At 68.4% G+C, this 220,229-nt stretch carries 230 protein-coding genes and 2 tRNA genes (2 of these 232 cut by a window edge); 106 read left to right on the forward strand and 126 right to left on the reverse strand.

Annotated elements, in window-relative coordinates:
• A protein-coding gene (locus ASF87_RS02785) for a glutamine amidotransferase-related protein (protein ID WP_056376304.1) crosses the window boundary here: on the forward strand, window positions 1-688 show its 3' portion. The gene continues 35 nt to the left of window position 1, outside the view; the window shows 688 of its 723 coding nt (coding positions 36-723); its start codon lies off the left edge, out of view; its stop codon occupies window positions 686-688.
• Window positions 689-710: 22 nt separating this feature from the next.
• On the opposite strand, the gene ASF87_RS02790 is transcribed toward ASF87_RS02785, so the two are convergent.
• Both ASF87_RS02790 and ASF87_RS02795 read right to left on the reverse strand, forming a co-directional pair.
• Window positions 711-1,169 carry a hypothetical protein gene (locus ASF87_RS02790; protein WP_056373974.1) on the reverse strand — a complete coding sequence of 153 codons (459 nt, stop codon included), beginning with the start codon at window positions 1,167-1,169 and terminating at the stop codon, window positions 711-713.
• Complete coding sequence (locus ASF87_RS02795; protein WP_056376305.1) at window positions 1,166-2,380, reverse strand: cation:proton antiporter; 1,215 nt, start codon at window positions 2,378-2,380, stop codon at window positions 1,166-1,168. The genes ASF87_RS02790 and ASF87_RS02795 overlap by 4 nt, the downstream gene beginning before the upstream one ends.
• An 84-nt stretch (window positions 2,381-2,464) precedes the next feature.
• On the opposite strand from ASF87_RS02795, the gene purU reads away from it, so the two are divergent.
• Entirely contained in the window at window positions 2,465-3,316 is an 852-nt protein-coding gene (purU, locus tag ASF87_RS02800; RefSeq protein WP_056373976.1) for a formyltetrahydrofolate deformylase, read from the forward strand.
• A 20-nt stretch (window positions 3,317-3,336) separates the two neighbouring features.
• Here purU and ASF87_RS02805 read toward each other — a convergent pair whose 3' ends face one another.
• Genes ASF87_RS02805 through ASF87_RS02815 form a run of 3 tightly spaced genes read right to left on the reverse strand, consistent with a single transcriptional unit; the run spans window position 3,337 to window position 5,063 of the window.
• Entirely contained in the window at window positions 3,337-3,723 is a 387-nt protein-coding gene (locus tag ASF87_RS02805; protein ID WP_056373978.1) for a type II toxin-antitoxin system VapC family toxin, read from the reverse strand.
• A complete protein-coding gene (locus tag ASF87_RS02810) occupies window positions 3,720-3,977 on the reverse strand; it encodes a type II toxin-antitoxin system Phd/YefM family antitoxin (protein ID WP_162238669.1) in 258 nt (85 codons plus the stop codon). Before ASF87_RS02810 ends, ASF87_RS02805 begins: the two co-directional genes overlap by 4 nt.
• Before the next feature lie 39 nt (window positions 3,978-4,016).
• On the reverse strand, window positions 4,017-5,063 hold the full coding sequence (locus ASF87_RS02815) for an NAD(P)H-dependent flavin oxidoreductase (RefSeq protein WP_056373982.1): 1,047 nt from the start codon (window positions 5,061-5,063) through the stop codon (window positions 4,017-4,019).
• A 105-nt stretch (window positions 5,064-5,168) separates the two neighbouring features.
• Between ASF87_RS02815 and ASF87_RS02820 the strand changes: the two genes are divergently transcribed.
• Window positions 5,169-5,441, forward strand: coding sequence for a DUF6412 domain-containing protein (locus ASF87_RS02820; RefSeq protein ID WP_056373984.1), 273 nt, complete (start codon window positions 5,169-5,171; stop codon window positions 5,439-5,441).
• Window positions 5,442-5,503: 62 nt separating this feature from the next.
• Window positions 5,504-6,265, forward strand: a complete 762-nt coding sequence (locus ASF87_RS02825) for a YidC/Oxa1 family membrane protein insertase (protein WP_056373986.1) — start codon at window positions 5,504-5,506, stop codon at window positions 6,263-6,265.
• 10 nt (window positions 6,266-6,275) lie between these two features.
• Here the strand turns inward: ASF87_RS02825 and ASF87_RS02830 are convergent, their stop codons facing one another.
• The 3 genes from ASF87_RS02830 to ASF87_RS02840 all read right to left on the reverse strand — a co-directional run bounded on the left by ASF87_RS02830 (window position 6,276) and on the right by ASF87_RS02840 (window position 8,672).
• On the reverse strand, window positions 6,276-7,241 hold the full coding sequence (locus tag ASF87_RS02830) for an EamA family transporter (RefSeq protein ID WP_056373988.1): 966 nt from the start codon (window positions 7,239-7,241) through the stop codon (window positions 6,276-6,278).
• 44 nt (window positions 7,242-7,285) lie between these two features.
• Window positions 7,286-8,170, reverse strand: a complete 885-nt coding sequence (locus ASF87_RS02835; protein WP_056373989.1) for an SDR family oxidoreductase — start codon at window positions 8,168-8,170, stop codon at window positions 7,286-7,288.
• Between the two features lie 157 nt (window positions 8,171-8,327).
• Complete coding sequence (locus ASF87_RS02840; protein ID WP_056373992.1) at window positions 8,328-8,672, reverse strand: DUF7882 family protein; 345 nt, start codon at window positions 8,670-8,672, stop codon at window positions 8,328-8,330.
• A gap of 149 nt (window positions 8,673-8,821) precedes the next feature.
• Here ASF87_RS02840 and ASF87_RS02845 point away from each other — a divergent pair, with 149 nt between their 5' ends.
• Together ASF87_RS02845 and ASF87_RS02850 are read left to right on the forward strand one after the other, a co-directional pair.
• A complete protein-coding gene (locus tag ASF87_RS02845) occupies window positions 8,822-9,343 on the forward strand; it encodes an FHA domain-containing protein (protein WP_056373993.1) in 522 nt (173 codons plus the stop codon).
• Window positions 9,340-9,870 (forward strand): CinA family protein, encoded by a 531-nt coding sequence (locus ASF87_RS02850; RefSeq protein WP_056373995.1) that lies wholly within the window; start codon window positions 9,340-9,342, stop codon window positions 9,868-9,870. Before ASF87_RS02845 ends, ASF87_RS02850 begins: the two co-directional genes overlap by 4 nt.
• Before the next feature lie 61 nt (window positions 9,871-9,931).
• Here the strand turns inward: ASF87_RS02850 and ASF87_RS02855 are convergent, their stop codons facing one another.
• From ASF87_RS02855 to ASF87_RS02880, 6 genes are all read right to left on the reverse strand, one after another.
• Window positions 9,932-11,020, reverse strand: a complete 1,089-nt coding sequence (locus ASF87_RS02855; protein WP_056373997.1) for an alcohol dehydrogenase catalytic domain-containing protein — start codon at window positions 11,018-11,020, stop codon at window positions 9,932-9,934.
• 9 nt (window positions 11,021-11,029) lie between these two features.
• Window positions 11,030-11,755: an HAD family hydrolase gene (locus ASF87_RS02860; protein WP_056373999.1), complete on the reverse strand. Its 726-nt coding sequence runs from the start codon at window positions 11,753-11,755 to the stop codon at window positions 11,030-11,032.
• The gene (locus ASF87_RS02865) at window positions 11,752-12,906 is read right to left on the reverse strand and encodes a TIGR03364 family FAD-dependent oxidoreductase (protein WP_056374001.1); all 1,155 of its coding nucleotides are present in this window, start codon (window positions 12,904-12,906) and stop codon (window positions 11,752-11,754) included. Before ASF87_RS02865 ends, ASF87_RS02860 begins: the two co-directional genes overlap by 4 nt.
• The gene (phnE, locus tag ASF87_RS02870) at window positions 12,903-14,639 is read right to left on the reverse strand and encodes a phosphonate ABC transporter, permease protein PhnE (RefSeq protein ID WP_056374003.1); all 1,737 of its coding nucleotides are present in this window, start codon (window positions 14,637-14,639) and stop codon (window positions 12,903-12,905) included. Before phnE ends, ASF87_RS02865 begins: the two co-directional genes overlap by 4 nt.
• Window positions 14,636-15,481: a phosphonate ABC transporter ATP-binding protein gene (gene phnC / locus ASF87_RS02875; protein WP_056374005.1), complete on the reverse strand. Its 846-nt coding sequence runs from the start codon at window positions 15,479-15,481 to the stop codon at window positions 14,636-14,638. The genes phnE and phnC overlap by 4 nt, the downstream gene beginning before the upstream one ends.
• 206 nt (window positions 15,482-15,687) lie before the next feature.
• The gene (locus ASF87_RS02880; protein ID WP_056374007.1) at window positions 15,688-16,617 is read right to left on the reverse strand and encodes a phosphate/phosphite/phosphonate ABC transporter substrate-binding protein; all 930 of its coding nucleotides are present in this window, start codon (window positions 16,615-16,617) and stop codon (window positions 15,688-15,690) included.
• 170 nt (window positions 16,618-16,787) lie between these two features.
• Between ASF87_RS02880 and ASF87_RS02885 the strand changes: the two genes are divergently transcribed.
• Window positions 16,788-17,531, forward strand: a complete 744-nt coding sequence (locus ASF87_RS02885; RefSeq protein WP_056374008.1) for a GntR family transcriptional regulator — start codon at window positions 16,788-16,790, stop codon at window positions 17,529-17,531.
• Window positions 17,532-17,833: 302 nt separating this feature from the next.
• Here ASF87_RS02885 and ASF87_RS02890 read toward each other — a convergent pair whose 3' ends face one another.
• Window positions 17,834-18,940, reverse strand: a complete 1,107-nt coding sequence (locus ASF87_RS02890; protein WP_235558851.1) for a sensor histidine kinase — start codon at window positions 18,938-18,940, stop codon at window positions 17,834-17,836.
• A 262-nt stretch (window positions 18,941-19,202) separates the two neighbouring features.
• On the opposite strand from ASF87_RS02890, the gene ASF87_RS02895 reads away from it, so the two are divergent.
• Window positions 19,203-19,856 carry a response regulator gene (locus ASF87_RS02895; RefSeq protein WP_235558852.1) on the forward strand — a complete coding sequence of 218 codons (654 nt, stop codon included), beginning with the start codon at window positions 19,203-19,205 and terminating at the stop codon, window positions 19,854-19,856.
• Window positions 19,857-19,977: 121 nt separating this feature from the next.
• Here the strand turns inward: ASF87_RS02895 and ASF87_RS17630 are convergent, their stop codons facing one another.
• A complete protein-coding gene (locus tag ASF87_RS17630) occupies window positions 19,978-21,600 on the reverse strand; it encodes an HNH endonuclease signature motif containing protein (protein ID WP_056374012.1) in 1,623 nt (540 codons plus the stop codon).
• Between ASF87_RS17630 and ASF87_RS17635 the strand changes: the two genes are divergently transcribed.
• Window positions 21,590-22,288, forward strand: a complete 699-nt coding sequence (locus ASF87_RS17635; RefSeq protein ID WP_157549985.1) for a hypothetical protein — start codon at window positions 21,590-21,592, stop codon at window positions 22,286-22,288. The two genes, ASF87_RS17630 and ASF87_RS17635, sit on opposite strands and share 11 nt — an antisense overlap.
• Here the strand turns inward: ASF87_RS17635 and ASF87_RS02905 are convergent.
• Window positions 22,260-22,655: a GNAT family N-acetyltransferase gene (locus ASF87_RS02905; protein ID WP_235558853.1), complete on the reverse strand. Its 396-nt coding sequence runs from the start codon at window positions 22,653-22,655 to the stop codon at window positions 22,260-22,262. The genes ASF87_RS17635 and ASF87_RS02905 overlap by 29 nt on opposite strands.
• A gap of 151 nt (window positions 22,656-22,806) precedes the next feature.
• A complete protein-coding gene (locus ASF87_RS02910; protein WP_056374014.1) occupies window positions 22,807-23,673 on the reverse strand; it encodes an EamA family transporter in 867 nt (288 codons plus the stop codon).
• 263 nt (window positions 23,674-23,936) lie between these two features.
• Here ASF87_RS02910 and ASF87_RS02915 point away from each other — a divergent pair, with 263 nt between their 5' ends.
• From ASF87_RS02915 to ASF87_RS02925, 3 genes are read left to right on the forward strand one after another with little or no spacing between them, the layout of a single operon-like run.
• Window positions 23,937-25,220: a M18 family aminopeptidase gene (locus ASF87_RS02915; protein ID WP_056374016.1), complete on the forward strand. Its 1,284-nt coding sequence runs from the start codon at window positions 23,937-23,939 to the stop codon at window positions 25,218-25,220.
• Between the two features lie 47 nt (window positions 25,221-25,267).
• Window positions 25,268-26,713, forward strand: a complete 1,446-nt coding sequence (locus ASF87_RS02920) for a purine-cytosine permease family protein (protein WP_056374018.1) — start codon at window positions 25,268-25,270, stop codon at window positions 26,711-26,713.
• Entirely contained in the window at window positions 26,710-27,261 is a 552-nt protein-coding gene (locus tag ASF87_RS02925; protein WP_056374020.1) for a cysteine hydrolase family protein, read from the forward strand. Before ASF87_RS02920 ends, ASF87_RS02925 begins: the two co-directional genes overlap by 4 nt.
• Here the strand turns inward: ASF87_RS02925 and ASF87_RS02930 are convergent.
• Window positions 27,258-27,968, reverse strand: a complete 711-nt coding sequence (locus ASF87_RS02930) for an MBL fold metallo-hydrolase (protein ID WP_056374022.1) — start codon at window positions 27,966-27,968, stop codon at window positions 27,258-27,260. The two genes, ASF87_RS02925 and ASF87_RS02930, sit on opposite strands and share 4 nt — an antisense overlap.
• 81 nt (window positions 27,969-28,049) lie before the next feature.
• On the opposite strand from ASF87_RS02930, the gene ASF87_RS02935 reads away from it, so the two are divergent.
• Together ASF87_RS02935 and ASF87_RS02940 are read left to right on the forward strand one after the other, a co-directional pair.
• Window positions 28,050-28,577: a TetR/AcrR family transcriptional regulator gene (locus ASF87_RS02935; RefSeq protein WP_056374024.1), complete on the forward strand. Its 528-nt coding sequence runs from the start codon at window positions 28,050-28,052 to the stop codon at window positions 28,575-28,577.
• 70 nt (window positions 28,578-28,647) lie between these two features.
• Window positions 28,648-29,703, forward strand: a complete 1,056-nt coding sequence (locus tag ASF87_RS02940) for an alpha/beta hydrolase (protein WP_056374025.1) — start codon at window positions 28,648-28,650, stop codon at window positions 29,701-29,703.
• A 17-nt stretch (window positions 29,704-29,720) separates the two neighbouring features.
• Here the strand turns inward: ASF87_RS02940 and ASF87_RS02945 are convergent, their stop codons facing one another.
• Both ASF87_RS02945 and ASF87_RS02950 read right to left on the reverse strand, forming a co-directional pair.
• Complete coding sequence (locus ASF87_RS02945; protein ID WP_056374027.1) at window positions 29,721-31,094, reverse strand: pyridoxal phosphate-dependent decarboxylase family protein; 1,374 nt, start codon at window positions 31,092-31,094, stop codon at window positions 29,721-29,723.
• A gap of 9 nt (window positions 31,095-31,103) precedes the next feature.
• Window positions 31,104-31,760, reverse strand: coding sequence for a TetR/AcrR family transcriptional regulator (locus tag ASF87_RS02950; RefSeq protein WP_056374029.1), 657 nt, complete (start codon window positions 31,758-31,760; stop codon window positions 31,104-31,106).
• A 92-nt stretch (window positions 31,761-31,852) separates the two neighbouring features.
• Between ASF87_RS02950 and ASF87_RS02955 the strand changes: the two genes are divergently transcribed.
• Genes ASF87_RS02955 through ASF87_RS02990 form a run of 8 tightly spaced genes read left to right on the forward strand, consistent with a single transcriptional unit; the run spans window position 31,853 to window position 39,118 of the window.
• Window positions 31,853-32,893 (forward strand): agmatine deiminase family protein, encoded by a 1,041-nt coding sequence (locus tag ASF87_RS02955; protein WP_056374031.1) that lies wholly within the window; start codon window positions 31,853-31,855, stop codon window positions 32,891-32,893.
• Window positions 32,890-34,605 carry an amidase gene (locus ASF87_RS02960; RefSeq protein WP_056374033.1) on the forward strand — a complete coding sequence of 572 codons (1,716 nt, stop codon included), beginning with the start codon at window positions 32,890-32,892 and terminating at the stop codon, window positions 34,603-34,605. The genes ASF87_RS02955 and ASF87_RS02960 overlap by 4 nt, the downstream gene beginning before the upstream one ends.
• Before the next feature lie 30 nt (window positions 34,606-34,635).
• Window positions 34,636-34,836 (forward strand): hypothetical protein, encoded by a 201-nt coding sequence (locus ASF87_RS02965; protein ID WP_056374035.1) that lies wholly within the window; start codon window positions 34,636-34,638, stop codon window positions 34,834-34,836.
• A 30-nt stretch (window positions 34,837-34,866) separates the two neighbouring features.
• Window positions 34,867-35,091 carry a hypothetical protein gene (locus tag ASF87_RS02970; RefSeq protein WP_056374037.1) on the forward strand — a complete coding sequence of 75 codons (225 nt, stop codon included), beginning with the start codon at window positions 34,867-34,869 and terminating at the stop codon, window positions 35,089-35,091.
• A 54-nt stretch (window positions 35,092-35,145) separates the two neighbouring features.
• On the forward strand, window positions 35,146-36,000 hold the full coding sequence (locus ASF87_RS02975) for a tryptophan 2,3-dioxygenase (protein ID WP_042540062.1): 855 nt from the start codon (window positions 35,146-35,148) through the stop codon (window positions 35,998-36,000).
• Window positions 36,000-36,968, forward strand: a complete 969-nt coding sequence (locus ASF87_RS02980) for a hypothetical protein (protein WP_056374039.1) — start codon at window positions 36,000-36,002, stop codon at window positions 36,966-36,968. The genes ASF87_RS02975 and ASF87_RS02980 overlap by 1 nt, the downstream gene beginning before the upstream one ends.
• Before the next feature lies 1 nt (window position 36,969).
• Window positions 36,970-38,223, forward strand: coding sequence for a kynureninase (locus ASF87_RS02985; protein ID WP_056374041.1), 1,254 nt, complete (start codon window positions 36,970-36,972; stop codon window positions 38,221-38,223).
• On the forward strand, window positions 38,213-39,118 hold the full coding sequence (locus ASF87_RS02990; RefSeq protein WP_082508734.1) for a PaaX family transcriptional regulator: 906 nt from the start codon (window positions 38,213-38,215) through the stop codon (window positions 39,116-39,118). The genes ASF87_RS02985 and ASF87_RS02990 overlap by 11 nt, the downstream gene beginning before the upstream one ends.
• Here the strand turns inward: ASF87_RS02990 and ASF87_RS02995 are convergent.
• On the reverse strand, window positions 39,096-40,094 hold the full coding sequence (locus ASF87_RS02995; protein ID WP_042540058.1) for a LacI family DNA-binding transcriptional regulator: 999 nt from the start codon (window positions 40,092-40,094) through the stop codon (window positions 39,096-39,098). The two genes, ASF87_RS02990 and ASF87_RS02995, sit on opposite strands and share 23 nt — an antisense overlap.
• Window positions 40,095-40,257: 163 nt before the next feature.
• Here ASF87_RS02995 and ASF87_RS03000 point away from each other — a divergent pair, with 163 nt between their 5' ends.
• Genes ASF87_RS03000 through ASF87_RS03015 form a run of 4 tightly spaced genes read left to right on the forward strand, consistent with a single transcriptional unit; the run spans window position 40,258 to window position 45,790 of the window.
• On the forward strand, window positions 40,258-41,553 hold the full coding sequence (locus ASF87_RS03000; RefSeq protein ID WP_056374043.1) for an ABC transporter substrate-binding protein: 1,296 nt from the start codon (window positions 40,258-40,260) through the stop codon (window positions 41,551-41,553).
• Entirely contained in the window at window positions 41,534-42,559 is a 1,026-nt protein-coding gene (locus tag ASF87_RS03005; protein ID WP_082508735.1) for a carbohydrate ABC transporter permease, read from the forward strand. Before ASF87_RS03000 ends, ASF87_RS03005 begins: the two co-directional genes overlap by 20 nt.
• Window positions 42,556-43,437: a carbohydrate ABC transporter permease gene (locus tag ASF87_RS03010; protein ID WP_153302245.1), complete on the forward strand. Its 882-nt coding sequence runs from the start codon at window positions 42,556-42,558 to the stop codon at window positions 43,435-43,437. Before ASF87_RS03005 ends, ASF87_RS03010 begins: the two co-directional genes overlap by 4 nt.
• A 49-nt stretch (window positions 43,438-43,486) precedes the next feature.
• Window positions 43,487-45,790, forward strand: a complete 2,304-nt coding sequence (locus ASF87_RS03015) for a glycoside hydrolase family 3 protein (RefSeq protein ID WP_056376309.1) — start codon at window positions 43,487-43,489, stop codon at window positions 45,788-45,790.
• Between the two features lie 35 nt (window positions 45,791-45,825).
• On the opposite strand, the gene ASF87_RS03020 is transcribed toward ASF87_RS03015, so the two are convergent.
• A complete protein-coding gene (locus ASF87_RS03020; protein ID WP_157550076.1) occupies window positions 45,826-46,446 on the reverse strand; it encodes a Type 1 glutamine amidotransferase-like domain-containing protein in 621 nt (206 codons plus the stop codon).
• A gap of 106 nt (window positions 46,447-46,552) precedes the next feature.
• Complete coding sequence (locus ASF87_RS03025) at window positions 46,553-47,038, reverse strand: FBP domain-containing protein (protein ID WP_056374047.1); 486 nt, start codon at window positions 47,036-47,038, stop codon at window positions 46,553-46,555.
• A 313-nt stretch (window positions 47,039-47,351) separates the two neighbouring features.
• Between ASF87_RS03025 and ASF87_RS03030 the strand changes: the two genes are divergently transcribed.
• Window positions 47,352-47,699: a hypothetical protein gene (locus tag ASF87_RS03030; protein WP_056376310.1), complete on the forward strand. Its 348-nt coding sequence runs from the start codon at window positions 47,352-47,354 to the stop codon at window positions 47,697-47,699.
• 64 nt (window positions 47,700-47,763) lie between these two features.
• Here the strand turns inward: ASF87_RS03030 and ASF87_RS17955 are convergent, their stop codons facing one another.
• Window positions 47,764-47,943: a hypothetical protein gene (locus ASF87_RS17955; RefSeq protein ID WP_235558854.1), complete on the reverse strand. Its 180-nt coding sequence runs from the start codon at window positions 47,941-47,943 to the stop codon at window positions 47,764-47,766.
• On the opposite strand from ASF87_RS17955, the gene ASF87_RS17960 reads away from it, so the two are divergent.
• Both ASF87_RS17960 and ASF87_RS03040 read left to right on the forward strand, forming a co-directional pair.
• Window positions 47,918-48,202, forward strand: a complete 285-nt coding sequence (locus ASF87_RS17960; protein WP_235558855.1) for a hypothetical protein — start codon at window positions 47,918-47,920, stop codon at window positions 48,200-48,202. The genes ASF87_RS17955 and ASF87_RS17960 overlap by 26 nt on opposite strands.
• A gap of 167 nt (window positions 48,203-48,369) precedes the next feature.
• Window positions 48,370-48,576, forward strand: coding sequence for a CsbD family protein (locus ASF87_RS03040; RefSeq protein ID WP_056374052.1), 207 nt, complete (start codon window positions 48,370-48,372; stop codon window positions 48,574-48,576).
• A gap of 45 nt (window positions 48,577-48,621) precedes the next feature.
• Here the strand turns inward: ASF87_RS03040 and ASF87_RS17800 are convergent, their stop codons facing one another.
• The gene (locus ASF87_RS17800; protein WP_164481676.1) at window positions 48,622-48,786 is read right to left on the reverse strand and encodes a hypothetical protein; all 165 of its coding nucleotides are present in this window, start codon (window positions 48,784-48,786) and stop codon (window positions 48,622-48,624) included.
• Between the two features lie 123 nt (window positions 48,787-48,909).
• Between ASF87_RS17800 and ASF87_RS03045 the strand changes: the two genes are divergently transcribed.
• The 8 genes from ASF87_RS03045 to ASF87_RS03080 all read left to right on the forward strand — a co-directional run bounded on the left by ASF87_RS03045 (window position 48,910) and on the right by ASF87_RS03080 (window position 55,625).
• Window positions 48,910-49,176, forward strand: coding sequence for a DUF7218 family protein (locus ASF87_RS03045; protein WP_056374055.1), 267 nt, complete (start codon window positions 48,910-48,912; stop codon window positions 49,174-49,176).
• A gap of 11 nt (window positions 49,177-49,187) precedes the next feature.
• Window positions 49,188-50,258, forward strand: coding sequence for a carboxylate-amine ligase (locus ASF87_RS03050; RefSeq protein ID WP_056374057.1), 1,071 nt, complete (start codon window positions 49,188-49,190; stop codon window positions 50,256-50,258).
• 37 nt (window positions 50,259-50,295) lie between these two features.
• A complete protein-coding gene (locus tag ASF87_RS03055) occupies window positions 50,296-51,702 on the forward strand; it encodes an MFS transporter (RefSeq protein WP_056374059.1) in 1,407 nt (468 codons plus the stop codon).
• 61 nt (window positions 51,703-51,763) lie between these two features.
• Window positions 51,764-52,459: a DUF899 domain-containing protein gene (locus ASF87_RS03060; protein ID WP_056374061.1), complete on the forward strand. Its 696-nt coding sequence runs from the start codon at window positions 51,764-51,766 to the stop codon at window positions 52,457-52,459.
• Between the two features lie 68 nt (window positions 52,460-52,527).
• Complete coding sequence (locus tag ASF87_RS03065; RefSeq protein ID WP_327037344.1) at window positions 52,528-53,274, forward strand: endo alpha-1,4 polygalactosaminidase; 747 nt, start codon at window positions 52,528-52,530, stop codon at window positions 53,272-53,274.
• 78 nt (window positions 53,275-53,352) lie between these two features.
• Window positions 53,353-53,979: an Ig domain-containing protein gene (locus ASF87_RS03070; protein ID WP_056374063.1), complete on the forward strand. Its 627-nt coding sequence runs from the start codon at window positions 53,353-53,355 to the stop codon at window positions 53,977-53,979.
• Between the two features lie 177 nt (window positions 53,980-54,156).
• A complete protein-coding gene (locus tag ASF87_RS03075) occupies window positions 54,157-54,645 on the forward strand; it encodes a hypothetical protein (protein ID WP_235558856.1) in 489 nt (162 codons plus the stop codon).
• Entirely contained in the window at window positions 54,642-55,625 is a 984-nt protein-coding gene (locus tag ASF87_RS03080) for a cation transporter (protein ID WP_056374064.1), read from the forward strand. Before ASF87_RS03075 ends, ASF87_RS03080 begins: the two co-directional genes overlap by 4 nt.
• Before the next feature lie 6 nt (window positions 55,626-55,631).
• Here ASF87_RS03080 and ASF87_RS03085 read toward each other — a convergent pair whose 3' ends face one another.
• Window positions 55,632-56,975: a cytochrome P450 gene (locus ASF87_RS03085; protein WP_056374066.1), complete on the reverse strand. Its 1,344-nt coding sequence runs from the start codon at window positions 56,973-56,975 to the stop codon at window positions 55,632-55,634.
• Between the two features lie 157 nt (window positions 56,976-57,132).
• Between ASF87_RS03085 and ASF87_RS03090 the strand changes: the two genes are divergently transcribed.
• Window positions 57,133-57,570, forward strand: a complete 438-nt coding sequence (locus tag ASF87_RS03090; RefSeq protein WP_056374068.1) for an SRPBCC family protein — start codon at window positions 57,133-57,135, stop codon at window positions 57,568-57,570.
• A gap of 74 nt (window positions 57,571-57,644) precedes the next feature.
• On the opposite strand, the gene ASF87_RS03095 is transcribed toward ASF87_RS03090, so the two are convergent.
• The gene (locus ASF87_RS03095) at window positions 57,645-58,829 is read right to left on the reverse strand and encodes a zinc-dependent alcohol dehydrogenase (protein WP_056374071.1); all 1,185 of its coding nucleotides are present in this window, start codon (window positions 58,827-58,829) and stop codon (window positions 57,645-57,647) included.
• Window positions 58,830-58,917: 88 nt separating this feature from the next.
• Window positions 58,918-60,021: a fatty acid desaturase family protein gene (locus ASF87_RS03100; RefSeq protein ID WP_056374072.1), complete on the reverse strand. Its 1,104-nt coding sequence runs from the start codon at window positions 60,019-60,021 to the stop codon at window positions 58,918-58,920.
• Between the two features lie 281 nt (window positions 60,022-60,302).
• On the opposite strand from ASF87_RS03100, the gene ASF87_RS03105 reads away from it, so the two are divergent.
• The 3 genes from ASF87_RS03105 to ASF87_RS03115 all read left to right on the forward strand — a co-directional run bounded on the left by ASF87_RS03105 (window position 60,303) and on the right by ASF87_RS03115 (window position 63,148).
• Window positions 60,303-61,253: a manganese catalase family protein gene (locus tag ASF87_RS03105; protein ID WP_056374074.1), complete on the forward strand. Its 951-nt coding sequence runs from the start codon at window positions 60,303-60,305 to the stop codon at window positions 61,251-61,253.
• A 127-nt stretch (window positions 61,254-61,380) separates the two neighbouring features.
• Window positions 61,381-61,725, forward strand: coding sequence for a DUF7882 family protein (locus ASF87_RS03110; RefSeq protein WP_056376313.1), 345 nt, complete (start codon window positions 61,381-61,383; stop codon window positions 61,723-61,725).
• A gap of 19 nt (window positions 61,726-61,744) precedes the next feature.
• Window positions 61,745-63,148 (forward strand): threonine/serine ThrE exporter family protein, encoded by a 1,404-nt coding sequence (locus ASF87_RS03115; protein ID WP_056374076.1) that lies wholly within the window; start codon window positions 61,745-61,747, stop codon window positions 63,146-63,148.
• Between the two features lie 39 nt (window positions 63,149-63,187).
• Here ASF87_RS03115 and ASF87_RS03120 read toward each other — a convergent pair whose 3' ends face one another.
• From ASF87_RS03120 to ASF87_RS03165, 10 genes are all read right to left on the reverse strand, one after another.
• Window positions 63,188-63,532: a cupin domain-containing protein gene (locus ASF87_RS03120; RefSeq protein ID WP_056376314.1), complete on the reverse strand. Its 345-nt coding sequence runs from the start codon at window positions 63,530-63,532 to the stop codon at window positions 63,188-63,190.
• A gap of 91 nt (window positions 63,533-63,623) precedes the next feature.
• Window positions 63,624-64,712: an alkene reductase gene (locus tag ASF87_RS03125; RefSeq protein WP_056374078.1), complete on the reverse strand. Its 1,089-nt coding sequence runs from the start codon at window positions 64,710-64,712 to the stop codon at window positions 63,624-63,626.
• A 62-nt stretch (window positions 64,713-64,774) separates the two neighbouring features.
• Window positions 64,775-65,410: a DUF1684 domain-containing protein gene (locus ASF87_RS03130; protein WP_056374079.1), complete on the reverse strand. Its 636-nt coding sequence runs from the start codon at window positions 65,408-65,410 to the stop codon at window positions 64,775-64,777.
• A gap of 61 nt (window positions 65,411-65,471) precedes the next feature.
• Window positions 65,472-66,047 (reverse strand): NADPH-dependent FMN reductase, encoded by a 576-nt coding sequence (locus ASF87_RS03135; protein WP_056374082.1) that lies wholly within the window; start codon window positions 66,045-66,047, stop codon window positions 65,472-65,474.
• Window positions 66,048-66,179: 132 nt separating this feature from the next.
• Window positions 66,180-67,160 carry a zinc-binding dehydrogenase gene (locus ASF87_RS03140; protein WP_056374084.1) on the reverse strand — a complete coding sequence of 327 codons (981 nt, stop codon included), beginning with the start codon at window positions 67,158-67,160 and terminating at the stop codon, window positions 66,180-66,182.
• Window positions 67,157-67,603: a MarR family winged helix-turn-helix transcriptional regulator gene (locus ASF87_RS03145; protein WP_082508737.1), complete on the reverse strand. Its 447-nt coding sequence runs from the start codon at window positions 67,601-67,603 to the stop codon at window positions 67,157-67,159. Before ASF87_RS03145 ends, ASF87_RS03140 begins: the two co-directional genes overlap by 4 nt.
• Before the next feature lie 64 nt (window positions 67,604-67,667).
• Window positions 67,668-68,186 (reverse strand): MarR family winged helix-turn-helix transcriptional regulator, encoded by a 519-nt coding sequence (locus ASF87_RS03150; protein ID WP_056374088.1) that lies wholly within the window; start codon window positions 68,184-68,186, stop codon window positions 67,668-67,670.
• A 74-nt stretch (window positions 68,187-68,260) separates the two neighbouring features.
• Window positions 68,261-68,716, reverse strand: coding sequence for a MarR family winged helix-turn-helix transcriptional regulator (locus tag ASF87_RS03155; RefSeq protein WP_042540021.1), 456 nt, complete (start codon window positions 68,714-68,716; stop codon window positions 68,261-68,263).
• A 1-nt stretch (window position 68,717) separates the two neighbouring features.
• Window positions 68,718-70,436 carry an MDR family MFS transporter gene (locus ASF87_RS03160; protein ID WP_082508738.1) on the reverse strand — a complete coding sequence of 573 codons (1,719 nt, stop codon included), beginning with the start codon at window positions 70,434-70,436 and terminating at the stop codon, window positions 68,718-68,720.
• A gap of 107 nt (window positions 70,437-70,543) precedes the next feature.
• Window positions 70,544-71,434 carry a helix-turn-helix transcriptional regulator gene (locus ASF87_RS03165; RefSeq protein WP_056374090.1) on the reverse strand — a complete coding sequence of 297 codons (891 nt, stop codon included), beginning with the start codon at window positions 71,432-71,434 and terminating at the stop codon, window positions 70,544-70,546.
• Window positions 71,435-71,536: 102 nt separating this feature from the next.
• Between ASF87_RS03165 and ASF87_RS03170 the strand changes: the two genes are divergently transcribed.
• Window positions 71,537-72,781 carry a multidrug effflux MFS transporter gene (locus ASF87_RS03170; RefSeq protein ID WP_056374091.1) on the forward strand — a complete coding sequence of 415 codons (1,245 nt, stop codon included), beginning with the start codon at window positions 71,537-71,539 and terminating at the stop codon, window positions 72,779-72,781.
• A 41-nt stretch (window positions 72,782-72,822) separates the two neighbouring features.
• A complete protein-coding gene (locus tag ASF87_RS03175; protein ID WP_056376316.1) occupies window positions 72,823-73,848 on the forward strand; it encodes a zinc-dependent alcohol dehydrogenase family protein in 1,026 nt (341 codons plus the stop codon).
• Between the two features lie 63 nt (window positions 73,849-73,911).
• Here ASF87_RS03175 and ASF87_RS03180 read toward each other — a convergent pair whose 3' ends face one another.
• The 4 genes from ASF87_RS03180 to ASF87_RS03195 form a co-directional block, all read right to left on the reverse strand.
• A complete protein-coding gene (locus ASF87_RS03180) occupies window positions 73,912-74,265 on the reverse strand; it encodes a hypothetical protein (RefSeq protein ID WP_042540017.1) in 354 nt (117 codons plus the stop codon).
• A gap of 92 nt (window positions 74,266-74,357) precedes the next feature.
• Entirely contained in the window at window positions 74,358-75,170 is an 813-nt protein-coding gene (locus ASF87_RS03185) for a DUF1206 domain-containing protein (RefSeq protein WP_056374093.1), read from the reverse strand.
• Window positions 75,167-75,841 (reverse strand): phosphatase PAP2 family protein, encoded by a 675-nt coding sequence (locus tag ASF87_RS03190; RefSeq protein ID WP_082508739.1) that lies wholly within the window; start codon window positions 75,839-75,841, stop codon window positions 75,167-75,169. The genes ASF87_RS03185 and ASF87_RS03190 overlap by 4 nt, the downstream gene beginning before the upstream one ends.
• 7 nt (window positions 75,842-75,848) lie before the next feature.
• Window positions 75,849-76,109 carry a DUF6458 family protein gene (locus tag ASF87_RS03195; RefSeq protein WP_042540012.1) on the reverse strand — a complete coding sequence of 87 codons (261 nt, stop codon included), beginning with the start codon at window positions 76,107-76,109 and terminating at the stop codon, window positions 75,849-75,851.
• A gap of 115 nt (window positions 76,110-76,224) precedes the next feature.
• Here ASF87_RS03195 and ASF87_RS03200 point away from each other — a divergent pair, with 115 nt between their 5' ends.
• Together ASF87_RS03200 and dinB are read left to right on the forward strand one after the other, a co-directional pair.
• Window positions 76,225-76,887, forward strand: a complete 663-nt coding sequence (locus ASF87_RS03200; RefSeq protein ID WP_235558857.1) for an arsenate reductase/protein-tyrosine-phosphatase family protein — start codon at window positions 76,225-76,227, stop codon at window positions 76,885-76,887.
• Window positions 76,888-76,937: 50 nt separating this feature from the next.
• On the forward strand, window positions 76,938-78,134 hold the full coding sequence (gene dinB / locus ASF87_RS03205) for a DNA polymerase IV (RefSeq protein ID WP_056374097.1): 1,197 nt from the start codon (window positions 76,938-76,940) through the stop codon (window positions 78,132-78,134).
• Window positions 78,135-78,173: 39 nt separating this feature from the next.
• On the opposite strand, the gene ASF87_RS03210 is transcribed toward dinB, so the two are convergent.
• On the reverse strand, window positions 78,174-78,500 hold the full coding sequence (locus ASF87_RS03210; RefSeq protein WP_056374099.1) for a hypothetical protein: 327 nt from the start codon (window positions 78,498-78,500) through the stop codon (window positions 78,174-78,176).
• A 108-nt stretch (window positions 78,501-78,608) separates the two neighbouring features.
• On the opposite strand from ASF87_RS03210, the gene ASF87_RS03215 reads away from it, so the two are divergent.
• Window positions 78,609-78,890, forward strand: a complete 282-nt coding sequence (locus tag ASF87_RS03215; RefSeq protein WP_056374101.1) for a hypothetical protein — start codon at window positions 78,609-78,611, stop codon at window positions 78,888-78,890.
• 26 nt (window positions 78,891-78,916) lie between these two features.
• On the opposite strand, the gene ASF87_RS03220 is transcribed toward ASF87_RS03215, so the two are convergent.
• The 4 genes from ASF87_RS03220 to ASF87_RS03235 are packed head-to-tail and all read right to left on the reverse strand — an operon-like array spanning window position 78,917 to window position 82,424.
• Window positions 78,917-79,210 (reverse strand): DUF7882 family protein, encoded by a 294-nt coding sequence (locus ASF87_RS03220; protein WP_056374103.1) that lies wholly within the window; start codon window positions 79,208-79,210, stop codon window positions 78,917-78,919.
• Between the two features lie 9 nt (window positions 79,211-79,219).
• On the reverse strand, window positions 79,220-80,524 hold the full coding sequence (locus tag ASF87_RS03225) for a glycosyltransferase family 2 protein (RefSeq protein ID WP_056374105.1): 1,305 nt from the start codon (window positions 80,522-80,524) through the stop codon (window positions 79,220-79,222).
• Entirely contained in the window at window positions 80,524-81,498 is a 975-nt protein-coding gene (locus ASF87_RS03230; RefSeq protein ID WP_157549986.1) for a hypothetical protein, read from the reverse strand. The genes ASF87_RS03225 and ASF87_RS03230 overlap by 1 nt, the downstream gene beginning before the upstream one ends.
• Window positions 81,495-82,424: a WcbI family polysaccharide biosynthesis putative acetyltransferase gene (locus tag ASF87_RS03235; protein WP_056374110.1), complete on the reverse strand. Its 930-nt coding sequence runs from the start codon at window positions 82,422-82,424 to the stop codon at window positions 81,495-81,497. The genes ASF87_RS03230 and ASF87_RS03235 overlap by 4 nt, the downstream gene beginning before the upstream one ends.
• Window positions 82,425-82,509: 85 nt before the next feature.
• On the opposite strand from ASF87_RS03235, the gene ASF87_RS03240 reads away from it, so the two are divergent.
• Genes ASF87_RS03240 through ASF87_RS03250 form a run of 3 tightly spaced genes read left to right on the forward strand, consistent with a single transcriptional unit; the run spans window position 82,510 to window position 86,626 of the window.
• Window positions 82,510-84,762 carry a glycosyltransferase gene (locus ASF87_RS03240; RefSeq protein WP_056374112.1) on the forward strand — a complete coding sequence of 751 codons (2,253 nt, stop codon included), beginning with the start codon at window positions 82,510-82,512 and terminating at the stop codon, window positions 84,760-84,762.
• Entirely contained in the window at window positions 84,759-85,778 is a 1,020-nt protein-coding gene (locus ASF87_RS03245) for a glycosyltransferase (protein WP_056374114.1), read from the forward strand. The genes ASF87_RS03240 and ASF87_RS03245 overlap by 4 nt, the downstream gene beginning before the upstream one ends.
• Complete coding sequence (locus tag ASF87_RS03250; protein WP_056374116.1) at window positions 85,775-86,626, forward strand: glycosyltransferase family 2 protein; 852 nt, start codon at window positions 85,775-85,777, stop codon at window positions 86,624-86,626. The genes ASF87_RS03245 and ASF87_RS03250 overlap by 4 nt, the downstream gene beginning before the upstream one ends.
• Here ASF87_RS03250 and ASF87_RS03255 read toward each other — a convergent pair.
• Window positions 86,612-87,232 (reverse strand): cyclodeaminase/cyclohydrolase family protein, encoded by a 621-nt coding sequence (locus tag ASF87_RS03255; protein ID WP_056376317.1) that lies wholly within the window; start codon window positions 87,230-87,232, stop codon window positions 86,612-86,614. The two genes, ASF87_RS03250 and ASF87_RS03255, sit on opposite strands and share 15 nt — an antisense overlap.
• 18 nt (window positions 87,233-87,250) lie before the next feature.
• Window positions 87,251-87,643, reverse strand: a complete 393-nt coding sequence (locus ASF87_RS03260) for a hypothetical protein (RefSeq protein WP_056374118.1) — start codon at window positions 87,641-87,643, stop codon at window positions 87,251-87,253.
• Window positions 87,644-87,770: 127 nt separating this feature from the next.
• Between ASF87_RS03260 and ASF87_RS03265 the strand changes: the two genes are divergently transcribed.
• Genes ASF87_RS03265 through ASF87_RS03275 form a run of 3 tightly spaced genes read left to right on the forward strand, consistent with a single transcriptional unit; the run spans window position 87,771 to window position 89,587 of the window.
• Window positions 87,771-88,022, forward strand: a complete 252-nt coding sequence (locus tag ASF87_RS03265) for a hypothetical protein (RefSeq protein WP_157549987.1) — start codon at window positions 87,771-87,773, stop codon at window positions 88,020-88,022.
• 1 nt (window position 88,023) lies between these two features.
• Window positions 88,024-88,743: a histidine phosphatase family protein gene (locus tag ASF87_RS03270; protein ID WP_056374121.1), complete on the forward strand. Its 720-nt coding sequence runs from the start codon at window positions 88,024-88,026 to the stop codon at window positions 88,741-88,743.
• Entirely contained in the window at window positions 88,727-89,587 is an 861-nt protein-coding gene (locus ASF87_RS03275) for an ADP-dependent NAD(P)H-hydrate dehydratase (protein ID WP_056374123.1), read from the forward strand. Before ASF87_RS03270 ends, ASF87_RS03275 begins: the two co-directional genes overlap by 17 nt.
• A gap of 30 nt (window positions 89,588-89,617) precedes the next feature.
• Here ASF87_RS03275 and ASF87_RS03280 read toward each other — a convergent pair whose 3' ends face one another.
• The 8 genes from ASF87_RS03280 to ASF87_RS03315 form a co-directional block, all read right to left on the reverse strand.
• On the reverse strand, window positions 89,618-91,282 hold the full coding sequence (locus ASF87_RS03280) for an alpha-amylase family protein (RefSeq protein WP_056374124.1): 1,665 nt from the start codon (window positions 91,280-91,282) through the stop codon (window positions 89,618-89,620).
• The gene (locus tag ASF87_RS03285; RefSeq protein WP_056374126.1) at window positions 91,279-92,244 is read right to left on the reverse strand and encodes a TIGR03885 family FMN-dependent LLM class oxidoreductase; all 966 of its coding nucleotides are present in this window, start codon (window positions 92,242-92,244) and stop codon (window positions 91,279-91,281) included. The genes ASF87_RS03280 and ASF87_RS03285 overlap by 4 nt, the downstream gene beginning before the upstream one ends.
• Before the next feature lie 91 nt (window positions 92,245-92,335).
• The gene (locus ASF87_RS03290) at window positions 92,336-93,022 is read right to left on the reverse strand and encodes a response regulator (RefSeq protein ID WP_056374129.1); all 687 of its coding nucleotides are present in this window, start codon (window positions 93,020-93,022) and stop codon (window positions 92,336-92,338) included.
• Window positions 93,019-94,206 carry a sensor histidine kinase gene (locus ASF87_RS17780; RefSeq protein WP_056374130.1) on the reverse strand — a complete coding sequence of 396 codons (1,188 nt, stop codon included), beginning with the start codon at window positions 94,204-94,206 and terminating at the stop codon, window positions 93,019-93,021. Before ASF87_RS17780 ends, ASF87_RS03290 begins: the two co-directional genes overlap by 4 nt.
• Window positions 94,203-95,045, reverse strand: a complete 843-nt coding sequence (locus ASF87_RS17785; protein ID WP_056374133.1) for an ABC transporter permease — start codon at window positions 95,043-95,045, stop codon at window positions 94,203-94,205. Before ASF87_RS17785 ends, ASF87_RS17780 begins: the two co-directional genes overlap by 4 nt.
• On the reverse strand, window positions 95,042-95,974 hold the full coding sequence (locus tag ASF87_RS03305) for an ATP-binding cassette domain-containing protein (RefSeq protein ID WP_056374136.1): 933 nt from the start codon (window positions 95,972-95,974) through the stop codon (window positions 95,042-95,044). Before ASF87_RS03305 ends, ASF87_RS17785 begins: the two co-directional genes overlap by 4 nt.
• A gap of 185 nt (window positions 95,975-96,159) precedes the next feature.
• On the reverse strand, window positions 96,160-96,603 hold the full coding sequence (locus tag ASF87_RS03310; RefSeq protein WP_042539972.1) for a BLUF domain-containing protein: 444 nt from the start codon (window positions 96,601-96,603) through the stop codon (window positions 96,160-96,162).
• Complete coding sequence (locus ASF87_RS03315; protein ID WP_042539970.1) at window positions 96,600-96,818, reverse strand: hypothetical protein; 219 nt, start codon at window positions 96,816-96,818, stop codon at window positions 96,600-96,602. Before ASF87_RS03315 ends, ASF87_RS03310 begins: the two co-directional genes overlap by 4 nt.
• Window positions 96,819-96,934: 116 nt before the next feature.
• On the opposite strand from ASF87_RS03315, the gene ASF87_RS03320 reads away from it, so the two are divergent.
• Together ASF87_RS03320 and ASF87_RS03325 are read left to right on the forward strand one after the other, a co-directional pair.
• Window positions 96,935-97,375 (forward strand): hypothetical protein, encoded by a 441-nt coding sequence (locus ASF87_RS03320; RefSeq protein ID WP_056374138.1) that lies wholly within the window; start codon window positions 96,935-96,937, stop codon window positions 97,373-97,375.
• 38 nt (window positions 97,376-97,413) lie between these two features.
• Window positions 97,414-97,731, forward strand: a complete 318-nt coding sequence (locus tag ASF87_RS03325) for an NIPSNAP family protein (RefSeq protein ID WP_042540138.1) — start codon at window positions 97,414-97,416, stop codon at window positions 97,729-97,731.
• Window positions 97,732-97,755: 24 nt separating this feature from the next.
• Here ASF87_RS03325 and glsA read toward each other — a convergent pair whose 3' ends face one another.
• Window positions 97,756-98,688 carry a glutaminase A gene (glsA, locus tag ASF87_RS03330; RefSeq protein ID WP_056374139.1) on the reverse strand — a complete coding sequence of 311 codons (933 nt, stop codon included), beginning with the start codon at window positions 98,686-98,688 and terminating at the stop codon, window positions 97,756-97,758.
• An 88-nt stretch (window positions 98,689-98,776) separates the two neighbouring features.
• Here glsA and ASF87_RS03335 point away from each other — a divergent pair, with 88 nt between their 5' ends.
• Window positions 98,777-99,280 (forward strand): hypothetical protein, encoded by a 504-nt coding sequence (locus tag ASF87_RS03335; RefSeq protein ID WP_056374141.1) that lies wholly within the window; start codon window positions 98,777-98,779, stop codon window positions 99,278-99,280.
• A gap of 79 nt (window positions 99,281-99,359) precedes the next feature.
• Here the strand turns inward: ASF87_RS03335 and ASF87_RS03340 are convergent, their stop codons facing one another.
• The gene (locus ASF87_RS03340; protein ID WP_056374143.1) at window positions 99,360-99,971 is read right to left on the reverse strand and encodes a hypothetical protein; all 612 of its coding nucleotides are present in this window, start codon (window positions 99,969-99,971) and stop codon (window positions 99,360-99,362) included.
• A 220-nt stretch (window positions 99,972-100,191) separates the two neighbouring features.
• Between ASF87_RS03340 and ASF87_RS03345 the strand changes: the two genes are divergently transcribed.
• Window positions 100,192-100,860, forward strand: coding sequence for a GOLPH3/VPS74 family protein (locus tag ASF87_RS03345; protein WP_056374145.1), 669 nt, complete (start codon window positions 100,192-100,194; stop codon window positions 100,858-100,860).
• A 29-nt stretch (window positions 100,861-100,889) separates the two neighbouring features.
• Here the strand turns inward: ASF87_RS03345 and ASF87_RS03350 are convergent, their stop codons facing one another.
• Window positions 100,890-101,618: a MerR family transcriptional regulator gene (locus ASF87_RS03350; protein WP_056374147.1), complete on the reverse strand. Its 729-nt coding sequence runs from the start codon at window positions 101,616-101,618 to the stop codon at window positions 100,890-100,892.
• A 199-nt stretch (window positions 101,619-101,817) separates the two neighbouring features.
• On the opposite strand from ASF87_RS03350, the gene ASF87_RS03355 reads away from it, so the two are divergent.
• Complete coding sequence (locus ASF87_RS03355; RefSeq protein WP_056374149.1) at window positions 101,818-102,360, forward strand: hypothetical protein; 543 nt, start codon at window positions 101,818-101,820, stop codon at window positions 102,358-102,360.
• Between the two features lie 4 nt (window positions 102,361-102,364).
• The gene (locus ASF87_RS03360) at window positions 102,365-102,949 is read left to right on the forward strand and encodes a TetR/AcrR family transcriptional regulator (protein ID WP_056374152.1); all 585 of its coding nucleotides are present in this window, start codon (window positions 102,365-102,367) and stop codon (window positions 102,947-102,949) included.
• Between the two features lie 541 nt (window positions 102,950-103,490).
• Here ASF87_RS03360 and ASF87_RS03370 read toward each other — a convergent pair.
• Window positions 103,491-103,576: transfer RNA gene (locus tag ASF87_RS03370), tRNA-Ile, on the reverse strand.
• A gap of 412 nt (window positions 103,577-103,988) precedes the next feature.
• Here ASF87_RS03370 and ASF87_RS03375 point away from each other — a divergent pair.
• Complete coding sequence (locus ASF87_RS03375; RefSeq protein WP_056374156.1) at window positions 103,989-104,363, forward strand: hypothetical protein; 375 nt, start codon at window positions 103,989-103,991, stop codon at window positions 104,361-104,363.
• Window positions 104,364-104,379: 16 nt separating this feature from the next.
• On the opposite strand, the gene ASF87_RS03380 is transcribed toward ASF87_RS03375, so the two are convergent.
• From ASF87_RS03380 to ASF87_RS03430, 11 genes are all read right to left on the reverse strand, one after another.
• Window positions 104,380-105,012 carry a hypothetical protein gene (locus ASF87_RS03380; RefSeq protein WP_157549988.1) on the reverse strand — a complete coding sequence of 211 codons (633 nt, stop codon included), beginning with the start codon at window positions 105,010-105,012 and terminating at the stop codon, window positions 104,380-104,382.
• Window positions 105,013-105,239: 227 nt separating this feature from the next.
• The gene (locus ASF87_RS17430) at window positions 105,240-105,989 is read right to left on the reverse strand and encodes a nitroreductase family protein (protein ID WP_082508743.1); all 750 of its coding nucleotides are present in this window, start codon (window positions 105,987-105,989) and stop codon (window positions 105,240-105,242) included.
• Window positions 105,986-106,783, reverse strand: a complete 798-nt coding sequence (locus ASF87_RS03390; RefSeq protein WP_056374162.1) for a lantibiotic dehydratase C-terminal domain-containing protein — start codon at window positions 106,781-106,783, stop codon at window positions 105,986-105,988. The genes ASF87_RS17430 and ASF87_RS03390 overlap by 4 nt, the downstream gene beginning before the upstream one ends.
• Window positions 106,780-107,982 (reverse strand): hypothetical protein, encoded by a 1,203-nt coding sequence (locus ASF87_RS03395; RefSeq protein WP_157549989.1) that lies wholly within the window; start codon window positions 107,980-107,982, stop codon window positions 106,780-106,782. Before ASF87_RS03395 ends, ASF87_RS03390 begins: the two co-directional genes overlap by 4 nt.
• Window positions 107,983-108,100: 118 nt before the next feature.
• Window positions 108,101-109,693: a YcaO-like family protein gene (locus tag ASF87_RS03400; RefSeq protein ID WP_082508744.1), complete on the reverse strand. Its 1,593-nt coding sequence runs from the start codon at window positions 109,691-109,693 to the stop codon at window positions 108,101-108,103.
• Window positions 109,690-110,649 carry a hypothetical protein gene (locus tag ASF87_RS03405; RefSeq protein ID WP_157549990.1) on the reverse strand — a complete coding sequence of 320 codons (960 nt, stop codon included), beginning with the start codon at window positions 110,647-110,649 and terminating at the stop codon, window positions 109,690-109,692. The genes ASF87_RS03400 and ASF87_RS03405 overlap by 4 nt, the downstream gene beginning before the upstream one ends.
• A 197-nt stretch (window positions 110,650-110,846) precedes the next feature.
• The gene (locus ASF87_RS03410) at window positions 110,847-111,914 is read right to left on the reverse strand and encodes a hypothetical protein (protein ID WP_056374170.1); all 1,068 of its coding nucleotides are present in this window, start codon (window positions 111,912-111,914) and stop codon (window positions 110,847-110,849) included.
• Window positions 111,914-113,098 carry a hypothetical protein gene (locus ASF87_RS17640; RefSeq protein ID WP_157549991.1) on the reverse strand — a complete coding sequence of 395 codons (1,185 nt, stop codon included), beginning with the start codon at window positions 113,096-113,098 and terminating at the stop codon, window positions 111,914-111,916. Before ASF87_RS17640 ends, ASF87_RS03410 begins: the two co-directional genes overlap by 1 nt.
• A gap of 1,304 nt (window positions 113,099-114,402) precedes the next feature.
• Complete coding sequence (locus tag ASF87_RS03420) at window positions 114,403-115,146, reverse strand: ABC transporter permease (RefSeq protein ID WP_056374173.1); 744 nt, start codon at window positions 115,144-115,146, stop codon at window positions 114,403-114,405.
• Window positions 115,146-115,883, reverse strand: coding sequence for an ABC transporter ATP-binding protein (locus tag ASF87_RS03425; RefSeq protein ID WP_056374175.1), 738 nt, complete (start codon window positions 115,881-115,883; stop codon window positions 115,146-115,148). Before ASF87_RS03425 ends, ASF87_RS03420 begins: the two co-directional genes overlap by 1 nt.
• Before the next feature lie 30 nt (window positions 115,884-115,913).
• On the reverse strand, window positions 115,914-116,096 hold the full coding sequence (locus tag ASF87_RS03430; protein WP_056374177.1) for a thiazolylpeptide-type bacteriocin: 183 nt from the start codon (window positions 116,094-116,096) through the stop codon (window positions 115,914-115,916).
• 554 nt (window positions 116,097-116,650) lie between these two features.
• Between ASF87_RS03430 and ASF87_RS17645 the strand changes: the two genes are divergently transcribed.
• From ASF87_RS17645 to ASF87_RS03445, 3 genes are all read left to right on the forward strand, one after another.
• Window positions 116,651-117,127, forward strand: coding sequence for a hypothetical protein (locus ASF87_RS17645; protein WP_157549992.1), 477 nt, complete (start codon window positions 116,651-116,653; stop codon window positions 117,125-117,127).
• A gap of 158 nt (window positions 117,128-117,285) precedes the next feature.
• Entirely contained in the window at window positions 117,286-118,053 is a 768-nt protein-coding gene (locus ASF87_RS03440; protein ID WP_056374182.1) for an alpha/beta hydrolase, read from the forward strand.
• Between the two features lie 26 nt (window positions 118,054-118,079).
• Entirely contained in the window at window positions 118,080-118,568 is a 489-nt protein-coding gene (locus ASF87_RS03445; protein WP_056374184.1) for a hypothetical protein, read from the forward strand.
• Between the two features lie 55 nt (window positions 118,569-118,623).
• Here the strand turns inward: ASF87_RS03445 and ASF87_RS03450 are convergent, their stop codons facing one another.
• Window positions 118,624-119,007: a DUF7010 family protein gene (locus ASF87_RS03450; RefSeq protein WP_056374186.1), complete on the reverse strand. Its 384-nt coding sequence runs from the start codon at window positions 119,005-119,007 to the stop codon at window positions 118,624-118,626.
• A 455-nt stretch (window positions 119,008-119,462) separates the two neighbouring features.
• Window positions 119,463-119,553 (reverse strand) — tRNA-Ser (locus ASF87_RS03455).
• A gap of 125 nt (window positions 119,554-119,678) precedes the next feature.
• Between ASF87_RS03455 and ASF87_RS03460 the strand changes: the two genes are divergently transcribed.
• The gene (locus ASF87_RS03460; RefSeq protein WP_042539944.1) at window positions 119,679-120,455 is read left to right on the forward strand and encodes a hypothetical protein; all 777 of its coding nucleotides are present in this window, start codon (window positions 119,679-119,681) and stop codon (window positions 120,453-120,455) included.
• A gap of 335 nt (window positions 120,456-120,790) precedes the next feature.
• Here the strand turns inward: ASF87_RS03460 and cydC are convergent, their stop codons facing one another.
• From cydC to ASF87_RS03485, 5 genes are all read right to left on the reverse strand, one after another.
• Window positions 120,791-122,458 carry a thiol reductant ABC exporter subunit CydC gene (gene cydC / locus ASF87_RS03465; RefSeq protein WP_056374188.1) on the reverse strand — a complete coding sequence of 556 codons (1,668 nt, stop codon included), beginning with the start codon at window positions 122,456-122,458 and terminating at the stop codon, window positions 120,791-120,793.
• The gene (gene cydD, locus ASF87_RS03470; protein WP_056374190.1) at window positions 122,455-124,122 is read right to left on the reverse strand and encodes a thiol reductant ABC exporter subunit CydD; all 1,668 of its coding nucleotides are present in this window, start codon (window positions 124,120-124,122) and stop codon (window positions 122,455-122,457) included. The genes cydC and cydD overlap by 4 nt, the downstream gene beginning before the upstream one ends.
• A gap of 106 nt (window positions 124,123-124,228) precedes the next feature.
• Window positions 124,229-125,251, reverse strand: coding sequence for a cytochrome d ubiquinol oxidase subunit II (gene cydB / locus ASF87_RS03475; RefSeq protein ID WP_056374193.1), 1,023 nt, complete (start codon window positions 125,249-125,251; stop codon window positions 124,229-124,231).
• Between the two features lie 14 nt (window positions 125,252-125,265).
• Window positions 125,266-126,681, reverse strand: coding sequence for a cytochrome ubiquinol oxidase subunit I (locus tag ASF87_RS03480; protein WP_056374194.1), 1,416 nt, complete (start codon window positions 126,679-126,681; stop codon window positions 125,266-125,268).
• Window positions 126,682-126,790: 109 nt separating this feature from the next.
• Window positions 126,791-127,468, reverse strand: coding sequence for a helix-turn-helix transcriptional regulator (locus ASF87_RS03485; protein WP_056374197.1), 678 nt, complete (start codon window positions 127,466-127,468; stop codon window positions 126,791-126,793).
• A gap of 100 nt (window positions 127,469-127,568) precedes the next feature.
• On the opposite strand from ASF87_RS03485, the gene radA reads away from it, so the two are divergent.
• Window positions 127,569-128,936, forward strand: a complete 1,368-nt coding sequence (gene radA, locus ASF87_RS03490; protein ID WP_056374199.1) for a DNA repair protein RadA — start codon at window positions 127,569-127,571, stop codon at window positions 128,934-128,936.
• 132 nt (window positions 128,937-129,068) lie between these two features.
• Here radA and ASF87_RS03495 read toward each other — a convergent pair whose 3' ends face one another.
• From ASF87_RS03495 to ASF87_RS03510, 4 genes are all read right to left on the reverse strand, one after another.
• Window positions 129,069-129,479, reverse strand: coding sequence for a hypothetical protein (locus ASF87_RS03495; RefSeq protein ID WP_056374201.1), 411 nt, complete (start codon window positions 129,477-129,479; stop codon window positions 129,069-129,071).
• Between the two features lie 279 nt (window positions 129,480-129,758).
• Window positions 129,759-130,424 carry a hypothetical protein gene (locus tag ASF87_RS03500; protein WP_056374203.1) on the reverse strand — a complete coding sequence of 222 codons (666 nt, stop codon included), beginning with the start codon at window positions 130,422-130,424 and terminating at the stop codon, window positions 129,759-129,761.
• Between the two features lie 9 nt (window positions 130,425-130,433).
• The gene (locus tag ASF87_RS03505) at window positions 130,434-130,937 is read right to left on the reverse strand and encodes an amino-acid N-acetyltransferase (protein ID WP_056374205.1); all 504 of its coding nucleotides are present in this window, start codon (window positions 130,935-130,937) and stop codon (window positions 130,434-130,436) included.
• 122 nt (window positions 130,938-131,059) lie between these two features.
• Window positions 131,060-133,585, reverse strand: a complete 2,526-nt coding sequence (locus ASF87_RS03510) for an ATP-dependent Clp protease ATP-binding subunit (RefSeq protein WP_042539926.1) — start codon at window positions 133,583-133,585, stop codon at window positions 131,060-131,062.
• A 227-nt stretch (window positions 133,586-133,812) separates the two neighbouring features.
• On the opposite strand from ASF87_RS03510, the gene ASF87_RS03515 reads away from it, so the two are divergent.
• From ASF87_RS03515 to ASF87_RS03525, 3 genes are read left to right on the forward strand one after another with little or no spacing between them, the layout of a single operon-like run.
• Entirely contained in the window at window positions 133,813-134,433 is a 621-nt protein-coding gene (locus ASF87_RS03515) for a DUF2975 domain-containing protein (RefSeq protein ID WP_052492921.1), read from the forward strand.
• On the forward strand, window positions 134,433-135,068 hold the full coding sequence (locus ASF87_RS03520; protein ID WP_056374207.1) for a hypothetical protein: 636 nt from the start codon (window positions 134,433-134,435) through the stop codon (window positions 135,066-135,068). Before ASF87_RS03515 ends, ASF87_RS03520 begins: the two co-directional genes overlap by 1 nt.
• Window positions 135,065-135,295: a helix-turn-helix domain-containing protein gene (locus ASF87_RS03525; RefSeq protein ID WP_042539919.1), complete on the forward strand. Its 231-nt coding sequence runs from the start codon at window positions 135,065-135,067 to the stop codon at window positions 135,293-135,295. Before ASF87_RS03520 ends, ASF87_RS03525 begins: the two co-directional genes overlap by 4 nt.
• Window position 135,296: 1 nt before the next feature.
• Here ASF87_RS03525 and ASF87_RS03530 read toward each other — a convergent pair whose 3' ends face one another.
• Entirely contained in the window at window positions 135,297-135,650 is a 354-nt protein-coding gene (locus ASF87_RS03530) for a YbjQ family protein (RefSeq protein ID WP_056374209.1), read from the reverse strand.
• Window positions 135,651-135,757: 107 nt separating this feature from the next.
• Here ASF87_RS03530 and ASF87_RS03535 point away from each other — a divergent pair, with 107 nt between their 5' ends.
• Entirely contained in the window at window positions 135,758-136,096 is a 339-nt protein-coding gene (locus tag ASF87_RS03535) for a hypothetical protein (RefSeq protein WP_056374211.1), read from the forward strand.
• A gap of 144 nt (window positions 136,097-136,240) precedes the next feature.
• Window positions 136,241-137,668, forward strand: a complete 1,428-nt coding sequence (locus tag ASF87_RS03540) for a dicarboxylate/amino acid:cation symporter (RefSeq protein ID WP_056374213.1) — start codon at window positions 136,241-136,243, stop codon at window positions 137,666-137,668.
• A 62-nt stretch (window positions 137,669-137,730) separates the two neighbouring features.
• Here the strand turns inward: ASF87_RS03540 and ASF87_RS03545 are convergent, their stop codons facing one another.
• Together ASF87_RS03545 and ASF87_RS03550 are read right to left on the reverse strand one after the other, a co-directional pair.
• The gene (locus tag ASF87_RS03545) at window positions 137,731-139,461 is read right to left on the reverse strand and encodes a cation:proton antiporter (protein WP_056374215.1); all 1,731 of its coding nucleotides are present in this window, start codon (window positions 139,459-139,461) and stop codon (window positions 137,731-137,733) included.
• 69 nt (window positions 139,462-139,530) lie between these two features.
• Window positions 139,531-139,815, reverse strand: coding sequence for a MerR family transcriptional regulator (locus tag ASF87_RS03550; RefSeq protein WP_056374218.1), 285 nt, complete (start codon window positions 139,813-139,815; stop codon window positions 139,531-139,533).
• A 122-nt stretch (window positions 139,816-139,937) separates the two neighbouring features.
• On the opposite strand from ASF87_RS03550, the gene ASF87_RS03555 reads away from it, so the two are divergent.
• From ASF87_RS03555 to ASF87_RS03600, 10 genes are all read left to right on the forward strand, one after another.
• On the forward strand, window positions 139,938-140,360 hold the full coding sequence (locus ASF87_RS03555) for an Hsp20/alpha crystallin family protein (protein WP_056374219.1): 423 nt from the start codon (window positions 139,938-139,940) through the stop codon (window positions 140,358-140,360).
• 57 nt (window positions 140,361-140,417) lie between these two features.
• On the forward strand, window positions 140,418-140,654 hold the full coding sequence (locus ASF87_RS03560) for a DUF2795 domain-containing protein (RefSeq protein ID WP_056374222.1): 237 nt from the start codon (window positions 140,418-140,420) through the stop codon (window positions 140,652-140,654).
• A gap of 64 nt (window positions 140,655-140,718) precedes the next feature.
• A complete protein-coding gene (locus ASF87_RS03565; protein ID WP_056374223.1) occupies window positions 140,719-141,759 on the forward strand; it encodes an LLM class flavin-dependent oxidoreductase in 1,041 nt (346 codons plus the stop codon).
• 262 nt (window positions 141,760-142,021) lie between these two features.
• Window positions 142,022-142,945: an endonuclease domain-containing protein gene (locus ASF87_RS03570; protein ID WP_056374225.1), complete on the forward strand. Its 924-nt coding sequence runs from the start codon at window positions 142,022-142,024 to the stop codon at window positions 142,943-142,945.
• A 297-nt stretch (window positions 142,946-143,242) separates the two neighbouring features.
• Window positions 143,243-143,452 (forward strand): methyltransferase, encoded by a 210-nt coding sequence (locus ASF87_RS03575; RefSeq protein WP_042540132.1) that lies wholly within the window; start codon window positions 143,243-143,245, stop codon window positions 143,450-143,452.
• Between the two features lie 90 nt (window positions 143,453-143,542).
• Window positions 143,543-144,808, forward strand: coding sequence for a molybdopterin molybdotransferase MoeA (locus ASF87_RS03580; RefSeq protein ID WP_235558858.1), 1,266 nt, complete (start codon window positions 143,543-143,545; stop codon window positions 144,806-144,808).
• Window positions 144,805-145,794: an NTP transferase domain-containing protein gene (locus tag ASF87_RS17965; RefSeq protein WP_157549993.1), complete on the forward strand. Its 990-nt coding sequence runs from the start codon at window positions 144,805-144,807 to the stop codon at window positions 145,792-145,794. The genes ASF87_RS03580 and ASF87_RS17965 overlap by 4 nt, the downstream gene beginning before the upstream one ends.
• A 127-nt stretch (window positions 145,795-145,921) precedes the next feature.
• Window positions 145,922-147,313: an MFS transporter gene (locus ASF87_RS03590; RefSeq protein ID WP_056374227.1), complete on the forward strand. Its 1,392-nt coding sequence runs from the start codon at window positions 145,922-145,924 to the stop codon at window positions 147,311-147,313.
• 2 nt (window positions 147,314-147,315) lie between these two features.
• Window positions 147,316-148,857 carry an FAD-dependent oxidoreductase gene (locus tag ASF87_RS03595; protein WP_056374229.1) on the forward strand — a complete coding sequence of 514 codons (1,542 nt, stop codon included), beginning with the start codon at window positions 147,316-147,318 and terminating at the stop codon, window positions 148,855-148,857.
• On the forward strand, window positions 148,854-150,920 hold the full coding sequence (locus ASF87_RS03600) for a molybdopterin oxidoreductase family protein (RefSeq protein ID WP_056374232.1): 2,067 nt from the start codon (window positions 148,854-148,856) through the stop codon (window positions 150,918-150,920). Before ASF87_RS03595 ends, ASF87_RS03600 begins: the two co-directional genes overlap by 4 nt.
• Window positions 150,921-150,932: 12 nt before the next feature.
• Here ASF87_RS03600 and pheA read toward each other — a convergent pair whose 3' ends face one another.
• On the reverse strand, window positions 150,933-151,883 hold the full coding sequence (gene pheA, locus ASF87_RS03605; RefSeq protein ID WP_042541487.1) for a prephenate dehydratase: 951 nt from the start codon (window positions 151,881-151,883) through the stop codon (window positions 150,933-150,935).
• Window positions 151,884-151,945: 62 nt separating this feature from the next.
• Between pheA and pgm the strand changes: the two genes are divergently transcribed.
• Window positions 151,946-153,589 carry a phosphoglucomutase (alpha-D-glucose-1,6-bisphosphate-dependent) gene (gene pgm, locus ASF87_RS03610; RefSeq protein ID WP_056374234.1) on the forward strand — a complete coding sequence of 548 codons (1,644 nt, stop codon included), beginning with the start codon at window positions 151,946-151,948 and terminating at the stop codon, window positions 153,587-153,589.
• Window positions 153,590-154,178: 589 nt separating this feature from the next.
• Here pgm and ASF87_RS03615 read toward each other — a convergent pair.
• The 7 genes from ASF87_RS03615 to ASF87_RS03645 all read right to left on the reverse strand — a co-directional run bounded on the left by ASF87_RS03615 (window position 154,179) and on the right by ASF87_RS03645 (window position 162,077).
• Window positions 154,179-155,279 (reverse strand): glycerate kinase, encoded by a 1,101-nt coding sequence (locus ASF87_RS03615; protein WP_056374237.1) that lies wholly within the window; start codon window positions 155,277-155,279, stop codon window positions 154,179-154,181.
• Window positions 155,276-156,334, reverse strand: coding sequence for a LacI family DNA-binding transcriptional regulator (locus tag ASF87_RS03620; RefSeq protein ID WP_082508746.1), 1,059 nt, complete (start codon window positions 156,332-156,334; stop codon window positions 155,276-155,278). The genes ASF87_RS03615 and ASF87_RS03620 overlap by 4 nt, the downstream gene beginning before the upstream one ends.
• 80 nt (window positions 156,335-156,414) lie before the next feature.
• Window positions 156,415-157,173, reverse strand: coding sequence for a sugar phosphate isomerase/epimerase family protein (locus ASF87_RS03625; protein ID WP_056374242.1), 759 nt, complete (start codon window positions 157,171-157,173; stop codon window positions 156,415-156,417).
• Between the two features lie 337 nt (window positions 157,174-157,510).
• A complete protein-coding gene (locus ASF87_RS03630) occupies window positions 157,511-158,374 on the reverse strand; it encodes a sugar phosphate isomerase/epimerase family protein (protein ID WP_056374244.1) in 864 nt (287 codons plus the stop codon).
• A complete protein-coding gene (locus tag ASF87_RS03635; RefSeq protein WP_056374246.1) occupies window positions 158,371-159,570 on the reverse strand; it encodes a dihydrodipicolinate synthase family protein in 1,200 nt (399 codons plus the stop codon). Before ASF87_RS03635 ends, ASF87_RS03630 begins: the two co-directional genes overlap by 4 nt.
• A 2-nt stretch (window positions 159,571-159,572) precedes the next feature.
• Window positions 159,573-160,736, reverse strand: a complete 1,164-nt coding sequence (locus ASF87_RS03640; RefSeq protein WP_056374248.1) for a Gfo/Idh/MocA family protein — start codon at window positions 160,734-160,736, stop codon at window positions 159,573-159,575.
• Between the two features lie 390 nt (window positions 160,737-161,126).
• A complete protein-coding gene (locus tag ASF87_RS03645) occupies window positions 161,127-162,077 on the reverse strand; it encodes a LacI family DNA-binding transcriptional regulator (protein WP_056376320.1) in 951 nt (316 codons plus the stop codon).
• 191 nt (window positions 162,078-162,268) lie between these two features.
• Here ASF87_RS03645 and galT point away from each other — a divergent pair, with 191 nt between their 5' ends.
• From galT to galE, 3 genes are all read left to right on the forward strand, one after another.
• On the forward strand, window positions 162,269-163,477 hold the full coding sequence (gene galT / locus ASF87_RS03650) for a galactose-1-phosphate uridylyltransferase (RefSeq protein ID WP_056374250.1): 1,209 nt from the start codon (window positions 162,269-162,271) through the stop codon (window positions 163,475-163,477).
• Window positions 163,474-164,658 carry a galactokinase gene (gene galK, locus ASF87_RS03655; RefSeq protein ID WP_056374252.1) on the forward strand — a complete coding sequence of 395 codons (1,185 nt, stop codon included), beginning with the start codon at window positions 163,474-163,476 and terminating at the stop codon, window positions 164,656-164,658. The genes galT and galK overlap by 4 nt, the downstream gene beginning before the upstream one ends.
• Before the next feature lie 64 nt (window positions 164,659-164,722).
• A complete protein-coding gene (gene galE / locus ASF87_RS03660) occupies window positions 164,723-165,700 on the forward strand; it encodes a UDP-glucose 4-epimerase GalE (protein WP_056374254.1) in 978 nt (325 codons plus the stop codon).
• Window positions 165,701-165,744: 44 nt separating this feature from the next.
• Here the strand turns inward: galE and ASF87_RS03665 are convergent, their stop codons facing one another.
• The 4 genes from ASF87_RS03665 to ASF87_RS03680 form a co-directional block, all read right to left on the reverse strand.
• The gene (locus ASF87_RS03665; RefSeq protein ID WP_056374256.1) at window positions 165,745-167,070 is read right to left on the reverse strand and encodes an MFS transporter; all 1,326 of its coding nucleotides are present in this window, start codon (window positions 167,068-167,070) and stop codon (window positions 165,745-165,747) included.
• Window positions 167,067-167,975, reverse strand: coding sequence for a polysaccharide deacetylase family protein (locus tag ASF87_RS03670; RefSeq protein ID WP_042541476.1), 909 nt, complete (start codon window positions 167,973-167,975; stop codon window positions 167,067-167,069). Before ASF87_RS03670 ends, ASF87_RS03665 begins: the two co-directional genes overlap by 4 nt.
• Window positions 167,972-169,111, reverse strand: coding sequence for an ROK family transcriptional regulator (locus ASF87_RS03675; protein ID WP_056376321.1), 1,140 nt, complete (start codon window positions 169,109-169,111; stop codon window positions 167,972-167,974). Before ASF87_RS03675 ends, ASF87_RS03670 begins: the two co-directional genes overlap by 4 nt.
• A 77-nt stretch (window positions 169,112-169,188) precedes the next feature.
• The gene (locus ASF87_RS03680) at window positions 169,189-170,622 is read right to left on the reverse strand and encodes a gamma-aminobutyraldehyde dehydrogenase (protein WP_056376322.1); all 1,434 of its coding nucleotides are present in this window, start codon (window positions 170,620-170,622) and stop codon (window positions 169,189-169,191) included.
• 100 nt (window positions 170,623-170,722) lie between these two features.
• Between ASF87_RS03680 and ASF87_RS03685 the strand changes: the two genes are divergently transcribed.
• Genes ASF87_RS03685 through ASF87_RS03695 form a run of 3 tightly spaced genes read left to right on the forward strand, consistent with a single transcriptional unit; the run spans window position 170,723 to window position 172,985 of the window.
• Entirely contained in the window at window positions 170,723-171,190 is a 468-nt protein-coding gene (locus tag ASF87_RS03685) for an Lrp/AsnC family transcriptional regulator (RefSeq protein WP_056374258.1), read from the forward strand.
• Between the two features lie 29 nt (window positions 171,191-171,219).
• Window positions 171,220-172,626, forward strand: coding sequence for an NAD(P)/FAD-dependent oxidoreductase (locus ASF87_RS03690; protein ID WP_056374260.1), 1,407 nt, complete (start codon window positions 171,220-171,222; stop codon window positions 172,624-172,626).
• Window positions 172,623-172,985, forward strand: a complete 363-nt coding sequence (locus ASF87_RS03695; RefSeq protein WP_056374261.1) for a cupin domain-containing protein — start codon at window positions 172,623-172,625, stop codon at window positions 172,983-172,985. Before ASF87_RS03690 ends, ASF87_RS03695 begins: the two co-directional genes overlap by 4 nt.
• Before the next feature lie 60 nt (window positions 172,986-173,045).
• Here ASF87_RS03695 and ASF87_RS03700 read toward each other — a convergent pair whose 3' ends face one another.
• Window positions 173,046-174,032, reverse strand: a complete 987-nt coding sequence (locus ASF87_RS03700) for an Abi family protein (protein WP_056374263.1) — start codon at window positions 174,030-174,032, stop codon at window positions 173,046-173,048.
• 141 nt (window positions 174,033-174,173) lie between these two features.
• Window positions 174,174-174,953, reverse strand: a complete 780-nt coding sequence (locus ASF87_RS03705) for a CPBP family intramembrane glutamic endopeptidase (protein WP_056374265.1) — start codon at window positions 174,951-174,953, stop codon at window positions 174,174-174,176.
• 90 nt (window positions 174,954-175,043) lie between these two features.
• On the opposite strand from ASF87_RS03705, the gene ASF87_RS03710 reads away from it, so the two are divergent.
• Window positions 175,044-175,679 carry a hypothetical protein gene (locus ASF87_RS03710; protein ID WP_056374267.1) on the forward strand — a complete coding sequence of 212 codons (636 nt, stop codon included), beginning with the start codon at window positions 175,044-175,046 and terminating at the stop codon, window positions 175,677-175,679.
• Between the two features lie 46 nt (window positions 175,680-175,725).
• On the opposite strand, the gene ASF87_RS03715 is transcribed toward ASF87_RS03710, so the two are convergent.
• From ASF87_RS03715 to ASF87_RS03760, 10 genes are all read right to left on the reverse strand, one after another.
• A complete protein-coding gene (locus ASF87_RS03715; RefSeq protein WP_157549994.1) occupies window positions 175,726-176,412 on the reverse strand; it encodes a hypothetical protein in 687 nt (228 codons plus the stop codon).
• A 120-nt stretch (window positions 176,413-176,532) separates the two neighbouring features.
• Window positions 176,533-177,999: a carboxylesterase/lipase family protein gene (locus ASF87_RS03720; protein WP_056374270.1), complete on the reverse strand. Its 1,467-nt coding sequence runs from the start codon at window positions 177,997-177,999 to the stop codon at window positions 176,533-176,535.
• A 67-nt stretch (window positions 178,000-178,066) separates the two neighbouring features.
• Window positions 178,067-179,026: a DUF1214 domain-containing protein gene (locus tag ASF87_RS03725; RefSeq protein ID WP_056374272.1), complete on the reverse strand. Its 960-nt coding sequence runs from the start codon at window positions 179,024-179,026 to the stop codon at window positions 178,067-178,069.
• 115 nt (window positions 179,027-179,141) lie between these two features.
• Window positions 179,142-179,486 (reverse strand): type II toxin-antitoxin system PemK/MazF family toxin, encoded by a 345-nt coding sequence (locus tag ASF87_RS03730; protein ID WP_082508747.1) that lies wholly within the window; start codon window positions 179,484-179,486, stop codon window positions 179,142-179,144.
• The gene (locus tag ASF87_RS03735; protein ID WP_042537868.1) at window positions 179,483-179,728 is read right to left on the reverse strand and encodes a hypothetical protein; all 246 of its coding nucleotides are present in this window, start codon (window positions 179,726-179,728) and stop codon (window positions 179,483-179,485) included. The genes ASF87_RS03730 and ASF87_RS03735 overlap by 4 nt, the downstream gene beginning before the upstream one ends.
• A 77-nt stretch (window positions 179,729-179,805) precedes the next feature.
• A complete protein-coding gene (locus ASF87_RS03740) occupies window positions 179,806-180,807 on the reverse strand; it encodes a DNA-methyltransferase (RefSeq protein WP_056374275.1) in 1,002 nt (333 codons plus the stop codon).
• On the reverse strand, window positions 180,804-181,853 hold the full coding sequence (locus tag ASF87_RS03745; RefSeq protein WP_056374277.1) for a lipoyl protein ligase domain-containing protein: 1,050 nt from the start codon (window positions 181,851-181,853) through the stop codon (window positions 180,804-180,806). The genes ASF87_RS03740 and ASF87_RS03745 overlap by 4 nt, the downstream gene beginning before the upstream one ends.
• 49 nt (window positions 181,854-181,902) lie before the next feature.
• On the reverse strand, window positions 181,903-182,640 hold the full coding sequence (locus ASF87_RS03750) for a DUF1684 domain-containing protein (RefSeq protein WP_056374279.1): 738 nt from the start codon (window positions 182,638-182,640) through the stop codon (window positions 181,903-181,905).
• 268 nt (window positions 182,641-182,908) lie between these two features.
• A complete protein-coding gene (locus tag ASF87_RS03755) occupies window positions 182,909-183,763 on the reverse strand; it encodes an alpha/beta fold hydrolase (protein WP_056374280.1) in 855 nt (284 codons plus the stop codon).
• A 54-nt stretch (window positions 183,764-183,817) separates the two neighbouring features.
• A complete protein-coding gene (locus ASF87_RS03760) occupies window positions 183,818-184,555 on the reverse strand; it encodes a copper homeostasis protein CutC (RefSeq protein WP_056374282.1) in 738 nt (245 codons plus the stop codon).
• 81 nt (window positions 184,556-184,636) lie between these two features.
• Between ASF87_RS03760 and ASF87_RS03765 the strand changes: the two genes are divergently transcribed.
• The 9 genes from ASF87_RS03765 (at window position 184,637) to ASF87_RS03805 (ending at window position 192,931) form a co-directional block, all read left to right on the forward strand.
• The gene (locus ASF87_RS03765) at window positions 184,637-185,077 is read left to right on the forward strand and encodes a MarR family winged helix-turn-helix transcriptional regulator (RefSeq protein ID WP_056374284.1); all 441 of its coding nucleotides are present in this window, start codon (window positions 184,637-184,639) and stop codon (window positions 185,075-185,077) included.
• A gap of 5 nt (window positions 185,078-185,082) precedes the next feature.
• Window positions 185,083-186,438: an MFS transporter gene (locus tag ASF87_RS03770; RefSeq protein WP_082041035.1), complete on the forward strand. Its 1,356-nt coding sequence runs from the start codon at window positions 185,083-185,085 to the stop codon at window positions 186,436-186,438.
• A gap of 62 nt (window positions 186,439-186,500) precedes the next feature.
• Window positions 186,501-186,929: a hypothetical protein gene (locus tag ASF87_RS03775; RefSeq protein WP_042537854.1), complete on the forward strand. Its 429-nt coding sequence runs from the start codon at window positions 186,501-186,503 to the stop codon at window positions 186,927-186,929.
• Window positions 186,930-187,145: 216 nt separating this feature from the next.
• A complete protein-coding gene (locus ASF87_RS03780) occupies window positions 187,146-188,081 on the forward strand; it encodes an ABC transporter substrate-binding protein (RefSeq protein ID WP_056374286.1) in 936 nt (311 codons plus the stop codon).
• On the forward strand, window positions 188,078-189,130 hold the full coding sequence (locus ASF87_RS03785; protein WP_082041034.1) for an iron chelate uptake ABC transporter family permease subunit: 1,053 nt from the start codon (window positions 188,078-188,080) through the stop codon (window positions 189,128-189,130). Before ASF87_RS03780 ends, ASF87_RS03785 begins: the two co-directional genes overlap by 4 nt.
• Window positions 189,127-190,191: a FecCD family ABC transporter permease gene (locus tag ASF87_RS03790; RefSeq protein ID WP_235558859.1), complete on the forward strand. Its 1,065-nt coding sequence runs from the start codon at window positions 189,127-189,129 to the stop codon at window positions 190,189-190,191. The genes ASF87_RS03785 and ASF87_RS03790 overlap by 4 nt, the downstream gene beginning before the upstream one ends.
• Window positions 190,184-191,020, forward strand: coding sequence for an ABC transporter ATP-binding protein (locus ASF87_RS03795; RefSeq protein ID WP_056374287.1), 837 nt, complete (start codon window positions 190,184-190,186; stop codon window positions 191,018-191,020). The genes ASF87_RS03790 and ASF87_RS03795 overlap by 8 nt, the downstream gene beginning before the upstream one ends.
• Complete coding sequence (locus ASF87_RS03800) at window positions 191,017-191,868, forward strand: siderophore-interacting protein (RefSeq protein WP_056374289.1); 852 nt, start codon at window positions 191,017-191,019, stop codon at window positions 191,866-191,868. The genes ASF87_RS03795 and ASF87_RS03800 overlap by 4 nt, the downstream gene beginning before the upstream one ends.
• Window positions 191,869-191,995: 127 nt before the next feature.
• Complete coding sequence (locus ASF87_RS03805; protein WP_235558860.1) at window positions 191,996-192,931, forward strand: hypothetical protein; 936 nt, start codon at window positions 191,996-191,998, stop codon at window positions 192,929-192,931.
• A gap of 68 nt (window positions 192,932-192,999) precedes the next feature.
• Here ASF87_RS03805 and nrdF read toward each other — a convergent pair whose 3' ends face one another.
• The 4 genes from nrdF to nrdH are packed head-to-tail and all read right to left on the reverse strand — an operon-like array spanning window position 193,000 to window position 196,856.
• The gene (nrdF, locus tag ASF87_RS03810; protein ID WP_042537843.1) at window positions 193,000-193,980 is read right to left on the reverse strand and encodes a class 1b ribonucleoside-diphosphate reductase subunit beta; all 981 of its coding nucleotides are present in this window, start codon (window positions 193,978-193,980) and stop codon (window positions 193,000-193,002) included.
• A gap of 33 nt (window positions 193,981-194,013) precedes the next feature.
• Window positions 194,014-196,134 (reverse strand): class 1b ribonucleoside-diphosphate reductase subunit alpha, encoded by a 2,121-nt coding sequence (gene nrdE, locus ASF87_RS03815; protein ID WP_042537901.1) that lies wholly within the window; start codon window positions 196,132-196,134, stop codon window positions 194,014-194,016.
• 20 nt (window positions 196,135-196,154) lie between these two features.
• Entirely contained in the window at window positions 196,155-196,616 is a 462-nt protein-coding gene (gene nrdI / locus ASF87_RS03820; protein ID WP_042537840.1) for a class Ib ribonucleoside-diphosphate reductase assembly flavoprotein NrdI, read from the reverse strand.
• Window positions 196,617-196,622: 6 nt separating this feature from the next.
• Complete coding sequence (nrdH, locus tag ASF87_RS03825; protein WP_042537838.1) at window positions 196,623-196,856, reverse strand: glutaredoxin-like protein NrdH; 234 nt, start codon at window positions 196,854-196,856, stop codon at window positions 196,623-196,625.
• 389 nt (window positions 196,857-197,245) lie between these two features.
• Between nrdH and ASF87_RS03830 the strand changes: the two genes are divergently transcribed.
• The 6 genes from ASF87_RS03830 (at window position 197,246) to ASF87_RS03855 (ending at window position 203,272) form a co-directional block, all read left to right on the forward strand.
• A complete protein-coding gene (locus tag ASF87_RS03830; protein WP_194285963.1) occupies window positions 197,246-198,454 on the forward strand; it encodes an MFS transporter in 1,209 nt (402 codons plus the stop codon).
• Entirely contained in the window at window positions 198,451-199,365 is a 915-nt protein-coding gene (locus ASF87_RS03835; RefSeq protein ID WP_056374296.1) for a sugar kinase, read from the forward strand. The genes ASF87_RS03830 and ASF87_RS03835 overlap by 4 nt, the downstream gene beginning before the upstream one ends.
• Before the next feature lie 44 nt (window positions 199,366-199,409).
• On the forward strand, window positions 199,410-200,168 hold the full coding sequence (locus ASF87_RS03840; RefSeq protein WP_056374298.1) for an alpha/beta fold hydrolase: 759 nt from the start codon (window positions 199,410-199,412) through the stop codon (window positions 200,166-200,168).
• Window positions 200,165-201,325 (forward strand): acyl-CoA dehydrogenase family protein, encoded by a 1,161-nt coding sequence (locus tag ASF87_RS03845; RefSeq protein WP_056374301.1) that lies wholly within the window; start codon window positions 200,165-200,167, stop codon window positions 201,323-201,325. The genes ASF87_RS03840 and ASF87_RS03845 overlap by 4 nt, the downstream gene beginning before the upstream one ends.
• Before the next feature lie 88 nt (window positions 201,326-201,413).
• Window positions 201,414-201,881, forward strand: a complete 468-nt coding sequence (locus ASF87_RS03850; protein ID WP_153302254.1) for an Lrp/AsnC family transcriptional regulator — start codon at window positions 201,414-201,416, stop codon at window positions 201,879-201,881.
• A complete protein-coding gene (locus tag ASF87_RS03855; RefSeq protein WP_056374302.1) occupies window positions 201,878-203,272 on the forward strand; it encodes an aspartate aminotransferase family protein in 1,395 nt (464 codons plus the stop codon). Before ASF87_RS03850 ends, ASF87_RS03855 begins: the two co-directional genes overlap by 4 nt.
• 28 nt (window positions 203,273-203,300) lie before the next feature.
• On the opposite strand, the gene ASF87_RS03860 is transcribed toward ASF87_RS03855, so the two are convergent.
• Complete coding sequence (locus tag ASF87_RS03860; RefSeq protein ID WP_157549995.1) at window positions 203,301-204,842, reverse strand: PucR family transcriptional regulator; 1,542 nt, start codon at window positions 204,840-204,842, stop codon at window positions 203,301-203,303.
• Window positions 204,843-204,937: 95 nt separating this feature from the next.
• On the opposite strand from ASF87_RS03860, the gene ASF87_RS03865 reads away from it, so the two are divergent.
• Both ASF87_RS03865 and ASF87_RS03870 read left to right on the forward strand, forming a co-directional pair.
• The gene (locus tag ASF87_RS03865) at window positions 204,938-206,422 is read left to right on the forward strand and encodes a CoA-acylating methylmalonate-semialdehyde dehydrogenase (protein ID WP_056376324.1); all 1,485 of its coding nucleotides are present in this window, start codon (window positions 204,938-204,940) and stop codon (window positions 206,420-206,422) included.
• 33 nt (window positions 206,423-206,455) lie between these two features.
• Window positions 206,456-207,844 (forward strand): aspartate aminotransferase family protein, encoded by a 1,389-nt coding sequence (locus ASF87_RS03870; RefSeq protein WP_056374307.1) that lies wholly within the window; start codon window positions 206,456-206,458, stop codon window positions 207,842-207,844.
• 50 nt (window positions 207,845-207,894) lie between these two features.
• On the opposite strand, the gene ASF87_RS03875 is transcribed toward ASF87_RS03870, so the two are convergent.
• From ASF87_RS03875 to ASF87_RS03895, 5 genes are read right to left on the reverse strand one after another with little or no spacing between them, the layout of a single operon-like run.
• Window positions 207,895-208,623 carry a FadR/GntR family transcriptional regulator gene (locus ASF87_RS03875; protein WP_056374309.1) on the reverse strand — a complete coding sequence of 243 codons (729 nt, stop codon included), beginning with the start codon at window positions 208,621-208,623 and terminating at the stop codon, window positions 207,895-207,897.
• A gap of 34 nt (window positions 208,624-208,657) precedes the next feature.
• Window positions 208,658-209,437, reverse strand: a complete 780-nt coding sequence (locus ASF87_RS03880; RefSeq protein WP_042537821.1) for a 3-oxoacyl-ACP reductase — start codon at window positions 209,435-209,437, stop codon at window positions 208,658-208,660.
• A gap of 45 nt (window positions 209,438-209,482) precedes the next feature.
• On the reverse strand, window positions 209,483-210,844 hold the full coding sequence (locus ASF87_RS03885; RefSeq protein ID WP_056374311.1) for an aldehyde dehydrogenase family protein: 1,362 nt from the start codon (window positions 210,842-210,844) through the stop codon (window positions 209,483-209,485).
• Window positions 210,841-211,593, reverse strand: a complete 753-nt coding sequence (locus ASF87_RS03890; protein WP_056374313.1) for a gamma-glutamyl-gamma-aminobutyrate hydrolase family protein — start codon at window positions 211,591-211,593, stop codon at window positions 210,841-210,843. The genes ASF87_RS03885 and ASF87_RS03890 overlap by 4 nt, the downstream gene beginning before the upstream one ends.
• Window positions 211,574-212,929: a glutamine synthetase family protein gene (locus tag ASF87_RS03895; protein WP_056374315.1), complete on the reverse strand. Its 1,356-nt coding sequence runs from the start codon at window positions 212,927-212,929 to the stop codon at window positions 211,574-211,576. The genes ASF87_RS03890 and ASF87_RS03895 overlap by 20 nt, the downstream gene beginning before the upstream one ends.
• Window positions 212,930-213,085: 156 nt before the next feature.
• Here ASF87_RS03895 and ASF87_RS03900 point away from each other — a divergent pair, with 156 nt between their 5' ends.
• Window positions 213,086-214,633, forward strand: coding sequence for an amino acid permease (locus tag ASF87_RS03900; RefSeq protein WP_056374316.1), 1,548 nt, complete (start codon window positions 213,086-213,088; stop codon window positions 214,631-214,633).
• Between the two features lie 20 nt (window positions 214,634-214,653).
• On the opposite strand, the gene ASF87_RS03905 is transcribed toward ASF87_RS03900, so the two are convergent.
• Window positions 214,654-214,926, reverse strand: a complete 273-nt coding sequence (locus tag ASF87_RS03905; protein ID WP_042537810.1) for a metal-sensitive transcriptional regulator — start codon at window positions 214,924-214,926, stop codon at window positions 214,654-214,656.
• Between the two features lie 35 nt (window positions 214,927-214,961).
• On the opposite strand from ASF87_RS03905, the gene ASF87_RS03910 reads away from it, so the two are divergent.
• The gene (locus tag ASF87_RS03910) at window positions 214,962-216,239 is read left to right on the forward strand and encodes a DUF445 domain-containing protein (RefSeq protein WP_056374319.1); all 1,278 of its coding nucleotides are present in this window, start codon (window positions 214,962-214,964) and stop codon (window positions 216,237-216,239) included.
• Window positions 216,240-216,269: 30 nt separating this feature from the next.
• On the opposite strand, the gene ASF87_RS03915 is transcribed toward ASF87_RS03910, so the two are convergent.
• From ASF87_RS03915 to hutU, 4 genes are all read right to left on the reverse strand, one after another.
• The gene (locus ASF87_RS03915; RefSeq protein ID WP_056374321.1) at window positions 216,270-217,049 is read right to left on the reverse strand and encodes a phosphotransferase; all 780 of its coding nucleotides are present in this window, start codon (window positions 217,047-217,049) and stop codon (window positions 216,270-216,272) included.
• Window positions 217,050-217,126: 77 nt separating this feature from the next.
• Window positions 217,127-218,032 (reverse strand): arginase family protein, encoded by a 906-nt coding sequence (locus ASF87_RS03920; RefSeq protein ID WP_056374322.1) that lies wholly within the window; start codon window positions 218,030-218,032, stop codon window positions 217,127-217,129.
• Complete coding sequence (hutI, locus tag ASF87_RS03925; RefSeq protein ID WP_056374324.1) at window positions 218,013-219,221, reverse strand: imidazolonepropionase; 1,209 nt, start codon at window positions 219,219-219,221, stop codon at window positions 218,013-218,015. Before hutI ends, ASF87_RS03920 begins: the two co-directional genes overlap by 20 nt.
• On the reverse strand, window positions 219,218-220,229 hold the 3' portion of the coding sequence (gene hutU, locus ASF87_RS03930) for a urocanate hydratase (RefSeq protein ID WP_056374325.1). The gene runs 704 nt beyond the window's last position; only the last 1,012 of its 1,716 coding nucleotides appear in the window; its start codon lies off the right edge, out of view; its stop codon occupies window positions 219,218-219,220. The genes hutI and hutU overlap by 4 nt, the downstream gene beginning before the upstream one ends.

Here is a 220,229-nt window from a genome sequence, read left to right on the forward strand (position 1 = left end):
GCTCGGGGCGGCGGATGCCGAGCACGCCTCGTTCCGACGGGCGCTCGGCGTCGACGTCGTCGACCGCCTCGACCTGCTCGCCGAGCCCCTCGACCCCGCTCGCCTCGCGCGATACACCGGTGTCGTGGTCGGCGGCTCTCCGTTCAACGTGAGCGATGCTGAGAAGTCCGCGGTGCAGCTCCGCGTCGAAGCAGACCTCGAGCACATCGCCCGCCTGGCCATCGAGGGCCGGATCGCGGCGTTCTTCACGTGCTTCAGCATCGGTGTGGTGACGCGGATGCTCGGCGGCGAGGTCACCGTGGACACTCCTGAATCGGCCAGCGCCACAGTGATCGAGACGACCGAGGCCGGCGCAGCCGATCCGGTGTTCGGCCCGAGCTCCCCCGCGCTCACGGTCTTCACAGCCCACAAGGAGAGCGCTGCTGCTCTGCCGCAGGGTGCGGTTCTTCTCGCCACGAACGACACCTGCCCGGTGCAGGCGTATCGCGTCGGAACTCACCTCTACACGGCGCAGTTCCACCCTGAGCCGACCCCGAGGGACTTCGCCGACCGGATGACGTTCTATCGCACCACCGGGTACTTCGACCCCGACGAGTTCGACGAGGTGCAGGGGCAGGTGCTCGCAGCCTCAGTCACCGAGGGTGCGGCGCTGCTGCGCCGCTTCGCGCAGACATTCGCCGCGGCCTGACACCGAGCGGGCGAGCCCGCCCTCAGCCGCGCAGCAGCTCCACACGTTCGCGGAGGTATGCCTCGAGCGGCATCCACCCGCCGGCAGTGCTCCACCGCACCGACGGCACGGCGTCGATCATCGCGAGCGGCCCCGATGCCCTGCCCGCATCCACGGCGTCGAGGTCGATCGCCGACCACCCGACATGCACGACGTCGCCCTCATCGAATCCGCCGCGCAGAGCCAGCGCGCGACGCTCGGCGCGCTCGCGGGCTGACTCGGCCGTATAGCCGCGGCGGCCAGGGTCCGCAGCGCGCAGCACCTCGGCGGTCGCCAGAGCCTGCGTCTCGGTCAGCAGCAGCACTCCGATGTGCCAGGCCGCGCCCACGCGCACGATGCGGCGTCCGCGCCACCGCGACTCCCGCTCTTCGCCGAGTCCCTCTTGGGGCAGCCTTGAGAGCGCACGCACGGCGTCGGCGATCAGCGCGGATGCCGTCGTCACAGCTCCCCCTGAGGTCGCACGCGAACCAGCTCGGGGTCGACCAATCGCGCCGCGTCGCCGCGGATCAGCATGCCGAGCAGCGGGAAGAGCAGCACCGACAGCATCCCCGCGCCGACGAGTGCGGCGGCCGTGCCGGTGTCGATCATCTTGTGGTCCACCCCGATTGCCGTCACCGCGACGATGATGGGCAGCCCTGTGGCGGCCAGCAGCCCGAGCGCCGTGCGGTCCCTGACGCTCGTGCCGGGTGGGGCAGAGAGCTGGACAGTGGTGCCCCGGAGCACGAGCAGCGCAACGAGGAAGAGGGGCAGCATCACCATCGCCGAAGCCGAGCCGGTGAGCGCCTGGAGGTCGAAGTTCACGCCGGTGTAGAGGAAGAAGATCGGCACGAAGAGCCCGAATGCGATGGCCTCGAGTTTCGTCTCCATCGCCGCTGCGTCTTTCTCGGGCGCGCGCGCCATGATGATGCGCCACACGGCTCCCGCGACGAAGGCGCCGAGCAGCATGTCGAGATCGAGCATGACGCTGAGACCGACCAGCGCGGCGATGAGCAGCAGCACGAAGCGCACGCCGAACTGATCGGAGGTGTGCAGCGTGGCGCGCACGAACGCGTGCAGGCGCCCATGCTGCATCCGATGGGCCATCCACACGGCGAGACCCGCCAGCGCCACGAAGGCGAGCAGCACGGCGGTGGCGAGCGGCGTGGTGCGGGTGCTGAGGAAGAGCGAGATCGCGATCAACGGCAGGAACTCTCCCACGGCGCCGATCACGGTGACCGCGCGGCCGAAAGGAGTGTCCGTCTCCCGCGCGTCCCGCAGGATCGGCATCAGCGTGCCGAGTGCGGTGGAGCTGAGCGCGATGGCGATCACGACCATCCCCTCGCCGGGTGCGAGGAAGAAGCCGATCGCGATCCCGAGCACGACGCTGATGCTCCAGCCGATCGAGGCGCGCGCGAGCGGGCGCCCGGAGACGGCGCGGAAGTCGATCTCGGATCCGGCCATGAAGAAGAGCATCGCGAGCCCGAAATCGCTGAGCTTCTCGAGGATGGGCGTCGGCTCGACCCAGCCGAGCACGGCAGGCCCCGCGAGAATCCCGAGCACGAGCTCGAACACGATGATCGGCACCCGAATGACGGGTCGGATGCCGCGCGCGAGCAACGGCGCTGCCACCGCGAGCAGCGGGATCAGCACCAGTCCGAGATCGCCCGCGTCCACGCTCCCAGAGTAGCGACCCGCAGCGACGATTCGCCCGGTGGTCGCATCCACGGCAGAATCGATGCACACCCCCGAGGAGCCCCCATGTCTCAGCCCGACACCGCCCGCCTGCTGATCGCCTGCGACGATCAGCCCGGCATCGTCGCCGCCGTCGCCGGAGTGCTCTCCGCCCACGGCGCGAACATCATCTCCCTCGACCAGCACTCCACCGATTCCGAGGGCGGCCGGTTCTTCCAGCGCACCGTGATCCACCTCCCCGGCCTCTCGGCCGCGCGCACCGCGCTCGAGGCCGATCTCGCCCCGATCGCCGAGCGCTTCGGCATGGAGTGGTCACTGCACGACACCGCCCGCCGCAAGCGCGTCGCGATCTTCGTGTCGAAGTACGACCACTGCCTGATGGAGCTGCTGTGGCGTACGCAGCGCGGACAGCTCGACATCGACGTGACGATGGTCGTCTCGAACCACCCCGACCTCGCCGAGTCGGTGCGCTCGTTCGGAGTGCCGTTCGTGCACATCCCCTCGGGCGACAAGCAGACGATGGAGCAGCGCCAGCTCGAGATGCTCCGAGGCAACGTCGATCTCGTCGTCCTCGCCCGGTACATGCAGATCCTGAGCGATGACTTCATCACAGGTCTCGGTGCCCCCGTCATCAACATCCACCACTCGTTCCTGCCCGCCTTCATCGGCGCCAACCCCTACGCCAGGGCGAAGGATCGCGGCGTAAAGCTGATCGGGGCGACCGCCCACTATGCGACGGCCGACCTCGACGAGGGGCCGATCATCGAGCAGGACGTCACACGCGTCACGCACTCGGAGTCGGCGGCCGAGCTGCAGCGCCGTGGTGCCGACGTCGAGCGCCTCGTGCTCGCGCGCGCCGTGCAGTGGCATGCCGAGGACCGCGTGATCGTGCACGGCCGCTCGACCGTCATTCTCTGAGACAGGCGTCTCTGGCTCGGCTAACCGATCACATCGACGGCGAGACCCCGAGATGCCACCACGAGTCGTCTGTCATTCGTCCAGAGTTCGGTGCAGGACGACAACTGAGCGGCGGCGAGGTGCACGGCATCGGGAGTCTTCAAGCCGAAATCTGCGCGCAGCTCGGCTGCCCGCATGAAGACGGCCGCGTCGAGATCGACGGTCTCGATGCGATCGAAAAGGGCGAGATATCGATCCCGAACCTCGACGTTGCGCTCACGGAGGGGTCCGACGAGACACTCCTGCAAGGCGAGCGGGCTCGACGCCACGGGTGCATCGACTTCTCTCAGAGCGCGCCGCACGGAGTCTCCTCGCGGGCCGCGGTCTTCGAGAGCGTAGATCAGGATGCAGGAATCGAGGTAGATCATTCCCAGGCGTCTCGGTTCTCGTCGATCTGGGCATCGAGATCCGTCGCCACGCGAGCTAGGCGCTCAGGCAGCGGGTTCTCCTGTATCCACTCGACGAGCAGTCTCCCACTGCGCACGACATCGACCGGACCGATGGGGACGATTCGAGCCACCGGCGTACCCCGCTTCGTGATCACGACGTCGCTGCCTGCCTGGGATTCTGCGATCAACCGCGACAGACCGTTTCGCGCCTCGAGGACGTTGTGGGTGGACATGAACGCCATTCTAGCCAGATAGATAGCCAGGTACAACGCTCAGGCGTTCGCGGGCACTCCCGCCACCAGCTCGGCGAAGGCCTCCGCCGCAGTGGAGTAGCGGGCGAGCGGCGCTGCCTGACCCATCCAGAGCGACTGCAGCTCGCCCAGATTCTGCTCACCCGCCGCGGCGCGGAACTTTCCGGTGAGCCAGTTCTGCATCGGGAACGGGGCGATGATTCCACCCGCCTCGATCGCGCGTACCGCCCGGTTGCGCACTCCGCGGGCGAGGCGCCCGCTCATCGCCCGCGTGAGAACGGTGCCGTCGGCGGGTGTCGAGCGGATGGCGTCACGATGCGCCTGGTTCGCGGCAGACTCGACTGTCGCCAGGAAGGCCGTGCCGACCTGCACGGCCGATGCACCGAGCGCGAAAGCGGCCGCGACACCGCGCCGATCGGCGATGCCGCCGGCCGCGATCACCGGCACATCGACGGCATCCACGACCTGCGGCACGAGCGAGAAGGTGCCGACGAGCGACTCCTCGGGCGGTCGCAGGAACGACACGCGATGGCCTCCGGCCTCGAAGCCGGTCGCGATGACGGCGTCGACCCCGGCGTCGGCGAGGGCTGCGGCTTCGGCGACCGTCGTCGCTGTCGCCACCACGCGGATGCCTCGGCGATGCGCCTGCTCGATGAGGTCGCCGGAGGGGATGCCGAACACGGTGCTGAGCACGGGCGGCGCCGACTCCCAGATCGCGTCGAGCTGCTCGTCGAGCGGGGGCACGTACCGCTCGGGTCGCGTCGGCACCTCGAGACCGACCGCGTCATAGAACGGCTGCAGCGCCTGCGCGAACACGGTGTGCTGCGGGTTCGGCTCGACCTCATCGCCGGTCGGCAGCCAGATGTTCACGGCGAACGGGCGCGAGGTCGCCTCCCGCAGCGAGGCGACGGTCGAACGGATCCGGTCGCCGTCGTAGCCGTACAGCCCGTAGCCGCCGAGTCCACCCGCCTCGCTGACGGCCGCGGCGAGCGCGACGGACGAGAGCCCGCCGAACGGACCGAGCACGATGGGATGTTCGATGCCGAGCAGCGCACGCAGATCAGTCATACATCGAGGCTATCTCCGCTCTCCTGCTCCGAGGCGAGCACGGACGACCGATCCCCTGCTCGGATGCCGGTGATAATCTCGGCGGGAGGGATCAGAGAGGCGCACATGAGCGAGTGGTTCGGGCAGATGCTCGGCTTCGTCGCGGCCGCGCTCGGGATCATCGCGGTGCCCGATGCCGCCGCCCTCGGGGTCGCGATCGCGCTGATCGCCCTGACGACGCTCACGATCGCCGTCGCTCTGAGCCTGGCACCGCCCTCGCCGAGCACCGCTCCGCATCCGCTGCGGGCGATCGACGTCTCGACGCTGCTCGCGCAGAGCGATCCTGATGCCGCCGGCCACCCGCGCCCTCGTGCGCCGGGAGTCGCCGTTCCCGCGTAGTCCGTCCTCGTACGGGACTGCGCGGCTTTCGCCGACCCTTCCCGACACACGAACGGACTTCCATGGACATCTTCGCCTTCCCACCCCTGACCTTTCTGCTCGATGCGGCGTACGGCGCCCTCGCCGGGCTCTCCTCACTGCTTGAGCCACTCGCCGGAGCATCCGCCGCAGCCCTCGCCGTGGTGCTCGTGACGCTTCTCGTCCGCGCCCTGCTGATTCCCGTGGGTGTCTCGCAGGCCAAGGCCGAGCAGACCAGGGCGCGCCTCGCGCCCCGGCTGCGCGAGCTGCAGCGCCGGCACAAGAAGAATCCCGAACGCCTGCAGAAGGAGATGCTCGAGCTCTATCGCTCCGAGAACACGTCTCCGTTCGCCGGCATGCTGCCTGTTCTCGCGCAGGCACCGGTCGTCGGCATCCTGTACACGCTGTTCATCCGCCCCGACATCGCGGGGCACGCCAACGACCTGCTCACGCACGACCTGTTCGGTGCGCCGCTGGGAACGAGCCTCGTCTCGGCCGTCTTCGGCGGCACGGCGACACCCGAGACGCTGCTGGTGTTCGGCGCCCTGATCGCCGTGATGATCGCGGTGGCCGAGATCACGCGGCGGGTCTTCCGGCCGGCGCCGGTCGACGATGATTCGCCGCTGAACTCGCCGACGATGCAGAGAGTGACGAGCGCTCTGCACTATCTGACACCAGTGTTCGCCGTGTTCGTGCCGTTGGCGGCCGCGCTCTACCTCACGGTCACCGTCGTCTGGACGCTGGTGCAGCGCATGCTGCTGCGGCGTCGCTATCCCCTGCCCGTGCCGGCCGGGGTCAGCGTCTGACGTTCGACACTCACTCCGGCAGCGGGATCGGTGCCGTGAACGGCCCGGTCTCGTCGCCGCGGCCCTCATCGTCCGCGCCGGTGTCGTCTCGTGCGGCGCCATCGGCGCGGCGGCGCTGTCGCCGCACGCCGAGCGTCGTGCCGACGCTCGCTGCGACGACGAGGGCGATCGCGAGCATCCTCAGCGGAGTGGCGGACTGGCCGAGGATCAGCCACCCGGCGAGTGTCGCGAACGCGGGTTCGAGGCTCAGCAGCACTCCGAACACGCGCTGCGGCAGGCGACGGAGCGCCGCGAGCTCGAAACTGTAGGGGATCACCGACGACAGCACGGCCGTGACCGCGGCGAGCAGCAGCAGTTGCATGTCGCCCGCGACGGTGACGGCCGCCGGCACCCCGACCGGGATCAGCAGCACCGCAGCCACGACGAGTCCGACCGCGAGCCCGCTCGTGCCGGGGATGATCGCACCGACTCGGGCGCTCATGCGGATGTACATGGCCCAGAAAGCAGCCGCGATCAGGATGAAGACGACGCCGAGAGGGTCGAGCGGATCGGCGCCGATCAGTCCGTCCACGCCGAGCAGCACCATGCCGAGCAGCGCGACACCCACCCAGGCGGCGTCGGCGAGGCGTCGGGTCAGCACGGCCGCCAGCACCAGAGGCCCGAGGAACTCGATCGCGACGGCGGGGCCGAGCGGGATGCGGTCGATGGCCGCATAGAAGAAGCCGTTCATCGCCGCCAGCGAGACTCCGAACAGCACGGCAGCCAGCCACTGCACTCTCGTCCAGCGCACCGGCCGCGGGCGCACGATGACCACCATCAGCAGCGCCGCGATCGCGACGCGCAGAGAGGTCACGCCCCACGGGCCGAGCACCGGGAACAGCTGTGCCGCGACTGCGGCTCCGAACGGCAATGACAGGCAGGAGCAGACGACGAGTGCCACGCCCACGAGCGGGCGGGACGACGCGGACTGCTTCACCCCGCCAGCCTACGGCGCAGGGCGGTGGCGGCGAATTCGTGCGATCAGAGGTGCTTGCCGCCGGTGACGGCGAGCACCGCTCCGGAGGTGTACGACGACTCCGCCGAGGCGAGGTAGACGTATGCGCCGGCGAGCTCGGCGGGCTGTCCTGCCCGACCCAGAGGCGTGTCGGAGCCGAAGGTCTTCACCCGCTCATCGCTCCATCCGGTGGCCGGGATGAGCGGCGTCCAGATGGGTCCGGGGGCGACCGCGTTCACGCGGATGCCTCGTTCTCCCGCCTCCTCGGCGAGCGCCTTGACGAACGCGACCTGCGCCGCCTTGGTCATCGCGTAGTCGATGAGGTTGGGCGAGGGCTCGAACGCCTGCACGGACGCCGTCACGATGATGCTCGACCCTGGCTCCAGATGCGGATACGCGGCCCTGGCCGAGTACAGCAGTCCGAACAGGTTCGTCTCGAACACGCGACGCAGCTTGTCGGTCTCGAGATTCTCGAAGCCGTCGATGTCGTGCTGGTAGGCGGCGTTGAGCACCAGGATGTCCAGCCCGCCGAGGCCGCTCCTCGTCTCGGAGACCACCTGCGTCGCGAAGGCCTCGTCCCGCAGATCCCCGGAGAGGCTGAGCCCCTGCCTGCCTTCGGCGCGGATGAGCTCGATCGTGTCGTCGGCATCCGACTGCTCCTCCGGCATGTGCACGATCGCCACGTCCGCGCCCTCCCGCGCGAAGGCGATGGCGACGGCCCGACCGATTCCGGAGTCGCCACCCGTGATCAGGGCTCGACGGCCCTCGAGCCGCGCGTGACCGACGTACGACTGCTCACCGTGGTCGGGAACCGGCCGCATCTGATCGGTCAGCCCCGGCTGGTCCTGCTGCTGCCCCGGGAACTCCTCCTGGCGATGCTGGCTGCGGGGGTCGGGCGTGCTGTCGGCCATGGTGTCTCCTCTTCCTCGCGACTCGCGACCACCGTCCGTGGCGCGAGTCGGGCGTCAACCGAGCCTCGTGGCCTCTCGACGCCCTCGGCAGGGGGTTGACAATCGGCACCACGATCCAGGGCCGGGGCGCGGAGGCGGAGCGGGTCCCTCGACGCGCTCAGGCCGCGGGAGCGGACGGCTCGTCGTCGCCCGTGGAGACGGAAGCCTCCTGCGGCTCGGGAACCAGATAGAGACCGCTCGGAGCGTTGGCCGTGAAGGCGAGCGCTTCGATCCAGGCCCGGTTGACCGACGGCTGCCGGCTGCCGAAGTACTTGAAGACGAGCGAGCTGCCCGGCTGAACCCACACGGTCGTTCGGCCGCCTCCGACGCTGGCGTCTTCACGCCAGCTGAAGGGGAAGGGCTCCGCGCGGCGCAGCTTGGCGGTCATCACGAGCTGCAGATGAGTGAGGGCGCGATCCTCGATCTCGGTCTTCACGTTGCCCTCGTAGATGAACTTGCCCATGCCGCGTCTCCTCAGGTGTCCGGGTCTTCGCCTTGCAGTTTATGGGAATCTCCAGCCCGACTGCGTCGATGAAACCGCCGCCGAAGTCAACCCCCTGCGCTCGGATTCGTCCCCCGCATATCCTGTGAGGGACCGCGAGGAGACCCACCATGAGCGCACGACACATCGACGACCGTTCCGACGAGGGCTACACCCCCACGACCACTCACGCCGAGTTCGGCGAAGGCAACCCCCGCCTGCGGGTGACCCGCGACGGCGAGCGCACGGAGTTCGCCCTCGAGGTCGACGTGGTGCGCATCGGCTCGGCCGCCGACAACGAGCTGCGCCTCGAGGGCGCCGACCCCGTGCACGCGACGATCACGCACGACGACCGCGATGAGTACGTGCTCGAACTGCACGGCGAGGGCGAGATGAACAGCAACCCCGAAGCCACCGCCACACACCCGGGCGATCGGTCCCAGACACTGCGCACCGGCGCGCGCTTCACTGTCGGAGAGTGGGAGCTCGTCTACGCACGCGACGAGTTCGCCGATCACGGCCGACCGTTCGGCGGACGCCTCGGCGGCGAGTACTCCGACCAGCCGCTGCAGCCGCCGCGGCCCGACTACTCCGACGAGGCGAACATCGAGTCGGACGCGCCGACGCACGCCGACTCCGCTGAGGAGAAGTGACAGCGGAGCAGTCGTCGCTGGATCGCCTGAGCGAGGTCGCCGCTGAGCGCGGACTGCGCATCTGCGTCGTCGAGTCTCTGACCTCGGGGCGGCTGGCGAGCACGATCGGCGCGGGCGACAACGCGGGCGACTGGTTCGCCGGCGGCATCGTCGCCTATCTCACCGACGTCAAAGAGAGCCTGCTCGGCCTCACGCCGGGAACCGACCCGTGCTCGGCCGAGTGCGCCGAGCAACTCGCCGAGAGCGCGCGACGGCTCTTCGACGCCGACGTCTGCATCTCCACCACGGGCGTCGGGGGCCCGGAGCCTGAGGGCGGGCACGACCCCGGCACCGTCTTCATCGGGTGGGCGACCGACGACGGAGTCGGCCATCGGATGCTGGCGCTCACCGGCGATCCGCACGAGGTCCTCGACGAGACGGTCGACACCGCGATTCGACTGCTCGCCTTCCATGCCGAGGGCATAAGGCCTGCCGGTCCTCGGCGCTCAGGCGCAGCATCGACTGAGCTGAACGGGCCGGCCGACTGAGAGCCGTGCGCTCTCCACCGTGCACTCTCCGCCGTGCACTCTCCGCCGGATCCGCTGAGGGTCACCGCCCAGGCACGAGTCCGATGCGCAGCGGCGCACCGGGAGCGGATGCCGCGGCTATCGCCTCGTCGATAGCGGCGAGCTGCCGCACCTCGCCGACCGCATCCGCGAAAGGGTAGGCGCGTCCTCGTCCAGCGAGGAATCCGACGGCCTCGGCCAGCTCGGCTCCGGTGTAGTTGTGCACTCCGGTGACGGTCACCAGTCGACGCACGATGCTCTCGGCGTCGAGCGGCACGGGCTCGGCAGGGAAGACGCTTCCGACGAGCACGACCGTGCCCCCGGTGCCCACGCCGGCGACCGCGTCTGACACCGCATGCCCCGAGGCCTCGATCACGATGTCCGGGTCACGATCGATCCGGCTGGCACCGAACCCTGCGGCGAGCGCGATCCGTGCGGGTGCGGGGTCGAGCACCTCGACCGTCGCGCCGTGCTCCACGGCGATCGCGGCAGCCGAGAGCCCGACGAGTCCGGCTCCGTGGATGCGCACGGCCGCGCCCTCGAGGTCATGGTCGCGCGCTGCCCTGGCCACGGCGGCCCAGGCAGTCGCGGTCGCGCACGATGCCGGCGCGAGCACCGAGGCCGGCAGCGACTCGGGCACCCGCACGATCGCGGTGCCCGCTCGCACCTGGACGTGCGTGCCGAAGGCTCCGCTGAGATCGCCGTGCACGCCGATGCGATCATGGCCGTATTTGCCCAGCGTGCGGCACTTCTGCGGCAGGCCCCGCGTGCACCGGTCGCAGGTGCCGCACGAGATCGTGACCGACCAGACCACCCGATCGCCGATGCGCACCGGGGTGCCGTCGACCGCGACAGCCCCGGCATCGCCCATGGCGATCACGCGTCCGACGCTCTCATGGCCGAGCACCAGGGGCACCGGAGCCGATCGCCGCCCCTGCACGGTGTGCACGTCGGACCCGCAGATGGTCGACATCTCGACCGCGACCAGCACGTCGTTCTCGCCGAGAGCGACACCGGGCACCGCGATGGTCTCGTGCGGGTGGCCTTCGCCGATCCACACCATCGCTGTGGCAGCGGGGCGCAGAGCGACGTCGCGGCGATGGCCGGGGGGTCGGACCAGCAGAGTTCCCATGAGGGCCACTCAGGCGGTGGGCACGAGCGGAAGCAGCCCGCGCTCGGCCAGCGCGCTGTGAAGATGCGTGACATCTGCGAGCACGGCGTCGGCACCGGCGAGTTCGAGGGCAGTCGAGTCGTGGGCGCCCGTGAGCACCCCGGCCACGAAGCCGGCACCGGCGCGGCGTCCTGATTCCACATCGCTGACGGTGTCTCCCGCGACCGCGACCGACGCGACCGACGAGGACTGGGTGCGGATCAGCGCCGTCAGCACGAGGTCGGGCGCAGGGCGGCCCCGTCCGGCATCGACAGGCGAGAGCGCCAGGTCGACGAGGCCGTTCCATCCGAGACCGTCGATCAGCGCGTCGCGGGTCACCGGCGCGAACCCGGTCGTGAGCACGACGGTCAGACCCGCATCCTTCAGGCTCTGGATCGCATCCGCCGCCCCGGGGATCTCGGCGACCCCCTGCTCGGCCACGATCTCGGCATAGGCACCCTCGAACGCCGCCGTCGCCCGTTCGGCTGCCGCCCGGTCGCCACCCGCGAGATGCGTGAAGACGTCGATCTTGGACTGGCCCATGGTCGCGCGCACATGGGCCAGGGCATCGTCCCACGGCATCCGATCTGCGACTCCGGTGCGCTCGGCGGCGCGCTGGAACGCGGTCTCGACGACGCCGTCGTCGAGCACGGTCGTGCCTGCCATGTCGAGCACGACGAGTTCGAGTGCCGGAGACGCGGAGAGCTGAGTGATCATGAGGTTCCTTCCATTGCGGGTGCCCACCCGAAGGCGGCGGTGAGATTCTCTTCGGCGAGCCCCAGACCCGTGGTCATTCCGATGCCGGTGGTCGCGGCGAGCACCAGCACCCCCTCTTCGACCCTGTCGACGAGGAATTCGTGCTGCGCCTTGGCATAGACTCCCTGCCAGCGCTCGAGCACCCGAGGTGTCGGCATGTCGAACAGTGCCTCGGCCTCGGCGAGGAACGCGGCGAACGCCGCCTCCGGCTGGAACGGCTCGGGTGCGCTCGACGTGACGTGCGAGTCGCCGATGATGAGCGTGCCGTCCGGCAGCTGCGTGTACATCTGGTTGAGGTCGAGGGCCGCGAGGTCGGGGCGCTCGGCGTGCAGGCGCTCACGGAGCGCACCGGCTGCCGCCCCCTCGGCGAAGCGTCCGTACCGCACGAGCGACCATCCGGTCAGCAGCGGGGCGGCGAGCGGATGCCGCAGAGTCACCGCCGCTCGCATCATGTCGAGCACGCACCGCTCGACGCCGGCGCGCTCGGCCACCTCGGGCAGCAGCTGGTCGACGTCGTGATTGACCGCGACGACCACCGCGCCGGCCCTGATGCCGCCTCTCGTCGTCTCGACGCGTCGCCCGGCGACCGAGGTCACCGCTGTGCGGAAGCGGAAGTCGACTCCCTGCACGGCGAGGTGTCGCACGATCGCGGCCGCCGCGGTGCGCGGGTCGGTCTGCAGGTCGGTCTCGATGTGCGCGCCGCCGACGAGAGCTTCCGCACGGAGCGGGGCAAGACGCAGCAGCTCGTCTGTCTCCAGCATCCGGATGCCGCCGTCGGCCGCCGCCTGCTCGAGCACCGCGATCTCGTCTGCGTGACGGGCGGCGACCAGCGTGCCGGATTCGCGCAGCCAGAAGTCCGCGTCGTGGGCGAGGCGCAGCCACAGGTCGCGAGAGAGGTCAGCATAGCGGCGAGCCTCGCCGGTCTGCGCGCCGATGCAGAGATGGCCGAAGTTGCGGATCGTCGCCCCGACGGGGGCATCCGCCCTGTCGATGACGATCACCGTGAGGCCCCGCCGAACAGCGGCGTAGGCCGCGCCGAGGCCGATGATCCCCGAACCCACGACGACCAGATCCGCGCTGTGCTGCGAGCCGCTGTGCTGCGTGCCGTTCATCGGAACACCTTCCGCATCCACATCGCGAGTCCTTCGACGACGAGCACGGTGACGAGGATCATCAGCACGATCGCGGTGACCGTCTCGTAGCGCGAGCCCTGGCTGGCGTTGAGCAGGTAGTAGCCGACTCCGCCGCCGCCGACGATGCCGAGGATCGTCGCCGCGCGGATGTTCGTGTCGAGCATGTAGAAGCTGTGCCCGATGAGCGCCTGCATCCCCTGCGGCACTGTCGCCGAGGTGTAGGTCTGCAGACGAGTGGCGCCGACCGCGCGAAGCGCACGCTCGGGGCCTCGGTCGACCTCCTCGAGAGAGTCGGCGATCAGTTTGCCGAGCAGTCCGATGCCGCCGATGGCGAGCGCGATGACTCCCGCCTGCGCACCGAGCCCGGTGATCACGACGAGCACGATCGCGAGGATCAGCTCGGGGATGCCGCGGATGCCGACGAGCAGGAATCGTGCGACGCCGCGCGCGCCAGGGCCGGGTGCGACGTTGCCGGCCGCGAGCGAGCCGAGGATCAGAGAAGGCAGCAGGGTGAGTACGGTCGCTGCGAGTGCGATCGCGATCGTGTCCCGCATGGCGGCGATCATCGCCGACGCCTCGTAGCTGCCGAAGGACGGCGGCCAGAACTTCGCCGCGACTTCGGGGAGCTTGGCCCAGAAGGTGAAGAAGTCGAGCCAGTTGATCTGGCTGACGACGACGCTGCCGATCACGACGAGCACGGCGACGATGATGCCGCTCGTGTTGCGCACGCGCTCTGCCGTCCACGGTCGCCGCACCGCGGTCTGAGGGCTTGCGGCCCATGCAGGGCGTGCGCTCGTGCTTCCGCTCGAGGAGCCGCGTAGTCGAGGGTGGATGATGCGGTCGATCCACGACCGGGTCTGCCTCTGGTGACCGAGCATCGCCCCGCGCACGAGGCTCGACACGATCTCCATCGCGACGCACAGGATGAAGATGACCAGCGCGATGCCCAGGCCTTTGCCGTAGTTCAGCGACTTGAACGCATACGACATCTCGAGCCCGAGCCCCGCCACACCCACGTAGCCGAGCACGACGCTGCCGCGCAGGTTGATGTCGTTGCGGTGCAGCACCGTCGCGACCCAGCTCGGCAACACCTGGGGAACGATCCCCGAGGCGAACTCCTGCATCTTCGATCCGCCGGCGGCGCGGATCGCGAGCCGGGGCCCCTCGTCGATCTGCTCGATCGCGTCGGCGAACATCTTCGAGATCATGCCGATCGAGTGGATGCCGATGGCGAGGATGCCCGGGAGGGTGCCGAGCGAGAACATGAGCACGAACGCCATGGCGAGCACGACGTCCGGCAGCGCGCGGGTGAGCACTCCCAGGAATCGGGCCGCGGCCCGCCATCCGTTGCCCGGGGTCGTGTTCGAGGCTGCGAGGTAGGCGATCGGCACCGAGAGCACGGCGGCGAGCAGCGTGCCGACGAGCACGAGCCCCACGGTGAGGGCGATCAACCACGCGAGGTCGGCGGGCTCGGGGAACGAGAGTCCGCCGACGCGGGCCATGAAGTTCTCGGCGTTGCCCCAGCTCTGCACCATCGCAGGGATCGAGATGCCGACCTCGTTCACCGCAAGGATGCCGATCATCAGAAGCGCCACCAGGGTGAGCCCGGCGGCGATGCGCTCGGCCGAGATCGGGCGCCGGGGCGCACGGTGGGAGACGGTGGCGCGTCCTGGGGCCGCGGGCGCCGAAGGCGCGTCCGAGAGCACGGTCATGAGACTCGGGCCGTGTCGATGTCAGCGATGTCGACCGTGATCTCGGTGAGCTCGTTCTGGACGGCGCGGATCTCAGCCGTGGTCGTGGCGACGCGCCCGTAGATCTCCATGACCTCGGCCTTGGTGAGGTCGCCGGTCGGTGTGTCGAGCACGATCTCTCCGTGGCGGAGACCCACGATGCGGTCGGCCCACGAGATCGCGAGGTCGACCTGATGCAGGCTGCAGACGACGGTGAGGCCCTCATCGGCGGCGATCTCGCGGATCAGCGCCATCACCTGGTCGCTCGACTCGGGGTCGAGCGAGGCGACAGGCTCGTCGGCGAGCAGGATGTCGGGTTTCTGCATCAGGGCGCGGGCGATGGCGACGCGCTGCTGCTGGCCGCCCGACAGGGTGTCGCTGCGCTGGTAGGCACGGTCGAGGAGTCCGACGCGGTCGAGGTGCTCGAGGGCACGCAGCTTTGCCGCCTTCGAATAGCCCCAGAGCCCGAGTCGCGGTCCGCGGACCTCCGACAGCGATCCGGTCAGCACGTTCTCGAGCACGGTGAGCGAGGGCACGAGCTCGAACTGCTGGAAGATGAACCCCACCCGACTGCGGAGGCGGCGGAGCGCCTTGCCCTTCAGCGTCGGCACCGGGGATCCGAGCACCTCGATGTCGCCCGAGGTCGGGACCTCGAGCCCGTCGAGGTGACGGAGCAGCGTCGACTTGCCCGAGCCGGAAAGGCCGAGCAGCACGACGATCTCGCCGCGGGAGACCCGCAGCGACACATCCTTCAGCGCCGTCGTCGAGCCGAAGGTCTTCGTCACGCCGTCCAGGCGGATCAGGGCATCGGATGCCGAGTTCATGTCAGTTCTCCTCGTGATTCTCGGAAGCTCAGTGGTCGATCGGGCGAAGCGAGATGCCTCGTTCGTGAGGGTTCTCGTCGTCCTTCTCGACGCTCGTTCGTCGAACGAGCGAAGCGAGGCGACACGCGGTGAATTCAACCGTCAGCGTCCCGCCTCGCCTGCTTCGCTCCCGTGCTCGACGCACGGGAGCGAAGCGGGGTGGGACGTCAGCCCTGGCACTGCTCCGCTTCGGTCTCCTTGCAGATGTCGCGGATGAGGTCGTAGTAGGCATCATCGACCGGCTTCGTGGCGAAGAAGACGCTGCGGAAGGAGTCGCTGTCGGCGCTGTCGATGCCGGCGGCGATGATGTCGTCGATCGTGATCTCGGAGAGACCGTCGACGAGTTCCTTGACGACGTCGTCAGGAAGAGTCGACGAGTAGACGAGCGGAGCGCCCGGCACCATGGTCTCGTCGACGACCTTCACGGCATCCGACTTCTCGACCTCGGAGTCCTCGGCGAAGCCGACCTCACACTCGACGCCCTCGCCGACCTTCTGCACGCTCACGTCGTGCTTGCCCGCGAAGACCGGGGTGATGTCGGTCTTCGGGTCGATGCCCGCCTCGATCAGGTTGTACGAGGGGAACAGGTATCCGGACGTCGAAGACGGATCGACGAAGCAGACCTTCTTGCCCGCGAAGTCCTCGATGCTCGAGATGTCGCTGTCAGCGGGCACGATCGCCTGCGAGAAGTACCCGGGCTCCTGGCCCTCCGCCGTGACGATCGACGAGATCGGGGTGAGCTTCGCGCCGTTGTTGGTGGCGGTGACGTAGGTGAATCCCGAGAACGAGGCGACGTCGACCTTGCCCGCGACAGCGGCCTCGATGAGCGCGGCGTAGTCGGTGGACTCGTGATACTCGACCGACTTGCCGGTGATCTCTGCGATGTAGTCCATCAGCGGCTGGTAGTTCGTCTCGGTGTCGACCGAGTCGGGCACGACGCCGAAGACGAGCGTGTTCTCGTCGACCGCGAAGCCGCTCGCGGTCGACGATGCGTCGGCACCGGACGCGCCGGTGGCCTCGGCGGTGCCGGAACAGGCGGCGAGGCCGAGCGCGAGGATCGCGGCACCGGCGAGTACGGGGAGAGCGCGGAGCTTCATGAGGACCTTTCGGAGTGGGAGGGGGTGATCCACGAGCAACTCTGACAGGGCCAGGGTCGAGATATATACCTAACTCGCAAGAGTTCCCACTCCGTTCACCCAGGATTTCCTCGAATGAACGTCGAAGGAATGCTGAACCCCTCCTTTGCACCGCCAAGTAGTATGCCTATGTGGCCGAAGCTGTATACACCCAGATCGCAGACGACCTGCGCGAGCAGATCGCGGCGGGCTCTCTGCGCCCCGGCGACGACGTGCCCACCGAGTCGGAACTCGCCGAACGCTGGCACACGTCTCGTGGTCCCATCCGGAACGCCCTGGCTGTACTGCGCAGCGAGGGCCTGATCGAGACCGGAAGAGGCCGCCCCGCACGGGTCGTCTCCCGCAAGGCGAGCCAGGCCGTCGACGTGTCGGTGCCGTTCACCCGCTGGGCTCGCGATCTCGGCGTGACCCCCGGTGCCCAGACGCAGGAGCTGAGTCTTCGCCGGGCAGGCGACCGGGCTGAGCTTCTCGGGGTCTCGCCCGATGACACGATCGTCGGCGTCGTGCGACTCCGACTGCTCGACGGTCGGCCGACGATGCTCGAGCGCCTCTTCTACACCGAGGCCGTCGGGCGCCGGCTGCTCGACGTCGACACCGACGAGATCTCGATCACCGAATACCTGGGGTCAGTCGGACACCCGATCGTCGGTCTCGAGCACCAGATCGACGCGGTGGCGGCCGACGACCAGGATGCCGCGCTGCTGCGGGTGCCGCAGGGAACGCCGATCCTTCGGCTCAGCCGCATCTCCCGCGATGCGAGTGGGCGCATCTTCGAGGCATCCGAGGATCGCTACCTCAGCGAGGTGGTGCGATTCACCGTCGCGGCGTCCGGGATCTCGACGGACGGGCACTACATGCGTGCAGTGGGCGGCTAGGGGCCAGCAGGTCGGTTTCGATTCCTCGAAGGAAGAAGCCGATCGCGAGCGCGCTGGGGATCAGATTCCAGAGATCGCGCTCGCGATCACAGCGCTGGGGATGCGCTATTTCTGGGGTATGCCCAATGTATGCTCTCGGCTACACCATGGAACACGGTCTATAGTCGAGATCTACCCTGGACTTTCGTCTACTCCTTGAGCCCACATCCGCGGATTTCCGCGGATCTGCCCCCAGAGTATCGGAATGCCGGTTGACGATTCGGGCCCTGTTTCGTCGCCGAGATGCCGGAATACCGGTTCGGTCAGACGATCGGCAGCAGTGCTGAGACGACCCAGCGTCCGTCCGCTTCTCCGGCGCTGAACTCACCACTGGCGCCGAGGACGCGTTCGGCCATACGCCCGACGCCCGTGCGGCTCGACGAGAGCTCGCGACGCGGCGTCGCCGAGAGGGGGCTGCTCACCGTCAGCTTCGCTGCGTCGTCGTCGATGTCGAATCGGATGGCGACTTCGCCCTCGCCTGCATATTTGAGGACGTTGGTGGCGGACTCTCGCAGGATGCGCGCGAGGATGATCTCGGCCGCGCGGGGGATGCGCTCGTCCGAGGGGTCACCGTCGACGATCACGGAGTGGCCCGCGGATTCGAATTCCTGCTGGGCTTCGTCGACGGAGGCTGCCAGATCGCCCGAGGGCATGCCCTCGGATCTGGGCCCGTCGTCGGCGAGGTCGATCACGAAGCGGAGATCTGTCATCGCCTTGCGCGCGGCGATGCGGATCGCCTCCTGCGATTCACTGCTGGTGCGGTCGTCGTCGAGCATCTGCACGTGCAGCGCCACCACGGTGAGGTGGTGCGCGATGCTGTCGTGCAACTCGCCGGCGATCCAACGTCGCTCAGCGAGTACGGCCTGTCGTTCCTGCTCTGCCTTCTCGGCCAGCTGCTTCTCGAGCCTGCTTCCTCGGGCGAAGGCCAAGCGCAGTGCGAAACCGACCGCCCCGGAGACCGCGGCGGTGACGAGATAGATGGCGATGTTGATCGGGGCCTGCGTGTCCAGCCAGGCGACGAGAGCAGTCGCAAGGAGGAACAGACCGGCATACGAGAGGATCAGGGCATTCCACCCCAACCGCACGATCAGACCGGCCGCAAAAGCGGCGGCCGTCAAGACGTAAGCCTCGGTACCTGCGAGGAATGACAGTGCGAACACGAGCGCGAGGGCGCATGTCGCGTAGAGCGGCGACCAGAGATAGAGGGCGATCACGGCCGTGGATGCGATACCGATCACGGCGGCGAACGGACTCACGTCCGAAGGGAAGAAGAGACCGATGAGGTCGACCACCAGGATCGTTCCGATGATCACGAGAACGAAGATTCGCTCGATCGCGACCAGTCGTTCACCTTTGCCGAGACGCGTCACGTGGGATTCGAGATCGCTTCTCAGACCTAAAGCCATGCTTCAGTATCTCCTATTTGCCAGGTAGATTAGCGAGTAAAGCCAAAGAACTTGCTGACACCCTGCCAAAAAGTCATATCAATTCACCTCCTGAGTTGGTCTTTTGTTTAGTGATAACTACATCTTCTCGGTGATCTGCAACTCGCACATCTGTCTCAGGGCTAGACCTGACTAGCCAAAGGTCTAGGCCCGCACACCGTACAACCACCCCCGTTAGGCTTCCCACATGCCGGAAATCCGCGTTCTGATCGTCGATGACGACCCACTGGTGCGTTCAGCACTCTCGCACTTCGTTTCACGAGACCCCGAGATCAACGTCGTCGCCGAGGCAGAGACGGGGTTGGAGGGCATCGAAGCGGTCGAGCGCGAGCACCCTGATGTCGTGATGATGGACGTGCAGATGCCGGAGATGAACGGCATCGAGGCGACCGCCGTCATCAGCGAGCGTTGGCCCGAGGTCAAGATCCTTGCGGTGACGACGCTCGACGGCAGCGACACCGTGCTTCCGATGCTCAGTGCCGGTGCGTCGGGGTATCTGCTCAAGGACTCCAGCGCGGCGAGCATTCTCGAGGGCGTGCGTGAGGTGTACAGCGGGGCGAGCTCTCTGTCACCGCGCATCGCCTCTCTGCTGATCAAACACGTGCGCGATACGGAGCCGGTGGGCGGCGATGACTCGCTCGAGGCGCTCACTGATCGTGAGCAAGAAGTGCTGCAGCGTCTCGCTCAGGGAATGTCGAACGCTGAGATCGCGCGCACGCTGATCGTGTCGGAGGGAACTGTGAAAGCGCACCTCGGCCGCATCATGTCGAAGTGGCACGTTCGCGACCGTGTGCAGATCCTGGTCACGGCGGCGCACGCCGGCCTGGTCGACTTCCGCTGACGCGGGGCCTGCTGAGGCCGGCGTCTGCTCACGCGGGGCTGGCGAGGCCGGGATTCGGCCGGATCGCGCTGAGTGATCGGGATCCCAGGGCGCGCGAGGCGACCGGCGACCAAGTCGCGGGTCAACCCGTTCGGGCGAGGTGCTTCCAGGGCAGGTCGGCGGGGAGGCTGAGTCGTGGGGTGCGCCATCGCTGTGCGGGATCCCACCATGCCGGTCCCCGCACCTGTGGGAGGCCGTGGTTCATGCGGATCTCCCACCCCGAGGTGCCGAGGGAGCGGTGGTGCCACCAGCACAACGGCACACCGTTATCGGTATGCGTCGGCCCGCCCCTGGCATGCTCGGTGACATGGTGGATCTCACACCATGAGGCGGGCACATGGCATCCGGGGATCAGGCACTCCTTGTCGCGGGCGATGATCGCCCGACGTTGATGCACAGTGAACACCCGATCCGTCGTCGCGATCCCGATGATCCGACCCTCATCCATGAGCACGCGCTGGATCGCCCCGCTGCAGGCGACCTGCGCCGCGACGGAGACGGGGACGTGCGCACCGGACCCGGGGATCGTCGCCCACCCACCATTGCCGCCCGCTCCAGACCCAGCGCCTCCGAACGCAGCATCGGTGGCACGCGTGGCGTGGTGGGCGAGGTCTGTCGCGTCGACGGTCACGACGAGGACCGGCGATGCGCCGCCGAGGGTGGGCATGTCCTTGTGCCGGGCAGCGATCCCGAGCGCTGCGGCGAGAGCATCGTGACGTTTCTGCGCCGCGGTGCGGTCATCGAGCACACACCGCGGATCGGAGTTGAACGGATCAGCGTCCTCCGGATCGGCCTCCACGTCAGCATCAGCACCGGCATCAGCATCAGCATCAGCATCAGCATCAGCATCCGAGTCCGTACCTGCACCCGCACCCGCACCCGCATCCGCATCCGCATCCGCATCCGAGTCCGTACTGCTACTGGGGCTGAAGAACACCCCGGGCTGGGGCGGGCCGTCGCCTTTGGGGTTGAGAACCGCGTCCATGATGAGTTGGAACTGGGCCGCGACCTCCGGGGTCAGATACCCGCGGATCGCATGCACACCATCCTTCAACCGGCCGACCGTGACGCCCCGGCGCCGCCGAGCGTCCTCGTCTTTGGGTTCTTCCCCGTCAGGGTCGAACATCGATGCGAGATCCTCGGCGAGGGCTTTCAGATCCTCCGTCGTCGGCGACGGACCAGGCTCGTACGGGTCGATATCCGGGTCGACCTTCAGGCCGTGCCCACGCGCGCAGCCCGCCAGCGCCACATCCGCCGCCAACCGCTGGTCGACGCTGAGCCGGTCCCAGACCTTCTCGATCGGGCCCGTCGCGGCGAGGAACCCGTCCACCCCGATCACCCCATCCAGCAGCGCCGTCCGCAGCTCCGGCCACCGGGCGGGAAGCCGCTCCCCCGACACGAGACTCACATCCCGCCGGACCCGATCGATGACCTTCCCCACACGAGTCGCACCTCGCGCATCGACCAGTACCGTCCGCTGCAACAACTCGTTCTCACCCCGACAGCCCGCGGCATGCGGGAACCCACCCATCTCGCCCGTCGCGACGGTCTCGACGATAACCGCCTCCACCCTCCTAAACGCCGCCCCCGCCGCCACCAGAACGCCCACCCGCTCCGCATCCGACAACCCCGCCAACGCATCATCGGACAGCACCGAATCGAGGTCGGCGATGACCCGATCCAGAAGCTCCGCGGTGCTGTTCATACTCCCCAGTCAACCCGCGACCACCGACATCCAGCACCCCGAATCGTCTGTATTTACCCCAGTTCAAAGCCATATTCCGATCTCCCGGTACAGCACACGAGAATTGCGCCCTGGGGCGGGCAGCCGCGGGAGGGCGAAGGACGGAGAGGGAGAACGACGGAGAGGGAGAACGACGAGAAGAGCGAAGAGAGAGGAGAGAGAGGAGAGAGGAGAGAGGAGAGAGGAGAGAAGAGAAGAGAAGAGAAGAGAGGAGAGGAGAACAGGAGAACAGGAGAACAGGAGAACAGGAGAGAAGAGAAGAGAAGAGAAGAGAAGAGAAGAGAAGAGAGGAGAGGAGAGGAGAAGAGAAGAGAGGAGAGGAGAAGAGAAGAGAGGAGAACAGGAGAACAGGAGAACAGGAGAACAGGAGAACAGGAGAACAGGAGAACAGGAGAACAGGAGAACAGGAGAACAGGGAACGACGAAACGACGAAACGACGAAACGACGAAACGACGAAACGACGAAACGACGAACCGACGAACCGAGGAACCGAGGGAACGGGGCACCACCGAGAACGAAGGGGCAGGTGAAGGTGAAGGTGAAGGTGAAGTGGGCGAAGAAGAGGGCGAAGAAGAGGAGGAACGCGGAGACGCGGGTGAAAGAGGAGACTCTGACGCCGTCACGCGCGGGAGGGATCCGCTTTCATGAAGACGTCGACAGCGTCCTCGCTCTCCAGAACGAAGCCGTGGCGCTCATACAGCCGACGTGCTGCGCTGGCCTGCAGCACGTTGAGCCGGAAAGGCCGCGTCCCGTCGGTGTCCGCGAGAAGGTGGGCGAGCACGGCTGCCCCGATCCCGCGGCCCTGCGATTCCGGCGCGAGATAGAAGTGCTCGATCCAGAGCGCGTCCGGTTCGTGCCTGACCGCGACCAGACCGACGTCATCGCCGTCGACGACGATCAGGCGGGTGTTCTCGGGAACGAACGCGTCGAGGAAGCGCTGCCGCACGCGCACGGGGTCATATCGACCGAGACGCTCGAGGTCCGGTCTCATCACGACGGCCCTGAGCTCGGCCATCCAGGAGGCATCCGAAAGGCCGCTCGCTCGAAGACTCCATCCCACTGACACAGCATCCATACAACCATCAGCAGCAGCACGCCCAGCCGCACAACAGCTGCAACCACAACCACACCCACAGCCACAGCCACAGCCACAGCCACAGCCACGGCTACAGGGCGAGCAGCACGATCCCGCCGGCGACGACCGCGGACGCAGCCAGACGCCACCCCGGCCTGCTCTCCTTGAGCGCGAACACCCCGAAGAGGCTGACGAGCACGACACTGACCTCGCGCAGCGGAGCGACGAGGGCAACGGGAGCGATCTGGATGGCGGTGAGCACAAGGATGTACGACAGCGGCGACAGGATGCTGAATGCCGCGATGCGTCGCCACTGCGTGCGTCCGAGGGTGCGGACGGCCGCCCATCGGCCGCGAACGCCGAAGGAGTAGAACGGGATCTCGAGCAGCATCGTCCCGACCATGAACGCGACGGGCGACAGGTTCCAGGTGCGCACGGCATGCGCGTCCCAGATCGTGTAGATCGCGATCGCGACGCCGGTGAGGAGCCCGAACACGAGCCCGAGATCGAGCGAGCGGCCCCGACGTTCGGCGCGCCCCCGATCGACAAGACCGATCGCGACGACACCGACGATGATCGCCGCGACGCCGACGAGAGCGATGACGGACGGCCGCTCACCGAACAGCAGAATGGCGACGATCACCGAAAGGAACGGCCCGGTGCCCCGTGCCGTCGCGTAGACGGTGGAGAGATTGCCCTCGCGGTATCCGCGCTGCAGCACCGCCATGTAGGCGACGTGGAGCACACCGGACACGCCGACACCCAGCAGAAAGGCCAGCAGGTCGTCGGTGCCGAGCCCGCCGGTGAACGGGATGACGCCGATCCACACGGCCGTTCCACCGACGGCTCCCCACCACAGGAACGGCATCCCTGCCCGGCTCACACCATGGGCGACGATGTTCCACGCGGCGTGGGTGATCGCTGCGGCGATGACGAGAGCGAAAGCGAGTGCGGACACGAGAGACCCTTCCGTCCACCGCGGGCGCGACGAACAGGGTCCTCCGGGCTTTTGTCCTGTCAGATGACGGCACCCCTGCGGAGGAGCACCGTGGCGCCGCTCGGACCAGACGGGACGAACCCCGGAACCCTAGGCGCTATCGAGAGCGACAGTAACCGCCGCGGGTGACCGGGAGGTGAACGGCACGCCCTTCCACCCGACCGGATGGCCGTCGTCCATACGGCGATTACGATCGAAGGACCGCCCCTGCAGGAAGGTCCCCCATGCCCGTCACCCCGGACGCTCTCGCCCACGCCGAGGATCTCGCCGACTTCGTCGCCGCCTCGCCCTCGAGCTATCACGCCGCCGCCGAGGTGGCCAGGCGACTCGAGGATGCCGGGTTCGTGCGCCTCGACGAGGAACAGGCGTGGGAGGTGGCCCCCGGCGGGCGCTTCGTCGTCGTGAGGGACGGCGCGGCGATCGCGTGGACGGTGCCGACGGATGCCACCGCCACCACGCCCGCACACATCCTCGGCGCTCACACCGACTCCCCCGGGTTCAAGCTCAAGCCGCAGCCGACCACCGGATCGAAGGGGTGGCTGCAGGCAGCCGTGGAGGTCTACGGAGGCCCGCTGCTGACCTCCTGGCTCGACCGCGAGCTGAGCCTCGCCGGCCGACTCGCACTCGCCGACGGACGCGTGGTGCTCGCCGACACGGGAGCGCTGCTGCGCCTCCCCCAGCTCGCGATCCACCTCGACCGCGACGCGAACACGAGCCTCGCACTCGACAAGCAGTTCCAGACGCAGCCCGTGTGGGGTCTCGGAGACCCGACGCAGGAGGACATCCTCGCCGAGCTGGCCGAGACGGCCGGAGTCCCGGCATCCGACATCCGCGGCTATGACGTCGTGATCGCCGACACGGCACGCGGAGCGGTGTTCGGCAAGGACCGCGCGTTCTTCGCCTCAGGTCGTCTCGACGACCTCGCCTCTGTGCACGCCGGCGTGGTCGCCCTCGAGACGATCGACACTGCGGCATCCGGACCGATCGCGATCCTGGCAGCCTTCGACCACGAGGAGCTCGGCTCCAACTCCCGCTCCGGCGCGGCCGGCCCGTTCCTCGAAGACATCCTCGGACGCGTGTACGACGCCCTCGGCGCCGACGCCTCCGAGCGCCGCCGCGCCCTCTCGGCGTCGTGGTGCCTGTCGAGTGACGTGGGCCACTCGGTGCACCCCAACTACGTGCACAAGCACGACCCCGTGGTGCAGCCGGTGCTCGGCTCCGGTCCGATCCTCAAGATCAACGCGAACCAGCGGTACGCGACGGATGCCATCGGCTCGGCCGCCTGGCGCGACTGGTGCGACAGCGCCGACGTGGTCACGCAGGAGTTCGTGTCGAACAACAACGTGCGCTGCGGATCGACCATCGGCCCGATCACCGCGACGCGTCTCGGCATCCGGACCGTCGACGTCGGCATCCCGATCCTGTCGATGCACTCGGCTCGTGAGCTCGCCGGCGTCTCGGATCTGCACGACCTCACCCGCGTCGCGGGGGCTTTCTTCGCCGGCTGATCGCCGCCGGCGCCCCCGCGGGCCCTGCACAGTGCCAGGATGATGGCATGACGGACATCAAGCCTGCTCTCATCGAGCGCGCGGGCATCGAGATCATCCCCGAATCCGAACGCACGGCGAAGCCTCGCGACCTGTTCTGGCCGTGGTTCGCGGCCAACGTGTCGGTGTTCGGCATGTCGTACGGATCGTTCGTGCTGGGCTTCGGAATCTCGTTCTGGCAGGCGACGATCGTGTCGATCATCGGCATCGTGGTGTCGTTCCTGCTGTGCGGGCTGATCGCCATCGCGGGCAAGCGCGGATCGGCACCCACGATGGTGCTCTCGCGGGCGGCGTTCGGCGTGCAGGGCCAGAAGGTGCCCGGCATCGTCTCGTGGCTGACCTCGATCGGCTGGGAGACCTTCCTCGCGATCATGGCCGTGCTCGCCACAGCCACCGTCATCACGCAGCTCGGCGGCGACGGCGACAGCATCGCGCTGAAGATCACCGCCACCGTGATCGTCGCCGCTCTGATCGTCGTGGCCTCCGTGCTCGGCTATCACACGATCATGAAGCTGCAGTCGGTGCTCACCTGGGTCACCGGCGCGGTGACGATCCTCTACATCGTCCTCGCCGCGCCCAGCATCGACCTCGCCGCCGTCATGGCCCGCCCTGATGGTGGCCTCGGCCAGGTCATCGGCGCACTCGTGATGGTCATGACCGGCTTCGGGCTCGGCTGGATCAACATCGCCGCCGACTGGTCGCGCTATCAGAAGCGCACGGCATCCGATGGGGCGATCGTCGCCTGGAACACGATCGGCGGCTCGGTCGCGCCCGTGATCCTCGTCGTCTTCGGTCTGCTGCTCGCGGGATCCGACGACGACCTCAGCGCCGCGATCGCCTCCGACCCGATCGGCGCTCTCGCCACGCTTCTGCCCCTCTGGGTGCTCGTGCCTTTCCTGCTCACCGCCGTGCTCGCGCTCGTCTCGGGCGCCGTGCTGGGCATCTACTCCTCGGGCCTCACGCTGCTGAGCCTCGGCATCCGCATCCCGCGCCCGTCCGCCGCGGCGATCGACGGCGTGATCCTCACCCTCGGCACGATCTACGTGGTGTTCTTCGCCACCGACTTCCTCGGCCCGTTCCAGAGCTTCCTCATCACGCTCGGCGTGCCGCTGGCATCCTGGGCCGGCATCCTGATCGCCGACATCCTCCGACGCAAGAACGACTACGACGACGAGGCCCTGTTCGACAGCCGCGGACGCTACGGTGCCTGGGACGGGATCTCGATCGGCACCATGGTCGTCGCCAGCGTCATCGGCTGGGGCTTCGTGCTCAACGGCTTCGCGGATGCGGCCCCATGGAACAACTGGCAGGGCTATCTGCTCGGGCTGGTCGGCGGAGTCGACGGCGACTGGGCTTACGCGAACCTCGGGGTGTTCTTCGCACTGGTGCTGTCGTTCGTCTTCACCTGGTTCGCGCGCGCCGGACGGATCCGCGCGCAGGAGGCAGCTGCGTGAGCAGGGAGTCCTGGCTCGTCGTGATCGATCCGCAGGCGATCTTCGCCTCACCCGACTCGGCCTGGGGGTCACCGTTCTTCGGTGACGTGATGCCCCGCATCCGTGAGCTCGCCGGCGCCTTCGGCGACCGCGTGATCGTGACGCGCTGGATGCCGACCGCCGACCGCTCGACCTCGTGGGGCGCGTACTTCGCCGCCTGGCCGTTCGCAGACCAGCCCTCCGACGATCCGCTGTTCGACCTGGTTCCCGACGCGATCGGCCTGTCGCCGCACCCGACCCTCGATCTGCCGACGTTCGGCAAGTGGGGCTCCGCGATCGAAGAGATCGTCGGCCGGGGCGCGCACGTCGTGCTGGCGGGAGTGTCGACAGACTGCTGCGTGATCTCGACCGCCCTCGCCGCAGCGGATGCCGGGGCGCACGTCACGATCGCCGCAGACGCCTGCGCCGGCTCGACGGCCGAGAACCACGCCGCTGCGGTCCGGATCATGGGACTGTACCCGCCGCAGATCACGGTCAGCGACACGGAGATGGTGCTGACGGAGCGCTAGCCCGCAGTGCGCACGGCCGCCGCGATGTCGGCGGGTGACCCCCGCCACGGTGCTCCGTGTCCGGGAAGCACCCAGGATGCCGATACGGCGGCCAGCCGGTCGAGAGATGCGTCGGCCTCATCCGGCTCGTCCGTGAACGGCGCGGGTTGCGGACCCACGCGCCCCGTCAGAACGTGGCGTGTGGTCAGCGCATCGCCGACGAAAACCGCGTCCGCTTCGGGGATGTGCACGGCGATGCTGCCGGGCGAGTGACCAGGCATGCCGATGACGACCGGGGATCCGGGGAGGTCGAGCACCTGGCCGTCGGCGACGGTCACGACCTCGGACACGTGCCGTGTGCGCAGCGCGTTCTTGCGCACGCCGTAGGCGAAGAACCCGAGCGTCGGACCGATGCGCGCGGGCCCCATCGGGGTCTTCGGCTTCTCACCCGTGCGCACCCGATGCGCATCGGCGCTGTGGATGAAGACGGGCACGCCCGCCTCACTGCGCAATCGCTCGGCGAAGCCGATGTGGTCTCCGTCGCCGTGGGTGAGCACCAGACCGCGGATGTCGGAGAGCGGGCGACCGAGCTCGGCCAGCTTTCGCTGCAGGTCGTTCCAGTGACCGGGCAGCCCCGCGTCGACGAGAGTGATCCCCTCGGGCAGGTCGACCAGATAGGAGGCGACGACGTCGTTTCCGAGTCGATGCAGGTGCGGTGCGAGCTTCATGGTCGTCCCGTTCGAGGTGGTCTATGATGGCTACATTACGTAGCTATCATAGCTATTGTCAATAGCCATGAAGGAGCCCCGATGCCGACCCCCGAAAGAACCTCGCTGGCGGCCATCGTCGACGCCGGCCGCGACATCCTCGAGACCGCCGGCCCCGCCGGACTCACCATGCAGGCCGTCGCCGAGCGCGTCGGAGTGCGGGCACCTTCTCTCTACAAACGGATCCGGGATCGCGACGCCCTGCTGACGGCGGTCGCCGAGGCCTCAGCCGATGTGCTGACGAGCCGACTCGAGACCGCGGGCGACGAGCTCCCCCTCCTCGCCGCCGCCTACCGCTCCTTCGCACACGAGCACCCCGAGGCGTTCCGTCTGCTGTTCACGGCGTCCGCACCCGAAGACGCCCTCCACCGGACCTCCGCTCCGGTGCTGCGCTCCTGCGCCGACCTCGTCGGACCGGAGCATGCTCTCGACGCCGCCCGCCTCTTCACCGCCTGGGCGACAGGGTTCCTGCAGATGGAGCTTGCCGGCATGTTCCGTCTCGGCGGCGACGTCGACGAGGCGTTCGACTATGCGATGGATCGCATCATCGCCGGGCTCACGGCCGCCTGACCGCACGCGCGCCCGAGCGGATGCCTGCCTACCGGAATGCTGCCAAGATGATGCGCGGAGAGGGGTTTCCATGACCACGAGCGCGCACGAAGACGAGTCCGACCGCCCGAAGAGGGCTCGACGCCCGTGGCACCGCACGAAGGTGGCGGTGGGGCTGGTCCTCCTCGTCACCGCGGTGGTGGCGATCATCGGCGCGCTCACCCCCTGGCCTTCGGCCATGCTCATCCGCTCGGTGTTCACGAAGGGCGGCGACGAGACCGCCGCCGAGATGGAGAAGCACGTCCCCGACACGGCGCTCACCGAGCAGCTCGACGTCGCCTATGCCGACGGCGGCGCCGACACCACGATGGACGTCTTCACACCGGCATCCGCCACCGGGCCGCTGCCGACGGTCGTCTGGATCCACGGCGGCGCCTGGATCTCGGGGTCGAAGGAGAACGTCGACCCCTACATGCGCATCCTCGCGGCCGAGGGCTACACCGCCATCGCGGTGAACTACACGATCGGGCCCGAAGGCGAGTATCCGCTCGCGGTGCACCAGCTCAACGACGCGCTCGCCTACATCGACGCGCACGCCGATGAGCTGAACGTCGATCCGAACCAGATCGTGCTCGCCGGCGACTCCGCCGGCGGCCAGCTGGCCAGTCAGATGGCGACGCTCATGACGAGCCCCGACTATGCCGAGATCATGGGCATCACGCCGGCGCTGAAGGCCGAGCAGGTCGTGGCGACCGTGCTCAACTGCGGGGTGTACGACCTCGCGGCACTCGCATCGCTCGACGGCGTCGTCGGCTGGGGCCTCAAGACGTCGATGTGGGCGTACGCGGGAACCAAGACCTGGGCGGAGGGCGCGACGGGCTCGACGATGTCGACGATCGACTGGGTCACCGAGGACTTCCCGACGACATACATCTCGGGTGGGAACGGCGATGGGCTCACCTGGCTGCAGTCGATCCCGATGGCCAAGCGTCTCGACGAGCTGGGGGTCGACGTCACGACCCTGTTCTGGCCGGCGGCGCACGAGCCGGCCCTGCCGCACGAGTATCAGTTCCACCTCGACATGCCAGACGCGCAGACGGCGCTGCAGCAGACGATCGACTTCCTCGACGCCCACACCAGTCGCTGAGGGGGTCTGCGGCCGGTCTACTTCATCGTGTCGAGGATGCCGACGAGGTCGTCGAACGTCGTGAGCGGGTTGAGGATCGCGAAGCGGGTGTTCGGTCGCCCGCCGTGCGAGCTCGGCACCACGAACGCTCGCTGCGTGTCGAGCAGCTCGTCGGACCAGCGGTCGTAGTCGGTGCGCTCCCAGCCCTCGCGTTCGAACACGACGACAGAGAGCTGCGGGTCGCGCACGAGCCTCAGCTCTGGGCGGGCCGCGATCTCTGCGGCGATCCGCTGGGTCAGGGCGAGCGTCGCGCTCACCGCCTCGCGGTAGGCGGCCACGCCGTAGGTCGCGAGCGAGAACCACAGCGGCAGCCCCCGAGGGCGCCGAGTGAGCTGGATCGAGTAGTCCGACGGGCTGAAGTCACCGGCGTCCGTGAGGGTGTCGAGGTACTCGGCGTGCTGCGTGTGCGCTCGGCGCCCCGTGTCGGGGTCGCGGTAGAGCAGCGCGCAGCAGTCGAACGGGGCGAACAGCCACTTGTGCGGATCGACGATCACCGAGTCGGCGCGTTCCACTCCCGCGAAGATGCCACGGGCCTCGGGCGCCAGCATCGCGGTGAGCCCGTAGGCGCCGTCGATGTGCAGCCAGAAGTCGAACTCGTCTTTCAGCGCGGCGATGCCGGCGATGTCGTCGACGATGCCGAAGTTGGTCGAGCCGCCGGTGGCGACCACCGCGCAGATCTCATCGCCGTGCTCGGCGAGCGCCTCACGCACGGCATCCGCTCTGAGCATCCCGTCGTCGCCCGCAGGCACGAGCAGCACGTCGGCATCCATGACCTTGGCCGCCGACTTGTTCGAGGAATGAGCCTCGACGCTGCAGACGATCTTCCAGCGACGAGGGAGCTCTTCGCCCGCCTCGAGCAGCTTCGCCTTCGCCGCCTCGCGTGCGGCGACGAGCGCCGACAGGTTTCCGATCGTGCCACCCTGCACGAACACCCCGCCGGCGGTGTCGGGGAGGCCGAACTCGGCCGCCAGGAACGAGAGGACCTCATTCTCGGCGTGCACGGCTCCTGCGCCCTCGAGCCAGCTGCCTCCATAGAGGCCGGATGCCGAGACCACGAGGTCGAAGGCGATCGATGCGATCGTCGGGGCGGTCGGGATGAACGACAGATACGACGGGTGGCTCGTCGTCAGGCAGGCCGGGGCGAGGATGTGCTCGAACACGCTGAGCGCGCGCTGCGAACCGAGACCGGCGTCGGTGATCGTCGTCCCGACCAGACGATCGAGCTCGGCCGGCGACTGGGGCTTGTCGAGCGGCACATCGGCCGCCAGCATCCGGCGGCGCGAGTAGTCGAGCACCGCGTCGACGATGGCCGTCGATTCGGCCGAGGCCGCGTGCATGCGTTCTGCTCCCATGAGCTGTCCTTACCTGAGGGGTTCTGCGGGCTGTGCGGGCTCGACGATCGGAACGTCGAGTACTGCGGAGAGGGTTCGGCGAGCGAGATCGGCTCGATCGCGCGGCGCCCAGTGCACGAGCGAGTGGGCGCTCATGCCGTCGACCATGGCGAGCAGCATCCACGCCGACGAGTCCGGGTCGACCTGCAGCGGGCCTTCTCTCAGCATCGGGTCTTCGGCGACCGCGCGGGCGATGAGGTCTTCGAGGGCGCTGTGCCAGAGGTCCATCTCGGTGCGCACCCTGGCGCCGAGCGCCTCGTTGCGGGCGCCGAGCGCCCATGACTGCACCCACACCATCGCGACGTCGTCTCGCGAGTCGTCGAGCAGCGTCTCGATGAGCCGCAGCAGGTTCGTGCGCAGGTCGACGCTCGGGTCGTACGAGGCGATGACCTCGTCTCGCTCGGCCGCGACGATCGTGGTGAAGACCTCGGCGACGAACGACTCCATCACGGGCCGGTAGTGCGCGACGAGAGCCGGCGTGACGCCGACCCTGGCCGCGACCGCACGCACTGTGAGCGCCTCGAGCCCGCTCTCCCCTGCCAGCGAGACGGCGGCGTCGACGATGGAGCGTTCGCGCTCTTCCGGCGGCAGCCGACGGGGCGCGGCGGCTCTTGACGTGGTCTTCATCACGGGCTACCGTATCACTCGTTGATCACGTGTTCAATAGGGATCACGGCCCCTCATTCCCGAGGTCGCGATCAGCAGCGAGGGAGACAATCATGGCCTGGCACATGCCCGCCGAGACCGCACCGCACGATCGCACCTGGATGGCGTTCCCCGCCGAGGGGCCGACGCTGGGCGAGACGGCGTCCGAGCGCGACGAGGGCTATGACACCTGGACGGCCGTCGCCCACGCGGTCGCCGAGTTCGAGCCGGTCACGATGATCGTCGACCCCGCCGAGGTCTCCCGCGCTCGGCGGATGCTCAGCAGCAGCATCGACATCGTCGAGGCGCCCGTCGACGAGTTCTGGATGCGCGACTCCGGCCCCACCTTCGTGATCGATGACGAGCGTCCCGGAGTGCTCGGCGCGGTCGACTGGATCTTCAACGGCTGGGGCGCCCCCGCGTGGGCGCAGTGGCAGAAGGCGGCGCAGCACGCCCGCATCATCGCCGGAGCGGTCGGCGCCGAGCTCGTGAGCTCGACCCTGGTGAACGAAGGCGGCGGGATCCACGTCGACGGCGAGGGCACAGTGCTGCTCACCGACACCGTGCAGCTCGACCCGCGCCGCAACCCCTACGCCGACAAGGCACGCGTCGAGGCCGAGATGGCGCGCACGCTCGGGGCGACGAAGGCCGTGTGGCTGCCTCGGGGCCTCACCCGCGACTACGACGACTTCGGCACGAACGGGCACGTCGACATCGTCGCGACGATCGTCTCCCCCGGCCGACTGCTGCTGCACGAGCAGCAGAACCCCGAGCACCCGGACCACGCGGTGACGCGCCAGCTGCGCGCGCATCTCGAGCAGCAGACCGATGCCGCTGGTCGCCGTTTCGAGATCGTCGACCTGCCAGCGCCGGCGACCCTGCGCGACGACGAGGGCTTCGTCGACTGGAGCTACGTCAATCACCTGGTCACGAACGATGGCGTGGTCGCCTGCGGGTTCGGCGACGAGCAGGCCGATGCCGCGGCACGGGCGATCCTCGCCGACGTCTATCCCGGGCGCCGGGTCGTCACGGTCGATGCGCGCCCGCTGTTCGACCGCGGCGGCGGCATCCACTGCATCACCCAGCAGCAGCCGAGCGTCGGGGTTCCCGCATGATCGACGTGGTCGAGGCCTCCGTCGCAGAGCTGCGGCGAGCGCTCGAGACCGGCGCGGTCACCGCCGTCGAGCTCGTCGACGCCTACCTCGCGCGCATCGACGCCTACGACGGCTCGGAGACCGAGACGGCTCTGAACGCCGTCGTCGTCCGCAACCCGGACGCCCGCTCAGAGGCGGCGGCATCGGATGCGCGACGGGCACGCGGCGAGACGCTCGGGCCGCTCGACGGCATCCCGTACACCGCGAAGGACAGCTACCTGGTGCGCGGGCTGACCGCCGCCGCCGGCAGCCCCGCCTTCGCCGAGCTCGTCGCGCAGCGCGATGCGTTCACGATCGAACGCCTGCGGGCGGGCGGTGCGGTCTGCCTCGGGCTGACGAACATGCCCCCGATGGCGAACGGCGGCATGCAGCGGGGGGTCTACGGCCGGGCCGAGAGTCCGTACAACGCCGATTTCCTCACCGCGCCCTTCGCCTCGGGGTCTTCCAACGGATCGGGCACCGCGACGGCCGCGAGTTTCGGAGCGTTCGGCCTGGGCGAGGAGACCTGGTCGAGCGGCCGCGGTCCCGCGACCAACAACGCCCTGTGCGCCTACACGCCCTCGCGCGGCGTGATCTCGACCCGCGGCAACTGGCCGCTCGTGCCGACCATGGACGTCGTCGTGCCGCATGCGCGCACCATGGCCGACCTGCTCGAGGTGCTCGACGTGATCGTCGCCGACGATGCCGAGACGCGCGGTGACTTCTGGCGCGCCCAGCCGTGGGTGACGCTGCCGCTCTCTTCAGAGGTGCGCCCGGAGTCGTACGACGCCCTGGCCGCCGAGGCGGCGACAGCCCTGCGCGGCATCCGCATCGGCATCCCCCGCATGTACATCAACGCGGACCCGGATGCCGGCACCGCCGCTGAACCGGGCATCGGTGGCCCCACAGGGCAGCGGATCGAGACGCGCGCCTCGGTGATCGAGCGCTGGGAGTCCGCACGACGCGACCTCGAGTCCGCCGGCGCGACCGTGGTCGAGGTCGACTTCCCCGTGGTGTCGAACTACGAGGGCGACCGACCGGGTGCACCCACCATCGCGACGCGCGGTCTCGTGTCGCCCGACTATCTGCGACGGGAGATCGTCGACCTGTCTGCGTGGGGGTGGGAGGACTTCCTGCAGGCGAACGGCGACCCCCGATTGCACACACTCGCCACCGTCGACGGAGCGACGATCTTCCCGCACCCGGAGGGCGCACTTCCCGACCGCTACACGGGCTTCGACGACGACATCGCTGAATATCCCGAGTGGGTGCGCGCCAACCCGGGCATCGGATTGCAGGACATGCCCGAGCTCGCCGACGGCCTGCGCGGCCTGGAGGAGACGCGTCGCCTCGACCTCGAGGAATGGATGGACGAGCACGAGCTCGACGCGGTCGTGTTCCCGGCCGTCGCCGATGTGGGCCCCGCCGACATGGACGTGAATGAGGCCTCCGCCGACCTCGGATGGCGCAACGGCACCTGGATCGCCAACGGCAACCTGACCGTGCGCCACCTCGGCATCCCGACTGTGACGGTGCCGATGGGACTCATGTCCGACATCGGCATGCCCATCGGACTCACGTTCGTCGGCCGGGCGTACGACGACACGGCGCTGCTGCGTCTCGCCGCCGCGTTCGAGGCGATCGGCGCACCGGGCGAACGCCGCACCCCGCCGCCGAGGACGCCGGCGCTCTGAGAAACCGGCACCCGGGGTTACGCTGAGCGCATGGACAACGGGGTGTTCCTGCTCTTCCTTCTCCTGCCCTTCGGTCTAGGGCTCTTCCTCGCTGCGGTCGCACTGCTGCACGGCGCCTCTGCGGGGGTCAACGCCCTGCTCCTCGGAGTGAAGAACCGCATCGTGACCGGCCACCGTCGCCGCAGGCAGCGTTCCTACATCAGAAGGCATCAGCGCGACTTCTCCCTGTGACGCTGTCAGCTCCAGGTCTACGCTGAGCGCATGGACAACGGGGCGATCCCATTCGCGCTCTTCGTGCTGCCGTTCTGGGTGGGGCTCATCGCCGTCGGCATCGTCCTCGTTCTCCTGATCCCGATCGGAATCAATGTCGCGATCCGGATCATCATCGACGGAGTCCTCGCCGGTCTGCGCGGCCGGCGAGAGCGGCGAGAGCGGCGAGAGCGCGCCTACGTCGAGAAGCACCAGCGCGACATTTCACTATTGTGACGCTCGCCACGATTGTTATATGTTTGGCCTGTCCGTCACGACAGGAAGCGACCCATGAGCACCGAGAACAACGAGCGTGAGCTCGAGGCCGGCATCGTCACCGATCTGTCCGGCCGCATGACCTACGGGTCGTACCTGTCGCTCGACCAGCTGCTCACCGCTCAGAATCCGGTCAGCGTCCCCGAGCACCACGATGAGCTGCTGTTCATCATCCAGCACCAGACCACCGAGCTCTGGCTGAAGCAACTGCTGCATGAGCTGTCATCCGCCCGCGAACTGCTCGCGAGCGATGACCTGCGCGAGGCACTGAAGCGGGTGGCCCGGGTCAAGCGCATCCAAGACGTGATGACGCAGCAGTGGGCGATCCTCGCGACCCTCACCCCCACGGAGTACGCGCAGTTCCGCGGAGCGCTCGGCAACTCCTCGGGCTTCCAGTCGGTGCAGTACCGCGCGGTCGAGTTCGCCCTCGGCAACAAGAACGAGAAGATGCTCAGCGTCTTCGCCGACCACCCCGCCAACCTCGCGCTGCTCACGGCCGAGTGGCACAAGCCCACGCTCTACGACGAGTTCCTGCGCTACGCCTCGCGGCGCGGCCTGCCGATCCCGGCCGAGATCCTCGAGCGCGACGTGCGCCTCCCCTACCGCGAGACCCCCGAACTGGTGCCCGCGATCCGCGAGATCTATCAGAACCATCAACAGCACTGGGACCTCTACGAGGCTTGCGAAGACCTCGTAGACCTCGAAGACAACTTCCAGTTCTGGCGCTTCCGCCACCTGAAGACCGTCGCCCGCACGATCGGAATGAAGGTCGGCACCGGCGGCTCGAGCGGTGTCGGCTTCCTGCAGCGCGCTCTCGACCTGACGTTCTTCCCCGAGCTCTACACCGTGCGCACCGAGATCGGCGGCTGATGAACGCTGCGACTTTCTTCGATGGCGAGGAATGGCGCGACGGCACCATCGAGATGATCGACGGACGGATGCTGCTGCGCGCCGGGTCACCGGCATCCGATCTGCGTCTGTCCGACCTGCCGAGGCTCGACGGCGTGATCGTCGGCGGCTTCACCGACCACCACGTGCACCTCCAGCTCGTCGATCACGCACTGCTGCATGACTCGACTCTCGGACGCGTGATCGACCTCGGCGGGAACCCTGCGGCGGTCGCCGCGCTGACCGAAGGCGCGGCGCGTTTCGTCTCGGTCGCGTTCGCGGGTGCGTTCCTCACGCCCGTCGGCGGTTACCCGAGCGACCGCGACTGGGCCCCAGCGGGGTCCTTCCGCGAGATCGCAGACACCGCAGCAGCCACCGCGGCCGTCGCGGAGATGGCGGATGCCGGAGCATCCTGCATCAAGGTCGCGAACAACAGCACTGCCGGGCCCGTCTTCAGCGACTTCCTGTTCCGCGCGATCGTCGAGGCCGCCGCCTCACGTGGCCTCCCCGTCGTCGCCCATGCCGAAGGCGAAGGAGGAGCGCAGCGAGCAGCCCGTCTCGGCGCCGCGCGCCTCGCACACGCCCCGTTCACCGAGCGACTCGACGATGCGGAGGTCACCGCCCAGGCAGCATCCATTTCGTGGATCTCGACGCTCGCTGTCCACGAGGGCGACACGCACGCCACTGCGGTCGACAATGTCCGCCGCTTCCATGCCGCCGGCGGCATCGTGCTCTACGGCACCGACATGGGCAACGGCCCGATGCCCGTCGGTCTGAACCCCGCCGAGCTCGCCGCCCTCCGCGACGCGGGTCTCGACGGCATCGACCTGCTGCGCGCCCTCGCACCGCAGAACCCTCTCGACCCTGCTGCACTTCTCCTGAGGCTCCCCGGCACCGATGCCGACCCGACACTCGCCCGCCCGCTGACCAGCGCCGATCTGAAGGCTTGACATGACCGACACCCGCGATGCCGCGACCATCGAAGGCTCGCTCCACGACCTCGCCGGCGCCCTCGACGCCGCCGACCCGCTGCACGCCCACCTCGAGGCGTTCGCCGACGCTCCGGGCGTCGGCGCCTACCTCGACGGCAACTCGCTCGGGCGGCCACTGAAAGACACACCCGAGAAGCTCGCGGCGTTCGTGCGCGACGACTGGGGCACCCGGCTGATCCGCTCGTGGGACGAGCAGTGGATGGCGCTGCCGATGGAGCTCGGCGATCGCATCGGCAGCCTCACGCTCGGCGCCGCCGCGGGCCAGACCGTCGTGGCCGACTCCACGAGCGTGCTGATCTACAAGCTGATGCGCGCCAGCGCGACCGCCGACCCGTCGCGCACCGAGCTCGTGATCGAGGCGGGCAACTTCCCCACCGACCGGTTCATGGCAGAGGGTGTCGCGGCTGAGACCGGCATGACCGTGCACTGGATCGAGCCCGACCCGGTGCTCGGCGTGCAGATCGCCGATGTCGTCGCCGCCATCTCCGAGCGCACGGCGCTCGTCTCTCTCAGCCACGTCGACTACCGCTCCGGCGCCCTCGCCGACATGCCAGGCATCACGACCGCGGTGCACGAGGTCGGAGCCCTCATGATGTGGGACCTCTGCCACTCGGCCGGCGTGATACCGATGCAGCTCGACGCCTGGGGCGTCGACATGGCGGTCGGATGCACGTACAAGTACCTCAACGGCGGCCCCGGCTCCCCCGCGTTCGCCTACCTGCGACGCGAGCACCAGGGCGTCCTTCGTCAGCCGATCCAGGGCTGGTGGAGCGCCGCCGACATCTTCGCGATGGGACCGGAGTACGTCCCGGCCGGCGACATCCGGCAGCTGCTCAGCGGCACTCCCCCGATCACCTCCATGCTCGCGATGCAGGGCATGCTCGACCTCATCGAGCAGGCGTCGATCGAGGCGATCCGCGAGAAGTCGCTCTCACTCACCGACTTCGCCGTCCGTGCCTATGACGAGGCGCTCGCGCCGCTCGGCGTGCGGCTGCTCAGCACGCGCGACGCCGCACTCCGAGGAAGCCACGTGACGATCGGCCACCCTGATTTCCGCGCCGTGACGCAGCGCCTGTGGGCCGACGGCATCATCCCCGACTTCCGCTTCCCCGACGGCATCCGCCTGGGGCTCTCGCCGCTCAGCACCTCATATGCCGAGACGCTCACCGGTGTCCTCGCTGTGCGCGACGCCCTGGAGTCGCATGACCGCTGAGCCCACCGAGCAGATCGCCGCGGGACCCGTGCTCGACGACATCGATGCACGCCCGGGCAGCACGGCATCGCTGCTGCGCACCCTGGTGGGGCTGTATCTGCGACCGCTCGGCGGCTGGATCTCGGCGGCCGATCTGGTCGCGCTCGCCGGCGATCTCGGGATCCCCACGGCGCAGGCGCGCACCGGCGTCACCCGCCTCAAGCAGAAGGGACTGCTGCTCGCCGAGCGCAGACACGCCGTCGGCTATCGGCTCAACCCTGATGCCGCCACGATGCTCGAGCGGGGCGATCGACGCATCTTCGAGATGCGCGAGATGACGGATGCCGACAGCTGGTGCCTCATCTCTTTCTCGATGCCCGAGAGCGCCCGCGCCACGAGGCACCAGCTGCGCCGTCGCCTGCAGTGGATCGGGGCGGGTGTCGTGTCTCCCGCCCTGTGGATCTGCCCGGGGCATCTGCAGGGCGAGGTTCTCGAGGTCGTCGACGATCTCGACGCCAGTGAGTGGGTGACACTGTTCCAGGCCGGCACTCCGACGACCGCGCGCACCCTGCCCGAGGCGGCCGCGGACTGGTGGGACCTCGACGCCCTGCGCGTCGAGCACCTCGAGTTCCAGTCGTCGCTCGAGACGCTTCCGGAGGCGCCGTTCGCCGCCTACGTGCAGCTGATCGACCGCTGGCGCGTGCTGCCCTACGTCGATCCGGGCCTGCCGCCCTCGATGCTGCCGGCCGACTGGCCGGGAAGGCACAGCATCGCCGAGTTCCTGAGGCTGTCGACGGAGCTGTCGGATGCCGCGTGGCAGCGCGTGCGCGAAGTCACGGGAGCGGAAGCCACGGGAGCGGAAACCACCGGAGCGGAAGCCACGAGAGCGCAGGTCACCGGGGCGGGGCGGTCGTAGCCCGCACCACCAGCCGCGTCGGCAGGATCACATGCATCTCGTCGATCTCCTGCCCCGAGAGCAGCGTGAACACCATGTCGGCTGCGACGGCCCCGAGTCTGCGCATCGGCTGCTGGATCGTCGTGAGCGGCAGCGCCCTTCTGGTCGCCTCCGGCACGTCGTCGAACCCGATCACCGACAGATCATCCGGCACCCGCAGCCCCAGCTCGTGAGCGACATCGATGACCGCGATCGCCGACAGGTCGTTCGCCGCGAAGATCGCCGTCGGTCGGGATTCGCCGCTCAGCATGATGCGGGCGGACTCCCTGGTCGCGTCGAGCTCGTAGCGGCCGATGCCCACCAGTGACGGATCGAGCGGGATCCCCGCGTCGGAGAGGGCCCTGCGGTAGCCGGCGTCACGGAGCCCGGCGGATCGGAGATCCGGGCGGCCAGCGACGAATCCGATCCGGCGATGGCCGAGCTCGATCAGGTGTCTGGTCGCCGTGAGAGCGCCGCCGAAGCTGTCGGATTCGACCGTGGGCAGGTCGGCCCGGCCCGTGTGGGGATCGATCGCGACCACCGGGATCTCGGTGCCGGCGCTCACGACCGTGGGGGTGACCATGATCGCCGCATCGATCAGCGTGCCCGAGAGCCTGCTCAGCGATCGCCGCTCCCAGCCGTCGCCTGCGCCGAGGTGCGACCCGCTGTAGGCGAGGAGGTCGAACGCCGTGTCGTGCACGGCCGAGCCGACGCCCTTGAGGATCTCGGCACTGAAGGGCTCGAAGTCCGCCAGGAGAACGCCGATCACCCCCGTGCGCCGTGCCCTCATGCTGCTCGCGACGAGACTCGACTCGTACCCGAGCTGCTTCACCGCGTCGAGGACGCGCTGCACCGTGGCATCTGCGATCCCGTATCGCCCGTTCACCGCCTTCGAGACGGTCGACACCGACACCCCCGCCGCTTTCGCGACATCGTGGATCGTCGTTCGGCCCCCCATGAGACGCCAGCGTAGTCCGGCACAGCGATATATGGAAACTGTTTTCGAAAACGTTTGACGGACGAGTGCTCCGATTGGAGACTCATGCCACTGCGGTCTCGACTGAGCGTCCGCAGGCGCCCCGCAGCGAAGCGGCGCGCAACTCGATGAGGAGAACGATCACATGAACAGCAGAAGGCTCCCCCTCGCCTCCGCGGTCGCAGCAATGGCGGTCGGAGCGCTCGCGCTCTCGGGCTGCACCGCAGACTCGTCCGGCACCGGCGACGGCGGCGACACCAGCATGACCCTCTGGCACAACTCCACGACAGGCCCGGGAGTGGAGTTCTGGGAGCAGACGGTCGCCGATTTCGAGAAGGACAACCCGGGCGTCACGATCGACATCCAGTCGATCCAGAACGAGGATCTCGACGGCAAGCTGCAGACCGCCCTCAATTCGGGAGACGCCCCCGACATCTTCCTGCAGCGCGGCGGCGGCAAGATGGCCGCGATGGTCAAGGCAGGCCAGCTGAAGGACCTCACCGACGCCATCTCGGGACCTGCCGCCGACGAGATCCCCGACGCGTCGTACTCGGCAAACAGCCTCGACGGCAAGATCTACGCCATGCCCGTCGCCGTGCTGCCCGGCGGCCTGTTCTACAGCCAGGACCTCTTCGATCAGGCCGGTATCAAGGAGAACCCGACCACCCTCGACGAGCTCGAAGAGGCCACGGTCGCGCTCAAGGGCGCCGGCATCGACCCGATCGCGCTGGGCGCCAAGGACGCCTGGCCCGCCGCGCACTGGTACTACTGGCTCGCACTGCGCGAGTGCAGCTCGGACACGCTCGCCAAGGCCGCAGACGAGATGGACTTCAGCGACGAGTGCTGGGTGCGTGCGGGTGAGGACCTGCAGTCGTTCGCCGAGACCGAGCCCTTCAACTCGGGCTTCCTGACGACTCCGGCACAGCAGGGCGCCGGCAGCTCCGCCGGCCTCATCGCGAACCACCAGGCCGCGATGGAGCTCATGGGCGCCTGGAACCCCGGAGTCATCGGCTCGCTCACCCCTGACCAGAAGCCGCTGGCCGACCTCAGCTGGTTCCCGTTCCCCGACGTCGAGGGCGGAGACGGCGAGCCCGGTTCGATGATGGGCGGCGTCGACGGCTACTCGTGCTCGGTCGATGCGCCGGATGCCTGCGTGGACTTCTTGAACTACATCGGCACGTCAGACGTGCAGACGGCGTACTACAAGGCCTTCAACGCACCGCCGGTCAACACCGTCGCTCAGGAGGCCGTCACCGAGCCCTACCTGCAGACGATCCTCGAGGCCTACAACGCGGCTCCGTATGCGACGCAGTGGCTCGACACGGTCTACGGCCAGAACGTGGGCAACGCGCTGAACGTCGCGGTGGTCGACCTGCTCGCGGGCAACAGCAGCGCGGAGGACCTGGTCAAGGCTGTGCAGGATGCCGCAGCGAAAGCGTGACACGCGTGCCCGGCTGGAAGTGATGCTTCTGGCCGGGCCCGCCCTGCTCGTCTTCCTCGCCTTCGTCATCTTCCCGGTGCTGATGGCGGCGTACTACGGGTTCTTCAGCTGGCAGGGCTACGGCCCACCCACCGATTTCGTCGGGCTGAAGAACTACCTCACGATCCTTCAGGATCCCCTCTTCCACGACGCGCTCGCGCACAACGGCTTCATCCTGGTGTTCTCCCTCGTGCTCCAGGGTCCGGTCGCCATCGTGCTGGCGCTGCTGCTGAACCGCAAGATGCGAGGCCAGTCGCTGATCCGCGTGCTGATCTTCGTGCCCTACGTGATCTCCGAGGTCGTCGTGGGCACGGGGTGGAGCCTGATGCTGCAGACCAACGGCGCGCTCAACGCGATGCTGACCAACATGGGTCTGGGTTTCCTGGCGACCGACTGGCTGTCGGACCCCGGGATCGCGATCTGGACGCTGATGGCGATCATCACCTGGAAGTACGTCGGCTTCGCGGTCATCCTGTTCCTCGCCGGCCTGCAGGGCATTCCCGAGGAGCTGAACGAGGCCGCGGCCATCGACGGCGCGTCCTACTGGCAGATCCAGTGGCGGATCACACTGCCGCTGCTCGCACCCACTCTGCGCATCTGGGCGTTCCTGTCGATCATCGGCTCGCTGCAGCTGTTCGACCTCGTCTACATCATCTGGGGGCAGTACATCGCCTCCACCGCCGGCACCTCGACGATGGCGACCTACATGGTCTCCGAAGGACGCAACGCCGGCAACTACGGCTACGGCAACGCGGTCGCGGTCGTGCTCTTCCTCATCTCGCTCGTGGTCGCTCTCATCTATCAGCGTGCCGTGCTGCGCAAGGACACCGACGGCGCCCTCACCGGTGCCTCCGGCCGGAAGAAGAGCACCCGATCCCGTGCGCGGCAGGACGCCGCGCCGCAGGAGGCCGACGCCGACGCCCACGCGACTGCCGACGCCACCACACAGAAGGAGTCCGTCCGATGACCGCCACCTCGGTGCTCGTCACCCAGCGCAAGGCCCGCACGGGTCGCGTCGCGAAGCCGCGGCTGCCGTGGGCCAACCCCGCCGTGTACTTCGTCGCGCTGATCGCGGTCGGTCTGATGCTGGCGCCCATCGCCTACATCATCACCGGCGGGTTCCGCACGAACGCGCAGATCACGACCGATCCGTCCGGGTTCCCGCAGCCGTGGGTGGTGTCGAACTACCTCGACGTGCTCACCGGCAGCGTGTTCTGGCGGCTCGTGGGCAACTCGACCATCGTCGCTCTCGCGACCACCGTCGGCACGGTGGCCCTGGGTCTCATGGCGGCCTACGTCCTCGCGAGATACCGGTTCGCCGGCCGCGGGGTGCTCTACGCATTCTTCGCCGCCGGGCTGATGTTCCCCCTGACCGTGGCGATCACCCCGCTGTACATCGTGGTGCGCAGTCTCGGGCTCATGAACTCGCTCGGCGGAGTGATCCTGCCCCAGATCGCGTTCGCACTGCCGACGACGATCATCATCCTCGTGCCGTTCCTGCGCGCCATCCCCGACGAGATCCAGGAGGCCGCGTTCATCGACGGATGCAGTCGTATCGGGTTCTTCTGGCGGATGGTGCTGCCGCTCTCACTCCCCGGGGTCATCACCACGGGCATCCTGGCGTTCATCGGCAGCTGGAACGGCTACCTGCTGCCGCTGTTCATCCTCAACGACGATGCGGCGTTCACGCTGCCCCTCGGCGTGCAGTCATTCGCATCCCAATACTCCGTGGACACCGCGAAGGTGCTCGCGTTCACATCGCTGTCGATGATCCCGGCGCTGATCTTCTTCAGCCTGTTCGAGCGGCGCATCGTGGGAGGGCTGACCGGTGCAGTCAAGGGCTGATGCGGTCGCCGTCGCGACACCCCACGTCGACGAGAACGAGAAAGAGAACATGATGTTGCAGCCCGCAGGCTCCGCGCCGCACTCCGCCCGCGTCGAGGCGCTCCTCGCCCGCATGACTCTGGAAGAGAAGCAGGCGCAGCTCGTCGGCTTCTGGGTCGACCAGGGCGTCGAGGTGGTCGCCCCGATGTCGGGCGAGAAGAAGAGCTCCACGCGCTACGAGGATGCCTCCACGCACGGCATCGGCCACCTCACGCGCGTGTACGGCACCCGCCCCGTCGACCCCGTCGAGCGGGCCGCCTGGCTGTGGACCGAGCAGCGGCGACTGCAGCAGCAGACGCGACTGGGCATTCCGGCGCTCGTGCACGAGGAATGCCTGACGGGCCTCGCCGCGTGGAAGGCGGCGACCTTCCCGACGCCGCTGGCGTGGGGCGCGGCCTTCGACCCCGAGCTGGTCGAGGAGGTCGGTCGGGCCATCGGCTCGTCGATGCGGTCCCTCGGCATCCATCAGGGTCTGGCTCCGGTGCTCGATGTGATCCGCGACCCCCGCTGGGGTCGGGTCGACGAGTGCATCGCCGAAGACCCCCTGGTCGTCGGCCGGGTGGGCACCGCCTATGTCCGCGGCCTGCAGTCCGAGGGCGTGCACGCGACCCTCAAGCACTTCATCGGATACTCCGCCTCGAAGGCCGGACGCAACCATGCCCCCGTGAGCGCAGGCCTGCGCGAGATCGAGGACGTGCTGCTCCCGCCGTTCGAGATGGCGATCCACGAGGGCGGTGCCCGCAGCGTCATGAACTCCTACGTCGACATCGACGGGGTGCCCGTCACGGCCGACGCGCGCTATCTCACCGGCATCCTGCGCGACCGCTGGGGATTCGACGGAGTGGTCGTGTCGGACTATTTCGCCGTCGACTTCTTGCACAGCATGCACCGCGCGGCCGCCGACTCGGCTGATGCCGCCCGGCTCGCACTCACCGCGGGAATCGACGTCGAGCTGCCCTCGCCCGACGCCTTCGTCACCCTCGCCGAGCAGGTGCGGGACGGCCGGCTCTCACCGGAGATCCTCGACAGGGCGGTGGGCCGGGTGCTCGCGCAGAAGGAGGAGCTCGGGCTGCTGGATGCCGACTTCGACACTCCTCCGACCGCCATCGATCTCGATCCGGCCGAGCACCGCGCGCTCGCGCGACGCCTCGCCGAAGAGTCGGTCGTGCTGCTGAGCAACGACGGCGCACTCCCCCTCGCCCCGACGACGACCTCGCGGATCGCGGTGATAGGCCCCAATGCCGACAGCACCGAAGCGCTGATGGGCTGCTACTCGTTCGTCAACCACGTGCTCGCTCATCACCCCGACACCCCCGCGGGAATCGAGCTGCCGACGGTCACCGGATCACTGCGCGCCGAGTTCCCCGCAGCTGACATCACCTCGACGATCGGATGCGGGGTCGAGGGCTCCGACCGCTCCGGCATCCCCGCCGCCGTCGAGGCCGCCGCAGCCGCCGACGTCGCGATCGTCGTCGTCGGCGACCGCGCGGGCCTCTTCGGGCGCGGCACGGTCGGCGAGGGCAACGACGTCGACGACCTCGAACTCCCCGGCGTCCAGCGCGAGCTGGTCGAGGCTGTCGTCGCGACCGGCACTCCGGTGATCCTGATCGCGATGACCGGGCGTCCGTACGTTCTCGACTGGGCGCTGCCTCCTCGCGCGGGCGCCGCCGGGACCATGACCGGTCTCGGAGCGGTCGACGCCTCGGCGACGACGAGCACGGCGTCTGCGGGAATCCCCGCCGCGGTGCTCCAGACGTTCTTCCCCGGCGAGGAGGGCGGCCCCGCTCTCGCGCGGCTGCTGAGCGGTCGCATCGCACCGTCGGGGCGTCTGCCGGTGTCGCTGCCGCGGTCGGCGGGGGCGCAGCCGTACTCGTACCTGCACCCCGTGCTCGGCGGACGCACGGATGTCACCAGCGCCGACTCGACCCCGGTGCGACCATTCGGCTTCGGTCTGAGCTACACGACGTTCGCACACGACGAGCTCACCGCTCCCGCGTCGATCGCCGCGGGTGAGATCTTTCGGGCGTCGGTGCGCGTGCGCAACACCGGCGAGGTCGCAGCGACGGATGTCGTGCAGCTGTATGCGCACGACGAGGTCGGGAGCGTGACCCGCCCGGTCGCCCAGTTGCTGGACTTCCGGCGGGTCACGCTCGCACCAGGCGCCGAGGCGCTCGTCGAGTTCGACGTGCCGATCGACCGGCTCGCCTTCACGGGACTCGACGGCGTGAAGCGCGTCGAACCGGGAGCGATCCGCCTGTGGGTCGGAAGCGCCTGCGACGCCGAGGAGACGGTGGCGCGACTCGAGATCGTGTGAGGGATCGTATGAGGGATCGTGTGAGGCGGTGATTCCTACGAATTCGAGTCGATCACCGTCTCGCGATCGCCCTCGACGAGCAGCGCCTGATCATCGCGGAGCAGCAGGAGCTGGTGGGTCGAGTCGTACTTCGCGACCGTCTCACTGATGAGCGAGGGCGGGTAGGGCTCCAGCATCCCGTCGGCGTGCGGGATCACCGTGCGGTCGATCAGTCTCAGACCGGTGAACTCGGTCAGGGACGGACCGTCTGCAGGATCGTCCATGAGCGAGGCCGGTGTGATGTCGGGACCCACGATGATCGACCCAGCGCTGCACCCGATGTAGGGCAGCCCCTCGCGCACCCTCTCGGCGAGGACGACGTCGTTCGCCGTGACCTTGAGTGCTTCGAGCAGCGCGAAGGTGCTGCCGCCGGCCACATAGACGGCGTCGACGGCGGAGAGGATCGTCGCGAACTCGGATGCCGTGAGCTCACGCACCGTGATGTCGACGAGCTCATGACCGAGAACCTCGATGGCGCGACGTTCGGCGGTCACGAAGGGCGCGCCCGCATACGCGACCTGGGCATCGCCGATGTAGCCGACGCGCAACGGGCCACCGGAGGTCGTGCTGTCGAGGAACGGCTGCAGGGCGCCGGGGTTGAGAGAGAGGAGAAGCATCTTCACTCGCCCATCGTACGAACGGGCACCGACGTCGGTCGCCCGGCGCGGACGAAGTCTGCGCGGAGCGCTCGTCTCCGCGCAGACTCGCGCTCGGGTATCCCTACTAGCTCCGCACGGCTGCGATGAACGCGCTCACGTGCTCCTGCAGCTTGAGGATGCGCAGCTCGCGCGCGAGTTCGCGGTCGTAGCCGTCGTAGGCCAGCGGCGGCAGCATCCGCACGTTCTGCGAGCATCCGAATTCTGCGCAGACGAGGTTGCCGATGCTGTCGCCCTTGCGACCGGCAGGACCGGCCTTGCGTGCGACGTAGAGCTGCACGTCGTGGCGCAGGGCGACGTCCTCGCACCACGAGCACTGGGCTCGTGAGATCACGCGCTGCTCGGCGCGCTGAAGGAACACTCCGGTGACGACGTCGTCGACCCACGCGACGACGTACGAGCGGCGAGGCAGCTTGGGGTCGACCCAGCCGAGGTAGTCGAGCTTCTCGAAGTCGAGGTCGGCGAAGCCGGCGGGCAGCGTGAGGTCGGAGACCTCCTTGCGGGAGGCGTTGATGAAGGAGGCGCGCAGGGTGCGCTCGTCGATGGGACGCATGAGAGACGTGCTTTCGTGTGGGCCGCGGACGGCGGCGGAAGAGGGAACAAGAGCGGGCATCCGAGTGGATGCCGGGTACGACGCGGCTCCGGGGACGGGATGTTCCGCCTCCGGCCGATCGTCAGCCTCTGTCCGTGGCGCTGAACGCGCCCACGGCTCCCATCTGCGCTCGATCCGGGATCCGGAGAGCACTCTTCGACAACAGCACCCGGCGAGTCTACGCCCGTTTGTTTCACACCGTGTCGGCTCGGGTTCCGTCTCTCGCGAGGCCGACCTACTCTTGCCGGAACGTCCGCTCACGAAGGAGACCACCGTGTCCACGCCGCTGAACCACCTTTCGCCCCTCTCGGTGCGTGAGCGTTCTGCGTGCATGTGCCGGCACGGCTTCGCCTGCTCGTCCTTCGAGGCGGGTCACGCGCTGCACCTGATTCAGGCGCGCATCGCGTCGGCGACGCCGAGCGAGTGGGCGGACGCGATCGTCGAGCACGCCGATGCGACCACGGGTGAGCTCACCGTGCGCACTCTCGACCACGCCACGCACACGCTGTGGAACGCGTCGGGTGCAGCGCTCGAGGCACCCGCGGGCACGCCGATCGCGCTGCACGTGCGCTACGGCGTGCTGGCCGTCGGCCGCGCACAGTTCAACGTCGCGCTCGGCTGAGCGCGTTTCGTCTCGGGCGGCTTCGCCGTCCTCGCTCAACGACTGAGGACGATGCGGGCGCCGCTCAGGCGGTCGCCATCATCATGTCCTTGACGGCCATGCACGCGTCCATGCAGTCCTTGCAGGCCTGAGCGCACATCTTGCAGACCTCGCTGTGGTCGGCGTGCTGCATGCACTCGTCCATGCACGTCTGGCACATGGCGATGCAGGCGTCGAGCATGGCCATCATCGACGCGGGGGTCATGCCCTGCATCCGCATCATCGACCGCATCATCGTGTTGCACATGTCGGCGCAGTTCATGCATGCCGGCGAGCAGTCCATCATCTGCGTCGAGCACACCGTGCACGCCTGCTCGCACGCCGAACACGCATCCATGCAGGCCTGCAAGACGGACATGTCCATCATCGCCATGTCGGGCGTCGACATCATGTTCGAGCGCATGGCGCCCATCATCATCGAGTCCATGTTCTACCGCTTCCTTCGTCGGCCGCAGCCGAGGTGAGAGCGGGCAGGACCACCCGCCTGGGGCCAGGTTAGTCGTGTGCGGCATCCACGTCGATGCCTGGCGGACGCTGTCACGAGTGCTCGTCGTTGTCAATCCCGTGTGCAGGATTCCCGACCCGTGCGACGGTGGACGGACATTGATCGACTGATGAAAGGAAGAGCCCCATGAGTGGAGCAGACGACATCAAGAACGCAGCGGAGAAGGCCGGCGGAAAGATCAAGGAGGGCGTCGGAAAGGCGACCGACAACGAGAAGCTCGAAGCCGAGGGCCGCGGCGATCAGGCGAAGGCCTCCGCCAAGCAGGCCGGCGAGAACGTGAAGGACGCCGCCAAGAACGTCGGCGACAACCTGCGCGACAGCACCAGGGACTGATCCCGAACGCAGTGAGGCCCGCCGGGGCGGGCCTCACTGCGCGGATCAGCGGGTGCGGTTGCCGGAGATCGCTCGGATCAACCAGGCGATGACCGCGATGGCCAGCAGCACCAGGCCGACCCACAGGAGGAACTGCAGGGACTGCACGAGCCCGCCGGTGATCGCCAGAATGATGGCGACGACGATGATGATGATCAGCAGGATGTTCATCGGTCTTCCCTTCTCGGGGCGCGGGGGAGGCGCCCATCTACGGTTTCCCAACCTAGACCGCCTCATCCCATGCCCCGAGGGCCTTGACTCGGGCCTTCCCGCCGTGCGAGAGGAGCACACGACATGCCAGGACGCAGGAACAACTCGCTGAAGGATCCGGAGCTCTACGAAGAGCTCCGAGACGACGGCGCCTCGAAGGAGAAAGCCGCCCGCATCTCGAACGCCGCCGCCCGCGACGGCCGAAGCGCTGTCGGGCGCCGAGGCGGCGAACACGGCGACTACGAGGACTGGACCGTCGACGAACTGCGCGCCCGCGCCAAGGAGATCGGCCTCACCGGTTACAGCCGTCAGCGCAAGGCCGAGCTCATCTCGGCGCTGCGCGACCATTAGGGCTCGCGTCTATGGCCCGGTTCGGCGTCGAGGAGGAGTTCGTCCTGCTCGATGAGCAGACACTCGTGCCCGCGGCCATGAGCGCAGCCACCCGCGAGCGCATCCCCGAGGACGCTGCTGCGGGCCTCACCCCCGAATACCTCACCTGTCAGCTCGAGTCGGCCACATCGCCCGCGACCACCAGGGCGGATGCCGAGGCGCAGCTGCGACGCACGCGCAGCCTGATCGGCACGTACGCCGCCGATCAGGGTGCGGTCTTCGCCTCCATCGGCACCCCGTTCATCTCCCCGAAGCGCCTGACGGTGGTCTCTTCGCCCCACTACGACGCGGTGGATGCTCAGCTCGTCGAGATCACCCGCGAGCACGAGGTCAACGGGCTGCACGTCCATGTCGAGGTGGTGGACGACGAAGAGCGCGTCCGCGTGCTCAATCGCGTGCGACCGTGGCTTCCCGTTCTGCTGGCTCTCACCGGCAACGCGCCCTTCGCGCACGGCAGGGATTCGGGGTTCGCCAGCTGGCGCAGCATCCTGATCCGACGATTGCCGTCGTCGTGGAGCCCGCCGCACTTCCGCGATCTCGCCGACTACCGTGCACACGTGGAACAGCTCGTCGCGATGAAAGCGATCGCGGATGCCGGCTCGCTGTCATGGGCCATCCGCCTGTCCGAGCGCTTCCCCACCGTCGAGGTGAGGGTGTTCGACGCGCAACTGACGGTCGACGACACGCTGCTCGCCGTAGCCCTCACGCGCGCTCTGATGGTGAGCGACGCGATCGATGATGCACCCGAGATCGGCGTCGACGCGATCGATGCCTCCCTGTGGACGGCAGCGAGATTCGGAACCGAGGCGCGCCTCGTCGACCCGGCGAACGGCGGGATCGCGTCGTTCTGGAACGTCGCGCGAGATCTGCTCGACAGACTGCGCCCCGCACTCGCTCGACTGGGCGACGAGGACTTCGTCGCCGAGGGCATCGCTCGCATCCGCACCGACGGCACGGGTGCCGAGCGACAGCGCAGGGCCTATGCCGAGCACGGCACAGCGGGTCTGCGCGACCTGTATCGCGCGAGCACGACTGCCATCTGACCGCCCGTCATGTCCGCGGCGGCAGTAGTGTCAGCGTGTGGCATCCTCTCGCTTCGCGCCGCTGCAGCGGCTCGTGATCTCCATCGCCGTCCTCGCATCCTTCGTGACCTTCCTCGACGGCACTGTCGTGACGGTCGCGCTGCCTGCGATCAGCGATGAACTCGGCGGCGGCATCACCACGCAGCAGTGGGTGGTCGACGCGTACCTCATCACCCTCAGCGCGCTGATCCTGCTCGCGGGATCGCTGTCGGACGCCTACGGTCGGGTGCTCGTGATGCGCATCGGCCTCATCGCCTTCGGCGTGGCATCCGTCGCGGTCGCCGCCGCCCCCGACCCCCTCATCCTGATCATCGCGCGAGCCGCGCAGGGAGCAGCCGGTGCTCTGCTCGTGCCGAGCTCGCTCGCGCTGATCACGGCGACCATGCGCGCCGACGTGCAGTCACGGGCGATCGGCGTGTGGACCGCGTTCACGACCGCCGCGCAGCTCGTCGGCCCGCTGCTCGGTGGACTCTTCGTCGACTTCCTGTCGTGGCGATTCGTCTTCCTCATCAACGTCGTGCCGATCGCCGTCACCCTCGTGCTGCTCTCCCGGCTCAAGCTGAAGGAGCACCCGAGCGGGGTGCGCGTCGACTGGCTCAGCGGAGCCCTGTGCGCGATCGGTCTCGGCGCGGTCGTGTTCGCGCTGATCGAGCAGCCGAACCTCGGGTGGCAGTCCCCCGCCATCTGGATGCCCGGCGTGATCGGAGCCGCGCTGTTCGCCTGGTTCCTGATGCGGCAGCAGCGGTCGACCTCTCCCCTCATGCCGCTCTCGCTGTTCCGGGTGCGCGACTTCGCCTGGGGCAACCTCGCCACCCTCTTCGTCTACGCCGCCCTGTCGCTGAACGGCTTCGTCGTGGGTGTCTACCTGCAGCAGGGAGCCGGCCTCAGCGCCACCGCGGCCGGTCTCGCGAGCCTGCCGATGACCATCCTGATGATCCTGATCAGCTCGCGCGCAGGCTCATGGGCCGGGCGCTTCGGTCCCCGCATCTTCATGACCGTCGGCCCGCTCGTCATGGCCGTCGGCGCCCTCATGCTGCTCGTCGTCAGCGAGGACTTCGACTACTGGTGGCAGGTGCTGCCCGCCATGATCGTGCTGGGTCTCGGGCTCTCGCTCACCGTGGCGCCGCTCACCTCGGCGATCCTCGGCGCGATCGACGAGTCGCGCTCGGGCATCGCCTCCGCGGTGAACAACGCGGTCTCGCGCGTCGCCGGACTGCTCGTCGTCGCCATGCTGTCGACCATCATCGGCGGCACGCTCGACCTCGCGGGCTTCCACAACGCGGCCTGGGTCACGGCCGCGCTGCTCGTGCTCGGCGGCGTCGTGTCGTGGATCGGCATCCGACGCAATCCGGCCGAAGAGGTCGATGCACCCGCGGTCGACGGCGCCCCTTCGCCGATCGGTTGACGATGTCGGTGGGCGAGCGCACACTGGGGGCACCGTCTTCCCGAGCATCCGGAGGTCCACCGTGAGCACGACCCAGACGCCCCTTCCGCCCGTCGTCGACGCCGACACGTGGCGACGCGAGCTCGACGCCCTGCGGGTGCGTGAGAAGGCGGCGACGCGAGAGCTCGATGCGATCGCGGCCCAGCGACGGCGGCTGCCGATGGTCGAGCTGCCCGACTACACGCTCGTCGGGGCCGACGGTCCGGTCGCGCTGTCGGAGATCTTCGGCGAGCATCGACAGCTCATCGTCTACAACCACATGTGGACCGACGGCAACGAGTGGCAGTGCCCAGGGTGCACCGGCTTCACCTCGCAGTTCACGCGGCTCGACTTCCTCGAGCGGTACTACGACGCCCGCTTCGTGATCGTGACGAACGGGCCGATCGATGAGGCGCTGGCCTACCGAGACCGGGTGGGCAATCGCATGACGTGGTTCTCGAGCGCCGACAGCACGTTCGGCGCCGACATGGATGCCGGTCCGAACGAGGGCTTCGGCGTGAACGTCTTCCTGCGCGACGGCGACACCGTGTATCGCACCTGGCACACGAACGGACGAGGCACCGAGCGCATGAGTCAGCTGCAGGGGCTCGTCGACCTGCTCCCCTACGGCCGCCAGGAGGAGTGGGAGGACTCCCCGGCCGGATGGCCCCAGCACGGCACGTACGATCAAGGGATGGGTTCGAAAGAGATCGCCGCTCTGTACGGGGCCGGCAGCTGAGGCGGGCGACGGTCGCGGTCACCGCCGTCGCCGCGCTGGTCCTCGCCCTCTCGGGCTGCGTCACGACCATCTCCGACCCGCCTGCGCCTTTCCTGCCTCCACCGGCGGGAGCGACACCCGACTACCAGCTCGGCGGGGCCTATGCACCCGCCGACGGTGTCGGCATCGTGGGTCGGGACCGCTCGGATGACCCCGCCGAGGGGCTGTACTCGATCTGCTACGTGAACGGTTTCCAGACCCAGCCGGGCGAGCTCGACACCTGGCCCGACGACCTCGTGCTGCAGAGCGGCGGCGAGCCCGTGTTCGACCCCGACTGGCCGGACGAGGCTCTGCTCGACACCTCGACCGACGACCGCCGCGAGCGCATCGCCGAGATCGTCGGTCCGTGGATCGAGGGGTGCGCCGAATCGGGATTCGAGGCGGTGGAGTTCGACAACCTCGACTCGTACACCCGCTCTGACGGCGCGCTCACCCTCGATGACAACCTCGCCCTCGCGGCGCTGCTCGTCGACGTCGCACATGACTCCGGGCTCGCGGCCGGGCAGAAGAACGCCGCCGAGGATGCGCCCCTGCTGCGCGAGCGCGCCGAGTTCGACTTCGCCGTGGTCGAGGAGTGCTCCGTCTATCAGGAGTGCGGAGCCTTCACCGATGTCTACGGCGACGCCGTGATCGACATCGAGTACTCCGATGAGCTGCCGCGGTCGTTCGCCGAGATGTGCGCCGACGACGAGGCGCCGGGGTCGATGGTGCTGCGGGATCGCGACCTCGTCACGCCGACGGACGACGGGTACGTGTTCGAGACGTGCGACCGCTGACCGTCGCCTCAGCAATGCACATCGATATGCTGGCGGGCGCGTGCTACTTTTCCAGCACGTAACAACTTGGAGGATGACATGTACCGAACCAGACGACCGCTCCTTGCGCTCCTTGCCGCAGGCGTGATCGCCACGATGTCAGTTCTCCCCGCAGCCACAGCCTCTGCTGCCTTCGCGATTTCGCCCCGCGTCGATGTCTCGGCCGGATGGCGAGCGCACATCCAGAATGTGGGAGACCGCTGGGCATCCAAGAACATCGAGCTCGTTTACGGTACGAACGTGTTTGATTTCACGCTGGGCACCCAGGGGCAGTCGCTGCGGCTGGAGTATGTCTCCCTTTCACCTGTAGTCATAAGCAGCAATATCAAGAGCGTTATCGGGAGTCGAAGCTGCTCCATCAACGTTCAGGGGCATGTTCAGAACATCGGATGGCAAGGTGTGTCATCCTCTGCTGGAACCCGCGGTCAGGGGCTTCGTCTTGAAGCGATCAAGATGTGGTCAACGTGCAGCGATGTGAAAATCCGGTACTCCGCGCATGTCCAGAACATCGGGTGGATGGACATGAAGACGGCTGGTCAGATGGCTGGCACTTCCGGCAGAGGACTTGCGATCGAAGCCATTCGGGTAAGGATGGAACTTCCGGACCTCAGCTGGGTCCCGGACAGACTCGCAGACATCGATTGCCAGATGGCGGGCACCTGCTAGTTCTCTTCCACACATAGGCAGTCGGGGATGCCAGCCGCCCGCCACGAAGAGAAGTGCTCGTCGCGGCCTGAGCTGCGAAGAGAATCAGCCGTTCGCAAAAGAGCTAGACGCCTACTCACTGCCGTGGCGGGCGTCAACCCGGTTCTCGTCGCCGCCCCGCGGCGGAACCATGGCGTCGTGAACGCATCGACGAGGCCCCTCCTCCGCGCGATCTCGGCCGCAGTGGCACTGCTGCTCGCCACCGCGCTCTCGGGCTGCGGCCTGACGATCCCCGCCGACCCCGACGGCACGCTGTCGTCCGTGACCGGCTCGGAGCTGCGGGTCGGCGTCACGTCGGAGCCCGGGCTCGTCGACGTGGAACGCGCCACTCCGACCGGCAGCCTCCCCGACCTCGTGGGCGGGTTCGCCGACAGCATCGACGCCGAGATCGACTGGACCGACGGGTCGGAGGAGACTCTGGTCGGGATGCTCGAGCGCGGCGACCTCGACCTCGTGATCGGCGGCTTCACGGCGAGCACCCCGTGGATCGACAAAGCCGGTGTGACTCGCGCGTATCCCGGCATCGACGGAGCCGAAGGCCGCCAGATCGTGATGCTCGTGCCACTGGGAGAGAACGCGTTCCTGAGCGAGCTCGAGCGATACCTCGATGAGGAGGCGGACTCGTGACGACGCCGACGAGGATCGGACGGACGGAGCTCCCCGACGAGCAGCGTCAGGCGCTGCGACGAGCGGTCGGCTGGGAGTGGTTCACGATCGCCTACACCTCGGTGACGATCGCGGTGATCGCGCTCGTCGTCGGCAACTCGCAGGCGATGCGCACGGCGTGGATCGAGGACATGCTGTCGCTCATCCCGCAGATCGCGTTCCTCGTCGCGCTGATCTTCATCCGCAAGCGCCCGTCGGTGAAGCATCCCTACGGGCTGCATCGGGTCATGGGCATCGGACACCTCGTGGCAGGGGTCGCCCTACTGGCAGTGGGACTCAACCTGGCGATCGAAGCAGTCAGCGGACTCATCGCCGGCGAGCATCCGACCATCGGCACCGTGCAGCTGTTCGGGCAGACGATCTGGCTCGGCTGGCTCATGGTGGCCGTCATGGCCGTGGTGATCGTCGGTCCGGTGTTCTTCTACGGACCGGCGAAGGCGAAGCTCGCCCCTGTGCTGCACAACAAGCTGCTCTACGCCGACGCCGACATGGCGAAGGCCGATTGGCAGACCACGGTCGCATCGATCGTCGGCGTGCTCGGTGTCGGCATGGGTGTGTGGTGGCTCGACGGCGCGGCGGCTCTGGTCATCTCACTCGGCATCATCTGGGACGGATGGCGCAACACGAAGACCGCGGTGATCGATCTCATGGACCAGCGCGCCAGGACCTATGACAGCAAGCATCCGCATCCGCTCGCCGGCGATGTGCTCGCGACCATGCGCTCGCGACCCTGGGTGAAAGAGGCGGGGATCCGGATGCGCGACCAGGGCCAGGTCTTCCACATCGAGGCCTTCGTGGTCCCTCACAAGAGCAAGGTGTCGCTGCGACAGACGACCGACCTGTCGGAGCGCATCGCGGATCTCGACTGGAAGGTGCAGGAGATCGCCATCGTGCCGAGCGACCGCATCCCGGACGGAGCGGACACCTCCGGCCGGGAATGACGGTCTCTATCGGTGGAAGGGGCATCCGCCCGACGCGGGTGCCGACACCGAGCGGACCTTGCCTCCGGAGCGGGGCTTGGTGGGCAGCCGTCGGCGGTTGACATCGAGTCCGTCGTCGAGGATTCGCAGACCGGGGTCGCTGAGCACCGTGATGGCTGCGGCGAGGCCCGCGATCGCGAGCTTCTCGCCGGGGCATCGATGACCGGTCGCGACGTCAGCCCCGCCGTGCGGGATGAACGCGGCGAGCGCTTCGTAGTCTGCGCCGACATCGCGGAAGCGCTCCGGGTCGAACCGCTCGGGGCGCGCCCAGAAGCGGTCGTCGGTGTTGGTGCCGAGGATGTCGAGCACGACGCGTCCTCCCGCATCCACCCTCTGTCCGTCGAGCTCGATATCGGCGATCGCCCACCCGGGGAGCATCGGCACGAACGGGGACGTCCGTCGGATCTCCTGAGCGAACATGATCGACAGCGGTCCGCCGACAAGGGCGCCCCGTTCGGCGGCTTCGGCGGCGATGCGCTCACGCCACTCCGGGTGCTCGGTGAGGGCCTTCGCGGCGAAAGCGACGAAGCGCGCGACCGCGATCATCGGGCGGATGCTGTTCTGCAGCTCGACGCCCGCGACGCGGGCAGGCAGCAGCTCGCCGTCCTGATCGCGGTGGTGGGCCCACTGCTCGAGTGCCGTGCCCGGTTGTGCGCTGAGCGCCCCATGACGCACGGCCTCGATGAGCCGCGCAGAGTGCCGGTCCGACCACCACCGGTTCGCCAGTGCGGCGACGTACTCCGGTGAGTACGGCGAGCCGAACCCGTCGACGATCTGCGCGAGACGCGCTGCCCACCGCGTCTTGGCTGCGGGCGTGCCGGGCACACCCGCCCACCCCATGATCGCTCGGCCCAGCGCACCGACCGCCGCGTCGTAGGCGCTGCGGGTGCCGCCGTCGAGCCAGGCCCGACGTTCGCTCTGCCACTCGCGCTCGAGCCATGGCGTCAGCCGCTCGACCTGCTCGTCTTCATAGGCGACGTCGATGAACGTCGCCTTGCGGTGCTTGTGCGCGTCACCGTCGAGGCTGTGCACGGAGCCGTGGCCGAACAGGCTCTCCTGCACGAGGGCTGGCATCGCCCCGGAGCGCGCGATGCGGGTCTCGTCGTAGAACAACTCGACGCCCTCGACGCCGCGCACGAACACGGTGTCGTCACCGAGCAGACGCATCGGCGCCGACCTCGCACCCGGTCGCACCCTGCGCCAGATCCGTGGACCGAAGCCGTAACCGCGGGTGAGCAGGGTGGGTGCGTCGTCGTGCGCGAGAGCGCCGAGTCTGCGAGCGGCGCGAACGGGAAGATCGATGAGTGCCATGACCCGACGTTCGCAGAGACGCGTGCGCTGTTCCAGGGGGAGGCGCCGATGCGGGGTCTGTGGTACGGCCGGTCGGCGCCGCACGCGGCCCGTCAACCCCCTCGGTGGATCGACGCGGAGGCAGGAGCATGAGGCAACCGTCACAGAAGGAGCCGACATGGCCAAGAACGTGCGCACGATGAACTGCCGCCCCGATGACGTGTTCCGGGTGCTGGCCGACGCCTGGCTCTACCCGGCGTGGGTCGTCGGCGCGTCGCGCATGCGCGACGTCGATGACACCTGGCCGCAGCCCGGCGCCGAACTGCACCACTCGGTGGGCGTCTGGCCCGCCCTGCTCGACGACACGACGGTGGTCGAAGAATGGGATCCCCCGCACCGGATGGTCATGCGTGCCAAGGGGTGGCCGATCGGCGAGGCCCGCGTCACGCTGCGGGTGCCTTCGCACGGCGGCGGATCTCTCGTCCGCATCGACGAAGAGCCGGTGCGTGGCCCCGCCACCCTCGTGCCGAGCGTGCTGATCTCTCCTCTGCTGCGCTGGCGCAATTCCGAGACCCTGCACCGGCTGGGATACCTCGCCGAGGGAAAGGCCGGCTGAGTCCGGAGCCCGAGCGGGGCTGACAGAAACATGAGCCGGCTGCGCAGTACGGGCTGCACAGCCGGCGGTCACCGTCAGACGGTGGACGGCTGGAGCACGACCTTGATGCAGCCATCGGCCTTGCGCTGGAAGGTCTCATAGAGACCCGGGGCATCCTCGAGAGGAGCGGTGTGGGTCGTGAGATCCATCACGCCCAGCGGGTCACTGAGATCCTCGACCAGCGGCATCAGGTCGTCGATCCAGCGTTTGACGTTGCACTGGCCCATGCGGATGCTGACCTGCTTGTCGAACAGCGTCTTCATGGGCATGATGTCGGCATCTCCCGCATACACGCCGCTGAGCGACACCGTTCCACCGCGGCGCACGACGTCGATCGACGCATACAGGGCGGCGAGGCGATCGATGCCCGCCTTGTCGAAGACCTGCCTGGCGGCGGGGTCGGGCAGCAGGCCGACGGCGCGCTGCACGAGCTTGATGCCCGGGTTGCCGTGCGCCTCCATGCCGACGGCGTCGACGACGGCATCCGCCCCTCGCCCGTCTGTGAGGTCGCGCAGCTCTGCGACGACATCGTCTGTCAGGTCGAAGACCTCCGCACCGTGTCGAGTGGCCATCTCGCGTCGCTCGGCGACAGGGTCTACCGCGAGCACCCGATAGCCGCGATGCGCGCCCACCCGGGCGACGAACTGGCCGACCGGCCCGAGCCCCATCACGGCGAGCGTTCCGCCCTCCGGCACGTTCGCGTATTCGACGCCCTGCCAGGCGGTCGGCAGGATGTCGCTGAGGAAGAGGTAGCGCTCGTCCGGCAGGTCGGAGGCGACCTTGATGTGGTTGTAGTCGGCCAACGGAACCCGGAGGTACTCGGCCTGCCCGCCGGGGACCTGCCCGTAGAGCTTCGTGTAGCCGAACAGCGAGGCGCCGCTGCCGTATTCCTTCACCTGCGTCGTCTCGCACTGCGACTGCAGGCCCCGCAGACAGAAGAAGCAGTGACCGCACGAGATGTTGAACGGCACCACGACGCGATCGCCGACGGCCAGATCGCGCACGGCGCTGCCCACCTCGACCACCACGCCCATCGGCTCGTGACCGAGGATGTCGCCCTTGTCGAGGAAGGGACCGAGCAGTTCGTAGAGGTGCAGATCAGAGCCGCAGATGGCCGACGAAGTGATCCGGACGATCGCATCCGTCGCATGCTCGATGACCGGGTCGGGCACCTCCTCGACCGTCACGTTGCGCGTGGCCTGCCAGGTGAGTGCCTTCATGGTGTCCTCCTCGTCGAATGCAGACTCCTACCCTCTGTCCCGCGAACCCGATGCGACAGAGGGTTGACACCTCGCCGTTCGTGGTCGGTCAGCGGGATGCGGCGACCAGATGGTCGCGCTGATCGGCGAGCGGGCAGGAGAACACGTCGCGCTCCCCGAGTCCGACCCTGTTGATGTAGCGCACGACGATCGCGTAGGACGCGAACAGCCCGACCTGGGTGTACTTCACCTCGTGCGCATCGCAGTAGGCAGCGACGAGTGGCGCCGCCTTGCGCAGGTGCGGCCGCGGCATCGACGGGAACAGATGGTGCTCGACCTGGTAGTTCAGTCCGCCCATCACGACGTCGAGCACGCGACTCCCCCGCACGTTGCGGCTCATCAGCACCTGCCTCCGGAGGAAGTCCAGGGTCAGGTCTTTCGGAACCACCGGCATCCCCTTGTGGTTCGGCGCGAACGCGATTCCCATATAGAACCCGAACAGGCCCAGCTGCACCGCGAGGAACACGAACGCGATGCCGGGCGACAGCACGATGAACACGAGCGTGACGAATCCGATCATCCGGATGCTGAGGAAGGCGATCTCGGCCCATCGCCGTTCGAGTCGCCCCCGGGTGACCACTCGTCGCACGCTGGATGCGTGCAGCGACAGGCCCTCGAGGAGCAGGATCGGGAAGAACAGCAGCCCCTGGTGAGCCTGCAGCCAGGTGACCGCCGCGCTGTGCCGCCGTGCGGCCGTCTCGGGCGTGACGGCGATGACCGGCAGCTCGATGTCGGGGTCGGACCCGAGCTTGTTCGGGTTCGCATGATGGCGCGTGTGCTTGTGCTGCCACCAGCCGTAGCTCATGCCCACGAGCAGGTCGCCCAGGATGATGCTGGTCCAGGCGTTCCACCGCCCCGACACGAAGATCTGCCGGTGCGCCGCGTCGTGGCCGAGGAAGGCGATCTGCGTGAAGACGATCGCGAGCACGGCCGCAGTGAACAGCTGCCACCAGGTGTCGCCGATCCAGACGAAGGCGGCGAGGCTGACCGCGACGACGAGTGGAGACGCGATGAGCTTGGTCCAGTAGTAGCCGTATCGGCGCCGCAGCAGTCCCCGTTCGCGTATCTGCTGCGCGAGCCCGGTGAAGGCGCTCGATCCGCCGCGCGTGGTGTCACGTGGGCGAGTGCGGATGGTCCGGCCGGTGGCGTCCATGACGACCTCTTCTCCGAAGTCATCCGCTATCGATACGAACAGCTCCGCTACGGCCCACTGTGGTGTCCTGCGGGCTCTGATGCTGACGGTACGCCCGTCGCGTCCGCGCACAGCGGGCCTTGACAATTCCGCGGTGCGGGTGTGGGGACGGCCGCCCTCCCTCGGCACGCTCCGTCGGCACGCATAGTACGTCCATCGGGTCGCCACGTCGAGGGAGGGTGTCGATCCGTCGCTGAGGCGCACAGTGGCCCCACACCCAGCAACGACCGACGGAGGCCGACATGTATTTCCACGTTCAGGAGTTCATCAACGAGATCGCTCAGGACGAGCCGGATCCCGCCGCGGCGAACGCGCTGCAGGAGGGACTCGGCGGACAGTTCGGCGAGATGCGCACGATGATGCAATACCTCTTCCAGAGCATCAACTTCAGAGGACCCGACGGCAAGCCGTACAAAGACCTGATCCAGGGCATCGGCACGGAAGAGATCAGCCACGTCGAGCTCATCGGCACGACGATCTCGCGTCTGCTCGACGGATCGCCGCAATACCAGGGAAAGCCGACCGATCCGGTCGACAAGCCCGGTGCCGGCGGTGCGACGCCCCTGAACATCGCCCTCGACACGAGCAACATCCACCACTACCTGGTGGGAGCTCAGGGCGCTCTCCCCGTCGATGCCGTCGGCAACCCGTGGTCGGGGAGCTACGTCTACAACTCGGGCAACCTCGTGCTCGATCTGCTCTACAACCTGATGCTCGAGTCGACGGGCCGCCTGCAGAAGTGCCGGCTGTACGAGATGACGGACAACAAGACCGCGCGCAGCACGATCTCCTACCTGATCGTCCGCGACCAGGCGCACGAGAACGCGTATGCCAAGGCACTCGAGACTCTCGGCGTCAACTGGCGCACGTCGCTGCCCATTCCCAAGACCAACGCCGAGCAGTTCCCCGAGGTCAAGAAGCTGCTCGATCTCGGTCTGCAGAGCAAGAACTACTCGTTCGATCTGACCGCGCAGTCCGAAGCGGGCAAGATCTTCCAGGGCGCCTCGCCGTCGAACGACGGCACCACCCTGGACGCCAGCGAGCAGGCGCCCGTCGGCGTGCCGATGACGATCTCTCCCGAGCGGCTCGAGGAGTTCTCGCCGGGTGCCGACAAGGAACTGCGTGCGCTGATCGAGGCGACCGCGGCGATGGAGATGGCCGACATCGATGCCACCTTCGGTCGCATGCCCTGAGACGGCGCGATGGGCCGGCGGATGCACAGCCGCCGGCCCACGATATTATGGGATGCTGGTATCACCACCGGTGATCAGAAGATCGCGTCTCATGACATGGGTTCCGTGGCGCAGTGAGGAGATCATCATGGGAAAGCTCGTCTACGAAGGCAGCGTCAAGGCCGACATCGAAGACCGCGCCCTCACGCACCTGCAGCTCGTCATCACGGCCAAGCTGCGTCGAGGAGAGCCCTTCAGCTTCACCTGGCGCGAGGACATGAGCGTCGGCGGCGGCCGCACGACCGTCTGGGTGCATGCCGGCAGCTCGCTCGTCTTCAAGTACAGCGGAAGCCGTCAGCCCTCGATCAACCGCGCCTGGATCGAAGCCCTCGCGTTCACAGCCAGCGCGCCGAGCGGTCTCTACCTCGTGCCCGAGCCTGCAGAGGGCAGCGCACCGCCGGCGGAGCGTGTGGACGTTCCCGCGCACGCCTGACGAAGGGGAGAATGGGGAGGTGTCCCCGAACCCCCCGCGGCGGCTGCTCGCCTCCGTGCAGCGCATCCTGCACACCGATCCCTCCGCCGTCGCCCACACCGAGGCGATGCCCGTCATCGACGAACGCACTGTGCCGAGGGTCCTCGATCTCGCCACCCGCATCGGCGAATCGATGTTCGGTGTCGGCGCCTCCGCTCACGAGGTGACGCTGGCCATCACCCGCGTCTGCGCCGCATACGGCATGCGAGACGTGCAGGTCGATGTGACCTACAACTCGATCACGGTGTCGTTCCACCTGAGCGGTGAGGTCTGGCCCGAGACGCTCGTGCGCGTCGTTCGCGTCGCCGCACCCGATCACGCCAAGCTGCAGCGTGTGCAGGCCCTGGTCGCCGACATCGACGACGGCCTCGACCTCGAATCGGCCCGCACCGCCTTCCGCGTGCTGCGTCGGGTGCCGTTCCGCTACCAGCAGCCGGTCGTCATCGTGGCCAGGGCGCTGCTGGCGGTCGGCGTCAGCATCATGCTCGGTGCCTCGCCGCTCATCGTCGGACTCACGTTCGTCGCAGCGTTGTGCGCGGCACTGACCCAGGCGGGTCTCGCCCGCGCCAGGGTTCCCCTGTTCTTCAGCCAGATCGCCGGAGGCTTCGTCACCACGGTGGTCGCCGTCGCCGTCTCAGCCCTGGGCTCTGCGGGCATCGAGCCGTTCGTCGGCATCCGCCCCTCGATCATCGTGGCCTCGGGAATCGTGCTCATGCTCGCCGGCCTCACCGTCGTCGGTGCCGCGCAGGACGCGATCGACGGGTTCGCGCTCACGGCGGGCGGGCGCATCCTCGACCTGACCATGCAGACGCTCGGCGTCGTGATCGGCATCCTCGTCGGCCTCGAGGTCGGCAGCGTGCTCGGCTTCACGATGGGCCTGCCAGACGACCCCGCCCCGTTCGGTCCGCTGCTGAATCAGTTCCTCGGGGCGATCATCATCGCGATCGCCGTCGCCGTCTTCAACGGCGCCGGCATCCGCATCATCCTCGTCAGCGCACTGCTCAGCGCCGTGACCATCGCCGGATACTCCGCCATGGTCGGCGTGAACCTGCACCCGGCGGCGGCGAGCGCGATCGGCGCACTGCTCGCCAGCTTCATCGGGATGCTGATCGCCGTGAAGCTGCATGTGCCGTCGGTCGCGGTGACGACGGCGGCCATCGTGCCGCTCGTTCCCGGTGTCGCGGTGTTCCAGGGGCTGCTCGAGATGATCCACTCGGCCGGGTCGGCATCGGGCGTCGTGGGCATCGGAGGGTCGCTGGTCGACGCCGTGGTCATCGGCATCGCATTGGCCTCGGGGGCATCGCTCGGTCTGTATCTGGGGACGCCGGTGCGCGCCACCCTCACCAGCGTCGCGAAGACGCGGGCGCGGGTCGTACGGCGCTGAGCCGTATCGCGACGACGACCCGGCCCCTCACGCGGGCGCTCAGGTCCGCGGGCCCAGAGCGGCCGGGTTCTTCTCCCCCGCCGCGTCGCCCTTCAGCTCGACGAGGATCGTGTGCGTCGGCGTCGTTCCCGTGTTCTCGCCCGAGTGCCTCTGGGCCGGGATCCAGACCGCCTGGCCCGCGGTCAACGACGTGTCGAAGGTGCGCTCCCCGGCTGAGAGCCGACGCGAGAAGTCGCTCAGAGTGACCATGACGCTGTTCGGGTGGTCGTGCGGAGTCGTCTGATCACCTGGCTCGTCGGTGTACTCGAGCACGCGGACGAACTCGTTCTCCCAGAGCGTCCGGTAGTGATCAGGATTCGTCAGAGCGGGATCGTCGGTGATCATGCGGTCACTGTACGCTCCGCGATCCCACTCCGACAGGGGCATTTCGAGCGGCCTGCGCCGCCTGCAACCGCTCAGCCCCTGGACCTGACGATCAGGCGTCGGCGCGCACGGACTCCAGCGTCGGGTAGTCGGTGTAGCCCTCGTCCGTGCGGCCGTAGAACAGCGCGGGACGAGGCTCGTTGAGCTCGGCATCCTGACGCCAGCGCTCGACCAGGTCGGGGTTCGCGATCACAGGCCGGCCGGCGGCCACGGCATCTGCCCAGCCCTCTGAGACGAGCATCTCGGCCTCGTCGCGCGTCGTGGGCGACCCGAAGCCGGAGTTGATGATGAGGGGTGCTCCGAGAGTGCGGCGGATGCGCTGCACCAGCTCGCTCGTCGGGGCGGCGTTCAGGATGTCGACGAAGGCGAGGCCGAGCGGTGCGAGGCCCTCGGCGACGGCGAGGTAGGTGGCGAGCGCGTCGTCGTCGTCGTCTTCGAGGACGCCCTGGATGTTGTGCTGCGGCGACAGACGGATGCCGGTGCGGTCGGCCCCGACGGCCGCGGCGACCGCACGGGTGACCTCGATGGCGAAGCGGGCGCGGTTCTCGGGTGATCCGCCGTACTGGTCGTCGCGGATGTTCGACACCGGCGAGAGGAACTCCTGCACGAGGTAGCCGTTGGCTCCGTGCACCTCGACGCCGTCGAAGCCCGCGGCGATCGCGTTGCGCGCGGCCTGCGCGAACTGCTCGACGACCATCGGGATCTCGTCGAGGGTCAGGGCGTGGGCGACAGGCATGTCGACCTTGCCCTCAGGAGTGTGGGTCTGGCCGGGAGCGGCGAGTGCGCTCGGGGCGACGACGCGCGGCTCACCCGAGATAGCGGGGTGCGAGACTCGCCCGCCGTGCATCAGCTGCATGACGATGGTGCCGCCCGCTTCGTGCACGGCGTCGGCGACGGGCCGCCAGCTGGCGATCTGCTCGGTCGTGACGATGCCGGGCTGTCCGGAGTACGACTTGCCCTCGGCCGCCGGCCACGTCCCCTCCGAGACGATGAGGCCCTGACCCGCCCGCTGGCGGTAGTACTCGACCATCGTCTCGGTCGGCACGCCGTCATCATCTGCACGCGTGCGGGTGAGAGGCGCCATGACGACGCGGTTGGACAACTGGAGGGCGCCGAAGACGGCCGGTTCGAAGAGGGTCACGCTCAGGGGTAAGGCGCGCGAGGGGTGCCGTATTCCCCCGCCGCGATATGCAGGCCGGATGCTCAGTCGGCTGCGCCGCCGTACATCTCGCCCACGGGAACCGCCACGGGCAGCACGTTGCCGGGCTGCGCGAGCGGGCACGCCCACGCGGGGTCGTATGCGCAGGACGGGTTGTAGGCGAAGTTGAAGTCGAGCACGATGGTGCCGCGCTCGGCATCCGATCCGAGGTCCGCACCCTTGATCGTGTCGATCAGGTAGCGGCCTCCCCCGTACGTGCCGCCCGGACGACCGGCGAGCGCGTCGCGCACCGGGACGAAGATCCCACCGCCGTAGGTCGTCAGCCGCCAGACGTCGAGCGATCCGGTGTCGGGGATCTCGACCCTGCCGATGCGCTCGAACGGCACCACGCCGTCGGTGCCGGTCGCGAAGTCGAAGCCGCCGGGCTCCGCGGGCAGGATGGGCAGCTCGAAGCGCCACTGCGGGTCGTAGGAGGCGATCGGCAGCCCCTCGAAGAGCGGCCGGTCGTCAGCCAGCAGCGGGGTCGCCGCGTGATGCAGCATCAGGTCGTCGCGCTCGATGCGCCACAGCTCGTGCGCCTCTTCGGCGGAGTCCGCGCGGCGCACCGCGTCGTAGAGGGCGAAGACCCGACGCCTCCAGTCGACGACCTCGGCGGCGGTGCGGGCTTTCGTGAGCGTCATGTCCTCCAGGCTACGCGGATGCGGTGGCGCAGCGGCCGCGACGACCTGCGACGCGGCCGATTCACGAATCCGTGTCGCGCGGCAGCACGGTGAGTACGCGCTCGATGTGGTCGCGGAACTCGACCAGATAGTCGCGAAGGAACTTCGCCGTGCCCTCGTTCGTGACCGTGCCGTCATCGGAGAAGGTGTCGGGCGAGAACTGGATGTAGGCCTCGGGGGCGGTCATCTGGCGGGCGTTGCAGAAGCTGAGCACGCCGCGCAGACTCTGCTGTGCGACGGCCGTGCCGATCGCGCCGACCGACGCTCCGATGACGGCGGCCGGGATGTGGTCGAACGAGTTCTGACCCCACGGCCGCGACGCCCAGTCGATCGCGTTCTTGAGCCCCCCGGGGATCGAACGGTTGAACTCGGGTGTGACGAAGAGCACGGCATCCGCCGAAGCGATCGACTCCTTGAGATCCACCGCCACAGCGGGGTAGTCGGAGTCATAGTCCTGACTGTAAAGAGGGAGGTCTCTGATCGGGATCTCGAAGAACTCGAGATCAGACGGAGCGAGCCTGATCAGCGCCGTCGCGAGGATGCGGTTGATCGAGGTGGACGAGAGGCTTCCGACGAAGTATCCGACCCTGTACGCCATGACTGTTTCTCATTCCTGTAGCCGTGGAACCAGTCTCGTCCGCAGACGCCTCGGCGTCCAGAGCCGTCTGCGCCGCCCGCTCGGCAGCACGCGCCGCGAACACGCGCGCATGGGCGATCTCCAGCATCCCGATCACGTCAGCACGACTCCCTTGCCGCCGATGGCCCCGGCCTCCATATCGCGGTGCGCCTGCACGATCTCGTCGATGCCGTACACGCGCCCGACCGGGATTCGCGCTCGGCCGGCGGCGACGGCATCCAGATAGTCCTGCAGCACGTGCGGGTCGAGATCGGATGCCTCCCCCGAGTACGCGGTGAGACGGACGCCGTTGGGCAGCCAGTCCATCGGGTAGAACTCGGGGATCGTCCAGTTGTCGGACAGCATCCCCGTGAAGCACACCGTGCCTCCGGTGCGAACGGAGCGGAGCGTGTCGCGCATCACGTTCACGCCCACCAGCTCGATCGCGCCGTCGACCCCGCCGGGCACCAGCTCTCGCACCCGCGCCGAGACCTCGCCGCCATCGATGATGATGTGATCCACGCCGATGGACTCGAGCAGCGGGCGTGCCTCTTCACGGCGCGTGGTCGCGACGACGGTGAGTCCGCGCAGCTTGGCGAGCACGGCGGCGGCGAGGCCGACCGACGAGGTGCCGCCGCGGATCAGCACGGTCTCGCCGGCCCGTGCCTGCAGACCGATCTGCAGCGACCCGTTCGCGGTCTGCAGCATCTCGGGCACGGCGCCGAGCCGATCCCATGGCAGCGGGCTGCGGAACGGGATCACCTGGGCCGCGGGGACCAGCACGTGCTCTGCATAGCCTCCGTCGAACTCCCGCCCCATTCCGCCCATCATGGTCATGACCTGCGTGCCCGCTGCGAACTCGCCTCCCGGGGCGTCAGCGACCACTCCGGTGGCTTCGATCCCCGGGATGCGCGGGAAGCTGCCGCTGTAGGCAGCCCCGCTCCGGAAGTGCAGCTCGGACCGGTTCAACCCGAAGGCCCTCACCCTGATGAGCACCTCGCCGGGAACGGGCGTCGGTGTCGCGACGTCCCTGAGCTCGAGAACCTGCGGCCCCCCAGGCTGCTGAATGACGACCGCCCTCATCGTGCCGCTCATGCGGTGATCCCCTGGTCCGAGACGGTGAGCCGCATCTGCAGCGCACGGAGGACTGCCGTGGCCGCTGTGACGTCGGCGTCTCCGATGAGACGACTCAGAGTGCGCGCGAGCGAGTCCTCCCCGTCCTTCCTCGCCTGCTCTCCTGCCGGCGTGAGCGCGATGAGGGACGACCGTCGGTCCTCCGGATGCGGAGTGCGAGACGCCATCCCATCGCGCTCGAGACGGTCCACGAACTTGCTCGCCGCGCCGATCGTGATTCCGAGGTCGCGGCTCAGCTCGTTCACCCGAGACGCAGGAGAGTGCCGTGCGATCACCCGCAGGGCCTGCAGCGTGCCGAGCCCCAGGCCGGTCTCGCGGGTGAGGTCTGTCGCGGCGGCATTCCAGAGATCGGTCTCGTACCGGACGAGCGCGTCGAAGAAGTCCATGATGTCTGTAACGACCATCGTCGAACTATATTCCCGGGAAGATAGTTCTTCAGAACCTACATCCGGTCAGGCAGCCGGCACTTCAGTCGCCGAACGCGGCGAGCAGTTCGGCGAAGTGATCGAGGTCTTCGGCCGACCAGCGGCGCAGCCGCTCGCCGAGGCGCTCCTCGTAGCGCGAGCGGGCCAGAGCGACCCGCTCCTGCGCCAGCTCGGTCGCGACGAGCACCCGCGCCCGGCGATCGTCGGGATCGGGGACGCTCTCGACCAGCCCGAGATGCTCGAGCTGCCGCACGTGACGGCTGACGGCCGACTTGTCGGTCTGCAGACGCTCGATGATCGCCCCGGCCGAGGTCGCCTTGCCGGTCGCGATCGAGGTCAGCACCTGATATCCGAGGGGCTGCAGGTCGGGATGCACGGTCTGCGCCGCTTCGCGCCAGCTCACCCGGATGCGGGCGAACAACCTTCCCAGCGCGTGCTCGACCCTCGAGATCGCCTGGTCGAGCTCGGCCGGATCGAGGGCGGCCGGATCGAGGGGCTCGGCACCTGCGGAGTCTGCGGCGGGCGCGCCCTCTCGGGCGGGTTCGTCGGGCGAGGCACTCATGGTCGCCAGCTTACGGCGAAGCCCCGCCGTCTCAGAGACGGCGGGGCTTCGATCGAGGTGGATGCTCGGGGCGGTCAGACCTCAGCCAGCAGACGGAAGACCTTGGACGCTGCCTGGATCTCGTCCTGCGTGAGCTCGGCCACGATCGTCCGCAGACGCGACGCGTGATCTCTGCGCAGCTCTGCGAGCACGGTGCAGGCGGCCGGTGTCGGTGTCAGAACCCGCAGCCGGCCGTCCCGCTCGTCCGGCCGGGACTCGATCAGCCCCAGCTCCTCGAGCATGCGCACCTGGCGGCTGATGACCGACTTGTCCATCTCGAAACGCTCGGCCAGCTCGTGCGCATTCGCCGATTCGGCCCGTTCGATGAAGGTCAGCAGCTTGTACCCACCCACCTGCAGCTCGGGGTCGATGCGCGCCGCCGACTCCTTCCAGAGCGTCCTGGTCCTCGCGAAGATCAGGTTCAGATGCGTCTGCAGGTCGCCGAGCGCGGTGTCGACGTCGGCGGGCTCGACCGCCACGGGGGTGGCCATGTCAGCGCCTCGGCTCCTGGTCGTCCCGTTCGAGCACCGTCACCGAACCGGTGGTCGGTGAGGCGGAGTCGACACCCGAGAGTCGGATCGTTCCGGTCGACATCGTGGCGCCGACCTCGGCCTCTGAGACCTCGAGAACCGACTCCTCGGCCTGCTCGCGCAGCTGCTCGGCGGCGTTCTTGGTCGAGAGCGGCTTGTTCTTGATGAACGCGATCGCGATGATGGCGATCAGCGCGAGCGGGATGGCGATGATGAACGCGTCGGCGATGCCGTGGCCGTAGGCTCCCTCGACGATCGTGCGGATCGTGTCAGGCAGCTGCGTGACCTTCGGCACGTCGCCCGAGGCGAGGTGCTTCAGGGCGTCGACCTCTTCGGGAGTGGTCGGCGCGAAGCCGTCGAGCGCATCGGTGATGTAGTTCGCGACACTCGTCGAGAGGCTCGCACCCATGACCGTCACACCGATGGTGCCGGCGATCGTGCGGAAGAAGTTGACGTTCGACGAGGCGGCGCCCAGCTGCTGCGGAGCAGTGTCGTTCTGCACGATGAGGGTGAGGTTCTGCATGACCATGCCGAGTCCCGCGCCGAGCACGAACATGTAGACGGCGACCAGCGGGAACGGGGTGTCGTAGCGCAGCGTCGACATCAGGCTGACACCGACCGTGGTGAGGATGGAGCCCGTGAGCATCCAGCCCTTCCACTTGCCGAACCGGCTGACGAGCTGGCCGATGATGATCGACGCACCCATCTGGCCGATGATCATCGGGATCGTCATGAGGCCCGACTCGGTGGGTGTGGCGCCGCGCGCGAGCTGGAAGTACTGGGCGAGGAACACCGAGGTCGCGAACATCGAGACGCCGATCGCGATGGAGGCGATGACCGACAGCGTGAAGGTGCGGTTGCGGAACAGCGACATCGGCACGATCGGTTCCTTGACGAAGAACTCGACGGTGATGAAGCCGGCGATCGCGACGGCGGCGATGACGGCGAGCATGATGCTGGTCGACGAGTCCCAGTCGAACTCGCTGCCGCCCATCGAGACCCAGATGAGCAGGGTCGAGACGCCGACGGCGAGCAGGACGATGCCGAAGTAGTCGATCGAGACCTTGCGGTCACGCTGCGGCTTGGGCAGGTGCAGCGTGAACTGCAGCAGCACGAGGGCGAGGATCGCGAAGGGCACGCCGACGAAGAAGTTGGAGCGCCAGCCCCACACGTCGGTGAGGAGTCCGCCGAGCAGCGGACCGCCGATGGTGCCGAGGGCCATGATGCCGCCGACGACGCCCATGTACTTGCCACGCTCGCGCGGCGAGATGATGAGGGCGACCGCGATCATCACGAGCGACATCAGACCACCCACGCCGATGCCCTGGATCACGCGCACGGCGATGAGCATGTTCGTGTCGGTCGAGAAGCCGGCGATCACGGTGCCGACGGTGAAGATGATGAGAGACAGCTGCACGAGGATCTTGCGATCGACGAGGTCGGCGAGCTTGCCCCAGATGGGCGTCGAGACGGCGGTCGCCAGCAGGCTGGCCGTGATGACCCAGGTGTACTGCGACTGGGTGCCGCCGAGGTCGGCGATGATGACGGGCATCGAGGTCGACACCACGGTGCCCGAGAGCACGGCGACGAACATTCCGACGACGAGGCCGGAGATCGCGGTGAAGACCTCGCGAGGCGAACGCGTCGCCTCGGCTGAAGAGGTGGGAGTGATGTTGGTCACAGTGGAGAGCTCCTGTGTAGAAAGTTGATAAGAGTCAACTATACGCCTATTGGTTGCGAAAGTGCAACTGTAGACCGGGAGCAACCATCGTCGAGTGGGGCGGAGCGTCAGCCTCGGCTCGTGTCGTTCGCGGGCTCGGCGCTGCGCTGCTTCATCGACCACGAGGCGAGCAGCGCGAGGCGCTCAGCGGATGGCGAGCCCGGTTCAGCCGTGTAGACCAGCAGCACGTTGCCGGGTTCGGCGGTGATCGCGAGCTCTTCGTACGCCAATGTCAGCTCGCCCACGAGCGGATGCCGGAACCGCTTCGTGCCGGCGCCGTGGATGCGCACGTCGTGGGCGGCCCACAGTCGCCGGAACGTCTCGCTTTGGGTCGACAGCTCGCCGACGAGATCCTGCAGCCCCTTGTCGTGCGGGTCGCGCCCCGCCTCGGCGCGCATGATCGCGACGCACATCTCAGCGAAGAGATCCCAATCCGGATAGAAGTCGCGCGCCGCCGGGTCGAGGAACTGGAAGCGAGCGAGATTCGGCGTCCGCCCGCCGTCGCCGATCACCGGCGAGTAGAACGCGCGGGCGAGATCGTTCGTGGCGACCAGGTTCTGGCGGGGGTCCCTGACGAACGCGATCGCGTCGGTGATCGACGACAGCGCCCACTGCAGGCTGGGTCGTGCAACCCCGGGCTTCGCCGACCGGCGACGCGAGCGACCGCTCGACGGGATGCCGTCGGCCGCGCGGGCGAGGTCGAGCAGATGCGCGCGCTCGGCGTCGTCCAGCTGGAGGGCTGACGCGAGCGCGTCGAGCACCGCGGCGGAGGCGCCGGCGATCGCGCCGCGCTCGAGCTTCGCGTAGTACTCGACGCTGACTCCGGCGAGCGCTGCGGCCTCACTGCGCCGCAGGCCGGCGACACGTCGGTTCCCGCCGGCCGGGATGCCGACCGACTCGGGCGCGACACGCGCGCGGCGGGTCATCAGGAACTCGCGGACCTCGGATCTGTTGTCCATGCTCAGGACGCTACCCCCGACCGCGCTCCGCAGGGAGGCTCTCGCAGTACACCCCTCGACAGGGACTCCCTCAGAGCGCCCGACAGGCGCAGAGTGGACGGCATGACATCCGCAGCCCGCCCCTCCGCCGACCGGGTGCTTCCTGCCCTGCTGCTTCTGCTGACCGTGTTCGGACCGATCTCGATGGACCTCTATCTGCCCGCCCTTCCGGCTCTCACGGCGGAGCTGGGCGCCGCCACATCCGTCGCGCAGCTCACCGTGACCGCCTGCCTCATCGGTCTCGCGGCCGGTCAGCTCATCGCCGGGCCGGTGTCGGATCGGTACGGACGCCGCGGCATCCTGCTCATCGGCATCGTGGCGTACATCGTCACGTCGACGCTGTGCGCCATCAGTCCGACCGTCGAGCTGCTGATCGCCGCCCGGTTCGTCCAAGGACTCGCCGGCGGCGTCGGCATCGTGATCGCACAGGCGGCCGGCCGTGACGTGTTCTCCGGCCGAGAGCTGATCCGCTTCTACGCGCGGCTCACCGTCGTCGGCGGCTTCGCGGCGGTCGTCGGCCCGCTGCTCGGGGGCCTCCTCAACACGATCATCGACTGGCGGGGACTCTTCGTCTTCCTCGCGGTCATCGGCACCGCCATCCTGATCGCCGCGCTCGCACGGTTCAGGGAGACGCTGCCGATCGAGGCACGGACGACGGGCGGCCTGACCCGCACCCTGAGCGACTATCGGACGCTCCTCCGAGACCGCGTCTTCGTCGGCGCCGTCCTGAACCAGGGGCTGATGTACGCCGCGCTCTTCGCCTACCTGTCCGGCGCGACGTTCGTGCTGCAGGACATCTACGGCCTGTCGCCCCTCGGATACGCCCTCGCCTTCGGCGCGAACTCGGCAGGATTCATGGTCTTCGGTCACCTGGCCGGCCGCTTCTCCGAACGAGGTCACGTGCACGCCGTCCTTGCCACGGGTGTCGTGGTCGCGACCGCCGGCGCCATCGGCCTGCTCGCCGCCGGACTCGTGCCGATGCCGCTGTGGGTCGTGCTCGCGTCGCTGTTCGCCCTCGCCGCGGGCGTCTCCATCTCGTCTCCCCCGGCCACGACCCTCGCTCTGATCGGATACCCGCAGATCGCCGGTACCGCCTCGTCGCTTCTCGGAATGGTGCGGTTCGGCTTCGGGGGCATCGCCGCCCCGCTCGTCGGCGTCGCCGGCGCCTTGAGCATCCTGCCGCTCGGCGTGGTCACCGTCACCACGACCGCGCTCGCGGCCGTCGCCCTGGTGCTGATCGGCACCGCACAGGGGCGAGCGGCACGACATTCCCCGCCCACGACCTCATCCACCGCCCTCACTCACTGAAGGAGAACATCATGAACACAGACACCGTCAGCACACGCACCATGCGCGCCGTCGTCATGCACGCCCCCGGAGACGTCCGCGTCGAGGAGATCCCCCGCGCCGCCGTCGTCGAGCCGACGGATGCGGTCATCCGCGTCACCGCTGCCTGCATCTGCGGCTCGGACCTCTGGCCCTACCGCGGCATCGAGCCGGTGGATCACCCCACGCCGATGGGGCACGAGTACATCGGCGTGGTCGAGGAGATCGGCGACGAGGTCCGCGACATCAAAGTCGGCGACTTCGTCGTGGGGTCGTTCGTCGCCTCGGACAACACGTGCGAGATCTGCCAGGCCGGCTTCCAGTCGCGCTGCATCCACCAGGTCATGATGGGCGGGGTCGGCACGCAGTCCGACTACGCCCGCATCCCCCTCGCCGACGGCACCCTCGTCGCGGTCGAGGGCGACCCGACACCCGCGCAGACCCGCAGCCTGCTGGCGGCATCCGACGTTCTGGGCACGGGCTGGTTCGCCGCTGTCGCCGCCGAGGCGGGGCCAGGCAAGACCGTCGCGGTGGTCGGCGACGGAGCCGTCGGCCTGCTCGCCATCCTCGCCGCCAGGCAGCTCGGAGCGGAGCGCATCATCGCCATGTCACGTCATGCCGACCGTCAGGCGCTCGCGACGAAGTTCGGGGCCACCGACATCGTCGAGGAGCGCGGCGACGCCGGCGTCGCGAAGATCAAGGAGCTCACCGGCGGGTACGGCGCGCACTCGACGATCGAGGCCGTCGGCACGCAGGAGTCGATGATGCAGGCGATCCACGCCACACGCCCGGGCGGACACGTCGGCTACGTCGGCGTGAGCCATGGCGTCGAGCTCGACGGACTCGACCTCTTCTTCTCGACCGTCAGCCTTCTGGGCGGACCGGCTCCCGTGCGCCGGTTCCTCCCCGAGCTGATCGACCTCATCATGACCGATCAGATCGATCCGGGCATCGTTTTCGACCTCACGCTGCCGATCGAGCGGGCCGCCGAGGGATACAAGGCGATGGACGAGCGTCGCGCCACGAAGGTGCTGCTCACCACTGACTGAACCTCATCGATGACGCGGGAGGGCGCACACCGCGTCCTCCCGCGGGCGCGGGAGCAGTCGGGTTCAGTGCGGGAGAGAGCTGGAGTTGTCGAGGTCGAGATCCACGTCCACGTGCCAGTCGGGCTCGGAGTCGTCATCGACGTCCGGGGAGTCGGGATAGAGGCGGTGCGCCTGCAGCCTCGCCGCGTGCTCGGTGAAGTCCGGCTCGTCGTCGTCGAACTCGTGCGGTCCGACCAGCAGGTCGTTGCCGACGCCGATGACGAGATCGGCGCAGTCCTCGCGGCCGCCGACGAGGATGGGGATCTCGACCGCATCGGCTTCCCCCTCCTTCGCGACTGCTGCGGCGAGGGTGACGAGGGAATCTGCCACGTCATCCGTGGTCACCAGCTGCTGGCCTGCATACGAGACGATCTTCATCGCTCCATCTTCGCCGAGCTCGCGAATCCGCGGTTCAGGGTTGCGCCACCCGCTGCGGTTCGATAAGCACTCCGCAGCCGGATCGGCGCGGATCACATGCGGGCGTAGCGCGCTCGGGCGAAGCAGAACAGGCCGTAGAGGGCGAGACCCGCGCCGACCACCCACAGGATGACAGCGCCGAAGGGCAACCCGGCCAGAGCACGCAGCGCCGAGTCCAGGCCGCCCGCGGTCTCGGGGTCGTGGGTGAGCGCCGCGATGACGAAGAGCACGCCGGCGACCCCGACCGCGATGCCCTTGGCGACGTAGCCCGCCACTCCGAACGCGGTGATTCCCGAGCGCGCCTTCGCCGACGGCACGGAGAGGTGCTCCATGAACGCGCGAGTGATTCCGCGCACGATGAAGGCGATCCCGACCACTGCCACCCCGAGCCCGACCAGCACGAGCAGCACCACACCGGCAGGCGCCGCCAGCAGCTTCGCGCTGAACGACTGCGAAGACTCGGACGACTGCGACTGGCCGCCGAGCGCATAGACCAGAGCCGTCGCGCCGATCGCCAAATAGGCGACAGCTGTGCCCACGAACTTCGCCCGGTGCGCCCACATCTTCTTCGTATCGGGATCGCGCTCGACGACGGCCTCGGCGATCTGCCAGATCGCGAGTGCGAACAGGCCGAGCACGATCAGCCAGAGCAGGAACACGCCAGCGGGCGACTCCTGGATCTGCTGCATGGCACCGCCTTGATCCGCGTTCTCGCCGCCGCCGCCGGTGGCGATCGAGATCGCGATCCCGCCGATGAGGATGTGCAGGATGCCGAGCACGACGTAGCCGACGCGGGCGAGGACGCGGAAGGCGGTCGAGTCCTGAGCGGCCCTCGCTGTGGAGGCGGCCGAGTCGCGAGTGTTCATGGGTTCACGGTGCTTTCGATCGGTTCTTCGGAGATGTCTGACGTGCTGCGGGCCCGGGCGAGGCGGCGCGCGCGTGTGGCTTCGACGCAGGCCCAGACGAACGTGGCGACGGCGACGCCCTCGAGCATTCCGGCGACCACATCGCTGAGCCAATGGGCGTGGAGGTAGGTGCGGCTCCACATCATGAGCGCGATCCACGCGACACCGACGACCCAGACCCACCGGCGTCTGAGCACGAGTCCGAGGATCACCACGACCGTCGTGGCCACAGCGGTGTGCCCGGAAGGGAAGGAGGTCGCGACGCTCTCGGCGAGCGAGTCGACCGGCCGCGTGCGGCCGATCACCGCGGCCATGGTCGCTCCGATCGCGACCACGGTGACCATCGCGATCGCCAGCGTCGCCGCATCCCACCGCCGTCCGCGCCAGAAGAGCGCCGCGATCAACAGCGCGCCGATCACGATCATGCCGATCGTGCCGCCGACGACTGCGGGCACCCAGGCGACGACGAGCCAGGCGACGCTGCTCAGCGCGACCATGAGATCGTGCCACCAGATGTCGACGGCCAGCGGCTCATGACCGCCGAGGGCCACCACGGCGCGCAGCACGACGAATGCGAGGGTCGCTGCGGCACCGACGACGATCGCGCCGATGCCGCGCTGCGCCTCGGTCATTCCCGGATCAGGCGAGGGGCTCGTTGTCGCGGATGCTGCGGCGGGTCACACGCTCGCCGGTCGCGGGGTCGACGGCCGTGCGGTCGACGGTCTCGGTGCGCCGACTGCGCATCACGAGAATGAGGCTGATCAGGAAGACCACGACTCCTGCACCCATGAGGATGTAGCCGATCAGGTCGAGATCGACGTAGCCGCCGGTGTCGATGTTGAGTGCGAAGACGAGGATCGCTCCGATGACGAAGAGCGCGATGCCGCTTCCGATACCCATTTGTCCATTCCTCTCCGGGCCCGCGTTCGCGGACTCGCGACGACCAGAATAGGGTCAATGCTCATTGAGTCAATGGCCATGGACACATTCGCCGTGCCGTGATATGGATGGAATGATGACCGATCTCGAACGCCGCGCCGGCATCTTCGCCGCACTCGCCGATCAGACGCGCCTGCGCATCGTCGACCTGCTCACGCTCGGAGATCTGTCCTCCTCCGAGATCGGGTCGGCTCTCGACCTCCGATCGAACCTCATCGCGCACCACCTGGGAGTGCTCGAGTCGGCCCAGATCATCGCGCGCACGCGCTCGGAGTTCGACAGACGGCGCAGCTACATCGGACTGCGCCCCGAGGTCTTCACCACTCTCGCGCCCCCCAGCGTCGCCCCGCCTCGCCGTGTGCTGTTCGTCTGCACGGCGAACTCCGCGCGGTCGCAGCTGGCCGAGGCGATCTGGCGCGACACGAGCCCGGTGACGGTCGCTTCGGCCGGCACCAAACCCGCCGAGAAGGTGAACCCCGAGGCCACCGCGGCGGCCGCTCGACACGGGCTCGTCATCGACCCCGATCATCGGCCCCGCCACCTCGACGAGGTGCGCACCGACGGCGACCTGGTCATCACTGTGTGCGATGACGCCCACGAGCGACTCCACGACAGCGACGATCTCCACTGGTCGATCCGCGATCCGGCCCGGATCGGCACAGCCGCCGCCTTCGACGCCACCTTCGATACGCTCGTCCAGCGCATCCGCGCGTTCTCATCTCGCCTCGTCGCCGCCTGAGCCGATGTCCCCGGTGCGTGCGACGATCTGCACGTCGACGGGAGAACGGGATGCGGGGCGAAGCGACCGTGCTGCACGCCGATCTCGACGCGTTCTACGCCTCGGTCGAGCAGCGCGATGCCCCGGAGCTGCGCGGCCGACCGGTCATCGTCGGCGGCGGCGTCGTGCTCGCTGCGAGTTATGAGGCCAAGGCGCGCGGAGTGCGCACGGCGATGGGCGGACGACAGGCGCTGCAGCTGTGCCCGGATGCGGTGGTCGTCCCCCCGCGCATGGAGGCGTACTCCGCAGCCAGCAAAGACGTGTTCGCGATCTTCCGCGACACGACGCCGCTCGTCGAGGGACTCTCCATCGATGAGGCTTTTCTCGAGGTCGGGGGCCTCAGGCGCATCGTCGGCACCCCCGAAGAGGTCGCCGTGCGTCTGCGCGAGCGGGTGCGCACCGAGGTCGGGCTGGCCATCTCGGTGGGCGTCGCCCGCACGAAGTTCCTCGCCAAGGTCGCGAGCGCCGTCAGCAAGCCCGACGGGTTGCTCGTGGTCGAACCCGAGCGCGAAGAGGAGTTCCTGCTCCCTCTGCCGGTCGAGCGGCTGTGGGGCGTGGGCGCCGTCACCGCCGAGAAGCTGCAGCGCTACGGCATCCGCACCGTCGGCCAGCTGGCCGAGCTCGAGTCCGCCACCGCCGAGCGGATGCTGGGCAAGGCCGTCGGCGCGCACCTGCACGCCCTCGCCCGCCTGCGGGATCCGCGTCCGGTCGACACGACCCGGCGCCGAGGATCCATCGGCTCCCAGCGCGCCCTCGGTCGAGGGCCGCGCTCGGCCGAGGAGCTCGACCTGATTCTGACGCAGATCGTCGACCGACTCGCGCGGCGGCTGCGCGACGGCGACCGGGTATGCCGCTCGGTGGTGCTGCGGCTGCGCTTCGGCGACTTCGCGAAGGCGACCCGATCACGCACGCTCGGATCGGCGACCGATCGCACGGCGATCCTGCTCACGGTGGCTCGTGCACTGCTCGCCGCCGCCGGGCCAGAGATCACCGAGCGTGGCATCACGCTGATCGGGCTGTCGCTGTCGCACCTCGACGGGGCAGACCGCGTGCAGCCCGAACTGCCGATCGACTGGGGCGACGAAGAACGGCTCGACACGGTGCTCGACACCCTGCGCGACCGGTTCGGGGCGACCTCCGTCTCGCGTGCGGCGCAGATGGGTCGCGATCCGGGCTGGTCCAGCCCGATACTGCCCGAGCACGAGTGATGCGAGGGAGGCATCGCAGGTGCTGCAACAGCGGTGTGTTTAGCCGAGGTCGTAAGCGGTGTCGTCCCGCATCTCCACCGGAGCACCCGTGGGCGACTCGACGCCGCGCGTGAGGGTGCGCAGCCGGTCGACGAGCTCGGGGGCTTCGAGTTCGGGGCCGCTGCCGGGCACCTGCTTGGCCACGATCTGGCTCGCGGGTCCGATCAGGAACTTCGCCGTGACGACCGAGCCGTCCGGCTCCTGCACCGGTATCTCCACGAGTTCGGCGCGTTCTTCCTCACCCAGCGCGCGCCCGTATGACAGCAGCGCATCTGCGATGTCGTCCCCCGTCAGATACGCGTCGCCGCCATAGATGATCGTCTGCATAGTCCCGTTCTAGAGCAGTTCCTGCTGATCCGTCCGCCCCTTGCCCCGGTGCAGTGCGACTGGTAGCGATTTGCGAAGGAAGCCCTTGTGCCTCGTAATGTGGAGTGCATGGCAGAACAGAAGACGATGGTGCAGACGGAGATCCTGGCCGACGGCGTGACGTATCTTCTCGCTCAGGATCAAGACCTCGACGAGCTGAAACGCCGCATCGAAGAGGCGGTCGCCACGGCCGGCACTTTCGTCGACTTCGTCGTCGTCGGCAATCGTCAGGTGAGCCTTCTCGTCACCCCTCGCTCACGGATGAGCATCAGTGTGGCGACGGTGCTCTTCGACGCTCGCGACACGGGAGACGTCGACTTCCCCTTCGGCGGACACTACGACCTGCTCTGACCGAGGCCGATCATGAGACGGTGGGATCAGAGCTGGTCGAGCACGAGTTCGCCGCGCGAATTGAGCTGATCCATCATGTGGGCGACCCGTGCGGGGTCGATCGCGTGCACAGTCGGAAGATCGAACTCGAACACCAGCGGGATGCTGGGGTGCACCCAGATGGTCAGGCGCCCGGAGGGGGCCTCGGGCTTCGGCAGCCACGTCATCATGAAGCTCTCGTTGCGACGCAGCTTGGTGCCGATCACGATCTTCACGTGCGCCAAGGTCACTTCTTCGATCTCGATCGCGGGCCGCGAGCTGTTGTACTCCAGTTTCCCCATACGAGCACTTTACGCTGAACGGAACTGATCTGGCCCGCCCCACCCGCCGACCCACGCCTCCACCCGAGGATCGGAGCGCAGCAGGTGGACCCCGTCGGCTTCGATCCGCCGGGTTTCGAAGCCCTCGTCCGTGCCCCATCGCTCGGCTCGGCGCATCGCTCGCCGCGAGCGCAGCACTCCCACTGACGAGCCGTCGACGTCGACGAGATCGACCGTGCCCACGTCGCCCGTGCCGAGGCGGGCGACGCACTCGACGATCCGTGCCGGCTCGAGCACGACGACGGGTCGGTCGAGCTCCCAGACGACCCGGGCATCCGGCTGCTCGCCGCCGACCAGGACGCGCGGGTCATTACCGAGAGCGCCCGTCGTCGCGTCGAGCATCACCTTCGCCAGCGGGAATGCGGCGAGGATCGAATCCACCGCGACGAACAGCGCCTCCGGGGTGTGTGCTCCGCGCAGCCTGACGACGAGGTCGGGCGCGTCTGACAGCAGGCCTCGCGGGGCGGACCCGCCGACCGGAATCGACGAGACCAGCCTCATGGTCTGGGCGTTCGCCCGCTCGAGTCCCGAGCCGCTGCGCTCGGCCCACTCGGGTCCGTCATGCCAGGCCACCGCTGTCGGCACGTGGGCCAGCACGGCGCCCGCCTGCCACATCCGATGCGCCCATTCCCAGTCCTCGCCGCCATAGGCCGAGAAGGACTCGTCGAACCCGCCGGTCTCGTCGAACAGGCGGCGCGAGCAGGCGATCACCGCACCGATGACGAACCGATACGACCGGTCGTCGGCGTCGAGCAGATCGCGACTTCGGGCGTACTCCTGCGCGAGCCAGGCCGGCTCGGGGAGGTCACGGTCGATCACCGCCTCGAGCACGGGCGCCTCCGGGGGGATGCCCGAGAAGTCCGCGTGCCGACGACGTCCGACGGTGACGGCCTCGGGAAGCAGCGCCGGAAGCCGGGTGAGCGCCCGCACATACCCGGGCTCAGGGGCGGTGTCGGCATCGAGGAAGCAGAGCACGTCGCCGCTGCTCGCGCGCACGCCGAGATTGCGCACGGCTGCCAGACGGAAGCCCCGGTCTTCCTGTCGCACGAGGATCACCCCGTCCGGCACGCGGACGTCGCCCGCAGAGCCGTCGTCGGCGACGACGACCTCGAGAAGCTCGGGCGGATAATCCTGCATCGATAGGGCGGACAGCGTGCGAGCGAGTTCCGCGGGCTGCTCGTAATGAGCGACGATCACCGACACTTTCGGCAGGATCTCGGGCTCGACTCCCTCGAGCGTGTCCCACCGGTTGCCGACGACCCAGGACCGCCGCATCACCAGTCCAGCCCTCCCCACCAGCGCACGTACGACTCGGCCGCCTCCGGCCATGCCATCGGCAGCCTGGTGAGCCCGTGCCAGGTCGACTCCGGATGCTCGAAGGCCTGCCGCACCGCCACCGCGAGCTCGGCTTCGTCGACCGTCTGCAGGGTTCCGGGGCGCAGCGTCGCCATCTCGTCCATGTAGCGGTTGCGCACCGCGACGGGTCGCCGGCCCCAGCCGATCCACGATGCCAGGGATCCGGATGCCGAGACGTGTCGATGTGCGATCACCGGCACCGACACCGCGCGGCCCCGACGTGCGATCTCCGCGTCATCGAGCCAGCCCGTCACCTCGACCTCGACCCCGAGGGCGCCCGCTCGGCGAACGAACTCCTCGAGCTCGGCGGCGTGACCGTCCGAGGCGCGACCGAGAATCGTCATCTTCCCGATGCCCGCGCGCGCCGCCGCACGGGCCGCCTCGTCGTGTCCCTTGCCGGGATAGAAGTAGCCGAGCACGCCGACCGACCCATCCGCCGGCATCCGCTGCGCGTCGGTCTCGAGGTCCACGGGCAGCGGAATGCTCACCGCCGCCCCAGACCAGACCGCCTCTTCGCGAAGCAGCGCACGCTCGTGCTCGCTGTTGACCGCCACCCCTCGCGCCGCTGCGGCCACGACCGCGTAGGCCGCTCGTCGGCGAGGCCGATTGCGCTCCCCGTCCGACGCCTGGGGCACATCGTGAAGGGTGACGCTGACCGCCCGACGCGCAGCGAGCGCTCCGAACGACTGCGCCGCCTGCTCGGGGGAATCACCCCACAGACGATCCGTGAAGTGCACATGCAGCGCGGCGTCAGCGGGCGCCGCATCCAGATCGGCCGCGTCGATCGTCCGGATCGACGGTCGCGCTGCGCGCACCGCGGACGCCATATCGCGCGCGTACATCGCGACGCCGTGGGTGCCGGGGTGCACGAGAAGCAGCGGTGCGGCGTTCATCGCCCACGCCACACGTCGAGCAGAGGAGCGAGACGTGCCACGGCGGCCTCGACGAACTCCGGGTGGGCTGCGTACCACTCGAGGTGTGCGGCCCGCACCTCGGCATCGTCGATCGGTGCGCCGTCGACGATCCAGTGCGCGCGCGGATCGTCGGGGAGGGACCATGCCTCGATGACCTCGGGGTGCAGCGGCGCCCGCACTGAGTTCAGCAGCGGGCGACCCGGGTCGGTCGGACCGCCGGTGTGGCCGAGGGCTTCGAGCATGCGAGCCCCCAACGGCATCCACACCGCGTCACCCGGATGGTTGACCGTGCGCGCGTGATCGGCCGTGACCGAGTCGAACAGGTCGGAGACCCGCACGTCAGCGCTCTGCTCTCGGACGCGCAGCGTGTCGATCGACGACTCCCCCACGGCACGCACCTCATGGGGTGTCAGCGCGGCGACGACCGGGATGCCGGCGGCCGCGGCGAGCGTGCGGATGTCGTGGTACGCCACGACAGGCGGGTCGCCCTCGACGCCGGGCACGCGGATGGCGGCCTGGAAGGGATGCAGCCCTGCGAAGCGCACCGGGGGCACGGTCAGCACGCGGGCATCTGTCACCGCAGCGATCTGTCGCGTGCCCAACGGCAGATCGCGATAGTCGTCGCGGATCGGCTGGCTCACGACGGTGTCGGCGGTGCGGACGACCTCGTGCAGGCGCGCGGCGTCGTCGGCGGTCATCTCGTGCACGGCGGGAACGCGCACGAAGCGATGCTCGGGAGAATCCATCACCATGCGCAGCGATTCGGCCTGGCAGTTGCCGAGCACGACCCCGAAGCTTTCGGGAAGCGGAGCCAGCCCATAGAACTCCGAGTAGTGTTGGCGGCGCGCTAGCACCAGGGAGCCAGCCGGCGCAACGGCCGTGCGTAGTTCGGGATCATGGCTCATGATTCGAACGTACCCCCTCGATCTCATCAGTCTTGCGTCCCCATTGCACCGCGGTCTCTCCGTCATCGCGATACACGCACGTCGGGTGCTCAGCCCGCCAACGGAGAACCACATCGTCACCGAACCCGCCCTCATTCGCGTCGCCTCGATCCCGGCCGCCCACCCCTATGTGCGTGCGATCACCGACACACAGCGTGTGCGCGTGCTGCCCGATCCTGCTGTTCCCGGCGCACCCGCCGACGTGTGGTGGCCGCCGGTGGCGCTCACCTCGCCGTGGCTCGAATCGCGCAGCGCGGACTTCGACGTGCTGCACGTGCACTTCGGTCTCGAGTCGTTCTCGCCGGACGAACTGCGCGAGGCTCTCGAGACCGCGCACCGGCTCGGCCGGCCGGTCGTCTACACCGTGCACGACCTGGAGAACCCGCAGCTCGTCGATCAGCATCCGTATCGTGAACTGCTCGACGTGATCATCCCGTCGGCCGATCACCTCGTCACACTCACCTCGACGGCGGCCGAGGAGATCGAGCGGCGGTGGCGCCGCAGCAGCCGGGTGCTGGCTCACCCCACTCTGCTCGATGGTGCCGCGGTGGCCGAGCGCACGGTCGACGAGACCCTTCGGATCGGAATCCACCTGCGAGACCTGCGCCCCAACATCGCCGCCGAGCGTGCGGTGCGTGCAGCCGTCGACGCCGCCGCGCTGCTCGCGCAGACAGGGCGGGCCGTCGAGTTCGAGGTGCTGATGCACGAGCGCGTCCGCGATGACGCAGCGGCCACGCGTGTGACCGCGTGCGCCGAAGAGCACCCTGAGGTGCGCGTGCGACGCACACCGCGTCTGAGCGACGCGGGCATCGATGCCTGGATCGGAGGACTCGACCTCTTCGTCCTGCCCTATCTGCACGGCACGCACTCGGGGTGGGTCGAGCTCTGCTACGACCTGGGGGTTCCCGTGGCCGGAACGGATGTCGGGCACATCGGTTCGCAGCATCCCGATGACTTCTTCGTCATCGACCTCGACGACCCGCAGACGCTGGTCGAGGCCGTGGCGCTCGCCTCTGACGCGCGCCACGTCGCCCCGTGCATCGCTGGTCGAACGGCGACGCTCCGAGAGAGTGGCCGAACGGGAGGCCGTGCGCGACGCGCACGCCCTGCTCTACGCCACCGCACGCGCCGAGATCTCGACGGAGGCACGCGCATGATCGGCCGCGAGCGGTTGCGGGTGATGGTCGTCGCCCCCGAGCGTCATGCCCTCCGACAGCCGCACGCCGGCGGCCTGGAGGCCGTGGTCTGGAACCGCGTGCGCTGGCTGCGCAGCCGTGGCCACGACGTGCAGCTCTGTGCGGCCGAAGGGTCGGACTTCCTGGGCGCCAACATCGATCTGCACCTGCCGAGCCCCCGCTGGCATCAGTCGCGGGATGCGTCCGACACCGACTTCCCCGAGGGCCACCGCCGGCTGATGACGGATGCTTTCGCGCGCGTGCGGGATCAGCTCGACGCCCCCGCGACACGCGTCGATGTGATCGACAATCACAGTCTCCACGGGGATCCGATCCTCTGGAGCCGCGACATCGGGGTGCCGGTCGTCACCACGCTGCACACGCCGCCCCTCGCCGACATGGTGATCGCCTCGAACGCGCTCACCGGCTCCTCGCCGCACCGCTTCCTCGCGGTCAGCCAGTACACGGCGCGCGCCTGGTCGGCCGAGGGCGTCGAGGCGTTCGTCTTCACCAACGGCGTCGACACGGCGCAGTGGAGCCTGGGGCCCGGCGGAGGCGACTGGGTGTGGTTCGGACGGATCGTGCCCGAGAAGGCGCCGCACCTCGCCATCATCGCCGCGCGGCGGGCAGGCGCGCGACTGAAGCTCGCCGGCCGCGTGGGCGATGCCGCGTACTTCGATCGGGAGGTCCGACCGCTGCTCGGCCACGGCATCGACTATGTCGGGGCCCTGCGTCAGCCCGAGCTCTCGGCCCTCGTCGGGGCAGCATCCGTCGCTCTCGTGACCCCGGTGTGGTCGGAGCCCTTCGGACTGGTGATGGCCGAGGCGCTCATGACCGGCACGCCCGTCGCCGCCTTCGACTCCGGCGGCACTAGCGAAGTGCTGGCCGGAATCCCCGGCACCGCCATCGTGCCCTCCGCCGACACCGATGCTCTCGCCCACGCCGCGACGGCGCTGGTCGAGCAGACGCGGCTGGGGCTGTCGCGTCGGGTCGTGCGCGAGGCCGCCTCCGCGCGGCACTCGCTCGATCACAGGCACCGCGAGATCGAGCGGGTCCTCACCGTCGCCGCTCAGAGCGCGGTGCCTGCGCACGAGCTCGCCGACGCAGAGGCGGTCGGAGCATGATCGGCTGGTACGTGCATCATCACGGCTGGGGCCACATGACCCGGATGCAGGCGATCCGCCCGCACCTCGGAGACGAGGTGACGGTGTTCTCGAGCCTTCCCGAACCCGCCTCGTTGCCGCCGGAGACCGTATGGGTCCAGCTGCCCTCCGACTCCGACGCCGTCGTCGGGCCCGACGGCGTGCGCCGCGAGGCGCATCAGCTCGGCGATGTCACAGCCGGAGGCACCCTGCACTGGGCGCCGCTCGGGCACCCTGGCCACCAGGCCCGTCTCGCGGCGATCGCGGAGTGGGTGGCGATTCACCCGACGTCCGCATTCGTCGTCGACGTCAGCGTCGAGGTCACGATCCTGGCTCGTCTGCTGGGGCTGCCGACGATCTCCGTCGCGCAGCCGGGCGATCGCACCGACGCTCCGCACCGTCTGGGGTACGACCTCGCCGACCGCATCCTGGCGCCCTGGGCTCCCGGCACGATCCCCGCGACGGCCCTCGTCGGTCGCGAGGACCGCGTGCGATCGGTGGGCGCGATCTCGCGCTACGACGGCCGCGCTCGCACCGAGGCAGACGCAGACGCTGACGACGTGCGCCGCGTGCTGTTCCTCGGCCTCGCGCTCGACCCGGTGCGGCTCGCGCAGACGAGGGAGCTGCTGAGCGCAGACGGATGGGTCGTCGAGAGCGCAGGAGCGGGCAGCGACGATCGCATCGACGACGTGTGGCCGCTGCTGAGCCGTGCGACCGTCGTCGTCAGCGCGGCGGGTCAGAACAGCATCGCCGACCTCGCGGCCGCAGACGCCCGAGCTGTCGTCATCGCCCAGGAGCGACCCTTCGACGAGCAGAGCGAGATGGCCCGCGTGCTGGCCGCCCACGGGCTCGCCCAGACCGTCGCGGCTGACGCGTCGCCCGCCGAGGTGGTCGACAGCATCCGGCGCGCAGCCGACACCGCTCCCCGCTGGGACGTGTGGCAGGTGTCGGGTTCTGCCGCACGTGCCGCGGCCGCGATCGAGGAGCTGGCACGATGACCGTCCGCGTCGCCCTCATCACTCCGGCATCGGCGAACCGTCTCGACCACCTGCAGCGCCAGCGCCGATTCCTCGACGAGGTGCGCACGCCGGGCATCGACGTCGTGCGCGTCGAGGCATGGCTCGACGTCGACGCACCGCCCGCAGTGCCGTCAATCCTGTCCGTGCATGTGCCGCCCGGCCGCGACGGCATGCGCGTCGGTGCGGCGCGCAACGCCGCCGCCGCTCTCGCGCTGGATCACGATGCCGACCTGCTGCTGTTCCTCGACGTGGACTGCCTGGCGGGGCCGGCACTGGTCCAGAGATACGTCGAGGCAGCACAGGCACACCCGCACGACCTGCTCTGCGGACCGGTGACCTACCTCCACAGCGTGCAGCGCCCGTCGACGCTGCACGATCTCGGCACCATGACCCGGCCGCACCCGGCTCGCCCCCTGCCACCGGACGGCGAGGTGGTGACGGCGACCGATGACGAGTTCGATCTCTTCTGGTCGCTGTCGTTCGCAGTGACCGCTGAGACGTGGACGCGTCTCGGCGGCTTCGACGAGGCGTACGAAGGGTATGGCGCCGAAGACACCGACCTGGGCCGACGGGCTCGGTCTCTCGGCATGCGAGTGCAGTGGGTCGGCGGCGCGCACGCCTACCACCAGTGGCACCCGGCCGGTTCTCCGCCGTGGCGCCACCTCGACGACATCCTGCGCAACGGCGCCCTGTTCGCCGAGCGCTGGGGCGAGTGGCCGATGCGCGGCTGGATAGACAGCTTCATCGAGGGCGGTGCGGTCGAATCCCACGGCGACGGATACCGCCGCGTCGCATCGGGCACCGGCCCTCGCTCAGTCCAGGCGTGAGGACAGCTCCCGGACGATCTCCCCGACCTCTCGCTCCGCACCCGCGACGCGCTCGACCTCGGCCTCGAGATCGGCCAGCGTCTCGGCGGCGGCGCCGTGACGACGCGCGATCTGCAGGTTCGCGCGAATGTTCATGGCCCCGCCCGACAGCCCGGCACGGAGCGCCTCTGCCGCCACCGCGAGATCGACGACGATATGCGGGTTGCCCGCCTCGACGAGCACGCGCACGTCACGCAGCATCGCCACGCCGATCGCGCCGACCCGCGCCGCTGACCGGGCCGCCTCGACAGCAGCGCTGCGGACGCGCTCGTCGCGGGAGGGGTCGTCGCTCGGCAGAGCGAGCGCCGCCCCGAAACTCGAAGAGACGACGCCATCCGCCTCGACCGCTCGCAGCGCCTCAGCCCGCTGCCGGGCGAGGCGGTCGACGATGTCCGCCGCTCGCGGATCGTCATCGGAATACCCGCCGACCATGCTCATCAGCGAGGCGGCGATCGCCAGCATCACACCGGACGCCGCACCTCCCCCGGGAGAACCCGTCGGTCGACTCAGCGCGTCCAACCAGTCATCCAGAGGGGTGGACGGGGGGATGTCGGCGGAGTCCTGCATGAGCGTCACACTATCGAGCTAGGACATCAGCAGCGGCAGCAGCGACACGACGAGTCCCACGAATCCGACTCCGGCGAACACGATCCCCAGGGTCAGGATGACGCGCCGCGTGTGAGGCGGTTCCCCCACCCGCGCACGGGCGGGGTTGTTCGCGCTGACCACTCCGTCTGCCCAGCCATCATCCGCCGTGGCGGCCTCGTGCCTTCTCAGAGCCCTCTCGTGAAAGTCGCCGCCGGCGAACCAGCGGCCGACCAGAGAACCCTCGCGCTCGATGACCGCGATCTCGATCGGCAGCCACGCTCCCTCGACCGTGCGGATGAGGAACGCCAGCAGAAGCAGCGGCAGACCGATGCCGAGGCCCACCCAGGAGAGCACCTCACCGACGAGAGCGAGAGTGTCCAAGACCTGCATCACCCCATCGTAGAGAGTGCCGCCCGCGCTCGGCGGCGAAACCGCTAACCACTGCGCGCCCCGGGCGCAAGGCCCTCTGCACACTCGACCGTCTCGCCTAACGTCGCCCACGAGGGGAAGGAGAACCGTGAGAACTCATATTGAGATCGACGGCAGAAGCTTCGTGCTTCAGGACGATCAGCCCCTGAACGAGATCATGGCTGAGATCGAAGCGGCTGCGTCCTCGCCGCCGGCGTTCGTGACCCTGTCTGCCGAGGGGCGCAGCATCAGCGTGCTCATCCGCGCGACGACACGGGTGGTGATCTCGGTCGAGAAAGACGACCACGTCGAGCAGGACCACGGCCCGTGGAGCCTTCCGTTCGACGAATGGGAGCTGTGACGTGGAAGAGCTGTGGCTGGTCAGGCACGGCGAGAGTGTGGGCAACGTCGCCGCGACCGCAGCCGAGGTAGCGCGCGCAGAGATGATCGAGCTCGCGAGCCGAGATGCCGACGTGCCGTTGTCGGAGACAGGCGCAGAGCAGTCGCGGGCGCTGTCGGCCGCACTGCACGGCGGCGCCATCTCGCCGCAGGTCGCCTGGTTGTCGCCGTACCTGCGTGCACAGCAGACGTTCGCGCTCAGCATGGAAGACGCCCCGGCCGTCGAGCAGGTGCTCACCGACGAGCGGCTGCGGGACAGGGAGCTCGGCATCCTCGATCTGCTGACGCGGTGGGGCGTCGCCGCGCGGCACCCCGAGGAGGCCGTTCGTCGCGCGCGTCTGGGCAAGTACTATCACCGGCCACCCGGTGGCGAGTCCTGGGCCGACGTCGCGCTTCGTCTGCGGTCGTTCCTGCACGATGCCCTCGATGCGGATGCTCGCGTGGGGCTGGTCGTCGCACACGACGCTGTCGTCATGCTGCTGATCGCGCTGCTCACCGGGATGGACGAGCAGCGCCTCATGCAGTTCGCGTCCGCGAACACGGTTCTCAATGCCTCCGTGACGCGGCTGCGGTTCGACGGCCGGCAGTGGCAGCTCATCGATTTCTCGGATGTGAGCCACCTCGAGCAGCTGGGCGCGGAGGTCACCGTGCACCCCGGGAGTCCCGATGTCCGACCCGAATGAGCCGACGACCGTCACCCCGCAGCTGTTGCGGCAGTGGGGACTCCCCGACCCCGGCGACTCGAAGAAGTCCCGGGGAACGGCGATGATCATCGGCGGCTCCCCTCTGTCGGCGGGCGCGGTCGTCCTGGCCGGAGAGGCTGCGCTGCGCGTCGGAGCGGGAAAGGTCGCCGTGACGACCGATGCCGCCATCGCGGATGTCGTGCGCATCACCCTCCCGGAATCAGGGGTCTACGAGTCACCCGGTGCGGACGAGCCGACGCCGGACGTCCTGCGCATCGCATACGACGGAGCGGACGCTGTGCTGGTCGGGCCCGGGTTCGATGACCCTGAGCATGCCGTGCGTTGGCTACGGCGGCTGGCAGGCCACGACATCGCCTGCCTCGTCGTCGACGCCTTCGCCGTCGGAGCCGTGAGAGAGGTGCCGCGGTCCGATCTTCCGCGGTCTCTGATCATCAATGCCAACCTCGACGAGGCGGAGCTGCTGCTGGGGCGGCCTGTCGATGACCTCTTCAGCGACCTGCGGCCCCTCGCACGAGAGCTCGATGCCGTGATCCACTGCTACTCCGCGGTCGTCGCGCCTTCGGGCGCGGTGTGGCGCCTCGATGTCGGCGGACCCGGCCTCGGCACCGCCGGTTCGGGAGATGTGGCCGCAGGCACCATCACGGGTTTCGCGGCCCGAGGGCTCGACCCGGAACGCGCTGCGGTGTGGGGGGCCTGGGCACATGCCCGCGCGGGCGACCGGCTGGCCGAGCGGATGGGCCTCGGGTTCCTCGCCCGCGAACTCGCCCGAGAACTCCCCGCCGCGGTGCTCGAGGTGGAGGGGGCACGCCGCGCCGACGGCTGACGTGAGCGAGCCGACGAGGTGCGTCGCCGGTCAGGTCACTCGGCCATCACCGGGACGCGATACGCGAAGCCAGCGGTAGCCGTACGCCGGCACCTCCAGTTCGACCCCGCCCTGGGCGTCGAGTGCCAGGCGTGACGCCTCGAGGAGGTCGACGAGAGTCGTGCCCTCCGGCTCGTCGGACAGCCGGAAGGACGTGGTCACCGGCACCTCTGCGAAGTTGTGGAGGGCGATCATCCGGCCGACGTCCGCCGAGAGCGAGTGCACGAGCAGCGACTCGGCAGGCTGGTCGATGACCTCGAGCGTGCCCCATCCGAGTTCCGGCGAGATCCGGTAGCTCGAGGTGAGAGCGCGGATGAAGTACAGCAGGGAGCCACGGTCGGCCAGCTGGGCGGCGACGTTCACGTGCTCCGGCGCATACCCGTCGGACGGCGGACGGGCCACGAGACGGCTGGGCGCGGCATCCGAGAATCCTCCGTTGCGATCGTCGGACCACTGCATCGGAGTCCGCACGGCCTCCCTGCCCGGGATTTCGATGTTCTCGCCCATGCCGATCTCCTCGCCGTAGAAGAGCACAGGCGTGCCGGGCAGGGTGAACAGCAGGCTGTAGGCCATGCGGATGCGGCGCGGATCGCCGTCGAGCATCGGCGGGAGGCGCCGGGTGATGCCTCGTCCGAACACGCGCTGCCGCTCGTCGGGCGCGAACGCCTCGAACACCTCGTTCCGCTCGCTGTCACTGAGCTTGTCGAGGGTCAGCTCGTCGTGGTTGCGCAGGAAGTTCGCCCACTGCACCTCAGAGCCGAGCACGGGTCGGGCCCGCAGCGCTTCGATCAGAGGCGCGGGGTCCTTGCGCGCGAACGACAGGTACAGCGACTGCATCCCGACGAAGTCGAACTGCATCGTGAGCTCGTCGCCGTCGTCACCACCGAAGTACTGCACCTGCTCGTCGTAGGGCAGGTTGACCTCGCCGAGCAGGATCGCCTCGCTCGACCGGCGCTGCAGGAACCGGCGGATGTCGCGCAGCAGATCGTGCGGCTCGGGGATGCCGGCGCCCTCGGGGATCTCGAGGAGGAACGGCACGGCATCGACGCGGAACCCCGAGACGCCCAGCTGCAACCAGAACCCGATGATCTTCGCGATCTCGTCGCGCACCCGGGGATTGGCGATGTTCAGGTCGGGCTGGTGCTCGTAGAAGCTGTGCTGATACCACTGCCCCGACTTCTCGTCTCTGCCCCAGATGCCGTTAGCCTGGCCGGGGAAGACGGCGTTCTTCTGCCCCTTCGGAGGCGCGTCGTCGCGCCAGACGTAATAGTCCCGGTAGGGCGAGTCGACGCTGCGCTTGGCGGCGAGGAACCACGGATGCCGGTCGGAGGTGTGGTTGATGACCAGGTCGACGATCACCCTCATGCCCCGATCGCGAGCGGTGCGGATGACCTCGACGAAGTCGCCGTGGGTGCCGAGGCGCGAGTCGACGCCGTAGAAGTCGCTGACGTCATAGCCGTCGTCACGGTCGGGGCTCGGATAGAACGGCATCAGCCACAGGCAGGTGACGCCGAGCTGCGACAGGTAGTCGATCCGCTGGGCGAGGCCCTGCAGGTCGCCGACGCCGTCTCCGTTCGAGTCGAGGAAGGTCTCGACATCGAGGCAGTAGAAGACCGCGGTCTTCCACCAGAGGTCGCTCGTATCGGTGATCTTCACAGTCGCTCCTTGAGTGCGGGGATGAGCTCGGATTCTGCGGCGGCGAGGAAGTACGACTGCTCGGTGCCGACGTGGTGCAGATACACGCGATCGAATCCGATCTCCGCGAGGTCGGCGATGCGGCCGGCCAACGCCGAGGCGTCATGGTCGATCAGCACGGCATTTCGCAGCTCGTTCCTGTCGAGGCCCGCCACCGCCGCCTCGAAGTCCTCGGGCTGCTCGAGATCCCACGTCTGCGGGGGCGAGAGCAGACCGTTGGTCCACTGCTCGCGGGCGATGGCGAACGCCGCCTCGTCGCTCTCCGCGAGGCTGAGGTGCACCTGCAGGATGCAGGGGCCAGAGCCCCCGGCGCCTCGGTAGGCGTCGACGACCCGCTGCAGCGCGGCGGGCTCCTGGATCACGGTCGCGAGACCCTGCGCCCACGAGGCCGCCCACTCCGCGGTCTCCGCGCTCACCGCGGTCGCGAACAGAGGCGGCGGTTCGGCCGGCCTGCTCCACACTCGCGCTTCGTGGACGCGCACCAGGCCGTCATGGTCGACCTCTTCGCCCTCGATCAGTCGGCGGATCACGTCGACGCTCTCGCGCAGTCGCTCGTTGCGGACCTGCTTCTCGGGCCACGCGTCGCCGGTCACGTGCTCGTTGACCGCCTCGCCGCTGCCCATCGCCGCCCAGAAGCGGCCAGGGAACATCTCCTCGAGAGTCGCGAACGCCTGGGCGATCATCACCGGGTGATAGCGCTGCCCGGGGGCATTGACCATCCCGATCGAGAATTCCGTGCAGGCGAGCGCGGCCGCGATCCAGCTCAGCGCGAAGCCGGATTCGCCCTGGGCTCTGGTCCACGGCGCGAGGTGGTCGGAGCACATGGCTCCGTCGAACCCCGCGCGCTCGGCGCCGATCACCGCGTCGAGAAGCGCGCTCGGTGCGATCTGCTCGTGCGAGGCATGAAAACCGATGAGGACCATGCGCCGAGTCTTGCAACGAACAGGGCCGCACGGCAGTGGTGGACACGCCGCAGTGAGTCTGCGAGGATGAGCGGCCCTGCGGCGCGGGTTGCTACCCGGTGGGTCCGACGACGCCGAGCTCGTAGGCCAGGATGACCGCCTGCACGCGGTGAGGCAGGCCGAGCTTCACGAGGATGCGGCCGAAGTGGGCTTTGACGGTGGATTCGCTCAGATGCAGGGTTCTCGCGATCTCGGCGTTCGTGAGGCCGCGCCCGATGTGCACGAAGACCTCGCGTTCGCGATCGGTCAGCACCGAGAGAGCATGATCCCGAGCCCGGGTGGGGGGAGCCAGGTGCGGCAGGGCGACTTCGATGAGCTTCGAGGTGATCCGCGGTGCCACGACGGCGTCGCCGGTCGCGACCGTGCGGATCGCGGCGACGAGTTCGGCCGGTCGCGTGTTCTTGAGCAGGAACCCTGCGGCTCCGGCCCGCAGCGCCCCGAAGGCGAACTCGTCGAGGTCATAGGTGGTCAGCACGAGCACGCGGGTTCGTGGCAGCCGGGCGGTGAGATCATGCGTCGCCTCGATGCCGTCCTTGCCGGGCATGCGCACATCCATCAGGATCACGTCAGGCCCCAGCGCGATCGCGGCGTCGATGGCAGACGCTCCGTCGGAGACTTCGCCCACCACGTGGATGTCGTCTTCCGCCTCGAGCACGAGACGGAGTCCGTAGCGGACCAGCTCCTGATCGTCGGCGATCAGCACGCGAATCCGAGCGGCGGGGGCATCGGGTGTCGTCATCGGCTCTCCGTCTGCAGTCGTGCGAACACGCGCCAGCCGCCACCCGGTCGGGGTCCGGCCTCGACGTGCCCGTCGTAGAACGCGGCGCGCTCACGGATGCCGACCAGGCCTCGACCCGGGTCGACGATCGGTGAAGCCGGCGCCGATCGGTCCTCCACGAGGATCGACACTTCGTCGTCCGCGATGCTGATCCTCACCAGGACGTCCTGTACGTCGCGCGCGTGCCGCAGGACGTTGGTCAGCGCCTCCTGCACGATGCGATAGACCGTCAGCCCCACCACGGCATCGGCGTCGATGACGCCCGTCTGCTCGAATCGGACCGGCAGACCCGCGATGCGCGACTCTTCGACGAGAGACGGGATGCGCTCCATGGTCGCGGGCGTCGGCTGACGGTCGACTGAGTCGCCCTCGCCGCGGACCGTCGTCAGCAGGCGCCGCATCTCGACGAGAGTCCGGCGCCCGGTCTCGGCGACCCGCCCGATCGCCCGCCGGGACTCCTCAGGTCTGGCCGCCGCGGAGGCCTGCGCCCCGTCGGCGACCGCGATCATCACGGCGAGGCTGTGGGCGATCACGTCATGCATCTCGCGTGCGATGCGCTCGCGTTCGAGCGCGGCAGCGATGTGCGCCTCCTGGTCGCGCTCTCGGCGCATCTGCTCCGCTCGCTCCACGAGATCGCGGAGCTCACGCCGCCGGTGACCGACGTTGAGCCCGACGAGGGTCGAGATCAGCGAGACCGCGACCACCACGGTGGCGATGCCGAGCCAGTCGAGGGGCCAGGCGTCGAAGTCCACTCGCGGCGCCAACCCGAGCAGCGGCGGGCCGAGGCGCACGCGGATCGACAGCACCAGCGCAGCGAGCATGCCCGACGCCACAGCCGCCGCGAACGCCGTCCATGCCTGCCGCGGCCGCAGGTCGACTCCGCACCGGTACAGCGCGCCGACCATGAGCACCGCTTCGGCTCCTGATCCCCCGGCGAACGACAACGGCAGAAGGGCGAGCACGGTGATGAAGGCCACGAGAGGATGCCGACGTGTGACGAGGATCGTCGCGATGCCGGCGACGAACAACGCCACGAGCGCCCACGCAGGTGTGGTCAGTGACGACTCGAGCGACAGGTAGCCGAGGGCCAGCGAGACCGCCGAGTACGACCCGAGAACCACGAGGTCGGATCGCCGCGGTGTCATACGTCTCTCTTGCGCAGGGCGACCGCGCCTGCAGCGAGCGCGATCGCCGCCCAGATCGACGCGATCAGCCAGCCGGCGCCCACGCTGATGTGACCGCTCCACAGGTCGAGGAACGGACCGCCTTCTGCGCCGACCCGGCTCATCGCATCGCCCGCATTGCCCAGCTGGGTGATGCGCAGAGCGCGGGACAGCAGACCGTACGGAAGCAGCGACGTCAGGACGGGGAGCAGCAGCGTGGCCAGGAAGACGATGATCGCTCCCGCTGTCGTCGATCGCACGAGTGCCCCGATGCCCACCCCGAACAGTGCGCAGAGCCCGAGATACCCCGCCGAGCTGAGCAGCGCGAGCACGACCCCGGGTGCGGTGAGCTCTGCCGCGAGGCCGAACTGTGCATAGATCGGCGTGGTGAGCGCCCATGCGCTGAACACGGTGACGAGGGCGGTCGCGGTGACGACGGTGAACGCCACGACCGCCTTCGCGCGAAGGACGCGCAACCGGTCGGGCACCGCGATGAACGTGGGCTGAATCGAGCCCGATGCGTATTCGGCGCCGATCAGCATGACTCCGAGGATACCGGCGATGATCTGGCCGAGGACGACGGTCGGCACTGTGACGTCGGCCATGGTGCGCTCGATCAGGAGCACCGACGGCGCACCCGACGACTCGAGCGTCACGCCGAGGAACAGGCTGCCGCAGACCCCGATGAGGAAGATCGCCGCGAGGGCGAGCACGGAGGAGGGCAGGCTGAACAGCTTGATCCACTCCGACCGCAGCACATGGGCGAACGCGGGGCGGCGAGTGCGCGCATCCGCTCGTCGGGGACTCGTGGTGAGGGTCATCGTCCAGCTCCTTCGGTGGCATCCTGCGCGGTCGCGCGGTATTCGATGTCGTGCGCGGTGAGGGCGAGGTAGGCGTCTTCGAGCGAGCCCTCGACGGTGGCGATCTCGTACAGCACGATGCCCGCGTCGGCCGCGGCACGCGCCACGTCCTCGGCGGCGAGGCCGTCGACCTCGAGCGCGCCATCCGCGTGCATCGTCATGGTGACCCGGGGGCCCGAGAGGATGCTCATGAGTCGCTCGACCTCTCTGGTCCGCACGCGCACCACGGATCGGGTCGCACCCGCGACCACGTCGTGCAGCGGCCCGTCTGCCAGAATCGTCCCTCGACCGATGACCAGCAGATGGTCGGCCGTCTGTGTCATCTCGCTCATCAGATGTGACGAGAGCAGCACGGTCTTCCCCTCCCCCGCGAGCTGTCGCAGCAGGCCGCGGATCCACAGGATGCCGTCGGGGTCGAGGCCGTTCACCGGCTCGTCGAGGATGATCGTCTGCGGGTCTCCCAGCAGAGCCGCAGCGATCCCCAGCCTCTGGTTCATGCCGAGCGAGAATCCGCCGACCCGTCTGTCCGCCACTGCGTCCAGTCCTGCTATCTCGATCACCTCGCGCACCCGGGCGGCGCCGATGGCGTGAGTAGCCGCGATCGCCCGAAGGTGCTTGTAGGCGGTGCGGCGTCTGTGCGCCGAGCGCGCATCGAGCAGAACACCGACCTCGCGCAGCGGTGCGGGCAGATCGGCGTATGCCCGGCCGTTGATCTCCGCGGTGCCCGCGGTCGGCCGGTCCAAGCCGACGATCATCCTCATGGTGGTGGATTTTCCGGCCCCGTTGGGTCCCAGGAATCCGGTGACCGTGCCCGGTTCGACGGTGAAGTCGATGCCGTTCACGGCCACCCTCTCGCCGTAGTGCTTCGTCAGAGACTGAACTCGAATCATGTCGCGCCTTTCGTTCGCCTTCGACGCTACGAACGACGGCGCGCGGGCACATCGGGCTGCAGTCCTGACCACGGCGACGAGGCAGTACCAGGGTCTATACCCCGAGAGAACGTGAGCGCGAGCTCGGAGAGCGCGAGCTCGCGGCACAGCGGGCGGGCGAGCCGCCCGTGCACGCGGGACCGCGTCTACCGCGCGGCGGACTCCCGCACGCGGAACCACAGGGTGAGCTCCATGATCGCGCGGCCGATCATGTCGTGGTCGCCCACGCGGAGGTCGTCGAAGGAATCGCGATATCCCGACAGCATCTTCGGCTCCGCAGCGACCAGGGACTGATACCCCATGGTCCACTCGGCGAAGCGCCGCTCATGCAGCGGCTCCTCGATCAGCACACGCACGTCCTCGTGACGGGGATCCCGGCCGATGATCTCCATCAGGCTCTCCACGTCCGACCTGGCACCCTCGAGGATCTGGACGAACTCGCCGCCCCGGTAGAGCAGCATGCCGGTGATGTCACGAGCGCTGTTCCGGGCCCGGCTCACCGCGAGCAGGTCGGCGAGCTCCTGTTCGCTGAACGGGTGCGTCGCGCTGCTGCAGTAGACGAGCGAGACGAGTGCGTGCTCGGCGGTCATCCGGCATCCTCTCCCCGAGTGGTCACCGCGGCCATCGCGCGGTGGTGGTCTGCATAGTCGCCGATGGAACGCGAGACCGCGTCGAAAGCACGCCACATGCCATCCGCCTGGCGGTCGACGTAGCCGAGGAAGGACCCGTCCCGGCTGCCCACGTAGAAGCCGTCAGCCACGCTCGCCCACAGGGGTCGAGAGGCGAGCGGCGATTGATCACCCATGCCTTCAGCGTACCTTCGCGTTCAGGGGTGGGGTCGGCACGGGATCATCCTCGAGATGTATGCCGCTACCTCGTCCGCCCGATGTCGACGCGGCCCGCGTCGACCAGGCTGGACGTATGAACGCACGAACGGCCCTCGCCTCCTCCGCCCTGATCGTCGTGGGGCTGATGTCTCTCACCGGATGCTCCGCCTACGACAGCATCGTTCACAAGCAGGCCACGTCGACCTTCGACGACGTCGAGGCCTTCGGCGACGGGGCCGAGGTCGACGCCGGCTGGATCCCGGCCGACGCCACCGAGATCACCGTGCGCACGTCGACCATCGAGGACGCCGCGGACGCCGTCGTTCTGCTCTCCAGCGGATCCGCGCTCGGCGACGACTGCACCGAGGTGGACCGGAGTTCGGCGCCGGCCTGGGTGCTCGATGACGCTCCCGATCCGTACACGGCGAAGACGGTCTTCGCGTGCGGCGACTGGAGCGTCATGAGCGCCGACGGCGGATGGTTCGGCTGGACCCCGAACTCCGACGAGGAACGGAGCGCCGCCGATGCGGGCTGACAGCGAGACGACGTTCACCCTCTGAGAGGATGAACGACATGATCACCGTTCACCTGCGCTACGAGATCGACCCCGACAAGCTCGACGACTTCACCGAGTACGGGCGCGCATGGATCCGACTGGTGGCCAAGCACGGAGGAACCCACCACGGTTACTTCCTGCCGAGCGAAGGCGACAGCGACGAGGCGTTCGCGCTGTTCACCTTCCCGTCCTTGGCCGAGTACGAGATCTACCGGACGGCTTCGAAGAGCGACCCCGAGTGCATCGAGGCGTTCGAACTGGCGCGGAGAACGCAGTGCATCCGCCGCTACGAACGTCGCTTCCTCAGCCCCGTCTTCTCCCCCGACGCAGACTGACACACCGGCGGGGCTCCTCGCTCCTCAGTTCGCCGACGTCCCGAACGCGTGCAGGTCGAGCTCGGCGCTCAGCGCGTCGCATGCCGCTCTTCCACGCACGCTCGTGCCGAGCTCGTCCAGAGGAGGGCTGACGACGGCGGCGCCGAGGCGTCCGGGCGCCGAGAGCACGATCGCACCTGACACGCTCGACTTCGCCGGGATGCCGACCTCGCGCATCCACCGCCCGGAACCGTCGTACACGCCGCAGGTCGCCATGACTGCGACGACGTCGCGAGCCACGCTCTGCGAGACGACGCGTTCCCCCGACACCGGATTCACCCCGCCAGAGGCGAGGGTCGCACCCATGACGGCCAGCGCCTCCGCGTCGACGAGCACGGCGCACGCCCGCGCGTAGACGGCGACGGCATCGTCGGCGCTGACATGCAGCGTTCCCTCTGCCCGCATGAGGTGGGCGAGCGCGTGGTTGCGGTCGCCGAGCAGATGCTCGTTCCGCGCGACGCTCTCGTCGACCTCGAGCCGGCGTCCGGCGAAGGCCGACAGCCCTCGAAGGATCCGCTCCCCGCGCTCGTCCACGGTCGCGCCGTCGACGAGCGATGCCGTGAGCAGTGCACCGGCATTGACCATCGGGTTCGGCGGCCGGCCGGTTCCGCTCTCGAGCTTGATCGCGTCGAAGGCCTCCCCTGTCGGTTCGATGCCCACGAGGTCGAGCGCTTCGCCCTCGGTGTCGAACAGCGCCAGAGCGAAGAGGAACGGCTTGACCGCCGACTGAACACTGAACGGGACCGATGACTGAGCACTGGTGCGGATCGTGCCGTCCGGCAGCACCAGCGCCAGAGCACACAGATCGGCGTCCGCGTCGGCCAGCTCGGGGATGCTGTCATCCACCGCTCCGCCCTGCTCCTGCATGACCCGCTGCCGCAGATCGTCGAGGTCGTAGCTTCGCGCGTCTGGTCTCATCCGTCCACAGTGACACGTGTCGTGTGGAAAGAGGAGATCGGCCGACGGGGTTGACGTGCCGCCCGTCGGGATGAGCAAGACTGTGCCTATGCGCTCCACGCGACTCGCACCTCTCCTGGCTCTGCCTCTCGCCCTCGCCACAGTGACCGGATGCTCCCCGAGCGCCCCCACCGACGTCGAGCCGCCGAAGTTCGACCAGAGCATGAACGAGGTGAGAGACACTTCGAATGACGTCGTCGACAAGCTCGTGGACGCGTTCCCCGCGGGCGAGCGCTACGCGGAGGCGGACGCGAACGCGTACCCGTGCCAGGGCGAAGACGACGGCATCGGGCGTTGGATATGGGCGCTCGGTATCCCCAGCACCGACATCGAGGGGACGATCGCCGAACTGCAGGATGAGTACGGCGACGCGGTGACCTCCACCGGCACGTCCTCGCAGGACGTCGAATACTCCGACGGCGCCACCTGGCCGGTGACGGGCGGGCACACGCTCATCGAGGACGAGACCGGCTCGTACCTGCTGAGCTACCCGATGGGAGCAGGTGGCACGGTCATGCTCCGAGTCGAGACCGCCTGCGGCGTCCTCCGCTGACGGTGGACGACTGATCAGGCGATCTCGAGGTCCGTCATCTCCAGGACGACGCCGCATGCTCTCGGGCAGGAGCGCCGCCTCACCAGCCCAGCATGGCGAGGAGTCCCGTGGCAGCGGCCGCGACAGCTCCCGTCCACAGCACGATCGCGATGATCTGCCACAGGATGACCCATTCCTTGCGCACGCCGGATGCGACGAAGAAGGCCGCGGTGAGCATCGTCGGAAGAGCGATCGGTGCCAGGATGCTGGCGCCGGGGACACCGAACCTGACCAGCCAGCGTCCCAGCTTCGCGCGCCCCTTCCCACGCCGCGTCGTGTCATCGTCGTCGGCTGTCGCTGAGCCGGAGACCCCGCCTGCGTCGGATGCCGTCGCGGTCGCCACCGTCGACGTGACATGCGCCGAGCCACCGACCGCTGAGGGCGAGGCCGCAGCCGATCGCGCCGCGCGGCGCGCGACGACCCCTCCGCGGATCCGCGATCCGAGCAGCACGACCGCGATCACGCAGAGCACATTGCCCGTGATCGCGGCGAGCGCAGCGACGATCGGGTCGATTCCGGCGATGATGCCGAACGCGGCGGCGCCCTCGCCCTCGATGTACGGGATGGCGGCGACGAGCGCGACCATGATCGGCTGCAGGATCTCGGGGACCTGGTTGATGAAGTCCTGCAACCAGGGATAGGGGTTGTCCATCGGTCGTATCTCTCTCTGTCGGATGCCGCGGACGGTGCGTACCGCGGATGTCTGAAGGCAGTCAAGACCGTGTGCCCAGGACAGGGTCAAGCGTGAGCTCTCCGATCGCCGACCCGCTTGACCCTGTGGTCGGAACACCGTCTTGACTATGCGTCTAAGGCGCTCGTGACGACCGTGACGACAGGTCGCGGCCGCGACGCCGAGGACCCGAGGAGCCCCCATGTCGGAAGACCCCCTGATCGTCGAAGACACCCTGCTCCTGCTCTTCCAACCCGATTCGGGCACCATCGCCGGCGAGAACATCCTCTTCTACGTGCTCGGCGGCGCCGTGCTGGCCGACCTCGCGCTCGCCGGTCGGGTCGAAGCCGAGGAGCACGGACTCTTCACCCGGGTACGCGCGGTCGGCGTTGGCGACGCGCCCGACCCGCTTCTCGCATCGGCACTGACATCGCTGTCGAAGAAGGCTCAGGACGTGCAGGCTGTTCTCGCCGGCATCGGTCCCCAGCTGCGCGGCCCGGTCCTCGACCGTGTCGTCGCCCGCGGTGATCTGAACCGCGCGGAAGGCAAGGTCCTCGGACTCTTCCCGACGACGAAGCTCACACTCGCCGGCGAACGCCGCTCCGACCTCATCCGCCGAGTGCGAGCCGCGCTCATCGACGGCGACGATCCGGACCCACGCACCGCGGCGAGCATCGCCCTCCTGTCGGCGAGCGGTACGCTCCCCCAGTTCCACGCGGAGATCCCCTGGGGCAGCGATGTCTACGCGCGGGCGAAGCGGCTCGAGGACGGCGACTGGGGGGCCGCAGCGGCATCGAGCGCGGTGGTGCGCACGATGAACGCCGTCATCATGAACACCGTGATCGCGGCGACGGTGCTGCCGCGTCTGTGAATCGAGGGCGCCCGGAGTCGTGCTCCCGCTCAGCCGGCGGCGATCGTCGCCAGCGCGATCACATGCGCTCGGGCGATCACATCGAGCTGGGCGGGGTTGTAGAGCGCGGCGACCGACTCCGCGACCGCCTCCCATGTCATCTGCGGGCGCCCTCGGTGATGCGCCAGAGGATCCTGCAGCCACGGATAGGTCGTCAGATCATGAGCGAGTCCGACCGCATACCTCTCCGCCATGCGGATCCGCGTCTGCTCGTCGGCATCCGGTGGCAGCGCATCGAAATCGGCGCGCACGTCGGCCGGATCGGATTCGAGCATCATCCGGAGATCCCGCATGGCCTCGTCGTCGTAGACCTGGGAGTAGATGAGCATCAGCGACCGTTCGGTCTCGGTGAGGTGTGCGGTGAGGTTCTCGAAGCCCCGAGGCAGATCCGTCGTCGTCGCGCCGTCGATGATCGTGCGGATCTCCACCCGAGCCTGCTGCAGCCGCTCGATCGTGACGGCGAGCTCGGCGTCGATGTCTTCCAGCGCCGCGAGGGCACGATCGTCCCCGGCGGAGACACGATCGATCTGATCGAGGGGAACCCCGAGTTCACGCAGACGACGGATGCGGAGCAGCTGCACGAGGTGACTCACCTCGTAGCTCTTGTACCCGTTCGAGGATCTGCTCGGCTGCTCGAGCAGGCCCACCTGGTGGTAGTGCCGCACGGTGTTCACCGTGGTTCCGGCGAGGTCAGCGACCTCTCTCGTGCTCCACGCCATGAAGGGTCCCTTTCCTGCGCGGCCGTCTTTTGACTCATTCTGGCTCGCGGCGGCGCCTGGGGCGACGCCTTGCTCCGTCGAGTGCATGTCGTAGTAGAAACCGTGTGGTCGCCACACACTCAAGTAGTGCGGTGTCCGGATGTCAGGTGGTAGCACAGTCGTGCTAACATAATCGGACCGTCGACCGAGAGGACCGTCCATGATCCTTGTTGCGATCATCGCGTGCGAGGTGGGCTTCTGGGTCGCGATCGGAGCCGGCCTCATCGCCCGCTACGCCTTCGACCGCCCCCGACACGGCAGGATGCTGCTGCTCGCGGCGCCGGCTATCGACCTGGTTCTACTGGCGCTCGTCGCCCTCGATCTCATGGGCGGCGGAACGGCCTCGTGGCACCACGGCCTGGCTGCTCTCTACATCGGCATCTCGGTCGCGTACGGCCATCGGATGATCGCGTGGGCGGACGCGAAGTTCGCCTCGCGCTTTCGTGGGGCGGCGCCTCGACCGCGCCTGTCCGGCTCTGCATACACGATCGCCTGCTGGAAGGACGTCGCGCGCACGATGCTGGCCGCCGCGATCGCAGCGGGGCTCCTCGGGGGCCTCATCGCTGTCGTCGGCGACGCGGCTCGCACCGCCGAACTGCTCGGATTCTTCCCGATCCTCGGCATGATCGTGGCGATAGACCTGCTGTGGGCCGTCAGCTACTCGATCTGGCCCAAGCGATCACCCGCCACTGCACGAGAATGAGGTCATGCCCCGCCTCATCGACCACGACGACCGCAACGACGAGATCGGGGCGGCGGCGTTCCGCGTACTGGTGCGCGATGGCATCACCGGCTTGTCGGTGCGCAAGGTCGCGGAGGAGGCGGAGATCGCCACGGCGTCGCTCCGACGCGCGTTCCCGACGCAGGACGCCCTTCGCCGGTTCTGCTTCGACCGCATCCACCAGTCCGTCGCGGCCCGCCTGCGCGCCGTAACGGGAGATGGTCGCGAGAGAGCGATGCAGTGGATGCGGGAACTCCTCCCCCTCGACGACACACGACGCACAGAGCTCGTCGTGCAGCTGCAGCTGAGCCGGCTCGCCCTCACCGACGAGAGCCTGAGGGGAAGCGCAGCCGACCTTCACGACGGCGTCCGCCGAGTGTGCTCATCAGTGCTGCGACAGCTCTCAGAGTCGGGAGTGACAGACCCGACTCTCGATCCCGATCTCGAGACGGCACGACTGCACGCCTTGCTCGACGGGCTTGCGCTCCACCTGCTGTGGAACACCTCCGACGACCCCGCCGGTCAGGCCGACCGGGTGCTGCAGCGACACATCGACACCCTCGCGGCCTGAGCCCCGGCTGGGCGCGGGGATTCGCCCCCAGCTCGGCCATCGGCTCGAGGCGACGCATGGGCCACCGGGCCCGCATGGGGCCACTGAGCCCGCACGGGGCGGCCGACAGGCTCGCCGGCAGGCTCGCCGGCAGCCCGATCTGGCGATGCTGTACACGGCGACACTCGACGTGGGCGCGGCCGAACCGCTCGCGGTCACCGGCGTCACCCTCCGGGGGGCGGTGAACGCCACGGTGATCGCCGTACTCGATAGCATCCGCTCCGGCTTCCACCAGGTACAGGTCGCGACCGAGGGACGATCAGGTACAAGTCGGTGCTCAGTCTGCTAAACCCCGACCTTGAGATAGACGAAACGGCAATCTGTTTTGGAGAGGTGACATCCAGAACAACTTCGACCACATTCTCATGGCTCGAACACGTAGCGTCGGCCACGCAGGGGGGTGCTTGCGCTATATCCAGACTTTTTGCCCGACCTGCAGCATCGGACAGCCACCGAGACTCTTTCGGGCCAGAGGAGCCACCGGTTGCCCGGTGGCCCCTAGCGGCTAGGACGGGATTCGAACCCGCGATGGCCGGAACCATACCCGGTTATCAACCGGGCGCAATAAGCCTCTATGCGACCTAGATCACAGACACTACACGACGCCGCACCGGACATGTTGTCTTGGCGCGTCTCCCCTGCCCCTCAGCGCTGCGGAATGCTCCACACAGAGCGCACTTTCCATGCACTGACCGGACACGCAGTTTCTGATGACAGACGCCTAAGTGAATGGATGCGCGACTACTTGCGTGCAAAAGGCGACTCTGCGCACATAGGTGCGCAGAGTCTTTGCACAGGATCCCCGCAATGCGGAATGGCATAGTGCGCGGAGGGCGATTCATGACAGAGTAAAGCCATCGATTGAAACGCCGGGAGGGGCAGCATGGTCATCCACGCGCAGGGAAGAGCACCTATCGGGCGGCCTGAATCTCCGGTCAGTTCCGGGATCGCAGTCGTCGTGCTGATCCTGGTTGGCGCACTACTCATAGTTCTCGGGACTGTGCCGACCTTCGGATTCTCCTCGACGGTCTTCGCGACCGACGCATGGGTATGGCCGCTGCCGCTCCTGCTGGCGATGATCGCACTCCAGCTCGCACGCACGGTGGTCTTGTCGCGCCGACCGGATCTGCGCTGGCCGTTGGCATGGGTGAACCTCGTCATCCAGGTCGTATCAGTCTCGACCGGGTGGTACCTCGTCGCATCCCGAGGGTTCATCAATCCCGATCTACTGCGCGAGGTCGGTCTGGCGCCGTCGATGGGATTGGACGTGTTGGTCTCGTCTGTCGTTCTCGCCATCATCACACTGATCTCGTTCGTCGACGTCGTCGCGACGCTCATCCGAGCGGAGCGCGCGAAAAGCCTGACGCCGAGCTGACGGGTAGCGGAAGCCCTCAGTTGCGCTCGATGCGCGTCTCGCGAGCCGAGAGGTCGGACCACGACAGCTCGAAAGTGCGCCCCAGCGTGATACTCAGGTCCCGCGAAAGAGCGCCCGCAGTGCGGGCGTTCACATACAGCAGTTCGCGCGCGATCAGGCTCGACGCCAACGGAGCGAGGGAGGCGGGGCGCGCCGCCACCGCGTGAGGAGAGGGAGCGCCCGCATCCCATTCTCCGAGCACACTCCCGATCAGGGTAGGGCCGAGCCGCAGTATGCTGCCATCGTCGGCGAAGTGCATGCGCACCAGGCCAGTCGAGCGCCCCAACTCCTCGAGGTCTGCGCGCAGGCGACGACCGACGGCGAGGTCATCGATGAGATGAATGGCACGAGGGTGTGCCGCTTCGCGAAGCGCTGATGCGTCCGCGGCGGCGGCTTCGAGATCCACTGCATCGACGCGCAGATCTGGCCACGAAGACCGCGGATCGGCGATCCCCCAGGTCATGTAGGTCTGACGGAAAAGCGCGTGCTTAGCAAATGCCAGGCGATGCCAGCCCGGAACCTCGAGGCCGTCGGCACTGTGACGGACGAAGTCGACGGCGTGCGTCATGAGCCGGTCGTGCTGTGCCGCCGCGTCCCCACTCTTCTCCACGATCGCAGCGGTGACCCGTGAACGTCCGTCGAGCCTACGAGCGATCGCGGCGCGGCGCTGAGCTGACCTCTCGTCTAAGGGCATGTCATTCCACGTGGATAGCTCGAGAGCGAGCTCTCTGCCGACCCGCGACCGGGACGCAGTTGCCCAGGCATCAACGTCGTGCACCACCACTTCGTCGTCGACGGGGACGATGATGTAACGGTCGCCAGCAACGAGACCGTCCATCAGCCGATCACCCAGACGTATAGACAATGCTGACCCGCATCGAGACTGAGCGCGGTGGCGACCTCGTCGTCGTAGAAGCCTCCCATTGGCAACGCCGTGCCTCCCAGCTCAGTGCAGACGAGCTGCAGGAGACCGCCGATGTGGCCCGCCTCGAGCAGGAGCAGCCTGAGCGCCAGAGCGCCGTACCTGCCGCTCAGCGCGGCGATGTCTCCCACAAGGAAGATGGCTGCGCCCGCGTCAGCGAACGTCCGGTATCCGAAGCGCGTCTGCGGTGTGAGCGCATCAAGGCTCGATGCGCTGGTCGAGACGACCTCGTGCAGGCCGTGACCGCGCGGGTCGTACCGCCCGATGACGGAATCGTCGATCGCCGGCGCGAAGACGTGGGCATGCACGGCGTATGCCCGACTCGCAGAGGGGTAGGCGCGGTGGTGGTGGCCATCGACGCCCACCCGCACGGTTCCAAAGGTTCGCGCCATCACAGTCGGGACGTGGAGCCGCTCCCGTCCGGCGCGGGGCCATTCGGAACGACGAGCGGAAAGGATGTCGCTCAGAGACGCTGCCCGCCGAGCATTCTCGGACGGAGCCGGGTACGGCACCGTGCGCCCGATGGGGCGTTCGAGTATCGCTGCGTCCGACCTGGGCGCGGTTTGCGCAAGGTCGAATGACACCAGCCCGCTGTCGCGAAGGTAGTCGGTCGTCGTGGCGTCGCGGCGGAACGGACCGGGCGCCGCCTTTGTCCACTCGCTCATGTATCTCCCCAGAGCGCGCTGCCGAGAGCGGCTTCCCACTCGATCGGCACCCCCAGTCTGTTGTTCGTCATGTGGATCTGTGAAGCGAGCACGAGCGGGGCTGCCTCTGCGAGGAGCGGCCGCGTGGCCTCCAGATCTTCGATCCATTCTGCGAGGCCTGTCTCGACATCGCTCAGCACAGCCCCTGCCCGAATCGGCGAGAGGACGGCCCCGACCGCGTCGGCCGGGATGATCCGTCGGGATGATCGCGACCAGAAGCCGCCGTACCGGCTGAACTCGTCGACAAATCCCATCCGCTCCACCACGGCATTCATCACATAGGCAGCCGCGGCCAGCCGACTGGCGCGTGACCCCGATGCGCGAATCACATCGACGGCGAGTCGGCTCGACGAGACGAAGGCCTTCTCGGCCGCGGCCATCGCCTCCCCAGCCCCGTACCGCTGAAGTTCCGGTGTGTACACTTCGTCGCGGACAGTGCCAGTCGTGTACCAGGGGGTCGCGTCGCTCACCTCATGGCCCTCTCGGAGATGCGGAGAGATCTTCGCGTAGTAGTCGTGCGCAGTCAGATCTGCTGAGTCGGAGTTCGCAAGTGTGCGCACAGCGTACGCACGCACCTTCTCGGCCGCAGACGGCTCTGCGAAACGGAATCGCACATGTGGTCCGTGCAGCCAATAGCGCACGAAGAACCAGTGCGTCGGCTCGACGGCGAGCGCATCGGCCACGCCGGTGATGAGGCGGTCCTGAGACTGCGGGCTGTGGCAGTACACGTGTAGCGAGGTCCAGTCGATGGTCATCGGGGCACCGGTATCTTGAGCTGCGATTGGGATGGCAGACCGCCGGCGATCAAGTAGAGGGGAAAGAGCCTTCCGAGCGTCTCGGCGGAAGAGCGTTCGTCAAGACTGCGCAAGGGATGCGCGGCGTGCCCGCACGAGGCTGCGGCGATGCCGACAGCCTGACCCAGCATCCCGGCGACGATCAGCTCGGTCGCAAACGCGGATGGCGAGGGGTCTGCGCGAGTACTGCCGATCACGACGATCCACGCACAGCCGAGAAGCTGGAGTCCGTCGCGCACGACGAGACGGATGACCTCCTCGTCACCCAGGCCGCCCCGCTGGGAATGGCACACTGCGCGGGCATCCCTTCTCAGCCCATCGACGCGCCACGCCTGACCATCCGCCTCGTGCGACAGCAGCAGGACCTCGAGATCGGCGGGTGGGCAAGATTCGAGAGCGACTGACAGTCCGTCGAGCAGCGTGCCGCGGTCCTCTTCCGTTAGCGATCCGCCAAGGAACGACAGTCCTTCCGCCGATTGTGCGCTCGTCCGTATCGACTCGTACCGCACACGCTCCCGCGCTCGTCGGTGCGTGAAAGCCGGAGCCGAAGTCAGGACGACGTCGGCCTGACGATTCTGAGGCGTCGTCAGCTCATCCAGCAGGGCTCCGACCGGCCCAGACCGTCGCTCTAGCGGCGCGTGCTCGACCCGGTATCCCCATCCAACGAACGCGGGAGCATCCGCGCCGGAACGCGGCTCCGTTTGATACGTCGCCTCGAGGAGGGGGACGGTGTCGGGCCCCGTAGGCAGCCCGCCTCTGCCGTTGCGGATCCAGCGCAGCTCTGCCCCTCGCCGTGCCGCCGACGACGCCCACTGGAACAGCACGTGGCCAGCCGAGATCAGACTCAGCACGACCCCGAAGTCCCCGTAGATCGCCGGAAGTCCGTTCGGTTCGAGCAGAACCACCATCCGAAGTCGCGTTCCGGGTTCAGGGGCAGGATCGGTCGGCGCATCACCCAGCCAGTGGAACATCCCGGTGGCCCGGTCGAGAGTCCACCAGATCCCGGTGTCGAGATCCTGCGCGATCACAGGATTCCAGAGCCGGCCTCGAGGAGCCGGCGCCGCGGAGTGCAGCGGGTAGGGGTTTTCGGTCGACACCCACAACGGGGAGACGGACTCGGCGAGGACCTCGCTCAGCGCATTCTGTCTGCCCGACCTCATTTCTCCCCGCCTGAGAGTGCGAAGCGCGTCGATGAGCGACACCGCGGAACGGGGCCAGCCGCCGGCGAAGCGCTCATAACGGTCACGAAGCAGCTCGTCCCGAAGGCCGACGCGAGACTCAAGGGAAGGGATGCGGGTCATCGGCATGTTCGCGCAACCGCTCCTCTCCGAGATCGGTGCCGGCGTACCCGGAACGAGCGATTGCTCGGCGAACGCGGCGGAGGTTGATCCGTCGGTGTCGATGGCCGAACGTCATCGGCAGCATCTCCGGCACGATGGCCTTCGCGACGAAGAGTCCATGACTGAAGCTCACATCGGTGGTCACGTCGACGAAGTAGACATCGGTGTCGTCGGACACCTGATGCACCAACGAGCGCAGGATGTCGTCGGCGGTCCGCCCCGCGGCCGTCACCGGATATCGGCGCGCCCATTCGTCGAACTGCACGGTCTCGGAATCTCTGAGGTAGTCGTACTTCTCGCGGAACGCGCGAGAAGCTCCACGGTGGACGTGGTCGAACATTTCGTCGACCTCCGATGTCGCGGAGAACTCCTCGGCAAGAGCAGGATTGGTGGCATAGATGGCATGTCCGACGACAGCCTCGTCTACCGCCAGCCGCACCGCCGTCGCCGCGTCAAGGTGCGACGCCGTGCTCAGGTAAGAGCGGACGGGTCCATCCTCGTCACGGATCAGGCAAAGGACCACGGGCACGGCGATGTCCATCGTGAGGTTGAACAGGTCGATGGATCGCTGCGGTGTGCGAGCGCTGTCGACAAGGTTCCCCAGGTCCCCGGGGAGCGATCCGGGATCGATGCGCTGCAGCTGCGGACGGGCGATCCAGAAGACGAGAAACGCATCACGCTCGATCATCTCGAGCAGCGCGAACAGACGCGCCTCCGACAGAGAGCTGCCCACCGCAGCCCCGCTGGAGCTCTCGTAGAGATAGCGGGGCTCGGCGACGTGTCCGAGCTCGACGGCTTGCAGCGGCACGTGCGCCGGCTCCCCCGATGGATAGTGGACGCCCCTCAGCCACAGCACCGGGTCACCATCGCGATACGCTACGCGATCCTTCGCCTGCTTTTCGGCGAAGTGCAGCAACGCCCGAGGATCGACATATCCGGGACCCGCATAGGGGTAGCGATGCACCTCGCCAGCCACGTCGTGCAATGCGTGTCGTTCTATCATCTCGAGGATTGCGACCCGTTCGGCAGCCTCGAACGTGTCGCCGCGTCCGAAGGAGGTCACAACCGCCGACGCGTATCGGAACTCGGCCCCGACAGTGGCGATGCCGCTCGAGTTGAGGTCACGGAAGAGATTGGAGATCAAGCCGAGTTGCGGATCGAACAATTCGTCACGGAGCGGGTCAGTGTCGGGAGGACCACTGATCCTGCCGTCCGCGCCGCTCGGTCGCTCGTTGGGGAGGGGGTCGTCTCGGTGCTCATATTGGCGCCGTTGCTCGATCGACACTCGCCGCGAGGTCGCTTCGTGCGTGCGATCGTTCCATTCGCGCAGGACGCCCTGGACGGCCTCTGGCGCGCTTTCTTTCCACGCTGATCGCAGCGCCGAGGTGAACGGATCGGGGGTCCCGCTATCGCCGATCGGAGTCGGTCGACCGTTTCGAGCGAGAGCGTCGCGGACGCCCCGCTCCACGGCCTTCGCCGATGAGAACTCGCCGCCGTACAACATGTCGCCGAGATCGACCCACATGGTCATCGCGCCGCCCCCTGCCCCCGCTGCACCGGCGCCCCGTCGACGAACACCTCGATCTCGTCGCCAAGTAGATCAGGAGCCGTACGTCGTGCAACGCCCGCGCGCATGTCCCCATGCACGACCTCGGCTGAGCCGACCCGCACGGTGAAAGAGCGCCATCCGAGGATGCGCAACGACCTGGACACGGCCGCGGCGATCGCATTGACTCCCGCCTCGGCTGCATCGGCCCCGGACGCCGAAACCGTGTGAGCCGTTCCCCGCAACTGCCAGTTGCACGTCGCGATCGGGTGCCCGTCGTGAGTTGAAAGACGCAGCTCGCCCGCGACCGTCGGGTCGGAGACGCCGCGCACCAGAACACGGTCGACGATCTGCGCATTCGTCGCCGGGATGCTCTCGGCCGGAGTCTCCGCGAGCCGAATGCACTCAGGGTAGCCCTTCATCGTGACGTTCGACACGTCAAGGTCCCTCGTCACCGTGTACGCGTTGCGGAGGCGTCCGATTCCCGCGGTCCGGTCGACGAGCAGCGCGATCCCGAGCGCGATCAGCAATCGTCGCAGAGGAGACCCCGGTCCAGCGAACTGCATGTCGTCGGGCGCGCGCCGCGGGTCGTGGACTCTCCACTGTCGAGCGAGAGACTGCACATCGTCGGTGACGACGGCGCGCGCAGGGAAGGCCAATGACACACGCGGATCGATCACGAGGCAGACCCTGCCAGGCTCGTACGTCCCCATGTCATCACCCCATACGACGATCCTGCAGACTCTCGAGATCTCGGTCGCGGTGGTGAACATGCGCCACAGACCCGTCGCGAACGCTGCATCGTCCGGAACGCTCGACGCGTCCAGCGCCCACTCGCCCAGCCGTTCGATCGCCTGATCGGGATCGGGAGCATGCTTGAGGACGTACGGCCAACCGTCGAGGTCGGCGTGTTCCAGGGCCGTCGTCGCAAGTGCTCCCATCTTCTCGAGCACTCGCATGCCAGGGGTCGGCGCGAAGCCAGCAGAGGGACGCGGGTGTTGCAACTCGCGAGCCGCTGTACGGAGCGCATCCGCAGGAAGAAGCGAATGCGGGATGGTCGCCTGCCGTCGTCCAACTCGCACAGTAGTTCCGTGCGCAGTTTCCTCGAATGCTGCGTTCCCCCGGTACACGACGTATCTCACCGTGAACCTCCGACGTCGCTGAGGAAGTTCGCGGGGTGTTCGAGCGTGCGCACCAACAGATAGGCCGCCTCGACGCGTTTCCTGGAGCTGATACCGAGAGTGGGAAGCAGCAGGTAAGCGAAGTTCACGCACATTCGATACGCTCCGAACTCGTAGGAGTCAAGCACGGCGACGTTCTGCGCGCTGAACGCGTCGGCATGGAAGCGGCTCAGCTTGCGGAACCGCCGGTAGTCGAGCTGGGCACGCCAAGATCGCCGCAGCGAGTCCTGCTTCACGTCGCGTGCGCCTCGCAGCGCGTCGTTCAAACGCATCAGGACGTCGCGCCAATTGGCGAGCAGGGCGAGGAGTTGCCCGTCGCCTGGTTCCCGGGCCGGTGTCACCGCCATCGCCGTGTCGAGCAGAGTGTTGAGCTGCTGTGCCGCGCGCGTGTACACCTGATCGAAGGCCGCGGCGTACTTCGGCAACCCCGGATGCTTGTACGAGAAGAAGCCGATCACATGGGACTTGAACGACAGGTATCCTGCAGGCTGGCCGCCGACCTGAAACAGCGGTGCCGTCACGCCGAAAAGGCCGAACACGAACAACACTTCTCTCTTGCGCCGATCCGCGTCGAGGTACTCCATCGTGCGTTCCATGAGCGGCTGGACCTCGAACAAGAAGTGGTTGAAGCGCTCCATGTCCTCGACACGGAAGTACTCACCGCGGCGTTCGATGTACGAGACGACGGCCGTCTCCGCTCGGCCGTGCGCGGCGACTCTCACACGACCCAGCCGGTGTATCTTGCGGATGTCCCGCCACATGTCTCCATACGAAGCCGCGGGCTGGCGCTCCTCGTCATCCAGGGAGCCCAAAAACTCGTCGGCGGCGGTCTGCACCTGGCTGCGCAGATCATCCGCGAGGCTATCGGGGGCATCGACGTAGCAGCGGAAGATCGGTACGCCGGCGACCGTCCGCTCGACGTAGTATCGACACTCCGTCGCGCGGAGTATCGGGAGCAGCTGCTCGACGTGAAAGCGCATCTTGGCAGCCCGGCTGGTATTCATGCCGATCGTGAGTTCGATCATCACACTCCTCCGACGACGAACTCGCGAATGTACTCTTCGGCACTCGCACGGTCGGGCAGGGCCTCTGCCACGATCACGAGATCGGTGTTCCCGATAGCGTTCAGGAACACCTTCACCAGCAGCGGGTGGTCAAGATCGCAGAACTGCGGCTTGGTGAAGCCAGTCGAGATCGACCGCACCGGCGTGCCGACGTTGCCAGCACGGCGGGTCTGGAAGTAGAAGCGCTGCGGCATCGAGAGTTCGTCGAACAGGTCGATGAGCTCGCCGAGCGATTCCGAGACCGAGGGCCCCGCTAGCACGCGCAATCGTGTCGCCGGGACGACCCAATGGCGACGCTCAAGCACCACACGGCCTGCCCGAATCCGCGGGCTCGCGATGACGTGGTCGGGGTCGGAGGCGTCCGGCAGCGCATCGAGGAACAGAGTGAGGTACTCGAAGGCGTGGTTTATGTTGCTGTACAGGTTCGTCGTGAACGCGGTATAGGCGGGGAAAAAGGCTCGGATGAGGTTCGACGTGAGTACCGGCTGAAGTCGTTCACCCGCTGGGGCGATCACCACTGGACGAGTCTCGGTAACGTCTACCGTGGCAGTGCTGAGATCAACGACCTGCTCGTAGTTGGCGTCGGCCGCTCTGTCCCTCGTGTAGCGAGTTACCACACGACGGTGGAACATCGATTCCGGACGTGCGGCGGCATTGAACCCGCACGTCTCATAGATTTCGGCGGGAGCGATGTCCCCCCTCGAGTAGTACTCCTCAACCAGCGAGCGATCGCTGTCTGAGACGGGAAGGTGGCGGAGAAACCGACCGAGAAAGGCGAGGTGACCCGGGTAGAGCTTGTTGAGCACGACGTCACCATTCGCATCCGTCATATGGAAGACCGAATAGGCGGCGGCAAGTCGCGACACCGAGTCCGGAATGCGACTGCGCAGCCCGTCGAGAAAGGCGGCCTCGAGTCGAATCTCCCCCGCCGCACTTTCGTCGCGCAGACGCGCCACAAACTCTTCACGGAGATCGTCGAGCACGGAGATGTCGGGCACGGTGGTAGGGATCCTTGCCCACGGATCGCTCCAGAAGCTGCGATATGCGACGTTCGCGTCGGACGCGAGCCGAAAGAACAGCGGGTCTTCTGCAGTCCTCGATGCCCCGTCGCCCCACGCCGCGCGGGCTGCGGCGGCGAAGGTCAACTGAATCCTCACGTTCACATCGAACAGAGGCCACAGCGCCAGGAATCTACCTAGGTCCTCCGTAGCGGAGTCCGGGAGAGGTGACGACGCGCCCCCCAGGCGCACCGAATCCTCGTACACCAGACGGGAAGGCGGGCGGTCCCCGTGCGCACCCCATCTGTCCCGAACTGCCGCGAGACCGCGCATCGCCTTCGACAGAGACGTCCGCGACGGCGCGGCGTTGAGCGAGTCGAGCTCTGCCGAGAGGTCGCGCAGCGCAGTCTCCAGTTCACCGAGCGCCGGAGTGAGAGTCGCAGTCGGCCGATCGCGGATGCGATCTGCGATCGCGAGGGCAAGATCTGTCCGATCAGAGGGGAGGTCTGCCGGACGCACCACACCCACCGAAGCCAACCGTCGGAGCAGCTTCCGCGCCGAGCCGTCGGAGAGGCCCAGCTCTGTGCTCAGCCGAGCTACGGTCCACGGCGAGCCGGAGTTCACAATCGCCGCAAGCACCGGTCGCGCCGGAAGCCGGATGGCTCCATCGCGCGTTCGATACACAGAACCTGAGCCCGAGTTCCATTCCTCTGTGTACGCGACGACATGTCCGTCAACGACGGAGGTGAATGGTCGCACCTCCCAGGCGAAGTGGTCGATTCCCTCGTCGGAGAGGGCCGCGGCCTCGTAGAGCTCGAACAGGGCGGCATTGTGGAAGCTGAATGGCCGATGACGGAGTCCCCCCCGGTGCTCGGACGGCGGATGGATGATGGTCTGCGTGAACCTCGACAGCGGCGATGTCTTCATCGCCGCTCGGGCCGCGATGCGGGCGAAGACCAGCTCGTGCTTGCGATACCGCGCATCGGGTGGGCCGGAATGGCTGATCAATCGCGCGTGCGACTGCTCCACCCCCTCGCCCAACGTATGCAGGGACCACGCCAGATCAGGGCTCTCCTGCCAGACCCTCTTGAGGGCGGCTCGCGTGCGCAGAAGCGCGGACTCGCAGATCTCGTCGTAGTCGCGACGTGCAGTCGCGACCGCCGACGCAGCGGCGCGGACCCGGCTGAGCATCCCACCGTTGAATACAGAGGTCTCGAGCATCATCACTCGCGTGATGTCGTTGCTGCGCAGCACCCGCACGACGTGGGAGCCTTCGGCGGTGCGAGGCGCGCAGGCGCGAACCGCTTCGAGGGCGGCAAGTCTGACACGGTGAAGTTCCGCCTCAGCAGAGCGGAGACGACGACGAGCGTCGACGACGTCCGCTCCGCTGTCTAGGAAGTCGTCGGCGTGCAGCGGTACGCGCTCTACCGTGTATGGAAACTCCTCGATCGTCACCGACTGGTCTTGCGCCATCGCCAGAGCACCACGGGGAGGAAGACGATCAGCAGCCCGAGGAGCACCGAGACCGAGATCCACAGCGAGCTGCTCTGCCAGACCTCGGCGCTCGGGTTCCACGCCCAGCGCATGAGCTTGACCAGGTGATAGAGGGGATTGTATTCCGCGACGGTCTGCAGCCACTCCGGCAGCATGGCGATGGGCCATGCTGCGTCGCTGAGGAAGAACATCGGCAGAAAAGCGAACATCATCACAGCGGAGTACGTGTTGATCCGAGTGAACACGACCCCGGCACCAAACCCGAAGGTAAGTGCATAGACAAGGGCGACGACGAAGGCGACGACGAAGAACACCAGATGCGGGGAGCTCACATCGAACATCACGCGCGCTGCGATCAGCACGAGAGCGAGGCCGGCCAGTGCCGTGAGAGACGCCTTCAACACGAGCACGAACAAGAACCTGCCGAATGGCATAGGCGTGACGAGAAGGCGGCGATACACACCGCGCACCTTGTCGGTCACGACCTGGTTCCCGATGTTGTACACGGCGGACGCGAACACTATAAGCGTCACGAACGCAGGGATGTACTGCGCAAAGAAAGAAGCGTCGCCGTATGAGGATTCGCCGAACATGCTCGCAAATACCGCGAACACAACGACCGGCATGATGACACTGAAGAGCAGATACAGGGGTTGGCGGAGGTAAACGAGAAGCTCGATCTTGAGCTGCTGGAGAAGCATCAGCGGTCACCTGCCATTCGAAGATACGCATCATTGAGGGACCGGGCGTCGTACCTATCAACGAACCCGGCAACCTCGCCGCCGAAGACGAGCTTCCCGTCGTTGAGGACGAGCAGCGAGTCACAGTACTCCTCCACCTCTTCCATCGAATGCGTCGACAGAAGCACCGTGGATCCTGGGGCGAGCGACCGTAGAGATGTCCAGAAGAACTCCCGGGACAGAGGATCAAGACCGGTCGTGGGTTCGTCGAGCACGGCAAGTGCGGGGGCGTTGATGAATGCGAGCGCGAGGTTGACCCTCTGCTGAGTGCCGCCAGAGAGCTTGCTCACGTACTTGTTTAGATACGGCTGGAGGTCGAGCCGCTCGATCAGCGGCTTTACGTCAACCGACTTCTTGTAGTAGCTCGCGAAGAGCTGCAAGATCTCGTGCACCTTGATCTGGTCGTAGTAGGCGGTCTCCTGCAGGATCACACCGAGCCGTTCACGGAGGTTGGCACGAGTGATCCCACCTCCGTACACGATCGCTCCGGTGTCAGCCGCGGTCAAGCCGACGATGATCTCAAGAAGAGTGGTCTTGCCGCTGCCATTGCGACCGACAATCCCTGTGATCGCTCCTTCGCGGATTTCGGCGCTCACACTATCGAGCGCGGTCACGTCCCCGTAGCTTTTCGAAATGTTCTCAATAATCACGAAGTGCCCTCTGCAGAATGGGACGCGGAGGGTGGCGGCGAGTCGCACCGACACCCTCCGCGAAGGTGTGGTGTTCTCTCACAGGCCGACGAACACGTTGACGCTGCAGCACGAGGTCGATGCGCAGCAGGAGCAGCTGTTACAGGAGCTGCTCACCGAAGACGCCGCGGTCTCCGAAAGCGTCACAGTTTCGTCGAGTTCAATGATCTCGATCTCGTCGAACATCACATCGATGTCGGCAAGTTCCATCGTTTCTGACATATTTCACCCCCCTTCATAGCGAGTTTCCGGATGGCACAGACTCACTATCGACCTGCCGGATTGGGCGGGTCGCGCTTACGCTACCAGGTAAGACGCAAATTGATGGATAAATTCTGAGATCCGGCGCGACGGATCCGCACACGCGTCGAGCATTTGGCTACGATGTGCCCATGACGACGCGTCACCCCAGACCCGACGACGAGCGAGTGCTGAAACAGATTGAGCGCTTGGGTGCCGTGGCGAGCGGTGTGTCCAGTCTGGAGTACCTTTTGCGCCCGCAGGACCGGATATTCGGAGGCCTGAATCACTGGCCGTCGCAGCGGCGACGGGTGGTCTCGAGCGATTCCTCGCCGACGTTAGGAACGAGAATCCTGGACCACATTGGCGCAGAATCGATGGAACAGTTACTCCACGCCGCGCGTCTCGCTTCTGTGACAGTGCTCGTGCTCCCTGTCCGCTCATCTCGTTGCCGTTTAGTCGCGAACCTCGTACTGAGCGCGACCGGCGCAGCGCTCGCGCCGAAACACTTTTACGGCTCTGAAGGCTCCGATCACGTGACCATCGTCGTCCACGCCTTGTGCGGCATCGGCCGCGCTTCGCCCCGATACCGGGCGGATGTGCTGGACACTATCGCTGTGCAAGGAGCGCTTTCCTACGGAGTCTCCGGACTCGGAAAGCTCGCCGGCGACAAGTGGCGCGGTGGCACCGCCTTGGCGGAGCTCTCCGAAGCTCGGACCTACAGCACGGAGGAAGTCGCTCGGACACTCAGAAAGCACCCGCGCTTGTCCCGTCTCATCACGTGGGCCGCGATCGTGGCGGAGGTCGCCGCCCCGGTCGCGTTGCTCGCGCCGCCGAAGTTCGCACAGGTGGGCGTGTGGGCGATGCGTGCGTTTCACCTTGTCAACGCTGTCACGATGGGGCTCAATAGGTTCTTCTGGGCGTTCGCTGCATTCCACCCCGCGATGTTGCGGGCATCTCGGCACGCCGAGTACACGCGGCGGTCTCGGCGACGCAGACGGGGCCCAGCGTGATGCGCGTCGCCTCACGCGCGACAGCACTCGTGCTTTTGGGCGGAGCCGTCGCCGCCGCGACCGCTCCCTGGCGACGACGTGGCCTGACGGCACATCAGGCGGCGCCGGTCGTGAGCGTGAGTCGTTCTGAATCCCCGATTGCGGGAGGACCACTTGTCGTGATCGAGCCCGACGTCGGGCTCGGCGCGGACTTCTGGCGACCGCTCGCGCATACGCTCGCCGAGCGGGGCTTCGACGTGGCGCAGGTCGACCGGGCGGGCGTCGGAAACGCCCGAGTGGAGCCACGCTTGCGTGGCGACCGATCGGGATCGAGCGCGATCACGACGGCGGGGAAACGGCTTGCCGAGCAACTGGACTACGAATGCGGCGAACGGGAGGTGTTCCTTGTGGGTATCGGATTCGGTGCGCTGGTTGTGGGCACCTGGCCACGGCCCGAGAGGGTGCTCGGACGGCTCCTCATCGACCCCTCCTGCGCAGGCGACTGGATGACGGCCTCGCCGCGGATGCTGAGACGCGCGAGGTCCCGGCTGTTCGACGCACGACTGACCCGCACGACGCTGTGGTTCGGTGGCGACCTGCTCAGAGCTCCGGCCGCGGTGCCACCCGGCCTCGACACAATCACGCGCGAGCTTGTGCAGGCCATCGACCGCGACCCTCAGGCGTGGCAGGCAGTCTGCGATGAGCTATGGACAGTCATCGCGGGAGCGCGGACGCTCAGCGACCTCGTCGATCCCGACACCGCGGTCCTGGTCTCTCGTCGGCTTGCCGCGGGTGAGCCTGACCTGGTCACTCGGTGGCGAAACATCTGCAGTGCCGAGGGCGCCTCGATAGAAGCTCCAACCTGGCTTCCTTCGGTGGAGGCCATGCCCTCCGATGCGCTCGTGGACGCTCTCGCGACGGCAGTGGAGAAAGGTGCGTTGAGGTGAGGCGCCGCCCCGCACATGCCAGCGCAATGACGTGGTCCCTCGCAGCCTGGATCGCACTGACCGTCGTCACCCAGCATCCGCTCCGCGAGTTCGACGGACCTCGGCGCAAGAAGTCGTTGCGCATGGTTCTCCCCGACTGGCGTTTCTTCGTGCCGAACCCCGCCACCGAGGACCTGGTGCCGTTGTATCGCTCAGTCGTCGACGGCGAGGCGGGCGGGTGGAGGCGCCTGTATCCGCCGCGCACGCCGCGTTGGTGGCACCTCCTGGTGAATCCCGACGGTCGCCGTGATCATGCCGCAATCGACGTTTGCCGGGAACTCACCATGCTCGGCGTTCTCGATGCAACGCAGGCCCGCGAGTGCGTTCCGCTGACTCTGCTCCGCGACGCAGTCGCACGGCAGATGGGCCAGGGCGCTACCACTGTGCAGATCGCGGTCGCGGCAGAGGCCCCCTTCGCCAGCCCGCCGCGACGGCACCTCGTCTGGCTCTCTCCGATACTCGACGCGCGGCGTTGACGTTCGTCATGGCGGTCCGACCTCGACGACAGGCCGATGGAGTTAGGTCTCTCATCTACTCGTCCCGCATTCCGGCGCGATAGAGAAGCGGTGCGGCGAGGACGAGAACCAGCGTGCAGGTCCAGCCGACAAACTCGCGGAACTCCGGCACCACGAACAGAGCAGAGGTTCCGATGAGCACCAGCGCTCCGGCGAGAACCGCGTACTCCCGCATGCCGTACAAAGCAATGAATGTCAGGTAGTGCGCTCCGACGATTATGGCGGCGGCTGGAAGGAACAGTCGAGGATCGACTGTTCCGAGCGCCAAGGCAAGAAGCAATCCGATCGGGACGGTGAAGGCGGATTGCATGGCCAGCCCGATGGAGGGATGTCCCTTTGGTAGGGCGCTCGGGCCGCCCGTGATTTTCAGGGCAAGCGAAGCCAGAGGAAAAATGAGCATCCCCCCGCGAACAGTACGGCCATCGCGGCGACCGGCGTCGCCCATTCGAATGCCGCCGATGCGACACCCCAGACCATGGCCGAAACGACAGTACCGAAGGCACCGCCCTTGTAGATGCGCCGCACGTCCGCTTGCGCCTGCTGTATTTGCATGAGCCCCCGTACGCCCTGGCAGAGTGGCGATACCCGCCGCTACCTACGATAGATCCCGCGCCGGAGACGATCGACCTCGGTGTGTTGATGGTGTCGTCCTCCCCGGCGGGCCGTCTTCAGGGGTCGCGATCGGACTCGCACCCGCGACGACCCCAAAAGAAGTAGGGGTCCGAGGTTCGCACGGGACTTGAGCGGACTGATGAGCTAAGCGATGTCGAGGAGCTCGACATCGAAAACTGCACCAATAATGCACCACACCCGACCTTGGATACGGAGAAACCCCCGATTTCTCGGGGGTTTCCGTGGCGGTGACGGTGGGATTTGAACCCACGGTAGGGGGTTACCCTACACAACTTTTCGAGAGTTGCACCTTCGGCCGCTCGGACACGTCACCGCGGACTAGCTTACGACAACCCGGGCCACGGCGCGAATCGACGGGGTTTTCCCCGGCCGCGCCTCGGTCGGCCGCCATGTCCCCTGGTTAGGATGGCCTAAGGAATCAGGCACGGAGGGGACGCAATGGGCTTCATCAGGTCAGAGGCGCTGGCAGAGACCGGCTACGTCGTGCTCGACGACCACGACCAGGCATCCGACCCCGCCGAGTGGCTCGATCTCGAGTACATCGGGTGGCGCTCGTCGGGCGTCACGCGCTTCGCCCCGCTCGCGAGCTATGCCGGCGCGATCGAATGCAACGGATTCTGGAACCACACCCCTCCTCGCACCGATAAAGACGGCGTGTGGGTCGAGTCGCAGGTCGCGATCGCCCCGACCCTGCAGCGCCGCGCTCTCGAACCCGGTGCCGGAGTCGGCCGCTGCCGCGTCATCGAGCTGCAGCCCAACGAATACGCCGACGCCGTCTACAACCTGCACCAGGACGACAACAACCGCCTCAACGAAGACGGCACCGGCTGGGTCGTTCGCGGCTATTACAACCTCTCCGACGACACCGACTCGCTGCTGCTCCTGCGCTCCGACCGGTTCGACCCGGCGACCGAGATCCGCCTGCCGCTGCGCGAGGGCTCGCGCATCATCGTCGACACGCAGCGCTTCTGGCATGCGGTCTGGCACCGCGGCACGACTCCACGCTACGCCCTGATCACGTCGTGGACGTCCGGCCCCGAGCTCGATGCCTACATCGAGGCGAACCACGGCGACCCGCACCCCGCGACGGTCGATCTCGACCCGCAGCTCGTCGACGACGCGCAGGTCGAACTGCACCGACGCATCGAAGAGCGTCGCCGCGTCTTCGAAGCCCAGGGCATCGTCATGGAGCCCCGGGCCGACCTGAGCGTCTGACGGGGACGCTCACCGCGTTTCGTCTGGTCGCTGCGCTCCTCGCTCAACGGACGGGCCGCACCGCGTCACACCCCGAGCCGCCATCCCGGGGACCGTCCACACGTACCGATCGCAGGACCGAGGCACGCCTGCAGGATCGGAACCCCGATATCGAGAGGGCATCCGTGCCTGCGCCCTGCACACGGACACGAGGTACGGAGATCCTCACGCACCAGCGAGCACACCTTCGGACGCAGAAGCCCACCCACCGCACGAGACGACGGATGCCACGGCGCCGCGCCCGTCATGCGACCCTGTGCCCGCGGGCCGGCCCTGCGGACGCGGATGACCGCCGGCTACCCCGATACGGTGCGCCCCTCTTCCAACCTGACGACCCGGTCGACGGTTCCGGCCGGAGGGGCGACGTGCGAGATCAGCAGCACCGACTGCTCCCCCGCGGCCTGCAGCAGGTCGCGCAGCAGGGCATCGGATGCGTCGGGATCGACCCCCGCGGTCGGCTCGTCGAGCACGAGCACCGGGAATCCCCGCAGGAGCGCTCGAGCCAGGGCGATGCGCTGCGCCTGACCGCCCGACACGAGGCCGCCTCGGTCGCCGACCCGTGCATCCAGTCCCCCGCGCTCGCGCACCCATGACCCGAGTCCGACCCGGTCGAGCACGGCGAGCAGCTCATCATCGGTCGCATCGTCGCGGGCGAACAGCAGGTTCTGCCGGATGTCCTCGTCGAACAGCTGCGGACTCTGCTCGCACAGCCCGATCGTGCGGCGGAGCGCGGGACCCGACAGCGCCGCCGCATCCATGCCGCCCACGGAATACTCGCCCTCGACCCGCAGGAATCCGACGATCGCGGCAGCCAGAGAGCTCTTGCCCGCCCCACTCGGCCCCGACACGAGCACGCGCTCTCCCGGATGCAGATCGAGATCCACTCCGCGCAACGCCGGCGCCCCACCGGGCCACCACGCCCGCACGCCCCGCAGCCTCAGCGCCGGGACGCCGTCGATCTCGGCATCCTCGCCGTCGTCCGACCTCAGTTCGCCCGGCACCTCGGAGGGCAGCACGTCGACGATGCGCTCGGCACTCGACCGCACGCTCCGCCAGGATGCCGCGGCGATCGGCACCGCGCCGAACACCTCGAACACGACCATCGGCACGAGCACGGCGACGGCCAGCCAGGGCCCGTCGATCGCGCCGGTCTGCAGGCCCGGCGCCGCCACCGCGAGCGCCCACACGGACGCGGCACCCGCCACCGCAGACACGACCCCGGCCGCGATCGCCTGCGCGAGGGAGGCCGTGCTCACAGCGCGACGCAGCTCGGCATCCGCCTGTCGCACGCGCTCACGCGCCTGCGGTTCGGCTCCGTAGGCGAGCAGCACGTCGAGCGAACCGAAGTAGTCCGTCAGCGCCGCCGACAGGTCGCCGCGGCGACTCGACACAGCTGCCTCGGCGCGCGACCCGAACAGCCACCCAAGACCGACGGCTGCAGCCGCGGCGATCACGAGGCACGCAGCGAGGGTGAGCGCGGCCGGCACCGAGACGAACGCAAGGAATCCGACGGCGCCGAGCGCCACGAGCCCCGACACGGCGAGAGGCTGGATCACCCGCAGCGGCAGGTTCTGCAGGTTCTCGACATCGTCGACCAGGGCCGACAGCACCCGGCCGTGATCGGTGCGCCCGAGCCCCGCGGGCGACAGCGGAGTCAGCCGCCGCACCATGTCGGCGCGGGTCGACGCGAGCTGCCGCAGCGCCGCATCGTGTCCGCTCAGACGCTCGAGGTAGCGCGTCACCGCCCGCGACACCGCGAAGAACCGCACGCCCACCACCGCGATCGACAGCGGCACGAGCGAGTCCACGATCGACGCGCTGACGATCAGCCACCCGCTGACCGCGAGCAGGCTCACCGCGGCACCAGCCGAGAGGAAGCCCCAGATCAGGCCGGGGAGGAAGCGACGAACAGGCGGCTGCGCCAGGCGAAGGATGCCCCGGATGCGCGCGGAGTCGGTGCTCATACCCGCACCCCCAGCTCGACGACGTGGTCGGCGATTGCTCTCGCCGATCGGCGGTGCGAGACGAGGAGGATCGTGCCACCGGCATCCGCCCGCGCCCGCAGCGAGGTCCAGAGCCGCGCCTCGGTGTCGGGGTCGAGCGCGCTCGACGGCTCGTCGAGCGCCAGCACCGCGTCAGGGTTGCCGGCCTGCCGATACAGCGCCCGCGCGACCGCGACCCGCTGCGCCTGGCCACCCGACAGCCCGCTGCCCTGCACGCCGAGTTCGCACGTCGGATCCAGTTCCTGCGCGCACGCATCGTCGAGTGCACGGCGGATGCGGTCGGCATCCGGGTCCGCATCGCCCAGCGCCACGTTCGCCGCGATCGTGCCACGGCTCAGCTGCGGCCGCTGTCCGCTCCAGGCCAGCCATTCCGACGGTGCGAGCTCGCGCACATCGACGCCGCCGGCCTCGGCCGAGCCATCGAACTCGACCGCACTGCGCAGCGCCGCGAGCAGACTCGACTTGCCCGCGCCGCTCGGCCCTTCGATCAGCGTGATGGTTCCAGGAACGGCTGTGAACGAGACGGGCGGCAGATCGCGCACACGTAGATCCGATACGACGAGGTCTCGCGCGTTGCCCGTTCGCAATTCAGCATGAACACGGCCGAAACCAGCGCTCAGCTCTTCTTCCGGCACCGTGCCAGGGTTCCGTGCTGAATTGTGAACGCCGACGACGCGAGCCTCCGCCGCGTCGAGCACCTCGAACACGTCCTCCGTCGCAGCGACCCCCTCGGACGCGGCATGGAACTGCACGCCGACCTGTCGGATCGGCAGGAAGGCCTCGGGGGCGAGCAGCAGCACGAACAGCCCGACCTCGAGCGACAGGTCGCCGGACAGCAGCCGGAATCCTACGGCCACCGCGATCAGCGCCACGGCGAGCGAGGCCAGCAGCTCCATCGCGAAACCGGACAGGAACGAGAACCGCAGCACCTTCATGGTCTCGCGGCGGTACTCGTCGGCGGTGGCCTCGATCTGGGCGGCCGCACGGCGCTCTCGACCGAACAGGCGCAGCGTCGAGAGCCCCTGCACCGTGTCGGCGAACCGGGCCGCGAGCCGCTGCAGCGTCTGCCACTGGGTGCGCTGCACCGTGCGGGTCGCGATGCCGATCAGGATCAGGAAGAGCGGGATCAGTGGGAGCGTGATGATCGCGGTGAGTCCGCTCGGCCAGTCCTGCCACCACATGACCGCCACCAGCACCGGCGTCGCGATGACCGTGAGCACCAGCTGCGGGATGTATCGCGCGAAGTACGCGTCGAGCGCCTCGAGTCCATGCCCTGCGGTCACCGCGAGACCTGCCTGATTGCGCTGCGCCAGCCAGCCGGGTCCGAGCCGGCCGACCGCAGCGATCAGCGCAGCGCGCAGCTGCATGCCCGTCTTCGCCGCGGCACGGGTGCCTGCGGCATCCGAGGCGGCGATCAGCACGCCCCGAAGCGCCGCCAGACCGAGCAAGCACAGCAGGGATGCCGTGACATCGCGCCCCGCGAGCACGCCGGTGACGGCCTGCGTCAGCAGCCACGCGAACGCGACGGTGACCGCCGTCTGCACGACGCCGATCGCGCCCGACAGCAGCAGGAATCCACGGGCCGCACTCGCATATCGCAGCAGGCGGATGTCGACCGGCTTCACCGCTCGCTCCCCGCAGCAGCCGTCGGACGGGAAACTCCGGCCGCAGTTCGTGCCGCGCCCCGATCAGGGATGCGGCACGAACTGCGACCGGAGCAGGAGTCGGGTCTCACGCGTGCGCCGGAGCCCCCTCGATCGAGCTGCGGGTGACCCGCTTGCGGAAGATCCAATAGGTCCACGTCTGGTACGCCAGCACCAGGGGCAGTGCGATCAGGGCGGTCCAGCTCATGATGGTCAGCGTATACGGGGTGCTCGATGCGTTCTCGATCGTGAGGCTGAAGGCCGGGTCGATGGTCGACGGCATGACGTAGGGGAACAGCGCCGCGAACAGCATCACGACAGCGGATGCCACGGTGACAGCGCCCGCCGTGAATGCCCGCCCGTCACGTCCGCGCATCGAGAACAGCACCGACGCGACCAGGGCGAGTGCAGCGACGAGCCCGCAGCCGACCACCATGAGCATCAGTGGAGACTGGCGCCCCCAGGCGATGCCGATGGTCCAGATCACGGTTCCCGCGGCGGCGAGCACGGTCGGGCCGGCGGCGAGCTTCACCAGTCGACGAGCATCCGCGTGCACCTGTCCATCGGTCTTGAGCGAGACGAACAGCACGCCGTGCAGGAAGAACAGCAGCAGCGTCGTGACGCCGACGAGCAGCGAATAGGGGTTGAGCAGGGCGAAGAAGCCCCCGACGTAGATGTGGTTCTCGTCGATCGCCACCCCCTGCACGATGTTGCCGAAGGCGACGCCCCACAGCAGCGCGGGCACGGCAGAGCCGATCACGATCATCCGGTCGAACCCGCGCTTCCACTGAGCGCTCTCGCGCTGGTGCCGGTACTCGAACGAAACACCTCGCAGAATGAGCGCGAGCAGGATCAACAGCAGCGGAAGGTAGAAGCCGCTGAACAGCGTCGCGTACCACTCGGGGAACGACGCGAACAGGCATGCGCCGGCCACGATGACCCAGGTCTCGTTGAGATCCCAGATCGGGCCGATCGTGTTGATCACCTGGCGACGTGAGACGTCGTTCTTGCCGAGGAACGGCAGCGACATGCCCACGCCGAAGTCGAATCCGTCGAGCACGAAGTAGCCGACGAAGAGGAAGGCGACGATCCAGAACCACATGTATTCCATGACTGATCCCTCTCTCAGTACACGACGGACGGCAGCTGGGCCGTCTCCTCGTGGGGCTGCTCTTCGGTATCCGGACCCTTCTGGGCCGCGCGGATGATGAGGCGGATCTCGACCACGGCGAGCGCGGCGTAGATCGCTGTGAACGCGATCAGCGAGATGAGCACTTCGACGCCGCTGACTCCTGGCGAGACGCCGTCCTGCGTGGTCATCAGACCGAACACGATCCAGGGCTGCCTGCCCATCTCGGTGAAGACCCAGCCCATGATGTTGGCGATGAGCGCGAGCGGGAACGACCAGATCGCGAGCTTCCACATCCAGGGCGTCGGCGGGTTCTTGGCGCCCTTGCGGGTGACCCAGAGACCGACCACGGCGACGAGGGCTGCGGCCATGCCGAGGCCGATCATCCAGCGGAACGCCCAGTACGTGACCCAGAGGATCGGGGCGAACTCGGTGAGGCCGGTGTCGGCGAACGTGGTGGCGTACTCGGCGTTGAGGTCGTTGATGCCGTGCACGCAGGCGTCGAACGTGTGCGTCGACAGCAGTGACAGAAGGTACGGAACACGGATCGAGAACAGCTCGGAGCTGCCGTCGGGGGTGCCGAGCGTGAACAGGCTGAACGAGGCATCGGGCCCGCACACCGTGTTGAACGTCGCTTCCGCCGCGGCCATCTTCATCGGCTGCGCGGCGTACATCGCGAGGCCCAGCTGGTCACCGGTGAGCACGACGCCGGCGGTCGAGACGATCATCGCCCAGAGCCCGAACTTCAGCGAGATGCGCATGGTGTCGAAGTGCTGGCCGCGTGCCAGGTGCCAGGCCGAGACCGAGATCACGACGCCGGCGGCGAACATCAGCGCACCGAAGATCGTGTGGGGGAATGCGGCGAGCGCGACGGGGTTCGTGAGCAGCGCCCAGAAGTCGGTGAGCTCGGCGCGGTTGGTCTCGGGGTTGAAGACGTAGCCGACCGGATTCTGCATGAACGCGTTCGCGGCGATGATGAAGTACGCCGAGAGGATGCTGCCGATCGAGACGCACCAGATCGTGGCGAGGTGCAGCTTCTGTGGGAGCTTGTCCCAGCCGAAGATCCACAGGCCGATGAACGTCGCCTCGAAGAAGAACGCGAGCAGGCCTTCGAAGGCGAGCGGGGCGCCGAAGACGTCACCGACGAAACGCGAGTAGTCCGACCAGTTCATGCCGAACTGGAACTCCTGCACGATGCCGGTCACGACGCCCATGGCGAAGTTGATCAGGAAGATCTTGCCGAAGAAGCGCGTGAGGTGCAGGTACTGCACCTTGCCGGTGCGCACCCACGCGGTCTGGAAGATGGCTGCGACGAGCGCCATGCCGATCGTCAGCGGCACGAACAGGTAGTGGTAGACGGTCGTCAGACCGAACTGCCATCGAGACAGGACCAGCGGGTCGAGCCATTCCATGAGCCACTCCTTCTTCCGTGCCCGTGTTCTTCCGTGCCCCGGGTGCCACGCTAACGACGTGCCCGCTGCCCTCGCGGGGCCGCAGACCGTGAATAAGACAGATGCTCGCCTAGGCGGCGGTCATCTCCGTCAGGCGCAGCTGCACCACGCACTCAGCAGGCACAGCGCAGTCCGCCGCGAGGGCGGGGGTGCGCACGGCCTCGGCAGCGAGCGGCCCACCGGCTTCGGTGAGCACCCCCTGCATGAGGCCGAGGTGCACGGAGCACAGCATCGGACGGTCTTCGGCGCGACCCGCGGCGTGCGGGCACGGGCTGAGATCGACGGTGAGCTGCTCGTCATCGACGACGGGCTCGAAGCCGCTCTCCTCCAAGTGTTCGATCAGGGCATCCAGCTGATAGGTCGCATCGCGACCCAGAGCGGATGCCGACGCAGGAAGGACTCGGCGCAGCAGATCGCCGCGGACGGCGGCCGCCTTCGCCTTGTTGCGGGCGATGGGGCTGGAGGCATCCGCTGCGCCCGTCACCGCGCTGTAGAGCGTGCGCGGGCGACCGCGGGTGGTGCGGTGCTCGCTGGCCTGGATGACGTAGCCACCCTCGATCAGACGCTGCAGGTGCTCGCGCACCGTGTTGGGGTGCAGCCCCGTCGCCTCGCAGAGCTCGCCGATCGTGCGCTCCGCGCGCGTCCGCGTGCCGTCGTCCTGCGCCGAGCCGCCCTCGAACAGCGCGTGCAGGATCCGCACTCGCGAGAAGGTCGAGATCGGCCCGCAGACGGGCCCGCCGTTGGCCATGACTCCAGTATTCCGTGGCCGCTGCGCGACATCGAGGGGTTGGGCCGTGAATAATGCCCGAACCGATAGGGATGTCTGATCCCGGCGATAGCCTGGCTGCATGGCCACCCGAAAACCTGCCCCTCCCGCGTACGTCTGCACCGAATGCGGGTGGACGACGGCCAAGTGGGTGGGTCGGTGCGCCGAGTGCCAGCAGTGGGGCACCGTGCAGGAGCAGGGCGTGCAGACCGGCATCCTGAGCCGCATCACCCCGCTCGCGCCGACGGCGGCGAAGGCCGCCCGCCCGATCACGCAGATCACCACCGAAGACGCCCCGCGCCGCACGAGCGGTGTCGGCGAGTTCGACCGCGTGCTCGGCGGGGGGATCGTGCCCGGTGCGGCGATCCTGCTCAGCGGCGAACCGGGTGTCGGCAAGTCGACGCTGCTGCTCGAGGTCGCAGCCCAGGCTGCCCGGTCGGGGCGTCGCGTGCTCTACGCCAGCGCCGAGGAGTCTCCCGCCCAGGTGCGCCTGCGCGCAGAGCGCACCGGCGCCCTGCACGACGAGCTCTATCTCGCGAGCGAGACCGATCTCGCGACGATCCTCGGCCACATCGACGAGGTGGCCCCGCAGCTGGTCATCGTCGACTCGGTGCAGACGGTGTCATCGTCACTCATCGACGGCGCGGCCGGTCAGCCGAGTCAGGTGCGCGAGGTGGCGGCGACTCTGATCCGTGTCGCGAAAGACCGCAGCCTGCCCATCATCCTGGTCGGCCATGTCACGAAAGACGGCACGGTCGCCGGCCCTCGAGTGCTCGAGCATCTGGTCGACGTCGTCTGCCACTTCGAGGGCGACCGACAGACCTCATTGCGCTTCATCCGGGCGCTGAAGAACCGATTCGGCCCCACCGATGAGGTCGGATGCTTCGAGATGACGGGTGCGGGCATCTCCGAGGTGCCCGATCCCTCGGGCCTCTTCCTCTCGCAGGGCGCGACAGAGCCCGGCACCTGCGTGGCCATCTCTCTGGAGGGGCGCAGAGCGCTGCCCGTCGAGGTGCAGGCGCTCACCATCAACACGACGGCGCCCAACCCCCGTCGTGTCGTGCACGGGCTCGACTCGTCGCGCGTGGCGATGGTGCTGGCGATCCTCGAACGACGAGCGCACATCAAGACGAGCAATCTCGACGTCTACGTCTCGACCGTGGGCGGTGTGCGCTTCACCGAACCGGCCGCCGACTTGGCGATCGCGATCGCCGTGGCAGGGTCCATCCAGCAGATCTCCGTGCCTCGCACGGTCGCCGCCGTCGGCGAGCTCAGCCTGGCGGGCGAGATCCGCCCCGTGACTCAGTCGGCGCAGCGCCGTTCAGAGGCCGCGCGACTCGGCTACGACCAGGTGGTCGATGACCGCTCGAAGACTCTGCGCGCGGCGCTGAACGACGTGCGCGCCCGCAACACCACCCGGCGCAGCGAGGCAGACATCCCGCCGTTCTGAGCGCGCAGCGGCTGCGCCCCGGCGCCGCCGCACCCTGCCGTGGTCAACAGAGCACCGGAAGCAGGCGAGTGGGATGCGTTCGTGACCACGCGCCGCTCCGAGCGCGCGATCCCGCCGCAGCGCCGTCGGGTCTCAGGCGTCGAGCGCCTTGAGCAGCTCGTCGGGCGCGGCCTGCATCGGATGCGGCCCGGCGATGTCGAGGAAGACGGTCGTGATCGGGTGCGCGGCGAGGAACTTGCGCAACCAGTCCGCGGTGTAGATCCCCACCCCCGGGGGCAGGTTCGCCGGCTTGTTCTTTGCATCGCTGAACAGCAGCAGCGCCAGATCGCCCGACTTCGGGTCGCGATAGGTCCAGACCTCTCCGCTGTCGAGCGGATTGTCGCGAGCACCGGGCTTCACGAGCGGCACCACCGTGGTGCCGTGGCGGAGAGCCAGGGCGACCGCAGCGATGTCCTGCTTCTCCAGCGCCTGAGCGAGGGCATCCGACCGGAAATCCTCGGGTGCGGGTGCGCTCTTCGCTGATTTCGACTTCTTCGCTGCCATGCATCCAGCATATTCAGCGGATGGCGATGCGCGTCCCGAAACCGGAGTAGAGATGGAAAGGGGCCCTCTCGAGTCATCCATTGGGGACTGGGGTACTCGAGAGGGCCCTCGGACCCTCGGGCGGCATGTCGAAGCGCTGGGGACGCTGTGCTCGACGCCACTGGGGATGGCATGCGCCGCAAGTCTGCGAGGGTCACTTCAATGGTATCCCAAAGAACGAACAGTGTCACCCGAAACTGAGTGCAGGACTGTATTCGAGACGTTTGGCCAGTTTCGGCGTCAATAGAGCAGGATCTGCTTCGTGGTCGTGCCCTTGAAGCCGCCGATCTCGACGGCGACGTGGTACGACGCTCCACCCCCGGGTGCACGCGGACGATTCTCGTCGGCGCAGGTCTCGACGCTCGAGCGGGTGCGATCCCAGGTGACCGGCACCTTGCTCGTCACGGTCGCGCCGGCCGTGAGCGTGGCGACCATGCTGCTCGGATTCTCCTGGCAGTCGGTCGACGTCCACCAGACGTCGGATCCGCTTGACACCGTGAGCCTCTGGGTCGTCGACCCCACGTCTATCGCGCAGTCGGTCGAACCGCGGTTGGTCAACGAGATCGACAGCTGCGGCATGACCCCGGGGTCGTATGCGTCAGCATCGGTGACAGCAGCCACCTCGACGTCTCCGGCTTCGCACGCGACGATCCCCGGAGTCTCCTCGGCCGACGACTCAGGCGCGGGTGACTCGGCGGCGGGCGACTCGCCGGCGGTGGGATCGGGCGTCGACGACTCCGGCGCAGACGCCGATGCGCTGGGCGACGGCGTCGCCTCGGCAGCGTTCGCCCATGGGCGTGCCACGAGCAGCCATACCGCCACGCCGACGACCGCGACCACGAGGATCGCCGCGACGAGGGTCACCAATCTCCGGCGACGATATACGGCGGCGGAGTGACGAGGCATTAGTTCAGGTTAGTTGAGGCTCTTCAGCATCCTGGTGTTGCCGAGCGTGTTCGGCTTGACGTGCGCGAGATCGAGGAACTCCTCGACACCGGCGTCACCGCTGCGCAGCAGCTGCGAGTACACGTCGGGGTCGACGACCTGTTCACCGATAACCGAATAGCCGCGCCGGCCGAAGAAGTCGACTTCGAAGGTGAGGCAGAACAGTCGACTGAGGCCGAGCTCGCGCGCCTGCTCTTCGAGCGCGCCGACGATCGCACCGCCCACGCCATGGTGCAGCCAGTCACCGCGGACCATGAGGGTGCGCACCTCGCCGAGGTCCTCCCAGAACACGTGAAGCGCGCCGCATCCGATCAGCTCGCCGTCGGCTTCGGCGACGACGAACTCCTGCACCGCGCCGTAGAGCACTGCCAGGTCTTTGCCGAGCAGGATGCGCTGCTCGACCATCGGCTGCAGCAGGTTGCGGATGCCGATGATGTCAGCGCTGCGCGCCGGCCGGACGATGTACTCGCTCACACGTCAAGCCTAGAACCCGTCACCTCCCGAGACCCTGAGCGGACGCGGAATGCCGGAGTGCTGGACCACCCGGACACGCAGAAGGGGCGGATGCCGCAGCATCCGCCCCTTCCGTGATCAGGTCACTCCCCGCTGGCGACCGCCAGGTCAGGGGTGCCGGAGATCGCTCCGCCGGTGTTCACGCCGACCGCGACCTTCTCGCCGCGGGGACCGTGCTCGAAGAGGAACTCGCCGTCCTTCGAGTCGACCTTCACGTGGTCGCCCGGGTTGAGCTCGCCGTGCAGGATCTTCTCGGACAGACGGTCCTCGACCTCGTGCTGCATCGCGCGACGCAGGGGGCGGGCACCGAGTGCCGGGTCGAACCCGATCTCGATGAGACGCTCCTTGGCGGCCTGGGACAGCTCGATCGTCATGTCGCGGTCGAGCAGACGCTCGCCGAGGCGCTTGGTGAACAGATCGACGATCTGCACGAGCTCCTCCTTCGACAGCTGCGGGAACACGATGATGTCGTCGACGCGGTTGAGGAACTCGGGCTTGAAGTTGCGCTTGAGCTCTTCGTTGACCTTGCCCTTCATCCGCTCGTAGTTCGTCGAGTTGACGCCCTCGATCTGGAATCCGACCGGACCACCGGCGATGTCACGAGCACCGAGGTTGGTGGTCATGATGATGACGGTGTTCTTGAAGTCGATCACGCGGCCCTGACCATCGGTCAGTCGACCCTCTTCGAGGATCTGCAGCAGCGAGTTGAAGATGTCCGGGTGGGCCTTCTCGATCTCGTCGAACAGCACCACGCTGAACGGCTTGCGGCGCACCTTCTCGGTGAGCTGGCCGCCCTCTTCGAATCCGACGAATCCGGGAGGAGCACCGAACAGACGCGAGACGGTGTGCTTCTCACCGAACTCGCTCATGTCGAGCGAGATGAGAGCAGCTTCGTCGTCGAACAGGAACTCGGCGAGCGCCTTGGCCAGCTCGGTCTTTCCGACGCCCGTGGGGCCGGCGAAGATGAACGAACCGGAGGGACGCTTCGGGTCCTTGAGGCCGGCACGCTGACGACGGATCGTCTTGGAGAGCGCCGCGATGGCCTCCTCCTGACCGATGACGCGCTGGTGCAGCGCCTTCTCCATGAAGACGAGTCGCGAGGACTCCTCTTCCGTCAGCTTGAAGACCGGGATGCCGGTGGCCTGTGCGAGCACCTCGGCGATCAGGCCCTCGTCGACGACCGCCTGGGTCGCGACGTCACCGGAACGCCACTGCTTCTCGAGGCGCAGGCGCTCGGCGAGGAGGCTCTTCTCCTCGTCGCGCAGCGATGCGGCCTTCTCGAAGTCCTGGTCCTCGGACGCGACTTCCTTCTGCTCGCGCACCTTGGCGATCTTCTCGTCGAACTCGCGCAGCTCGGGCGGGCTCGACAGGATGCTGAGGCGCAGGCGTGCACCGGCCTCGTCGATCAGGTCGATGGCCTTGTCTGGCAGGAACCGGTCGGAGACGTAGCGGTCGGCGAGGTTCGATGCCGCGACGATCGCGCCGTCGGTGATCTGCACCTTGTGGTGCGCCTCGTACCGGTCGCGGAGTCCCTTGAGGATGTTGATCGTGTGAGGGAGGCTCGGCTCGTTCACCTGGATCGACTGGAAGCGACGCTCGAGAGCGGCATCCTTCTCGAAGTGCTTGCGGTACTCGTCGAGCGTGGTGGCACCGATGGTCTGGAGCTCGCCACGAGCGAGGAGGGGCTTCAGGATGCTGGCCGCGTCGATCGCGCCCTCGGCGGCACCCGCACCCACGAGGGTGTGGATCTCGTCGATGAAGACGATGATGTCGCCGCGCGTGCGGATCTCCTTGGTGACCTTCTTCAGGCGCTCCTCGAAGTCACCGCGGTAGCGGGAGCCGGCGATGAGAGAGCCGAGGTCGAGCGAGTAGAGCTGCTTGTCCTTCAGCGTCTCGGGCACATCGCCCTTGACGATCGCCTGGGCGAGGCCCTCGACGACGGCGGTCTTGCCGACGCCGGGCTCACCGATCAGCACGGGGTTGTTCTTGGAGCGGCGAGACAGGATCTGCATGACCCGCTCGATCTCCTTCTCGCGCCCGATGACCGGGTCGAGCTTGTTGTCGCGCGCGGCCTGCGTCAGGTTGCGACCGAACTGGTCGAGCACCTGCGAGCCGCCCTGGGCGCTCGGGGTGTCGTTCGACTGCGCGCCGACGGCTGCCGGCTCGCGTCCGGGAGCACCCGACAGGAGCTGGATGACCTGCTGGCGGACCTTGTTGAGGTCGGCGCCGAGCTTGACGAGCACCTGGGCTGCGACACCCTCGCCCTCGCGGATGAGGCCGAGCAGGATGTGCTCGGTTCCGATGTAGTTGTGGCCGAGCTGCAGAGCCTCACGGAGGCTGAGCTCGAGCACCTTCTTGGCGCGCGGCGTGAACGGGATGTGACCGGTGGGCTGCTGCTGGCCCTGACCGATGATGTCCTGCACCTGCTCGCGGACGGCGTCAAGGGAGATACCGAGGCTTTCGAGCGCCTTGGCTGCGACACCCTCACCCTCGTGGATGAGGCCGAGCAGGATGTGCTCAGTGCCGATGTAGTTGTGGTTGAGCATCTTCGCCTCTTCTTGGGCGAGGACGACCACTCGACGGGCTCGGTCCGTGAATCTCTCGAACATGCTGTGACTCCTTATTCGCACGGGGCGAAGCGCTGAGTCCTCGACGGGTCTCCGCGCCTGTACATCGAGAGTAACCACCGTGCGGATGCTGTATGCCCGTGTTCGCCGTCGGCATAGCGCCGTGACGGTCGGTGACGTCGCTCTCGTGCGGCCGGGGTTGACTCACTTATCGACAGTCGTTATGTTAACGATTATCGGTAATAACGACTCTCGATAAGGAGTGGATGATGACCTCGACGAAGAACCGGACGATCTCCCGAGGCGACCGCGGAGCCCTGGTCGGCTTCTGCATCTCGGGCGCGCTGATCGCCGCCTACATCACCGTCTTCTCGGTCATGCGGATCATCGAACTCGCCCGGGGCGTCGACGTGCCGGTGCTGATCGAGCTCATCGGCTCGCAGACGCCGGTCGACCTGCCGCTGAGCAACGGCACCAGCATCTCCGTCGGCGTCGACAGCGCTGTGATCACCGCGCCTCAGCTGCCGGCGATCGCCGCAGTGCCGGGCATCATCGGCCAAGTGGCGCAGATCCTCACGATCGTCATCGTGATCGGATGCCTGATCCTGCTGGCACGGAGCGTGCTGACCGACCGCGTGTTCAGCCGACGCAACACCGCTCTCGTCGCGACAGCCGGCATCGCCGGACTCGTCGGTTTCGCCACTGTGCGCTTCTTCGACAACATGCTCGCGAATGCCACGGTGGCACAGATCACCGACAACGGCATCGACAACGCCGTGATCAGCGTCGAACCGTTCACCTTCATCCTCGGGGCGTTCGTCATCGCCCTCATCTGCACGGTGTTCTCCATCGGCGACCGCCTGCAGCGCGACACGGACGGGCTCGTCTGATGAGCACCGTGACCGCGACACGTTCCCAGACCGCCGATGCGATCACCGTGATCCTCTTCGGCGCCGCCGCTCTGGTGGTGACCGCGATCAGCACCGTCCTGCGCGTGCTCGGAACCTTCCGAGACCAGGGCATCGCGTCGTCCATCCCGATCGACGAGCAACCGATCGACGCGACCGTCGGCTCAGGAGCCGCGTCGATCGAGGGGATCGCTCAGGAGGCGATGGTGTTCGCCACCGGAGTGGATGCCGCCGCGACCGCGGCGATCATCGGCTCGCTCGTGCTGTGGGCGCTCGCCCCGTTGATCGTCATCGTCGGCGTGATGCTCGTCGCCTGGAACTTCCTCCGCGGACGCTTCTTCGTGCGGAGCAACGCGCGGGCCTTCGACGCGATCGGCTGGACTCTCGTGCTCGCTCCGATGTTCATCGTGCTGCTCGAGAAGCTGGGGCTGAACGGGGTGTCCGCTGCGGTGGGCCTCGGCTCCGGCGAGCCCGTGCATCCGATCGAGTTCTGGTCGATCGTCCCGATCTTCGCGACCGGCGTCGCGGTGGGACTCATCGCGGCGGCGTTCCGGCAGGGCATCCGCCTGCAGCGCACGAACGCGGCCCTCGAGGACGAGACGAGGGGACTCGTATGACCCCGGCCGAGAACGACGACGAACTCACCGGCATCCACTGCCGCCTCGACGAGCTGCTCGCGGAGCGCGGCATGACTCTGACCGAGCTGAGCGCGCGCGTCGGCGTGAGCATCGTCAACCTGTCGGTGCTGAAGAACGACCGGGCGCGAGCGATCAGGTACTCGACGTTGCGGGCGATCTGCGACGCCCTCGGGTGCGAGGTCGGCGACCTGCTGGTGCTGGCGTAGGTCAGGCCTGCGGCGGTTGCGGCGGCTGCGCGACCGGCGCGAGAGGTTCGACGACCACGGCGGTGCCGTAGGCGCAGATCTCGGTGAAGTTCTGGATCGACCCGGCATCGAAGCGCATCGCGACGATCGCATTGCCACCGCGCTGCTGCGCCTCGGCCCACATGCGGCCCATCACGACATGCCGCGCCTCGTACATGACTTGCGTGTATTCGGGGATCTCGCCGCCGCCGAGCGAGCGGAACCCGGCGGCGAAACCCTGCCCGAAGTCGGTCGATCGCACCGTCAGACCCATGACCTCCCCCAGCACCTGGGTGATGCGGTAGCCGGGGATGTCGTTCGTGGTCACCATGAACATGAGGCCATCGTGGCAGAACACAGCCGACGCGACCAGGCTGCATCACGAAGACCGCGCGCGGCGCAACCCCTGCTATGAAATTTCTGTGTGTCGATAGCGTCGACCGCATGAACCTCAACGACCGGAACCTGCGCACACCCTCCCGCATCCTCATGGCCCTGCCCATTGCCGCACTCGCCTTCTCTCTCGCCGCCTGCGGTGGCACGTCGCGTCCAGCGGTGGACGACGTCGCAGACGGCATCCAGAAGGTCTACGAAGACCAGGGGCTCGGCGACGCCGTGACCGACGACGTCGCGACCTGCTTCGCCGAGGCGCTCGTCGACTCCGACCTGAGCAACGAGACCCTCACCTACATCGCCAACGGCGAGGACAAGCAGTCGAGCGAAGAGGACAAGGCTCTGACCACGCAGATCCTGACCGACAACCTCGAGAAGTGCGCGGCCTGACCCGCCAGGTCGCCTGACGAGGGATGACGGATGCCGCGGCCCTCGTCATCCTTCGTCATCTCAGCCTCGGAATTCACTCGCCCTCATAGCGTTGGGCGTTATAGCGCGCACACGGCGCGCACCGATTCTGGAGTCCCCAATCCAATGAGCACCACCGCCCGCCCCACGAAGGCGCCTGACACCCGCGGTCCCGTCCGGAAGCTGCTGACCTCGTTCGGCTTCCAGATCCTCGCGGCCCTCGTCCTCGGCATCGCCGCCGGCCTGATCGCCCGCCAGCTGGGCGCCACCGCCGACAGCCCGAACGGCCTCTCGGCCACCCTCGACACGATCGGCAGCTCGTACGTGACACTGCTGCGCGCCGCCGTCGTGCCGCTGATCTTCACCGCGATCGTCGCCAGCATCTCGAATCTGCGCCGAGTGCAGAACGCCGCGCGCCTCGCGGGCCAGACCCTGCTGTGGTTCGCGATCACCGCATTCATCGCCGTGATCGTCGGAATCACGCTCGGCCTGGTCATCCAGCCGGGAAACCGCGCCGGTGAGGGCCTCGAGCCCGGCGACCCGTACACGGTCGGCACGTGGTGGAACTTCCTGCTGGGTCTGATCCCGCAGAACTTCCTCGGGCTCAGCGTCAGCACGAACCCGGGAGCCACCGACGGCACGTTCTCGTCGAGCGTGAACTTCAACATCCTGCAGGTCATCGTGATCGCGGTCGCCGTCGGCATCGCCGCTCTCAAGGCCGGCAAGAAGGCCGAGCCGTTCCTCGCGTTCACCGAGTCGCTTCTGAAGGTCATCCAGCGCGTGCTGTGGTGGATCATCCGCATCGCCCCGCTCGGCACGTTCGGCCTCATCGGCGCCGCGGTGGTCAAATACGGCTGGGAGAAGCTGGCGTCGCTCGGCTGGTTCGCGATCGCCGTCTACGTCGGCCTGGCTCTCGTGCTCTTCGCCGTCTACCCGATCCTGGTGAAGACGCACGGACTCTCGATCAAGCAGTACTTCTCGGGCGTCTGGCCCGCCGTGCAGCTGGCGTTCGTCAGCCGCTCGTCGATCGGCACCCTGCCCCTCACCGAGCGCGTGACCGAGCGCAACCTCGGCGTGCCCCGCTCGTACGCCTCGTTCGCCGTGCCGTTCGGTGCGACCACGAAGATGGACGGCTGCGCCGCGATCTACCCCGCCATCGCCGCGATCTTCGTCGCACAGTTCTTCGGCATCGAACTGAACCTCGTGCAGTACCTGCTGATCGTGCTCGTCTCGGTCGTCGGCTCCGCCGCCACCGCCGGCACCACGGGTGCGACCGTCATGCTCACGCTGACGCTGTCGACGCTGGGCCTGCCGCTCGAGGGCGTCGGACTGCTGCTCGCCATCGACCCGATCCTCGACATGGGCCGCACCGCGGTCAACGTCGCGGGCCAGGCGCTCGTGCCGACCATCGTCGCGAAGCGCGAGGGCATCCTCGACGAGGAGCTCTACAACGCACCGCGCGAGGGCCTGCCGTTCGCCGACGACTCGGCCGACGACGAGGCACCCGAGGCGGATGCCGCAGCATCCGAGAAGGAGCCGGCCGGCACCCGCTGACCCTTCGCCGCACAGATCGAGCGCCTCGCCCACTCAGGGGCGGGGCGCTCGTCTGTCTCCCGCTATGCGCGACCCTGCAGACGCGTGGCGGCGCGGGTGTCGAGGGCGAGCTCCTCAGCATCCATCGCGGCCATCAGCTCGCGCATGACCTCCTCGTCGAGGTTGCCGGCGTCTCGCTCTGCGAGGAGGATGTCACGGCGCACCTGCAGCCACCCGCGGGTGAGCGCTGCGAGGTCTTCGTACGAGGGGCGGGTCACCGCCTCCTCGACCTCCTGCGCCTCGTCTGCGGCCTTCTCGACCCTGGTCATGCGCTTGGTGAAGGCATCGAAGACGCCGATGTCGACGCTGCCGTACTTGTCGACCCACTCGTCGCGCTTCTCGGCGAGGAAGGCCTTGCCCGCCTCGCGGCTCTTGGCCTTGACGTCGGCGATAGCGCGCTCGTCCTCTTCGTCATCGACGTCGCTGGCGATGCCGAGACTGCGGATCAGCAGCGGCAGGGTCAGGCCCTGCAGCAGCAGCGTGCCGAGGGTCACGACGTAGGCGACGACGACGATCGCGTGCGACGGCTCGGTGTCGAGAGCAGCGAGATCGGCTGCGGCGAGCGCGGTCGCCAGCGTCACCACACCGCGCATGCCCGCCCACGAGATGACGGCGTTGTCCTTCCAGGTCAGCTGCAGCCCCGCCATGCGGTCGCGCACGATCTTGGAGCGCAGCTCTTCTGCGCTGTACTGCTTCCAGCGTTTCGAGTCGCGGCGGCGCTCGTCGAAGGCTCCGGATTCGACCGTTCGATCCCAGCGTTCCAACCGTTTGCGGTCTTGGAAGTTCGCCCAGAGATTCGTCGGGTACACGTAGAGCGGCCGCACGAACAAGACGACGATCAGCACGACACCCGACAGCATCAGGATGCGACCGACCTCCTCGCCGCCGAGGTCACTGAGCACGCGCGGGAACTGCAGGCCGATGTAGGCGAACACGAAGCTCTCGAGCAGCAGGTCGGCCGACAGCCAGAGGGGCGCCTCCTGCTGACGGGTCGTGTAGTCGGTGCGGGGCGAGTTGTATCCGACATACAGACCCATCGCGACGACCGCGAGCACGCCCGAGCCGAGCAGGTGCTCGGCGATCGCATATGCGCCGAACGGGGCGAGCAGCCCGAACGTGCCGATCACGACCGGGTCGCTGATGCGCATGCGCAGCTGGTGCAGCACGATGCCGAAGACGAGTCCGACCGCGACGCCGACGCCGACCGCGAGCAGGAACTGCCAGATGCCGTCCCAGACGGTCAGGGTCGCCCCGGCGATGATCGCCGCGAACACGCGATAGAGGGTCAGCGAGGTCGCATCGTTGATCAGGCTCTCCCCCGACAGCACCGTCATGATGCGGCGCGGTAGCCCGAGCTTGCGACCGATGGCCGCGGCCGAGACCGCATCGGGCGGTGCCACGATGGCACCGAGCAGCAGCGCGCCCGGCAGGGTTAGCGACGGCAGGATCCACCACGCCACCAGGCCCACGGCGACAGCCGTGAGCAGCACGAGGGTGACGCCGAGGCGCCGGATCTGCGGCAGGCTGCGCTTGAAGCCCACGAACGACACGTCGAGCGCCGCCGAATACAGCAGGGGCGGCAGCACGAGGTTCAGGAGCAGGTGCCCGTCGATCTCGACCTCGGGAACGAACGGCAGGAAGGATGCTGCGAGCGCGACCACCGTGACGAGCAGCGGAGCCGGCCACCCGCGCCATCGGGCGATCGCCGCCACGACCACAGCACCGACGAGCACGTAGAAGATCTCGGCATCCATGCCCCTAAAGTACTGCCCTGCCACGCCGCCGCCGGGCGGTTCCGACGGAGTCGGGCGGTTCCGACGGGGTCAGGGACGATCGTCCGCGAGTTCGTCGCGGAGTCCCGCGTTCTCGTCCTCCAGATCGAGAACTCGTCGGATGCCGACGATGTTGATGCCCTCGACACGCAGGCCCGTCACCCGACGGATGCGGGCGAGATCGTCGTCGCTGTATCGGCGCGTGCCTCCGTCGCTGCGCGCAGGCGTGACCAGGCCCTTCGCCTCGAAGAGCCGCAGACTCGCTTCGGGGACGCCGCTGAGCTGGGCGGCGACGGCGATGCCGTACACCGGCATGCTCGGATCACGGTCATCCATCGGCAGCTCCTTCTCGTGGCACTTGCATTCTATTCGATGTTGTTCTATAACAAATCTATAGCAACGGATGCAGATAATCTGCATCTACAACGCCCACCCGGGCCACACGAAAGGAGACACTCATGGCCATGTCCTTCGATCCGTTCAGTCAGCTCGACCGCTTCGCTGCGAGCGTGCTGGACTCCGTCCGTGCACCGCGTCTCATGCCGGTGGACCTCTACCGCGACGGCGACAGGTACGTCCTGCACGCCGATCTTCCCGGCATCGATCCGGGCTCCATCGACGTCGACCTCGACGGCGGCCAGCTCACGATCCGCGCACAGCGCACGGCGGACGGCCGCGAAGGCGTCCGCTGGCTCGCCCGCGAACGCGGAGCCGGCTCGTTCCTCCGTCAGTTCTCGCTCGGCGACGGAGTGGACCTCGACGCGATCAGCGCCTCGTACGAGAGCGGTGTGCTCTCGGTGATCATCCCCGTCAGCGAGAGGGCGAAGCCGCGCAAGATCGAGGTCGAGTCGAGCGACAACCGACAGTCGATCGCTGCCTGACAGCACGGGGGCCGGGACGCACCCGGCCCCCGCTTCCTCCTCTGGAAAGGACGACCCATGCACAACTCCGCTGCACTCGACCGCTTCCTGCGCGGGATGGAGTACCCGGCGACGCGCGACGACCTGTTGCGCGAAGCAGCCCGTGACGGTCTCGGCTCCGACGATAGAGCGGTGCTCGCTCGGCTTCCCGAGCAGAGCTTCAGCGCGGCCTGGCACATCCGCTACCACCTCGCGCGCCACGCTCTGGCCGAGGAGTTCTCGCCGTCGGCATCCTCCGCCCTCGCCGCAGCGTGACGACCGACCGGCGACGATGGGGCGGGCGGGAATTCCCCGCCCGCCCCCGCCGTTGCATTCGGGGATGACTTCCACCGCGCTCTCCGTCCTCGACCTCGTCCCCGTTCGCACCGGCCAGACCAGTGCCGAGGCGATCTCCTCCTCCCTCGATCTCGCCGCGACCGCCGACCGCCTCGGCTATCGCCGCTACTGGTTCGCCGAGCACCACAACATGCCGGCCGTGGCGTCCACCACTCCCCCGGTGCTGATCGCCGCCGCCGCGATGCGGACGACGAAGATCCGTCTGGGGTCGGGCGGCGTCATGCTGCCCAACCACGCCCCGCTCATCGTCGCCGAGCAGTTCGCCGCGCTCGAGGCGATCGCGCCAGGACGCATCGACCTCGGCCTCGGCCGCGCCCCCGGCAGCGACCCGGTCATCACTCAGCTGCTGCGCGGATCGGGCACGACGAGCGACGTCGAACAGTTCCCCCGCAACGTGCAGGACATCGCTGCGCTCCTCTCGAGCGACGGCGCCACCGTGCGCTTCACGTCGGGTGGCGAGTACACGGTGCACGCGACGCCCGCCGCCGGCGGAAGCCCCGAGGTCTGGCTGCTCGGGTCGAGCGACTACTCGGCGCAGCTCGCCGCATCGCACGGGCTGCCCTATGTCTTCGCGAACCACTTCTCGGGCCAGGGTCTCGAACGCGCACTCGACCTCTACCGCACCGGCTACCAGCCGAGCGAGGAGCACCCCGAGCCCCGCACGTTCCTCACGGTCAACGTCGTCGCCTCGCCGACGCAGGAAGAGGCCGAGGCCCGTGCCCTGCCGCAGCTGCGCATGATGTCGCGCCTGCGGCTGAACAAGCCGCTCATCGCGCTCGAGACCGTCGAAGAGGCGCTCGCCGCCGAGTCGGATCCCGCGACCGACCAGGTCGTCGAAGCGGCCCGCTCGCGGTGGTTCGTCGGCACGGGAGAGTCCGTCGCCGAAGAGGTGCGTGCGTTCGCGACGAAGTACGGCGTCGACGAGGTCATGCTCTCGCCCGTCGCCGGGGCCTACGAGTCCGAGCCGCGCGACGCCGCCGCCGGCCGCGCGCAGACGCTCGAGCTCATCGCCGCCGCTCTCTAGTCGCGGTCCCCGCGCCTCCCGCCCGCGGGCGTGGATGGTCAAAAGCGCACGCCTGAGGGCCGCGTGGGATGCGTTTTTGACCACGCTCCTCCGCACCGATGCTTTTTCGACCATCCATCGGCGTACGGGCGACGTCGCTGACGCGACGACGACCTGAATCACTCCTCCACCACTGCGGCGGGTGAGACCGACTTATGCACAGCTCCCGGCCCGCAACGCGCACCTCTCCGAATGGCGCTTCCCGGACGCGGATGCTGGGGAGATGCGTCGTCGATCTGTGCTGCCGCCCACACTCGGAGCCACCTTCACCGTTCGAGCGGCATCGGCAGCGGGGGTGGGACGCGGACGTGCGGCAGCCGCCGACCTGCACCGCCCCTTCCACGGTGTGCGATCGCTCACTCCTCAGACGACACCTCTGCACAGAGTGTTCGCGCTCGCCTCGCGACTGAGACCGGGACAGCTGATCGGGGGCGCGACCGCGATGCGCGTGTGGGGCTATCCCGTTCCGGGCTCGTGGAAGGTCACCGACGACATCGACGTCGTCGTGGCGACGGATGCCGTCCGGCCGCGCACGCGGGGTGTGAGGAGTCGAAGGCTCGCAACCGGCAGAGCACAGCTGTGGTGGATCGGCCGCGTCCCCGTCGTCGATCCTCTGGCCGCCCTCTTCCTCTGCGTCGCGTCGTTCACCGACGACGAGCTCGTGGTGGCCCTCGACGCTCTCGTCACGACCGCAGACAACTACCCGGGGCTGCGCGCCGACCGCCCCCTGCACACGGTCGAGGAGATCGATCAACGCCTGCGCCACTGGGGGCGCTTCGCCGGGTGCGCGCGCGTGCGAGCTGCGCTGCCCGCGGTGCGGGCGTCCGTCGAGTCCCCGAAGGAGACCGAGACGCGTCTGCTGCTCGTCGCGGCAGGCCTTCCCGAGCCCGTGGTCCAGCACGAGATCCGTCGCGACGGCGTGATCATCGCGAGAAGCGACCTCGCGTATCCCGAGCTCCGAATCGCCGTCGAATACGAGGGCGACGGACACCGAACCGACCGCGACCAGTGGCGCCGTGACATTCAGCGGCAGCGAGAACTCGAGGACATCGGCTGGATCGTCATCCGAGTGACGCAACTCGACCTCGACGACGGAGGACGGATGCTGCTCGACCGCATCCGCCGTGCGATCGCGTCGCGCTCCTGACATCGCCCCCCTGCCGGTGCGCCCGCGCCCGGCTCTGCGCCCGTGCCTGCGCCCGTGCCTGCGCCTGCGCCTGCCCGCCGCTCCCCTACGTGCGCACGACCGCCCGCACGACCGACGCGCTGAGTGGTCAATAACGCATCCCCACCGGCCCGTAGCCGTGCCTTTTCGACCACCCACCGACTGAACGCTGCGCTTTTGACCACGCGCCGCCGCACCGGCGCCCGCGCACCCTCCGACAGGGGCTGGTATTTCGGTGCGCCGGGGCGTAGCGTCACCAGCAACGGAAGGGGTTCGATGATGAGCACGACCAAGACTCTGGCCCTCTGGGTGGCGTACGGCACGAACGGTGTCGTGGGCAGCATCCGACACGATGACGGGGGATACACCGTCGTCATGGCCGGAGCGGATGCCGCGACGGGCACGTACCCGACCCTGGAATCGGCCAAGGGTGCGCTGCATTCGCACATGCTGCCGGGCAGCGGCTGGCCGATGTTCCGCGAGCACTGACTCGAAAGCGCTGACACCAGACGGGGAAACAAGGGGAAGAGGGGCGACGCGGTCGCGGGGACACCCCCGCGACCGTCGTACGCTGACTGCATGCACCACGCCACCTCCCTCGCTCCTCGTGCCATGCTGACGGTCGAGGAGCAGCAGGCGAAGGTGTCGGCCGCCGCCCGGCCGCTCCGCGCAGAGGCGGTGCCGATCGCACTGGCAGCCGGTCGCACCCTCGCGGACGACGTGCGCGCCCGGGTCGATGTGCCGCTGTTCGACAACTCCGCGATGGACGGATATGCCGTCATCTTCGCCGACGTCGAGGCAGCGACGGCCGAGCACCCTGCCGAATTGCGCGTCATCGCCGACCTGCCGGCGGGTTCGCCCGAGGAGCCCGAGCTGCGTCCAGGGCTGGCCGCTCGGATCATGACCGGCGCTCCCGTGCCCCGCACGGCCACCGTCGTCGTGCCCTTCGAACACACCCGTGACGGGCTGCAGGCCTGGGACGCCCCGGCGGTCGTGACCGCGGCTCCTGCCCGCGAGGGCGCTCACATCCGCCGCCGGGGCGAGGAGCTGCGCGCCGGTGCGGTCGTCGTACCGGCGGGCACCGTGCTCGGGCCGCTGCAGCTGACGGCCATCGCGGCCACGGGCGTCGACACCGTGCAGGTGCGTCGTCGCCCCCGGGTCGCCGTGATCTCGACGGGCACCGAGCTCGCCGCCCCCGGCGCAGACCTCGACCGAGGGCAGATCCCCGAGTCGAACTCGGTGCTGCTCGCGTCGATGTGCGCCGAGGCGGGCGCCGACGTCATCTCGGTCGACACGGTGACCGACGAAGATGCCGCCTTCACAGCCCTCGTCGACCGTGCGCTGCACGCCGGCCGCGTCGATGTCGTGGTCACCTCGGGCGGCGTCAGCGCCGGCGCCCACGAGGTCGTCAAGAACGTGCTGCGCGATCGCATCGAGTTCGTCGCGGTCGCCATGCAGCCCGGCAGACCGCAGGCCTTCGGACGAATAGACGACGCGCTGATCTTCGGCCTGCCTGGCAACCCCGCCAGCGTCGCCGCCTCGTTCGAGGCGTTCGTGCGCCCGGCACTGCTCGCTCTCCAGGGGCGTGAGCCGCTGCAGCGCCCGATGATCCGTCTCACGACCACCGCCGGGTGGCGCAGCCCGGCAGGACGACAGCAGTATGTGCCGGTCACTCTCGACCGATCCGACCCCGCCGCCTGGGCGGTGCACCCGGCAGCCGCCGACGGGTCGTCCGGCGCGCACCTCGCCGCAGGACTCGCCAGAGCGGATGCCTACGCCGTCGTGCCCGCCGAGGTATCGGCGGTGGCCGCCGGCGACCTCGTCGACGTGATGCTGCTCTCGTGACCGCAGCACGCGCCGCCGACGCGAGCGCCGCCGACATGAGCGGCGCAACCGCGGCGATCGTCCTTGCGGGCGGGCGGGCGTCTCGACTCGACGGTGCCGCCAAGCCGCTGCTCGACGTCGGCGGTCGCACGCTGCTCGATCGGGCGGTCGCGGCCGTCGCAGGCTGCGACCCGATCATCGTCGTCGGCCCGCCCGCGCCCGTGCAGGGCGAGGTCGTCTGGACTCGCGAGACCCCCGAGTTCGGCGGCCCCGTCGCCGGCATCGCGGCCGGACTCGCACGCACCGAGAGCGCTGACGTGTTCGTGCTGGCGGCCGACCTGCCGAACGCCGAAGAGGCGGTCGCGCTGCTGCGTCGGCATCCGCCCCTCGCCGGCGGCGAAGACGGCGTCTGCCTGACCGACGACTCCGGGCGGATGCAGTGGCTGATCGGGCTCTATCGCACCGACGCGCTGCGCCGAGCTGTCGCCACCCTGCCCGACGGCGGCCGAGACGCATCCATCCGTTCACTGCTCGCGGGCCTCGCCATCATCGCCGTGCCGGCAGAGGGCCTGGCGACGGATGTCGACACGTGGGACGATCTCGAACGAGCCCGCGCCGTGGCGCAGGCACCCACCCACAAAGGCGCAGACACCGACAACGGCGCAGACACCGACAACGGCACAGACGCCCCCGCGCGGCAGCGCACCAGACGAGGAGACGACATGACCGACCAGCCGCAGCATCTTCCGGTCGAGGCCCTCGACGACTGGACGTCCGCCGCCTGCGCCGCCCTCGGGATCGACCGCGCGTCCGTCGAAATCGGCCTGCTCCTCGATCTCGCCCGCGACGTCGCGCACGGCGTCGCGCGCCCCGCCGCCCCGCTCAGTGCCTACCTCGCCGGCCTCGCCGCAGGTCGCGCGGGCGGCAGCCGCGAGGACACGGCCGCGGCGGTCGCCACGATCACCGCGCTGGCGGCATCCTGGCGCGCCGACGACCACGATTCCTGAAGTTCTCTCATCGCCGACCTCCCCGATGTGATCGAGAAGTAATCACACCGAAACGGCATGCGCGCGGCCCTGCAACATCCGCCGCCTACGTTCAGAGCATTCACCCTCTCGAACGCCAGGAGCCGCGATGTCACAGACCACCGGAACACGCAGCGTCGATGCCCCCGCCGTCACGCTCACCCATCGACCCGGTCGCTGGATCGACGGGTGGAACCCCGAGGATCCGACGTTCTGGGCCGGCGAAGGCAAGGCGATCGCCCGCCGCAACCTGGGCTGGTCGATCTTCGCCGAGTTCCTCGGGTTCATCATCTGGCAGCTCTGGAGCATCGTCGTCGTGCTGCTCCCGGCCGCCGGCTTCACGCTCAGCACCACCGAGTCGTTCTGGCTGATCTCGCTGCCGAGCCTCGTCGGCGCGACCCTGCGATTCCCTTACACGTTCCTCGTCGCCCGCTTCGGCGGACGCAACTGGACGATGGTCTCGGCCCTCCTGCTGCTGATCCCGGCTGTCCTGCTCGGCATCGTCGTGCAAGACCCCGAGACCCCGTTCGGCGTGCTGCTCGCCGTGGCCGCCCTCGCCGGCTTCGGCGGCGGCAACTTCGCCAGCTCGATGGCGAACATCACCTACTTCTTCCCGCAGAAGGAGAAAGGCTGGGCGCTCGGCCTCAACGCCGCCGGCGGCAACCTCGGCACGTCCGTGGCGCAGCTCGCGGTGCCGATCGTCGTCTCGATGACCGCCGCCTTCACGTTCAACCTCTCGCTCGCCGGGTGGATGTGGGTGCCGCTGATCCTCGTAGCCGTCTGGGGCGCCTGGCGCCACATGGACAACCTCTCGTCCGCCAAGGCCGACTTCGCCGGAGCCGCCGCCGCCCTGCGCGAACCGCACCTGTGGGTGCTCTCGCTGCTCTACATCGGCACGTTCGGATCGTTCATCGGCTTCGCCAGCGTCTTCCCGAAGCTCATCGCCGACACCTTCCCCGAGTTCTCGACCTTCCAGATCGGCAGCGCCTCGATCACACTGGCGTTCCTCGGCGCGCTGGTCGGTTCGCTCGCCCGCCCTTACGGCGGAAAGCTCGCCGACCGCTTCGGCGGTGCGCCGATGACGATCGCCGCCTTCTCGCTCATGATCGTCGGGGCCCTTTCGCTGCTCGTCACCCTCGAAGCGAACAGCTTCGCGCTCTTCCTCGGATGCTTCCTGCTGCTGTTCGTCGCCGCGGGGGTCGGCAACGGCGCGACCTACCGGATGATCCCCAACGTCTTCGCCGCGCGAGGAGCCGCGACCGCGGGTGATGCACTCGCGGTCAGCACCCAGCGCAAGGGTGCGGCCGCCCTGGGCCTGATCTCGGCGATCGGCGCCTATGGCGGATTCGTGATCCCCCAGGTGCTCGCCGCGGCGAAGAGCGGCACAGGGTCGTACGCCCCGGCGTTCGGCGGTTTCGTCGCCGGCTACGTCGCGCTGCTCCTGATCACGATCTTCGTCTACCTGATCCCCCGGGCCTCCCTCGCCGGACACCGGATCTGATCATGACCGAGCGCATCGTCGTCATCGGCGCGGGGCCCGTCGGCATCCGCTTCGCCGAGGAGCTCCTGCCCCTCGTCTCCGAGGGCCGAGCGACGGTGACCGTGCTGGGTGCGGAGACGGCGAATCCCTATAACAGGGTGCTCCTCGCGGAGCTCGCGGTCGGCGAGGCCTCGGCCGACGAACTCACCCTGGCCACCGCAGCGGGCCTTCCGGGGATCGATCTGCGTCTCGGGGCGCGAGCGCTGCGCATCGACCGCGGGGCGCAGCTCGTCGAGCTCGCCGACGGCTCGGACGTCGGCTATGACCGGCTGGTGCTCGCGACCGGCGCGCGATCGATCGTCCCGACACTCGACGGACTCGACACGCTGGGGCCGGACGGCACGGGCCTCGACACCCGCCTCACCGCGGGCGTCTGCGTGCTGCGCGACCTGGCGGATGCCGAGCAGGTGCGGGCCGTGGTCGAGCGCGGCGGCCGGGTGGTGGTGCTCGGGGCCGGCGTGCTCGGAATCGAGCTCGCGATGCTGCTCGCCGATGCGGGCGCCGTGCCCTCGGTCGCCCACTTCGGTCCGATGCCGATGCCGCGTCAGCTCGACCGCGGATCGGCGAGCATCCTCTCGACCGCCCTCGCCTCCGCCGGCGTCACGCTCGTGCCGCACACGCGCGCCGAGGGCGTCATCGGCGTCGAGGGCGACGACGGCATCCGCCGGTTCCGCGCGCTGGCGAGCTCCGACGGCAAGCGCATCGAAGGAGACCTGCTCGTGCTGTCGTGCGGGGTCAGGGCGCGCACCGAGCTCGCCGAGGCGGCAGGACTGCGCGTCGGCAACGGCGTGCTCGTCGACCGCTCGCTGCGATCGTGGTCGGATCCCCGCATCCATGCGATCGGCGACTGCGCTCACCTCGCCGACCCCGCCGAGCACCTGCACGAGCGCCAAGTGCCCGGCGGACCGCACGGCCTCATCGGCCCTGGGTGGCGGCAGGCGAGCTGGCTGGCCGCGACCATCGCCGCCGAGCTGGACGGCATCGGCGACGCCGACGAGTTCGCCGACGAGCATCCGGGGGTCGTCGTGCTGAAGGGCGAGCTGGTCGACATCGCCTCGGCCGGCGACGTCTCGGCCGACCCGTTCGCGCCGGTCCCTGCGGGCGAGGATGCGCCGGGCATCGCGGTGTGGGCCGACCCCGAGCACGGCACCTACGTCAAGATGGCGACGCGCGATGGCATCCTCACCGGATTCGTGGCGGTCGGGATGCCGCGGGCCGCCGCGGAGCTGAGCGTGCTGTATCTGCGCGGCGGCGAGCTGCCCGCAGACCGATCGCTGCTGCTGCGCCTCGACGATCCGGATGCCGACGTGGTGGCGCCTGCCGGTCGCGACGCGACGCTCTGCATCTGCAACGCCGTCACCGTCGGGCAGATCGAGGATGCGATCGACGACGGCTGCGGCTCGGTCGCCGCGATCGGGGACTGCACGCGCGCCGGCACCGGATGCGGCGGATGCCGAGCCAGGATCAGCGAACTGCTGCACGCCCGCGCGGAGGCCGTCGCATGACCGACACCCACTGCCCCTACTGCGCGCTGCAGTGCGCGATGACGCTGACTCCCACCGCGGGAGAAGCCCTGCCGGTGACCGTCGCGGGCCGCGACTTCCCGACCAACCGCGGCGGTCTGTGCAAGAAGGGATGGACGTCGGCGGAGCTGCTCGCCGACACCGGGCGCCTCACCGCTCCCCTGGTGCGGGGCGACGACGGCGAGCTGCATCCGGCGGAGTGGGACTCCACCCTCGACCTGATCGCCGCTCAGCTGGAGCGGATCGCCGCGGAGGACGGCCATGATGCGATCGGCGTCTTCGGCGGCGGCGGCCTCACGAACGAGAAGGCCTACCAGCTCGGCAAGTTCGCCCGCATCGCGCTGCGCACCTCGCGCATCGACTACAACGGCCGCTTCTGCATGTCGTCCGCCGCGGCCGCCGCCAACCGCGCCTTCGGGATCGACCGCGGTCTCCCCTTCCCGCTGACCGACCTCGACACCGCCGAGACGGTTCTCCTGCTCGGCTCGAACGTCGGCGACACCATGCCGCCGTTCGTGTCGCACCTGCAGGGCGCCAGGGCACGCGGTGGCCTCATCGTCGTCGATCCTCGCCGCAGCTCGACGGCCCGGCTGTGCGCCGACGGGGCCGGCATCCATCTGCAGCCGGTGCCGGGCACCGACCTCGCTCTGCTGCTGGCACTGACCCACGTCGTGATCGCCGAAGAGCTGTACGACTCGGGCTACGTGCGGCAGCGCACCTCGGGCATCGATGCGCTCCGGCAGTCGGTGTCGACGTGGTGGCCCGAGCGCGCCGAGACCGTCACAGGGGTGCCCGCGCGCAGCATCCGGGATCTCGCTCGCCGGCTGGCCGAACCCGGCTCGACGTACATCCTCACCGGCCGCGGGGTCGAGCAGCACGTCGACGGCACCGACACCGCGACCGCTGCCATCAACCTGGCGCTGCTGCTCGGACTGCCGGGCACTCCGGGGTGCGGCTACGGCACCCTCACCGGGCAGGGCAACGGGCAGGGCGGACGCGAGCACGGGCAGAAGGCCGACCAGCTGCCCGGGTATCAGTCGATCATGGACCCGGTGGCGCGCGCGTCCGTCGCGGCGGTGTGGGGTGTCGACCCCGACGATCTCCCCGGCGCCGGTGTGCCGGCCGTCGAGCTGCTGCAGACCGCCGGCCTGCCAGGCGGCGTGCGCGCCCTGCTCGTGCACGGCTCCAACGTCTTCGTGTCCGCACCCGACGTCTCGACGGTGCGAGAGGCCCTCGGCCGGCTCGACCTGCTCGTCGTCGCCGACTTCTTCCTCTCCGAGACCGCGAAGGCCGCCGACATCGTGCTGCCCGTGCTGCAGTGGGCCGAGGAGGAGGGCACCATGACCAACCTCGAGGGCCGGGTGCTGCGTCGCCGACGGGCCGTCGACGCCCCCGCCGGAGCCCGCAGCGAGCTGTGGATCATGGCCGAGCTCGCCCGCCGCCTCGACGCCCCCGGCGTCTGGAGCCTCGACCCCTCCGAGGTGTTCGACGAGCTCGCCCGCGCATCGGCCGGCGGCCGCGCCGACTACTCGGGGCTCAGTCACGCCCTGCTCGACCTGGGCATCGAGGCGCACTGGCCGTTCCCGATCGGCAGCCTCGGCACGCCCCGTCTGTTCGCCGACCGGTTCGCGCACGCCGACGGGCGCGCGAAGCTCGTGGCGGTGCGGGCGCGGGCGCAGCAGACGCCGAGCGCCGACCGGCTCACACTGATCACCGGGCGACTGCTCGAGCAGTATCAGAGCGGTACGCAGACCCGCCGCGTCTCCGAGCTGACCGAGAAGCGGCCTTCCCTCGTCGCCCAGCTGCACCCCGCCACGGCACGTCGTCTCGGGGTCGGCGAGGGCGACGGCATCCGCCTCTCGAACTCCCGCGGCACGGTGCAGGCGCGGGCCGAGCTGACGCACGACATCAGGCCCGACACGGTGTTCCTGCCGTTCCACTACCCCGATGGCGAGAGCGCGAATCTGCTCACCGACGAACGGGTCGATCCGCACTCGGCGATGCCCGAGTTCAAGCGGGCGCTCGTGCAGCTCAGCGCGGTCTGATCCGGGTCGGTCTCAGTCCTCGGGTTCGCCCGAGAGGATGCCGCGCAGCCAGTCGCGTGCCTCGACGAAGATGTCGTCGGAGTACCGCTCGGGGTACTGCACGATCTGCCGGTCGGCCCGCGGGTACGAGCCGAGGAACACCACGCGGGGGCTGAAGCGACGGATGCCGAGCAGAGCGTCGGCCATGCGCTCGTGCTCGATATGGCCGTCGGCGTCGATCACGAACCGGTAGCGGCCGAGCTCGTCGCCGATCGGACGCGACTGGATCAGCGAGAGGTTGATGCCTCGGGTCGAGAACTGCTCGAGCATCTCGAGGAGCGAACCGGGGTGATCGTTCGGCAGCTCGACGATCAGCGATGTCTTGTCGGCGCCGGTGGGAGCCGGTGCCGTGGTGGTGCGGGTGACGAGCACGAAGCGGGTGACGGCCTGGGCGTTGTCGCCGATGTCCTCTGCCAGCACGTCGACATCGAGGTGCTTCACGACGCCGGGAGCGGCGATGGCCGCCTGCGCGGGAAGACCGCCGTCGAGCATGCCGATCGCCGACGCCACGTTGCTCGCCGCCGGGACGTGCGAGTGCGTCGGCAGGTGCTCGCCGAGCCAGCCATGGCACTGCGCATAGGCGACGGGGTGCGCGGCGATCACCTGCACATCGGCCAGCGTGGTGCCGCGCGGAGCCACGAGCACGAAGTTCACCGGCACCAGGTACTCGCCGACGATCCGCAGGCCGGGCAGCGTCGCCAGAGCATCCTGCGTGGTCGAGACGCCGCCCTCGATCGAGTTCTCGATCGCGATCATCGCGGCATCGCTTCGGCCCTCGAGCACGTCGGCGAGCGCTTCGCCGACGTTGTGCACGGCACGCCAGTCCTGGCCTCGCGCTTCGGCGACCTGTTCGAGCGCCGCTTCGGTGAATGTTCCGGCGGGGCCGAGATAGCTGTAGGTGCGGCGTTCAGTCACGCGTTTCACCTTAGGGCACCGGTAGGGGCCCAGAAGATGCGCGGATGCCGAGATGGGGGCAGACTGTCTGCATGACGAGCCGTGCCGGCCTACCAGCCGAAGAATCCGATCTGATCGATGTCGACGAGCTGATCGCCGCTTACTACGATCGCGTCCCCGACCCCGGCGTCGCCGCCGAGCGGGTCGCGTTCGGGACGAGCGGTCATCGCGGGTCGTCGCTCACCAAGAGCTTCAACGAGAACCACATCCTGGCCACCACCCAGGCGATCGTCGACTACCGCGCGGCGCAGGGCATCACCGGCCCGCTGTTCCTCGGTCGTGACACGCACGCCCTGTCGCTTCCGGCCGAGCGCAGCGCCATCGAGGTGCTGGTCGCGAACGGCGTCGACCTCCGCGTCGACTCGCGCGACGCCTGGGTGCCGACACCCGCGCTCAGCCACGCGATCCTCACCTTCAACCGCGACCTCGCACCGGATGCCGCCGGCCGCGCCGACGGCATCGTCGTCACCCCGTCGCACAACCCGCCGCGGGACGGCGGCTTCAAGTACAACCCGCCGCACGGCGGGCCGGCAGACACCGACGCGACCGGCTGGATCGCCGACCGCGCCAACGAGCTGATCGCCGGGGGCCTGGTCGACGTCAAGCGCGAGCGGTTCGCCGACGTCGACTGGGATTCGCTTCCTGGTTACGACTTCCGCGACGCCTACGTGCGCGATCTCGCGACCATCATCGACATCGACGCGATCCGCACCGCCGGAGTGCGCATCGGAGCCGACCCCCTCGGCGGAGCCTCCGTCGAGTACTGGGCGCTCATCAAGGAGGTCTACGACCTCGACCTGACCGTCGTGAACCCCGAGGTCGACCCGACGTGGCGCTTCATGACGCTCGACTGGGACGAGAAGATCCGCATGGATCCGTCATCCCTCTCGGCGATGGCCTCGCTGGTCGCCAAGAAGGCCGACTACGACGTGCTCACCGGCAACGATGCGGATGCCGACCGCCACGGCATCGTCACCCCCGACGCCGGGCTGATGAACCCCAACCACTACCTCGCGGTCGCCATCGACTACCTGTTCTCGCACCGCGCCGAGTGGCCGCGCGACGCCGCGATCGGCAAGACCCTCGTGTCGTCGATGATCATCGACCGCGTCGCCGAGTCGCTCGGACGCCGCCTGCTCGAGGTGCCCGTCGGCTTCAAGTGGTTCGTGCCCGGGCTGCTCGACGGATCCGTGGCCTTCGGCGGCGAGGAGTCGGCCGGAGCATCGTTCCTCCGCAAGGACGGCACGGCGTGGTCGACCGATAAGGACGGCATCCTGCTGTGCCTGCTGGCGGCCGAGATCATCGCCGTGACGGGCAAGACCCCGTCGGAGCGGTACGCCGAGCTGGAACAGGCCTTCGGTTCATCGGCCTACCAGCGCGTCGACGCCCCGGCGACGCCGGCGCAGAAGGCGACGCTCGGCAAGCTGGCGCCGGATGCGGTGTCGGCGACGACCCTGGCGGGCGAGGAGATCACCGCCAAGCTGTCGCACGCGCCGGGCAACGGAGCGGCGATCGGCGGCCTCAAGGTGCAGACCGAGCACGCCTGGTTCGCCGCGCGCCCGTCTGGCACCGAAGACGTCTACAAGCTGTACGCCGAGAGCCTGCGCGGCCCCGAGCACCTCGCCGAGGTGCAGGCCGAGGCTCGCGCCGTGGTGTCGGCCGCCCTCGGCGACTGACCCGGCGTACCGCTTCCGTCCGTCTTCTGCCCCCGCACGCCGCCCGTGCGGGGGCAGAAGTGCATCCGGGGTCGAGCATGCCGGGGTCGAGAGCATCCGGGATCGGGAGCGCCTGGGCTCCGCGATGCGGAAGCGACCCCGCCTGGCGGACGCCATGCGCAGGCCGGGTCGAAACAGCCACCCAATGCCGGTGCGGGGTCGAAGACACATCCGACGCAGCGACTTCGGATGCGCTTTCGACCACCGCAGACGGTGACTGCCCGCATCCCGGGTTGCACAGACGTGCGTGGTCGAAGAACCACCGGAAACGGCCGCCTGGGATGCATTTTCGACCACCGCAGACCGTGACTGCGCGCCACCGGGGGTTGCACAGACGTGCGTGGTCGAAGAACCACCGGAAACGGCCGCCTGGGATGCGCTTTCGACCACCGCAGACCGAGACTGCCCGCCACCCGGGGGGTGCACAGACGTGCGTGGTCGAAGAACCACCGAAAACGGCCGCCTGGGATGCGCTTTCGACCACCGCAGACGAGCGCGATCGGATGCTGCGCGGGGCAGCCCGAAGAGCAGAGGCGGCAGCAGCGGCCGGTCAGACCGAACTGGCGAGCAGCGCGCCGGCCTCGCGCAGCCACTGCGCAGGCTCCGCGCGAGCGGCATCCGACGATCCGGCGATGTCGGTGAGAGACGCGGATGCCGAGAACAGCGACACATCGGAGTCGGCGGTGATACGCCCTGCCGCGAGCAGCGGAACGGCCCCGGCCGATGCCGCGAGGCCCGCGATGAACGAAGGCACCTTGCCGTCGCCGGACTGACCGTCGTAAGAACCCTCGCCCGTGATGACGACGTCGGCGTCGGCGATCGCGTCTGCGAGTCCGACGAGCTCCGCCACTTCGGCAGCTCCGGGGGCGAGTGTCGCTCCCCAGACGACGAGCGCACCGCCCGTGCCCCCAGCGGCTCCGGTGCCGGGCAACGCGGGGTCGAGGCCGAGCAGGGCGGCGAGTCGGGCGAGCCCGGCATCGACATGTGAGAGCTCGGAGGCGTCGAGACCCTTCTGCGGCCCGAACACGGCGGCGGCACCCCGAGGACCGACGAGCGGGTTGGTGACGTCGGTGAGCACGCGCACCTGAGGCGCGGTGCGCAGGGCGCTCAGATCGACGGATGCGATGTCGGCGAGTCCGCGCGCACCGCGCGCGACCGGCTCACCGGACGCGTCGAGGAATCGTGCACCGAGTGCGGACAGCATCCCGGTGCCGCCGTCTGTCGACGCACTCGATCCGATGCCGACCACCAGTCGTGTGACACCGTGGTCGAGGGCCGCGGCGATCGCCTGGCCGAAGCCGGTGGTGTCGGCGTCCCACGGGCGCAGGGCGTCGAGCAGTTCGATGCCCGAGGTCGAGGCGAGGTCGATGACGCCGGTCCCGCCAGGAGAGCCGGCGGACACGGGAAGCAGCAGCCAGCTGGTCTCCAGCGGCACGCCTGCTGGCCCGTCGACGACGACCGGCATGCGTCGCGCCCCCGGCACGGCCGCGGCGAATGCGGCGACGGTGCCCTCGCCGCCGTCTGCCATCGGTCGGTGCACGAACGTCGCGGAAGGATCGACCGACGACCAGCCTTCGGCGAGCGATGCCGCAGCATCTGCAGCGGTGATCGTGCCCTTGAAGCTGTCTGGCGCCAGCACGACGCGGGTCATCGGTCGATACCGGGGGTGCTCGACCGCACGATGACCTCGAGCGGCAGCGCCGCCTGCTGCCAGTCGGCGTCGACCGTCGCTCGGAAGGCCTGGTAGCCGACCTCGCTCAGCGGCACCCGCACGGTCGTGAGCGCCGGCGTGACGTCACTCGACGACGGCACATCGTCGAAACCGCAGACGGCGATGTCGGAGCCGATCTCACGACCCGCTTCGCGGATCGCCGACATCGCGCCGATCGCGACGACATCGCTCATGCCGAACACGAGGGTGCCCGGTTCGACGCCGTCGGCGAGCGCCGCCGACATCGCCTGCACACCGGATTCGCGGCGGAAGTCGCCACGGATCAGCCGATCGATCGTGCCTCCGCCTGATTCGAAGCCGGTGCGGAATCCGGCGAGACGCTCGTCCGAGGTCAGGACCCCCTCGGCCGCACCGATCGCGATGGCCGAGCGGTAGCCGAGCGACGCCATGCGGCGGCCCAGCGCCTCTGCACCGGCGCGGTTGTCGATCTCGACGTGGCGGTTCTCTGCACTGCCGGCCCCGAACGTGACCACCTGCCCGCCGAACCGGGCGTACTCCGCGAGCTCGCGCGAGGTGTCGGAGTCGGTCGGCTCGTTCGTGCGTGAGGCGGCGAGGATCAGGCCCTGGGGTCGCTGTCCGCGCAGCGCGCGCACGATGCGCGCCTCTCGGGCCGGGTCGCGCTCGGTGATCGCGATCGTGACGACGAGACCGTGCTCGTCGGCTCCGCGAGCGACGCCCGCGGCGATGAGTCCGAAATACGGGTCGGCGATGTCGGCGACGAGCAGCGCGATCACGGGCGAGCTGCCGCGGGCGGTGGCCTGAGCAGACGCGTTCGCCGTGTAGCCCAGCTCGGCCGCCGCCTGCTCGACGCGCTCACGGAAGGACTCGGCGACCTTGCGCTCGGATCCGTTCAGAACGCGGGATGCCGTGGCGAGGGAGACCCCGGCCTCTCGGGCCACGTCGTGCAGGGTCGGGGCTGCGCCTCGGGAGTGCCGCGGCTGACGCACCCGGGAAGGGCTTTCCTGCTGACTCATGCCCCGAGCATACTGTGCGATGCGGGCGGCGCCGAGAAACGGTGGGCGGCGGCATCCCGAGTGCTGACGTGCATGCCGGCCTAGAGCGAGAGGTACGAGCGGAGCGTCGCGGCCTCGCCACGCAGCATCGCCGGATCATCACCGGGCACGAATTCGAGCAGTGCGTCTCTCGGGGGCGTCGGCGCAGACTGCGCCTCTCCGAAGAACCGGGTCCAGAGGGCATCACGTGCCCGCAGCGGCAGCCGGTCGTGGTCGGGCCACCACGAGAACACGTGCGCGGCGCTCACATGGTCTGCGATCGCGCGATACTCATCGAGCACCGCGTCGACCGCGGCACCGACCGTGGGCTGCCAGTAGGTGCTGAGCGTCGGCCTCGCGACCTCCTCGAGAACTCGGAGCGTCGTCGGCGCGGTGTCGGCGAGCGTGCCCGAATGGAACTCGAGCGCGAGGGACATGCCCCGCGCGTTCGCCTCGTCGACCGCATCCTGCAGTCGGGCGATCGTCGCCGCCCAGTCCTGCGGTGCGGCCTCGTCGGATCCGATCGACCCCGCCCAGACGCGCACGCGGTCGACGCCGAGAGCCTCGGCGGTGTCGAGCACCGGAGTGACCGCCTCGTCGGCACTAGCGCGGAAGTACGAGCCGTACGAGCAGCACACCAGCCCGGCATCCGTCGTCAGCCTCGCCGCCCTCGCCGCCTGCTCGACATCCCCGGCCGGTACATGCTCGTCGGCACCCCACTCGATGACCTCGAGTCGTGCGTCGGCTGCGAGCTCGACGACACGTTCGACGCTCAGCGACTGGAAGGTCACCGAGCAGAGTCCTGGCCGGATCGTTGTCATGGGTTCATCCTCTCAACGGTCTGCGTCGGCGTCTCGGGGGTTGCGCCCGGCGGCTCTCTTCGGGTCAGCGCGCTGTACCGTCTGCGGGTTCGAGGCACGGATGCAGGACGAGAAGCCGTGTTCCGGCCCGGCATCCGTGCCCTGGTCCTGCACGTGGGACCCCGACCGGTTCCGATCCGGGCCGCCGTCCGAGGGGCCCTCTGCCGCCTGCAGGATCGAGGCACGGATGCAGGACGAGAAGCCGTGTTCCCGCCCGGCATCCGTGCCCCGGTCCTGCCGGTGGCGCGCATGTCGCACGCAAGCGGCACGTCTGTCGTGGGCGATCGAATCCCGGACGTCAGCGCAGGTGCGGCGAGACAGCGGCCCCGAAGGTCTCGGCCGTGCGCCGCACGACGCTCTCAGGAGCATCCGCCCAGATGTCGGCGTTGAAGATCTCGACCTCGATGTCGCGGTCGTATCCCGTCTCGATCACGGCGCGGGTGAGCGAGCCGAAGTCGATCACGCCGTCGCCCGTGTAATGCCGCGACAGCAGCACGTCGGCGGCGAGCGGGGTCTTCCAGTCGCAGACCTGATAGGTCGCGATGCGGCCCTCGCGACCGGCGCGCGCGATCTGCTCGAGCACCTGCGGATCCCACCAGATGTGGAAGGTGTCGACCGCAGCGCCCACGACCTCGGCATCGAAGTCGGCGGCGATGTCGAGCGCCTGCCCGAGCGTCGAGACGACAGCGCGGTCGGAGGCGTACATCGGATGCAGCGGCTCGATCGCGAGCGTCACGCCCGCCGCCTTCGCATCGGTCGCGAGCACGCCGATCGCGTCGCGCACTCGTTCGCGCGCGCCGATCAGATCGCGAGAGCCGGCGGGGATGCCGCCGGCCACGAGCACGAGAACCGCGGTCGACCCGTCGGCACCTGCGGCGGCGAGCGTCGCAGTCTCTTCGATCGCGCGGCGGTTGTCGTCGAGTGCCGCGACGCGCTCGGGCCCCTCGGGGAGGGTGAAGAACCCGCCGCGGCAGTGCGTCGTGAATCGCAGCCCCGAGTCCTCGAGCATGCGGGCGGCGACGTCCAGCCCGACCTCGTTCACGGGCTCGCGCCACAGACCGATCGCCTGGATGCCGGCATCCGCCGTCACCCGCAGCGCCGTCGCGAGGTCGGCGTGCTTGATGGTCGCCTGATTGATCGACAGGCGGGGATCGACGATCATGCATCCACCCCGTTCAGGCGCAGCATCCCGTGCCAGCGCTCGCGCGCGAGTTCGGGCTTCTCCAATGCGAGCGACGCGTTGGCCAGCTCGACGATGCGGCTGAGGTGCGGAAGGCTCCGTGCCGAGTGCAGACCGCCGACCATCTGGAACGCGGGCTGATGCCCGTTGAGCCAAGAGAGGAAGGCGACTCCGGTCTTGTAATAGAACGTCGGCGCCGCGAACACCTGGCGGCTCAGCTCTTCGGTCGGTCCGAGGATCTCGAGGTAGCGGGCAGGGTCTCCGGCATCCAGCGCCTGGATCGCCGCGGATGCCACGGGCGTGATCGCCGCGAACGCGCCGAGCAGCGCATCGGAGTGGGTGCGTTTCGTCTCGGTGCTTCGCTCCTCGCTCGACGACCGGGTGGTGTCGCCGCCGATGAGGCCGACGTAGTTGAAGTCGTCGCCCGTGAACATGCGCACGCCCTGCGGAAGCTGCTCACGCACCGAGATCTCGGACTCGGCGTTCAGCAGGCTCATCTTCACGCCCGCGACCCTGTCGGGCTGCTCGCTGATGATGTCGAGCAGCACAGCGGATGCCGTCTGCCAGTCGTCCGCGCCGAAGTAGCCGGCGAGCTCCGGGTCGAACGCCGTGCCGAGCCAGTGCAGCACGACCGGCACCGTGGCCGACTGCAGCACTTCGCGGTAGACGCGGCGGTAGTCGTCGGCGTCCGAGGCCACCCTCGCGAGGTGGCGCGAGGCCATGAGCACGGGGCCCGCGCCCTGCTCCTCGGTGAAGTGCAGCTGCTCGGTGTAAGCGTCGATCACCTGGTCGAGAGTGATGTGCGACTCGGCGACGTGATCGGTGTTGACGCCGACCACGACGGAGCCACCCTCTTCGCGGGCGACCTCGGCGCTGCGTGCGATGAGCTCGCGCGTCGCCGCGGCATCCAGGCCCATGTTGCGTTGCGCGGTGTCCATGGCGTCGGCGACGCCGAGCCCCCACGAGTACACGTTGCGGCGGAACGCGAGCGTCGAATCCCAATCGATGTCGGCGGGCTGGCCGGGGGTGTTGTCGGCGTGCACCTTGGGCACGACGTGGGCTGCGGCGTACGCGACGCGGCTCTGCAGCGGCGAGGACGGTCGCGAGTACCCGCCGCCCTCGCGCAGCTCGGCATCCGTCACCGCACCCGCGGCGTCGAGAAGTCGGAGAGTGCTCATGCTCAGCCCAGCGTCAGCGGGGAGAGAGCGACCTTGCGGCCCTCGGCGCTGGAGGTCAGACCGGCTTCTGCGAACTGCACGCCGCGGGCACCTGAGAGCAGGTCGAAGGGGTACTTCGTTCCCTCGACGAACGAGACCAGGTACTCCTCCCACTGCTGACGGAAGCCGTTGATGAAGACGTCGTTCGTGGGCACCTTCTGCCAGTCGGCGTCGTAGTCGTGGCTGTCTTCGAGGTCGGGGTTCCACACCGGCTTGGGTGTCGCGTTGCGGGGCTGGATCTTGGCGCCGAAGAGTCCGACCACGGCCGACCCGTGCGTGCCGTCGACCTGGAACTCGACGAGTTCGTCGCGGTTCACGCGCACCGTCCAGCTGGAGTTGATCTCGGCGATGATGCCGCCCTCTATCTCGAAGATGCCGTATGCCGCGTCTTCGGCGGTGGCGGTGTAGTGCTCGTCGTTCTCGTCCCAGCGGTCGGCGATGTGCACGGCGGCCTGCGCGTAGACGCTCTTGACCTCGCCGAACAGGTTCTCGAGCACGTAGTTCCAGTGCGGGAACATGTCGACGATGATGCCGCCGCCGTCTTCGGTGCGGTAGTTCCAGCTGGGGCGCTGCGCGGGCTGCCAGTCGCCCTCGAAGACCCAGTAGCCGAACTCGCCGCGCACCGACAGGATGCGGCCGAAGAAGCCCGAGTCGATCAGGCGCTTGAGCTTCTGCAGGCCGGGCAGGTAGAGCTTGTCGTGCACGACGCCGGTCTTGACGCCCGCCTCATCGGCGAGACGCGCGAGCTCGAGAGCCTCGTCCAGCGACTCGGCGGTGGGCTTCTCGGTGTAGATGGCCTTGCCTGCCGCGATCGCCTTGCGAAGAGCGGAGGCACGGGCCTTGGTCACGAGGAAGTCGGCGTAGATCTCCCACTTCGGGTCGGCGAGGGCTGCGTCGAGGTCGGTCGTGTAGTCCTCGATGCCGTGCTTGGCTGCGAGCTCGGCGAGCTTGGCCTCATTGCGGCCGACGAGCAGCGGCTTCACCGTGATGCGGGATCCGTCGGGCAGCTCGATGCCGCCCTCTTCGCGGATCGCGAGGATCGATCGCACGAGGTGCTGCCGGTAGCCCATGCGCCCCGAGACGCCGTTCATGATGATCCCGATCTCGCGGGTTGTCGTCTGCGACATTGCTGGTCCGTTCTCTTCTTTCAGATCCCGCATCCTCTGCGGGGAAACCCCTGTGTGCGATCCGGCGCGGGTAAGCGCTTTCCGTCAGCATGCCACGCTAGAGGCGTATGTGCAAGCAGCGGGGAAAACGCTCTCCCTTGGTTCTGCGACGGACCTCGCTGGGCGGGGCCGGGTGCAGAGGTCAATTCCGCATCCGAACCGGCCTGTTCCGGTGCTCTTTTGACCCCGCACCGTGCGCCAGATGCGTTTTCGACCCCACGCCGTTCGCCGGGTGCGTTATTGACCACACAACCTGCGCCGGGCGCGTTATCGACCCCACACCGCGCGCCGGGCGCGCCTCTGACCCCGCAGGGCGAGACGGGCGGCTGCCCGCGTGGAGAACCGAGCGCCTCAGCGGGTGCTGGCGCGGTCGATCAGAAGAGTCGGGACGACAGCGGATGCCGCGACGCCCGGCGTGCCCTCGATCTCTGCGACGAGCAGACCCACGGCCCGCTGCGCGAGCGCCGTGAAGTCCTGGCGGATCGTCGTCAGCGGAGGCCGGTAGTTCGCGGCATCCGGCACGTCGTCGAACCCGACGACGCCCACGTCTTCGGGAACCCGCCGCCCCGCCTCGGCGAAGGCCCGCAGCAGCCCGAGCGCCATCTGGTCGTTGGCGCAGAAGACGGCGGATGCTGCGCGCAGCGCCTCCCCGGCGACGAACCCGGCCTCGGCCGTCCAGTCGCCGCGGACGACGGGCGCGGGCTCGATGCCCACGTCCGCGAGAGCCTGCCTCCACCCGCGCTCGCGTTCAGCCGCGGCGAACGACCCGGAAGGCCCGGCGAGATGGTGCACGGTCTCGTGACCGAGGCTCAACAGGTGGGCGGTCGCCGCGGCGGCGCCGCCGACATGGTCACTGTGCACGACGGCGAGCTCGGCTGACGCCGGCGCATCGACCACGACCAGTCGCAGACCGGGCGGCCGTTGGGCTTCGGGAACCAGAGCGGACGCCTCGTTCAGCACGATCGCCCCGTCGACCTCCTGCTCGGCGAGCCGCTCGAAGGCGTCGGCGACGCTGTCGCCCGCCGTCACGAGGGTGAGCGCATAACCGCGTTCCGCCGCTGCCTCGGCGGTGGCCTGCAGCATCCGCGAGTTGCCGACCGTCGCGAGAGTGGTGACGACGAGCCCGATGGTCTGCGAGCGGCCGGTGCGCAGCGCCCGCGCGGCGCGATGCGGGCGATAACCGAGCTCGGCCATCGCCGTCTCGACACGTTCACGGGTGGCGGGGTCGACGCGGGGGCTGTCGTTGACGACGCGTGAGACGGTCTGACCCGAGACGCCGGCGCGAGAGGCGACCATCGCCATCGACACTCGACCCGATGCGGGGCGGCTGCGACGCGGCCGGTCGCCGCTGAGCGCGAGGTCGTCGTTCATCGGCATCCTCCACCCATCACTCGGCCCGCATCCTTCGGAGTCCGTCCACAACTCTCGGAATGTTGACGTTACCACGGCGATGTGCGTACCATGTTTACGTGAACACGCACGAATCTCCCGAGATGCGAACCGAGACTCTCTCAGCCGGAATCATCAAACGGGCCACCACGCTCGCCGACGGACGCGAGCTGATCTACTTCGACGACCCCGACACGACGCTCGGTACCGAGCGCGCGGTCGACGCACGCACCCTCGATGCCCGCGGCGAGACCGCCACGATGCGCCTCGACGTGCTGACGGGCGACTGGATCACCGTCGCCGCGAACCGGCAGAACCGCGTCATGATGCCGAGCGCCGACGCCGACCCGCTCGCTCCACAGTCGCCGACCAACCCGTCTGAGGTGCCGTCGCTCTACGACGTCGCCGTGTTCGAGAACCGCTCGCCCGCGTTCGGCCCTGCCCTGGCCGAGGCCACCGGCACCGCCCCCGCAGCGAGCAACCCTCCGCGCGGACTCGACGACCTCAGCGCTCTGGGCCTCGGCCGCACCCGCACGTCGGTCGGACGCTGCGAGGTCGTGTGCTTCAGCCCCGAGCACACCGGATCGTTCGGCACGCAGTCGGTCACGCGCGCCCGCACCGTGATCGAGGCCTGGGCCGACCGCACCGCAGCGCTCTCCCAGCTCCCGGGAATCCAGCAGATCTTCCCGTTCGAGAACCGCGGCGAGGCCATCGGGGTCACCCTCCCCCACCCCCACGGCCAGATCTACGCGTACCCCTACGTGACGCCGCGCACCACGCGGCTGCTCGACTCGATCGACCGCACCGCTCCCGACCTGTTCCAGCACATCCTCGAGTCCGAACAGGCGTCCGAGCGGGTCGTATTCCGCGGAGAGCACTGGACGGCCTTCGTGCCCTTCGCCGCCCGCTGGCCTCTCGAGGTGCACCTGATGCCGCACCGCCACGTGCCCGATTTCGCCGAGACGACGGATGCCGAGCGCGACGAGCTCGCTCCCCTCTACCTGCGCCTGCTCCGTGGCGTCGACGCGCTCTACGACACCCCGACCCCGTACATCGCCGCCTGGCATCAGGCTCCCGTGAACGTCGGTCGCGACAGCGTGCGACTGCACCTGCAGCTGACCAGCCCCCGCCGGGCCGCCGACAAGCTCAAGTTCCTCGCCGGCTCCGAGGCCGCGATGTGGGCCTGGGCCGCCGAGGTCACCCCCGAACAGGGCGCCGCCCGCATCCGCGAAGCCATCGCGAAGGCAGACGCCACCCACGCATCCGCAGACACCGCAGACACCGCAGACACCGCAGACGAGGCATCCGCATGACCACCACCATCGAGGCCGCGACGGCGCTCTTCACCGACCTCACCGGCCGCGCCCCCGACGGTGTCTGGTCGGCCCCGGGACGAGTGAACCTGATCGGCGAGCACACCGACTACAACGACGGCTTCGTGCTGCCGTTCGCGATCCCGCACCGCACCTACGCGGCCGTCGGGATCCGTGACGACGGCCTCGGCCGAGTGCGCGTCGCATCGACCTTCGCCGATGCACCGGTCGAGGTCTCCCTCGTCGAGCTCGACGAGCTGTTCCCCACCCCGTCCGGCACCGCCCCCGGTGTGCCCGAATGGGCCGCATACCCGCTCGGCGTCGCCTGGGCGCTCCGTCAGGCGGGTGCGGACGGCCGCGGCCTCGACATCGCGATCACCTCCGACGTCCCGGTCGGCGCAGGACTCTCGTCGTCCGCCGCGATCGAGAGCGCCACGGCATCCGCCCTGAACGACCTCTGGGCCGCCGGACTCGACCGCACCGCCCTCGCGCGCGTCGGCCGTCGAGCCGAGAACGAGGCAGTCGGCGCTCCGACCGGCATCATGGACCAGATGGCCTCGATGCTCGGCGAGCCCGACGCGGCGATCTTCCTCGACTGCCGCTCGCTCGACGCGAACCTCGTGCAGGTCGGCATCGCCGAGGCCGGCCTCGCGATCCTCGTGATGGACACGCGCGTCAAGCACGCCCACTCCACCGGCGGCTACGGCGAGCGCCGCGCCGCCTGCGAGCGCGGCGCCGCGATCATGGGCGTGCCGAGCCTGCGCGACGTCTCGGTCGACGACCTGGCCCGCGCCGAAGAGCTCATGGACGACGTGACCTTCCGTCGAGTGCGCCACGTGGTCACCGAGAACCAGCGCGTGCTCGACACGGTGAAGGTGTTGCGCGAAGAGGGCCCCCGCTCCATCGGCGACCTGCTCGTGGCCTCTCATGCCTCGATGCGCGACGACTTCGAGATCTCGGTGCCCGAGCTCGACACGGCGGTCGAGGCCGCCCTCGCCGCCGGTGCCATCGGCGCTCGGATGACCGGCGGTGGGTTCGGCGGAGCCGCGATCGCGCTCATCGAGCAGGATGCCGTGCAGCAGGTGACGGATGCCGTGAACGCCGCGTTCGCCGCATCCGGGTTCACGGCCCCCGTGATCTTCACCGTCACCCCGTCGGCCGGAGCGCGCCGCGACGCCTGACCGGAGTCAGGGTCCGCTGGTCGCGACCTGAGATACTGAACACTTCCCCACCCTGAGGAGCACAATGTCCTGGATCGTGACCGGCGGCGCCGGCTACATCGGCTCGCACGTCGTTCGCGCACTGTCGGATGCGGGGCTGACGCCCGTCATCCTCGACGACCTCTCGAGTGGCGTCGCATCGTTCGTGCCCGAGGGCGTGGCCTTCGTGCAGGGCAGCATCCTCGACCGCGAGCTCGTCGAGAAGACCCTCCGAGACCACCACGCCGAGGGCGTCATCCACGTCGCCGGATACAAGTACGCCGGAGTCTCGGTGCAGCGTCCGCTGCACACCTACGCGCAGAACGTCGAAGGCACCCGCGTGATCCTCGAGGCGATGGAGGCCGCGGGCGTCGCCAACATCGTGTTCTCGTCGTCGGCCGCCGTGTTCGGCACCCCCGATGTGGCTCTCGTCGTCGAAGACACCGCCAAGAAGCCGGCCAGCCCCTACGGCGAGTCGAAGCTGATCGGCGAATGGCTGCTGCGCGATCAGGCGATCGCGACCGCCGAGTCCGACAAGCCACTGCGACACACGTCGCTGCGCTACTTCAACGTCGTCGGCTCCGCAGACCCGACCGTCTACGACGTGAGCCCGCACAACCTGTTCCCGATCGTGTTCGAGAAGCTCATCGCGGGAGAGACCCCGCGCATCAACGGCGACGACTACGACACCGAAGACGGCACCAACGTGCGCGACTACGTGCACGTCGGCGACATCGCGGCGGCCCACGTCGCCGCAGCCCAGCGCCTCACCACCGGCGCGCCGATCGAAGCGGCCTACAACCTCGGTTCGGGCGACGGCCTCAGCGTGAAGCAGATCATGGATGCCGTCGCACGCGTCACCGGCATCGACTTCACCCCGGAGATCGGCCCCCGTCGCCCCGGCGACCCCGACCGCATCGTCGCGACCGGCGAGCTCGCCGCGCGCGACCTCGACTGGAAGATGCGGTACACGGTCGACGAGATGGTGCGGACGGGGTGGGAAGCGCGTCGGGCCGCGTCCTGACGTCAGAGGTCTCGGGTGCGGCCTCAGAGGTCTCGGGTGCGGCCTCAGAGGTCTCGGGTGCGGATCGGGTAGAGCCAGAAGCACAGCCACGCGAGGGCGGCGAAGACGAGCGGAACCACTGCGACCATCACGCGGATGCCGCCATCGACCGCCTCCGGCTGCGCATCGCCCAGCGACGCATCGAAGCCTGACGCCGTCAGCACGGCCGCCGCGACGACGGCCTGCAGCACGACCGAGCCGCGCACCACGAACCCGTTCACGCCGAAGTAGGCGCCCTCTCGTCGGTGACCGGTGCGGGTCGCGTCCTCGTCGATGATCTGTGCGAGCACGACCTCGAGCAACTGCAGCAGGCCGCCGACACCGACACCCACCGCGACGCCGACCAGAGCCGCGGCCGGCACGGTCGACGGCAGCAGGTAGCCGAGCATGGCGATGCCGAACACCGCGACGCTCCACAGCAGCGCCGCGCGGGGTGAGGTGCGGCGCACGACCGCGCTCCACAGCACGATCGACGGGATGGCGGTCACGAAGATCGCACCCAGCAGCAGGCTGGCCTCGCCCTCGGCGGCGCCCAGCGAATACCTCACGTAGAACGGCAAAGCGGCGAGGATCACGGCGATCGATGTCTGGATGAACAGCGAGCCGAGCACGTAGGGGACGAACGCCCGATTCGCGAACGTGTACTTCAGCTGGTCGCGCCACCGCATAGCCTCGGAGGCCGCCTCCGGCACCCGGCGCTCGATCATGCCGCCGAAGAACGACCACACCAGCAGCACGAGGCAGACGGTCGAGAGCACGATCGCCATGCCCGGCCAGCCGATAGACCCGTACAGTGCAGGGGCGCCCGCGGTGCCGAGCACCATTCCGAGGATCGCGAAGATCTGGCGCGGCACGTTGCCCCGCGCCCGCTCGTCGGTCGTGCGGAAGATCTCGGGGAACAGCGCCGAGATGTTCAGCACCACCACCACGAACGCGATGTCGTACACCGCCACGACGACGAGGAACCACACGATCAGCCCGGCGGTCGGCAGCTCCGGGGGCATCCACACCAGCGCGAAGGCGACCACGAGCGGCACGATGCCGAGCCCGATCCACGGAATGCGGCGGCCCCACGGTGTGCGGATGCGGTCGGACAGCGCGCCCACGACGGGGTTCAGCACCGCGTTCAGGACGCCGTGCGCGATCATCGCCGCGGCGACCCACCCCGGTGCGACGCCGAGGTGGGTGACGTAGAAGTAGACGACGAAAGCCGAGAACGTCTGCGCCATGAGCTGCGTGGGAAACCCGGATGCGCCGAACGCGATCGCCTGCGCTCTGGTGGGAGCGCCGTCGAGTCGACGATCGCGCAGCCGCGTCGCCATCGAGGTCATGCGCGCCGGCTCCGCTGCAGATCGCGCAGGTCGCGCCAGCCGAGTCGCACGAGTCCTTCGTCGGCGAACGCCTGCAGCACAGCGGGGTCGGAGAGCAGGCGAAGCTCGTGTCCGCGCTTGGCGGCGGCGAAGTCGACGACGGCCCGCAGCTCGTCGTCGTCGACCATCGGATGCAGGTAGATCTCGGTCACCCCGGCCGGAACAGCCCGCAGCAGCGCGATGAAGCCGTCGCGGACCTGCTCATAGGATTCGCCGGGCACCTCTTCGAACGGGTGGCTCCACAGCCGATCGATGATCTCGACCCCGAGGGCGTCGGCTGCGGCCGATGCCTCCGCGAGCTTCGCCTGCAGCGCGGGGTCGTCGTCTGTACCCTCCATGCTCCGCGGCAGCCGGAAAGGCAGTCCGTTGCGGGCGGCGAGCTCGAAGACCGGACCGAGGAAGTCCCGCCCGGTGAGCAGACCGTAGACCGATCCCATGTGGTTGTCGAGGTGGGTCACGTCGACCCCGGCATCCAGCGCCGCCTGCAGCTGCGCGGCGATCTCGGCGGTGACGTCATCGACCGTCGCGAGCTCTTCGATGGCCAGGACGTCGGCGGGAAAGTACCCCGCTCCGTCGACGAGGGTGCTGGCGGCGCCCGTGAGCGGTCGCCAGCGGTAGTCCGTCCACTCGCTCGTGAGCACGAGGTGCACGCCGACGTCGAGGTCGGTGCGCGAGGCCGCGAATGCCATCGCCTCCGGCGCCCAGGCGCACGGCACCATCAGGGTCGTCGAGTCGACATGGCCTGCGTCCAGCAGCTGGGTGATCGCCGTGTTGGCCGCGTGGCACATGCCGAAGTCGTCGGCATTGATGATCACAGCCCTGGCTCCGGGTGCGAGTCCGAGGCGATCCGCGAGGTCCGAGGTCATCTTCGGCTCCTGTCCGAGGCGGGGAGCAGCCGGGCGAAGACCGATGCCCGCAGCGCGGATGCCGCCTCGCCGACCGCGCCGACCAGGGGCGCTTCCGGACCGAACGACGAGACCACGAGTGTGAGCGGCAGCTGCGGGGCGAGTTCTTCCGCGAACTCGGCTGCTGCACGGGCGAGCGCCGGGTGCGCGGCCGTGCCGCTGAGCAGGAAGGCCTCCGGGTCAAGCACGAGCGCGATGCTGCCGGCGATCAGGGTGAGCCTGCGCCCCATCTCGGCGGTCATGGCGAGCGCGGCCGCATCGCCGGCCCACGCCGCGTCGAGGTGCTGGTCGATCGTCTCGTCGGGGTCACGTCCATGGGCGAGCGCGAGGTCGCGCACGACGGCGTCGCCGAGCACCGGAGCGCCGATCGGCAGCGGGCTCTGCGGCAGATACATCACCTCGCCGGCGACACCCGAGAATCCACGGTGCAGGGACCCGTCGATGACGATCCCGGCTCCGAGACCGTCGTCGAGGAGCAGCAGCGCGAAGCTGCTGAGTCCTGCGCCGGTGCCCTCCGAGAGCTCGGCGAGAGCCGCGAGGTTGACGTCGTTCTCGACCCGCACCGGGCATCCGAGCCGCACGGCAAGCCCGTTCTTGAACGCGCCGCCGTCTGGACCCTGGTCGTCGCGGATGCCTCCGTCGGCGGTGACGATGCCGGGGATGCCGACGACAGCGAGGAGCAGTGGCCCGTTCACCGTGCGGCGACACGCATCGACCAGCCCGGCGATGTGCTGCACCCGGTCACCGCGCGGGGGGAATGCCGCGTGAGTCTCTGCTCGCACTGCCCCGGTGGGGTCGACCAGGGCGACATGAGCGGCGTGGGCGTCGACGTGCACGGCTGCGGCGAACCCGAGCTGCGGATGCAGTGCGACGCGCCCCGCTGCCGGTCCGCGGGTGTCACGATCGACCCCGGCGGCGGCCACCGCTGACGACGCCTCGAGCATTCGCAGCACCTGTGTCACCGCCGTGCGCGACAGCCCTGTCTCGGCGACGAGTTCCGCACGTGTGAGAGGGCCCCGGCGCGCGAGCGTCTCGAGGATCGCGCGGCCGTTGAGCGTTCGAAGCAGGGTCTGAGGCCCCGCGAGTGGTCGTGCCAAGATGATCCCCCCGGATTCGACGTGCGCCCAGCTTGACACATCGCGTCATACGTGTCGAGGAATCCGAACCCCGATCCTCAGTCGAGCGCCGACATCACGTGCTTGATGCGCGTGTAGTCGTCGAAGCCGTACTGCGAGAGGTCCTTGCCGTAGCCCGAGTGCTTGAAGCCACCGTGCGGCATGTCGGAGACGAACGGGATGTGCGTGTTGATCCACACGCAGCCGAAGTCGAGGTCGCGTGAGAAGCGCATCGTACGGGCATGGTCGGTCGTCCATACCGATGACGCCAGCGCATAGGGCACGTCGTTCGCCATCTCGAGCGCCTGCTCGTCGGTGTCGAACGACTGCACGGTCAGCACCGGGCCGAAGATCTCGCCCTGCACAGCTTCGTCGTCCTGGTGCAGACCCGAGACGATCGTCGCCTCGAAGAAGTAGCCCGTGTCTCCCTGGCGCGAGCCGCCGGTCTCGATCGTGGCGTGCGCGGGCAGCCGGTCGACGAAGCCCTGCACCTGGGCGAGTTGGGCCGCGCTGCTGAGCGGGCCGTAGAGCACACCCTCCTCGTGCGGGCCGCCCGTACGAGCATCCGTCTTCGCCTTCTCGACCAGCGCCGCAACGAACTCGTCGTGCACCGATGAGTGCACCAGCACGCGGGTCGCGGCCGTGCAGTCCTGCCCGGCGTTGAAGAATGCTCCGGCGACGATGCCCGATGCCGCCTTGTCGAGGTTCGCATCGGGGAACACGATCGCGGGCGCCTTGCCGCCGAGCTCGAGGTGCACGCGCTTGACGTCGTTCGCCGCCGAGCGCGCGACGGCCATGCCCGCACGCACGGAGCCGGTGATCGCGACCATCTGCGGGGTCGGGTGCTCGACGAGCGCCACCCCGGTGTCGCGGTCGCCGAGCACGACGTTGAGCGTGCCGGCCGGTGTGTGCAGCGCCACGATCTCGGCGAGCAGCAGTGTGGTCAGCGGCGTGGACTCTGCGGGCTTCAGCACAACGGTGTTGCCTGCGGCGAGCGCGGGGGCGATCTTCCACACCGCCATGTTCAGCGGATAGTTCCACGGCGTGACCTGGCCGATCACGCCGATCGGCTCGCGGCGCACGAATGAGGTGTGTCCGGCGAGGTACTCCCCCGCCGCTCGTCCCTCGAGGCTGCGAGCGGCACCGGCGAAGAACCGCAACTGGTCGATCGACTGCAGGATCTCGTCGGAGACGAGGCTTGCCCGGGGCTTGCCGGTGTCCCTCGACTCGAGGTCGGCGAACTCCTCGGCACGCGCCTGCATCTCGTCGGCGATGCGGAACAGCGCGAGCTGACGGTCGGCCGGGGTCGTGTCCCGCCAGATCGGGAACGCGGCGGCTGCGGCGGCGTACGCCGCATCGACGTCCGAGGCGTCCGAGACCGGCAGCTCGCCATACGTCTCCTCGGTCACGGGGTCGATGAGCGGCATCCGCCCCTGCCCGTTCACGGGAACGTATTGCCCGCCGATGAAGTTCTGAAGGAGTTCTGTGCCCATGGTCGCCATGCTAGCGATCGGAGTGCGAATACAGAAGAGCATGCTGGATCGAACGATGGAATCAGTTGCTAGAAGGCAGCGGTGCTGTCAATATCGACACATGAGCCCCACAGCGAAGCAGCCCGTACTCGACGACATCTCGAAGCGGATCGTCGAGCTGCTCCAGGAGGACGGACGCCGGCCCTACGCCGAGATCGGCCGGGAGGTCGGGCTCAGCGAGGCGGCGGCGCGTCAGCGCGTGCAGCGGATGACCGAGGCCGGCATCATCCAGATCGTCGCGGTGACCGACCCGATGCAGCTCGGCTTCAACCGCATGTCGATGATCGGCATCCGTGTGACGGGCGACCCCCGGCTCATCGCCGAGGAGCTGACGAAGATCACCGAGCTCGCCTATGTCGTGGTCACGCTCGGCACCTTCGACATCCTCGTCGAGGCCGTGTGCGAGAGCGACAGCCATCTGCTCGACCTGATCGCCACCCGCATCCGCACGATCCCCGGCATCACCCACACCGAGAGCCTGCTCTACGCCGGTCTCTACAAAGACCTCTACAACTGGGGCACGCGCTGAGGCGCGGGTCCGGAAACCAGGAGCACACCATGGGAACCACGGTCTTCGAACGTCGCCGCCCCGCGGATGCCGTGGTCGACGCCTCGCTGCGCGACACGGCTCTCAGCGTGTTCTGGCTCGATGACGTCGAGCGCATCTCGCACCCCTCGCTGACCGAGAGCGTCACGGCCGACCTCGCCATCGTCGGCGGCGGGTACGCCGGGCTCTGGACCGCTGTGCGCGCCAAGGAGCGTGACCCCGAGCGCCGCGTCGTGCTGCTCGAGGCATCGCGCATCGCGTGGGCCGCCTCCGGGCGCAACGGCGGTTTCTGCGAGGCGAGCCTCACTCACGGGCACGAGAACGGCGTGACCCGCTGGCCCGACGAGATCGACCGCCTCGAAGAACTGGGGCTCGAGAACCTCGACGGCATCGAAGCGACCGTAAAGCGCTATGGCATGGACGTCGACTTCGAGCGCACAGGCCAGCTGGCCGTGGCCGTCGAGCCGCACCAGGTCGAGTGGCTGCGCGAGGAGGAGGGCTTCCTCGACCGCGAGGCCGTGCAGGCTGAGGTGCACTCCGACACGTTCCTCGCCGGCGCCTGGGATCGCGACACGAGCGCTCTGGTGCATCCTGCGAAGCTCGGGCTCGAGCTGGCCCGCGTCGCGGTCGAGCTGGGCGTCGAGATCTACGAGCACTCGCTCGTGCGCGAAGTGATCGGCGACGGGTCGAGCGCGATCACGCTCGTCACCCGCGACGGCGGACGGGTCAGAGCGGATGCCGTGGCGCTCGCCACCAACGTCTTCCCCTCGCTGCTCAAGCGCAACCGACTCATGACTGTTCCGGTCTACGACTACGTGCTGATGACCGAGCCACTGACCGACGAGCAGCTCACCTCGATCGGGTGGTCGAACCGACAGGGCCTGGCCGACAGCGCCAATCAGTTCCACTACTACCGGCTCACGGCCGACAACCGCATCCTCTTCGGCGGATATGACGCGGTCTACCACTTCGGCGGTAAGGTCCGTCCCGAGTACGAGGATCGCGCCGAGAGCCACCGCAAGCTCGCCTCGCACTTCTTCACGACGTTCCCGCAGCTCGAAGGGCTGCGCTTCACCCACCGCTGGGCCGGGGCGATCGACTCGTCGAGCCGCTTCTGTGCCTTCTTCGGCATCGCCCGCAAGGGCCGTGTTGCCTATGCCACCGGATTCACCGGTCTCGGTGTCGGCGCCGCCCGCTTCGCCGCCGACGTCATGCTCGACAAGCTGTCTGGTGAGCCGACCGAGCGTACCGAGCTCGCGATGGTCCGAGAGAAGCCGATCCCCTTCCCGCCCGAGCCCGTCGCCTCGATCGGCGTCAACCTCGTGCGCGCCGCGATGGATCGGGCCGACCACAACGAGGGCAAGCGCAACCTGTTCCTCAAGACCCTGGATGCCGTCGGCATGGGGTTCGACTCGTGAGCGAGCTCGGGCCGGACGCACTCGCTCCAGGAACTGGAGTGGATGCCGAGGCGCTGCCGCTCCTGCACTCGCCGTTGCCGTCGGATGAGGTGTTGATCGGCAGGCCGTCCACCGGCACGCACGCACTGGCGACGCTCGGCGAGGTCGAGGTCGGCATCTGGGAGATGACGCCGGGAACGGCATCCGACACCGAGGTCGACGAGGTGTTCGTCGTGCTCTCCGGGCACGCCCGCATCGAGTTCGTCGAGCCGGCGCTGCCCGCGATCGAGGTCGACGCCGGGTCGGTCGTGCGACTGGCCGAGGGCCAGCGCACCGTGTGGACCGTCACCGAGACGCTCCGCAAGATCTACATCGCCTGACTCGTGGGTCTCGATGGCGCTCGGATCTATGGCCGCTAAATCGCGGTGGGTCATCTCGGCTCACTCGTGCCAGAGTGCGAGCGCGCTCCAGTCAGAGGGAGCACCGAGAGACTCAATCGTGAGCCCGTCCGACGTCGGGAAGTCTCTAAGCAGAGTCGCGACACGCGACACCCAGCCGGTGTCCGGATCGATAGACGGCAGAAGATAGGCGATCACAGCCAACGCGCTGTAGGTGCCGTAGACCTGTTTGGCATGCTCGGACGCGCGCAGGTGGTCGAGTAGAGGGATCTGGCCAATCTTCGGCCTCGACGGCGCATTCTGGAGCTTGCGATTGAAAAGCCGTGCATGGTGGGCCGCGACATTCCGGACGTAGTTGAGGCTGGCGAGCCAGCTGGCCATCAACTTCTTCGTCGGGACCCCAAATGCGATCGCGAGATCTTCCGCATCGACCTGATTCATACCGCGGTAAAGGACCGAGAGGTGACCGAGCTCGAGGATCTCCGTGAGCGCCCATATGGGCATTCTGTCGTCGTATTTCTCTCGGAACTGCTCGACGAACTTCTCATCGGAGCTTGCTTGGCGTGCGCTGACGCGTTGCAGCCACTGCACGTGCTTGCTCGGCTTCGGGCAGCGGATGTCAGTGCCATTTGCGGTGAACGTCTCGATGAATCGAGTCGGGTCCTCATACGCATAGGCGGACGCCCTTCCCAGCACGTACCCGATGCGCATGCGCACGGCCACCTCTATTCGCTCGACCCCGTCTAGGACGAGCAGCCGGAGCCGGCGATCGAAGTCAATGATCTCTTCGGCATGGTCAAGCCTCGTGCCCGGCTGAAAGCCGCTGAGCACCCGCACGTGGGTACGATCCTCGTCGTCGACGTACCCCTCCGATTTCCGGAACGGGTACAGGTAGCCGGTGAGACGGTAGTAGCCGATCGCTCCCAGGACCTTCGCGGCTCGATCGTCGTCCGGCACCTCCAGGCCGTGCTCCCTCAGCCGCTCGACCTGACCTTCCAAAGGCAACCACTCTTTGGCGTACTCGACCATGCATCCCCCAAAAGAAAATCAGCCCGCGCCTTTCGGCAACGGGCTGATCATGATGCATTCACTCTAACTCAGAAACGGTTACCGAGCCGGTATTCAACGTCTCCGCCCGGTCCTCTTGACGAGCCTCCGCGTCTCTCTCCTTCAGGTTCGCACGGGCGCTTTCACCGTCGCAGTAGTGACCGGCCTCTCATCTGTGCCCTTGATCACCCAGTAGACGACGGCGACCGCCAGGATGCCGATCACCGGGGTCAAGAACGCTGCCCACGCGGTGCCGAGCGGGGCGAAGCCGACCGCGAACACCGAGACATCCCAGAGGCCGTGCAGCGCCATGGCCCAGAGGAGCGATCCGGTCACTCGACGCACGATGTAGAAGCAGGTGCCCGACATCGCCGCGAGCACCACCTGTCCGAGCGTGGGCACGACGGGGGCGCCCAGCGCGGCATTGATGATGTGCATCCCGCCGAAGAGGGCGGAGGTCAGCAGCCACACCCATACCTCGGAGAGGCGGGAGCGGAGGGCCGTCAACAGGAGTCCTCGCGACATCAGTTCTTCGCAGAACCCGACGGCGATCCCGAGGGCGAGCAGGGAGAGCAGGAATGACGCGTCGAACTTCGACCAGTCGGTGTTGACGAGGTTCGCGACAGCGACGACGACCATGATCGCGGGCACGAAGATCGGCCACTTGTGGTGCGAGCGCGTGCGCTCGAACAGCGCGGGCTTCCACCACCCCAGAATCCAGGTGGTGATGGCGAGCAGCACCGCGCCGACCGCGAGGTCGAGCACCGCCCCTCGCCACGTGAACTCGGCGGACTTGCCGATCTCGGTGTACGCCACCCCGCTCAGTTTCGACACGACGAAGATGACCGCGACGTAGCCGACGTAGATCGCGAGGCCGATCCAGACCCGAGGGGTGACGCGCATGAGGTTGTGCCTTTCGTCGGCGAGGGGATTCCGATCACCAACATATCGGTGGCACGACGGGGCGTCAGTCGCGTGCGCCATACTCGGGTGATGCCCGCAGCAGAGGAAGAACGTCTCGGTGAGTGCACCCTCGCGGCACATCGGCACCGGCGTTCGCTGCAGATCGCGGCGACAGTGGCGTTGGCCGCAGCGACGGTCGCGGTGATCGCCGTGGCGCTGGTCGATTCCGCATCCCGTGGCGATGCTCAGCTGCTGCTTGGCACCCTGCCCTCACGACACATCGTCGGAGTGTCCACGATCCTCGCGTTCGTCGCGATCAGCTACATGCTCTGCGGTGTCTCGGCGCCCTCCGGCTGGCTCGGCCCGGTCGTGATCGGGCGAGTGCTGTCGATCGGCGGAGCCGTGGTGGCAATGTTCTGGGGCCTTCTGACCACGCCGTGGCCCGTCATCCCTCTGCTGGTCGATGGGTGCGAATCCGGATACGTCGTCGAAGAGCGCTCCTTCCTCTTCCTCTCATCGATCACCGTGCTCGAGCAGGATGGGCTGATCGCCACTCCTGTCCTGGAGACGAGTGCGGATGACGGGCATCAACCGTTCACCGCCGGAGACTACGGCACGCGCGTCGAGGACGGGCAGATCGATGGATGGTTCGCCCTCGAGCCCGGATCGGCCGCGAGACTGAGCAGGTTCGAACTGCCGTTGCTGCAGTCGCCGAACTGCCACTAGCTGTGTGCCACCGGCACACGTGACCGGGCTCGCCGTGCAGGCGAAGTCAGTCTTCGGATGCCGAGTCCTTGCCGCGGTCCGCATCGAGGACGATGCCGAGCCTGCGGGCGACATCACGTGAGCGCCTCTCAGCGTCGTCTGCTGTGCGCGCGAGGCCGGGCAGGTCTTCCGGGCGGAAGTACCAGGTCGACCGGTCGCCAGGAGAGACATATCGTTCCTCGTCTGTGAGCTGCGCGTCGGCGCGGGCCTTCCGGAGGTCGGCCTCGGCACGGTCCCGCTCGTCGAGGACCCGCGACGCGAGCACGATGTCCTGGGCGGGCAGATCCGCCGGGGCCCCGGCCACCACAAGCGGATGGATGAGTACGGATGGCAAGGGCTTCACGACAGGAGCGACCGGTCGCCCGCGCGAGGCGATGACTGCGGTCGCCAGCGCGCCCAGGACGAACAGCACTGGGCCGACGATGACCGCGTCTCGATACGGCAGCCCGAGCGATGCGGTCACCGCGACGGCCACGGCCGCGAGCAGAAGACCGCCGGCGATCGGGACGAGACACCCGATAGCATCTCTCCTGCTGCGGGCGGCGCGCGCTCGCCGGTGGCTGTCGATGATCGCCGAGGCGTCGGTGTCGCTGTCCGGAGGCACGAGGTGCAGCTGGTCCGGGCGCGTGCGGATCGCCGCGGCGTCGACGGCCGGCAGGCGGAAGCATTCCGGGCGGTCTGAGGAGATCGGCACCGAACCATCCTCTCGCGCCGGGGCCCCGTAGCGGCTCGTCGCGGAAGCAACGCGGTCGACGGCGAACCTCACTCCCATCCGCCGTTCCCGCCTATAACGACCGACAGCCGAGGTCCAAAGTCAGAGCAGCGCCCGCACCGACGCGTACGCATCGGCCACGTCGCGCGTCTGCCGGTCGTAGACCCGCACGATCCCGGCATCCCCCTCGTGCGTTTCCCACCCTGGATCGCCGGCGGTGATGAACGCGACGGCAGCGCCGTGCACTTCATCCGCCAGCTGCTGCGGCGGGTTGGGCCCCGCGAGCTGCTCCATCGACGGGCCATCGAGGCAGTCGAAGAAGAACGGCACATCGAGGCAGTGCTCGGCGTACCCGAAGCGCCCCGAGGGCCACGAGAACCGGTAGAGCCAGGTGGGCGCGTCACCACGATCGGCCGCGATGCGAGGAACCGAGGCGCGGAACATCCGGTCGGTGACCACGCGCCCTGCGAGACGAGCCTTGCCGAGGCGCGCGACGTCGGCGTTCGCGGCGAGGTACTCCGCGCGGATGCTCCCCCGCAGCCCGAGCCTGCTCAGGAGCACGCCCTGCGGCACCCAGCGCAGGGCCTTCCCCGCGGCGCCCTCGAACGCCATCGTGAACTCGTCGTCCGCGGCGCCGATCACGAGCGGCTTGTCGGCACCGACACCGGCACGCAGCGACTCACGGGTCGACCGCGGCAGCAGATCTCCGTCGACGACCGGCCCGAGCGGCAGGCCCTCATCGATCATCGCGGTCATCGACGAGGGTCCGAGCTGCGTCGCCTTTTTCTGCAGAGCGAGCAGACGATCCTCGCTCACGGTCGACAGACCGGCCACAGTGGGTTCGACGCCCGCCGCCGTGGCGAGCGCCCGCCCGAACTTCTCGGCCCGGGACGCCGATACGTCTCCGAGAGCCCCAGAGATCGCATAGACGCCATGGAACAGGCGCTGCGCCTGCTCCATCCCGAGCAACGTCAGCACCGCGCCGCCGCCGGCGGACTGCCCGGCGATCGTCACGCGGTCCGGGTCTCCTCCGAAGGCGGCGATGTTCTGCTGCACCCATTCGAGCGCGAGCAGCCAGTCGCGCACGCCACGGTTCGACGGAGCATCCTCGATCCAGCCGAAGCCGTCGAAGCCGAGCCGGTATGAGATCGACACGGTGACGACGCCGTCGCGGTTGAAGTTGCGGCCGTCGTACCAGGGGCTCGCCGGCGAACCGGCGAAGTATCCGCCGCCATGGATCCAGACGAGCACGGGCAGCCCGGATGCCGTGGGGTCGGGCGTGAAGACGTTGACGTTCAGCGTCGAGTCGCCCTCGACGCTCGGCTCGGGGATCAAGGTCACACCGGGGTCACCGCGCTGCGCGGTCGCGCCGAACTCGAGTGCGTCGCGCACGCCCTCCCACGGCGCCTTCGGCACCGGTGCCTGGAATCGGAGTTCGCCGATCGGCGGCTCGGCGAACGGGATGCCGAGGAACGCGGCCGATCGCGGAGCCCCGCGCCCTCCCGTCGTCGGGCGCCAGCGCCCTCGAACCCGCCCCGCGGCGGTCTGCACCTCGACGTACTCGGTCATGACTCTCACCCTGTCACGACGAGACTCACTCGCACGCCGAGACTCACTCACACCGGACTCCGCGAAACTACGGCGTGCGTGGCAAGTCGGCGGTGATCAGCGGGACGGTCCAGCTGCCGTCGAAGTAGGCGGCCTTCGGACGGTAGAGACGCACCAGAAGGTTCCACCCCGGAGGCACAGGAATCGCATTCGGGGTGCGGGTGTCGGGATCGTCGACGAAACGGACCGTGACGGAACCGTCGGGCGCCTTCTCCGCGGTGATGCTGTTGATCGTGTAGCGACCGGCGGCGTTGGGCTCGAAGTATCCCTCGGCGTTGTAGACGGAGATCGACCAGAACGCATCGACCGGCGCATCCCTCATCGTCATGGTGTAGCTGCCTGGCGGGAGTGCAGTGTCGACCCCGACATAGACGGCCTCCGATTCGGGCAGCCCGCCCCATCCGGATGCCGTCCCGATCAGGTGCCGAACCGGGCTGATCTCCTCGGCCGTGCCGAACATCCCGTGGTATCCGCCGACACCCTTCGCGAGCGTCAACAGGGCGCCGCGCGTCTCCTCGAGCGATTCGGCATCGTATTCGGCGAGGACGAATGGGGCCGACGAGCGCGCTTCGACGCTGATCCCCTTCTGCAGATCTCCCACGACAGCCAGATCGGCCTCGTCATCCGGGTCGGCGAGGATGCGAACGGCGATCAGCACGTGAGGTGAGCCGAACTCCTCGGGTGTCAGCTCGAACGAACCGGCCGTGTGGAAGATCCGGTTGATCAGGTGGCTCTCGTTGACGATCATCGCGGACATGTAACGGTCTCCCGCCTCGGGAAGCGTCAGCGTCGCCCCCGCACTGATGTCCGCGATGGCGAAGCTGTACAGCGTGTCCCGGTTCAGGCGCACCACTGCCTGTTCGTCGATCGGGGCGGGCTCGGAATTGTGGCGGAACGTGTTCACCCCGCCCGCCGCAGCCTGCAGGGCGGCGAACATCCGCGCCGTCTCCGCCACGACGAAATTATCGACATTCACGTGCTCGCCCATGGGAAGCCCTCCGCTCGGTGGTGACGCCCACGATAGCGATCACCTTCTCTCCGCAGCCATCTTCATCTCATGCGTGACCGGAAGGGGATCGGCGTGAACCGTGACGACGGGCGCCTCAGACTCCCAGGACGAGACGGATGCCGGTCCCGATCTGCGCCATCAGATATGGCGCGAGGTGGCCGGCCGGGTAGGTGTCGACGAACTCGCGTGTGACCGGACCGATCTGACTCACGTTCGCCACCGAGTCGCGATCGAGCCCTGACGCCGCGGCCGGCACCAGTACGTTGCCCGGAAACCCCTCGAGAGCGGTGTTCGAGGTCAGTGGCACGACGAGGACGGTATTGACGTTCGTGTCGAGCAGCCAGTCCTCTTGCACTACAACGGACGGACGCACTTTCGCCGGTTCCGAGCCTCGCGGAATCCCGAAGTCGACCCAGACGATGTCGCCTCTGCGGATCACCAGTCGGTGCTCTCGCGCAGCCGCTGTTCGTTGCCTCGCACGAACAACTCATCGTCGGCATCGGTATCGGCCTGAGCCAAGATCTGGTTCGCGATACGGGTCAGGTCCGAAGAGCCTTCCAACTCATCAGCCAGTCGTCGCCCGGCGAGCTGGAAGAACTCCGACCGGTTCATGCCGTGTCGCGCAGCCACGCGTTCGAAACGAGCGAAGTCGCCATCGGGCACGGAGATCGCCGTCTTCATGGGAAGAGTATAACTGGTCATACCGCGACAGTAGTCAGAGTTTCCGACATTCGCGGGTGCGTCGAAAGATGCCCCTCCTACTCCCCGACGCGCGACACCACGGCGTGCGGCATCCGCTCGGTCATCACGCGCACCGCCTCGGGATTGTCGTCGACGAGCACGGCGTCGCGCCCGAGCGCCGAGGCCACGGCCCCGGTCGTGCCGCTGCCGGCGAAGAGGTCGAGCACGCGGTCGCCGGGACGGCTGGATGCGCGCACGATGCGCCGCAGGATTCCCTCGGGCTTCTGCGTCGGATACCCGGTCTTCTCGCGGCCGGTCGTCGGCACGATCGTGTGCCACCACACGTCGGTGGGCAGCTTGCCGCGGGCAGCCTTCTCGGCGGTGACGAGACCCGGCGCCATGTAGGGCTCGCGGTCGATGTCGTCGGCGTTGAACACGTACTCCCGCGGGTTCTTGACGTAGACGAGGATCGTGTCGTGCTTGGTGGGCCAGCGGCGCCGCGACTTCGCGCCGTAGTCGTAGGCCCAGATGAGCTCGTTGAGGAAGCAGTCACGCCCGAACACCGCATCGAGCATGACTTTGGCGTAGTGCGCCTCGCGGTAGTCGAGGTGCAGATAGAGGGTGCCGTCGTCGGCGAGCAGTCGCCACGCCTCCTCGAGCCGCGGCATCAGGAAGGCGCCGTAATCGTCGAAGCGGTCGTCGTAGGTGCGCAGCATGCCGCGCACCCGCTCATACGCGTGGCCGTGGAACCCGTGCCGCACCTCGGCAGCCGGAGTCGCCGGTTCGGTGTTCAGCAGGATCGGATCGGCCGCGGCATCCGACCCGCCGGATTCCGGGGCTGCGACGCCGTCGGCGTCCGTTTCGTGCTGAATTGTGAACGTGCGACGGGCGGTGACCACCTGCCGCTCCTGCGTCCGCCCCGTGTTGAACGGCGGGTCGAGGTAGACGAGCGTGAAGGATGCAGACGGCAGGGTCGCCGTGACCGCCAGATTGTCACCCTGGATGATCGAGACGTCACCGCGGACGACGGGAGCAGGCGTCGCCGGGTCAGACGCAGGCGCAGGCGAGGGGTCGGTCACGGAACCCGATGCAGCCACGTGTCCGTGGCGAACTTCGACTCGACCAGCGCTTCGGCATCCGCGTACTCGTCGGCACTGATCGCGCCGTCTTCCGCCGAGGTCAGCGAGCGGAACGTGTCTTTGAAGCGCTCGATGATCTCGGCGCGCGCGAGTCCGGTCTGGCTGCGCAGCGGATCGACGCGCTTCGCCGCCGAGGTGGTTCCCTTGTCGCTGAGCTTCTCGCGCCCGATGCGCAGCACCTCGGTCATCATCTGACCGTCGATGTCGTACGAGAGGGTCGCGTGGTGCAGCACTCCCCCGTTGGCGAGGCGCTTCTGCGCGGCTCCGCCGATCTTGCCCGAGGAGCTGGCGATGTCATTGAGCGGCTGATAGATCGCGTCGATGCCGAGCGAGCGCAGCGCCTGCAGCACCCAGTCGTCGAGAAAGGCGTAGGAGTCGGCGAAGGTCATGCCCTGCACGAGGGATGCGGGAACGTAGAGCGAGTAGGTGATGATCTGCCCTGCGGCCATGAGCATCGCGCCACCGCCCGAGATGCGGCGCACGACGTCGAAGCCGTGGCGGGCAGCACCCTCGGGGTCGACCTCGTTGCGATACGACTGGAACGATCCGATGACGACGGCCGACTGGTCCCACTCCCAGATGCGCAGCGTCGGACGACGGCGCCCCTCACCGACCCGAGAGGTGAGCACCTCGTCGAGCGCGAGGTTCATGCGGGGCGAGACCGCCTTCTCGTGCACGATCTCCCAGTCGAAGTCGTTCCACCCTGGTGCCGTGACGAGTGCTCGACGCACGGCGGTGCCGACGGCTTCGGGAGTGAACCCGAGCAGTTGCGCCCCCTCGGGCAGCGCACCGCGCACCGCCGCGGCGATGGCCGTGGCATCCGTCTCGACCGGCAGTCCGGTGACCGCTCGGTTGATGTCGTCGAGTGCCGTGTCCGGTTCGAGGAAGAAGTCGCCGGCGAGCCGGAAGCGAGCGATCTTGCCGTCGTCGACCTCGAGGTCGACGACGACGAGCTTTCCTCCTGGAACCTTGAATTCACCGTGCACGATTACAGCTTAAGGCGAGGCCGTCGCCCAGGCGCGGTGCGCCGCGGATTCAGCGCCCGAGCACGACCGCCCGCTCACCCGCACGGATCGGCGCCGAGAAGCGGTTGCCCGGCGGCGGCTGGGGGCACACGTACTGATCGGAGAAGGCGCACGGAGGCAGATAGGCGCGATTGAAGTCGATGACCACGGAGCCGTCGGATGCCGGTTCGTCGACGGGCAGGAAGCGGAAGCGATAGGTCTCGGTGCCGTTGGTGCCGTCGGCGAAGACCGCGCTCAGGCCGCCCTGGGGTGTGCGCGTCGCGGCGAGCGTCACCGCGACGCCGTCGAGCGTGAACCGCAGCCGACCGGCGAGGTCGGACTCGTGCGAGCGGCCGTCGACCGAGGTCACGGTGATCGTCTCGCCCGGCGTGGGCTCGAACTCCGCGTCGATGCGCCATCCCTTGCGAGGCGGATACGCGTCGATCGCGCTGAACCGCTCCCGCTCCGGCCGCCTCGGGTTGAACACCCGCAGCGCCACCTCACCTCGCCTGTCGAAGACGCGCAGCTCGCGGCGTCCGAGCCGCAGCGTGTCACGGCCCCTCAGCGTGACGACCGACCCCGTGGTGCCGAGATCGCTGCCGCGGATCCCTCCGTCTCCCGTGAGCGCCCAGAGTCCGGGCACCCCCTCGACGGCAGCGGGCTCGGTGATGAGCCAGTTCGTCGACTCGAGCGCGGCCGGGCCGTACTCGGCGCCGGCGTAGCGCTCTCGCGAGTCATGCCATGCACGCCACTCGTCTTCGAAACCCACCCCACACCTGCCTCTCGCCGCGAATCTATGCGGAGGGGAGGCCGGTATGCCGAGATGACGTCACGCGGATTCACCCGCTGTAACGGGGGTTCATCGGGCGTAACACTCGGACGCGCGATAAAGCGCCCGACCCCGGTCGTTGAGCGAGGACGGCGAAGCCGACCGAGACGAAACGCAGTGAGCCGATCCCGCGCAATCGCCACGTTTCGTCTCGCTGCTTCGCTGCTCGCTCAACGACCGGACAGAAGCCCGCTCCGCCGCGAGGTGCTCAGCGCGGGGGGATGCGGGTGTCGAGCCACGACAGGATGTCGGCCCGCACCTCGTCCTGCTGCAGCTCGTTGAAGATCTCGTGACGCGCATCGGGATAGACGAGCGTCGTGATGTCGGTGAGCCCCGATCGCGTGCGGTACTCATCGGCGAGCTTGTGCACGCTGCGCGGGCCGCCGACCGGATCGTCGCGGCCGACGAGCAGCAGCAGCGGGATGTCGCGGCCGAGGTCCTTGCGGGGGCGGCCATAGAGCTTGGCCGCTTCGACGGGTCCGAACAGCTTGAGAAGCGGCTGGTTCGTGGTGAGCGGATCCTCGTCGAACGACGTCCACACCGCCGGGTCGCGACTCAGCCATTCGAGGCCGGTGGCGTCGTCGGCCGCCCAGCGCGCGTTGAGCGGCGCGGCGTTGAGTGAACCGGGTGTGCGCAGAGCCGACCCCGAGAGGATCACGGCGTCCCACGCCTCGGGGTGGTCGTTCACGAGCATCTGCGCGAGGAACGATCCCCACGAGTGTCCGAGCAGCACGAGCGGCAGGTCGGGGTGCTCGTCCTTGATGATGCCGGTGAGCTGCCAGACCGCGGCCTGCGCCGCCCGCAGTCCGCCCTTGCCGAGGCGGCCGAGCTTCTCGGGTCCGCCGTGCTGACGGATGCCGGTGCGACCGTGCCCGCGATGATCGTCGGCATAGACGATGAACCCGGCCTCGGTCAGCGCGGCGATCAGCGCCCCGTAGCGGCCGGCGTGCTCACCCACTCCGTGCAGCAGCTGCACGACTCCCCGCGCATCACCCGCCGCGGGGTGCACGTCGTAGACGATGGCGATGCCGTCGGCATCCGTGAATTCGCGCGTATCGGTCACGCCCCCACCCTACTGAGAGTGCGAGACATGCGTCAGGGCGACTGGGCGAGCGCTTCAGCTCGACAGCGCGGCGATGACGCCCTGGGCGATCTCGAGGTCGGTGACCTCGTATCCCCCGACGCCGTCCGAGGCCGACCCCATGCGCACGCCGCCGTCTTCGTGCACCATGCGCTTGGCGGAGAAGTGCAGAGCATCGACGCCGGCTGCGACGAGGGCGGGAGCGCTGGCGGCATCCACTCCGCTGCCCGCCATGATCTCGATCTCTCCGGCCGCCTCGGCGACGAGCGCGCGCAGGGTGTCGATGCCGTCGATCGCGACCGAGGCGCCACCCGAGGTGAGCACACGGCGAAGGCCGAGATCCCTGGCGGCGACGAGCGTCGCCACGGGGTCGGGAGTCACGTCGATCGCGCGATGCAGGGTGACGGATGCTCCGCCGGCGGCGTCGCGCAGTCGCCGCATGGCGGGGATGTCGAGCAGCCCCTCTTCGTCGAGCGCACCGATCACGACACCGTCGGCGCCCGCCTCGATCGCACGGCGGACGTCGCTCTCTGCGATCGCGATCTCGTCGGCGGAGTAGGTGAAACCGCCGGCTCGGGGCCGGACGAGCACATGCACTTCGACCCCGACGGCTCGTGCCGCGTCGATCGACAGGTCGAGGGTCGCCGGCGACGGGGTGAGGCCGCCGAGAGGCAGAGCCTGAGCGAGCTCGACGCGCACGGCGCCGACCGCGCCGGCGATGCGCACTCCGGTCGGGTCCTGCACGGCGAGCTCGAGAGCAACGGATCGGGTCATGCGTCCATTCTGGCCTGTCGGCGGCGGCCGATCCGACGCCCGCTTCCCATCGTCGGCAAAATTACTTAGACTGTCTAAGTAATGTCTGCGACCGATGATCCCCTCCAACTCACCGCGACAGACCTGCGCATGGCGACGTTCCGGCTCGCACGGCGCCTGCGCTCGGCCCGTGCCGTCGACGCGATGAGCGACGCGCAGCTCGCGGTGCTCGCGACGCTGCTCATGCACGGCCGGCGCACGATCACGGCCCTGGCAGAGCGCGAGCGGGTCACTGCACCGTCGATGACGAGCATGATCAACGGACTCGAAGAGCAGGGTTTCGTGATCCGCACTCCGGATGCCGAAGACCGCCGTCGCGTGCAGGTCGACATCACCGAGGCGGGCACCGAGATCGTCGCGCAGACCATCAAGCGCCGCGACGAGCTGCTGGCCGAGATGCTCGGCGAACTGGACTTCACCGAGCAGGAACTGACGACGCTGCGAGAAGCGAGCGCCCTGATGCGAAAGGTGGTCGACCGATGAGCGCGATGTTCCGTTCGTTCTCGAACATCAACTACCGCATCTGGTTCGCCGGCGCCCTCGTCTCCAACATCGGCGGCTGGATGCAGGCGACCGCGCAGGACTGGGTCGTGCTCACCGAGCTCACCGACAACGACGCCGCGGCCATGGGTTTCACGATGGCGCTGCAGTTCGGTCCGCCGCTGGTGCTGGTGAGCCTCACCGGATGGGTCGCCGACCGCTTCGAGCGCCGACGCATCCTGCTCGCCACTCAGAGCGCACTGCTGCTTCTCGCGATCGCCGTGGGCGTCCTGCTGCTCAACGGCGTGATGACCCTGCCGATGATGTTCTGCTTCGCCGCCGCGTTCGGTGTCGTCAACGCCTTCGACGCACCCGCGCGGCAGGCGTTCGTCTCCGACATGGTCTCGGCCGGCGACACGTCGAACGCGGTCGCCCTCAACTCGGCATCCTTCAACCTGGCCCGCATGATCGGCCCGGCCGTCGGCGGCCTGCTGATCGTGGCGATCGGCTCGGGGTGGGTGTTCATCGCGAACGCCGTGACGTTCCTCGCGATGCTCGTCGCGCTGATGCTGCTGCGCACCGGGCAGTTGGCGCCGCGTCTCAAGAACCGCCGGACCGGCGGCCTCGCCGAGGGCTTCCGCTATGTCTGGGGTCGCAGCGACCTGCGGGTCGTCTTCGTGACGGTGTTCCTGATCGGCGCGTTCGGCATGAACTTCCCGATCTTCGCCTCGACCATGGCGATCGAGTTCGGGGCCGGGGCCGACGGCTACGGAGTGCTGAGCTCGGTGCTCGCGATCGGCTCGCTCGCCGGGGCACTGCTGGCGGCCAGGCGTGACCGCGCTCGCGTGCGCGTCGTGGTCTTCGCGGCGGGCGGTTTCGGTGTCGCGGCCTTCATCTCCGCATCCATGCCGACGTATCTGTCGTACGCGATCACGCTGACATTCACCGGATTCATGATCGTGACGCTGCTCACGACGGCAAACGGATACGTGCAGATGACCACGGCCCCGGCGCTGCGAGGGCGCGTGCTCGCGCTGTACATGGCCGTGATCATGGGCTCGACTCCGGTCGGCGCTCCCATCGCCGGGTGGGTGGCCGACACGTTCGGCCCGCGCGTGGCGATCATGCTCGGTGGCACCGCGGGCTTCGTCGCCTGTGCGATCGGCGCGATCTGGATCTTCACCTCCGGCCGACTGCACCGCTCGGAGGACAGCCGGTTCCTGATGACGCTCGACGAGACCAGGCCGCTGAACGTCGTCGACCGCGCCGACATCGTCGAGAAGGCAGACCCGGTCGAGTTCAGCGATGAAGCGGCCGTCACGACGCCGATCCGCACCTCGAAGAAGGACGACCCGGAGTTCTGAGCGGGTGACTGCGGTTTGTCAATGCCCTCCACGTGCGGGCGGGGCGGACGTACGTTCGCCGCATGGACCAGAACACAGGACGCACCCCGCACGCCGAAGAGCCCGCCGAAGGTTCTCCTGAGCAGAACCCTCAGCACAACACCGCGCCCGATGGGCAGTCGTCCGTCGAGCGCGACGAGCTCCACGGCAACGCCCAGGGCTCGACCCAGGGCGGTGCCATCCAGGGCGACAGCTCGCACGGCGACTCCCCGCGCGGAGCCATTCAGGGCGACGCCGACGAAGAGAACGCTCAGGGCGCAGCCCAGGGTGGCGCGATCCAGGGCGACAGCTCGCACGGAGAATCGCCTCGCGGCGCCATTCAGGGCGACGCCAGCCCCGACCGCGACGCGGCCCTCGGCGGCGACGAGAACACCGAACAGCAGCTGACCGCCGACAATGAGGTCGAGGAAGACGCTCTGCGCGCGCTCGACCCGGACGACGCTCCCGCCTGAGAGCCGACTGGTCTCAGCCTGCAGGACAGATGAGGGGGCGGATGCTGCGGCATCCGCCCCCTTCATGTGTCGCGTGAATGCACCCTCGCTGGAGCGCCGAGGCGCAGACCCGACGCGCCGTGTTGCGTGGAACGTGGGCCCCACTGTTAGGGTTGCCTATCCAACATTGATCCGATCGATGTCGTTCCCCTCCCCGGTCCCGAAAGGTCATTCACCATGCCCTCCCGCCCCCGCCGTCGTGCCTCCACGACCCTCGCCGCCTCAGCGTGCGCGCTGATCCTGCTCGCCGGCTGCGCCCCTGAGCCGACCGCCGCCACCGATGCGACAGGCGAATCCGCCGGCACTCACGACGTCGAGCATGCCCGCGGCACCACGGCGGTCCCCGACGAGCCCCAGCGCGTGGTGACTCTGGAACCGCTCGAGCTCGACACTGCCGTCGCGGTCGGCATCGAGCCGGTCGGCGCGGCGGTCGCGAGCAACGTCGCGGGTGCGCCCGCGTACCTCGGAGCCGACGGTGTCGAGCCCGTGGGCACGGTTCCCGAACCCGACCTCGAGGCCATCGCCGCGCTCGAACCCGACCTGATCCTCGGAACCGAGGCCCGGCACTCCGAGCTCTACGAGCAGCTCTCCGCCATCGCCCCCACGGTGTTCATCGAGACGCAGGCCGACCCCTGGCGAGACAACGCGATGCTCATCGGCGAAGCGCTGGGCCGCGAAGAGGAGGTCGCCGATCTGCTCTCGAAAGTCGACGAGCGCTGCGAGTCGCTGGCCGACGAGTACGCGGTCGACGGCGAGACCGCGCAGCTCATCCGTCCCCGCGACGAGACGACCTTCAGCCTCTACGGGCCGGTGTCGTTCTCGGGCAGCCTCCTCGAATGCGCCGGGTTCACGATCCCCGAGCAGGAGTGGGCCGACGGCCTCCAGGCCGACATCTCGCCCGAGAACATCGTCTCGGCGGAAGCCGACCACGTGTTCGTCACCGTGACCGACGTCGACGACGCCTCGGAGATCCCCGCCGCGATCGCACAGAACTCCGCAGCCTTCCCCTCGGTCACCCCTGTCGACACGAGCTACTGGGTGTCGGGAGTCGGGCCGAAGGGCGCGCAGGCCGTGCTCGACGACATCGAGGCGTACCTCGAAGAGAGCCGGTGACCGCTCTCGCCTCGGTCGAGACATCGGGGGCTCCGCATGTGCGGGGTCCCCGACGCGGCCTTCGAGCTGTCGGCGGGGCGATCGTCCTCCTCGCTGCACTCGCAGTCGCTGTCGTCCTCTCCCTCGCGATCGGCGCCAATCCCCTCTCGCCCGAGGCTGTCTGGACGACACTGCGCGGCGGGGGCACTCCGGAGACGGACTACGTCCTGTTCGAGTTGCGCATACCTCGGACCGTCACGGGGCTCGTCGCCGGTGCGGCCCTGGGCGTGGCCGGCGCTCTCATCCAGGCCTTCACCCGCAATCCGCTCGCCGACCCGGGCATCCTCGGCGTGAACGCCGGCGCCGCGCTCGCGGTCGCCCTCGGGGTGAGCCTGCTCGGGCTGCGTGACGTGTCGCAGTTCGTCTGGCTCGCCTTCCTCGGGGCGCTCATCGTCACGGTCGCCGTCTACCTCATCGGCTCGGCCGGGCGCGGCTCCGCCGATCCGCTCCGCCTCACGCTCGCCGGAGTCGCACTCGGAGCCGTGCTCTCGGGCATCACCACCGGCATCTCCCTCAGCGACCCCGACGCCTTCGACTCGATGCGCAGCTGGAACGCCGGATCGCTCCTCGGACGTGGCTTCGATGTGATCGTTCCGATTCTCCCGTTCGTCGCTGCCGGGCTCGTGCTCGCGCTGCTGCTCGGTCCGGGCCTGAACGCCGTCGGCCTCGGCGAAGACGTCGCGCGGGCACAGGGCGCGAACGTCGCCGGCATCCGCATCGGCGTGATCATCGCCGTCACGCTGCTCGCTGGTGCAGCCACCGCCCTCGCCGGGCCGATCGCGTTCATCGGATTGATGGTGCCGCACGTGATCCGCTGGACCTTCGGCGTCGATCAGCGGGGGATCCTGCCGCTCTCCGCGGTGCTGGCACCCGTGATCCTGCTTCTCGCCGACGTCCTCGGTCGGGTCATCATCGCCCCGGCGGAGGTGCCCGTCGGAATCGTCGCGGCGTTCATCGGCGCGCCGGTGCTGATCGTGCTGGCGCGGCAGCGCAGAGCGAGCGCACTGTGAGCGCATCGACCACCTCGGCACCCGTCGACGCCGCCGGCGCGAAGATGATCCTGCACCTGGGGCCGCTGCGGATGCCGGTGCGCCGGCGCAGCATCCTCATCGGCCTCCTGGCCTCGGCCGCTCTGGGTGTCCTGGGAATCCTGGCGCTGGGAATGGGAAGCTATCCGCTCACCCCGCAGCAGGTCGTGGAGACTCTTCTCGGCGGGGGCGACGCCATGCACCGCACGGTCGTGATCGACTGGCGACTTCCTCGGGCACTCGCGGGGATCACGATCGGCGCCCTCCTCGGCATCGCCGGTGCGCTGTTCCAGACCGTCACGAGGAATCCGCTGGCGAGTCCCGACATCCTGGGCCTGTCCAACGGCGCCTTCACGGGCATGCTCATCGCACTGGTGCTTGTCTCGGGCAGCTGGCCGGTGCTCACCGCCGGATCTCTCATCGGCGGATTCGCGACGGCTCTGGTGATCTGGCTGCTCTCTGCACGAGGCGGCGTGCAGGGCTTCCGCCTCATCGTAGTGGGCATCGGCGTCTCGGCGGTCCTCGCGTCGCTGAACACCTGGATGCTCCTGCAGATCGAGCTGGAGACCGCGATGTTCGCCTCGGCCTGGGGCACCGGGTCGCTGAACGGCGTCAGCGCGGGTCCGCTCGCGGGAGCGCTGCTGTGTGCGCTGCCGTTCGCCGTCGCAGCCCTCGTGCTCGTGCCGCGCCTGCGTCAGCTCGAGCTGGGCGACGACATGGCCGCAGCCACAGGGGCTCGGCCGGGCCGGATCCGGGCCGTCGCGCTGCTCATCGGCGTGGCGCTCGTGGCCGCCGCGACGACCGTCGCCGGCCCCGTGGCGTTCATCGCTCTCGCCGCGCCGCAGATCGCGCGCCTCGTGGCCCGCACCCCGCACCTCTCGCTGATGCTGTCGGCACTGTTCGGAGGAGTCCTCCTGCTCGGCGCCGACCTCATCGCACAGCACCTGCTGCCCACCGCCCTGCCCGTCGGCGTCGTGACCGTGTCGGTCGGCGGCGCCTACCTCGTCCTGATGATCGTCCTGGAGATCCGCCGCCGTGCCTGAGAACCCGTCCTCGCCCGATCCCACCGCCACCTCGCGCCTGAGAGCAGAGCGGATCACGCTCACATACGACCGCACCGAGATCCTCCGCGACCTCTCTGTCGCCGTGCCGGCCGGAGGCTTCACGGTGATCATCGGGCCGAACGCCTGCGGCAAGTCCACGCTGCTGCGCGGCCTGTCGCGCCTGCTGCCGCCCTCGAGCGGGCGCGTCGTGCTCGACGGCAAGTCGATCAGCGAGTACCCGGCGAAGGAGGTGGCCCGCCGACTGGGGCTGCTCCCGCAGAGCGCGACAGCCCCGGACGGCATCACCGTGGCCGACCTCGTCGCCCGCGGCCGCTACCCGCATCAGAACCTGATGCGCCAGTGGTCGGATGCCGACGAGAGGGCCGTGCAGCACGCTCTCGACGCGACCGGCACCGCAGACCTCGCCTCCCGCCCTGTGGACGCACTCTCGGGGGGCCAGCGTCAGCGCGTCTGGGTCGCCATGGTCCTCGCGCAGGAGACCGACCTGCTGCTGCTCGACGAGCCGACCACATTCCTCGACGTCGCCCACCAGGTGGATCTCATGGAACTGCTCGCGCATCTCAACGCCCAGGGCCGCACGCTCGTCGCCGTGCTGCACGACCTCAATCACGCCGCGCGGTATGCGAGCCACATCATCGCGATGCGCGAGGGGCGCATCGTCGCCGAGGGCCCGCCGAGTGAGGTGATCACGAGCGAACGGGTGCAGCAGGTGTTCGGCCTCGCGAACGTCGTGATCGACGACCCTGTCACCGGAGGACCGCTGGTCGTGCCGTTGCGCGGGTCGACTCCTGCCGGTGTGCGATCGTGACCGCCGAGCGCCCCTGGGCCTACAGCGCCTTCCCGGTCGAGGTGCGAGCGCGGGTGATGCTCAGTCCGCACTTCGTCAGGCTGACTCTGGGCGGAGAGAGTCTGCGGAACTTCGCCAGCTGGGGCACGGATCAGCGGATCAAAGTCGTGCTGCCTCTGGCAGACGGCAGCATCGCCGACTTCGGACTGCTCGACGAGCCGACACCGCATCCCTCCGACTGGTATGCACGGTGGCGCGCGCTGCCCGAGGACGAGCGCAATGTGCTCCGCACGTACACGCCGTCCGCGATCCGGTCGGAGGTCGGCGAGATCGACATCGACTTCTTCCTCCACGAACCAGCCGGACCCGCGTCGGCATGGGCGGCCGCGGCGGCCCCGGGTGACCGCCTCGTCGTCAACGGGCCGGACGCGCGGATGGGGTGGACCGGGTACGGGCTGCACTGGCATCCGGGCGACGCGCGGCGGTTCCTGATCGTCGCCGATGAGACGGCGTTCCCGGCAGTACGCGGCATCCTCGATTCCCTCGCGCCGGACGCCCGCGCCGAGGTCTTCCTGGAATGCGGTGACGCCGCCGATGATCTCGTCTCGCCGGCGGCCCCCGACACGGCGCGCGTGCACCGTGTGCTCCGCGATGCCGGAGACTCGGAGGCGATCGAACGGGCCGTGCACGCGTGGGGCGCCGTCCACGGTGCGTCCGCCCGTGACGACACCGCCTTCTACGCGTGGATAGCGGGCGAGTCCAGCACGACCACGGGCATTCGCCGGTACCTGACCTCCGGCCTCGGCATCGCGAAGGACCGCGTCTCCTTCCTCGGCTACTGGCGGAGAGGCGGCCCACTCGTCGGGTGATCCCCGGAAGACGGCAATCGCAGAAGCCGATGCGGCCGATGCGAGGCGGGTGTAGGTTGCGGAGATGGAGCCGATCCGAGTGGGCCTCGTAGCCGACCCGGCTTCGCCCACTACCGTCGCGCGTCGGATGACCGACCTCACGCCACCGCTCGCCGCTGCGGCCGACAGCTGGATCGTCGAACTCGTCAGCGAGCCGTTCACCCTCGGGTCTGAAGACGTCGACGTCGCCCTCGAGCGGCTGCGTGCGCATGCCGAGCAGAACGGGTGGGATCTCGTCATCGGCGTCACCGAGCTTCCGCTTCGCGACGACGACGGCCGCTACCTGCTGGCGGCGATCGATCCTCGTCGCCAGTCCGCGGTGCTGTCGCTGCCCGCCCTGGGCGGGTTCCGGGTGCAGAGCCGCGCCCGCCATGCGGTGCGGGGACTCGTCGACGGGATGGCCGAGCCCGCGTCCCCGGAGGAGCAGCGCCTGCCGCTGCCCGGACTCAGTGCCCGCGGGCGCGTGCTTCTGGGGATGGTGCTGGCCAACCGTCCGTGGCTGCTCGCCGCCGGGCTCAAGTCCGCGCTGGTCGCAGCGCTGGCGACCGGCGCGGTGGCGACGATCGAGCCGACCGTGTGGTCGCTTGCCAGCTCACTGTCGGGCTGGCGCCTGGTGGCGGCGACTGTGGCCTCCATCACGATCATCATCGCGTGGATCGTGATCGACGGCAGGCTCTGGGACCGTCCAGACGACGACTCACTCCAGGCCCGTGAGAGATCCCGTCTCTACAACACCTCGACGCTGCTGACCCTGACCATCGGCATCGTCATCTGCTATCTGGCGCTGTACGTCGTGAATCTGGCCTGGGCGCTCTTCGTGCTCGACACGTCGGTGATGAGCGAGTCCCTCGGCCGAACCGTCGACGTCGGCGATCTGTTCGTGCTCACCTGGTTCGTCGCGTCGGCGGCGACACTCGGCGGCGCGTTGGGAACGGGCCTGGAGTCCGACGACGCGATCCGCGCCGCCACCTACTCCAAGCGGGAAGAAGAGCGCCGAGCCCGCCTGGCCGACGAGCGCGCCTGAGGCGGCGACGACATGACGAAGGGGCGGATGCCGCAGCATCCGCCCCTTCATCATGCTCAATGTGTGACTCAGAAGTCCCAGTCGTCGTCTTCCGTGGCCTCGGCCTTGCCGATGACGTAGGAGGAGCCGGACCCCGAGAAGAAGTCGTGGTTCTCGTCGGCGTTCGGCGAGAGCGCCGACAGGATCGCCGGGTTCACGTTCGTCACGGTCGAGGGGAACATCGCTTCGTAGCCGAGGTTCATCAGCGCCTTGTTGGCGTTGTAGTGCAGGAACTTCTTGACGTCCTCGGTCAGACCGACGCCGTCGTAGAGATCCTGCGTGTACTGCACCTCGTTGTCGTAGAGCTCGAACAGCAGGTTGAAGGTGTAGTCCTTCAGCTCCTGGCGACGCTCTTCGGTCTCGTTCTCGAGACCCTTCTGGAACTTGTAGCCGATGTAGTACCCGTGCACGGCCTCGTCACGGATGATGAGGCGGATCAGGTCGGCCGTGTTCGTGAGCTTCGCCTTGGACGACCAGTAGATCGGCAGGTAGAAGCCCGAGTAGAACAGGAACGACTCGAGCAGGGTCGAGGCGACCTTGCGCTTGAGCGGGTCGTCACCCTGGTAATAATCCATGATGATCTGAGCCTTCTTCTGAAGGTTCGGGTTCTCCGTGGACCAGCGGAACGCCTCGTCGATCTCCTTCGTCGACGCGAGCGTCGAGAAGATCGAGGAGTAGCTCTTCGCGTGCACCGACTCCATGAACGCGATGTTCGTGTAGACCGCCTCTTCGTGAGGGGTGATCGCGTCGGGGATCAGCGAGACGGCGCCGACCGTGCCCTGGATCGTGTCGAGCAGAGTCAGACCGGTGAAGACGCGCATGGTGAGCAGCTGCTCGTCGGGCGTCAGCGTGTTCCACGACTGGACGTCGTTCGACAGCGGCACCTTCTCGGGCAGCCAGAAGTTGTTCACCAGACGGTTCCAGACCTCGAGGTCCTTGTCGTCCTGGATGCGGTTCCAGTTGATCGCCTGAACGCTGTCGACCAGCTTGAGCGGGGGGTGAGGAGTCATTGTTCTTCGTCGTTTCCTGTGGTCAGAGCCGGATCAGAGCATGCACGAGACGCACTCGGTCATGTCGGTGCCCTCGAGCGCCATCTGACGCAGACGGATGTAGTAGATCGTCTTGATGCCCTTGCGCCATGCGTAGATCTGAGCCTTGTTGATGTCACGCGTCGTGGCGGTGTCCTTGAAGAACAGCGTCAGCGACAGGCCCTGGTCGACGTGCTGGGTGGCGGCGGCGTAGGTGTCGATGACCTTCTCGTAGCCGATCTCGTATGCGTCCTGGTAGTACTCCAGGTTGTCGTTCGTCATGAACGGAGCCGGGTAGTAGACGCGGCCGAGCTTGCCTTCCTTGCGGATCTCGATCTTCGACGCGATCGGGTGGATCGACGACGTCGAGTTGTTGATGTACGAGATCGAGCCGGTCGGGGGCACAGCCTGCAGGTTCTGGTTGTAGATGCCGTGCTCCTGGATCGACGACTTCAGCGCCACCCAGTCGGCCTGCGTCGGGATGTGCTTGCCCGCGAAGAGCTCCTTGACCTTCTCGGTCTCGGGAACCCAGGCACGCTCGATGTACTTGTCGAAGAACTCCCCCGACGCGTACGTCGAGTCCTCGAAGCCGTCGAAGGCCTGCTTGCGCTCGATCGCGATGTTGTTCGAGGCGCGCAGCGCGTGGAACAGCACCGTGTAGAAGTAGATGTTCGTGAAGTCGATGCCCTCTTCGGACCCGTAGTGCACGTGCTCGCGAGCGAGGAAGCCGTGCAGGTTCATCTGGCCGAGGCCGATCGCGTGCGAACGGTCGTTGCCGTCCTCGATCGAGCGAACCGAGCGGATGTGGCTCTGGTCGCTCACCGCGCTCAGTGCACGGATCGCCGTCTCGACCGTCTGGCCCAGGTCATCGGCATCCATCGACAGCGCGATGTTCATCGAGCCGAGGTTGCAGGAGATGTCCTTGCCGATCTGGTCGTACGACAGGTCGTCGTTGTACGTGGTCGGCGTGTTCACCTGCAGGATCTCGCTGCAGAGGTTCGACATGTTGATGCGGCCCTTGATCGGGTTGGCCTTGTTCACCGTGTCCTCGAACATGATGTACGGGTAGCCCGACTCGAACTGGATCTCGGCGATCGTCTGGAAGAACTCGCGCGCGTTGATCTTCGTCTTCTTGATGCGCGGGTTGTCGACCATCTCGCGGTACTTCTCGGTGACCGAGATGTCGCCGAAGGGAACTCCGTAGACCTTCTCGACGTCGTACGGCGAGAAGAGGTACATGTCCTCGCCGTTCTTGGCGAGCTCGAACGTGATGTCGGGAACCACGACGCCGAGCGACAGCGTCTTGATGCGGATCTTCTCGTCGGCGTTCTCGCGCTTGGTGTCGAGGAAGCGCATGATGTCGGGGTGGTGCGCGTTGAGGTACACCGCTCCGGCACCCTGACGGGCGCCGAGCTGGTTGGCGTAGCTGAAGCTGTCTTCGAGGAGCTTCATCACGGGGATGATGCCCGAGGACTGGTTCTCGATCTGCTTGATCGGAGCGCCGGCCTCACGGATGTTCGAGAGCAGCAGAGCGACGCCGCCGCCGCGCTTGGAGAGCTGGAGAGCGGAGTTGATGCCGCGGGCGATCGACTCCATGTTGTCTTCGATGCGCAGCAGGAAGCAGCTGACGAGCTCGCCGCGCTGGGCCTTGCCCGAGTTGAGGAAGGTCGGCGTCGCGGGCTGGAAACGGCCGGAGATGATCTCCTCGACCAGGGCGACTGCGAGGTTCTCGTCGCCGCCGGCGAGGCCGAGGGCCGTCATCACGACGCGGTCTTCGAAGCGCTCGAGGTAGCGCTTGCCGTCGAACGTCTTGAGCGTGTAGCTCGTGTAGTACTTGAAGGCGCCGAGGAACGTCTCGAACCGGAACTTCTTGCTGTAGGCGAGGTCGTTGAGCTTCTGGATGAACTCGAGCGAGTACTGCTCGATCACGGCGGGCTCGTAGTACTCCTTCTCGACCAGGTAGTCGAGACGCTCCTTGAGCGAGTGGAAGAACACCGTGTTCTGGTTGACGTGCTGCAGGAAGTACTCGCGTGCCGCCCGCTTGTCGGCGTCGAACTGGATCTTCCCGTTCGCGTCGTACAGGTTCAGCATCGCGTTGAGGGCGTGATAGTCCAGGCCCTCGTAGGTCGGGTTCATCTTGAACGCCACCGTGTCCGTCACTGAGTCGGTTCCTGCCTGCTCGTCAACTGCGGTACCCACCGTCGCTCCAATCCGTCGCTCACGCGATCTACATCGTCTTGTGTGCCGAAGATCTCGAGCCGATACAAGTGAGGCACGTTGCACTTGCGGCTGATGATGTCACCGGCGAGACAGAAGGAGTCGCCGAAGTTGGTGTTGCCCGCGGAGATGACTCCGCGGATGTGATTCCGGTTGCGCTCGTCGTTGAGGAACCGGATGACCTGCTTGGGCACCGCGCCTCGTTCGACGCCGCGCCCCTCACCCCCGCCGTAGGTGGGGGTGACCAGCACGAAGGGCTCGTCGACGACGAGATCTTCCTGCTGCCGGAGAAGGGGAATGCGTCGGGCCGGGAGCCCGAGCTTCTCGACGAAGCGCGCGGTGTTACCCGAGGCGCTCGAGAAGTAGACCAGGAGCGGCGCGGCGGTCGCGACGGCGCTCATGGCGGATCACGCCAGACGCGAGGCGAGCTCGTCGATCTTGTCGGGACGGAAGCCCGACCAGTGGCCCTCGTCGGTGACGACGACCGGCGCCTGCATGTAGCCCAGCGCCTTGACCTGCTCGAGTGCGGTCGCGTCTTCCGACAGGTCGAGGATTTCGTACTCGATGCCCTTGGCGTCGAGCGCGCGGTAGGTGGCGTTGCACTGAACGCAGGACGGCTTCGTGTAGACCGTGATCGACATCTTTTCGCTTCCCCTCAAATCTCTGGCCTGCATCTATATCAGGCTGTTTTCCGGTAGACCCTCACCGGGATCTCAATACTACATATAGGTACGGACATTCAGGGTGACCACTAGGGGTAGTAGTTACATACGTGTAGTTTTCCACCGCTCTCCACTGTTACAACACAGGTTCTCCACCGTTTCTTCCACAGGCTCGGGCACCTCGGGAGCAGCTCCGAACCGCGAGAAATCGCGGCTGGGAACGACCTGTGAGAGATCCATCCACAGGTCGGACCGTACGCCTCACCTCTGACATCGGATTTTCTGTGGAAACTCGGTTTGGGCGTGTCGCGGCGTGTCGCGGAGGAGCCGCTTCGACCGGCGTCCGCACCTCCCGGTAGCGTTGACCCGTGGCGGGATATCGGGACCTTCTTCGCACGCCCGGAGTGGCGCGCATGATCGCTGCACAGCTGACCGCTCGCTTCCCCAACGGGATGACCTCGCTCGCGATCCTGCTGCACGTCGAACAGCAGACCGGCTCATACGGCTCGGCGGGCCTGGTGCTCGCCGCGACCAGCGTCGGGCAGGCCGTCGCCGGCCCGATCACGAGTCGATGGATGGGCGCCTGGGGCATGCGCCGCGTGCTCGCCCTCACGCTCAGCGTGTGCGTGGTCGCCGTGCTGGGCTTGGCACTGCTCCCCCTGAACGTCCCCGGATACATGGCGCTCGGCATGATCGCCGGCCTCTCGACCCCGCCTGTGCAGGCCGCCGTGCGCACCATCTATCCGAAGCTCGTGAACTCGACACAGCTCACCCCGCTCTTCTCTCTCGACGCCTCGCTGCAGGAGATCATCTGGGTGCTCGCCCCCGTCGTGATCACGCTCGTGTCGACGCAGATCGGCACGGCCGTGGGGCTGCTGCTCGTGGCGGTCGTGCTGGTCGGCGGCGGAGCGTGGTTCATCCTCTCTCCCGAGGTCGGCCGCGTGCGCATCCCGCGAAGTCGCAGCGCCCTCGGCAAGGTCGTGCTCAAACCGCCGGTGCTGCTCGCCACCATCATCGGATTCCTGCTCATCGGCGCGTGCTCCGCGGTCGAGGTCGGTGTCGTCGCGACGTTCGAGCACGGCAGCCTGGCGGCCGGCCTCGTGCTCGCGGTGTTCGCCGTGGGCAGCCTCGCCGGAGGCCTCTCGTTCGGACACATCCCCATCGGGCCCTGGGCGATGGCCCGCCGCCTCACCATCGTCACGGTCGGCCTCGCACTCACCATGTTCTCCCTCAACGAGTTCTGGCTCGGCGGCACCCTGATCGTCGCCGGCATCGGCGTCGCGCCGGCTCTCGCCGTGCTGTTCGCCATCACGACCGCGAGCGTCAAGTTCAGCGAGACCGCCGAGGCCTTCGGCTGGGCCGGCACCGGTCAGCTGATCGGCGCCGCGGCCGGCTCTGCCGTCGCGGGCTTCCTCGTCGATGCGACTGATCCGCGCGGCGCCTACCTCGCGGCGACGCTCTTCGCCGCAGCCGGACTCGTCGTCTCGATCGTCTTCGTCCGCTCCTTCCCCGATCTGCGTCATCGCGATGCGAGTCCCCACCCCGATACCGAACCTCTGGCGGTCACCCCTTCATGAGCTCTGCGTCCTCCCCCGCATCCATCGCCCCCGAGGTGGCCTGCATCGGCGAGTCCATGGGACTCGTCACCGCTCTGGGCGCACCGCTCGCCGAGACCGAGACGGCGGCACTGGGGCTCGCCGGGGCAGAGGGCAACGTCGCCGTCGGACTCGTCTCGGCAGGGCATCGGGCCGCCTGGGCCTCGCGCCTGGGCGACGACCCGATCGGCGTGCGCATCTCGACCGAGCTCGCGCGCCGCGGCGTCGACCTCTGGGTGACGACGGATGCGGACGCGCCCACCGGCGTCATGTTCAAGGATCCGGGCACCGAGTCGTCGTCCGTCTACTACTACCGACGCGGATCGGCGGCGTCGCTGATGGCGCCCGGGTTCCTCGACGCCCCGCAGCTCGCCGGCGTCCGCATCGTGCACACGACCGGCATCACCCCGGCGCTCTCCCCCTCCTGCCGCGCGATGGTCGATCAGCTGTTCGTCGACGCGCGCACAGCCGGCACGCTCGTCTCGTTCGACGTGAACGATCGCAGGGCGCTGTGGACGATGCAGGATGCGGCCGAGACGCTGACCCGGCTCGCGGATGCCGCGGACATCGCCTTCGTCGGTCGAGATGAGGCCGAGCGCGTCTGGGGCACCGCCACCGCCGTCGAGATCCGCGCACACCTTCCGAACTGCGGGCTGCTCATCGTGAAGGACGGCGACGTCGGCGCGACCGCGTTCCTCGGCGACGACGAGCCGGTGTTCGTACCCGCGCCGCGGGTCGAGGTCGTCGAGCCGGTCGGCGCCGGCGATGCCTTCGCGGCCGGGTTCCTCGCCGCGACGCTCGACGGCGCAGAGCTCGCCGAGCGACTCTCTGCCGGACACACCGCAGCCGCGCGGGTGCTGACCACGCACGGCGACCTGCCACCGCTGCCCTGAACTCCGCACGCCTCCCCCCTACGACCCGGTCGTAGGCTTGCTGCATGCCCGCACCGCTCACGCTGCCCCGCATCTCCTGGGGTGATCCGGCCTCCGATCGCCGAGTGCTCCTCGTGCACGGCCTCGGCTCCTCCGCTGCTCTCATGTGGCGGGTGGGCACCGCCCTCGCCGACGCCGGATGGCATGCGACCGCCGTCGACCTGCGCGGTCACGGCGACGCCCCGAGGGCCCTCGACTACTCGGTCGCCGCCTATGCGGCAGATCTCGACGCGACCGAGCCCGACGGCGGTGGAGCGTGGGATGCCGTGGTCGGCCACTCTCTCGGCGGCGCCGCCGGCACGGCGGCCGCAGCATCCGCTCCGGAGTGGACCCGCCGCCTGGTGCTGCTCGACCCGGCGATCCTCGTCGACGGCCGCGATGCCGCGATCGTGCGTCGCAGCCAGGAGCGTGCCTTCGCCGACAACAGGGTGGAGCTGGTGCAGCAGGAGCATCCGCACTGGCATCCGCAGGACTGGGAGCTCAAGGTCGATGCCGTGCACCGAGCGAGTGCGTGGGCGGTCGAGCAGACGAGTGCGCAGAACACCCCGTGGGATGTCACGGCGGATGCCGCGCGGTTGACCGTCCCCACCCATGTGATCGCCTCTGATCCGGCGGTCTACAGCATCTTCACCGGCGACGTCGCAGCCTCCGTTCTCGCCTCGAACCCTCTCGTCACGATGTCGGTCGTCGAGGGATCAGGGCATTCGCTGCACCGCGACAAGCCCGAAGAGACCGTCCGACAGCTGAGAGAGGCCCTCGCGTGAGCACGTTCGACCCGACCGCGTATCTTCCCGACGACCTGCTCGAGCGCATCCGCGAGCGGGCTCCCATCCACGACCGCGAGAACACGTTCCCCGAACAGGACCTCGCCGAGCTGCGCGACGCCGGCTACCTGTCGATCCTCGTGCCCGCCGACCGTGGAGGCGCGGGTCTCGGACTCGCCGAGGCCGCGATCCTCCAGCAGTGCCTCGCGACCGCCGCCCCGGCCACGGCGCTCGCGATCAACATGCACCTCGTCTGGACCGGGGTCGCCAAGGTCTTCTCCGACCGCGGCGTGCCCGGCCTCGAGTTCGTGCAGAACGGCGCGGTCGCCGGCGAGGTCTTCGCCTTCGGCATCAGCGAGGGCGGCAACGACCTGGTGCTGTTCGGCAGCGACACCGAGGCCGCACCCACCGCCGACGGCGGCTACGCGTTCACCGGCACCAAGATCTTCACCTCGCTCGCGCCCGTGTGGACGAAGCTCGGGCTGCACGGACTCGACACGACGAGCGCCGACGCCCCGAAGCTCGTCTTCGCATTCGTCGACCGCACCGATGCGGTCGTGACGGGCGACGACTGGGACACTCTCGGCATGCGGGGCACACAGAGCCGCACGACCCGACTCGACGGAGCCGCGGCGGATGCGGCGCACGTGGTGCGCCGCATCGATCCGGGTCCGAACCCCGACCCGATCGTCTTCGGGATCTTCTCGGTCTTCGAGATCCTCCTCGCCTCGGTCTACACGGGCATCGCGCGCCGTGCGCTCGACCTGGCCGTGCTCACCGCGCAGAAGCGCCGCTCGAAGAAGACAGGTGCCGCGTACAGCCAGGATCCCGACATCCGCTGGCGCATCGCCGACATGGGCCTCGCGTACGACGCCCTTCCGCCGCAGATCGCCGTCCTCGCGCGCGATGTCGACGAGAAGGTCGACAACGGCGCCCGGTGGTTCACGCTGCTCTCGGGGGTCAAGCACCGGGCGATCACGATGTCGAAGCACGTCGTCGACCAGGCGATGCTGGTCGCCGGCGGCGGCTCGTACTTCTCGTCGAACGAGCTGTCGCGGCTCTATCGTGACGTCCTGGCGGGGGCATTCCACCCCTCCGACCCCGAGTCTGCGCATTCCACCGCGGCGAGCGCCTGGCTGGGCCCGCTCGAGTCCTGACCGCGATATTCTGCGGTTTACCCGCTGCAGCTCCGCCGATTCTGCGGAATCGGTTGAAGACAGCCCGCTGCGGTGCGAGGATCGCATCATGATGTCCTCGAAGAAGCATCCGCCACTGGACGGTGTGGCCAAGACGATCATCGAGCTGCTGCAGGAGGACGGCCGGCGCTCGTACTCCGACATCGGGCGTGAGGTCGGCCTGAGCGAGGCCGCCGTGCGCCAGCGCGTGCAGCGTCTCACCGAGTCCGGCGTGATGCAGATCGTCGCCGTGACCGATCCGATGCAACTGGGCTTTCCTCGGCAGGCGATGATCGGCATCCGCGTCTCGGGCGACACTCGCGTCGTCGCAGAGGCCATCGCCGAGATCGCCGCGATCGACTACGTGGTGATCACGGTCGGATCCTTCGACATCCTCGCCGAGGTCGTCTGCGAGGACGACGAAGACCTCCTCGCGCTGATCAACGACCACATCCGCCCGATCGACGGGGTGCTGTCGACCGAGACCTTCATCTACGCCAAGCTGCAGAAGCAGCTCTACAACTGGGGGACCAGATGAGCACGCAACGCACGACTCCGTCCGAGGCCGAACTCCAGGCCATGGCCAAAGACCACCTGTGGATGCACTTCACACGGCAGTCGACCATGGACAAGAGCGGCGTGCCGATCATCGTCAAGGGCGACGGCCACCGCATCTGGGACTCGAAGGGCAAGGACTACTTCGACGGCCTCTCGGGTCTCTTCGTCGTCAACGCCGGGCACGGACGCCGCCGCCTCGCCGAGGCCGCGGCGAAGCAGGCATCCGAACTGTCGTTCTTCCCGCTGTGGTCGTATGCCCACCCGGCGGCCATCGAACTCGCCGATCGCCTGGCCGATGAGGCACCCGGCGATCTCAACCGCGTGTTCTTCTCGACCGGAGGCGGCGAGGCGGTCGAGACCGCGTTCAAGCTCGCGAAGCACTACTGGAAGCTGATGGGCAAGCCCACCAAGCACAAGGTCATCTCGCGCTCGGTCGCCTACCACGGCACCCCGCAGGGCGCCCTCGCGATCACCGGCATCCCGGCGATGAAGTCGATGTTCGAACCCGTCACGCCCGGTGGCTTCCGGGTGCCGAACACCAACTTCTACCGAGCGGCCGAGATGGGCGGCCCGAGCGACGACCTCGAGGCCTTCGGACGCTGGGCCGCCGACCGCATCGAGGAGATGATCCTGTTCGAGGGCGCAGACACCGTCGCCGCCGTCTTCCTCGAGCCGGTGCAGAACTCGGGCGGATGCTTCCCGCCCCCGCCCGGCTACTTCGCCAGGGTGCGCGAGATCTGCGACCGCCACGACGTGCTGCTCGTCTCGGATGAGGTCATCTGCGCGTTCGGCCGTCTCGGACACACCTTCGCCTGCACCGGCCTCGGCTACGTGCCCGACATGATCACGTGCGCCAAGGGCATGACGAGCGGCTACTCGCCGATCGGCGCCACCATCGTGAGCGACCGGATCTACGAGCCGTTCTCGAAGGGCGACGTGTCGTTCCCGCACGGCTACACGTTCGGCGGTCACCCCGTCTCGGCAACCGTGGCGCTCGAGAACCTCGCGATCTTCGACGAGGAGGGGCTCAACGAGCGGGTGCGCGAGAACTCGCCCCTGTTCCGCGCCGAGCTCGAGAAGCTCCTCGACCTGCCCATCGTCGGCGACGTGCGCGGCGACGGCTACTTCTTCGGCATCGAGCTCGTGAAGGACAAGGGCACGCGCGAGACGTTCGACGACGACGAGTCCGAGCGGCTGCTGCGCGGGTTCCTGTCCCCCGCGCTGTTCGAGGCCGGGCTGTACTGCCGCGCCGATGACCGCGGCGACCCCGTGATCCAGCTCGCGCCGCCGCTCACGGTCGGTCCCGGCGAGTTCCGTGAGATCGAGCAGATCCTGCGGAGCGTGCTCACCGACGCGCAGTCGGTTCTCTGACGCTCTCTTCAGGGGCTCCGGAGACGGCTCAGGCGGATGCCGCGGTGCGCCGCCTCGCGAGAAGTGCGAGGTGGAGCGCCGCGATCGTCTCGCCGTCGTCGAGGTCGGCGCCCAGGAGGTCGCCGATCAGCGTGATCCGCTGATAGAACACCGATCGCGACAGGTGGCTCGCCGCCGCGGCCGCCGAGCGGTTGCCCGGGTGCGCGACGAGAGCGGCGAGCACGTCGAGCAGATCGCCTCTGCGCTCCTGATCGTGACGGATGAGCGGCGCCAGCATCCGCTCGCTGTGCTCGTGCAGCCGGTGGTCGTCACGCAGAGTGGCGACGAGCCGCTCGAGCGGTCGGTCGTCGACGCGGCGCACCCTCGCCCCGGCCTCAGCCCTGTCGCTGTCGGCGAGGTCGCGCGCGGCGCGCAGAGAGCTGAGCAGACCGAGCACGTCGTCGGAGACCGGCCCCACGAAGACGGCGCGGTCGGGGCCGGCGATGCGCAGCAGCACCTCGTCGGACAGCACCGCGGATGCCGGCAGCGAGAGCAGCGCGACATCGTCGTCGTCGACGCGGGCGGCCACGACCGCGAAGCCTGCCTGCCGCGCCCGATAGGCGAGTTCGCTGATGGACGCCGAGCCGCGGGCGACGATCCCGTGACACTGGCGCTCGGCGAGCGCGAAGCCCCCTGCGCGCAGCCGAGCATCGATGTCGTCCGCCCTGGCGAACCGCGCACCGAGGAGGTCGTCGATTACGGCGCGCTGCGCCAGCAGCGACCATTCCGCGTCACCGCCGTCGGCGATGCAGCCGAACGCGAGCGCCGTCGCACCCTGTTCGAGCACGGTGACGCGGCCGGCGGGGTGTGCCGGGCCGGGCAGCGCGAGAAGCGTGCCCCAGCGCACTCCTCTCGCCTGCACGGGCACCTGCTCGGCACCCCCTCGACCGTCGAGCACCTCGGCGATCGGCATCCCCAGCCCTTCGGCCGCGATCACCTCGCGTGCCAGGTTCTCGAGCACAACCGGGGCGCCGAGGGCGCGGGCGGTCTCGGCCACCACGACGTCGGCCGGCGCCCCCTGCAGGCTCAGCGCGGTGAAGAGCTCGTGCAGATGCTGCCGCTCGTGCAGGGCCTGCGTCTGCGCGGCGATCAGGGCGTGGTGCACGGCCTCGGTCACGGCGACGAACTTCACCTCGCGGGTGAGGGCGACGAGCGCGAGGCCCACCGTCGCGCAGACATCCACGACCGGCTGCGGCACGGCATCGCGGGCTGTCCCGAGCTCGAAGACGATTCCGGCGATGCCCGCTCGATGCAGCCTCGATGCGAAGGCGCGCAGCTCTCCGTCGTCGAACGGCCACCCTGCACCCGTCGTCAGAAGCAGCTCTCCTCCGTCGAGCAGACGCGCGACGCCGACGCTGTCGGAGACGTGCACCCACCGCACCGCAGCATCTAACGCCGCACCCCCGACGAGCACGTCAGGCTCGCCCGCCTGCACGGCGGGGTCGGCCAGCACGTCGGCGACCGTGAGGTACACGCTGTGCGCCGGACGGTCTGTCCGGATAACCCTGATGTCGCTACGTTCTGACGCCAAGACTGTCCTCCGTGCTCTGTGATCATGGGAGGAAGCCAGCGTATCGAACCCCGGTCAGAGTGTTCGATGCGGATCACGCACTGCGAGGGAGCCCCGTGGACATCGTCCGTCACATCATCAATGGAGCAGAGACCGCCGAGGCGGCGCGCACGGGTCAGGTCTTCGATCCCGCCACCGGACAGGTCTCGAAGCAGGTCGCCTTCGCCGCGACCGGAGAGGTCGACCGGGCGATCGCCGCCGCGGCATCCGCTCTTCCGGCGTGGCGCGAGACGAGCCTCATCAAGCGGGCCGACGTGTTCTTCCGGCTGCGCCAGCTGCTCAAGGAGCGCACGCCCGAGCTCGCCGCGATCGTCACGTCGGAGCACGGCAAGGTGCTCTCGGATGCCGCAGGCGAGGTCTCACGCGGCATCGAGAACGTCGAGTTCGCCGCCGGACTCGTGCACCTGCTCAAGGGCGAGCGCAGCGAACAGGTCTCGCGTGGCGTCGACGTGCACTCGGTCAAGCAGCCCGTCGGCGTCGTCGCCGCGATCACGCCGTTCAACTTCCCGGTGATGGTGCCGCTGTGGATGGTGGCCTCGGCGATCGCGTGCGGCAACACGGTCGTGCTCAAGCCCAGCGAGAAGGACCCGTCCGCGTCGGTCTGGCTCGCCAAGCTCTTCCAGGAGGCGGGTCTTCCGGATGGAGTGCTCAATGTCGTGCACGGCGACAAGGAGGCGGTCGACGCGCTGCTCGAGTCGCCACGCGTGAACGCGATCAGCTTCGTCGGTTCGACGCCGATCGCGCGCTCGATCTACCAGCGCGCCTCGGCTGCGGGCAAGCGCGTCCAGGCGCTGGGCGGCGCGAAGAACCACATGGTCGTCATGCCGGATGCCGACATCGATGCCGCAGCCGACGCCGCCGTCTCGGCCGCCTACGGCTCGGCCGGCGAACGCTGCATGGCCGTCTCGGTGCTGGTCGCGGTCGGCGACATCGCCGATGACCTGGTCGCCGCGATCGCCTCGCGCATCGAGGGCCTCACGATCGGCGCCGGCACCGACACCGCGAGCGAGATGGGCCCGCTCATCACCCGCGAGCACCGCGACCGCGTCGCCTCCTACGTGACCGGAGCCGCTGCAGAAGGAGCGACCGTCGTGGTCGACGGCACGACGAAGGAGTTCGACTCGGAGGGCTTCTTCATCGGCGTCAGCCTGATCGATCAGGTCGCCCCCGGCATGAAGGTGTACGACGACGAGATCTTCGGCCCGGTGCTCTCGGTGGTTCGCGTCGAGACCTACGCCGACGCCGTCGAGCTCGTCAACGCGAACGCCTACGGCAACGGCACGGCGATCTTCACGCGAGACGGCGGCACCGCCCGTCAGTACGAGTTCGACATCGAGGTCGGCATGGTCGGCGTGAACGTGCCGATCCCCGTGCCGATCGGCGCCTACTCGTTCGGCGGCTGGAAGGACTCGCTGTTCGGCGACTCGCACATCTACGGCCCCGAGTCGGTGCACTTCTACACTCGGTCGAAGGTGGTCACCACCCGCTGGCCCGACCACACGCCCTCGCAGATCGACCTGGGCTTCCCGAGCAACCACTGAGCTCCGAGCAGACAGAGAACTGAGACACGAGACATGACGAACTTCACCGACCGCCATGGCGTATCCCACCCGCTGCCTGCCCCCGAGGCCGAAGCGCAGGTGCGCGCCGACGACCGCGGCCACGTGTTCCACTCGTGGAGCGCGCAGGGCCTGATCGATCCGCTCCCCGTCGCCGCGGGCGAGGGCTCGACGTTCTGGGACTATGCCGGCAACGCCTACCTCGACTTCTCGAGCCAGCTCGTGAACCTCAACCTCGGGCACCAGCATCCCGATCTGGTCGCAGCGATCCAGCAGCAGGCAGGGCGCCTCTCGACCATCCAGCCCGCGATGGCCAACGACGTGCGGGGCGAGCTCGCCCGGCTCATCGTCGAGGTCGCGCCCGAGGGCTTCGAGAAGGTCTTCTTCACGAACGGCGGCGCCGAGGCCAACGAATACGCGGTGCGCATGGCCCGCCAGTCGACCGGTCGCCACAAGGTGCTCTCGATGTACCGGAGCTATCACGGCTCCACGTCGACGGCGATCTCGCTGACGGGTGACCCCCGGCGGTGGGCGAACGGCACTCCCGACTCGGGCGCCGTGCGCTTCTTCGGGCCCTACCTGTATCGCTCGCCGTTCCACGCCGAGACTCCGGAGCAGGAATCCGAGCGCGCACTCGCCCACCTCGAGCAGACGATCCAGCTTGAGGGCCCGCAGACGATCGCCGCGATCATCATCGAGACCGTCGTCGGCACGAACGGCGTGCTCGTGCCGCCGCCCGGTTACCTGCAGGGCGTGCGCGAGCTGTGCGACCGCTACGGCATCGTCTACATCGCCGACGAGGTCATGGTCGGGTTCGGCCGGCTCGGCGAGTGGTTCGGCATCGACGCGTACGACGGTCGCCCCGACCTGATCACCTTCGCCAAGGGCGTGAACTCGGGATACGTGCCACTCGGCGGCGTCGTGATCTCCGAGCGCATCGCGCGGGCCTTCGACACCACGCCCTTCGCCGGCGGACTCACCTACTCGGGCCACCCGCTCGCCTGTGCCGCAGGCGTCGCGACGTTCGAGGTGTTCCGCCGCGACGGCATCCTCGAGCGCGTGCGCGACCTCGGCGAGCGCGTCGTCGAGCCGACCCTGCACCGCTGGGTCGACACCCACCCGAGCGTCGGGGAGGTGCGCGGCCGCGGCCTGTTCTGGGCCGTCGAGCTCGTGCGCGACAAGCAGACGCGCGAGCCACTCGTGCCGTTCAACGCCAGCGGAGCGGATGCTGCGCCGGTCGCCGCCTTCGCCGCCGCCGCCAAGAAGGCCGGCGTCTGGCCGTTCACGCACTTCAACCGCATGCACGTCGCCCCGCCGCTCGTGATCAGCGAAGACGACCTGGTGCGCGGTCTCACCGTGCTCGACGAGGCTCTCGCCGTCGCCGACGAGGCAGCCACGAGCTGACAGCGCCGTGAGCTGACAGTGCCGTGAGGCGCAGCCGCTGCTGCGCGGGTTCAGATCAGGAAGCCGCGCAGCAGCGCTTCGGAGCCCGCGAGATGATCGCGCATCGCGGCTTCAGCGACATCCGGCCGCCCGGCCAGGATCGCGGTGACGATGCGCTCGTGCTGCTCGCCCGAGTGCTGGATGTTGCGCGGCATCAACGGGAACGTGTCGAGCCATGCGTTGACATCGGCCCTGTTCTCGGCGAGCAGAGCGACGAGCGAGGGGATGCCGGCGGCCTCGGCGATCGCGAGGTGCAGCAGGGTGTCGAGCCGTCGATACTCCTCGGGCCCGGCGGGGAGAGCCGCCTCATGCCGCGCCCACAGGTCGGCGCGCGTCGCGGCATCCAGCGAACGACTCGCGGCCGCGCGCACCGCCCCGGTCTCGAGCACCCGCCTCAGGCCCAGCACGTCGTCGAGCTCCGCAGCGGTCACGGCCCCGGCATCCGACGGCTGGGGCAGCGGATCCGCGACGAACGTGCCGCCGTATCGACCGCGCTTCGGCACGAGGTACCCCGTGTCCGCGAGTTCGCGGATCGCCTCGCGGACGGTGTCGCGGCTCACTCCGAAGGATGCCGCGAGCTCACGCTCGGGCGGCAGCGACTCCCCCGGCGCGACCACGCCGAGACGGATGGTCTGCACGAGGCGAGCGACCGCATCCTCGAGGGCGTTGCCTCGGCGCAGCGGCCGGTAGACCGCCCGGCGCACCTCGACGAGATCGCCGTCGGAGGGGTTCTCGCTCATGCTTCTCAGCCTGTCACAGCGACATGATCGCGCTTCACAGCGGGGTGACGTAGGCGTTGGTGATGCCGCCGTCGACGACGAAGGCGCTCGCGGTGATGAACGACGAGTCGTCCGAGGCGAGGAAGGCCACAGCGGCGGCGAGCTCGGACGGCTCTGCGAAGCGTCCCATCGGCACATGCACGAGTCGGCGCTGCGCGCGCTCGGGGTCTTTTGCGAAGAGCTCCTGCAGCAGCGGGGTGTTGACCGGTCCCGGGCACAGGGCGTTCACGCGCACTCCCTGCCGGGCGAACTGCACGCCGAGCTCGCGCGACATCGCGAGCACGCCGCCCTTCGATGCGGTGTAGCTGATCTGCGAGGTGGCCGATCCCAGCAGCGCCACGAAGGAGGCCGTGTTGATGATCGAGCCTCGACCGGCCGGAACCATGTGGCGAAGCGCCGCGCGGCTGCACAGGTACACGCTCTTGAGGTTCACGTCCTGCACCCGATCCCAGGCCGGCAGTTCGGTCGTCTCGATCGAGTCGTCGTCGGCGGGCGAGATGCCGGCGTTGTTGAACGCGATGTCGATGCGCCCGAACTCGGCGGCGACCCCGTCGAAGAGCGTGTTGACCATGGCCTCGTCGGCCACGTCGACGATGCGGAACGCTCCGCCCACCTCGGCCGCTGCCGCTTCGCCCGTGGCGGGGTCGACGTCGGCGATGACGACGAACGCGCCCTCGGCGGCGAAGCGCTGGGCTGTGGCGAAGCCGATTCCGCTCGCGCCACCCGTGATGATGGCGACGCGGTCCTTGAGGCGCTGGGTCAGATCGATGCTCATGTGTGTTTCTCCGTTGCAGTGAAAAGGTCGGGCCGGGTGTCGCTGTCAGGATTCGTCGGTCGCGAAGAAGACGTTCTTGGTCTCGGTGAAGTGCTCGGCGGCGTCGGGCCCGAGCTCACGCCCGAGACCCGAGGCCTTCATGCCGCCGAACGGCGTCGCGTATCGCACCGACGAGTGCGAGTTGACCGACAGCACGCCGCTCTGAACACCCCGCGAGACGCGCACGGCGCGGCCGAGGTTCTCGGTCCAGATCGAGCCGGCGAGCCCGTAGGCGGTGTCGTTCGCGAGCCGGATCGCATCGGCTTCGTCATCGAACGGCATGACCGCGACGACCGGGCCGAACACCTCCTGCTGCGCGATGCGGTCGGACGGATCGGCGAGCACCACGGCCGGGGCGAACCAGAAGCCGTCACCCTCGGGTGCGCTGCCGCGGAAGGCGATGTTCGCGTCGTCGAGGAACCCCGAGACCGTGTCGCGGTGTGCGGCCGAGATGAGCGGTCCCATGTCGGTGTCGGTGCTCGACGGGTCTCCTACTCGCCACGCAGCGACAGCGGGCTCGAGCAGTTCGAGGAATCGGTCGTACACCGATCGCTGCACCAGCAGCCGGCTGCGGGCGCAGCAATCCTGACCCGCGTTGTCGAACACCGAACCCGGAACCGCCGCGACGGCCTTCTCGAGGTCCGCGTCGGCGAAGACGATGTTGGCGCTCTTGCCGCCGAGCTCCAGCGTGACGGGCTTGAGCGCTCGGGCGCATCCGGCCGCGACCTCGATGCCGACCTCGGTCGACCCGGTGAACACGACCTTGCGGACATCCGGATGCTCGACGAGCCGCTGCCCGACGACCGAGCCCGATCCGGTGACGACCTCGAAGAGTCCTTCGGGGAGCCCCGCTTCGAAAGCGAGTTCGCCGAGGCGGATGGCCGTGAGAGGGGTGAGCTCGGCGGGCTTCAGCACCACGGCGTTCCCTGCGGCGAGCGCCGGCGCGAACGCCCAGGCGGCGATCGTCATCGGGAAGTTCCACGGCACGATGACGCCGACCACGCCGTAGGGGTCGTGGAAGGTGACATCGAGTCCGCCTGCCACCGGGATCTGCCGGCCGGACAGTCGCTCAGGGTCGGCGGAGTAGTAGTTGAGGACCTGCGCGACGTGACCGGCCTCCCATCGGGCGGAACCGATCGGATGCCCGGAGTTCAGCACCTCGAGCTGGGCGAGCTCTTCGGCCGCGGCCTCGACCGTGCGAGCGAACGCGCGGAGGGCATCGGCCCGAGCGACCGGGGCGAGCGCGGCCCATCGGCGCTGCGCCACGACGGCGCGCGCGATCGCGGCATCCGTCTCTCCGATGTCGGCGCGCGCGATCTCGCGGATCGCCGCTCCGGTCGATGGGTTGATGACTGTGAACGCGCTCATCGGGCGTACTCCTTCCGCCGCGCGGCGAACGCGCGGGCCTGTGCGACGAGATCGGTGAAGAGCCGCCGATCCTCGGCGTTCTCCTCGGGGTGCCATTGGACGCCGACGATGTGACCGGCCGAGGTGTCGACGAAGGCCTGCACGAGACCATCGTCGGAGTGCGCCGCCGCCACGAGACCGTCGCCGAGGCGGCCGATGCCCTGGTGGTGGTAGCTGTGCACGCGCATCTCGGTCTCGCCGATGATCTCGGCGAGCGGAGTGTCGGTCGACACCTCGACGTCGTTCTCGGCGAAGACGCCGCCGCCGATGCGGTACTTCTCGGTGCCGAGCGATTCGGGCAGATGCTGCTGCAGGGTGCCGCCGCGGGCGACGTTCACGAGCTGCAGACCGCGGCAGATCGCGAGCACCGGGATGCCACGGCGCTCCGCCGCCCGGAACAGGGCGAGCTCCCATGCATCACGGTCGACGCGGGCGGGGTCGGTGAGCGGATGCCGGTCCTCTCCGTACAGCTCGGGGGCCACATCCGCGCCACCTGAGAGCACGAGGCCGTGCATGCCCGAGATCGCCGCGTCCGCGGCATCCGGATCCTGCGGAGGCAGGAGCAGCGCGATGCCGCCTACCGAGGTCACGCTCGTGAGGTACTGCTCGGGCAGGAACGCCGCCCGCACATCCCACACCCCCTGCTGCGCGCGCTCGAGATACGTGGTGACGCCGATCAGCGGCGCGGGGTCAGAGGCGCTCGAAGCCACGGATGCGCTCCCAGTCGGTGACGGCCGCGTCGTAGGCCTCGACCTCGATGCGGGCCTGGTTCAGGTAGTGCTCGACCACGTCGTCTCCGAACGCCGCTCTCGCGACGGCCGATTCGCTGAAGAGCTTCGCCGCCTCACGCAGGGTCGTCGGCAGGTGGTCGACACCCGCCTCGTAGGCGTTGCCGGTGAAGCGTTCGGGCAGCGGCAGCTCGTTCTCGATGCCGTACAGACCGCCCGCGATGATCGCCGAGATGGCGAGGTAGGGGTTCACGTCTCCGCCGGGCACACGGTTCTCGACCCTCAGCCCCGAGCCCGACCCGACCACGCGCAGCGCGCATGTGCGGTTGTCTATGCCCCACGCGACTCCGGTCGGGGCGAAGCTGCCCTTGGCGAAGCGCTTGTACGAGTTGATGTTCGGTGCGAGCAGCAGGGTGAACTCGCGCAGGGTGGCGAGGATGCCGGCGATCCAGTGCTCCATGACCGGGCTGAAACCGTGCTCGCCGTCTCCCGCCATGACGGGAGCGCCGGAGTCGTCGCGCAGCGAGAGGTGGATGTGGCAGCTGTTGCCCTCGCGCTCGTTGAACTTGGCCATGAACGTGAGCGCCTGCCCGTGCTGCTCGGCGATCTCCTTCGCACCGTTCTTGTAGATCGCGTGCTGGTCGGCGGTCTCTCGCACCTCCGCATAGCGGAACGCGATCTCCTGCTGACCGAAGTTGCACTCGCCCTTCACGCCCTCGCAGTAGAGCCCTGCCCCGTCCATGCTGTTGCGGATGTCGCGCAGCAGCGGCTCCATGCGGGTCGAGGCGAGCAGGTTGTAGTCGACGTTGTAGTCGGTCGCGGGCGTCAGTCCCTCGTACTTGCGGGCCCAGGCGTCGCGATAGGTGTTGTCGAAGACGATGAACTCGAGCTCCGTGCCCGAGTAGGCGGTCCAGCCGCGCTCGGCGAGACGATCGCGCTGCCGGTCGAGGATGGCCCGTGGCGACGGCCCCACCGGCTCGCCGTTCTGCCACACGAGGTCGGCCATCACGAGAGCTGTGCCGTCGAGCCACGGGATGTTGCGCAGCGTCTCGACCTCGGGCTTGAGCACCATGTCGCCGTAGCCGCGATCCCAGCCCGACATCGCGTAGCCGTCGACCGTGTTCATGTCGACGTCGACCGAGAGCAGGTAGTCGCAGGCCTCGGCCCCGTGAGCCAGGATGTCCTCCTGGAACAGCCGCGCCGACACGCGTTTGCCGACCAGTCGCCCCTGCGCATCCGCGAAGGCCACGATCACCGTGTCGATCTCGCCGGCGGCGATGCCGGCATCCAGCTGTTCGATGCTCAAGTTGCCCGACATCTGACGCTCCGTTCTCGTGCGGTGAAGCGGTCGGCCGACCGGCTTCGCCCTCAGAGTAGATCACCTTCGCGTTTAAAGGTAGACGAAACCACCATTGACTGTCACAATCATCCGCAAGGTGCACCCGGCGCCTGCACGCATGCGAACGGAGAGCGGATGTCCCAGCAGAGCAATGAATCCCGCAAGGTCGCCGGAGCGACCTATACACGCGCCGGGAGTGAGTATTTCGAGAAACGCACCCTGAAGAGATCCGCCGGGGTGTGGGGTCTGTGGGGTCTCGCGGTCGCCGCCGTGATCTCGGGCGACTTCTCCGGGTGGAACTTCGGCATCGACTTCGCGGGCTTCGGCGGGATGCTCATCGCCTTCGCCATCCTCGTCGCGATGTACTACGGCATGATCTTCGCCATCGGCGAGATGGCGGCCGCGATGCCGCACACCGGGGGCGCCTACTCGTTCGCCCGCTCGGCCATGGGTCCGTGGGGCGGCCTCGTCACCGGAGCGGCCGAGACCATCGAGTACGTCGCGACCACGGCGGTGATCGTCTACTTCTCGGCGTCGTATGCCAACGGCATCACGAGTGAGCTGCTGGGCCTCGAGCTGCCCGGATGGGTCTGGTACCTCATCCTCTACATCGTCTTCATCGCCCTGAACTCCGCGGGCGCCGCCATCTCGTTCCGCTTCGCGATCATCGTCTCGGTGATCTCGATCGGGATCATCCTGGTCTTCTCGGCCATGGCGCTCTTCTCGGGCGCGTTCTCGTGGGATGCCCTGTGGGACATCGTTCCCGACGAGGGCCAGACGGCGTTCCTCCCGCACGGCGTCCTGCCGATCCTGTTCGCCCTGCCCTTCGCGATGTGGTTCTTCCTCGGCATCGAAGAGCTGCCGCTCGCGGCTGAGGAGTCGCACAACCCGACGCGAGACATCCCCAAGGCGGGGTTCTGGGCTCGCGGCACCCTCATCGTCACGGGCCTCCTCGTGCTGTTCCTCAACACCGGCGTGCTCGGCGCCGAAGCGACAGGCACCGCGGGCGAACCGCTGCTCGACGGCTTCCGCGCGATCGTCGGCGACCAGCTCGCCGCCGTGCTCGCGCTGTTCGCACTCATCGGCCTGCTCGCCTCGCTGCAGGGCATCATGTTCGCCTACGGACGCAACATGTACTCGCTGTCGCGGGCCGGGTACTACCCGCGCTTCCTCTCGCTCACCGGCAAGCGTCAGACCCCCTGGGTCGCGCTCACGGTGGGTGCTGCCATCGGCTTCATCGCTCTGATCGTCCTCGACGTGCTCACCGCCGTCGACTCCGAGGGTGCGGGCACCGTGGCAGGCGCGATCGTGCTGAACATCGCCGTATGGGGAGCCGTCGTCGCCTATGGCCTGCAGCTCGTGTCGTTCATCATCCTGCGCAAGAAGTTCCCGAACGTCGACCGCCCGTACGTCAGCCCCTGGGGGATCCCTGGAGCGGTCATCGCGCTCGTGATCGCCGCACTGATCTTCGTCGGATTCCTGCTCAACCCCACGTTCGGCCCGGCGATCATCGCGATCGCGATCGTCTACGCGATCATCCTGCTCGGCTTCGGCCTCTTCTTCCGACACCGTCTCGTGCTCTCCCCCGAGGAGGAATACGCGCTGTCGGGCGGTTCGCACGGAGACCCGCAGGCCGAGGGCTACGACGCCATGGAGGGCGAGGTGTTCGGCGGCGGACGCTGATCGAGAGGAGGAGCCCGGCGCTACTTGCGGTCGAAGTCGAACGCCTTGAGAAGCTCGTCGACAGCCTTGTCGCGCTCCTCCCCACCCTCGTCGAACATGTGCGTCACGTGCGTGCGCAGGTGGTTCTCGAGCAGCAGACGGTTGAGGGATTCCAGAGAGCGCTGGATCGCGCGGGACTGCGTGATGATGTCCATGCAGTACTCCTCGTTCTCGATCATCCGCGCGACTCCGCGCATCTGACCCTCGAGGATGCTGGTGCGGTGCAGTGCACGCTTCTTGATGTCTTCGATCACGTTTCGAGGGTACTCCCGCATGAAAGGATGACGTCATGCCGCGAACCCCCATGGCGCTCCTGTCGCCCGCAGACCAGGAACGACTTCGCGCCCTTCGGCGCATGAAGGCGGTCGCGCTCGGCGCACTGATCTTCATGGCCGTCGTCTTCGTCTTCGCGTTCGCGTTCCAGGAGCGTCAACCCTGGCTGGGCTACGTCCGGGCCGCCGCAGAGGGCGGGATGGTCGGCGCCCTGGCCGACTGGTTCGCCGTGACCGCGCTGTTCCGTCGTCCACTCGGCCTGCCGATCCCGCACACCGCGATCATCCCGAACCGCAAGGACGAGATCGGCCGCACGCTCGGCGAGTTCGTCGAGACGAACTTCCTCGAGGCGAGCGTCGTGCGCACCAAGCTGGCCAGCACCGCGATCGCCAAGCGCGCCGGCGAATGGCTGAGCGAACCCGCCCACGCCGAGCGCGTGGGCGCCGAGGGAGCGACGATCGCGACCGCCGTACTCAACGCACTCAGCGACGACGACGTGCGCGACCTCATCACAGACCTGGCCCGTGAGCACCTCGTCTCCCCCGAGTGGGGCCCGCCCGCCGGCGCCTGGCTCGAGAAGATCGTCGAGGCCGGCGCGCATCACGGCGCCGTCGACCTCGCGGCCGACAGCATCGGCCGCTGGCTGGACGCGAACGCCGAGTCGTTCTCGGGTCTCATCTCACGCAGGCTGCCCGGATGGGTGCCGAAGCTCGCGCACCGGTTCGTCGACGACACGGCCTACAACGAGGCCGTGAAGTTCGTCCGCGCCGTGCAGGCCGATCCGCAGCATCCGGCCCGTCTCGCGGTCGACGGGTACCTCGCCCGCCTCGCCGACAGCCTGCAGAACGACCCGGAGACGCGCGCCAAGCTCGAGAACGCCAAGTCGTCGCTCTTCGACAGCCCCCGCGTGGGCGCCCTCGCCGCCGAGGCGTGGAACACGGCGAAGAACGGACTGCTCGCCGCCCTCGCCGACCCCGAGAGCGGGCTGCGCGTCCGCGCGGCTCAGGCCCTGCAGGAGGTCGGCCAGAGACTGACGACGGATGCCGCGCTGCAGCACCGCGTCGACACGTGGGTGTCGGATGCCGCGGTGTTCCTCGTCGATCGCTATCGCCACGACATCGCGTCGATCATCACCGACACCGTCGAGCGCTGGGACCCGGTCGAGACCACCGAGAAGATCGAGCTCATGGTCGGCCGCGACCTGCAGTACATCCGTCTGAACGGCACGTTCGTCGGCGCGCTCGCGGGTCTCGCCATCTTCACGATCGCGCATCTGCTGATTCCCGGAGTCTGACCTCACCGACCTCTCAGCCGGCAGACACCCCTATCGAGGCGGTCGGGGGCCGTCGACTGTGAGGGCGTCGTGCCACGCGTCCATGTGGCGCCCGACGTACTCCACGGTGGAGGACCAGAAGTCGCCATGCCCTTCAATGAACATCGTCCCCCACGGTTCGCGGCCATGGGCATGGGAGTCGCGGAGCAGGTCGTACATCGCCTGAGTCCGCTGGAGCATCGCATCCGGCAGCGCAGCCCGAAGATCCGCGTCGGCGGCGTACCCGTCGACGAACGCGCGGAGACGGCGTGCGGCATGAGGCACCGGTTGAGACTCGTCCAGAACCGCGAATGCCTGCGCCGCATAGGCGAGGTCCCAGAGCCGAGTGCTCGGGCCGGCCCCGTCCCAGTCGATGAACACCAGTCGCTCCTCTCCGACGATGAGGTTCCAGGGAGCGAGGTCGTTGTGACACACCAGATCCGCCGTGCCGGGCGGTGGGATCAGAATGTCCCAGGTGGCGGCAGTGTCCTCGTACGACTCGCTGGCATCGTGAATCCGCCTGGCCATCGCTCCGACGCGTCGCAGCGTGCTGTCGGAGAGCGGGCCCAGATTCATCGCAAGGTCCCCTGGCACGAATTCGAGCACCTGACGCCCGTCCCGATCGCGACCGCGCCAGTCCGGGACATCGACCCCTGCGCTGCGGATCCAGCCCATGTATCGTGCCGCCGACTCCGTCGAGCTCGACCACGGCTTCCGCACCGTCGCGCCGACTCGCACCGTCTGATCGCCCGAAGCGTTTCCACCCGGGAGAGCAACCTCGTCGTCGAACATCGCTCGAGCCTAACAACCCGCCGCGAACGAGCGAATGCCCGATGCCCTGCTACCGCGAATCCAGGAGCCTCTGCCGGTCAGCGCGCTGCGAGGGCGGCGAGCATCTCGAGCACGCACAGCGCGGCGAGTCGCACCGTGCGCATGTCATCGGTGTCGGCCGTCGCGTCGACCTCGGCGATGTCCGCACTGACGACCCGCGGGTCCGCGACGATCGAGCGGACGAGGGCGCGCAGCTCCCACGCGGCGAAGCCGCCGGGGACGGATGCCGGGCAACCGGGCGCTGCGGCGCGATCGGCCGCATCGACGTCGACATCGAGGTGGATGCGGGCGCCAGGACCCGATCCCGCGATGCGCGTGGCTTCGGCGACGACCTCGGCGATGCCCCTTCGTCGCACCTCGTCGAGGGTGATCACGCGGATGCCCCAGTCGGCGGCGCGCGCGGCGTACGCGGCGGAGTTCGCGAAGTCCGCGATGCCGATCTGGACGATCCGCGCCGGATCGATCCGTTCGCCATCCGGCGCATCCTCGACGAGTCGACGCACCGGCGACCCGTTCGAGATCCCGTCGCGCAGGTCGAAGTGCGCATCGATCGTGATCAATCCGGTCGCCCCCGCTCCCCGCGCGACCGGGTAGGTCAGCGCGTTGTCGCCACCGAGCGCGATGACGAGGCGCGTTGCGTCGGAGAGCTCGCGCACCCGCGCGACCGTCGCAGCGATGCCGTCCTCTCCGTCCGGCTCCACCACGTCACCGGCGTCGAGCATGCGCAGCGCCTCGGTGAGGTCGACGACCGGCGGACCCATCAGGGTGGCGCTGTAGCGGGTGAGCGCCTCCCGGATCGCGGCGGGTGTCGCGTGCGCGCCGGTCGGCGACAGCGAGGTGCGCCACGTAGGAACGCCGAGCAGCACAGCATCGGCGTCATCCCCTGCGGCGAACGCGGGCCACGACCCGGCACGCGGCCAGAGGTCATCGTGCGACAGGGCCATGATCCTCCATTCCGCGAGCCGCGAAGACCGCGACACCGTCTTTCCAGACCTGCTCGACGAGCGGCACCCCCGGGCGGTAGGCCAGGTGGATGCGGGTGGGTGCCTTCAGCAGCACGAGATCGGCCCGCGCCCCCGGTGCGACGACGCCGACATCGTCGCGCCGCAGTGCCAGCGCTCCCCCGGCGGTCGCCGCCCATACGGCCTCGGCGGGTGTCATCCCCATGTCGCGCACGGCGATCGCGATGCAGAACGGCATGGACGATGTGAAGCTCGACCCCGGGTTCGTGTCGCATGCGAGCGCCACGGTGACGCCCGCGTCGATGAGCCGGCGGGCGTCGGGATACGGCTGCCTGGTCGAGAACTCGACCCCGGGCAGCAGGGTGAGCACGGTGTCGGATCCGGCGAGCGCTGCGATGTCGGCGTCCGTCAGGTAGGTGCCGTGGTCGACGGATGACGCGCCGAGCTCGACCGCCAGACGGACTCCATCACCCGGGCCGAGCTGGCTCGCGTGCACGCGCGGCATCAGTCCCCTGGCGATGCCGGCGTCGAGCACCCTCCGCGACTGCTCGACCGAGAACGCCCCGGTCTCGCAGAACACGTCGATCCACTTCGAGTGCGGTGCACAGGCGTTGAGCATCGGCCCGGTCACCAGGTCGACGTACTCGTCGGCACGGTCGGCGTAGTCCGCGGGAACCACATGGGCACCGAGGAACGTCACCTCCGGCGTGACCTCGGCAGCGAGGCGCACGAGACGTTGCTCGTCCGCGACGCTCAGCCCATAGCCGCTCTTGATTTCGATCGTCGTCGTGCCCTGAGCGAGCAGTTCGTCGACGAATCCCCGCAGCCGCGCGCGCAGCTGATCGTCGCTCGACGCTCGGGTCTCCGCGACGGTCGAGCGGATGCCGCCGGCCGCGTACTTCTGCCCGGCCATCCGCGCCTCGAACTCGGCGGCACGATCGCCCCCGAACACCAGGTGGCTGTGGCTGTCGACGAACCCGGGGATGACGGCACGTCCGCCCGTGTCCACGACCTCGTCGGCGTCCGGTGCGTCGTCGGCCGAGCCGACCCAGGCGATGCGCCCGCCGTCGATGAGAACGGCCGCATCGACGAGAGTGCCGAAGCGGTCGCCGTCGGATGAGGCGACGTTGGTCGTCAGCTCAGCGATGTTCGTGATCAGCGAGGTGCTCACAGCATCGGCACCTTCAGGCCGCGCTCGCGGGCGATGTCGCGAGCGTGCTCGTACCCCGCGTCAACGTGTCGCATGACGCCCGTGCCGGGGTCGTTGGTGAGCACGCGCTCGAGCTTCTCGGCGGCGAGCGCCGAGCCGTCGGCCACGGTGACCTGGCCGGCGTGGATCGAGCGGCCGATCCCGACGCCGCCGCCATGGTGCAGAGACACCCACGACGCCCCGGATGCCGTGTTCAGCAGCGCGTTCAGCAGCGGCCAGTCGGCGATGGCATCCGACCCGTCCTTCATGGCCTCGGTCTCGCGGTACGGGGAGGCGACCGAACCGGAGTCGAGGTGGTCGCGGCCGATCACGATCGGCGCGGCCAGCTCGCCGGAAGCCACCATCTCGTTGAACTTGAGGCCCGCCAGGTGACGCTCTTTGTAGCCGAGCCAGCAGATGCGGGCGGGCAGGCCCTCGAAGTGCACCTTCTCGCCGGCCTTCTCGAGCCAGCGATGCAGAGCCTTGTCTTCGGGGAACAGCTCCGCGATCGCACGATCGGTCTTGTAGATGTCCTCGGGGTCCCCCGAGAGCGCGGCCCAGCGGAAGGGCCCGCGGCCCTCTTCGAACTGCGGGCGGATGTATGCCGGCACGAACCCGGGGAACTCGAAGGCGCGGTCGAAACCACCCAGCTGCGCCTCGGCCCTGATCGAGTTGCCGTAGTCGAAGACCGCGGCCCCCGCATCCTGAAAGGCCACCATCGCGGCGACGTGCTGCGCCATCGATTCGCGCGAGCGGCGGGTGAACTCCTCGGCATCCCGCTCGGCCTCTGCCTTCCACTCTGCGACCGCGATGCCGACGGGCAGGTAGGCGAGCGGGTCGTGCGCACTGGTCTGGTCGGTGACGATGTCGATAGGCACACCGCGGCGCAGCAGCTCGGGGAAGACCTCCGCCGCGTTGCCCACGACACCGACCGACAGAGCCTCGCCGGCGTCCTTCGCCGCGACGACCCGGGCGATCGCCGCGTCGAGG

The organism is Microbacterium sp. Leaf161, assembly GCF_001423645.1.
Lineage (GTDB): Bacteria > Actinomycetota > Actinomycetes > Actinomycetales > Microbacteriaceae > Microbacterium > Microbacterium forte.

What these genes read in the sequence shown, in the direction of transcription:
- purU (WP_056373976.1), top strand. Translation starts at nt 2,465, where the DNA reads ATGTCTCAGCCCGACACCGCCCGCCTGCTGATCGCCTGCGACGATCAG.
- ASF87_RS02805 (WP_056373978.1), bottom strand. Translation starts at nt 3,723, where the DNA reads ATGATCTACCTCGATTCCTGCATCCTGATCTACGCTCTCGAAGACCGC.
- ASF87_RS02810 (WP_162238669.1), bottom strand. Translation starts at nt 3,977, where the DNA reads ATGTCCACCCACAACGTCCTCGAGGCGCGAAACGGTCTGTCGCGGTTG.
- ASF87_RS02815 (WP_056373982.1), bottom strand. Translation starts at nt 5,063, where the DNA reads ATGACTGATCTGCGTGCGCTGCTCGGCATCGAACATCCCATCGTGCTC.
- ASF87_RS02820 (WP_056373984.1), top strand. Translation starts at nt 5,169, where the DNA reads ATGAGCGAGTGGTTCGGGCAGATGCTCGGCTTCGTCGCGGCCGCGCTC.
- ASF87_RS02825 (WP_056373986.1), top strand. Translation starts at nt 5,504, where the DNA reads ATGGACATCTTCGCCTTCCCACCCCTGACCTTTCTGCTCGATGCGGCG.
- ASF87_RS02835 (WP_056373989.1), bottom strand. Translation starts at nt 8,170, where the DNA reads ATGGCCGACAGCACGCCCGACCCCCGCAGCCAGCATCGCCAGGAGGAG.
- ASF87_RS02840 (WP_056373992.1), bottom strand. Translation starts at nt 8,672, where the DNA reads ATGGGCAAGTTCATCTACGAGGGCAACGTGAAGACCGAGATCGAGGAT.
- ASF87_RS02845 (WP_056373993.1), top strand. Translation starts at nt 8,822, where the DNA reads ATGAGCGCACGACACATCGACGACCGTTCCGACGAGGGCTACACCCCC.
- ASF87_RS02855 (WP_056373997.1), bottom strand. Translation starts at nt 11,020, where the DNA reads ATGGGAACTCTGCTGGTCCGACCCCCCGGCCATCGCCGCGACGTCGCT.
- ASF87_RS02860 (WP_056373999.1), bottom strand. Translation starts at nt 11,755, where the DNA reads ATGATCACTCAGCTCTCCGCGTCTCCGGCACTCGAACTCGTCGTGCTC.
- ASF87_RS02865 (WP_056374001.1), bottom strand. Translation starts at nt 12,906, where the DNA reads ATGAACGGCACGCAGCACAGCGGCTCGCAGCACAGCGCGGATCTGGTC.
- phnE (WP_056374003.1), bottom strand. Translation starts at nt 14,639, where the DNA reads ATGACCGTGCTCTCGGACGCGCCTTCGGCGCCCGCGGCCCCAGGACGC.
- phnC (WP_056374005.1), bottom strand. Translation starts at nt 15,481, where the DNA reads ATGAACTCGGCATCCGATGCCCTGATCCGCCTGGACGGCGTGACGAAG.
- ASF87_RS02880 (WP_056374007.1), bottom strand. Translation starts at nt 16,617, where the DNA reads ATGAAGCTCCGCGCTCTCCCCGTACTCGCCGGTGCCGCGATCCTCGCG.
- ASF87_RS02895 (WP_235558852.1), top strand. Translation starts at nt 19,203, where the DNA reads ATGCCGGAAATCCGCGTTCTGATCGTCGATGACGACCCACTGGTGCGT.
- ASF87_RS17630 (WP_056374012.1), bottom strand. Translation starts at nt 21,600, where the DNA reads ATGAACAGCACCGCGGAGCTTCTGGATCGGGTCATCGCCGACCTCGAT.
- ASF87_RS02905 (WP_235558853.1), bottom strand. Translation starts at nt 22,655, where the DNA reads ATGGCCGAGCTCAGGGCCGTCGTGATGAGACCGGACCTCGAGCGTCTC.
- ASF87_RS02915 (WP_056374016.1), top strand. Translation starts at nt 23,937, where the DNA reads ATGCCCGTCACCCCGGACGCTCTCGCCCACGCCGAGGATCTCGCCGAC.
- ASF87_RS02920 (WP_056374018.1), top strand. Translation starts at nt 25,268, where the DNA reads ATGACGGACATCAAGCCTGCTCTCATCGAGCGCGCGGGCATCGAGATC.
- ASF87_RS02930 (WP_056374022.1), bottom strand. Translation starts at nt 27,968, where the DNA reads ATGAAGCTCGCACCGCACCTGCATCGACTCGGAAACGACGTCGTCGCC.
- ASF87_RS02935 (WP_056374024.1), top strand. Translation starts at nt 28,050, where the DNA reads ATGCCGACCCCCGAAAGAACCTCGCTGGCGGCCATCGTCGACGCCGGC.
- ASF87_RS02940 (WP_056374025.1), top strand. Translation starts at nt 28,648, where the DNA reads ATGACCACGAGCGCGCACGAAGACGAGTCCGACCGCCCGAAGAGGGCT.
- ASF87_RS02945 (WP_056374027.1), bottom strand. Translation starts at nt 31,094, where the DNA reads ATGGGAGCAGAACGCATGCACGCGGCCTCGGCCGAATCGACGGCCATC.
- ASF87_RS02950 (WP_056374029.1), bottom strand. Translation starts at nt 31,760, where the DNA reads ATGAAGACCACGTCAAGAGCCGCCGCGCCCCGTCGGCTGCCGCCGGAA.
- ASF87_RS02955 (WP_056374031.1), top strand. Translation starts at nt 31,853, where the DNA reads ATGGCCTGGCACATGCCCGCCGAGACCGCACCGCACGATCGCACCTGG.
- ASF87_RS02960 (WP_056374033.1), top strand. Translation starts at nt 32,890, where the DNA reads ATGATCGACGTGGTCGAGGCCTCCGTCGCAGAGCTGCGGCGAGCGCTC.
- ASF87_RS02965 (WP_056374035.1), top strand. Translation starts at nt 34,636, where the DNA reads ATGGACAACGGGGTGTTCCTGCTCTTCCTTCTCCTGCCCTTCGGTCTA.
- ASF87_RS02970 (WP_056374037.1), top strand. Translation starts at nt 34,867, where the DNA reads ATGGACAACGGGGCGATCCCATTCGCGCTCTTCGTGCTGCCGTTCTGG.
- ASF87_RS02975 (WP_042540062.1), top strand. Translation starts at nt 35,146, where the DNA reads ATGAGCACCGAGAACAACGAGCGTGAGCTCGAGGCCGGCATCGTCACC.
- ASF87_RS02980 (WP_056374039.1), top strand. Translation starts at nt 36,000, where the DNA reads ATGAACGCTGCGACTTTCTTCGATGGCGAGGAATGGCGCGACGGCACC.
- ASF87_RS02985 (WP_056374041.1), top strand. Translation starts at nt 36,970, where the DNA reads ATGACCGACACCCGCGATGCCGCGACCATCGAAGGCTCGCTCCACGAC.
- ASF87_RS02990 (WP_082508734.1), top strand. Translation starts at nt 38,213, where the DNA reads ATGACCGCTGAGCCCACCGAGCAGATCGCCGCGGGACCCGTGCTCGAC.
- ASF87_RS02995 (WP_042540058.1), bottom strand. Translation starts at nt 40,094, where the DNA reads ATGGGGGGCCGAACGACGATCCACGATGTCGCGAAAGCGGCGGGGGTG.
- ASF87_RS03000 (WP_056374043.1), top strand. Translation starts at nt 40,258, where the DNA reads ATGAACAGCAGAAGGCTCCCCCTCGCCTCCGCGGTCGCAGCAATGGCG.
- ASF87_RS03005 (WP_082508735.1), top strand. Translation starts at nt 41,534, where the DNA reads ATGCCGCAGCGAAAGCGTGACACGCGTGCCCGGCTGGAAGTGATGCTT.
- ASF87_RS03010 (WP_153302245.1), top strand. Translation starts at nt 42,556, where the DNA reads ATGACCGCCACCTCGGTGCTCGTCACCCAGCGCAAGGCCCGCACGGGT.
- ASF87_RS03015 (WP_056376309.1), top strand. Translation starts at nt 43,487, where the DNA reads ATGATGTTGCAGCCCGCAGGCTCCGCGCCGCACTCCGCCCGCGTCGAG.
- ASF87_RS03020 (WP_157550076.1), bottom strand. Translation starts at nt 46,446, where the DNA reads ATGCTTCTCCTCTCTCTCAACCCCGGCGCCCTGCAGCCGTTCCTCGAC.
- ASF87_RS03025 (WP_056374047.1), bottom strand. Translation starts at nt 47,038, where the DNA reads ATGCGTCCCATCGACGAGCGCACCCTGCGCGCCTCCTTCATCAACGCC.
- ASF87_RS17960 (WP_235558855.1), top strand. Translation starts at nt 47,918, where the DNA reads ATGGCCATCATCGACGCGGGGGTCATGCCCTGCATCCGCATCATCGAC.
- ASF87_RS17955 (WP_235558854.1), bottom strand. Translation starts at nt 47,943, where the DNA reads ATGACCCCCGCGTCGATGATGGCCATGCTCGACGCCTGCATCGCCATG.
- ASF87_RS03040 (WP_056374052.1), top strand. Translation starts at nt 48,370, where the DNA reads ATGAGTGGAGCAGACGACATCAAGAACGCAGCGGAGAAGGCCGGCGGA.
- ASF87_RS17800 (WP_164481676.1), bottom strand. Translation starts at nt 48,786, where the DNA reads ATGAACATCCTGCTGATCATCATCATCGTCGTCGCCATCATTCTGGCG.
- ASF87_RS03045 (WP_056374055.1), top strand. Translation starts at nt 48,910, where the DNA reads ATGCCAGGACGCAGGAACAACTCGCTGAAGGATCCGGAGCTCTACGAA.
- ASF87_RS03050 (WP_056374057.1), top strand. Translation starts at nt 49,188, where the DNA reads ATGGCCCGGTTCGGCGTCGAGGAGGAGTTCGTCCTGCTCGATGAGCAG.
- ASF87_RS03070 (WP_056374063.1), top strand. Translation starts at nt 53,353, where the DNA reads ATGTACCGAACCAGACGACCGCTCCTTGCGCTCCTTGCCGCAGGCGTG.
- ASF87_RS03085 (WP_056374066.1), bottom strand. Translation starts at nt 56,975, where the DNA reads ATGGCACTCATCGATCTTCCCGTTCGCGCCGCTCGCAGACTCGGCGCT.
- ASF87_RS03090 (WP_056374068.1), top strand. Translation starts at nt 57,133, where the DNA reads ATGGCCAAGAACGTGCGCACGATGAACTGCCGCCCCGATGACGTGTTC.
- ASF87_RS03095 (WP_056374071.1), bottom strand. Translation starts at nt 58,829, where the DNA reads ATGAAGGCACTCACCTGGCAGGCCACGCGCAACGTGACGGTCGAGGAG.
- ASF87_RS03100 (WP_056374072.1), bottom strand. Translation starts at nt 60,021, where the DNA reads ATGGACGCCACCGGCCGGACCATCCGCACTCGCCCACGTGACACCACG.
- ASF87_RS03105 (WP_056374074.1), top strand. Translation starts at nt 60,303, where the DNA reads ATGTATTTCCACGTTCAGGAGTTCATCAACGAGATCGCTCAGGACGAG.
- ASF87_RS03110 (WP_056376313.1), top strand. Translation starts at nt 61,381, where the DNA reads ATGGGAAAGCTCGTCTACGAAGGCAGCGTCAAGGCCGACATCGAAGAC.
- ASF87_RS03120 (WP_056376314.1), bottom strand. Translation starts at nt 63,532, where the DNA reads ATGATCACCGACGATCCCGCTCTGACGAATCCTGATCACTACCGGACG.
- ASF87_RS03130 (WP_056374079.1), bottom strand. Translation starts at nt 65,410, where the DNA reads ATGACGCTCACGAAAGCCCGCACCGCCGCCGAGGTCGTCGACTGGAGG.
- ASF87_RS03135 (WP_056374082.1), bottom strand. Translation starts at nt 66,047, where the DNA reads ATGGCGTACAGGGTCGGATACTTCGTCGGAAGCCTCTCGTCCACCTCG.
- ASF87_RS03140 (WP_056374084.1), bottom strand. Translation starts at nt 67,160, where the DNA reads ATGAGCGGCACGATGAGGGCGGTCGTCATTCAGCAGCCTGGGGGGCCG.
- ASF87_RS03145 (WP_082508737.1), bottom strand. Translation starts at nt 67,603, where the DNA reads ATGGTCGTTACAGACATCATGGACTTCTTCGACGCGCTCGTCCGGTAC.
- ASF87_RS03150 (WP_056374088.1), bottom strand. Translation starts at nt 68,186, where the DNA reads ATGAGTGCCTCGCCCGACGAACCCGCCCGAGAGGGCGCGCCCGCCGCA.
- ASF87_RS03155 (WP_042540021.1), bottom strand. Translation starts at nt 68,716, where the DNA reads ATGGCCACCCCCGTGGCGGTCGAGCCCGCCGACGTCGACACCGCGCTC.
- ASF87_RS03165 (WP_056374090.1), bottom strand. Translation starts at nt 71,434, where the DNA reads ATGGACAACAGATCCGAGGTCCGCGAGTTCCTGATGACCCGCCGCGCG.
- ASF87_RS03170 (WP_056374091.1), top strand. Translation starts at nt 71,537, where the DNA reads ATGACATCCGCAGCCCGCCCCTCCGCCGACCGGGTGCTTCCTGCCCTG.
- ASF87_RS03175 (WP_056376316.1), top strand. Translation starts at nt 72,823, where the DNA reads ATGCGCGCCGTCGTCATGCACGCCCCCGGAGACGTCCGCGTCGAGGAG.
- ASF87_RS03180 (WP_042540017.1), bottom strand. Translation starts at nt 74,265, where the DNA reads ATGAAGATCGTCTCGTATGCAGGCCAGCAGCTGGTGACCACGGATGAC.
- ASF87_RS03185 (WP_056374093.1), bottom strand. Translation starts at nt 75,170, where the DNA reads ATGAACACTCGCGACTCGGCCGCCTCCACAGCGAGGGCCGCTCAGGAC.
- ASF87_RS03190 (WP_082508739.1), bottom strand. Translation starts at nt 75,841, where the DNA reads ATGACCGAGGCGCAGCGCGGCATCGGCGCGATCGTCGTCGGTGCCGCA.
- ASF87_RS03195 (WP_042540012.1), bottom strand. Translation starts at nt 76,109, where the DNA reads ATGGGTATCGGAAGCGGCATCGCGCTCTTCGTCATCGGAGCGATCCTC.
- ASF87_RS03200 (WP_235558857.1), top strand. Translation starts at nt 76,225, where the DNA reads ATGACCGATCTCGAACGCCGCGCCGGCATCTTCGCCGCACTCGCCGAT.
- dinB (WP_056374097.1), top strand. Translation starts at nt 76,938, where the DNA reads ATGCGGGGCGAAGCGACCGTGCTGCACGCCGATCTCGACGCGTTCTAC.
- ASF87_RS03210 (WP_056374099.1), bottom strand. Translation starts at nt 78,500, where the DNA reads ATGCAGACGATCATCTATGGCGGCGACGCGTATCTGACGGGGGACGAC.
- ASF87_RS03215 (WP_056374101.1), top strand. Translation starts at nt 78,609, where the DNA reads ATGGCAGAACAGAAGACGATGGTGCAGACGGAGATCCTGGCCGACGGC.
- ASF87_RS03220 (WP_056374103.1), bottom strand. Translation starts at nt 79,210, where the DNA reads ATGGGGAAACTGGAGTACAACAGCTCGCGGCCCGCGATCGAGATCGAA.
- ASF87_RS03225 (WP_056374105.1), bottom strand. Translation starts at nt 80,524, where the DNA reads ATGCGGCGGTCCTGGGTCGTCGGCAACCGGTGGGACACGCTCGAGGGA.
- ASF87_RS03230 (WP_157549986.1), bottom strand. Translation starts at nt 81,498, where the DNA reads ATGAACGCCGCACCGCTGCTTCTCGTGCACCCCGGCACCCACGGCGTC.
- ASF87_RS03235 (WP_056374110.1), bottom strand. Translation starts at nt 82,424, where the DNA reads ATGAGCCATGATCCCGAACTACGCACGGCCGTTGCGCCGGCTGGCTCC.
- ASF87_RS03245 (WP_056374114.1), top strand. Translation starts at nt 84,759, where the DNA reads ATGATCGGCTGGTACGTGCATCATCACGGCTGGGGCCACATGACCCGG.
- ASF87_RS03250 (WP_056374116.1), top strand. Translation starts at nt 85,775, where the DNA reads ATGACCGTCCGCGTCGCCCTCATCACTCCGGCATCGGCGAACCGTCTC.
- ASF87_RS03255 (WP_056376317.1), bottom strand. Translation starts at nt 87,232, where the DNA reads ATGCAGGACTCCGCCGACATCCCCCCGTCCACCCCTCTGGATGACTGG.
- ASF87_RS03260 (WP_056374118.1), bottom strand. Translation starts at nt 87,643, where the DNA reads ATGCAGGTCTTGGACACTCTCGCTCTCGTCGGTGAGGTGCTCTCCTGG.
- ASF87_RS03275 (WP_056374123.1), top strand. Translation starts at nt 88,727, where the DNA reads ATGTCCGACCCGAATGAGCCGACGACCGTCACCCCGCAGCTGTTGCGG.
- ASF87_RS03285 (WP_056374126.1), bottom strand. Translation starts at nt 92,244, where the DNA reads ATGGTCCTCATCGGTTTTCATGCCTCGCACGAGCAGATCGCACCGAGC.
- ASF87_RS03290 (WP_056374129.1), bottom strand. Translation starts at nt 93,022, where the DNA reads ATGACGACACCCGATGCCCCCGCCGCTCGGATTCGCGTGCTGATCGCC.
- ASF87_RS17780 (WP_056374130.1), bottom strand. Translation starts at nt 94,206, where the DNA reads ATGACACCGCGGCGATCCGACCTCGTGGTTCTCGGGTCGTACTCGGCG.
- ASF87_RS17785 (WP_056374133.1), bottom strand. Translation starts at nt 95,045, where the DNA reads ATGACCCTCACCACGAGTCCCCGACGAGCGGATGCGCGCACTCGCCGC.
- ASF87_RS03305 (WP_056374136.1), bottom strand. Translation starts at nt 95,974, where the DNA reads ATGATTCGAGTTCAGTCTCTGACGAAGCACTACGGCGAGAGGGTGGCC.
- ASF87_RS03310 (WP_042539972.1), bottom strand. Translation starts at nt 96,603, where the DNA reads ATGACCGCCGAGCACGCACTCGTCTCGCTCGTCTACTGCAGCAGCGCG.
- ASF87_RS03315 (WP_042539970.1), bottom strand. Translation starts at nt 96,818, where the DNA reads ATGGGTGATCAATCGCCGCTCGCCTCTCGACCCCTGTGGGCGAGCGTG.
- ASF87_RS03320 (WP_056374138.1), top strand. Translation starts at nt 96,935, where the DNA reads ATGAACGCACGAACGGCCCTCGCCTCCTCCGCCCTGATCGTCGTGGGG.
- ASF87_RS03325 (WP_042540138.1), top strand. Translation starts at nt 97,414, where the DNA reads ATGATCACCGTTCACCTGCGCTACGAGATCGACCCCGACAAGCTCGAC.
- glsA (WP_056374139.1), bottom strand. Translation starts at nt 98,688, where the DNA reads ATGAGACCAGACGCGCGAAGCTACGACCTCGACGATCTGCGGCAGCGG.
- ASF87_RS03335 (WP_056374141.1), top strand. Translation starts at nt 98,777, where the DNA reads ATGCGCTCCACGCGACTCGCACCTCTCCTGGCTCTGCCTCTCGCCCTC.
- ASF87_RS03340 (WP_056374143.1), bottom strand. Translation starts at nt 99,971, where the DNA reads ATGGACAACCCCTATCCCTGGTTGCAGGACTTCATCAACCAGGTCCCC.
- ASF87_RS03345 (WP_056374145.1), top strand. Translation starts at nt 100,192, where the DNA reads ATGTCGGAAGACCCCCTGATCGTCGAAGACACCCTGCTCCTGCTCTTC.
- ASF87_RS03350 (WP_056374147.1), bottom strand. Translation starts at nt 101,618, where the DNA reads ATGGCGTGGAGCACGAGAGAGGTCGCTGACCTCGCCGGAACCACGGTG.
- ASF87_RS03355 (WP_056374149.1), top strand. Translation starts at nt 101,818, where the DNA reads ATGATCCTTGTTGCGATCATCGCGTGCGAGGTGGGCTTCTGGGTCGCG.
- ASF87_RS03360 (WP_056374152.1), top strand. Translation starts at nt 102,365, where the DNA reads ATGCCCCGCCTCATCGACCACGACGACCGCAACGACGAGATCGGGGCG.
- ASF87_RS17430 (WP_082508743.1), bottom strand. Translation starts at nt 105,989, where the DNA reads ATGAGCGAGTGGACAAAGGCGGCGCCCGGTCCGTTCCGCCGCGACGCC.
- ASF87_RS03390 (WP_056374162.1), bottom strand. Translation starts at nt 106,783, where the DNA reads ATGACCATCGACTGGACCTCGCTACACGTGTACTGCCACAGCCCGCAG.
- ASF87_RS03395 (WP_157549989.1), bottom strand. Translation starts at nt 107,982, where the DNA reads ATGAGGTCGGGCAGACAGAATGCGCTGAGCGAGGTCCTCGCCGAGTCC.
- ASF87_RS03400 (WP_082508744.1), bottom strand. Translation starts at nt 109,693, where the DNA reads ATGACCATGTGGGTCGATCTCGGCGACATGTTGTACGGCGGCGAGTTC.
- ASF87_RS03405 (WP_157549990.1), bottom strand. Translation starts at nt 110,649, where the DNA reads ATGGGAGCACTTGCGACGACGGCCCTGGAACACGCCGACCTCGACGGT.
- ASF87_RS03410 (WP_056374170.1), bottom strand. Translation starts at nt 111,914, where the DNA reads ATGATCGAACTCACGATCGGCATGAATACCAGCCGGGCTGCCAAGATG.
- ASF87_RS03420 (WP_056374173.1), bottom strand. Translation starts at nt 115,146, where the DNA reads ATGCTTCTCCAGCAGCTCAAGATCGAGCTTCTCGTTTACCTCCGCCAA.
- ASF87_RS03430 (WP_056374177.1), bottom strand. Translation starts at nt 116,096, where the DNA reads ATGTCAGAAACGATGGAACTTGCCGACATCGATGTGATGTTCGACGAG.
- ASF87_RS03445 (WP_056374184.1), top strand. Translation starts at nt 118,080, where the DNA reads ATGACGTGGTCCCTCGCAGCCTGGATCGCACTGACCGTCGTCACCCAG.
- ASF87_RS03450 (WP_056374186.1), bottom strand. Translation starts at nt 119,007, where the DNA reads ATGCTCATTTTTCCTCTGGCTTCGCTTGCCCTGAAAATCACGGGCGGC.
- ASF87_RS03460 (WP_042539944.1), top strand. Translation starts at nt 119,679, where the DNA reads ATGGGCTTCATCAGGTCAGAGGCGCTGGCAGAGACCGGCTACGTCGTG.
- cydC (WP_056374188.1), bottom strand. Translation starts at nt 122,458, where the DNA reads ATGAGCACCGACTCCGCGCGCATCCGGGGCATCCTTCGCCTGGCGCAG.
- cydB (WP_056374193.1), bottom strand. Translation starts at nt 125,251, where the DNA reads ATGGAATACATGTGGTTCTGGATCGTCGCCTTCCTCTTCGTCGGCTAC.
- ASF87_RS03480 (WP_056374194.1), bottom strand. Translation starts at nt 126,681, where the DNA reads ATGGAATGGCTCGACCCGCTGGTCCTGTCTCGATGGCAGTTCGGTCTG.
- ASF87_RS03485 (WP_056374197.1), bottom strand. Translation starts at nt 127,468, where the DNA reads ATGGCCAACGGCGGGCCCGTCTGCGGGCCGATCTCGACCTTCTCGCGA.
- radA (WP_056374199.1), top strand. Translation starts at nt 127,569, where the DNA reads ATGGCCACCCGAAAACCTGCCCCTCCCGCGTACGTCTGCACCGAATGC.
- ASF87_RS03495 (WP_056374201.1), bottom strand. Translation starts at nt 129,479, where the DNA reads ATGGCAGCGAAGAAGTCGAAATCAGCGAAGAGCGCACCCGCACCCGAG.
- ASF87_RS03500 (WP_056374203.1), bottom strand. Translation starts at nt 130,424, where the DNA reads ATGCCTCGTCACTCCGCCGCCGTATATCGTCGCCGGAGATTGGTGACC.
- ASF87_RS03510 (WP_042539926.1), bottom strand. Translation starts at nt 133,585, where the DNA reads ATGTTCGAGAGATTCACGGACCGAGCCCGTCGAGTGGTCGTCCTCGCC.
- ASF87_RS03515 (WP_052492921.1), top strand. Translation starts at nt 133,813, where the DNA reads ATGACCTCGACGAAGAACCGGACGATCTCCCGAGGCGACCGCGGAGCC.
- ASF87_RS03520 (WP_056374207.1), top strand. Translation starts at nt 134,433, where the DNA reads ATGAGCACCGTGACCGCGACACGTTCCCAGACCGCCGATGCGATCACC.
- ASF87_RS03525 (WP_042539919.1), top strand. Translation starts at nt 135,065, where the DNA reads ATGACCCCGGCCGAGAACGACGACGAACTCACCGGCATCCACTGCCGC.
- ASF87_RS03530 (WP_056374209.1), bottom strand. Translation starts at nt 135,650, where the DNA reads ATGTTCATGGTGACCACGAACGACATCCCCGGCTACCGCATCACCCAG.
- ASF87_RS03535 (WP_056374211.1), top strand. Translation starts at nt 135,758, where the DNA reads ATGAACCTCAACGACCGGAACCTGCGCACACCCTCCCGCATCCTCATG.
- ASF87_RS03540 (WP_056374213.1), top strand. Translation starts at nt 136,241, where the DNA reads ATGAGCACCACCGCCCGCCCCACGAAGGCGCCTGACACCCGCGGTCCC.
- ASF87_RS03545 (WP_056374215.1), bottom strand. Translation starts at nt 139,461, where the DNA reads ATGGATGCCGAGATCTTCTACGTGCTCGTCGGTGCTGTGGTCGTGGCG.
- ASF87_RS03550 (WP_056374218.1), bottom strand. Translation starts at nt 139,815, where the DNA reads ATGGATGACCGTGATCCGAGCATGCCGGTGTACGGCATCGCCGTCGCC.
- ASF87_RS03555 (WP_056374219.1), top strand. Translation starts at nt 139,938, where the DNA reads ATGGCCATGTCCTTCGATCCGTTCAGTCAGCTCGACCGCTTCGCTGCG.
- ASF87_RS03560 (WP_056374222.1), top strand. Translation starts at nt 140,418, where the DNA reads ATGCACAACTCCGCTGCACTCGACCGCTTCCTGCGCGGGATGGAGTAC.
- ASF87_RS03565 (WP_056374223.1), top strand. Translation starts at nt 140,719, where the DNA reads ATGACTTCCACCGCGCTCTCCGTCCTCGACCTCGTCCCCGTTCGCACC.
- ASF87_RS03570 (WP_056374225.1), top strand. Translation starts at nt 142,022, where the DNA reads ATGCGTCGTCGATCTGTGCTGCCGCCCACACTCGGAGCCACCTTCACC.
- ASF87_RS03575 (WP_042540132.1), top strand. Translation starts at nt 143,243, where the DNA reads ATGAGCACGACCAAGACTCTGGCCCTCTGGGTGGCGTACGGCACGAAC.
- ASF87_RS03580 (WP_235558858.1), top strand. Translation starts at nt 143,543, where the DNA reads ATGCACCACGCCACCTCCCTCGCTCCTCGTGCCATGCTGACGGTCGAG.
- ASF87_RS03590 (WP_056374227.1), top strand. Translation starts at nt 145,922, where the DNA reads ATGTCACAGACCACCGGAACACGCAGCGTCGATGCCCCCGCCGTCACG.
- ASF87_RS03595 (WP_056374229.1), top strand. Translation starts at nt 147,316, where the DNA reads ATGACCGAGCGCATCGTCGTCATCGGCGCGGGGCCCGTCGGCATCCGC.
- ASF87_RS03600 (WP_056374232.1), top strand. Translation starts at nt 148,854, where the DNA reads ATGACCGACACCCACTGCCCCTACTGCGCGCTGCAGTGCGCGATGACG.
- pgm (WP_056374234.1), top strand. Translation starts at nt 151,946, where the DNA reads ATGACGAGCCGTGCCGGCCTACCAGCCGAAGAATCCGATCTGATCGAT.
- ASF87_RS03615 (WP_056374237.1), bottom strand. Translation starts at nt 155,279, where the DNA reads ATGACCCGCGTCGTGCTGGCGCCAGACAGCTTCAAGGGCACGATCACC.
- ASF87_RS03620 (WP_082508746.1), bottom strand. Translation starts at nt 156,334, where the DNA reads ATGAGTCAGCAGGAAAGCCCTTCCCGGGTGCGTCAGCCGCGGCACTCC.
- ASF87_RS03625 (WP_056374242.1), bottom strand. Translation starts at nt 157,173, where the DNA reads ATGACAACGATCCGGCCAGGACTCTGCTCGGTGACCTTCCAGTCGCTG.
- ASF87_RS03630 (WP_056374244.1), bottom strand. Translation starts at nt 158,374, where the DNA reads ATGATCGTCGATCCCCGCCTGTCGATCAATCAGGCGACCATCAAGCAC.
- ASF87_RS03635 (WP_056374246.1), bottom strand. Translation starts at nt 159,570, where the DNA reads ATGAGCACTCTCCGACTTCTCGACGCCGCGGGTGCGGTGACGGATGCC.
- ASF87_RS03640 (WP_056374248.1), bottom strand. Translation starts at nt 160,736, where the DNA reads ATGTCGCAGACGACAACCCGCGAGATCGGGATCATCATGAACGGCGTC.
- ASF87_RS03645 (WP_056376320.1), bottom strand. Translation starts at nt 162,077, where the DNA reads ATGGCGATGGTCGCCTCTCGCGCCGGCGTCTCGGGTCAGACCGTCTCA.
- galT (WP_056374250.1), top strand. Translation starts at nt 162,269, where the DNA reads ATGCGAACCGAGACTCTCTCAGCCGGAATCATCAAACGGGCCACCACG.
- galK (WP_056374252.1), top strand. Translation starts at nt 163,474, where the DNA reads ATGACCACCACCATCGAGGCCGCGACGGCGCTCTTCACCGACCTCACC.
- galE (WP_056374254.1), top strand. Translation starts at nt 164,723, where the DNA reads ATGTCCTGGATCGTGACCGGCGGCGCCGGCTACATCGGCTCGCACGTC.
- ASF87_RS03665 (WP_056374256.1), bottom strand. Translation starts at nt 167,070, where the DNA reads ATGACCTCGATGGCGACGCGGCTGCGCGATCGTCGACTCGACGGCGCT.
- ASF87_RS03670 (WP_042541476.1), bottom strand. Translation starts at nt 167,975, where the DNA reads ATGACCTCGGACCTCGCGGATCGCCTCGGACTCGCACCCGGAGCCAGG.
- ASF87_RS03680 (WP_056376322.1), bottom strand. Translation starts at nt 170,622, where the DNA reads ATGGGCACAGAACTCCTTCAGAACTTCATCGGCGGGCAATACGTTCCC.
- ASF87_RS03685 (WP_056374258.1), top strand. Translation starts at nt 170,723, where the DNA reads ATGAGCCCCACAGCGAAGCAGCCCGTACTCGACGACATCTCGAAGCGG.
- ASF87_RS03690 (WP_056374260.1), top strand. Translation starts at nt 171,220, where the DNA reads ATGGGAACCACGGTCTTCGAACGTCGCCGCCCCGCGGATGCCGTGGTC.
- ASF87_RS03700 (WP_056374263.1), bottom strand. Translation starts at nt 174,032, where the DNA reads ATGGTCGAGTACGCCAAAGAGTGGTTGCCTTTGGAAGGTCAGGTCGAG.
- ASF87_RS03705 (WP_056374265.1), bottom strand. Translation starts at nt 174,953, where the DNA reads ATGCGCGTCACCCCTCGGGTCTGGATCGGCCTCGCGATCTACGTCGGC.
- ASF87_RS03710 (WP_056374267.1), top strand. Translation starts at nt 175,044, where the DNA reads ATGCCCGCAGCAGAGGAAGAACGTCTCGGTGAGTGCACCCTCGCGGCA.
- ASF87_RS03720 (WP_056374270.1), bottom strand. Translation starts at nt 177,999, where the DNA reads ATGACCGAGTACGTCGAGGTGCAGACCGCCGCGGGGCGGGTTCGAGGG.
- ASF87_RS03725 (WP_056374272.1), bottom strand. Translation starts at nt 179,026, where the DNA reads ATGGGCGAGCACGTGAATGTCGATAATTTCGTCGTGGCGGAGACGGCG.
- ASF87_RS03735 (WP_042537868.1), bottom strand. Translation starts at nt 179,728, where the DNA reads ATGAAGACGGCGATCTCCGTGCCCGATGGCGACTTCGCTCGTTTCGAA.
- ASF87_RS03760 (WP_056374282.1), bottom strand. Translation starts at nt 184,555, where the DNA reads ATGACCCGATCCGTTGCTCTCGAGCTCGCCGTGCAGGACCCGACCGGA.
- ASF87_RS03765 (WP_056374284.1), top strand. Translation starts at nt 184,637, where the DNA reads ATGTCTGCGACCGATGATCCCCTCCAACTCACCGCGACAGACCTGCGC.
- ASF87_RS03770 (WP_082041035.1), top strand. Translation starts at nt 185,083, where the DNA reads ATGTTCCGTTCGTTCTCGAACATCAACTACCGCATCTGGTTCGCCGGC.
- ASF87_RS03775 (WP_042537854.1), top strand. Translation starts at nt 186,501, where the DNA reads ATGGACCAGAACACAGGACGCACCCCGCACGCCGAAGAGCCCGCCGAA.
- ASF87_RS03780 (WP_056374286.1), top strand. Translation starts at nt 187,146, where the DNA reads ATGCCCTCCCGCCCCCGCCGTCGTGCCTCCACGACCCTCGCCGCCTCA.
- ASF87_RS03805 (WP_235558860.1), top strand. Translation starts at nt 191,996, where the DNA reads ATGACCGACCTCACGCCACCGCTCGCCGCTGCGGCCGACAGCTGGATC.
- nrdF (WP_042537843.1), bottom strand. Translation starts at nt 193,980, where the DNA reads ATGACTCCTCACCCCCCGCTCAAGCTGGTCGACAGCGTTCAGGCGATC.
- nrdE (WP_042537901.1), bottom strand. Translation starts at nt 196,134, where the DNA reads ATGAACCCGACCTACGAGGGCCTGGACTATCACGCCCTCAACGCGATG.
- nrdI (WP_042537840.1), bottom strand. Translation starts at nt 196,616, where the DNA reads ATGAGCGCCGTCGCGACCGCCGCGCCGCTCCTGGTCTACTTCTCGAGC.
- nrdH (WP_042537838.1), bottom strand. Translation starts at nt 196,856, where the DNA reads ATGTCGATCACGGTCTACACGAAGCCGTCCTGCGTTCAGTGCAACGCC.
- ASF87_RS03835 (WP_056374296.1), top strand. Translation starts at nt 198,451, where the DNA reads ATGAGCTCTGCGTCCTCCCCCGCATCCATCGCCCCCGAGGTGGCCTGC.
- ASF87_RS03840 (WP_056374298.1), top strand. Translation starts at nt 199,410, where the DNA reads ATGCCCGCACCGCTCACGCTGCCCCGCATCTCCTGGGGTGATCCGGCC.
- ASF87_RS03850 (WP_153302254.1), top strand. Translation starts at nt 201,414, where the DNA reads ATGATGTCCTCGAAGAAGCATCCGCCACTGGACGGTGTGGCCAAGACG.
- ASF87_RS03855 (WP_056374302.1), top strand. Translation starts at nt 201,878, where the DNA reads ATGAGCACGCAACGCACGACTCCGTCCGAGGCCGAACTCCAGGCCATG.
- ASF87_RS03870 (WP_056374307.1), top strand. Translation starts at nt 206,456, where the DNA reads ATGACGAACTTCACCGACCGCCATGGCGTATCCCACCCGCTGCCTGCC.
- ASF87_RS03875 (WP_056374309.1), bottom strand. Translation starts at nt 208,623, where the DNA reads ATGAGCGAGAACCCCTCCGACGGCGATCTCGTCGAGGTGCGCCGGGCG.
- ASF87_RS03880 (WP_042537821.1), bottom strand. Translation starts at nt 209,437, where the DNA reads ATGAGCATCGATCTGACCCAGCGCCTCAAGGACCGCGTCGCCATCATC.
- ASF87_RS03885 (WP_056374311.1), bottom strand. Translation starts at nt 210,844, where the DNA reads ATGAGCGCGTTCACAGTCATCAACCCATCGACCGGAGCGGCGATCCGC.
- ASF87_RS03895 (WP_056374315.1), bottom strand. Translation starts at nt 212,929, where the DNA reads ATGTCGGGCAACTTGAGCATCGAACAGCTGGATGCCGGCATCGCCGCC.
- ASF87_RS03900 (WP_056374316.1), top strand. Translation starts at nt 213,086, where the DNA reads ATGTCCCAGCAGAGCAATGAATCCCGCAAGGTCGCCGGAGCGACCTAT.
- ASF87_RS03910 (WP_056374319.1), top strand. Translation starts at nt 214,962, where the DNA reads ATGCCGCGAACCCCCATGGCGCTCCTGTCGCCCGCAGACCAGGAACGA.
- ASF87_RS03915 (WP_056374321.1), bottom strand. Translation starts at nt 217,049, where the DNA reads ATGTTCGACGACGAGGTTGCTCTCCCGGGTGGAAACGCTTCGGGCGAT.
- ASF87_RS03920 (WP_056374322.1), bottom strand. Translation starts at nt 218,032, where the DNA reads ATGGCCCTGTCGCACGATGACCTCTGGCCGCGTGCCGGGTCGTGGCCC.